Origin of the sequence: Pseudomonas sp. ADAK18 (assembly GCF_012935695.1) — a bacterium.
Lineage (GTDB): Bacteria > Pseudomonadota > Gammaproteobacteria > Pseudomonadales > Pseudomonadaceae > Aquipseudomonas.
Genome location: NZ_CP052859.1, coordinates 5,663,021 through 5,893,706 on the forward strand (window position 1 = coordinate 5,663,021; position 230,686 = coordinate 5,893,706).

Sequence of the window (230,686 nt, forward strand, 5' to 3'; positions counted from 1 at the left end):
ATCGCAGAGGGCCCGCACCTTCGCCAGTCAGCACCTGCACCTTCCGGACAACCGAAGCTACCGCCTGTATGCCGACATTGGCCGGCCCTTTGTCGTCTGGAATGTCTTCGCCACGTCTGAATTTTCCCTGCTGCCCCAGACTCACTGTTTTCCGATTGCCGGCTGCGTGGCCTACCGGGGTTATTACAGCCAGGGCGCCGCTCGGGGTGAAGCGGCGTTGTTGCAGCAGCAAGGCATGGATGTGTCGATCGGTGGCGTCGAAGCCTACTCAACCTTGGGCTGGTTCAATGACCCGATCATGAGTTCGATGATGAGCTGGGGCGATGAGCGCCTGGCCACATTGATCTTTCATGAGCTGGCGCATCAGCGGTTTTATGTGAAGGACGACACTGAGTTCAACGAGTCGTTTGCCACCTTTGTCGAGCAGGAAGGTACTCGCCAGTGGCGTGCGGCTCGCGGGTTGCCACCGGCCAGTGAGTCAGCGTTGAAGCAGCGGGATCAGTTTATTCAACTGATTCTCGACACCCGTGCGCGACTGGAGCGCTTATATGCGCAGCCAGTGTCGGTAGACACAATGCGTCTCGCCAAAACCGCTGAGTTTGAGCGCTTTCGCAGCGACTACCGGCGGATGCGCGATGCTCAATGGAGCGGTGATAAGCGCTACGACACCTGGGTTAATGCGCCAATGAACAATGCGCGGCTATTGCCGTTCGGGTTGTATGACCGGTGGGTGCCATCGTTTGCAGCGTTGTTTCGGCAGTCGGGCGGGGATTGGCTGAAATTTTATGCGGCGGTGGAGAAGCTGGGCGGGTTGCCGGTGGATGAGCGCAAGGTGGCGCTGGTTCGGTTGGAGGGACCTGATCCTGTTGTTGGCAAATAGGGCCTCATCGTGGGCAAGCCCGGCTCCCACATACGCAGGCCAAATGTGGGAGCGGGCTTGCCCGCGATAGCAATCTTATGGCTTTTGCAAAAACGCCTGATGCAACTCGGCCACTGTCTCAAAATGCCAGGCCGGCGACTCTGCACTCAATTCCTTATGACTGCCAAACCCGTACCCCACGGCCGCCGCATCCAGCCCATTGCGGTGGGCCCCGATCAGGTCGTGTTTGCGGTCGCCGATCATCAGGGTGTTGGCCGGGTCCAGGCCCTCTTCGGCCATCAGGTGGGCGATCAGCTCGACTTTGTTGGTCCGCGTGCCGTCCAGTTCGCTGCCGTAGATCACCTTGAAGTGCTTGGCGAAATCAAAGTGCCGGGCGATTTCACGGGCAAACTCCCAAGGTTTGGAAGTGGCGACATACAGCTGCCGGCCCTGGCCGTTCAACGCCTCAAGTAGCGGCATGACACCGTCGAACACACGGTTTTCATACAGCCCGGTGACCTTGAAACGCTCGCGGTAAAAATTCACCGCCTCCCAGGCCTTGGCCTCATCGAAGCCGTAAAACTGCATGAACGCTTGCAGCAGCGGCGGGCCGATGAAGTGTTCCAGCTTGGTCAGGTCCGGCTCATCGATCCCCAGTTTGGCGAGGGCGTACTGGATCGAGCGGGTGATGCCTTCCCGAGGGTCGGTCAGGGTGCCATCCAGGTCGAACAAAACGGTTTGGTAATGCATGGGTGTCCTTAACATTGGTCGAAGCCTTCGGCCAGGTGCAGGTCTTTGAGCTTCACGTAGTTCGCGGCGCTGTAGGTGAAAAAGGCGCGTTCCTTGTCAGTCAACGGCCGGATCTGTTTCACCGGGCTACCGACATACAAAAAACCACTCTCGAGTTTCTTGCCCGGCGGCACCAGGCTGCCGGCGCCGATGATCACATCGTCCTCCACCACCGCGCCGTCCATCACGATGCTGCCCATGCCAATCAGGATCCGGCTGCCCACCGTGCAGCCATGCAGCATGACCTTGTGGGCGATGGTCACGTCATCACCGATCAGCAGCGGGAAACCGTCAGGGTTGAAGGGGCCGGCATGGGTAATGTGCAGCACGCAGCCGTCCTGGACGCTGGTACGCGCACCAATGCGGATACGGTGCATGTCGCCGCGAATCACCGTCAGCGGCCAGACCGAGCTGTCGGTGCCGATTTCGACATCGCCGATCACCACCGCCGATGCATCGACAAAAGCCCCGGCACTCAAGGCTGGCGTGTGGTTCTGGTAGGTGCGAAGGGTCACGATAGGCTCTCTCTCTTCTGCTGATAGCTGCGGTGGACGTTGATTGTAATTAAGATGGCCCCATCTTTGTTCTTACATGTTTCTTCAGCCAAGGTGTCCACCGTGAGCGCGAACAACCCTCTTCTGCAGTCCTACGACCTGCCGCCGTTCTCGGCGATCCGTGCCGAGCACGTGCAACCGGCCATCGAACAGATCCTGGCCGACAACCGTGTCGCCATCGAAGGCATCCTGCAAAGCCAGGGAAAAAATCCGACCTGGGCCGGGCTGATCCTGGCCATGGACGAACTCAATGACCGCCTGGGCGCCGCTTGGAGCCCGGTCAGCCACCTGAATGCCGTGTGCAATAGCGCCGAGTTGCGCGAAGCCTACGAGGCTTGCCTGCCGGCGTTGAGCGCCTACTCCACCGAGATGGGCCAGAACCGCGAGCTGTTCCAGGCCTTTGAGGCCTTGGCCAACAGCCCGGAAGCGGCCGGTTTCGATGTGGCGCAAAAAACTATTCTGGAGCACTCGCTGCGGGACTTCCGCCTGTCGGGTATCGACCTGCCTGAAGCTCAGCAAAAGCGTTACGCCGAAGTACAGAGCAAGCTGTCGGAGTTGGGCAGCCGCTTCTCCAATCAATTGCTGGACGCCACCCAAGCCTGGACCAAGCACGTCACTGACGAAGCTACCCTCGCCGGCCTGACTGATTCGGCCAAGGCACAAATGGCCGCCGCTGCCCAGGCCAAGGGCCTTGATGGTTGGCTGATCACCCTGGAATTCCCCAGCTACTACGCGGTGATGACCTACGCCCACGACCGCGCCCTGCGCGAAGAAGTCTATGCAGCCTACTGCACTCGAGCGTCGGACCAAGGCCCGAATGCCGGTCAGAACGATAACGGTCCGGTGATGGAACAGATCCTCGACCTGCGTCAGGAACTGGCTCAACTGCTGGGCTTCGCGTCTTTCTCCGAACTGAGTCTGGCCACCAAAATGGCCGAGTCCAGCGACCAGGTGCTGAGTTTCCTGCGAGACCTGGCCAAGCGCAGCAAGCCGTTCGCTACCCTGGATCTGCAACAGCTCAAGGCCTACGCCGCCGAACAAGGCTGCCCGGACCTGCAAAGCTGGGACAGCGGTTTCTACGGTGAAAAACTGCGTGAACAGCGTTACAGCGTTTCCCAGGAAGCCCTGCGCGCCTACTTCCCCATCGACAAGGTGCTGAGTGGCCTGTTCGCCATCGTCCAGCGCCTGTACGGCATCGAGATCGCCGAGCAGAAAGGCTTCGACACCTGGCACCCGGACGTTCGCCTGTTCGAAATCAAGGAAAACGGCCAGCACGTTGGCCGCTTCTTCTTCGATCTGTACGCCCGCGCCAACAAGCGTGGTGGCGCCTGGATGGACGGTGCCCGCGATCGTCGTCGCACTCTCTCTGGTGTATTGCAAAGCCCGGTGGCTAACCTGGTGTGCAACTTCACCCCGGCCGACAGTGGCAAGCCTGCCCTGCTGACTCACGATGAAGTGACTACGCTGTTCCACGAATTCGGCCACGGCCTGCATCACCTGTTGACCCGCGTTGAACACGCTGGCGTGTCCGGCATCAACGGTGTGGCCTGGGATGCGGTGGAGTTGCCAAGCCAGTTCATGGAGAACTGGTGCTGGGAGCCGGAAGGCCTCGCACTGATTTCCGGCCACTACGAGACCGGCGAACCGCTGCCTCAGGACCTGCTTGGAAAAATGCTCGCGGCGAAGAATTTCCAGTCCGGCCTGATGATGGTGCGTCAGCTGGAATTCTCCCTGTTCGACTTCGAACTGCACGCCACCCACGGCGATGGCCGTAGCGTGCTGCAAGTGCTCGAGGGCGTACGTGACGAAGTCTCGGTGATGCGCCCGCCAGCCTACAACCGCTTCCCCAATAGCTTCGCCCATATCTTTGCTGGCGGTTATGCCGCGGGTTACTACAGCTACAAGTGGGCGGAAGTGCTGTCGGCGGATGCGTTCTCCAAGTTTGAGGAAGACGGTGTGCTCAACGCCGAAACCGGTCGTGCCTTCCGCGAAGCGATCCTGGCCCGTGGTGGTTCCCAGGCGCCGATGGTGCTGTTCGTCGATTTTCGCGGACGTGTGCCGTCGATTGACGCACTCTTGCGCCACAGCGGCCTGACCGAGGACGCAGCAGCATGAGTGAAGGGCCTGTGAAAACCAAAAAGCGCTTTATCGCCGGGGCAGTCTGCCCGGCGTGCAGCGAGCCGGACAAGTTGATGATGTGGAGCGAGGACGATGTGCCGCACCGCGAATGCGTGGCTTGCGGTTATTCCGACACGCTCAATGAACAAGGTCTTTCGGTGCCCAAGGAATTGGGCACGCGGGTCAATACATCGGCGTTGAAGGTGCCGGATCCCAAGGTGCAGGCGGTGCAGTTCTTTCCAAATCCGAAGCTGAAAAAAGACTGACTGAAATAGCCATCGTCTTTCGCCCCACCGAGGCGCAAGGCGATGTACATAGATACTGCTTTGCCCGGGTTCGTTCTTCTTAGACTTTTGAGTTCCAGTCCAAGGATGATAAGGATCGAACCCATGCCCGACCATAATCCGTTGTTACAGGTCTCTGACCTGCCATCTTTCTCGCAGGTTCGTACTGAGCATCTTGCTTCGGCGGCGCAGGCGCTGATTGCCGACAGCCGCCGTCAGGTAGGCGAAATCATCCAAACCCAGGCCCTGATCCCTACGTGGGATGACTTGGTGCTGGCCATGGATGACATTTACGCTCGTCTCGATGTTGCCCAAAACATGGTCACTGTACTGAGTTCTACTGTCGACAGTGGCTGGAAGAGCGCTGCCAGCGACTTTCATAGGCAGTTGAGCGGTTATAGAGCCGAACTGGCCGTCAATGCTCAGCTGTACGCTCTATACGTACGCCTTGATGAGAGCCCGATAGCGGCGCTTTTCGATCCGTCACGTCAACGCATACTGGAGAAAATTCTGTCGCGGTATCGGCTGTCAGGTGTCACGTTGCCGGCAACTGACCGTGACCGTTTGACTTACTTGACGGCGACCAATGCACAGCTTGAAAGCGATTTTTCCGAACTGCTCATTCAAGCGACCGCCGCGTGGAGCAAGCATGTCGAGGATGATGCATTGCTCGAGGGCGTGCCAACAAGAATCAAGGACTCGATGGCGACCAAGGCTCGTGCGCAAGGATTGACGGGATGGCTGGTCACACTGGAGGCCGAGACGGTTCGGCGTTTGATCACTGACGCCCAGAACCGGACGTTGCGCCAGCAAGTGTGTGAAGCTTTTTTTAGCCGAGCGTCTGATATCGGGCCCCACGCGGGGCTGTACGATAACAGCGACCACCTGGTGGTGGTGATGGAAGGGCGTCATGAGATAGCCAAATTGCTGGGTTACGACAACTTTGCCCAGTTGGCGCTTGAAAATCAGATGGTCGAGTCCACGGACCAAGTACTGGGTTTCTTTCAGAAACAGCTGGCAAACGAGCAATCCGCCTTTGCCAGTGACCGTCTGCAACTACAGGCTGTTGCCGCTACCTATGGCGTCTTCGACCTGAAGCTGTGGGACTATGCTTTTTTCTCGGAAAGGCTTCGCCTGCAAGTTGCGGGTGTTTCGCCGGAACAGTTACGTGAATATTTTACGTTAGATGACACGCTCTTTCGTTTATGTGGGCTCCTCCAACAATTGTTTGGCGTGCAGATCGTTGAGCGCACGGATTCTGACACGTGGGCCGCGTCGGTTCGTCTGTTCGAGGTGAGGGAATATAACGAGGTTATTGGCTATGTGTTCTTCGAGCCTTTTTGGCGCGAGGGGTCAGATCAGGTTCCAAGCACGGTTGCATTGCGTGATCGACACAAAGACGCAGAGGGTTTACTGACGCGTCCGATCGCTGTCTTGCAGTGCAACTTCATGCAGGGGCCGCCCGACCTTCCCTATTTGCTTGATCACACGCAGCTTAGAATTCTGTTCCATGAGTTTGGGCACTGCTTGCAACAAGTGCTGACAAGTGCCGAATCCCGGGAGATTTCGAGTTTGTCGGGTTATGGGCGTGATACTTCGGAGTTTATTGGCGAGTTTCTGGAGCAGTGGTGCTTCCATCCAGAGGTACTCATCTGGCTGTCCCATCACTACCAGACAGGTGAGCGCCTGCCGAACGACCTGGCAGATAAACAGCTGGCCCATCTCACCATTCAAACCAGCGGGGACACGGCCGAGTTGCTGATCAGTGCCCTATTCGATTTTGAGTTGCACAGGACATGGGGCGATGGGCGCAGCGTCAAGCAGGTGCTCGACGACGCGGCTGCGCGCGTCGGCCATCTCACCGAGTTGTCTAGCTTACGACCGGCCAATCAACTGACTCACATTATGCAAGGTTATGCGGCCAGCTTATATTCCTACCGATGGTCAGGTGTTCTCGCAAAAGAAGCTTTTCAACGGTTCCAACGCGAGGGGTTGTTCAACCCGAAAACGGGACGTTGCTTGCGCGAGGCCGTATTGGCCCCAGGGAACTCGCGATCACTGCGTGATTCATTGCAGGCATTTCTTGGTGTGATGCTGGACACCTTGGTTTAGGGTCAGGAGCCACTGCTCGCCGTATTAATCCAACTCTTCATCGAGCACAGTGCAAACGCGCTGGTGCTGCAATCACCATTGGCCAGCGCTGTGCGCAGTTTGTCGATATCGGCCTTCATCATGTAGCGAACGCCATCTTTGAAGTGGGAACTGTCGCCGAAGCCACCCAAGGTCATTTCGTTCAGCGCATCTTCTTTGCTCCAGCCCTGCACCACCACACGGTACATCGCCGAAATCAATCCTGTGCGATCCGAACCATGCTTGCAGTGCATCAAGACCGGGCCGTCGGCTTCAGCGGTCTGGATGGCACGCAGGGCAGCCAGGATGTCGGCATCGTCGACATGGTTGGTGCGATAAGGCAATTGCACCTGTTTGATATCAGGCTTTTTCAGCCAGCTGTCGTCTGATTCCGGCAGGAAGTTGATCACCGTGCCGATCTTGAGGCTTTCCAATACGGGAAGGGCAGTGCTGTCGGGCAACGCACTGCGGTAGAGCGTGGGCGACATTTGATACAGGTTGTATTGCTTGGCCACAGGCTGAGCCCATTCCGCCGGACGGGTGGGGGTGGCGTCGTCGGCTTGGGCGTGAACGGCCGCAAACAGTGTCATGAACGACAGGCAAAGTGCAGGCAGCAAATGATTCTTGAACATGCGCGGCGTAACCGAATAGGGAAATGGCTGATGGAGTTCAGGTTCGCCTATGAGGGGTCAACGTCGTGTGAGGTGCCCGTCAAAGAATCGTGAATATCCGTCCTGATGCTAATGTTTTTGCAGTTGATCGGTAAGATTTCCAGGCTGAATCGATTCTTCTTAATCCTTAGGCTGCTATCATTTGTAACTATTAATTGCTGCAGTGTTCTATTTTTCGGGGTCGGCTGGATCCCACTTGCTGCCAAAAAGACAAGTCGCTCCTTGAAGCGGCTGATAAACCCGTGACCACATGATGAGGTGCCACCATGTCTGATCAAGATCGAGACAACCCCCGGCGTGAGTTTTTGCGCAAATCCTTGACCTTGATCCCTGTGGTCACCGTCGCCAGTACGGGCCTGGGTGGCTCGGTGCTGATGGCATCCTCCGAACCCGCTCAAGCCAGCGAACCCAAGGCGCCTGTCATCAGCAAGGCCTATGATCCAAGCTATTTCACGGCCGAAGAATGGGCGTTTATCAATGCGGCTGTCGCACGCCTGATCCCGGCGGATGCCCAAGGTCCGGGTGCCCTGGAAGCTGGTGCGCCGGAATACATCGACCGCCAGATGAATACTCCTTATGCCAGCGGCGCCCTGTGGTTCATGCAGGGGCCGTTCAATGCCGACGCTGCGCCTGAGATGGGCTGGCAGAGCAAATTGGTGCCCAAGGAGATCTATCGCCTGGGTATTGCCGCGACGGATAAGTGGTCGAAGGCGTTCAACGGTAAAGTATTTGCTGGGCAAGACAGCGCTACCCAGGACGATATGCTCAAGCGTCTGGAGGCTGGCGGCGCTGAAATGGCGGTGCATTTCGACACGGTGCCGCCAAAGATTTTCTTCAATCTGTTGCTACAAAACACCAAGGAAGGGTTCTTCTGCGACCCGATCCACGGTGGCAACAAAGGCATGGTCGGCTGGACCATGATCGGCTTTCCCGGCGCGCGCGCCGATTTCATGGATTGGGTTGAACGCAACGAGCAATATCCCTTCCCGGCTGTTTCTATCCGTGGCGAGAGGGCGTAAAGCATGGCAACCATCATGAAGAAAGTGGATGCGGTCATCGTCGGCTTCGGCTGGACGGGCGCGATCATGGCCAAGGAACTAACCGAAGCGGGTTTGCACGTCGTTGCACTTGAGCGCGGACCGATGCAGGACACCTACCCGGACGGCAACTATCCCCAGGTCATCGACGAACTGACCTACAGCGTTCGCAAAAAGCTCTTTCAGGACATCTCCAAAGAGACGGTGACCATTCGCCATAGTGTGAATGACGTAGCATTGCCCAATCGCCAGCTGGGTGCCTTCCTGCCGGGTAACGGTGTCGGCGGTGCCGGTTTGCACTGGTCGGGTGTGCACTTTCGCGTCGACCCTATTGAATTGCGCATGCGCAGCCATTACGAAGAGCGCTACGGGAAAAGCTTCATTCCCAAGGACATGACCATCCAGGACTTCGGCGTCAGCTATGAAGAGTTGGAGCCGTTTTTTGACTATGCGGAAAAGGTCTTCGGGACCTCTGGCCAGGCCTGGACGGTGAAGGGCCAATTAGTGGGCGAAGGTAAAGGTGGTAACCCTTATGCGCCTGATCGTTCGAACGCTTTCCCACTGGAATCGCAGAAAAACACCTACTCGGCGCAGCTGTTCCAGCAGGCCGCCAATTCTGTGGGTTACAAGCCGTACAACCTGCCGTCCGCCAATACTTCGGGGCCTTACACCAACCCTTACGGCGCGCAGATGGGGCCGTGCAACTTCTGCGGCTTCTGCAGTGGTTATGTCTGCTACATGTATTCCAAGGCCTCGCCGAACGTGAACATCCTGCCGGCCTTGAAGCAGGTGCCTAATTTTGAACTGCGGCCGAATTCCCACGTACTGAAGGTCAATCTCGACAGCACCAAGAGCAAGGCCACCGGCGTGACCTACATCGATGCTCAGGGGCGTGAGATCGAGCAGCCAGCGGACCTGGTGATCCTCGGCGCCTTCCAGTTTCATAATGTGCGATTGATGCTGCTGTCGGGCATCGGTAAACCCTACGATCCGATTTCCGGTGAAGGCGTGGTGGGTAGGAACTTCGCCTACCAGAATATGGCCACCATCAAGGCTTTCTTCGACAAGGATGTGCACACCAACAACTTCATCGGCGCCGGTGGCAACGGTGTGGCGGTGGATGATTTCAACGCTGACAACTTCGACCACGGGCCCCACGGCTTCGTTGGCGGCTCACCGATGTGGGTCAACCAGGCGGGCAGCCGGCCGATTGCCGGTACGTCCAACCCGCCGGGCACACCGGCCTGGGGCAGTGCCTGGAAGCGTGCCACTGCCGATTACTACACCCACCAAGTGTCGATGGACGCCCATGGCGCCCATCAGTCCTACCGGGGCAACTACCTCGATCTGGACCCGGTTTACCGCGATGCCTACGGCCTGCCGCTGCTGCGCATGACCTTCGACTGGCAGGAAAACGACATCAAGATGAACCGCTTCATGGTCGATAAAATGAGCAAGATCGCCGAAGCGATGAACCCCAAGGCGATTGCTTTGTTGGGCAAGAAAGTCGGTGAGCACTTCAATACGGCGGCCTACCAGACGACTCACCTCAACGGTGGCGCGATCATGGGCACCGATCCGAAAACCAGCGCGTTGAACCGCTATTTGCAGTGTTGGGACGTGCACAACGTGTTTGTCCCTGGGGCATCTGCGTTCCCACAAGGCTTGGGCTACAACCCTACAGGCTTGGTGGCTGCTCTGACCTATTGGTCGGCGCGGGCGATTCGCGAGCAATACCTGAAAAACCCCGGCCCACTGGTTCAGGCATAAGGAGCGATGACCATGAAAGCATTCGTTATCGCCTCCCTGGCCTTGTTCAGCAGTTGTTCGGTGAGCGCGGCTGAAACCGACTTGATCAAACAGGGCGAGTACCTGGCCCGCGCCGGTGACTGCGTGGCCTGCCACACCGCCAAGGGTGGCAAACCCTTTGCCGGTGGCCTGCCGATGGAAACCCCGATCGGCGTGATCTACTCCACCAACATCACCCCGGACAAAACCGGCCTGGGGGACTACAGCTTCGAAGACTTCGACAGGGCCGTGCGCCATGGCGTCGCCAAAAGCGGTAGTACCCTTTACCCGGCCATGCCCTACCCGTCTTATGCGCGGGTCAGCGAAAGCGACATGCAGGCGTTGTATGCGTACTTCATGAAGGGTGTTGAGCCGGTCGCGCAAGAGAACAAGGACAGTGATATTCCCTGGCCCCTGAGCATGCGTTGGCCTTTGGCGGCCTGGCGCTGGATGTTTGCCCCTGCTGTCTCTGGCGCTCAGGCCCAGACCGCTGCCGATCCGGTGATCAGCCGTGGTGCATACCTTGTTGAAGGCCTCGGCCACTGCGGCGCGTGTCATACGCCACGGGCCCTGACCATGCAGGAAAAAGCCTTGAGCGCCTCTGAAGGCAGTGCCTTTCTCTCCGGCAGCGCGCCATTGGAGGGCTGGATCGCTAAAAGCTTGCGTGGCGATCACAAGGATGGCCTGGGCAGTGGGAGCGAAGAGCAGTTGGTGCAATTTCTCAAGACCGGTCGCAGTGATCGCAGCGCGGTATTCGGCGGCATGAGCGACGTTGTGGTCCACAGCATGCAGTACATGTCGGAAGAAGACCTGACGGCTATCGCCCGTTACCTCAAGAGCTTGCCGGCCGTTGATCCTCAGGATCAGCCGCATCAGTACGACAAGCAGGTAGCGGACGCGCTGTGGAAGGGTGATGACAGCAAGCCCGGGGCGTCGGTCTATATCGACAACTGCGCGGCGTGTCACCGTACCGATGGCCATGGCTACACCCGGGTATTCCCGGCACTGGCAGGTAATCCGGTGCTGCAGACGGCAGATGCCACATCGTTGATCAACATCGTGTTGAACGGCGGTACGTTGCCGGCGACTCACACCGCGCCTTCGACCTTCACCATGCCGGCATTTGCCTGGCGGTTGTCGGATCAGGAAGTGGCGGACGTGGTCAGTTTCATTCGCGGCAGTTGGGGCAACAAAGGTGCGCCGGTGAAAGCCAGCGAAGTGGCAGGCTTGCGCAAGAGCGACATGCAGACCACGTCGGGTGATGATCTGGGCCAAGTGACACAGCAGCACTGATTCAGCCCTTGCCGCCCAACGGCACTGGTCAGAAACATTGCGCCTCTATACTGTATATAAAAACAGTATAGAGGCGTTTTCATGTCCACTCCGTTGCCACCCCGCGGGCGCGGCACCGCCACCAACCTGCACAATCGTTTTGCGCCCACCGTCAGCGTGGCCGAGGATGACGGCTGGTTTCAGGAAGTGCCGCAGACCCAGGGCACTGAAGTCCGCATCGAGACGGCGAAAACCATCATTACCCGCAACAACTCGCCAGACTTGCCGTTTGATCGGTCCATCAATCCGTACCGAGGCTGCGAGCATGGCTGTATCTACTGCTACGCTCGGCCCAGTCACGCGTATTGGGACCTGTCACCGGGGTTGGATTTTGAAACCAAGCTGATTGCCAAGACCAATGCCGCAGACGTGCTGGAACAGCAACTGTCGAAACCTGGCTATACCTGCGCGCCGATCAACCTGGGGTCCAACACCGACCCGTATCAACCCATCGAACGCGAATACAAGCTCACCCGACAAACCCTGGAAGTGCTGCTGCGCTACCGCCACCCGGTGACGATCATCACCAAGGGGTCGCTGATCCTGCGCGACCTCGACCTGTTGACCGAGCTGGCTCGCCAACGGTTGGTGGCGGTGATGATCAGCCTCACCAGCCTGGATGACGAACTCAAGCGTATCCTCGAGCCGCGTACGGCGGCGCCCAAGGCCAGGTTGCGCGCGATCAGGGTGATGCGTGAGGCGGGGATTCCGGTGGGCGTGCTGTGTTCACCGATGATCCCGATGATCAATGACAGTGAACTGGAAAACCTGCTGGCCGAAGCCCACGCTGCCGGGGCGCAAAGTGCGGCCTACATGATGCTGCGCTTGCCCCTGGAAGTTGCGCCGCTGTTCGAGGAGTGGCTGGCGGCCCATTATCCGCAGCGGGCGGCCCACGTGATGAGCCTGGTGCGGCAGGTGCGGGGCGGTGAGGTCTATGACAGCCGCTTTGGCATACGGATGCGCGGTGAAGGGCCGTTTGCCGATCTGCTGGCGCAACGTTTTGCCAAGGCGATCAAACGATTGGGGCTTAACCGCCGGGAAGGGTTTAATCTGGATTGCACCGCGTTTTGTCCTCCGGGCAGGCAGATGGCATTGTTGTAAACTGCCAAGTGAAAGTGAACTTCCGTGTAGGAATAGTCGCGTTTTGATATCACTGAAACCCGCGATCTAGAGCGGTTCATTCAGTTTGAGTTAAGTTTCGGCGGGTACGGTGTTCATCGAGTGACTAATGAGTCGGCGCTGCGGGTTCGGCGCCGAACCGCACCGGGAAACGGCCCTACTCCAACCAAAGAGGATGAATCATGAGTGACAAGGATAAACAGCCGTTGGCTGCGTCGGCTTCAGCCCCTTATGAGGCGGAGTCCGCCGATGCAGCGCTGCAGCACATTGTTGAAGGCTTTTTGCACTTCCATCACGAGATCTTTCCCCAGCAGGAAGAACTCTTCAAGAAGCTCGCCACGGCCCAGAGCCCACGAGCGATGTTCATTACCTGCGCCGACTCGCGCATCGTTCCGGAACTGATTACCCAAAGCTCCCCGGGTGATTTGTTCGTGACCCGTAACGTGGGCAACGTCGTGCCGCCCTATGGGCAGATGAACGGTGGTGTTTCCACGGCCATCGAGTACGCGGTACTGGCCCTTGGCGTGCAGCACATCATTATCTGCGGCCACTCCGATTGTGGCGCCATGCGCGCAGTACTCAACCCCCAGAGCCTGGAAAAGATGCCCACGGTCAAAGCCTGGCTGCGGCATGCCGAGGTCGCCAAGACCATGGTCCAGGACAACTGTGACTGCGCCAACGAAAACGAAAGCATGCATGTGTTGACCGAAGAAAACGTCATCGCCCAGTTACAGCACCTGCGTACACATCCGTCGGTGGCCTCGCGCATGGCCAACGGCCATTTGTTTATCCATGGCTGGGTCTACGATATCGAGACCAGTGAAATCAAAGCCTACGATGCGGACCAAGCGGCGTTCCTTCCGTTGAACGGTACCCAACCGATTCCTTCGGCGACGCCTAAAGCGCGCTTCTAAAACATTCCCCTGCCGGGTAACGCGATGGCTGCCATTTGTGCAGCCAGGCCTTGCCATGCCCGGCGAATGCCTCGGGAGAGTCATCATGCGTGCTGCTCAACTAAAAGCTGTGCTGCCACGGGAGCTGTTGGCATCCGTGGTTGTGTTTCTGGTCGCCCTGCCTTTATGCATGGGGATCGCTATCGCCTCCGGTATGCCACCGGCCAAAGGCTTGATCACAGGGATCATCGGTGGCCTGGTGGTGGGCTGGTTGGCTGGTTCGCCATTGCAAGTCAGCGGCCCGGCAGCCGGATTGGCGGTGTTGGTATTCGAGTTAGTGCGACAGCATGGCATGGCCATGCTCGGGCCTATCCTGTTGCTGGCGGGGTTCCTGCAGTTGGTGGCCGGGCGTTTGCGTCTGGGTTGCTGGTTCCGTGTGACCGCCCCGGCGGTGGTGTACGGGATGCTGGCAGGGATCGGGGTACTGATCGTCCTTTCACAAGTCCATGTGATGTTCGACGGCGTGCCTAAACCGTCGGGCCTGGATAATCTTGTCGGCTTCCCGGCGGCTCTGGTTCAGGCCATTCCGACCTTGGGCGGTGGGCTTGGCTGGCAGGCCGGTTTGCTTGGGCTATCGACGATTCTGGTGATGTGGCTGTGGGATAAATTCCGTCCGCAAAAGCTGCGCTTCGTTCCAGGCGCCCTATTGGGCGTGGGTTTGGCAACGGTGACCAGTTTGGTACTGGCGTTGCAGGTCAAACGCGTGGAGGTGCCGGAAAACCTGGCGGACGCCATCGATTGGCTACGGCCCAGCGACCTGCTGAACCTGGCGGATCCCAGTTTGTTGATTGCAGCCTTCGCCGTGGCGTTTATCGCCAGCGCCGAAACCCTGCTCTCGGCGGCGGCCGTCGACCGTATGCATAACGGTCAGCGCTCTGATTTTGATAAAGAGCTGTCGGCGCAAGGTGTAGGCAACATGCTCTGTGGCCTGGTGGGCGCGTTGCCCATGACCGGCGTAATCGTGCGCAGCTCGGCCAATGTCCAGGCGGGTGCCACCACGCGCTTGTCGGCGATGTTCCACGGTGTGTGGTTGCTGGCTTTTGTGTTGCTGCTGTCCAGTGTGCTGCAAAGCATTCCGGTGGCGAGCCTGGCGGGAGTACTGGTGTACACCGGCATCAAGCTGGTGGACATCAAGGCTTTTCGTGGCTTGGGCCGCTATGGTCGGATGCCGATGTTCACCTACGCCGCCACGGCCTTGGCGATCATCTTCACGGACTTGCTGACCGGTGTGTTGGTGGGCTTCGGGCTGACGCTGGTCAAGCTGGCGTGGAAGGCCTCTCGGCTGAAGATCAGCCTGATCGACCTGCCTCAGGACGGTGAAATGGAATTGCGGCTGACCGGCGCGGCGACTTTTCTCAAGGTGCCGGCGTTAACCCAAGTGCTGTCGACCATTCCGGCGGGTACCACCGTGCATGTACCGCTCAATAACCTGAGTTATATCGATCATTCCTGCCTTGAACTGCTGGAGGAATGGGGGCGTGCCAATGCGGCCAAGGGCTCGAAGCTGATGATCGAGGCGCGCGGGTTGAAGCGTCGATTGGAAGGAAGGGTACGCACGACGACGGGAATAGGGTCGGCGGCTGCCTGAGTAATGTTGAGTCCTGTGGAAGCCGGGCAAACCCGGCTCCCACATTCGATCTTTGCCAGTCGTAAATTTACGCCGGCTGATCCAGCTCCAACCCGACACCCAACTGCCGCGACAGGGACGGCCAGCGCTTCCAGGCCGCTTCGGTATCCGGGCTCTTGAGCTTGTCGCGATAGGCTTCGACAGACTCCAGGGCGAAGCTCTCTTCATTGAGCATCTCGTCCACCGCATGGTGCACGGCTTCATCCAATTGGTTGGCGAACGTTTCACCAATCAATTGGTGGGCGATCAGATTGGCCACGGTGGTATCCAGCGGAATCAGCGGCTGGCCGAAATGCTTGATGTACAGATCGTTGACCTCTTCCACCAGGCGATGAGCCAGGTAAGCCTCGTCCAGCAAGCCGTCCAGGCCTTCGTGGCCGGCCAGGATCGCCAGCGGCTGAAGGAAGAACTGCTCGGCGATTTTCAGCACCGGCTTGATCTGGCTTTCAATACCGGCTTCACGGGCCACGTCGTTGGCTGCGTCGAGCAACTCCGGGACCTGGTCGATATAGGCGGTAACAAAACGCGTCATCACACCCTTGGCGTCAACATCGGGCAGGGAAATAGCGGGGTGCAGATGTGGTAACTGGACCTCCAGCTGTTGAGCAAGCTGGCCAGTGCTGGCTTCGTGTTGATGGGCACGGGAAATCTGCTCGCGCAATGCGGCGGTGTTCATGAAAGCTCCGGGAATACAGGGGTAGGAAAAGGGAGAGGATAAGGTAGCTCGTTTATACGAGCGGCTAAGACGCATTTGGCATAATTATTTCATGGTTATGCGCCGGTGTTATATCGAAATGCCATCGTTCGTCGGATAACCCCCGCCGTCCGCCGGTTTGCCGGCTCCGTTCGTCCATTTTAGTTCATTTGCCCCCTCACATTGCGGGGTGGCGGTCGCTGTCTATACTCGGGTTTGTACGCAATTAGCTGATGACGCCAGACTGCATAAGCAGGCAAGGCTTGGCGGTGTGTTTGCAATTTGGAAGCCGCTCCCTTGGCCGCAGGTGCAAACCGGCGGGATAACAAGAACGATAAGGGGAACCCGCAATGACGCGACATCCACACGTTTGGATGGGCCTACTCTTGTGGTCAGTATTCAGCCAGGCGCAGGCCGCCTGGACGACGAATATGACGCCAGGGGCCACAGAAGTCAGTCACGCCGTGTTCGACCTGCACATGACCATTTTCTGGATCTGTGTGGTGATCGGCATCGTCGTCTTTGGCGCGATGTTCTGGTCGATGATTGTTCATCGACGCTCAACCGGCCAGGTGGCGGCCAAGTTCCACGAGAGCACGACGGTCGAGATTCTCTGGACGGTGGTGCCTTTCCTGATTCTGGTGGCGATGGCTATTCCAGCCACCAAGACCCTGATCAACATCTACGACAGCAGTGAGTCGGATATCGACATCCAGGTCACCGGCTATCAATGGAAGTGGCATTACAAATACCTGGGCCAGGACGTCGAGTTCTTCAGCAACCTGGCCACTCCTGCCGAGCAGATCCATAACCAGGCCGTCAAAGGCGAGCATTACTTACTGGAAGTCGACCAGCCGCTGGTACTGCCGGTGGGCGCCAAGGTGCGCTTTTTGGTGACGGCTGCCGACGTGATCCACTCCTGGTGGGTGCCGGCCTTTGCGGTCAAGCGCGACGCCATCCCAGGCTTCGTCAACGAGGCCTGGACCCGGATCGAGAAGCCCGGCATTTACCGTGGCCAGTGTGCCGAGCTGTGCGGCAAGGACCACGGCTTCATGCCCATTGTGGTGGACGTCAAGTCCAAGGCCGACTACGAAACTTGGCTCGGCGAGCGCAAGGCCGAAGCCGCCCAGCTCAAAGAGCTGACCTCCAAGGAGTGGACCCTTGAAGAGTTGGTGGCCCGTGGCGACAAGGTCTACCACACCACCTGCGTGGCTTGTCACCAGGCCGAAGGCCAGGGCTTGCCGCCGATGTTCCCGGCGCTCAAGGGCTCGCCGATTGCTACCGGCGCCAAAGAGGATCACCTGCATCGCGTGTACTTCGGCAAGCCAGGCACCGCCATGGCTGCCTTCGGCAAGCAGCTCTCGGAAGTTGATATCGCGGCGGTCGTGACCTACGAACGCAACGCGTGGGGCAACAACAAGGGCGACATGGTCACTCCCAAAGACGTGCTGGCTTTGAAACAGGCGGAAAGCAAATGACCTCATTCATTGCGTATTCCCTGAACCGTCCCGCCCACTCGTTTGCAGGAGAAAGGCCATGAGCGCTGTGATCGATGACCACGGTCATGCCGGTGACCACGCTCACGGCCCTGCCAAGGGTCTGATGCGTTGGGTGCTGACCACCAACCACAAAGACATCGGGACCATGTACTTGTGGTTCAGCTTCGCCATGTTCTTGCTGGGCGGTTCATTTGCCATGGTGATCCGGGCCGAGCTGTTCCAGCCGGGCTTGCAGATCGTCGAGCCGGCGTTCTTCAACCAGATGACCACCATGCACGGGCTGGTCATGGTGTTCGGTGCGGTGATGCCGGCGTTTGTCGGGCTCGCCAACTGGATGATCCCGCTGATGATCGGTGCGCCGGACATGGCCCTGCCACGGATGAACAACTTCAGCTTCTGGCTGCTACCGGCGGCGTTCCTGATGCTGGTCTCTACCCTGTTCATGCCGGGTGGCGGGCCGAACTTCGGTTGGACCTTCTACGCCCCGCTTTCCACCACCTATGCACCGGAAAGCGTGACCTTCTTCATCTTTGCCATTCACTTGATGGGTATCAGTTCGATCATGGGCGCGATCAACGTGATCGCCACCATCCTCAACCTGCGCGCACCGGGCATGACCCTGATGAAGATGCCGCTGTTCGTCTGGACCTGGCTGATCACCGCGTTCTTGCTGATCGCGGTGATGCCGGTGTTGGCGGGCTGCGTGACGATGATGCTGATGGATATCCACTTCGGCACCAGCTTCTTCAGTGCTGCCGGTGGCGGTGACCCGGTGTTGTTCCAGCATGTGTTCTGGTTCTTCGGTCACCCCGAGGTGTACATCATGATCCTGCCGGCCTTCGGTGCCGTCAGCTCGATCATCCCGACCTTCTCGCGCAAGCCGCTGTTTGGTTACACCTCGATGGTGTACGCCACGGCGAGCATCGCCTTCCTGTCGTTTATCGTGTGGGCGCACCACATGTTCGTGGTGGGCATTCCGCTGGTGGGCGAGTTGTTCTTCATGTACGCCACGTTGCTGATCGCGGTGCCCACTGGGGTCAAGGTGTTCAACTGGGTCAGCACCATGTGGCAAGGCTCGCTGACCTTCGAGACGCCGATGCTGTTTGCCGTGGCCTTCGTGATCCTGTTTACCATTGGCGGCTTCTCTGGGTTGATGCTGGCGATTGCCCCGGCGGACTTCCAGTACCACGACACCTACTTTGTGGTGGCGCACTTCCATTACGTACTGGTGCCTGGTGCGATCTTCGGGATCTTCGCTTCGGCCTACTACTGGCTACCGAAATGGACCGGCCACATGTACGACGAAACCCTGGGCAAGCTGCATTTCTGGCTGTCGTTCGTGGGGATGAACATGGCGTTCTTCCCGATGCACTTCGTCGGGCTGGCGGGCATGCCGCGCCGGGTGCCCGACTACAACCTGCAGTTCGCTGATTTCAACATGGTCTCCTCCATCGGTGCCTTCACCTTTGGTGCGACGCAGATCTTCTTCCTGTTCATCGTCATCAAGTGCATCCGGGGCGGCAAGCCTGCACCGGCCAAGCCATGGGATGGCGCTGAAGGGCTTGAGTGGAGCATTCCTTCGCCGGCGCCCTATCACACCTTCACGACCCCGCCGGAGGTCAAATGAACAGGTTATTGCGGTTGGAGCGCGGTAAGTGTGAGAGCGGGCTTGCTCGCGAAGATGGTGTGCCAGTCAGTATTTTCATTGGCTGTGAAACCGCTTTCGCGAGCAAGCCCGCTCCCACATTGACCGGATTCGCCTCGGGTGAGCGTCATGTCTGAGTCAGTGCCTATCAAGCGCCTGGTCACCCGCCTGTTGATTCTGGTGGTGGCGATGTTCGCCTTCGGCTTTGCCCTGGTGCCGATCTACGACGTGATGTGCAAGGCGTTCGGTATCAATGGCAAGACGGCCGGGCAGTACGAAGGTGAGCAGATCGTCGACCCATCACGGCAGGTTAGGGTGCAGTTTCTCTCCACCAACGCCATCGACATGGTCTGGGAGTTCCACTCCAAGGCCGACGAAATCGTGGTCAACCCGGGTGCCGTCAACGAGATGCTGTTCGTGGCCTACAACCCTACTGACAAGCCGATGACGGCCCAGGCGATCCCGAGTATTTCGCCCGCAGAAGCGGCGATGTACTTCCACAAGACCGAGTGTTTTTGCTTCACCCAGCAAGTGCTGCAGCCAGGTCAGCGTATCGAGATGCCCGTGCGCTTCATTGTCGACCGCGACATGCCCAAGGATGTGAAGCATTTGACCCTGGCGTACACGCTGTTCGATATCACCGCGCGCCAACCGCCCGTGGCTGTCCATACCGGCGGCTAGGCGTGCCTGCGGGCTCGATTAGGAGAACGAATACATGTCGACTCATGATACGTACTACGTACCGGCGCAAAGCAAATGGCCAATAATTGCTACCCTGGGCATGCTGATCACGGTGTTCGGGTTGGCTACCTGGTTCAATGATCTGAAGGCTGCGCGCCCGGAATCCCACGGCCCGCTGATCTTTTTCGTTGGCGGCTTGCTGTTGGCCTACATGATGTTTGGCTGGTTCGGTGCGGTGATCAAAGAGAGTCGCGCCGGTTTGTACAGCCCGCAGATGGACCGCTCCTTTCGCTGGGGCATGAGCTGGTTCATCTTCTCCGAGGTGATGTTCTTTATCGCGTTCTTCGGGGCCCTGTTTTATGTGCGCCATTTGTCCGGCCCGTGGTTAGGAGGGGAAGGCCATAAAGGTGTGGCGCACATGCTCTGGCCGAATTTCGAATTCACTTGGCCGTTGCTCAATAACCCGGACCCGAAACTGTTTCCGGCGCCCAAAGGCACCATTAGCCCTTGGGGCTTGCCGCTGATCAACACCATCTTGCTGGTCAGCTCCAGCGTGACCATCACCATCGCCCACCATGCTTTGCGCAAAGGCCATCGCGGCGCGTTGAAGATCTGGCTGGCGATCACCGTGTTGTTGGGCTGGGCATTCCTTGGCTTTCAGGCCGAGGAATACATCCACGCCTACAAGGAGCTGGGCCTGACCCTGGGGTCCGGCGTATACGGCGCGACCTTCTTCATGCTCACCGGCTTTCACGGTGCCCACGTGACCATTGGCACCATCATTCTGTTCGTGATGCTGATGCGCATCTTGAAAGGGCATTTCAATGCCGAGCACCAGTTCGGATTCGAGGCGGCCAGTTGGTATTGGCACTTTGTGGATGTGGTGTGGATCGGGCTGTTTTTCTTCGTTTACGTGCTGTGAGGCGCCTACCACGGCGCATGTGAGACCAACTGGCCGCTAAAGAAACCCCAGGCGATCAACGCCACGGTGATCACGGCCAGTACGACACGCACGGTCAAGGCCGTGACGAGGCGATTGGAGTTGCCCTCGTCTTTGACCAGGAAGAACAAGCCACTGAACAGGCTCACAACGGTAGCGATCAGCATCAGGGCAATGGCTGCTTTGAGCATGGTTTGGCTCCGGGGCTCTTTTTTTGGAGGGGCGAGCAATGAGATTCAGTATAGCCAGCGCAGCACCGACCTCTACGGTCGCGCCATGAAACGCTTTCGTCCCGGGATTGCGCCGACGCTGGTGGTGTTGGTGCTGCTACCGCTGCTGGTATTTCTCGGTTTTTGGCAATTGTCCCGTGGCCAGGAAAAACAAGCGCTGTTGGACAGCTACGCGGAGCGCCGCGCTACCGAGCCCATGAGTAGCGAGCAATTGCGTGCTACGGCCGACCCAGCCTTTCGCCGAGTACATTTGCGCGGGCAGTTGGACGCCGAGCACAGCGTGCTGCTGGATAACCGCTTTCGCGACGGCAAGGTGGGCGTCGAGTTGCTACAGCCCTTTCATGATCAGGCCAGCGGTTTATGGCTGCTACTCAATCGTGGCTGGCTGCCTTGGCCTGACCGGCGCACGCCGCCAGTCTTCACCACCCCTGAACAGCTGCTGAATATCGACGCCTGGGTCTACGTAGCGCCCGGGGCCGCTTTCCAATTGCATGCCGATCCGGCAGGCGCGCCATGGCCGCGCCTGCTGACTGCGCTGCACCCCGACACGCTATGGGCGGAGCTTGCGCGCAGCGGGTTTGGCTACGAGGTGCGAGCCGAAGCGGGCCCCGGCACCTACGAAACCAACTGGCCGGTGGTGGCCATGGGGCCGGAAAAACACCTCGGATATGCCGTGCAGTGGTTCGCCATGGCGCTAGCCCTGTTCGGTCTTTACCTCTACCTCGGATGGCACAACGCAAAGGAGAAGCACGATGGGAGCGGCCATGAATCCACTCAACATGTCTGACGCGCCTGCAGCGCCCGACCGGCGCAAGGGGCGCTGGCAACTGATCCTGATCCTGCTGATGGTGATCGGCCCGATGGTGTTGGCCACCTTCATGTACAAGCTGCAGTTCTGGGTGCCGCAAAGCCGCAGTTACCACGGCGAGATGATCGGCAATGGCCAGACCCGCGCCGATATCGGCGTGCAGGCCGAAGAGGATCGCTGGCAGTTGCTGGTCACTGCGCCTGTGGCCTGCGCGGCCGATTGCCAGCAACTGGTGTACCTGGCGCGCCAGCTACAGATCGGCCTGGGGCGCGATGCGTCCCGCGCCAGCCATGCCTTGGCCAGTGCGCAGCCCGTCAGCACCGACTATGACGCCAAGCTCAAGGCCGAGTACCCGCAATTGCAGCGTTACTCCCTGGACCTGTCGACCTTCAACAAAGACGCCGCCGCCCAGGGCAGCGGTGATGCGCAGCTGTGGATCGTCGACCCTCACGGCAACCTGGTGCTGCGCTATGACGCTCAGGTCAAGGGCAAGGATTTACTGAACGACCTGCGTCTGCTGCTGAAACTGTCGAATATCGGATAAGGGCATCGTCATGGCCAAACTTGGATTTCGCCTCGCGCTGTTTGCCACCTTGCTGGCGCTGATTGTGGTGCTGCTCGGCGCCTATACCCGGCTGACTCATGCGGGCCTCGGTTGCCCGGACTGGCCGGGCTGCTATGGCTTCATCAGCGTGCCGCAAAGCGAAGCCCAACTGGCCCATGCCGAACTGCACTTCCCGGACACGCCGGTGGAGGCTGACAAGGGCTGGAGCGAGATGGTCCATCGTTACTTTGCCGGTACCCTTGGTCTGTTGATCGTACTGTTGGCCGCGCGCGCCTGGACCCATCGACATCACCCCGGCCAGCCGCTGAAGTTGCCTTTGTTTTTGTTGGCGGTGGTGTTTGCCCAGGCCGCGTTTGGCATGTGGACGGTGACGCTCAAGCTCTGGCCTCAGGTAGTGACCGGGCATTTGCTCGGTGGATTTGCGACCTTGAGTCTGTTGTTTTTGCTGACCTTGCGATTGTCCGGCGTGTTGCCTGCGCTGATCGTGCCCAAACGGTTGCAGTATTGGGCGACGGCCGGGCTGGTGGTGGTGATCGGCCAGATTGCGTTGGGCGGTTGGGTCAGTTCCAACTATGCGGCGGTGGCCTGTATCGACCTGCCGACCTGTCACGGCCAGTGGTGGCCGGCGGCGGATTTCGCCAATGGATTTCACCTGACCCAGCATATCGGTCCCAATTATCTGGGCGGCCAGCTCGACAGTGATGCACGTACTGCGATTCATCTCACCCACCGGATTGGGGCTTTAGTCGTGACCGTCGTGTTGTCGGGGTTGGCCTGGCAGCTCAAGGTCGTCGGCATGACACGTTTGGCTGGCCTCCTGCTGATCGCCCTTGCGGCGCAAATCAGCCTGGGCCTGAGCAACGTATATTTCCACCTTCCGCTGCCCGTAGCGGTCGCTCACAACGCCGGTGGCGCAGCATTATTGCTGACGCTGGTGCTGATCAATTACCACGCCCGAACCAGCCTGGTCCGGGTTCGCCATCACTTGCCGCTGGGCTGGCGCTTCAGCCCGCGCAGGCGCGTGTCGGGCCTCATCACAATAAAAGGAGAGATGCCATGGCGACCTTGATCGGCGCGGGTCACAGCCAGGCGATCTGGCGTGACTACCTGGAGCTGACCAAGCCCAAAGTGGTGGTGTTGATGCTCATCACCTCCCTGGTAGGCATGTTCCTCGCGACCCGCGCTGGCGTGCCGTGGGCGGTGCTGATTTTTGGCAACCTGGGGATTGCCCTGTGTGCGGGTGGCGCGGCGGCGGTCAATCATGTGGTGGATCGGCGCATCGATGCGGTGATGGCTCGCACCCACAAACGTCCGCTGGCCCAAGGTCGTGTCTCGCCGGCCGCCGCCCTGACCTTCGCCCTGGCGCTGGCCGTGGCCGGGCTGGCCTTGCTGCTGGCGTTTACCAATCCGCTGGCGGCTTGGCTGACCCTGGCTTCGCTGCTGGGCTACGCGGTGATCTACACCGGCTTCCTCAAGCGCGCCACGCCGCAGAACATCGTCATTGGCGGCCTTGCCGGCGCTGCGCCACCCTTGCTGGGTTGGGTGGCGGTTACCGGCCACGTCAGTGCCGAGCCCCTGCTGTTGGTGCTGATCATCTTCGCCTGGACCCCGCCACACTTCTGGGCCCTGGCCATTCACCGCAAGGAGGAATACGCCAAGGCCGATATCCCGATGCTGCCGGTGACTCATGGCGAGCACTACACCAAGGTGCATATCCTGCTGTACACCTTCGCCTTGCTGGCGGTCAGCCTGATGCCCTATGTCATCCACATGAGCGGCCTGCTGTACCTTGGATGTGCATTGGTTCTGGGCGGGCGCTTTCTGCAATGGGCCTGGGTGCTGTACCGTGGCAGTCGGCCGCACGCGGCGATCAACACCTTCAAGTACTCTATCTGGTACCTGTTTTTACTGTTTATCGCCCTGCTCGTAGACCACTACTTATTGTTGAACCTATGACTCGAACTCAAAAAACTGTTTTTATTCTGGTGGCCGCGGTCGCGTTGATCATGGGCCTGACCGTTAACAAAGTACTGTCCGGCAAGGGTCAGGGTGATCCGACGGCGTTGATCGACGCGGGTATCATCCTGCTGCCGCAAAGCCGGCAATTACCGCCTGTGACCATGACCAATCAGGACGGCCAGCCGGTGGTGGTCAATGAGTTGAAAGGCAAATGGAGCATGCTGTTCTTCGGCTACACCTTCTGCCCGGATATCTGCCCGACCACCCTCGCTCAACTGCGGCAGATCAAGAGCGAGTTGCCCAAGGAGGTCGTGGACAAACTGCAGGTGATCCTGGTCAGCGTGGACCCCAATCGTGATAACCCGGCGCAGCTCAAGCAGTACCTGGGTTATTTCGATCCGCAATTCGAAGGGCTGACGGGGGCTTCGGTGGATGACGTGCAGAAGGTCTCCAATGCCGTGAGCATTCCGTTCATTCCGGCGGACACCAGCAAGCCGAACTACACCGTCGACCACAGCGGCAACCTGGCGTTGATCGGGCCGGACGGTACCCAGCGTGGGTTTATTCGCGCGCCGTTGAACAACCAGAAGCTGGTGGCGCAGTTGCCGGGGTTGTTGCAGCGTAAATAAGCCTGGCGGTGGCGCAAAAAAGTGGGAGCTGGCTTGTGTGGGAGCCAGCTCCCACAGTCGATCTCCAGTGTTCCGGAGATCGGGTTTCTTCAAGTTGGATCAGAACGCTGGCAAGATCGCGCCTTTGTACTTCTCAAGAATGAACGCCTTCACTTCGGGTGTGTGCAGCGCCGCAACCAGTTTCTTCATTGCGTCCGAATCCTTGTCGTCCGGACGGGCAACCAGGATGTTCACGTAAGGCGAGTCTTTGCCTTCGATGACCAAAGCATCCTTGGAAGGATCCAGCTTGGCTTCCAGCGCGTAGTTGGTGTTGATCAGCGCCAGGTCAACCTGGGTCAGCACGCGCGGCAGGGTGGCGGCTTCCAGCTCGCGGAATTTCAAATTTTTGGTGTTGCCGGTGATGTCCTTGATGGTCGACAGTATGTTGGTCGGGTCCTTCAGGGTGATCAGGCCGTTGTTGGCCAGCAGCAACAGCGCGCGGCCGCCGTTGGTGGCGTCGTTCGGGATCACCACGTTGGCGCCATCAGGCAACTCGGCGAGCTTCTTGTACTTGCTGGAGTAGGCGCCCAGAGGCTCCAGGTGCACACCGGCAACACTCACCAGGTTTGTACCCTTGGCCTTGTTGAACTCATCCAGGTACGGCTGGTGCTGGAAGAAGTTGGCGTCCAGGCGCTTTTCGGCCACCTGCACGTTCGGCTGAACGTAGTCGGTGAAGACTTTGACCTGCAGGTCCACGCCTTCCTTGGCCAGCGCAGGCTTCACGAACTCGAGGATTTCCGCATGCGGCACCGGCGAAGCGGCCACCGTCAGGGTCTCGGCGGCGTGGGCGGAAAACGCGGCAACGGCGGCGAAAGCAACCAGTAGTTTTTTCATCCAGCAAGCTCCTTGTTCGGGCATTGGCCGGCTTCGCGCCGGCAACGGCCGTTATTTTCGAGAAAAGTGCACCACCAGCTTATCGCCAACGGTTTGCAGAATTTGCACCAGGATCAGCAGCAACACCACGGTGACCACCATCACGTCGGTCTGGAAGCGCTGATAGCCGAAGCGGATCGCCAGGTCACCCAGGCCACCGGCACCCACCACACCGGCCATGGCCGTGTAGGAAACCAGTGTAATCGCCGTCACGGTAATCGCTGCGAAAATGCCGGGGCGAGCCTCGGGCAGCAGTGCATTGGTGATGATCTGGCGGGTGCTGGCGCCCATGGCCTGGGTCGCTTCGATAATGCCGCGATCCACTTCGCGCAGGGCGGTTTCCACCAGGCGCGCGAAGAACGGCGTTGCGCCGACCACCAGTGGCGGAATCGCACCCGCAACGCCAAGGGAGGTGCCGGTAATCAGTACCGTGAATGGAATCATCACGATCAGCAAAATAATGAACGGCAGCGAGCGCAGGATGTTCACGATCAACGACAGCAGGGCGTACAGGCCTTTCTGCTCGAACAGTTGGCGCGGGCTGCACAGGAACAGCAATACGCCCAGTGGCAGGCCCAGCAACACGGTGAACAGCAGCGAACCGAAGAGCATGAGCATGGTGTCGCCGGTGGCGAGCCAGATTTCATACCAGTCGATGTTGGCGAAAAAACTCAACAGGGTCTCCATTAGCGCAGCACCTCCATGTGGACGTCTGCCGCGGTGAAGCGGGCGAACGCCGCCTCCATGTCGCCGCCGGTAACGGCGAGGGTCAATTGCCCGTAGGGGATGTCTTTGATGCGGTCGATACGACCGGCGAGGATGCTGTAGTCCACGCCCGTTTCACGAGCCACGGTACCCAGCAGCGGTGCGTAGGTCGCTTCGCCCTGGAACGTCAGGCGCACGATGCGGCCCGGGACGTGGGCGAAGTCATCGCGCTGCTCGCTTTCGTCGACCTGATCGGCTTCTTGTACGAAGCGCTTGGTGGTCGGGTGCTTGGGGTGTAGGAACACGTCGGCTACAGAGCCTTGCTCGACGATCACACCGGCGTCCATCACGGCCACCTGGTCGCAGACCCGGCGGATCACGTCCATTTCATGGGTGATCAGCACGATGGTCAGCTTCAGCTCGCGGTTGATCTCGGCCAGCAGTTGCAGGACCGAGGCGGTGGTCTGCGGGTCGAGGGCGCTGGTGGCTTCATCGCACAGCAGGATTTTCGGCTTGGTGGCCAGGGCGCGGGCGATGCCGACGCGCTGCTTCTGGCCGCCAGACAACTGCGCCGGATACTTCTTGGCGTGGTCCGACAGGCCGACCCGCTCCAGCAGTTCAGCCACACGCTGGTCAATCTCGCGGCGCGACAACTCGCCTGCCAGGGTCAGTGGCAGCGCCACGTTGTCGGCGACGGTCTTGGACGCCAGCAGGTTGAAGTGCTGGAAGATCATCCCGACCTGTTGCCGAAAACGGCGCAGGCCGTTGGCATCCAGGGCGGTGACTTCTTCGTCATCCACCATGATCTGGCCACCGCTGGGTTGCTCCAGGCGATTGATCAGGCGCAGCAGGGTACTTTTTCCCGCACCGGAGTGGCCAATCAGGCCGAACACCTGGCCGTTTTCGACGCGCAGGCTGGTGGGGTGCAGTGCGGGGATATCCTTACCGGCGACCCGGTAGGTTTTATGGACGTTATGAAACTCGATCACGTAGCGAACCTTGTGGGGCGCATTGAAAAGGGATCAGCGGTTAGCCGGGCGCGCATTTTAGCCTGTCCGTATAGAGGTTCTTAGCATTTATTTCGCATTCAACCAGCGATTTGGCGATAACGCGATCAAAGGTCATAAAAAAGGAACGCTGCAAAAGCGTGTCGGTCACTCATTAGGCAACTCGAAATTCCTGGGTGCCGTGCCTGGGTTTTGCTCAAACGAGCCGGAGACCGCTCTGGCCAATGCAAACGAGGAGTTTTTGTCTGATGAGCACGAAAAAACCAGTGACCCCGCCCAAGAGCGAACTCGCGGGTACCGATACCCTGGACCGGGGCAACACCAATGCCAAGCTGCAAAGCCTGGAAAAATTTCGCTCCGATGCGACGAGCCAGGCGCTGCGTACCAATCAGGGCGTAAAAGTCTCCGATAATCAGAATACGTTGAAGGTGGGGTCCCGAGGGCCTTCGTTGCTGGAAGATTTCATCATGCGTGAAAAGATCACGCACTTTGACCATGAGCGCATTCCCGAGCGCATCGTGCATGCCCGGGGTGTAGGCGCCCATGGGTATTTCCAGTCCTACAAGAACCATTCGGCCCTGACCAAGGCCGGTTTCCTGCGTGATCCGGGGCATAAAACCCCGGTGTTTGTGCGCTTTTCCACCGTGCAAGGTCCTCGAGGTTCTGGCGATACCGTGCGGGATGTGCGTGGTTTTGCTGTGAAGTTCTTCACTGAGGAAGGCAACTTCGACCTGGTGGGCAACAACATGCCGGTGTTCTTCATTCAGGACGCCATCAAGTTTCCTGACTTTGTTCACGCGGTAAAACCTGAACCGCACAACGAGATGCCTACGGGCGGTTCGGCTCACGATACGTTCTGGGATTTCGTTTCGCTGCAGCCGGAGTCGGCACATATGGTGATCTGGGCCATGTCTGACCGGGCGATTCCAAAAAGCCTACGAAGCATGCAGGGGTTTGGCGTTCACACCTTCCGCTTTGTGAATGCCGGAGGTCAGTCCAACTTCGTCAAATTCCACTGGCGTCCTACGGTGGGTACCTGCTCCCTGGTGTGGGATGAAGCGCAAAAGCTGGCCGGTAAAGACACTGACTTCCACCGCCGCGACCTGTGGGAATCCATTGAAGGGGGCGATTACCCGGAATGGGAGTTGGGGGTGCAGATCATTGCGGAAAAGGATGAGCACGCGTTCGACTTTGACATTCTCGACCCCACCAAGCTGATTCCCGAGGAGCTGGTGCCCATCACGCCGCTGGGCAAGATGGTGCTCAATCGCAACCCGGATAACTATTTTGCGGAAACCGAGCAGGTCGCCTTCTGTCCTGGGCATATCGTGCCGGGTATCGACTTCTCCAATGACCCGCTGCTGCAAGGCCGGTTGTTTTCCTACACCGACACGCAGATCAGCCGTCTGGGTGGGCCGAATTTTCATGAGCTGCCGATCAACCGGCCGGTCACGCCATTCCATAATGGGCAGCGCGACGCCATGCACCGCACCACCATCGACAAGGGCCGTGCTTCCTATGAGCCGAACTCGATTGATGGTGGTTGGCCGAAAGAGACGCCACCCGCAGCGCAGGACGGTGGCTTCGAGACCTATCCAGAGCGCATTGACGCCTACAAGATCCGTGAGCGCAGTGAATCGTTCAGCGATCACTTCTCCCAGGCGCGGTTGTTCTTTCGCAGCATGAGCAAGCCTGAGCAGGAGCACATCATCGCCGCCTACAGCTTCGAACTGGGCAAGGTGGAGCGTGAGTTTATCCGGGCTCGGCAGGTCAATGAGATCCTGGCCAATATTGACCAGGAACTGGCCAAGCGTGTGGCGCAGAACCTGGGGCTGCCGGTGCCGAAGAAAGGTACGGTGCCAGAGCGCAAGACGTCCCCGGACCGATCGCCGGCGCTCAGCCAGGCGAATCTATTGTCGGGTGACATCAAGACGCGGAAGGTGGCGATTCTGGCAGCCAACGGTGTCGACGGTGCAGCGATAGCCGCGCTGAAGAAGGCATTGTTGGCCCAAGGTGCTCACGCCAAGCTGCTGGGGCCGACTTCCGCGCCGGTGACCACTGCCGACGGCAAGAGCTTGCCGGTGGATGCGTCTATGGAAGGTTTGCCGTCGGTAGCGTTCGACGCGGTGTTTGTACCGGGCGGCGCCAAGTCGGTGCAGGCGTTGAGTGGCGACGGGGTGGCGTTGCATTACTTATTGGAGGCATACAAGCATTTGAAGGCGATTGCCTTGGCCGGTGAGGCGAAGCAATTGCTGGATGTGCTGAAGCTTACGGCGGATGCGGGGTTGATTGTCGGTGGGGACGCCAAGGCGTTGAAGGCGTTTTTTGCGGCGATTGCCCAGCATCGGGTCTGGGATCGTGAGCCGAAGGCCAAGGCGGTTCCGGCTTAAGTTATTGATCGTTTGTTAGATCGCTTTCGCGAGCAAGCCCGCTCCCACACTTGAATGGATTCACAAATCAAATGTGGGAGCGGGCTTGCTCGCGAATGGCGTTATTCCGCCTTGCGCGGAATCAACACCACTTGCGCCGGGATGTTCTTCAGAATCTGCCGGCGAATCTTCAAGTCATACCCAGAATCGATCCGCTTAACCCGTTTGGTCAGCAACGTGGCCAGCCACGGGTAGTCCTGAGTGCGTGGCGCCTGGATGCTCACGTCACACTGGTAATTCACCACATCGGTGGCGATTGCATCCAATTGGTGGCGCAACTCCTCGATATCGGCGAGGTTCAGCGCAACCGTGGTGCTTTCAGCAGTCGGGTCGATGATCTTGGCCGGTGGCTTGGCTTCGGCGGCTTTCAAGGCAGCTTCGGCCTTATCCAGCTCAGCTTTACGGGCGTGGGCGATGGCACTGTTGACGCCGCCAGTCAGTGCTGGAGCCTTGGGCATCAGGGCCCGGGCACGGCTCAAAGCGGTGGCGGCGGCGTTGACATCACCTTTTTGCAAAACGATCTGGCTGCGCTGCAAGTAGGCTTCGGCCAATTGGCGCTGGTAAGGCTCCAGCGTCGGGTCGTTGGGCGACTGGGCCTGCAGTGCGGCGAGCTGGTCTTCAGCGGTGGCCAGCTCACTGCTGGCGAGGTTTTGTTCCAGCTGTGCGATGGCCGAAGCCCGCAAGTCCGGGGCCTCCGCGGGCACGGGCGGCGTACTTTGACAGGCGCCCAGCAGCAGGGAAAATGCGGCAAGGAGCAGATAACGGGAGGTGAACAGCTTCATTCCTGCGACTCTCTAATTGCGCAAAAAGCGAGCAAGTCTACACCCCACGACGGGGCAGGACAAAACTCAGCAGAAACAGTGCGGCCGCCGTGACCACAATCGACGGGCCGGCCGGAGTGTCCTTGAACCAGGACAGCGCCAGGCCGCCACACACCGCGAGCATTCCCAGCAGGCTTGCGCCAATCGCCATTTGCTCCGGAGAGCGTGCGTGACGCTGGGCGGCAGCGGCGGGAATGATCAGCAGCGACGTGATCAACAATACGCCGACAATCTTCATTGCGACAGCAATCACCACGGCAATCAGCAACATCAGGGTCATGCGCAACGCCGCCACGGGCAAGCCTTCAACAGTGGCCAGCTCTTCGTGGACGGTGATGGCCAGCAAGGGGCGCCACAGGGCCACCAACAGCACCAGCACCGCCGCGCTGCCACCGAGGATCCAGGCCAGGTCCGTCGGGCTGATCGCCAGCAGATCGCCGAACAGGTAGCCCATCAGGTCGATCCGCACTTCATGCATGAAGCTCAGCACCACCAGGCCCAGCGACAGGGTGCTTGGCGCCAATATCCCCAGCAATGTATCGGAGGCCAGCGGCTGGCGCTGTTGCAGGGTCACCAGCAGCACCGCCAGCAGCAGACAGCCGACGGTGACGGCGATGGTCGGGCTGACATCCAGCAGAAAGCCCATTGCCACACCGAGCAGTGCGGCGTGGGACAAGGTGTCGCCAAAATAAGCCATGCGCCGCCAGACCACGAACGAGCCCAGCGGGCCCGCCACCAATGCCAGAGCCAAGCCTGCCAGCAGGGCGTAGAGCAGAAAATCAGCCATGCTTGCAGCTATCTCCATGAACGTGGGTGTGGGGGGCGGATGTGTCGTCGACCACGGCACCATGCAGGTCATGGGCGTGATCGTGGTGGTGGTGATAAATCGCCAGGCTCTGGGCGTTCTTGCCGAACAGTTCGACGAAGGCCGGATCGCCGCTGACTTGTTCCGGGTGGCCGGAGCAGCACACGTGGCGATTGAGGCACACCACCTGGTCGGTGGTGCTCATCACCAGGTGTAAATCGTGGGAAACCATCAGTACGCCGCAGCCGTGGCGGTCCCGCAAGCGGGTGATCAGGCTGTACAGCTCAGCCTGGCCGGCGACGTCGACGCCCTGCACGGGCTCATCGAGCACCAGCAGTTCAGGTTCGCGCAACAGGGCGCGGGCCAGCAGCACACGCTGCATTTCGCCACCAGAGATGCTTTGCACCGGGCTGTCGATGACTTGCTCGGCACCGACTTCCTTGAGGGCGGACAGCGCTCGGGTGCGGTCCACGCCAGGTACCAGGCGCAAAAAACGCAGTACCGACAGCGGCAAGGTCGGATCGACGTGCAGCTTTTGCGGCATATAGCCGACCCGCAGCTTCGGCTTGCGCCAGACGCTGCCGCTGTCGGGCTTGAGCAGGCCCAGTACGGCGCGTACCAAAGTGGTCTTGCCTGCGCCGTTGGGGCCGATCAGGGTGACGATCTGCCCCGGCTCGACGCTCAGCGCAATGTTATCCAGCACGTTTTGCCCGGCGAACGTGACCCCGACCTGCTCCAGGCGGATTAGCGCAGTGCTCATCAAGCCCCCTGGCAACCCGAGCAGATGCCGACCACTTCGACGGTTTGCCCTTCGACCTTGAAGCCGACTTCGGCAGCACTCTTGATGATGCTGTCGCTGATGATTTTTTGTTCAAGCTCAATGGCCGCGTGGCATTCGCGGCAGATCAGGAACTGGCCCTGGTGGGCATGTTCTGGGTGATTGCAGCCGACGAAGGCGTTGAGGGACGCGATACGATGCACCAAACCGTTTTCCAGCAGGAAATCCAGCGCCCGGTAAACCGTCGGCGGCGCGGCGCGGCGGCCGTCCTGCTCGCTGAGCACGCCGAGGATGTCGTAGGCACCCAGAGGCTTGTGGCTCTGCCAGACCAGTTCCAGCACCCGACGGCGCAGGGCGGTCAGGCGCAGGCCTTGACGTGCGCACAGGGCATCGGCCTCCGACAGCGCGGTGTGCACGCAGTGAGAGTGGTCATGGGGACGGCTGGCAAGCGGTGTTTTAGGCATGAGCGGCGACAGATATTTGTGAGAGACGTTATTATGTTACCTGTTCCTGCCTCCTTGAGTGGTCATCGTGTCCAGACTTTTTCCCATTTTTGTCGTATTTGTCACCAGTTTATTCATTACGGGTGCTGCTCAGGCCGAGGTTCGGGTGCTGACCAGCATCAAGCCCCTGCAATTGATCGCCGCGGCTGTGCAGGACGGGGTGGCGATTCCAGAGGTGTTGCTGCCGCCGGGGGCGTCGCCGCATAACTACGCGCTACGTCCTTCCGACGTACGGCGTGTGCAGTCGGTGGATCTGCTGTACTGGATCGGGCCGGACATGGAAAGCTTTCTACCGCGCGTATTGAAAGGTCGCAGCTTGCCAACGGTGGCGGTGCAGGATCTTCCGGGGATGAAACTCCGTCGTTTTACCGAAGATAGCCACTCTCATGCCGAAGATGCCGACGAACATGATCACGATCACCGTCCAGGCAGCCTGGACGCGCATTTGTGGTTGTCGTCGGTTAATGCCCGGGTGATCGCCGCCCGTATGGCAGCGGACCTTAGCGCCGCAGATCCCGCCAATGCCGAGCGTTATCAGAGCAACGTGAAAGCCTTTGATGGCCGTCTGGATGCGCTGGATGCCCGCTTGAAAGCCCGGATGGCGGATGTCGCCGGCAAGCCTTACTTTGTGTTCCATGAAGCGTTCGATTATTTTGAGGACGCCTACGGCCTCAAACATACCGGTGTGTTCAGTGTTGCGGCGGAGGTGCAGCCCGGCGCCCAGCATGTGGCGGCGATGCGTACGCGTTTGCAGGAGGTCGGCAAGACCTGCGTATTCAGCGAACCGCCATTGCGCCCGCGCCTGGCGGAGACGCTCGTCGCTGGTTTGCCAGTGAAACTGGCGGAACTGGACGCCCTCGGCGGCTACACCCCGGCCACGGCCCAAGGGTATGAGCAGGTGCTGGAGAAGCTGGGGAATGACCTGGCAGGTTGCCTGGAGTCGTTGTAAGCCGCAGCACAAGCCAAATGTGGGAGCGGGCAAGCCCGCTCCCACATTTTGACCAAGTACACTCGTTCTATTGCTTACAAGGCAAACGGCAGCGGCGTATTGACCTGCTGACGCTGTGCCAAGCGCTGCTGAAACTCGGCCGGGTCGTGAATCAGTACGTCCTGGCCGGCAAAGGATTCAGCTGCGATCAGCCGTGACAGCCAGAACCGCACGCAAGCCACCCGCAACATCGTCGGCCACAGCTGCGCTTCCTTGGCGGTAAACGGCCGCAGCCCGGCATACGCCCCTAACAGCGCACGCGCCCGTTGCCCATCGATCACGCCGTTGGTGTCCGAACACCAGTCATTCAAGGCAATGGCCACGTCGTACAGCATCGGCCCGGAGCAGGCGTTGTAGAAGTCGATCAGCCCGGTCAGGTGCGTGCCTTCGAACATCGCGTTGTCGCGAAACAGGTCGGCGTGGATATTGGCCCGGGGCAGCGCAAGGATTTGCGCCTTGTGCTGCTCGATCTCGTCCAGAGCGTCTTGCAGCAGGCGCCGGGGCTCCTCGTCCAGGTGCGAGATAAGCTGCGTGCCTTCGCTGAGCATCCAGTCCAGCCCGCGATCGGTTTTGCGTTCCAACACCTTGCTACCTTGGGTGGCCAGGTGCAGGTGACCGAGCAGCTCGCCCACTTGCACGCAATGCTGGGCGTTGGCGTCTTTGATGTGCTTGCCTGCCAGGCGCGGTTGCAGCAGTGCCGGTTTACCAGCGAGTTCGCGCAGGGCCACACCGTCGGTGGTGCGTAAAGCGTAAGGCACCGGCAGGTTGGCGTCGTGGAGCACGTCCAGCAGTTCGATGAAGAACGGCATTTCTTGCACGGGGCCACGTTCAACCAGGGTCAGGACGAACTCGCCCTGTTCCAGGCTGATAAAGAAATTGGTGTTTTCGCTACCGGCGGCAATCCCCTGGAAGTCAAGCAGGCGGCCGAGCCCGTAAGGGGCGAGAAAGGTTTCCAGCTCGGGCCGAGCCAGGGGGGTGAACACAGACATGGTTAAAACTGCCATTACGGGCGCTGCAGGGCGCAGCGCCGGTTTAAGTTAAGAAATCATTTCCATTCGAAGATCTTCCATGACGGAATCAGCATATCCGGCTGGTCCGAGCGGATGAAATTCGCATCGGTTCCGTCCGCGCGCACCAGGAAATACGGTGGTGCGCCCTTGACGGTGACCTTGATCGCATACAGGAAGCCATTTTGGCGGTATTCCTGGATCGTTTTGTCGCCTTCGGTGCGGATGGTCACTTCCGGATCTGCTGAAGGCGCAGTGTCTGCCGCGACGGCAGCCAGTGGAACGAATGCAATCAAGCCCGTCAGCAACAGGCGATTTAGTGTGCGCATGATAACCTTGTCCCTTTGTCGTCATTGGTCCGGCTATTCTAGCGCCTGACCCGCCGAAAAGGTTGATCCTGCTCATGAGCCAAGCCCCCCTCGTCCTGGTGGACGGTTCTTCATACCTGTACCGCGCCTTCCACGCGTTGCCACCACTGACCACTTCCAAAGGCCTGCCGACCGGTGCGGTCAAGGGCGTGTTGAACATGCTCAAAAGCCTGCGCAAGCAGTACCCGAACAGTCCGTTCGCGGTGGTGTTCGATGCCAAGGGCGGGACATTTCGCGATGAGATGTACGCCGAATACAAGGCCAACCGCCCGAGCATGCCCGATGACATGCGCCTGCAGATCGAGCCGCTGCACCAAAGCGTGATCGCCCTGGGCTTCCCGCTGCTGTGCGTCGAAGGCGTCGAGGCCGATGATGTGATCGGCACCCTGGCCCGCAGCAGTGCGGCCGCCGACCGGCCGGTGGTGATCTCCACCGGTGACAAGGACATGGCGCAGTTGGTGGACGGGCACATTACCTTGGTCAACACCATGACCGGTAGCGCCATGGACATTGAAGGCGTGAAGGAGAAATTCGGTGTCGCTCCCGAGCAGATCATCGACTATCTGGCGCTGATGGGGGATTCGTCCGACAACATCCCAGGCGTTCCGGGCATTGGTCCGAAGACCGCTTCCGGCTTGCTGGTGGGCGTCAACGGTGGTTTGAAAGAGCTCTATGAGCAGCTCGACATCGTTCCGACCCTGCCGATCCGGGGGGCCAAGACCCTGCCGGCCAAGCTTGAAGAACACAAGGAGATGGCTTTCCTCTCCTATCAGTTGGCGACCATCAAGATCGATGTGCCGCTGGACGTGGGGCTGGAAGATTTGCACCTGATCGAGCCTGACCGTGAAAAGCTGCTTGAGCTTTACACCCTGCTTGAATTCAAGAGCTGGTACGAAGAGATTCAGCGCGACGCCAAGCGTGTCGAGCTGAAGGCAGTGGCCGAGGCTGCTCCGGCGGCTTCTGCCGCTGTGGAAACAGTTGAAGCGGTCGCGTCGGTTCCTGTCGAGCCTGTGTACGAAACCATCCTTAACCAGGCTCGATTCGACGTCTGGTTGAAGAAGCTCAACGACGCGAAGTTGTTTGCCTTCGATACCGAAACCACCGGGATCGACGCCCAGCAAGCACAGTTAGTGGGTGTGTCCTTTGCCGTGCAAGCCAATGAGGCGGCCTACATTCCGTTGACCCATTCCTACATTGGCGTGCCGGATCAGTTGGACCGGGACACCGTGCTGCTGGCTTTGAAGCCGCTGCTGGAGGATCCGCAAAAACTCAAGGTCGGCCAGCACGCCAAGTTCGACATGAACATTCTGGCCAACTGCGCCATTGGCGGTGATCCCGCGTGCGGCATCACCGTGCGCGGTATCGCCTTCGACACCATGCTCGAATCCTATGTACTGAATTCCACCGCGACCCGGCACGACATGGACAGCTTGGCGAAAATGTACCTGGACCATGACACGGTCAGCTTTCAGGACATCGCCGGCAAGGGTGCCAAGCAACTGACCTTCGACCAGATTCCCCTTGAGCAAGCCGGCCCCTATGCGGCTGAAGACGCCGATGTGACCCTGCGCTTGCACCAGGCGTTGTTCGAGCAGCTCACCGCTCTGCCGAGCCTGGCGAGCGTGCTGACGGACATCGAGATGCCGTTGGTCCCGGTATTGGCACGTATCGAGCGCCAGGGCGCCCTGGTGGATGCCGAGCTGCTGGGCGTCCAGAGCATCGAACTGGGCAACAAGATGGTGGCGCTGGAGCGTGAGGCGTTTGAGATCGCTGGCGAGGAATTCAACCTCGGCTCGCCCAAGCAGTTGGGGGCGATTCTCTACGAAAAACTGGGACTGCCGGTATTGAAGAAGACCGGCAAGGGCCAGGCCTCCACCGCTGAGGAAGTGCTGGCCAAGTTGGCCGAAGATGATTATCCGCTGCCCAAGGTGCTGATGCAGTACCGCAGTATGAGTAAGCTGAAAAGCACGTACACCGACCGGTTGCCCGAGCAGATCAACCCGCGTACCGGACGTATACACACCTCGTACCATCAGGCCGTGGCGGCGACCGGGCGTCTGTCTTCCAGCGATCCGAACCTGCAGAACATTCCGGTGCGTACCGCAGAAGGCCGGCGGATCCGTCAGGCATTCGTCGCGCCCAAAGGCTACAAGTTGCTGGCGGCGGACTATTCGCAGATCGAGCTGCGCATCATGGCGCACCTGTCCAAGGACGAAGGTTTGCTGAATGCGTTCCGCGACAACCTGGATGTCCATACGGCCACGGCGGCCGAGGTGTTCAAGGTGGAGCTGGGTGAGGTCACGTCCGATCAGCGGCGCAGTGCCAAGGCGATCAACTTCGGCCTGATCTACGGCATGGGCGCGCAGAAGCTGGGCAAGGACATTGGTGTCGACACCAAGACGGCCAAGGCCTACATCGATGTTTACTTCGCCCGCTATCCGGGGGTTCGCGAGTATATGGAGCGCACCCGCGCCCAAGCCTCCGATCAGGGTTACGTCGAAACGCTGTTCGGACGCCGGCTGTATCTGCCGGACATCCACTCCAACAGGCCTCAGGAGCGTGCTGGCGCAGAGCGTACGGCGATCAACGCGCCGATGCAGGGCACTGCGGCGGACATCATCAAGAAGGCAATGGTCAAGGTGGATGACTGGCTGACGGCGTCAGGCCTGGATGCCAAGGTCATCCTTCAGGTGCACGATGAACTGGTGCTTGAGGTCCGTGAAGATCTGGTGGCCGAAGTCAGCGAGAAGATTCGCGAGCACATGAGTGGTGCGGCGAAGCTGGACGTGCCGTTGCTGGTGGAGGTCGGGGTGGGCAATAACTGGGACGAGGCTCACTAAACACGCGGTTTTGCCGAGACGTCATGTCGCGGCAAAACCGCGGCAGTGCTTTAGATCGGAAATCGCCGAGGGTTATTTCCAATAGTTTTTTTTGGCCTGCCGGAACTTAACCCGCGAAAGGTCACTCAGAGTTACTGAATGGGTGGTGAAGCCCTTCAATGCTCCTATGTTGTGTTAAGTGTTGGCAGATATCTGGACCTCACCCTAGCGGTCCGGAACTTGTACCCCGAACTTCCCTCCCCATACGAAGTCCGGGGTTTTTTTTGCCTGTAGTTTTTACTCCGCTACTTCAGAACCCTTGTCCGCCAGTTCCATCCAGCCTGCCAGCACGGTGTAGGCGTCTTCCAGGCCCATGCGTTTTGGCGCCGAGAACAATTGGATGGTGATCGCGTCGCCCCAGCCTTTACGAATTTCGGCTTGTACCTTGAGCAAGGTATTTTTCGCTGCGCCGTAGGTCAACTTATCGGCCTTGGTCAGCAAAATGTGCATCGGCATGCCGCTGGCAACGGCCCAGTCGAGCATCAGGAGGTCGAAGTCGGTCATTGGATGACGGATGTCCATCATCAGAATCAAACCCTTCAAACTCTCCCGGCCACCCAGATAGGCTTCCAGGTGACGCTGCCAGTGCAGCTTCAGCGGGATGGGTACTTTTGCGTAACCGTAGCCCGGCAGGTCGACCAGACGCCGATCATCGTCTAGCTTGAAGAAGTTGAGCAGCTGTGTGCGCCCTGGAGTTTTCGAGGTGCGCGCCAGGCTGGCATGGGTCAGGGTGTTCAGCGCGCTGGATTTGCCAGCGTTGGAACGCCCGGCGAAGGCGACTTCAAAGCCTTCGTCATCGGGGCATTGGTCGACTTTGGCGGCGCTGAGCATGAAGGTGGACTGTTGGCACAGACCGAGGATGGGGTTCTTGAGTTGCATGAGATTTCCGATGTGGGCGGTGCCGGGAATAGGTGCGGCAAGCGGTGTCGTTTCCGTTTCAGTAGCGCCAGTATATAATGCCGCAGATTTTGTGTGTGCTTTGTCCCAGCGAAGGATGAAGTTCACGGGAGCGATAGACCTTTATTGCGCATTAGAACGCAAAACGCTCTCAAACCCTGAAAAGGTTGTTGCATGACCAAGTGGCTGCTAGCTGTCGGTGTCCTGATACCGCTTTACAGCGCTCAGGCTACACAGGATCCGGAAGCTGTGTACAACCGCGTTTGCGTGGCCTGCCATGCCGGACAACTGCCAACCGCCCCCAAACGGGGTGACCAGGCAGCTTGGGCGCCGAGATTGGCGCAAGGCATGGATACGTTGGTGCAACAGGTGACCCAGGGTTTCAAGGCGATGCCGCCGCGTGGTTTATGCATGGACTGCAGTACCGAGGATTACCAGGCCATCATTCGTTTGATGGCGAGCAAACCCGGTCCATAACTCTATAACCCTTAGCCGTAGTTGGATTAGCTGATGAACAAACTGATCGTGAGTCTGCTGTTGACCTTGGGCATCACCGGTGTTGCCCATGCTGCAGGCGACGCCACTGCTGGCCAGGCGAAAGCCGCCGTATGTGGTGCTTGCCATGGACCGGATGGCAACAGCCCGGCGCCAAACTTTCCCAAACTGGCGGGCCAGGGCGAGCGTTACCTGACCAAGCAGATGCACGACATCAAGGACGGCAAGCGTACGGTCCTGGAAATGACCGGCTTGCTGACCAACCTCAGCGATCAGGACCTGGCGGATATTGCGGCGTATTACGCCAGCCAGAAGGGCAGCGTTGGCGCAGCGGATCCCAAGCTGGTGGCGCACGGCGAAGAGTTGTTCCGTGGCGGCAACCTGGAAAAAGGCATGCCTTCGTGCATCGGTTGCCACTCGCCTAATGGCGCTGGCCTTGCTGCTGCAGGCTTCCCGCACTTGAGCGGTCAGCACGCCCAGTACGTTGGCAAACAGCTGACCGACTTCCGCGAAGGCAACCGCACCAACGATGGCGATACCAAAATCATGCAGAGCATCGCGGGTAAACTGAGTAACAAGGACATCGAAGCGGTGTCCCAGTACATTCAGGGCCTGCACTAAGGCTGGGCGTTGCAGGGGATCACATCTCTTGCAACGTTAACGCTCGATTAATCTGTCGATGCAAGCATAAAAAGGGTGGCTTTGGCCGCCCTTTTTTGTGGCCGCTGCCGTTACACTAACGAACTCATGCCCGTGTAGACCTGTCTGAATAAAGGTCGCGCGAGGCGACTTTATTTGTCCAGGAGTAAAGCATGCGTAATCTGATCCTCAGCGCCGCTCTCGTCACGGCCAGCCTCTTCGGCATGACCGCACAAGCTGCCGACGTGCCGCTTGAAGCCGGTAAAACCTACGTTGAATTGGCCAATCCTGTACCGGTCTCCGTGCCGGGCAAGATCGAAGTCGTGGAGCTGTTCTGGTATGGCTGCCCGCATTGCTACGCGTTTGAGCCGACCATCAACCCTTGGGCCGAGAAGCTGCCATCGGACGTGAATTTCAAACGCATTCCAGCCATGTTCGGCGGCCCTTGGGACGCCCACGGCCAATTGTTCCTGACCCTGGAAGCCATGGGTGTTGAGCAAAAGGTCCACAACGCGGTGTTCAATGCCATTCAGAAAGAAGGCAAGCGCCTGACCAAGCCAGATGAAATGGCTGATTTCGTCGTCACCCAAGGCGTCGATAAGGACAAGTTCCTGGCGACGTTCAACTCTTTCGCCATCCAGGGCCAGATCAAACAGGCCAAGGAACTCGCTCAGAAATACGGCGTGCAGGGCGTTCCAACCATGATCGTCAACGGCAAGTACCGCTTTGACCTGGGTACCACCGGTGGTCCAGAGCAGACCCTGAACGTTGCCGACCAGCTGATCGCCAAAGAGCGCGCAGCCAAGTAAGGGGCCCGTCATGCGCCGCTGGGGTACTGAACGTGTGGTTGGCCTGCATGACCCGCAGGTCAACGAGCACCACCTGGAATCCACAGGCCTGCCGGCAGACAGTCGGTTGCGCCTGCTGAGCTTCAATATCCAGGTGGGGATCAGTACCGAGAAGTACCGGCATTACCTGACCCGGGGCTGGCAGCATTTGCTACCCCACAACGGGCGTGCGGGTAATCTGCAAAAGATTGGCGATCTATTGGGCGATTTCGACCTGGTAGCCTTGCAGGAAGTCGATGGTGGCAGCCTGCGTTCCGGCTACGTCAATCAGGTCGAACACCTGGCCCAGTTGGGTGCCTTTCCTTATTGGTATCAACAACTCAATCGCAACCTCGGCCGCCTGGCGCAGCACAGCAATGGTGTGCTCAGTCGCTTGAAACCATGGGCTATCGAGGATCACCCGTTGCCGGGCCCCAAGGGCCGAGGGGCGATTCTCGTACGTTTCGGTGAAGGCCCCGAGGCGTTGGTGGTGGTGATGATGCATCTGGCGCTGGGGGCTCGAACCCGCACTATGCAACTGGCCTACATCCGAGAGTTGATTGGCGGCTACAAACACCAGGTGCTGATGGGTGACATGAACACCCATGCCAGCGACCTGCTGCAGAATTCCCCGTTGCGCGACCTTGGGTTGCTGGCTCCACAAGTCGAGGCCACGTTCCCCAGCTGGCGTCCGCAACGCTGTCTTGACCATATCCTGCTAAGTCCGACCCTGACGCTCGAGAGCGTGCAGGTGCTGGCGCAACCCATCTCCGATCACCTGCCGGTCGCGGTAGAGATTCGTCTGCCGGGTTCTCTCACGTCTGATGCATTGCCCGCGTTGAGCCCCGGCCCTCGCGGATCCCTTGCATGAGTGACGACGCCCAACGCTGGAAAGAAAAATACCTGTTAAGCGTCGAGCAACAAGACAAGCTCGAACGTCGCTGGGCTGCCCGCCTCGACTTGTTGCGTCGGGGGCTGGTACGCAGCACCTTGGCGGCTGAAGGGACCGACCGGGCGGTTGATCAATGCATGAAGGAAATGCGCGATGTTGTCCGCTCCGACGACATGGACGCGGGTTTGGCCGCTTTGTTACCGCGCCTGGAAAAAGCCGTGCTGGATTCTGAGCAGCGTCGGGAAACCCGGGTTGATCAGATCAGCACCGCCCTGACTGCGCTGGTGACACAGTTACAGGCGCTTCCGCTGCCACGTGAGGTCAGCCGTCCGCTCAAGACTTTTGCCAAACAGTTGGAGGGCCGGGTGGGTCAGGCGCGGGAGATCCCGTTGCTGCTCAGCGAGTTGAGTGGTCTTCAAGGGCAGGCGTTGAATAAGCTGGAGCCGGAAAGCGAGTCCAGTCGTCCAGGGTTGTTGCAACGCTTGTTTGGCGCAAAGGAGGCTGACGTAGAGGCGTTGGAAGCTAAGCCAGCAGCTCCGTCGCGCCATGCAGTGGAGGCACCTGCCGTTGCAGTGAGCAACACAGTGAAACCTGCGATTGCGCCAGAAACGCCCTCGCAATCGGCAGAGCTGGCGCAAGCGTTGCGGGCTTTTGCTCCGTTATCAGAGGCTGCACCTGCACCCGCACCCGCACCCACGCCTACCAAAGCACCTGCGCCCGAGGCTGAGCGCCCTCCGGTGGTAGAAGCTGCCGAGGTCGCCAACGAAGCATTCGTATTCTCCCCGCCGATAAACATCGCGCCTCATGCGCCAGTTCTCGAAGCACTGCCAGAAACCCCCGAGTCCCTGGAGGCCGAACAAGGCGCCGACGAAATGGATGAACCGGTGCCCGAAAGTGCTCTGGCTGCCATGGTTTCAGCGCCTGCGGTTCAGGTCTACACACCGGAGCTCACGACCATCGGTAGCCTGTCCTTGCCGCCGGTCCTGGCCGACGAGTCGGATGACCTTGACCCTGAAGTTTTGCAATACGCCTTGCCGGACTCTCCCGAGCCTTCCTACAGCTCGGTGGCCAAGCACATCGAAGACACCCTATTGGGTTTGCTGGAAGATTTGTCCTTGCCCGAGCGCCACCGGCCCCAGGCCGAAGCCATGCGTGAGCGGCTGACCCACGGGCTGAACTGGTATGAGTTGCTGCCAATCCTCGATGACCTGGCCGTGTTGATGCTGGCGATTACCGACAGCGGCCAGCACGAGTTCGAAGCCTACCTCAAGCAGCTCAATGGCCGGCTTGAGGCGTTCCAGAGCAATTTGCAGGCGGCCAGTGATGGTCACGCGGACAGTCGCTCGGCCGCGCGGGAGCTGGATACGCAAATCCGTGAGCAGGTGGACGGCTTGCAAAGCAGTGTTCAAGACGCCGCCGACCTGGAAAGCCTCAAGCATGTACTGGAAAGCCACCTTGAAGGCCTGTTGGGCACCATGGATCAGCATCAGCAGCAACGTGATCAGCGCGAGCAGGAAGTTGCCGCGCGTTTGCAAGGGCTGGCGGAGCGGGTCGCGAACATGGAGCAAGAGGCCCAGGGCTATCGCGAACACCTTGAGGTGCAGCGCCAGAAAGCCTTGATTGATCCGCTCACAGGGTTGCCCAATCGTGCGGCCTGGAGCGAGCGCCTGGAGTATGAGGTCAATGCCTGGCATCAGCGTGGTAACAGCCTGTCGCTGGCCATGCTCGACCTGGATCACTTCAAGCGCATCAATGACGGCTACGGCCATTTGGCCGGCGACAAGGTGCTGAAAATCATCGCCAATGTGTTACGCAAGCGTCTGCGGCCGATGGATTTTATCGCGCGTTTTGGGGGTGAAGAGTTTGTCTTGTTGATGCCGGAATCACCCCTGGCCGACGCATTGGCGTTGGGTGAGACCCTGCGCGCGGCCATCGAAGCCTGCCCGTTTCACTTCAAGGGCGAGCCGGTGACAATCACCGTGTCCATGGGCATGGCGCAGTTTCAGCCGGGGGAGCGCAGTGAGCTGGCCCTCAAGCGCGCCGACGAGGCGTTGTATCGGGCCAAGGCGGCAGGACGTAATCAGGTGCAGGCCGCCTGAAAAATGTTCCATTTTGTTTAAAAGCCCGCATTTGGAGGCTTGGCAGCAAACGGTACGTTACACTGTTGCATTATCGTCTTTAAGCGTACCGTCTTCTGCCATGAAATTTCTGTGTTCTGCCCTTCTGTTTCTGATGCTCGCCGGTTGCGCCAGCGGCCCTCGCCTGGATACCAGCCACCCTTCGGTGAACCACGACAACCGCGTGCAGTTTGTCATCGTGCACTACACCTCGGCGTCCCTTGAGCGGTCACTGGCGTTGTTGACCCATGGTCAGGTCAGCAGCCATTACCTGATCGGCGATAATGCGTCCGCCACCATCTATAAGCTGGTGGATGAAAGCCAGCGCGCCTGGCATGCCGGGGAAAGTGAGTGGATGGGTCGCACCTGGCTCAACTCCAGCTCCATCGGGATCGAGATCGTGAACCCCGGGTATCGTGATACACCGACGGGCCGAATCTGGTACCCCTATTCCGAAGCGCAGGTTCAGTCGCTGGTGGTCTTGCTCAAGGACATCAGCAAGCGTAACAAGATCGACCCGCGAAACATCATTGGCCACAGCGACATCGCCCCGCTGCGTAAACTGGATCCGGGGCCGTTGTTTCCCTGGAAGCGCCTGGCTGACGAGGGGCTTGGGGTCTGGCCGAACGCCCAGGCAGTCGCACGCTACAAGGCGCAGTACGTGAACCAGCTACCGAGCATTACCTGGTTCCAGGAGGAGTTGGCGCGATTGGGCTATCCGACCCCGCAGACCGGTGAGCTGGATGTTGCGACGCGCCATGTGCTGGCCGCGTTCCAGATGCACTTCCGTGCATCGCTGTTCGACGGTACACCGGATGCCGAGAGCGCAGCGATCTTGCGGGCGTTGAATCAGTCGTAGCAAAGAGCCTATAGCGGCAGGGCCATATAAAATTGTGTTCCCTGCCCTGGCCGCGAATAGACCCCCATGCGCCCGCCATGCAGTTGCACGATCTCTTTGCACAGCGCCAGGCCCAGACCGGCGCCGCCTTTCTTGCGGCCCACCTGGACGAAGGGTTCGAAGATCCGACCCTGTTGGCCATAGGCAATGCCTTCGCCGTTGTCCTCGACGCTGACGATCACCCGTTCCCCGTGACGACGTGCTTGCAGATGGATTTGCCCACCTTCAGCGGTATGGCGCAGGGCGTTGCCTAGCAGGTTGTCGAGGACGCGTTCCAGCTGCGTCTGGTCGGCATGCAGTCTCGGCACCTGGGATTGCACCTCCACCAGCAGTTCGATGTTTTGCGCATTCGCCTGTTCGGCGAAACGCGCGCGGGCCTGCTCAAGCAGATCGGTAATATCGCAGGGCGCCAGGGTGAGCTTCTGCAAACCGTTCTGGTAGCGCGAGAAGTTGAGCAAGTCGTTGATCAATTGCATCAGGCGCTGCATTTCTTCATTGACCGTACTCAGCAGGTCAGCTTCGCGAGATTCGGGAGGGAACTTTGCCCGCTCCTGGAACAGGCCGAACGCCATGTGCATACCGGTGACCGGCGTACGCAGTTCGTGGGAGGCGCGTAATACAAATTCGCTGCGCACCCGTTCGAAGGCGCGTTGTTCGGTGACATCATGCAGCACCATCACCGCCCCCAGAATATGTCCTTGGGTATGGCTGACTGGCGTCAGGCTGTAGGTCAGCAGGCGCAGTTCGCCCTCAACCTCCACTTCCAGATCCTCGGGTGCCCGCTCCAGATTGCCACCGCGCAGGACCAAATGCAGTTGCTCATCCAGCTCCGGGCGCTCCAGTGCCTCGCCCAGGCCTTGGCCCAGCCGATGTTCGTTCCAGCCCAACTGGCGCTGGGCTACCGGGTTAAGGTGCTCCAGCCGGCCCTGACGGTCGATCATCAGTAAACCATCGTCGATGCTGTCGAGCACGGCCTGCAGGCGTTGTTGCCCGGCGAGCAGCTCATCGACATTGGTTGCCTGATGCTGGCGCAAGGCTTCAGCCATGATGCCGAAGCGTCGGGTCAGCAGGTTCATCTCTGCGGCGGAGGAAATAGGCAGTGTCACCTCAAAGTTGCCCTGGCCGATCTTGTCGGCAGCCTTGGCCAGTGCCTCAATCGGCCCGCCGAAACGCCGGGCAATGCCGTGGGCCGTGACAAAACCGATGATCAGCACCGCGATGCCGACCAGCCCCAGCAAGCCAGCAATCAGTAAGGCACGTTCCCGTGACTTGTGCTCGGTGTCGTTGATGTTTTCCAGGGCGCCCTTGTGCTCGGCGATCAGGCCGTTGCGCAACACGTTGAAGGTATCGGTGAGCTTGTCGTTGTTGCCCAGCGCCGGTGAGGCTTGATGGGGCTCGTCGAAGGCCTTCAGGAAGTTCAGGTAGTCCGTGCGCGCCTGGGTGAACCCGCTGCTCTTCCCGTCACTCTGTTCGTGGGCGATCCCTTGGTCCAGCAAGTCGAAATATTGCTGTTTTGAGGCTTGCAGCGTGGCCTGATCCGGATGCTCGTTAAGCATCATGATCAACTGGTCACCCAGGGTCTGACGCAGTTTGAGTCCAAGGTCCAGGGTGATGAAATTGCTGCGGATCAGCGACTCCTGGGTCTTGGCCATTTGCATGACGCTCACCAATCCCAGCAACAATCCCAGCAGGGCAACGGTGATCAGCGCTGAGATACTCAAAAACAGCCGAGTGCGCAGTTTCATCGCAAGCTTCATAGGGTGCAGCTCACAGGTTGTATTGTTTGCGTTTGCGGTACAGCGTCGACGCGTCAATGCCGAGGGTTCTGGCCGCTTGGTCAAGGGTATCGCTGGTGGCCAGGACTGCACCGATATGGGCTTTCTCCAGTTCGTCCAGGCTCAACGCCGCACCGATGCGGGGTGCGTTGTTGGTCGGCTGCTCGGCCATCCCGAGGTGGCTGATCTCGACCTTCTCTTGAGCGCAGATGATGCTGGCCCGCTCCACTACGTTACGCAGCTCGCGGATATTGCCCGGCCAGCGGTAGTTGAGCAGCGCTTCCCGCGCCTCATCGCTGAAGCCCCTGGCCGGCCGAGCATATTCCTTGACGAAGCGTGCAAGGAATCGGTCGGCGAGGGTGAGGATGTCTTCGCTGCGCTCGCGCAGGGGCGGCAGGTGCAAGGTGATGACGTTCAGGCGATACAACAAGTCTTCGCGAAAGCGCCCGTCACGGACCATGTCTTCCAGGTTCAGGTTGGTGGCTGCCAGGATCCGTACATCGGCGCGGCGAGTGACCGGGTCGCCGACGCGCTCGTATTCCTTGTCCTGAATAAAGCGCAGCAACTTTGGTTGTAACGTGAGGGGAAAATCGCCGATTTCATCGAGAAACAGTGTGCCGCCATCGGCCTGGTTAACCCGGCCCAGCGTGCTCTCACTGGCGCCGGTAAAGGCCCCGCGGCTGTGACCGAAGAGTTCGCTTTCCATCAGCTCCGCCGTCAGGGACGGGCAGTTGATGGTGACGCAGGACTTCTTCGCGCGCTTGCTCCAGCCATGGATCGCCCTGGCCAGTTCACCCTTACCGGTGCCGGACTCGCCGAGGATCAGGATATTGGCGTCGGTGCCCGCCACTTGGCGCGCTGTCTCCAGCACCACCATCATCGCGGGGCTATGGGAGTCGAGGCCGTCCTTGGGTTGGCGCACTTCACCTTCCAGTGCTTCCAGGCGGGCCGAAAGTTGGCGCACTTCCAGCTGCTTGGCGGTGGCCAGGCGCAGTTGGTCAGGGCTGCAAGGCTTGACCAGATAATCAGCAGCTCCGGCTTGAATGGCGTCGACGGCGGTATCGACGGCCGAATGGGCGGTGACAATCACCACGCGCATCCAAGGCGCCTGGATGCGCATTTGCGCCAATACATCGAGACCGTTGTCTTCCCCCAGGCGCAGGTCCAGGAAGCACAAGTCGAACACTTGGCGTTGCAGCAAGGCATCGGCCTGGGCGGCGCTGTTGGCAGTGGCTACGGTGTAGCCTTCATCTTCCAGGCAGTAGCGGAAGGTGCGAAGGATTGCGGACTCGTCATCCACTAAAAGAATACGGCCTTGAAGTTCCTTGGCTGATTCCATCTGTCCCGCGCTCCCTTAAAAATGAATGATCTTGTTTAGTCCCGGAATAATCGGGCAAGTTGCATGGTTTATTCTGATTGATTAAATGCCCCACTGCTCCGCTATCTGCGATTGCTCCTTGAGGGGAGCCGATTGAGAGCGTTCAAGCATCCCCGTGCCCTTTCGGCATTCCAGGCACCGTTTCCTATCCTTTGATCCGACCACTGACCATCGTGCATTTCGCACGGTATGGAAAGGGGCATCGTGCAGGATGCTCGTAAGATGAAAATCATATCGATCACAAGTCACTGATTTTATTGGTTTTTATTTCATAAAAAAACTGGCACGCGGACTGCAATAGTCCCTGTACAAGCGTCGCTGGGCATTGAAACAGCCTACGAGCCAAAACGAATAATCAGAATGCGGAGAGAATCAGGATGACTCGCCAAAGCTTCAGCCAATTGCATGTATCGCCGCTGCGCTTGCAGCAAGGCCTGTTTGCCAGCCTGGCATTGATGGTGACCTTGATCGGTGGTCAGCAGTTGCAGCATTGGAAGCAGAGCCAGCAGCCTGCTCCGCAGTTCGAGCGCTCGATGACGACTCAGACCCATTTCCGTTCTGTTGGCAGCGCCGCCGCCGACGTGACAGCCCCGCAATTGATGACGGTTGACCAAGGCTCGGCTTTGGATGACCTGCCTTATCAGGAGCGTTGGGTGTTCTAGGCATAAAGCGGCTGCTCAAGTTGAGTATCTGCAAGGCTGTACCGCTGTTACCTCTAAAGAAGCGAAAGGAGAATCACCATGTTGAGTTGGGCAATCACATTTTTGATCATCGCCATTGTGGCTGCAGTCCTGGGCTTCGGTGGTATCGCAGGCACCGCCACGGGTATTGCCAAGATTCTGTTTGTGGTCTTCCTGGTGATGTTCATCGCTTCCTTCTTCTTTGGTCGTCGTGGCCGAGGCTGAATATGTTCAATTCGTCCCTTAAAGCTGTAGCTGTCGCCCTGTTGTTGGGCGGCAGCGGCCTGGTCATGGCGGCCAATGATGGCCAGTCCAGGGCCAACGAACTGCTGAGCGCGGACCCGCAATACCGCGAAACCTGGCAAGGCGTGGTCAAGAAGGAAGAGCGTCTGCCTGAGTGGGTGATGAACCTCTCGGGTTCCGCCGAGCAAATGAATGCCGTGACCGAAGATGGCAATCAGTATTTGGTAGGACCGCTCTGTGAAACCGAGCAGACCTGTTTGAACAAGCGCCTGATTGTGGCGGTTAGCTTCGACAAGAAGCACGCTTACGGGATGTTGGTGGAAGTGCCGGCCGGCCTACCGGCGGATAAATCCCCGACACGGCATGCCGAATACCGTTTCCTCGGTAAGCCGAATGAAGGTATGCAAGGGCTGCTTAAAGAACAGCTGAAGAAAGATCCGAATTGGTATTAGGCCTCGCCTACATAGAAAGAAGCCCACCGCTTCTTTCTGTTTGCACCGCTCTATAAAGGTGGTGCATGACCAGGGGGCCGGGTTGCTCTGATCAAGCTCGATCGGCGTGACCTACGGGTACAGTGAGTGCCTGCGCAAGGGCCGGGTCAGGAGAAAAGCTGCGGCGCAAGTTCGCAGGCCCGATGGCTTGTTGAACTTGCGACGGGCTTGCTGCTCTCATGTGGCTCATATCTCATGCCGCCTATAGCTGCAAATTTCCCTTTTGCTTCATCCCAACCATTTCTTGGTGTTTCCGCGCGACCATCTATCGAGAAAGTTTGCCTTCCGCCAGACGACTTTTCTGATGGTATGCATAGGAATTTTCACAAGTTTTTATCGCCCGGTATAAATTTCCTAAAAACCCTGAGCGAGCCTGAAATGGCTGGTTCACGGCATGTATGACTGCCGAAATGTCGTATTTGAACTGACCGTTCGGACAAAAAACTTCAAAAAACCTCATGCCGATTCGGCATAGGGTAGGCGTTTACGGCATTAGACGTCGCCCCCTTGCATCGGAATAGTTGCGCCTTTTTTCGCCTGCCAGTGAGCCATGTCGGTTGACTTGCGGTGACCTTCTACGGGGGCCGATGCACACACTTTTTCGCTCTCGAGCGTTCCAGCTGGCGCATCTGCCTGAGTCCACTTGAAGTAAGGGTAATGACATGAAGAAGGCAAAGCTAAGCCTCGCCTGGCAGATCCTCATCGGTCTGGTGCTGGGGATTGCAATCGGTGCGGTGCTTAACCATTTCAGTGCCGAAAAGGCCTGGTGGATCAGCAACGTCTTGCAGCCCGCCGGCGATATCTTTATCCGCCTGATCAAGATGATCGTTATCCCGATCGTGATTTCGTCGCTGATTGTCGGAATCGCGGGTGTCGGTGATGCGAAAAAGCTCGGTCGGATCGGTGTAAAAACCATCCTTTACTTCGAAGTCGTCACCACTATCGCCATCGTGGTCGGTTTGTTGTTGGCCAACCTGTTCCACCCCGGTGCCGGTATCGACATGAGTACCTTGGGTACTGTCGATATCTCCAAGTACCAGGCGACCGCCGCCGAGGTTCAGCATGAACATGCGTTCATCGAGACAATCCTCAACCTGATCCCGTCGAACATCTTTGCCGCCGTCGCTCGTGGCGACATGCTGCCAATTATCTTCTTCTCCGTGCTGTTCGGACTTGGCTTGTCGAGCCTCAAGCCCGAACTGCGCGAGCCTCTGGTCACGATGTTCCAGGGCGTGTCCGAGAGCATGTTCAAAGTCACCCACATGATCATGAAATACGCCCCTATCGGTGTATTCGCGCTGATCGCGGTGACCGTCGCCAACTTCGGCTTCGCCTCCTTGCTGCCACTGGCCAAGCTGGTGATCCTGGTTTACGTCGCCATCCTGTTCTTCGCTTTTGTGATTCTGGGCTTGATCGCTCGCCTGTTTGGCTTCTCGATCATCAAGCTGATGCGCATCTTCAAGGATGAGTTGGTGCTGGCCTACTCCACCGCCAGTTCCGAAACCGTATTGCCGCGCGTGATCGAGAAGATGGAAGCCTACGGCGCGCCGAAGGCTATCTGCAGCTTCGTGGTGCCTACTGGTTACTCGTTCAACCTCGACGGTTCAACCCTGTACCAGAGCATCGCCGCGATCTTTATCGCGCAACTGTATGGCATTGATCTTTCAATTGGCCAGCAACTGATGCTGGTACTGACCCTGATGGTCACCTCCAAAGGCATCGCCGGTGTTCCGGGTGTGTCCTTCGTGGTGTTGCTGGCAACCTTGGGCAGCGTGGGTATTCCGTTGGAAGGCCTGGCCTTCATCGCCGGTGTCGACCGCATCATGGACATGGCCCGTACCGCACTGAATGTGATCGGCAACGCCTTGGCCGTGTTGGTCATCTCCCGTTGGGAAGGCATGTACGACGATGCCAAGGGCGAGCGCTACTGGAACTCCCTGCCACACTGGCGCACCAAGCAAGTGCTGCCGGTTGGCGAGACCACTCGCGGCTGATAACGCGATGCCTGCGTGACCTGAACAAACCCCGGGAAATCCGGGGTTTGTCGTTTCTGTCAGCCCCGCTATCATTCGCCCCATCTTTCGGGGGATTTAACTGATGCTCAATGGCCTGTGGCTTGGCTTCTTTGTCGTGGCAATGGTGTCAGCACTGGCGCAATGGCTGATTGGCGGTAACGCCGGGATCTTTGCGGCGATGGTGGAAAGCATTTTCGCCATGGCCAAGTTGTCGGTGGAAGTGATGGTGCTGCTGTTCGGTACCCTGACCTTGTGGCTGGGCTTTCTGCGTATCGCCGAGAAAGCCGGGATCGTCGACTGGCTGGCCAAGGCCCTGGGCCCGTTGTTTCGTCGCCTGATGCCGGAAGTACCTGCCGGCCATCCGGCCATCGGCTTGATCACCCTGAACTTTGCCGCCAACGGCCTGGGCCTGGACAACGCCGCCACGCCTATCGGCCTGAAAGCCATGAAGGCGCTGCAAGAGCTCAACCCCATCCCCAACACCGCCAGCAACGCGCAAATCCTGTTCCTGGTGCTTAACGCGTCCTCCCTGACCCTGCTGCCGGTGACCATCTTCATGTACCGCGCCCAGCAAGGCGCGGCCGACCCGACGCTGGTGTTCTTGCCGATCCTGCTGGCCACCAGCGCCTCGACTCTGGTGGGCCTGTTATCGGTGGCCGTTATGCAACGCCTGCGGCTGTGGGATCCGGTGGTGCTGGCCTATCTGATTCCAGGGGCGTTGGTGTTGGGCGGTTTCATGGCGTTGTTGGCGACGCTGTCCGCCACGGCCCTGGCTGGCTTGTCATCGATCCTCGGCAACCTGACGCTGTTTGGCCTGATCATGTTGTTCTTGCTGATCGGTGCGCTGCGCAAGGTGAAGGTCTACGAGGCGTTCGTCGAAGGCGCCAAAGAAGGCTTTGATGTCGCCAAGAACCTGCTGCCTTACCTGGTGGCGATGCTTTGTGCGGTAGGCGTGTTGCGGGCCTCTGGTGCGCTGGACTTCGGCCTGGAAGGGATTCGCCATGTGGTGGCCTGGACCGGCATGGACACCCGCTTCGTCGATGCGTTACCGACCGCGATGGTCAAGCCATTCTCGGGCAGTGCAGCGCGGGCGATGCTGATTGAGACCATGCAGACCCAGGGCGTGGACAGTTTCCCTGCGTTGGTGGCGGCGACGATTCAGGGCAGTACCGAGACCACGTTCTATGTGTTGGCGGTGTACTTTGGGTCGGTAGGCATTCAGCGGGCGCGGCATGCGGTTGGGTGTGCGTTGTTGGCGGAGTTTGCTGGTGTGGTTGCTGCTATCGCGGTGTGCTACTGGTTCTTTGGTTAAGGTCTCAATTGCTTTCGCGAGCAAGCGGGCTTGCTCGCGAAAGGGCCCTCAGCGTTTCGGCGCTGTATTGCCTTGCCCCACCACCCAATCCACCACCTGCTTGTTCAGCGAATCCCCAGCCTGACCAAATCCCGCAACCACCGCCGGGACTTTGGTATCACTCACCGGCTGGCGCACTTCAAACCGCCGACTGGCAATAATCCGCTGATCACCTGCCCGCACCAGCCGCGCGTCGAAATGAATCACCACCTCGACCGCCCCGCTCCGGTACTCACTCTGGAATGCCTGCAACTGTCCGCCTAGCTCAAAGTCGGCCTGCAGATTAGTGTCATCGGTACTGAGCAGCGTTACCCGCCCATCTCGCTGGAACCCGTCCAGCAGACGATTACGCAACAGCACCGGCGCCGGATCGCTCCAGCGCGAGTTCGCATAGCTGCTGATCAAGTCGCCCTGAGGCACCACGGCAATGCGCGGGCTGTCGAGGAATTCGCTGGTCTGTGGCTTGGCCAGGCGCAACGACCAGGACACAGGCGTGCCATGGCTGGCAACCTGGGCCGAAGGCAACCGGTAGACGTCCGATGGGTCGGCCTTGGGCAAGATCGAGCAGGCGCTGACCAAGGCCAGGGCGACAGGGGCGATGATGCGGTAAGCACGCTTCATGGCGTGAACTCCTTGTTCTTGTCGCTGCCCAGCAGATAACCGCTGGGGTTGGCTTCCAGGCGGCGGGAAATGGCCCGCAACGAACCCAGGGTGTCGCGCAGTTCGCGCACGGCTGGGGCCAGTTCGTTGAGGCCCTGCATGCCGCTGTTCAGGGAGTCCTTGTTGTCGGTCAGCAAGGCATTGATCGTCGCGGTGCTTTGTTCCAGGGACTGCATGGCCTGTTCGGCGCTGCCGAACACCTGCTTGCCCTGCTCGCTGAGCAGGCCGTTGGCGTTACGCATCAGGGCTGTGGTCTGCTCCAGCGTGGCACTGGCCTGCTTGCTGACTTGCATCAGTTGCTGCATGACGACCTTGATGTCGCCGCGCTGATCGGCAATCGCCCCGGTGGTTTGTTGCAGGTTGTCCAGGGTCTTGCTGAGCCGGTCGACGTTGTCTCGGGAGAACATGCGGTTGGCGTTGTGCAGCAGCAGGTTGATGCTGGTCATCAGGTCGTTGCTGTTATTCAACAGGCGCGCAATCGGTGACGGCGAGGCGATGATTTGCGGCAGTTCGCCGTCCTTGCCCTTGAGTTCCAGGCTTTGTGGCGTACCGCCGCTGAGTTGGATAATCGAGGTGCCGGTGATGCCGGTCAGCGCCAGTTTGGCCTGGGTGTCTTCCTTGATCGGCGTCTGCCCGGCCAGGCGGATGCGTGCCAGTACCCGGCGCGGATCCTTGGGATCCAGGCGCAGGCTGGTGACATCACCGACCTTGATCCCGCTGTACTGTACCGCGCTGCCTTGGGACAGGCCGCTGACCGCCTCGTTGAAGATCACTTCGTAATCCTGGAAGGCGCTGTCGACGCTGGACTTGGCCAGCCATAGGCCGAACAGCATCGCGCCGACCACCACCAGCACGCTGAACAGGCCGATCATCACATGATGGGCTCGGGTTTCCATGTCATACCTCGTTGAGCTGTTTAGCGGCATCCAATGCCGCGCGGCCGCGTGGGCCATGGAAGTATTCGTGAATCCAGGGGTCGTCCGTTTCCGAGACGACATCGATGGCACCGGCCACCAGCACTTTTTTCTGCGCCAGCACTGCCACTCGGTCAGTGATGGTGTACAGCGTGTCGAGGTCATGGGTGACCAGGAACACACTCAGGCCCAACGCATCGCGCAGGGTCAGGATCAATTGATCGAATTGCGCCGCGCCAATCGGGTCCAGACCGGCGGTCGGCTCATCGAGGAACAGGATGTCCGGGTCCAGCGCCAGTGCCCGCGCCAGTGCTGCTCGCTTGATCATCCCGCCCGAGAGCGAGGCCGGGTACTTGTCGGCGGCAGACAATGGCAAGCCGGCCAGGGCCAGCTTCACCGCCGCCAGATGTTCGGCGTCGGGACGGCTGAGGCCGGCGTGTTCGATCAATGGCAGCGCGACGTTTTCCGTGACCGTCAGCGAGGAAAATAGCGCGCCCTTCTGGAACAGCACGCCGAAGCGCCGTTCCACCAACGACCGCTCGTGCTCCGAAAGGCTGGGCAGGTTCTGCCCAAACACCCGCACCTCCCCTTCGCTGGGCCGCCGCAGGCCGATGATGCTGCGCAACAGCACTGACTTGCCGCTGCCGGATCCACCGACCACGGCCAGGATCTCACCCTTGTATAAATCCAGGTCAAGGTTTTCGTGGACGCTCTGGGCCCCGAAACGGTTGCACAGGCCACGGACTTCGATCACCGCCTCGGCAGGCGCACGGGTTGCGCGACTCACCAGCCCATCTCCATGAAGAATAAAGCGGCGACCGCATCGAGGACGATCACCACGAAAATCGACTGCACCACGCTGGAGGTAGTGTGGGCACCCACCGACTCGGCACTGCCGCTGACCTTGAAACCTTCCAGGCAACCAATGGCGGCAATCAGGAAGGCGAAGATCGGCGCCTTGACCATACCCACCAGGAAGTGTTGAACGCCAATGTCCGATTGCAGCAGCGAGAGAAACATCGCTGGTGAGATATCCAGGGCCACGGCGCAGACCACGCCACCGCCGACAATCCCCGAGAGCATCGCCAGGAATGTCAGCATCGGCAGTGCCACCAGCAGTGCCAACACCCGGGGCAGCACCAGCAGCTCCATTGGGTCCAGGCCCAGGGTGCGGATGGCGTCGATTTCTTCGTTGGCCTTCATCGAGCCGATTTGTGCGGTGAAGGCGCTGGCGGTACGGCCGGCCATCAGGATCGCGGTGAGCAATACCCCGAACTCCCGCAGGAAAGAGAACGCCACCAGGTCCACGGTGAAAATGCTTGCGCCGAAACTGGCCAGCACCGTGGCCCCGAGAAACGCCACCACGGCGCCCACCAGAAAGGTCAGCAGGGCAACGATGGGTGCAGCGTCGAGGCCGGTTTGTTCGATATGGGCAACCATCGGCGTCAGGCGCCAGCGCTTGGGCCGGAATACCCCGCGGGCGAAGGTTTCCAGGATCAGGCCGATAAAGCCCAGCAGTTTCATTGCGTCTTGCCAGACGGTATCCACTGCCCGGCCGATGCGCGCCAGCACTTGAATGCCGGCGGCCTCCTCAGGCTCTTTGATCGGCACGCAGAAATCGTTCAAGGAACGGTAGACGGTTTTGAGCAGCGCACGATCGGCGATGGAAAGGCTGCAGTCGGTATGTTCGGCCGATTGCTCAAGGCGCTCGGGGCCGAGCAATTCCACCAGCAGCGAAGCGCCGGCAGTGTCCAGGGCGCCCAGGCCGTTCAGGTCGATGTGAGTGCTGGCGTCATATTGGCCATCGAGGGTTTCGGATAGTTTCTTCAGGTTGCTGTAGTGGGCCAGGGTCCAATCCCCCGTAACCCTGAGCTGCGCAGGGTGGGCGGAGGTGTCCAAATGGGCGTTACCGGCGGTTGTGCTGCTAGTCATAAGCTCCGAGCTTGTTTGGCAACTACACAGTTCCTACGTAATAGCACGATCCAGCCTACTTTGGTGCGTCTGTCGTCGTCGTGTCAGTCACCTTGAAGCGCAGCACGCCGATCACTTGCCCGTCTTCGGTCAGCACCTGAACTTGCCAGCGCCCTACTGCGTCGGGTGGGAAATTCTGCTTGTGGGTCCAGGCTCGATAGCCTTCCTTGCGCCCACCGTGGATATCCAGGGCAATGCGGTCAACCTCCGTGCCGTTGAATTTCCAGACGTGGTAGATCCGCTCATCCAGGCCACGCGGCGCATTGATCGCGGTGTAGGCATACAGGCCGCTGCTGCGCAGTTGGCTGGCGCTGACTTCTTTTAAATCATCACCGGGGGTGCGGTCCTGCAATTGGGTGCTGATGGCTACTTCGGTCATCCACAGGGTCGCGGGTGGGACCCAACTGCGCAGGAACCAGCCGGCGCAACCGATCGCGGCGGTCACGGCCAGCAACATCACCCAACCGCGTACGCTGCGCAGGGGCAAGCTCACGGCCAGGCTCGGAATCGACAACGCCATCGCCACACCGAGCGCCAGCTTGTAACTCTGGGCAGTGGTCAGGTGCAGGATGATCGGCAATGCGGTGAGCAGAGCCGCAAACAGAGTCAGCGTGTGCAGGGCCAGAAACAATGAGCGCTTGGGCGCCAGCCATTTGTAATACAGCGGGTCGATGATCGAGACCAGCGCCGCCGCCCCCAGCAGGCCGGTGAAAACCGATTGGCCGCTGTTCCAGGCGGTGGTGACGAAGAAGAACGGCAGGACAAAAAACAGGCTTTCCTGGTGAATCATCTGCGTGGCGTAACGCAGCAGCGGCTCGGGGATTTCCCGCTTGAAGACTTTGCTGAACAACTGGGTGAGGCTGTTTTCGAGCATCAGCCATAACCAGCTCACCAGCATGATGATCGCGATCCAGCTGGCCATGCCCTGCTGGCGATCCACCAGAATGAAGCTGCCCACACCCGAGATAAAACCGCCGAGCGCAATCACCCCTGGGTAGCGCTTTATCAGTTCCAGGATGCGCTGGATGTAATGGGTCAGGGTCGGCATTCGGCGGTTCACAGTCTTTGTAGGGAAAAATCCCCGACAGAATAACGTCTTAGCCGTTTTATCGGGGCTTCATTACGCAATCCCTTTGCGATAACGGCGGATGCCGAGCAACACAATCATAATCAGCCCCAGCACGCCGCCTGCGATCCAGCTCAGGGCATCGTAACTGAACAAGGGTTTCTCGATGCGCCAGTACCCGGGCTGCTTGAAGACCTGCCGCAGGGCCTGGTTGGTCTGTTCAAGGCTGACGGCCTTGATGCGCTTGACCGGGTCACTGAAGTGCCCGTCGGCGTAGTCGCCCGAGGCGCTCCAGTAATAGTCGGCCAAGGCACTGTTGCCCTGCACCGCCCAGGCTTGGCGGGCGATAGCGGCCTGTTGCAGACGAGCGAACGTGGCCGGTTCGAGGCCGTCCTTGAGTAGTTGAGCCTTGAGCGTTTCCAGCACCTGCTCGGCTTCGGGCAGGTTTTCCCGATCAAGGTCGGCATTGAGGCTCAGGAAGCCGACGCCGCCGAGCACTTCCCGCTCGGTCCAGGGGCCATAGGACAAACTGTGCTTGAGCCGCAGCTGACGATACAACGCCCAATCCAGATAGTCCTTGAGCAGGTCGTAGGTTTCATCGTGCTGGTCATCCAGTACTGGCTCGGGGAACAGCCAGTGCAGCTTGGCACCGTCGCCGACCCAGCCGTGGATCAGATCGCGACGCGTGGCGGCCGCGTGCTGGATTTCCGGCAGAGGGTGATGCTCGGTGGGGTCAACCGGGTCGAGCTGGCCGTAGGTGCGTTCCAGATAGGCCGGTATCAGTTTGTCGAGGTCGCCGACGATGATCAGGGTCATGTTATTGGGGGCGTACCAATCCTTGCGCAGCTTTTCCAGTTGGGTGTGGGTCAGGTGGTCGACGTCGGCGCGCTCGGCACATTTGAGGCCCAGTTCCACTGCCAACTGGTTGCTGGCGCTATGGCCCAGGTCTTGGCGATCCAGCAGGCGTTGCAAGTGTGAATAGTGGCCGCCGTCTTCCCGCTCGACGACTTGTTTAGCGGCGATGACTGCTGCATCGGTCAATTCGGTGCGGGTCAGGATCGCCAGCAGCAGGTCCAGCACCTTGCGCTGGTTCTGTGCGGGGGCTTCGATGACGAAGGTGGTGTCGGCATTGCTGGTATAGGCGTTCCACTCTCCGCCCAAGGCTTGCATCTGCTCTTCCAGGGCGCCTTCGCCACCACCGTCGATACCGCTGAACAGCAGGTGTTCCAGCAGGTGCGGCAGTTCCTTGTCCTGGCAACCGAAGTCATCCAGGCCCACGCCCACCACCAGACGAATGGCCACATGCCCGCGCTCGGTGCCCGGTTTGAGCAGCAGTTGCAGGCCGTTGGGCAGCGTATAGCCTTCGACCTGCAGGCGATCAAAGGCAAAAGAGTGTGCCGAGCCCATCAGCAGGCAGGCGAGTAGCAGGCGACGCATAAGCAGATTCCCTGGCAGAGAGTGTATTTCTCCCGTCAGCTATAACTGACTTCTGTGTCTGCCGGACGTTCAGGGCGAATGAGTGATGTCGGCAATATTGTCTGCCCCCAGCGCTCCGATTTCGGAAGTTTCCAACACCACATAAGCACTGCTGCAGAACAGCGAGTTCAGACGTTTCATGTCGGCAATCAGCTCCAAGTGCAGGGAGCTGGTCTCCAGGCTTTGTACGATCTTGCGCTGCAAACGGCTGACGTGGGCGTGGGCCAGGCGCCGCTCCTGGGCGCGGAAGCGGCGTTTTTCCCGCAGCAGTTGCCGGGCGCTTTCCGGGTCGGCACTGAGGAACACCGAGAGGCCCAGGCGCAGGTTGGCGATCAGTTGGCTTTGCAGGCCGGCCAGTTCTTCCAGGCCGACTTCTGAGAAAGAGCGGCGTTGGGAGGTCTTTTGCTGCTGGACCTTGCGCAGCATGCGCTCGATCAGGTCCCCGGCCAGTTTCAGGTTGATCGACAGTTCGATGATCTCGGCCCAACGGCGGCTGTCTTGCTCGCTGAGGTCTTCGCGGGGCATTTGCGCGAGGTAAAGTTTGATGGCGCTGTAGAGCGCCTCGACGTCGTCGGTCAGGCTGCGTATTTCCTGGGTGATAGCGGTCTGCTTGCCCCGCAGCACTTCCAGCATTGCGGTGAGCATGTTGTCGATCAGGTCCCCCAGGCGCAGGGTTTCGCGGGCCGCGTTGGCCAGCGCCAGGCTTGGGGTGGCCAGTGCTGTCAGGTCCAAGTGACGTGGCTTGGCCAGGCCGTTGACCTCTTCACGCTCCGGCAGCAGCCAGGCGCACAGGCGGGCCATTGGGCCAATGGTGGGCAACAGGATCAGGCAGCGGGTGACGTTATAGAGCAGGTGGAAGGAGATCACCATGCCTTGGGGGCTGTAGTCCAGGCTGTCCATCCACTTCACCAGCGGATCGAGGACCGGGATGATCAGCAGTAAACCGATCAGCTTGTACAACAAGCTCCCCAAGGCCACCTGGCGACCGGCGGCGTTCTGCATGCTGGTGCTGAGAAAGGCCAGCACGCCGCTGCCGATGTTGGCACCGATCACCAGGCCGATGGCCACGTGCAGGCTGATGACGCCTGCGCCTGCCAGGGTGGCGGTCAGCAGGACGGCGGCCAGGCTGGAGTAGGAAATCATTGCGAACAGCGCGCCGATCAAGGCGTCGAGCAAGATATCGCCGGTCAGTGAGGCGAACAGGACTTTGACGCCCTGTGCATGGGTAATGGGGCCGGCGGCTTCGACGATCAATTGCAGTGCGAGGATGATCAGGCCCAGGCCAATACCGACGCGGCCCATTTGCCCGGCGCGGGTCTGTTTGCGCGACAGGAAGAAAATCACCCCAAGAAAAATCAACAGCGGCGACAGCCAAGACAGGTCTAACGTCAGCACTCGGGCCATCAGCGCGGTCCCGACGTCGGCGCCCAGCATGGTTGCCAGGGCAGGCATCAGGCCCATCAGGCCCTGGCCGACAAAGGAGGTCACCAGCATTGCCGTAGCGTTACTGCTTTGCACCATGGCGGTCACGAGGATGCCGGCGATAAACGCCAGCCAGCGCTTGGACATGTTCTGCCCGATGACTTGGCGCAAGTTGGAGCCGTAAACCCGCAGGATGCCGGTACGGACAATGTGCGTGCCCCAGATCAACAGGGTCACGGCGGAAAGCAGATTGAGCAGGGTCAGCATGCTCGGCCCCCTGTATTGAGTCGTGCCCCACAGGGGCAAGTAATAGTGCCGCGTGCTGTTCTACGTCTTGTACTTAAGCTGTAGTTGGCGAATGGGCTCTGCGCCAGCATCGCATAGCTAAAGATGGGATTGAAACAAAACTGTCATGAAATCAGCTTTTTGCAGATGAAAAAAAGGGGCTCGAGAGCCCCTTTTTCAGCAGCGGGTCAAGCTTATTGACCCGGAATGTCCTTGCGCAGTTTCACAGGGTCCTGCTGTTTCTTCTTTTTCGCGATGGCGGTGCGCATCTTGATATTCACCGCTTCTACTGCCAGGGAGAAGGCCATGGCGAAGTAGACGTAGCCTTTCGGTACGTGCACGTCGAAGGCTTCGGCGATCAGCACGGTACCCACCACCAGCAGGAACGACAGCGCCAGCATTTTCAACGACGGGTGTTTGTCGATGAATTCGCTGATGGTGCCAGCGGCCAGCATCATCACCAGTACGGCGACGACGATCGCGGCGACCATCACCGGGACGTGGGACACCATGCCGACGGCGGTGATGACCGAGTCCAGGGAGAACACGATGTCGATGATCGCGATCTGGATGATGGTGTAGATGAACTTGCCGCCCTTGCCGCCCGGCTCTTCGTGGGTTTCGTCTTCACCTTCCAGGGCGTGATACATCTCCTGGGAGCTTTTCCACAGCAGGAACAGACCACCGAAGAACAGAATCATGTCGCGACCGGAAATGCCCTGGCCGAAGACCACGAACAGATCGGCGGTCAGTTGCATGACCCAGGTGATCGACAGCAGCAACAGGATTCGCGTGACCATGGCCAGGGCCAGGCCGAAAATCCGGGTGCGTGCCTGCATATGCTTGGGCATGCGGCTGACCAGGATCGAAATCATGATGATGTTATCGATGCCCAGGACGATCTCGAGAGCCGTCAGGGTGAAGAAGGCAATCCAGATTTCCGGATTGGTCAGCCATTCCATGTGTATTCCTTTGAGCAAGTGTTAAACCGCGCCAGCTGAAGCGCCGCGCGGTGAGTCGGTACGATTATAGAGTGCTGAACAGCGGAAAAATCCCCATCAGCAACGCGGCGACCATTATGCACAGGCACACCAGCACTGCCCACTTGAGGGTAAAGCGCTGGTGATCGCCAAACTCGATACCGGCCAGGGCCACCAGCAAGTAGGTCGAAGGTACCAGCGGGCTCAACAAGTGCACGGGCTGCCCAACGATCGAGGCGCGGGCCATTTCCACGGCGGTGATGCCGTAGTGGCTGGCGGCTTCGGCCAGTACCGGCAATACGCCGTAGTAGAAGGCATCGTTGGACATGAAGAAGGTGAACGGCATGCTGACCAGTGCGGTGATCACTGCCAGATACGGACCCAGAGCCTCAGGGATCACCGCCAGCAGGCTCTTGGACATGGCATCGACCATGCCGGTGCCGGACAGAATGCCAGTGAAGATACCGGCGGCGAAGATCAGCCCGACCACCGCCAATACGCTGCCGGCGTGGGCGGCGACACGGTCTTTCTGCTGTTGCAGGCACGGGTAGTTGACGATCATCGCGATACTGAAGGCCACCATGAACAACACCGGCAGCGGCAACAAGCCGGCAATCAGGGTACACATCAGGGCGAAGGTCAGGGCACCGTTGAACCAGATCAGCTTCGGACGACGGGCGTCCGGGTATTGCGAGACGCTGATTTCGCTGTGGTCGATTTCATCGCCTTGCAGGTGCAGCTCACCGAGACGCGCACGTTCGCGCTTGCCGTACATGTAGGCAATCACCAGGATCGCCACTACACCGGCCGCCATTGCTGGAATCATCGGTACGAAAATATCTGACGGGTCCACATGCAATGCGCTGGCGGCACGGGCGGTCGGGCCGCCCCAAGGTGTCATGTTCATCACACCGCCGGCGAGGATGATCAAGCCGGCCATGATCCGCGGGCTCATGCCGATGCGCTGGTACAGCGGTAGCATGGCGGCCACGCAGATCATGTAGGTGGTGGCACCGTCACCGTCCAAGGACACGACGAGTGCCAGCACGGCGGTACCGACCGAGACTTTCAGCGGGTCGCCCTTGACCAGCTTGAGGATCTTGCGCACGGCCGGGTCGAACAGGCCGGAGTCGATCATCAAGGCGAAATAGAGGATGGCAAACATCAGCATCACGCCGGTCGGCGCGAGCTTGGTGATGCCTTCAAGCATCATCGGGCCGATCTTCGGTGCAAAACCACCGAACAGCGCGAACAGAATCGGGACAATGATCAGGGCGATCAGCGCGGACAGGCGCTTGGTCATGATCAGGAACATGAACGTGATGACCATGGCAAAGCCAAGGAAAGTCAGCATAGGAATACTCCAGGCGTAGCGCGGCTAGGGAATGGCGAACCGGTAGGGGTCAGCGCAGAACGAAAAACGCGAGGCGTACGGGTGGAGTCGGGACAAACAGGCGGGTACGAGGGGACATCGGGAATCACCATTGTTGTTGTTAACAACCGGTCTGTTGCCGGTAGTGGGGGGCGATCCTAGACCTGGAAGCTTTCAGCCAGCTTTCGCTGAACAAACAGGCGACGGGGAGTAATCTGACGGATTGATGGCCCAGGGAGGTGGGAAATGAGTGAGCAACACGTAGGTGGCTGCCATTGCGGCAGCGTACGTTACCGGTTCGATGGAGCGTTGGTGGACATTGCCCATTGTCACTGTTCGATTTGCCGACGCGTTAGTGGTGGGCTGGTGACGACCTGGATCACCCTGCCCCGATCAGCGTTCGCCTGGGTCACGGGGCAGCCTGCGCGGTACGATTCTTCGGCAACGTGCGTACGGTATTTCTGTTCGAATTGTGGGGCGCAGTTGGCACTGGTGACGCAACTGAGCCCGGAAAGCATCGATGTGACCATCGCGACGCTGGATCACCCTGAGCGGGCACCGGCAGATCGGCATATCTGGGTGGAAAACCGATTGCCGTGGTTGCATCTGGATGAGCAGTTGCCGGAGGAGGATGGCGAGGTGCTATAGATGGTCAAATGTGGGAGCGGGCCTGCTCGCACATTTGGACTGTAATCCCCTGTGGGAGCGGCGGTGCGACGATTCGACTTGCCTGCGATGCCTTCAAGGCAATTCCAATCCACCGGCCGCTTTGTGCAACGCACGCAAGTGTTCACCCAGTTGCTTGAGATTGGCTTCGCTTGCGGCAATCTGCGCAGCGCGAGACGGATCAAGCAGCGCCCTCACCTCTTTATCCAGATCGCCGGTCAACGACTGCAACTGCTTCTGGCGCGAGGCGCTTTCCGATTCCAGGCGTTGCGATTCGGCGGGCTGCGGCAGGCCGTAACCGCTGCTGCCGAGCAATTCTGCCGGACGGCTGAGGAAGCCGCTGTTGGCGAGAATCTGCTGCAAGGTGGCATTGGCCTTGTCCATCCCGCCGTTCTTCAGTTCCCGGGCGCCGAGGTAGCGTTGCTTGACCTCATCCTGAGCCAGCATCAGTTGCCGGCGGAAGCTCGCCTGCTCCAGCAGCAGCAAGGCCGCGCTGGTGCGCAGGTCGGCCTTATCGAACCATGGGCGTCGCTCTTCGGCGCTTAGCGCCAGCCAATCTTCAACCTGAGCCTGTTTGATGGGCAGGTGTTTGCGCAGCACCTCGAACATCGCCTGGTAGCGCTCGCGGAAGGAATCGAAGTGATAGCCCAGTCGCAGGGCCTCTTTAGGGTCGTCCAGCACGCTGGTGTCGGCCAGACCCCGGCCCTTCAATACTTCCAGCAAACCGTTGGGGGTGATGTTGTCCAAACCGGTCAGTTGCGGGTTGGCGCTGCCGCTGCGTAACAGTTTCAGGCCCTCCACCGCGCAGTTGTTGGAGAGGAAGAAGTAATTGCCGTCGTAGCTCCAGTGCATCTCGGCGGCGTGTTCGACGGTGTCGTTGATTTCTTGGCGCGTCAGAATCAGCGGTACCGAGGCCAGGCTGCGCAATTCGGTCTTGGTGTATTCGTCGATCACCTGGGCCAGCGGCAGCACGAACAACCGTGATGGGTACTTGCCCACCAGGCCATCCCAGCTCGACAGCTGTACGTCACCCACGAAGGCGCGGTAGGACAACACCAGGTGTTGGTCCAGATCCAGCCGACAATCTGGGCCCCGAGGCCGTCCGGGCGCGCAGATCACCAGGCGCAACATGCTATGGCCCCAGCGGCTCACCAGGTTCTGGTTGGCTTCGGCCAGCAGGTAGTCGATGGCGTATACCCGTTCCGGGTCGACCTGGCCGAGGGGCGTTTTGGCGAAATCATTGCCGGCATTGAGGAACGCGAACGTCTTGGCGCAGGTGTCCTTGGCAGGCGGCGCCCAGCCGAAGTGTTCTTGGTAATAGCGATACAGCGCGGGACGTCGGCAGGCGTAGCTTGGGTCAAGAAGGAAGTACTCCATGTTGACCGCGACGAACTCCAGAGGGCTGGTGGTTTCGTAGATGTCCGGGCTGCGCGCGACTTGGTGGTTGTTCTGTTCGCGTACGCCACGACGGCCGACATATTGCGGCCAGCCGGCGAGATCCAGCAGGCGCGGGTCATCGCTGAGGGTGAAGCGGCGGTCATTTTGGCCTCGGCATTGATCGGGCAGGCCGATCAGGCCGGTGATGTTGTTCTGTCGGCTGCAACGCTGGATCAGCGCGCGGTCGGCGCTGGACCACAGGCGAGCGCGGTCGTAGATGTGGGTCAGCTCATGCAGCACGGTGGCGAGCATTTCCCGGCGCACGGTGCCGTGGGGGCGGTTGGTCTGTTTAGTCGCGGCACTGCCGTCGGTGAGGCTGGCCAGCAGGTTGCGATTCAGGTCCAGTTCGGACACCAGCGAAGCCTGGCCGTAAGCGTTTGCGGGCATATTGTCGGTCCAGCCGACGTCGATGCGTCGGTCCAACTGCTCGATGAAGCGCGGTGGCAAGGATTGCATGGCTTCATCAAGCAATGCCTGGCTGGCCTGCTGTTCGGCGGGGCTCAAGCCATCGGTCTTGAGCCGCAGTTGCAGGCTGGCCTGGGCTGCGCTGGCACACAGCAACACAGTCCCGGCGAGGAGCCAGGCGGCGAGACGCCTCACAGTGCGAGGATGGCTTCGGCGAGGACCTGATCACTGGCGTCACGGGCTTCGGGCACGCGGGTACGCAGGGTATCGAACGCGGCTTCCAGTTGGGCGCCGCGAATATCGCCGTTGGTGGCGACGAAACTGGCAGCGTCGTCGTGGGCTTCGCGCACGACTTTGGAGTCACGGATCGAGGTGGTGGTGTCTGAGGTGAAATCAATGGTGCGGCCAAAGGCACGAACAATGATGTTACTGGTGGCCTTCAGGGTTTGCGCCTGGGCAACATCGGTCAACAGCAGCAGGCCGAGGGCGGCGGCGATCAGCGATCTACGCATGGGGTGACTCCGAAACATGAAGATGGTTATTGGACGAGAATTGCCTGGGCCAGTTCAAGGTCACTGGCTTTAAGTTTTGGCTGGGTGCGACGCAGATAATCCAGCGCTGACTCCAGTCGGGCTCCCCGCCATTGGCCGTCAGTGGCAATGAAAGCAGCAGCGTCATCCTGGGCGGCCAGTATCAGTTTATGGTCGAACGGTGCGGAGGTCACTTTGCTGGTGGCATATGCACTGACAACGACACTCTGGGTGGACAGATCAAAGGCCCGAGCCGATACCGACCAGCAGGCAGAAAGCAACAGGGGAACGATCAACAGGCGGTATGAAAAAGCCATGGGACTCGACAACTGAAAACGAGCGCCAAGGCTAGCGTAATGCCCGGGCGAGAGCCAGCGGCGCCGAATCAGGGAGCGGTTGGCGCCCCCTTCGTTCCGACCTGCGGTCAGATGGCCAGGATGGCCTGGGCCAACTGAGCGTCAGTGGCCGTGTTCAGTTGTGGAGCCTGTTGGCGGATCTGTGCCAAGGCGCTTTCCAGTTTCACGCCGCGAATGGCGCCTTCACTGGCGACAAAGCTGGCAGCGTCGTCACGGGCAGCGCGTACGACTTTGTTGTCACGCAGGGAAGAGGTTGCATCGGAGCTGGCGTCGGAAGTGGCTTTCAGCGCGCCGACAATCGAATCCGTGGTCATGATCAGGCTGGTCGCATTGGCATTGGCAGCCAGGGCCAACAGGGCGGCGGCACTCAACAGGCGAAGACGGGACATGGGGTGACTCCAATAATGAACGAAAAAGGTGGCGAACAGCCGCTACTGTTTAAAGCGGGACGTTGTTGCCATTGGGCATCAGACGCCCGTTCTACAGGGTTCGCCACGCGATGACAGGATATTAAGCTGCCGTTTATCCGTTCGGATAGCCCGTTGTGGTGATTACTCACGCCAGAAAGGTTTGGACAGTTCTTCCATTCGGTCACTGTGGCTGATGCCCGCGTCGGATAATTCCCGAGGATCCAACTGGGCAAGCTGGCGCCGTGTATGGGCACGTCGTGCCCATTGGGCCAGGGCCGAAGCGATCTGGAGTAAGGCGCGCTTGAAGAACTGACGGCTTGATTGTGCGACGAGGGTGCCCGAGGTCATGGCTAGAGCCTTTCGTGAGGTTCTGGAACACCATGTTGGGCGGATCAGGCTTATCGATACAGATACACCAAGGCTAAATTGTACTGGTTAACTGTTTTGTTTTTTAAACTGTACCTGTTGCTTTGCAAGCCTTCTGTGTGCGACCCGAAACTCAAACCCCAGAAACAACAAAACCCGCCTCCGGTTACCCGGGGCGGGTTCTGCTACAACAATTCGGGATGCTGGCGGTGGACCCGGTGGGTCAGGGCCAGCGGACGCTAATTAGCGCCAGAACGGCTTGCTCAGCTCTTCGTAGCGTTGAGCTTCGCTGATACCGGCGTCAGCCAGCAGACGCGAGTCCAGACGAGCCAGTTGATGGCGGCTGGAGATGCGGCGCTGCCACAACATCAGGTTGGCGATAACGCGCAGAGCCAGGGAGGCCTGGGTGTTTACAGCTTTTTCTTCGAAGAACAGATCGGAACTGAGTGTACGTTCCATGATGACATCCTTCCGCTTGTGGCGGGATTAGGTAGTGGTTTAACTGATGCCAATGATCCTCCTCCCGCGCAAGACTCTCTAGATACAGTTCACCTGTATTGTGAGGGGCCAGTTAACTGTTTATAGGGGCTGTACTGTACGGAAATGGGGCAACTGTATCTGTCTGCCCTGAAATGGTGCGAAATAGGCATTTTTGGAAGCAGCGGTGGGATTTTTCGGTAGGAAGTGACCGGTACAGCAGTACAGTTTTTTGCAAAATGCTCTGTGACAACTACGGGCTGATGAAACTGTATTTGCATCAGCCCGGATCTGTACCAATCAAGCCTTCAACATGTGCCCGGTTTCTTCCAGGTTGATGTGCCAGCTCAGTGCTTCGCGCAGGATGTGCGGCGTGTGGCCGCCTATCGCGCAGGCGTTGGTGAAGTAGCTGTTCAAGGCGTCCCGGTAATCAGGATGCACACAGTTATCGATGATGACCCGTGCCCGCTCCCGTGGCGCCAAGCCGCGCAAGTCTGCCAGGCCGATCTCGGTGACGAGGATATCGACGTCGTGCTCTGTGTGGTCGACATGGCTGACCATCGGCACCACGCTGGAAATCGCCCCACCCTTGGCAATCGACTTGGTGACAAAGATCGCCAGGTGCGCGTTACGGGCGAAGTCGCCCGAGCCACCAATCCCGTTCATCATCCGCGTGCCGCAGACGTGAGTAGAGTTGACGTTGCCGTAGATATCGAACTCCAGCGCGGTGTTGATGCCGATAATGCCCAGGCGGCGCACTACTTCAGGGTGGTTGGAGATTTCCTGCGGGCGCAGCACCAGCTTGTCTTTGTAGTGTTCCAGATTGCCGAACACGTCAGCGTTGCGGCGCTCTGACAAGGTGATGGAACTCCCCGAGGCGAAGCTCAGCTTGCCGGCGTCGATCAGGTCGAATGTCGAATCCTGCAGCACTTCGGAGTACATGGTCAGGTCTTCGAACGGCGATTCGATCAGGCCACACATCACCGCGTTGGCGATGTTGCCGATGCCGGCTTGCAGCGGGCCGAGCTTGTTGGTCATGCGGCCGGCATCCACTTCCTGCTTGAGGAAGTTGATCAGGTGGTTGGCGATCCATTGGGTGTCGTGGTCGGGCGGCGTCACAGTGGAGGCGGAGTCCGCCTTGTTGGTGATGACGATGGCGACGATTTTTTCCGGCGGGATCGGGATCGCGGTGCTGCCAATGCGGTCGTCGACCTTCACCAGCGGGATCGGCGTGCGGGTGGGGCGATAGGTCGGTATATAGATGTCGTGCAGGCCTTCCAGGTTTGGATTGTGCGCCAGGTTGATCTCAACGATCACTTGCTTGGCGAAAATCGCGAAACTGGCGGAGTTGCCCACGGACGTGGTGGGAACGATATGACCTTGTTCGGTAATCGCCACGGCCTCGATCACGGCGATGTCTGGCAGCTTGAGTTGATTGTTGCGCAACTGCTCGACGGTTTCCGAAAGGTGCTGATCGATAAACATCACTTCGCCGGCGTTGATCGCCTTGCGCAAGGTGCTATCGACCTGGAACGGCATACGCCGCGACAGTACGCCGGCCTCGGTCAGTTGCTTGTCCAGGTCGTTGCCCAGGCTGGCGCCGGTCATCAAGGTGATTTTCAGCGGCGAGGTCTTGGCCCGTTCGGCCAGGGCGTGAGGCACGGCCTTGGCTTCACCGGCGCGGGTGAAGCCGCTCATGCCGACGGTCATGCCGTCCTCGATCAGTGCAGCGGCATCAGCCGCGCTCATGACCTTGTTCAACAGCGAAGGCAAGCGGATACGATCACGGTGCATGGATGGTTATCTCGGGCTACGGAAGCAAGATGCGCAGTCTAGTGATTTCAAAAAGTTTCGTCCCGCTACCATGGTCGAATGCCGGGCAGCGATTTAGAGCCTTCTGTCGGGTTTTCAGCGGTAATAAAAAACCCCAGCCTACTAAAGGCCAGGGTTTTGGGTATTGCGCTGGCGCAGTGTTTATTCGACGGCTTTAACCATATCTTCGATGACCTTTTTGGCATCGCCGAAGACCATCATGGTCTTGTCCATGTAGAACAGTTCGTTGTCCAGGCCGGCATAGCCGCTGGCCATCGAGCGCTTGTTGACGATGATGGTCTTGGCCTTGAACGCCTCGAGAATCGGCATACCAGCGATCGGCGAGTTGGGATCGTTCTTGGCGGCCGGGTTGACCACGTCGTTGGCGCCCAACACCAGCACCACGTCGGCCTGACCGAACTCGGAGTTGATGTCTTCCATCTCGAACACCTGGTCGTAAGGCACTTCTGCCTCAGCCAGCAGTACGTTCATGTGGCCGGGCATGCGACCGGCAACTGGGTGGATCGCGTACTTCACGGTCACGCCGCGGTGGGTCAGCTTCTCGGTCAGCTCTTTCAGGGCATGTTGCGCCCGCGCTACCGCCAGGCCGTAGCCCGGGACGATGATCACGGTGTCGGCGTTGGTCAGCAGGAAGGTGGCGTCGTCCGCCGAGCCGGATTTCACTGGGCGTGCTTCTTTCGAGCCAGCAGGACCTGCGGCATCCGTTGTGTTGCCAAAGCCGCCGAGCAGTACATTAAAGAAGGAGCGGTTCATCGCCCTGCACATAATGTAAGAGAGGATCGCACCGCTTGAGCCCACCAGTGAGCCGGCGATGATCAACATCGAGTTGTTCAGCGAGAAGCCGATGCCTGCTGCTGCCCAGCCGGAGTAGCTGTTGAGCATCGAGACAACCACCGGCATGTCGGCGCCGCCGATCGGGATGATGATCAACACACCCAGCACAAACGCCAATGCCAGCATCAGGGCGAAGGCGTTGAGGTTGCCGGTGAACATGAAGGTCAGACCCAGACCCAGAGTGGCCAGGCCTAGCGCCAGGTTCAGTTTGTGCTGGCCGCCGAACTGTACCGGTGCGCCCTGGAACAGGCGAAACTTGTACTTTCCCGACAGCTTGCCGAAGGCGATCACGGAACCGGAGAAGGTGATTGCACCAATGGCTGCGCCGAGGAACAGCTCCAGGCGGTTACCGGCAGGAATCGAATCTCCAAGATGTTTGACGATGCCCAGGGACTGCGGCTCGACCACGGCGGCGATGGCAATAAACACTGCAGCCAAGCCGATCATGCTGTGCATGAAGGCCACCAGCTCCGGCATCTTGGTCATTTCCACACGCTTGGCCATGATCGAGCCAGCGGTACCGCCGACCAGCAAGCCGACGATGACGTAGCCGATGCCCGCTGTTGCCAGCTCGGCACCGAGCTTATAGATGAGACCTACGGTGGTGAGAACCGCCAGCGCCATGCCGAGCATGCCGAACAGGTTGCCGCGTCGGGAAGTGGTTGGGTGTGACAGGCCTTTGAGGGCCTGGATAAAGCAGATCGACGCGATCAGGTAGAGCGTCGTGACCAGATTCATACTCATTACTTTTGCACCTCTGCTTTAGCCTTGGGCGCTTTCTTCTTGAACATCTCAAGCATCCTGCGAGTAACCAGGAAACCACCAAACACGTTCACCGCGGCGAGGGCCACGGCCAGGGTGCCCATGGTCTTGCCCAGTGGTGTAACGGTGAGCGCGGCTGCCAGCATGGCGCCGACGATCACAATCGCCGAGATGGCGTTGGTCACGGCCATCAAGGGCGTGTGCAGCGCTGGTGTCACGTTCCAGACCACGTGATAACCGACATAAATCGCCAGCACGAAGATGATCAGGTTGTAGATACCGGGGGAGATAAGCTCTTCCATCGTCTGAATCCCTGCTTAGGCGTTTTTGCGGATGACTTGGCCGTCGCGGCACATCAGGCACGCGGCGACGATGTCGTCTTCGAGGTTGATTTCAAACTGCCCTTCCTTAGTGAAGACCAGCTTCAGGAAGTCCAGCAGGTTGCGCGCATACAGTGCCGAGGCATCGGCGGCGACAGCGCCTGCCAGATTGGTGGGGCCACAAATGGTCACGCCATTTTCGACGATAACCTGGTCGGCCACGGTCAGCGGGCAGTTGCCGCCTTGGGCTGCTGCGAGGTCGATGACCACCGATCCGGGTTTCATCTGCGCGACGGTTTCGGCGCTCAGCAGTGTTGGGGCTTTGCGACCGGGAATCAGGGCCGTGGTGATGACAATGTCAGCTTGCTTGGCCCGCTCGTGTACGGCCAGGGCTTGGCGCTGCATCCAGCTGGCAGGCATGGGGCGGGCGTAACCGCCGACACCGACGGCGCATTCGCGTTCTTCATCGGTTTCGTAGGGGACGTCGACGAACTTGGCACCCAGGGATTCAATCTGCTCCTTTACTGCCGGACGCACGTCGGACGCTTCGATGACAGCTCCCAGACGTTTTGCCGTAGCAATCGCCTGCAGGCCTGCCACCCCGGCACCAAGAATCAGCACGCGAGCGGCTTTTACTGTACCTGCGGCGGTCATCAGCATCGGCATGAAGCGCGGGTAGTGATGAGCAGCCAGTAACACAGCCTTATAACCGGCGATGTTGGCTTGGGAGGACAGCACGTCCAGGCTTTGCGCACGGGAAGTACGTGGCGCCGCTTCAAGGGCGAAGGCGGTGATGCCGCGCTCGGCCAGCTTGGTGATGGTTTCGTTGCTGAACGGATTGAGCATGCCCACCAATACGGTGCCGCTTTTGATCAGCGTCAGTTCGCTGTCGTTGGGGGCAACCACCTTGAGGATCAGCTCGGCGCCAAACGCGTCGCTGGCACTGCCAATGGTGGCGCCTGCCGCCTCATAGGCACTGTCGACGACACTGGCATTGACGCCTGCGCCGCTTTGTACAGTGACCTTGTGGCCCTGGCCGATCAGCTTCTTGATGGTTTCCGGGGTTGCAGCAACCCGCGTTTCACCGGTCTGGGTTTCGAGAGGAACACCAATGTGCACGTCAAATCTCCTGCATGATCTTTTTGCTTTTGATTTTGTAAAAAGGCCAGTGCACCGCGAGTGGCGCATCTGGGGCGGCCGATCAGCACGATCCCGCTGAAATGGCAGCGGGGCGCGGCATTTTGCAGGCGAACTTTACGGCCTTCAAGGGATTATGACGCGTGACGAAAAATTAACTACAAGTCACCCTGTGACTGATTGTCGCAACACTTCGAAATAACCTCTTTAAATACAGGTGTTTAAAGGGTTCCAGGTGAAAATTGGGGTTTTTCCCATCGCCACTATGAATAAGTGAGTATGGGTCCTGAATAGTCGCTATAAGCCACGTAGTCAGAGGGTTGTTCGATGATTTTAGACAGACAGGTACAGTCTGTTGAATTGCGACATATCCGTATATCTGTAGGCCTTTAAATTAATTGACTACAAGGTCAATAAAATGAATTTCCCTTTAAGCATTGGGGTTGTAGCGCTGTGACTGGTCCATCAGCCAGTCCTTGAACGCATGCAGAGAGGCTGATTCGACCTTTCTCTCGGGAATCATCAGGTAATAGGCCTTGGAGCTGGCCAATACCTGAGGGCTGGCGACCACTAGCTGGTGCTCATTTAACTCCCGCTGAATAAGGAAGGGCGGGATCAGCGCGACTCCCATGTCATGCATGGCCGCCTGGGACAACATGGAGAATAGCTCGTAGCGCGGGCCTGTCATGTCGCGGGGAATATTCAACTGCTGCGCGTTGAACCACTGGCGCCAGGCGTAAGGTCGGGTGGTTTGCTGCAAAAGAGGCAGCTCGGCGATTTCCTGTGGGCTGAAATGTGTTCGGTTCCCCAGCAGGCGGGGGCTGCACACGGGAAGTGGGTTTTCTCCCATAAGTCTGTGGGATTCGGTGCCGGACCAATCGGCGTCGCCGAAGTAGATAGCGGCGTCGAATTCGGTATCGGCGAACAGGAAGGGTCGTGTGCGGTTGGTGAGGTTGACGGTGACTTCCGGGTGTCGGTGCTGGAAATCCTTAAGGCGGGGGATCAACCACTGGGTGCCGAAGGTTGGGACCACGGCCAGTTCGATGACATTGGTGCCCTGCTGACCCATCACGGACAGCGTATCCCGTTCCACTGCATCCAGTTGCGTGGCGACTCGGCGGCTATAAGACAGCCCTGCTTCTGTCAGTTTCACTCCACGGCGAGAGCGTCGAAACAGCTCGACACTCAAAAACTCCTCAAGGCTGGCGATCTGTCGACAGATGGCGCCTTGAGTGATGGAAAGCTCCTGTGCGGCCTTGGTAAAGCTCTCATGGCGGGCTGCGGCTTCAAAGCTGACCAAGGCTGTGGTGCTGGGGATCTTTCTACGCATGTACCGTACCCTCACTAATAGAGGGCATATATACCCTTTTGAATTGTTACGGAGTGAGAAATTAGCACAAGGCTATGCAAAAACCTCGTTTGCCCTCCTCGCCTGCCGGGCCTAGGCTCCATGCACGACTTTTGGTTTTACTTCGAGAGGGTTTTCTCATGGGTGGCAAGGCAAGCTTCAACTGGATCGATCCACTGTTGCTGGATCAACAGCTCACTGAAGAAGAACGCATGGTGCGCGACAGCGCCGAGCAGTTCGCCCAGGACAAGTTGGCGCCTCGTGTCCTGGAAGCCTTCCGCCATGAAAAGACCGATCCTGCGATCTTTCGCGAAATGGGCGAAACCGGCTTGCTCGGTGCGATGATCCCGGAGCAGTACGGTGGTAGCGGCTTGAACTACGTCAGCTACGGTTTGATCGCCCGGGAAGTGGAGCGCGTCGACTCTGGTTATCGTTCAATGATGAGTGTGCAGTCTTCACTGGTCATGGTGCCTATTAATGAATTCGGCACCGAAGCGCAAAAGCAGAAATACCTGCCGAAGCTGGCGTCGGGCGAATGGATTGGCTGTTTCGGCCTGACCGAGCCTAACCATGGCTCTGACCCTGGCGCGATGATTACCCGTGCGCGCAAGGTGGATGGCGGCTATAGCCTTACCGGCAGCAAAATGTGGATCACCAACAGTCCCATTGCTGATGTGTTCGTCGTCTGGGGTAAAGACGATGCCGGCGACATTCGTGGCTTTGTACTAGAGAAGGGCTGGAAAGGTCTGAGTGCTCCAGCGATTCACGGCAAAGTCGGCCTGCGCGCCTCTATCACCGGTGAAATCGTTATGGATAACGTATTTGTGCCGGAAGAAAACATCTTTCCGGATGTGCGTGGCTTGAAAGGCCCGTTCACGTGCCTCAACTCGGCGCGTTACGGGATCTCCTGGGGGGCGCTGGGGGCTGCGGAGTTCTGCTGGCATACGGCGCGTCAGTACACGCTTGATCGTCAGCAGTTCGGGCGCCCGTTGGCGGCTACTCAATTGATCCAGAAGAAGCTGGCAGATATGCAGACCGAGATCACCTTGGCGCTGCAGGGCTGTCTGCGGTTGGGGCGCATGAAGGATGAGGGGACGGCTGCGGTCGAGATCACTTCCATCATGAAGCGCAACTCGTGCGGCAAATCCCTGGATATCGCGCGTATGGCGCGTGACATGCTTGGGGGGAATGGTATCTCTGATGAGTTCGGGATTGCCCGTCACCTAGTCAACCTTGAAGTGGTGAATACCTACGAAGGTACCCATGACGTGCATGCGCTGATCCTGGGGCGTGCGCAAACCGGTATTCAGGCGTTCTATTAATAGGAGGACGACCATGGGCGCGCTATCGCACCTGCGGGTACTGGATTTGTCGCGAGTGCTGGCGGGCCCTTGGGCTGGGCAGATTCTGGCGGACCTTGGGGCTGAGGTGATCAAGGTCGAGCGACCTGGTAACGGCGATGACACCCGTGCATGGGGGCCACCCTTCCTCAAGGATGCTTACGGCGAGAATACCAGCGAGGCGGCGTACTACTTATCGGCCAATCGCAACAAGGAGTCGGTGACTATCGACTTCACGCGCCCGGAGGGGCAGAAGCTGGTGCGCGACCTGGCAGCGAAGTCGGACATCCTGATCGAGAACTTCAAGGTGGGTGGCTTGGCGGCTTATGGGTTGGATTATGAGTCGCTGAAGGAGATTAATCCTGAATTGATCTATTGCTCGATTACGGGTTTCGGCCAGACGGGCCCCTATGCCACTAGAGCGGGTTACGACTTCATGATCCAAGGGCTTGGCGGGCTTATGAGTCTGACCGGTCGGCCTGAGGGTGATGAGGGAGCTGGGCCGGTGAAGGTGGGCGTGGCGCTGACCGATATCCTGACGGGGCTCTACTCAACGGTTGCGATTCTGGCGGCTATGGCGCATCGCGATCATGATGGCGGTGGCCAGCATATCGATATGGCCTTGTTGGATGTGCAGGTGGCTTGTCTGGCCAATCAGGCGATGAACTACCTGACCACGGGTGTCCCTCCAAAGCGGTTGGGCAATGCGCATCCGAATATCGTGCCTTATCAGGATTTCCCCACGGCGGATGGTGACTTCATCCTGACGGTGGGTAATGACGGGCAATTTCGCAAGTTTGCTGAGGTGGCTGGGCAGTCGCAGTGGGCGGATGATCCGCGGTTTGTCACCAATAAGCTGAGGGTTGCCAATCGGGCGGTGCTGATTCCATTGATTCGTCAGGCTACGGTGTTCAAGACAACGGCTGAATGGGTGGCGCAACTTGAGCGAGTGGGTGTCCCTTGTGGGCCTATCAATGATTTGGCGCAGGTGTTCGCCGATCCGCAGGTGCAGGCTCGCGGCCTGGCTATTGAGCTGCCTCATGCATTGGCCGGTATGGTTCCCCAGGTGGCTAGCCCTATCCGCCTTTCCAAGACGCCTGTTGAGTACCGCAGTGCGCCTCCCTTGCTGGGTGAGCACACTCGCCAGGTGTTGGAGCAAGTGCTGGGGATGTCGCCCGCAGGTGTTGCTGCGTTAAGGGCGGCCGGGGTCATCTGATTCCGTTCTTCTATATATAGAGGGCGGGTTGCTCTCTATATATAGAAGAGCTGCTCGTTTTTTAACCATTCCTAAGTAATTGATAGAAAAGCAAAATTAGGGGTTGACGGCAGATTCTGGAAGTCTATAATTCGCCCCACTTCCGGCGCAGTCGAAACGGAAAACTCCTTGGTAAACAAAGAGTTATGTAGGTTTCGACAGCGAGCTGCTTCAGATCATCGAAGCCCAGAAGGAGTTGATAAGGCGGTGTTGTTTAGCCCTGTCAACGGTTCGATCTTCTCGGTCGAAAGCGGAGAAAAAGAGGTGTTGACAGCAGCGTGTAACGCTGTAGAATTCGCCTCCCGCTAACGAGAGATCGGAAGCGCAAGTGGTTGAAGTTACAAAGGAAACTTTGAAAACTTCTTAAAAAAATCGCTTGACAGTAACAGGGGCTGCTGTAGAATGCGCGCCTCGGTTGAGACGAAAGATCTTAACCAACCGCTCTTTAACAACTGAATCAAGCAATTCGTGTGGGTGCTTGTGGAGTCAGACTGATAGTCAACAAGATTATCAGCATCACAAGTTACTCCGCGAGAAATCAAAGATGTAACCAACGATTGCTGAGCCAAGTTTAGGGTTTCTTAAAAATCCAAAGATGTTTGAACTGAAGAGTTTGATCATGGCTCAGATTGAACGCTGGCGGCAGGCCTAACACATGCAAGTCGAGCGGTAGAGAGAAGCTTGCTTCTCTTGAGAGCGGCGGACGGGTGAGTAATGCCTAGGAATCTGCCTGGTAGTGGGGGATAACGTTCGGAAACGGACGCTAATACCGCATACGTCCTACGGGAGAAAGCAGGGGACCTTCGGGCCTTGCGCTATCAGATGAGCCTAGGTCGGATTAGCTAGTTGGTGAGGTAATGGCTCACCAAGGCTACGATCCGTAACTGGTCTGAGAGGATGATCAGTCACACTGGAACTGAGACACGGTCCAGACTCCTACGGGAGGCAGCAGTGGGGAATATTGGACAATGGGCGAAAGCCTGATCCAGCCATGCCGCGTGTGTGAAGAAGGTCTTCGGATTGTAAAGCACTTTAAGTTGGGAGGAAGGGCAGTAAATTAATACTTTGCTGTTTTGACGTTACCGACAGAATAAGCACCGGCTAACTCTGTGCCAGCAGCCGCGGTAATACAGAGGGTGCAAGCGTTAATCGGAATTACTGGGCGTAAAGCGCGCGTAGGTGGTTCGTTAAGTTGGATGTGAAATCCCCGGGCTCAACCTGGGAACTGCATTCAAAACTGACGAGCTAGAGTATGGTAGAGGGTGGTGGAATTTCCTGTGTAGCGGTGAAATGCGTAGATATAGGAAGGAACACCAGTGGCGAAGGCGACCACCTGGACTGATACTGACACTGAGGTGCGAAAGCGTGGGGAGCAAACAGGATTAGATACCCTGGTAGTCCACGCCGTAAACGATGTCAACTAGCCGTTGGGAGCCTTGAGCTCTTAGTGGCGCAGCTAACGCATTAAGTTGACCGCCTGGGGAGTACGGCCGCAAGGTTAAAACTCAAATGAATTGACGGGGGCCCGCACAAGCGGTGGAGCATGTGGTTTAATTCGAAGCAACGCGAAGAACCTTACCAGGCCTTGACATCCAATGAACTTTCTAGAGATAGATTGGTGCCTTCGGGAACATTGAGACAGGTGCTGCATGGCTGTCGTCAGCTCGTGTCGTGAGATGTTGGGTTAAGTCCCGTAACGAGCGCAACCCTTGTCCTTAGTTACCAGCACGTAATGGTGGGCACTCTAAGGAGACTGCCGGTGACAAACCGGAGGAAGGTGGGGATGACGTCAAGTCATCATGGCCCTTACGGCCTGGGCTACACACGTGCTACAATGGTCGGTACAGAGGGTTGCCAAGCCGCGAGGTGGAGCTAATCCCACAAAACCGATCGTAGTCCGGATCGCAGTCTGCAACTCGACTGCGTGAAGTCGGAATCGCTAGTAATCGCGAATCAGAATGTCGCGGTGAATACGTTCCCGGGCCTTGTACACACCGCCCGTCACACCATGGGAGTGGGTTGCACCAGAAGTAGCTAGTCTAACCTTCGGGAGGACGGTTACCACGGTGTGATTCATGACTGGGGTGAAGTCGTAACAAGGTAGCCGTAGGGGAACCTGCGGCTGGATCACCTCCTTAATCGACGACATCAGCTGCTCCATAAGTTCCCACACGAATTGCTTGATTCATTGAAGAAGACGATAAAGAAGCAGCCCGAAATTGGGTCTGTAGCTCAGTTGGTTAGAGCGCACCCCTGATAAGGGTGAGGTCGGCAGTTCGAATCTGCCCAGACCCACCAATTTTGTGTGGGAAACGCCTGTAGAAATACGGGGCCATAGCTCAGCTGGGAGAGCGCCTGCCTTGCACGCAGGAGGTCAACGGTTCGATCCCGTTTGGCTCCACCACTAACTGCTTCTGTCATGTAAAGCTTAGAAATGAGCATTCCATCGTGATGATGGTGAATGTTGATTTCTAGTCTTTGATTAGATCGTTCTTTAAAAATTTGGGTATGTGATAGAAAGATAGACTGAACGTTACTTTCACTGGTAACGGATCAGGCTAAGGTAAAATTTGTGAGTTAAATTGCGAATTTTCGGCGAATGTTGTCTTCACAGTATAACCAGATTGCTTGGGGTTATATGGTCAAGTGAAGAAGCGCATACGGTGGATGCCTTGGCAGTCAGAGGCGATGAAAGACGTGGTAGCCTGCGAAAAGCTTCGGGGAGTCGGCAAACAGACTTTGATCCGGAGATGTCTGAATGGGGGAACCCAGCCATCATAAGATGGTTATCTTACGCTGAATACATAGGCGTAAGAGGCGAACCAGGGGAACTGAAACATCTAAGTACCCTGAGGAAAAGAAATCAACCGAGATTCCCTTAGTAGTGGCGAGCGAACGGGGACTAGCCCTTAAGTGGCTTTGAGATTAGCGGAACGCTCTGGAAAGTGCGGCCATAGTGGGTGATAGCCCTGTACGCGAAAATCTCTTAGTCATGAAATCGAGTAGGACGGAGCACGAGAAACTTTGTCTGAATATGGGGGGACCATCCTCCAAGGCTAAATACTACTGACTGACCGATAGTGAACTAGTACCGTGAGGGAAAGGCGAAAAGAACCCCGGAGAGGGGAGTGAAATAGATCCTGAAACCGTATGCGTACAAGCAGTGGGAGCCCACTTTGTTGGGTGACTGCGTACCTTTTGTATAATGGGTCAGCGACTTATTTTCAGTGGCGAGCTTAACCGAATAGGGGAGGCGTAGCGAAAGCGAGTCTTAATAGGGCGTCTAGTCGCTGGGAATAGACCCGAAACCGGGCGATCTATCCATGGGCAGGTTGAAGGTTGGGTAACACTAACTGGAGGACCGAACCGACTACCGTTGAAAAGTTAGCGGATGACCTGTGGATCGGAGTGAAAGGCTAATCAAGCTCGGAGATAGCTGGTTCTCCTCGAAAGCTATTTAGGTAGCGCCTCATGTATCACTGTAGGGGGTAGAGCACTGTTTCGGCTAGGGGGTCATCCCGACTTACCAAACCGATGCAAACTCCGAATACCTACAAGTGCCGAGCATGGGAGACACACGGCGGGTGCTAACGTCCGTCGTGAAAAGGGAAACAACCCAGACCGTCAGCTAAGGTCCCAAAGTTATGGTTAAGTGGGAAACGATGTGGGAAGGCTTAGACAGCTAGGAGGTTGGCTTAGAAGCAGCCACCCTTTAAAGAAAGCGTAATAGCTCACTAGTCGAGTCGGCCTGCGCGGAAGATGTAACGGGGCTCAAACCATACACCGAAGCTACGGGTATCACGTAAGTGATGCGGTAGAGGAGCGTTCTGTAAGCCTGTGAAGGTGAGTTGAGAAGCTTGCTGGAGGTATCAGAAGTGCGAATGCTGACATGAGTAACGACAATGGGTGTGAAAAACACCCACGCCGAAAGACCAAGGTTTCCTGCGCAACGTTAATCGACGCAGGGTTAGTCGGTCCCTAAGGCGAGGCTGAAAAGCGTAGTCGATGGAAAACAGGTTAATATTCCTGTACTTCTGGTTATTGCGATGGAGGGACGGAGAAGGCTAGGCCAGCTTGGCGTTGGTTGTCCAAGTTTAAGGTGGTAGGCTGGAATCTTAGGTAAATCCGGGATTCTAAGGCCGAGAGCTGATGACGAGTTACCTTTTAGGTAACGAAGTGGTTGATGCCATGCTTCCAAGAAAAGCTTCTAAGCTTCAGGTAACCAGGAACCGTACCCCAAACCGACACAGGTGGTTGGGTAGAGAATACCAAGGCGCTTGAGAGAACTCGGGTGAAGGAACTAGGCAAAATGGCACCGTAACTTCGGGAGAAGGTGCGCCGGTGAGGGTGAAGGACTTGCTCCGTAAGCCCATGCCGGTCGAAGATACCAGGCCGCTGCGACTGTTTATTAAAAACACAGCACTCTGCAAACACGAAAGTGGACGTATAGGGTGTGACGCCTGCCCGGTGCCGGAAGGTTAATTGATGGGGTTAGCTAACGCGAAGCTCTTGATCGAAGCCCCGGTAAACGGCGGCCGTAACTATAACGGTCCTAAGGTAGCGAAATTCCTTGTCGGGTAAGTTCCGACCTGCACGAATGGCGTAACGATGGCGGCGCTGTCTCCACCCGAGACTCAGTGAAATTGAAATCGCTGTGAAGATGCAGTGTATCCGCGGCTAGACGGAAAGACCCCGTGAACCTTTACTATAGCTTTGCACTGGACTTTGAATTTGCTTGTGTAGGATAGGTGGGAGGCTTTGAAGCGTGGACGCCAGTTCGCGTGGAGCCAACCTTGAAATACCACCCTGGCAACTTTGAGGTTCTAACTCAGGTCCGTTATCCGGATCGAGGACAGTGTATGGTGGGTAGTTTGACTGGGGCGGTCTCCTCCTAAAGAGTAACGGAGGAGTACGAAGGTGCGCTCAGACCGGTCGGAAATCGGTCGTAGAGTATAAAGGCAAAAGCGCGCTTGACTGCGAGACAGACACGTCGAGCAGGTACGAAAGTAGGTCTTAGTGATCCGGTGGTTCTGTATGGAAGGGCCATCGCTCAACGGATAAAAGGTACTCCGGGGATAACAGGCTGATACCGCCCAAGAGTTCATATCGACGGCGGTGTTTGGCACCTCGATGTCGGCTCATCACATCCTGGGGCTGAAGCCGGTCCCAAGGGTATGGCTGTTCGCCATTTAAAGTGGTACGCGAGCTGGGTTTAGAACGTCGTGAGACAGTTCGGTCCCTATCTGCCGTGGACGTTTGAGATTTGAGAGGGGCTGCTCCTAGTACGAGAGGACCGGAGTGGACGAACCTCTGGTGTTCCGGTTGTCACGCCAGTGGCATTGCCGGGTAGCTATGTTCGGAATAGATAACCGCTGAAAGCATCTAAGCGGGAAACTAGCCTCAAGATGAGATCTCACTGGGACCTTGAGTCCCCTGAAGGGCCGTCGAAGACTACGACGTTGATAGGTTGGGTGTGTAAGCGCTGTGAGGCGTTGAGCTAACCAATACTAATTGCCCGTGAGGCTTGACCATATAACACCCAAGCAATTTGCGTCGAAAGGCCAGATTGCGGTGTGTGAAGACGATACAAACCGAAAGTTTGCGTAACACACAAATCTATTACATACCCAATTTGCTGAAGCGAGGCCATCAGGCCGCGACTCAGTACCCGAATTTCTTGACGACCATAGAGCATTGGAACCACCTGATCCCATCCCGAACTCAGTAGTGAAACGATGCATCGCCGATGGTAGTGTGGGGTTTCCCCATGTGAGAGTAGGTCATCGTCAAGATTAAATTCCGAAACCCCATTTGCGAAAGCAGATGGGGTTTTGTTTATGTAGAAGTCCATGATTTTCACCAGTACGTTGCAAGCGCAACGGACTGGTACACAGAATTTCTTGACGACCATAGAGCATTGGAACCACCTGATCCCATCCCGAACTCAGCAGTGAAACGATGCATCGCCGATGGTAGTGTGGGGTTTCCCCATGTGAGAGTAGGTCATCGTCAAGATTGAATTCCGAAACCCCTGTCTGCTAACGCAGACAGGGGTTTTGTCGTTTCAGGGCAGCACAAACGATAGGCAAAGCCACAAGCCACAAGCCACAAGCCACTCGCGCGATGCAGGTCGAAGTTCAACCGGTAAGCATGCCCTCCCTTGATCTTTCATGTGGTCGACCATTTCCTCCCGAAATGATCTGGGCCTGGCGCTCCAGGCTCACCCACCAGCGGGTGCGATAGCGCAGGCGTACGGGCAATGTCTGCGGGAGGATCGCCAGCAGCTTCTCCGTGTCCTGCAGGTGACCGCCCCGACAGGCGCAATTCTGCAACACCCGCCGCGCATCCCAGGTAGCCGGGCCGATAGCATGCCCGAGGTGCCTTGAGCTCAAAGCGCTCGGTTTTCTGCAACAGCCGGACAAAGGTGTACTGGGCCAAGTCCGCCACATTGCCCAGGCGACTGCGCAGCCAAATGTTTAGCCAGCCGTGATGGTTGCTGTAAAGCGTCTGCAATGCGTACTTAGGAGACAGCATTCGTCTTGAAGGCCGGAAGATTTTGCAGCACTTGCCTCATCAGCCCTTTGTGCTGTTACCACCTGTCTGTTTCCTACGTAAAAAGAAGATGATTCTCACAAATTTCTAAGATTTATCCGGTCTTGGCCGAAAGCCTAACGAGCCATGCGTGCACCGAAATAGAGCGGTCGAAGAGTCCGCCTATCCCGTCACATGGAATGTTGCATCCGGCACGCTCACCCCCCTTTTGGCAAAAGAAGTCGATGAAATGAATCTCAAGTTCAGTCATAAAATTCTGTTGGCCGCGTCAGGCGTCGTGGTTCTGGCCTTCGCGTTATTCACGTTGTACAACGACTACCTGCAGCGCAGCACCATCAAGCAAAACCTGGAGTCATCCATCCAGCAGTCGGGCGACCTGACCGCCAGTAGTGTGCAGAACTGGCTCAGTGGCCGGGTGCTGGTACTGGAAAGCCTTGCGCAGAACGTTGCCCATCAAGGCAGCAGCGCTGACCTGCCGGGGCTGGTCGATCAATCAGCGTTCACCTCGAACTTCCAGTTCACTTACGTCGGTTCAACCAACGGTGTGTTCACTCAACGCCCTGACGCAAAAATGCCCGATGACTACGACCCACGTCAGCGTCCCTGGTACAAACAAGCTGTAGCGGCGGACAAGACCATGCTGACTCCGCCCTACATGGCAGCGGTGGGTGGTTTGATTGTGACTATCGCCATGCCGGTCAAAAAGAATGGCGAACTGCTGGGTGTGGTGGGTGGTGACTTGAGCCTGCAAACCTTGGTGAAAATCATCAACTCGGTGGATTTTGGCGGTATCGGCCATGCGTTCCTGGTCAGCGGTGACGGTCAGGTCATCGTCAGCCCCGATCAGGACCAGGTGATGAAAAACCTCAAGGATATCTATCCCGGCACCAACGTCCGTATCGAGAAGGTCAATCAGGACGTGGTGCTCAATGGCAAGGATCGGATTCTGTCCTTTACCCCGATCAGCGGCCTGCCCAATGCGGACTGGTACATCGGCCTGTCGATCGACAAAGACAAAGCCTACGCTCCGCTGGGTAAATTCCGCACTTCCGCCTTGATTGCCATGTTCATCGCCGTGGCGGCGATTGCCGTGCTCTTGAGCCTGCTGATCCAGGTGCTGATGCGTCCGCTGACCACCATGGGCCGCGCCATGCAGGATATTGCCCAGGGCGAAGGCGATTTGACCCGCCGCCTGGCAGTTGAAAGCAAGGATGAGTTTGGTGAGCTGGGCAGTTCTTTCAACCAGTTCGTCGAGCGTATTCACGCCTCGATTTCCGAAGTGTCCTCGGCCACGCGCCAGGTGCATGACTTGTCCCAACGCGTGATGGCTTCCTCCAACGCGTCGATCATCGGCTCCGATGAGCAGAGCGCCCGCACCAACAGCGTGGCCGCCGCGATCAACGAGCTGGGGGCTGCCACTCAGGAAATCGCGCGCAACGCCGCCGATGCTTCGCAGCACGCCAGTGGTGCCAGCGAGCAGGCTGATGATGGTCGTAAGGTGGTGGAGCAAACCATTCTGGCGATGTCGGAGTTGTCGCAGAAAATCAGCCTGTCCTGCACCCAGATTGAAACCCTGAATGCGAGCACCGATAACATCGGGCATATCCTGGATGTGATCAAAGGCATTTCGCAGCAAACCAACCTTCTGGCCCTCAACGCTGCGATTGAGGCTGCGCGCGCCGGAGAAGCCGGTCGTGGGTTTGCGGTGGTGGCTGATGAAGTGCGCAACCTGGCCCATCGCACTCAAGAGTCTGCGGAAGAGATCCACAAAATGATCACCTCCCTGCAGGTCGGTTCGCGGGAAGCTGTCACCACGATGAACGCCAGCCAGGCGTCCAGCGAAGAAAGCGTCGAAGTGGCGAACCAGGCCGGCGAGCGCCTGGTCAGCGTGACACAACGGATTGTCGAGATTGATGGCATGAACCAGTCGGTAGCGGCGGCCACCGAGGAGCAGACCGCCGTGGTGGAAACCCTCAACGTCGACATCAACCAGATCAACCTGCTTAACCAACAGGGTGTGGTCAACCTCAACGAAACCTTGAAGGACTGCGACGCGCTGTCTCAACAGGCTAATCGTTTGAAGCAGTTGGTCGACAGCTTCAAGATCTGACCGTCAGCTTGCAGATCCGTGGTGAGGAGCATGATCACTCACCACCGGTTCAGCTCAGTAGCTGACGCACGTTCTCCAGCGCATTGTCGGTGAACGTCTGCACGAACTGCTCGAAGCCTTCCTGCTCTGCTTCGATGGGCTCGGCAATGATCGTCCACGTTGCTCTGGCATGGGCTTCTCCGACAGGCTCGACACTCATCGCGGCCCACAGCCGGGCCACGCCCAAGGTGTTGTAGATTGTGGTCCAGGTCATGCGCATGGTCTGTTCATCACGGCTGTTGAGTTGCTCCACCACCAGGTTTCCATCCTGGAAGCATTTCTTGCGCAGTGATCCTACGCCTGTACCTGTTAACTCGATGTGCGACAGGGCAGGGATGAATGCATCAAACCTGCCGAAGTGACCGACCACCCTCCATAGCGTGGCGGCATCGCAGGCAATCACTACGGAAGACACCACAGGTTTGCCTCGTGGGTTTTTGATCAAAGTATCGGGTTGCAGCTGTTTCATAAGGTGCTCCTGTGGGCGAAACAGTGATCAGAGGAAACCGATGTGCCTGAGGTAGTGGCATCCCTTGCGTAGTAGCGCAGGGTCCTTTTCGGGGTACCGCGCGTCCATCCGTTTGACGCCTTGTTGGGCATTGTCATAACGGATCATGGAGGTGTCGCCGATGTCCTCTCCCTGCTCATTGAGGTAGAAACCGAGCACACCGAACAGTGCGTTATCGCTGCCCACCCGGCTCAGTTGCCGCTGCCAGTCGGCGACGCTGATTAGCTCAAAGACGTGCCCCGCTTCACGAAATGACTCCACATAAGCTTCCCAGCTTAGTGGCTGTGGGTTGTGCAGGTTGAAAACAGAGCGTTCCGGTTGCCAGTGACCGCAGTGGAATGCAACAAACCGAGCCAGGAAATCCACCGGCATCAAATCGAAATTCATCTCCAGGCGTGGGACCAGCCCTAGCTGCAACGAGCCCTTGAGCATCAGCATCAGGCGATTCTTCTGCGGCTGGCAGACGCCGTTACGGCTGTTGAAACTGATGTTCCCAGGGCGATGGATATTGACCCATGCGCCGTGTTCGACTGCACGTCCCAACAGGCGCTCGGCCACCCATTTGGACAGGTTGTAGCCGTTCTTGATGTAGAGCGGTGGCGTGGCGGCAGCGGGGGCTTCAAGTACCTGGCCCAGCGTATCGATGCTGCTGGATGCCGACAGTGTCGAAATGAAATTGAAAACCTTCTTGCGCCCGATCTCACACAAGCGCAGACATTCAAGCACCGGTTCGACGTTGTCCTTGGCCAGTGCCGCATAATCCATGACGTGATTGACGTGAGCGGCGTTGTGTACCAGCACCCCGTACTCGCTGGCGAGGTAATCATAGGCCTCGGCCGCCAGCCCCAAGCGAGGCTGTCTGATGTCGGCGGCATACACCCGCACCCGGCTCAGGTCCAGGTGCTCCAGCTGATAGTTGCGCAACGCCGCGGCAAATCGCATGGCGGCAGAGCACCCGGGAATTTCGCGCACAAGGCAGGCGACCTCAAGCGCGTCACCAGCCAGTAACGCCTCGACGATATGCACGCCGAAAAAACTGTTAGCGCCGGTGACAATCACCTTGCGGCGATCCCCCGCTTGATCCGTCGGCAGCGTCGTCAGGTGCAGCTCACGCATCGCGTCCCGTGAGGCCTGACTCTCGGGTGCATCGGACGGTGCGTCATTTTCCATCAGCGCGGCGAGCGTACGAACTGTGGGCACTTCAATAAACCGATTGAGCGAAAGGCTACGACCAAACTGCTCGCGGATGCGCAAGAGCATCGTAGACAACAGGATGGAGTGACCGCCGAGATTGAAGAAGCTGTCGTCCGTCGATATCTCGCTGGCCGGTAAGGCCAACAGCTCACTCCACAGATTCAGCAACTGTGCTTCCCGAGCAGTTTGCGGTGCCTGGTGAGTGCTGTCCGAGGAGGGCTGGATCCTCATCGCCAGCAACGCCTGCCGGTCGACTTTGCCACTGCTGGAGCGCGGCATGCTCGTCAGCTCGGTGCACATCGTTGGTTGCATGTAGTCCGGTAGCGAGCGCCTGGCGTGCTGCTTGAGCGCTGGCAAGGTGGCATGCAGTTCAGGTTGTGCCACAAAGGCGAGGATCCGCCGATCACGGTCAATCACCACAGCCACCTGGCGAAACAGCTGACTGTTGCGCAGGCAGTGTTCGATCTCCTGCGGCTCGACGCGAAAGCCGCGAATTTTCATTTGGTTGTCCCGGCGCCCGCCCAGCACGATGCCGTTATCGGTCCACTTTGCCATGTCGCCGCTGCGATACGCCCGCAAGGTTTTTCCGTCGGGTAGCGAGAGCTCTACGTAGCGCTGCGCTGTCTGTTGCGGGTTGTTCACATAGCCCAGACTCACCCCGGGGCCGACGATGTACAGCTCGCCCATGACCTGCTCATCCACCGGTTGCAGCTCATCGTCAAGGATCAGCGCTTGGCTGTTGGCAATGGGTGTACCGAGGTTGTGGTTGCTGTCTGCGGGCTGCATCGTACGGGTGGTCACCAGGACCGTGGTTTCGGTCGGGCCGTAGAGGTTGTGCAAGCGACATTGTCTGGCCAGACGTTCGATGACATAGGGCTCGCAGACATCGCCTCCGGTCAGCAGATGGCTCAGGCCCAGGGGGGACTCCAGCGGCAGGATGCTCAGCAGTGCCGGCGGCAGGAACGCGTGGGTGATGCGTTGCTCGCGGATCAGTTCCACTAGCTGTTGCGGGTCACGACGTTGATCCTCGTTGGGCACGATCAGCTCGGCACCCTGAATCAAGGTTGGGAAGATATCGATCAGCGAAGAGTCAACGCTCAGGGACGAAAACTGCAGGACACGGCTGAATTCCGTCAGCTGTACATGGGGGGCGATCCAGGCCGTGAAATGGGCCAGGTTGTGCTGGCTCAGCATGACGCCCTTGGGTTGTCCGGTCGTGCCCGAGGTATAGAGCACCATACAAGGAGCGTCGTCCGAGGGTCGGTGGCGCAATAGCAGTTGGGTGCTATTGGCGTCGATGGCGCTGATATCCAATGAAGCAAAATGCTCGCGCAATGGGTGCGCACCGTCGTCCAGCAGCACAGACGTGCGAGCATTCTCCAGCATGGCTTGCTGGCGTCGCAGCGGGTGCCCGGGTTCCAGTGGCAGGTACACCGCGCCGCAACTGAGGATGGCCAGAATGCCGGCGTAGAGGTCGAGAGATTTGCCCAGGCAGATAGCGACCACCGGCGTCGTATCAAATGGCGTCAGCAACGGCTGAAGGCTCCGCTGGATGGCCTGGCTTTGACGATGTAGCTGACGATAACTGAAGGTGATACCTGCGACATTCAGCGCTGGCCGTTCGGCAAAACGCTGAAAGCTTTGTCCCAACCGCTCGATCATCGGGACTTGGGCTTTTTGCAGGAGTGCTGGGTCAGCGGTCCGGTTATAGCGATGCAGATACGCCAGCGAGTCCAGCCCTTGCAGGCCGTACTCCTGATAATCGTGGGCCGTGGGTGTTCGCGAGAAATAGCCGGCATCTCGCGAAAGTCCACAGACGTGCAGGGCAACCCACTCGGCAAGGCGGGCCATAGCCCGTTGCCGCAGTCTCTGACCGTTGCCGCACGGGTCTCCCGTAACGTCCAGGGTGGTGCGCAGGCGACGCTCGCTGTCGTAGCTTCTGAACTGCAGCGCCGGTATCGGTGCTGACGTCCAGGTGTTCGATCAATTGCAGGTCGAAGCTTTTTTGCAGGTTGTTGGTCAGGTAATGCTGAAGAAATATCGGCAGGATTTGGGCGATGGTGGTGCGGTCCTCTTCGCTTGCCGTGAGCCAATAACTGCGTACCAGGCGTGCCCAGAACCCGGCGTGGCGGCCCTCGTCAAACAAGTGATCGGCCATCAAGCCTTTGATGGACTGCTTGACGCTGTCGTCCTTGGAAAACGCCGCAACATCCTGGGTTACGGTGTTCTCCGCGATCGCTACGCAAATCAACTCCACGGCATCGCGCAAGTGCTCGGGGGCCAGGCCCAGTGCAACCGGTATCGCCACGCTAAGCTCGATTTGTGTCGGCAGCTCCAGAGGTAGGATGCCGGTCATTTCTATCGTCTGTTGCATGAAGTCTAGGGCGACGAGGGCGTGGTAGTCCTCATCAATAACCACGGTCATTGCGTTGTAGCGACAGGCGAAAGGGAAGGGCACCGAAAAGCGGTTCTTGGCAATGCTACGTGCCGTCTTATCAACGATTTCGGTCTCAAAGATCACCACATCGTTGATGAACTTGTAGAACGTTTGCACCAGGACAAAGTCGCGCCATTGAGGGCACTGTTCGAGAAAGGTCGCGGTGAGCACCAAGGGTTGGCGGCACAGGGGGAAGATCAGATTGTTGTCATCCTCCAACAGACGTCGAGGCCGCGTACGGATCGTAGCGCGCAGCTCCCAGTCTTCGGCAAATGAACGGTAATCGGCGGCGCTCATACGCTCACCTCTTGCGCCTTGGCATGGCGGTTCTGGCGTAGCCCATCCCACAAGGCAATGCGGTTTTCCACGGCGGCGACGGCGGCGGCGCAGGCTTGTTGATCGCGGTGCGGGTCGGCGAAGATCAGGCGTTGGAGCAGTTGTTCCGCTGCTGGTTCGTGATTTTGGGCGTCCAACTCGATATGTCGTTTGAGGTAGTAACACAAGGTGGGGGCCTGGCGGTGAGCGATATCGCAGCCGTCGAGGAAACGTTTGAACATCGACGGGATGATGCTCTCCCGACCGTGGAGAAAGGCTGCAGCCACGCAGTGAGTCGGCGCGTTCAAGGCGATGTGCAAAGTACTTCTGACAAAGCGGACCACGGCAGGGTGGATGTCGATCTGCTGCAATGCCGTTTCCACGCTGGCGCCTTCACGCTGGAGGGTGATGAACGTCTCGATGGCCGTGGTGTTGGCGCCGACTTCGCGCATGGCCTCCAGGTACAGCTCGAAGTGACTGCAGTGGCCTGCGCCCACACGCTCGTCTGATTCCTCGCCCAGCACGATTTCATTGATCAGGCGTGCTGCCTGTGAGTCCACGGGAGGCAACCAGGGCAGACGTACGCAGGTCAAATCCTGTTGCAGGCGTTTGGTTAATGTCATGAAGTCCCAAACGGCAAATACATGGTGTTGCATGAAATATTGAAGTTTGGGGAGCGAATTTATCTCCAGAAATATCGGATGGTTGCGCAGTTGCAACTTTTTTTGTTCAAGTAGTGCTTGGCATTGAAACATGTTGGGTGCCTATAAAACGTTATGTCAGTGCTGGTAAGAGCAAGTTGCTTCGGCGACAAATGAGTATTGGGTTTACTGGCGAGAGAATATTTTTAACCAGCGGCCGGGGTCACAGCCTTTCAGCAGGCAACACGCTGGAATAACGCCAAGGCCTTCTCTAAAGGGACGCCGAACGCAGTGAGCCCAAGCCAGTGTTAACGTGGTCGATTGGGGGGATTCAGGAGTTAATAAAAAATAAGCGGGTTAAGTGCTTAGTACTTTTTAATTATTTTAGAAGTAAGAAAGTTGGTAGTGGGGCTGTTCTGCTGTTGAAGTGGGAAGTTTCCTATTGAGTTGCAGGTTTAAATGGGAGAGTTTCAGGAAAGTATCGGTAACTGGCCGATTGATGCAAGGTATGTGGTTGCAAATGACGTTTGCGCCTTTATGCACAAGGTGCAACATTCCCCGGCCTCAATAGGCCAGGCGGCCTATTGTGCTATGCCCAAAGACTCATGCAGCGCCTTTGTGGTCGAAGGGGCCACTGAGTTCCCTGGAAAATTTACAGCGAACCTTATTCGTCGATCCGTTCAAGGCCGTTCAGGTAGTTTGTAATCACCTCCATCCCCCGCATGAGATGGTTGCGCAAGGTCAGAATGCTTTCGTCGACCTTCTTTTGTGCTACCAGGTTCAGCAGTTCGCGGTGGTCTTCCTGGGACGTTTCGCCCAGCCCCATGGACTCGAGATTGAAACGCAGGAAGCGTTCCTCTTCGTTCAGCCCGTGCTCCACCAGTTTGAGTAGCCGCTGATTGGGGGCCTTGCCATACAAAGCCATGTGAAACAGGCGATTGAGCCGGCCAATCTCGGTGTAGTCGGTTTCGCGTTCAAGGGCATCAATACAAGCGCCGGCCTTGGCGATGTCGTCATCGGTGAGCAAGGGAATCGATAAGCGTAGCGCCTCGGACTCCAGTAGAAGACGCAGGGCGTAGGTTTCAGCCGAGTTGTCTTCAATCAGGGGGGCGACCACCGCGCCTTTATGGGTTACGACATGCAGCAGCGACTGGGCCTCCAGTTGGCGCAGGGCTTCGCGTACGGGCATCCGGCTGACCCCGAACAGGCTGGCCAACTCTTGCTGGCGCATGGCAGTGCCGCAGGGCAAGCGACCATCGAGGATGGCGTTGCGCAATGTTTCTTCAATCACGGAGCGAGCAAGGTGGGCGGGAATGGGCCCGCTGATCTTGATGCTGCTCAAAGGGTTCGGCTTCTGCGTCACGACTACGCTATCCTCCTTTTTAGAGAGTCTGGTTTATTGGATCCAATGCACACTAAAGACTGCCTGTAAGCTTGTCAAACGGGCAAGGTTTCTGTTTGTAAGGGCTTACATCACTCCCTTTAGTTATCTGACAGGTCTTGGTTCAAAAAGCCTGGCGCTGCAAGGGTGATTGCATCGTGCCATTGTTTTTTGCCGATTGAAGCTTCACCATCCATTGAAACTCCGTCTCTCCCCACGGACTGAACGCATTGGCGGTACGTTTTATTCCCTCCCGGATCCTGTGCTGGCTGTTCTCGGCGCTGCTGCTGGCTGGCTTATTGCCTGGCGGGCTGCATGCCGATTGGGATTTTTCCCAGATCAGCCGCAAGGCAACCGCTTTGTACGGGCCGCTGGGGGAAGGCCAGCAGCGCATCGATGCCTGGCAGCGGCTGCTGGCGACACAAAAGCAAGTCAGCGAGGTGGAGCAGCTCAAGGTGGTCAACCTGTTCTTCAACAAGCAGATGCATTATGTGGAAGACATCGACCTGTGGCATCAGGTGGATTATTGGGAGACTCCCATCGAAGCCCTGTGGAAGGGTGCTGGGGATTGCGAAGACTATGCAATCGCCAAGTATTTCAGCCTGCGTCACCTGGGTGTCTCCAGCGACAAATTGCGCATTACCTACGTCAAGGCGTTGCGTCAGAATCGCGCCCACATGGTCTTGACCTATTATTCGACGCCAGAGGCGATGCCACTGGTGCTCGACAGCCTGATGGATGAAATCCAGCCGGCTAGCCAACGTACCGACTTGCTGCCCGTCTATTCCTTCAATGCCGAAGGTTTGTGGCTACCGGGCGCCAAAGGCAACAAAAAGGTCGGTGACACCAAACGCTTGTCGCGCTGGCAGGATGTGTTGAGAAAAATGCGTGCGGAAGGCTTTCCAGCCGAGCCTGCCAACTAGGAGTAACTGTTCAGATGTCTCTGTTCAAACAACTGTTGATCGCTATCTGTCTGTTCCTGGTGGTCGCCTTCAGCGGCAGCTTCATGGTCAGCCTGGAAAGCTCGCGTACTCAATACGTGAACCAGTTGCGCTCCCACGCGCAGGATGCGGCGACAGCCCTGGCACTGTCCCTGACCCCTAATATCGACGACCCGGCGATGGTGGAGTTGCTGGTCAGCTCGATCTTCGACAGCGGCTACTACGCCAGCATTCGAGTGGTCGACCTGGCGACCGACAAGACCATCGTCGAGCGCAGCGGTATCCCCGACAACAATGGCGTGCCGAACTGGTTCGTCAAATTGATCGGGCTCGAACCGGCCGGCGGTGATGCCTTGGTCAGCCGTGGCTGGGAACAGGCGGCGCGGGTCGAGGTGGTCAGCCACCCGATGTTCGCCCTGGCCAAGCTCTGGCAGAGCGCCCTCGGTAGCCTGAGTTGGTTACTGCTGTGTGGTGCGGTCAGTGCGGTGCTTGGTGCTTTGCTGCTGCGCCGTCAATTGAAGCCTCTGGATTACATGGTCAAACAGTCCCACGCCATTGCCCGCCGGGAGTTTCTCAGCTTGCCAGAACTGCCACGCACCCCTGAGCTGCGGCGAGTCGTGCAGGCGATGAACCAGATGGTGGAGAAGCTCAAGGCGCTGTTTCAGGAGCAGGCCGAGCGCAGCGAAAAGCTGCGGGTCGAGTCTTATCAGGACAACCTCACCGGCCTGGCCAACCGTCGTTATTTCGAGATGCAACTCAACGCCCGCGTCAGCAACCCGGAAGAAACCAGTTCCGGCTATTTGCTGCTGCTACGGGTCAAGGACCTGGCCGGCCTCAACCAGCGCTTGGGCGGCCAGCGCACTGACCAACTGCTGAAGGCGGTAGGCGAACAACTGCTGCGCCAATGCGAGCCCTACCCGGAAACCCACAACCTGGTCACCCGTATCCGCGGTGGCGAGTTTGCCGTGCTGGCGCCGGGGCTGATGCGCGAAGAGGCGTTGCAACTGGCACAGAACCTGGAAAGTACCTTGCTCAGCCTGCAAGCCACTGGCGCCAGCGACGTGACACCGGTGGCCTACATTGGCCTGGCCCCGTTCAATCACGGCGACGCGCCGCAAGCGTTGCTGACGCTCGCCGATCAAGCCCTGGCCCAGGCCGAAGGCCAGGGAGAGGCCAGTTGGGTGTGCCTCGACCACAGCGCCGCCGCCAGCGTCGGTGACGATCACCATGCCTGGCACACGCTGCTGGAGGACGCGTTGACCCAACGGCGCTTTCAGCTGTACTTCCAGCCGGTGGTCGCCAGCCAGGATCCTCAGCTGGTCCTGCACTACAAAGTCTTGTCTCGTCTGGTGGATGACCACGGCCATACCATCCCGGCAGGGCGTTTCCTGCCCTGGCTTGAGCGCTTCGGCTGGTCGGCACGTCTGGACCGCTTGATGCTGGAACTGGTGCTCAAGCAAATGGGCAGCCACACCCAGTGCCTGGCGCTGAATCTATCGGCCGCTACCCTGGCCGATCCTCAAGCCCTGAACCGGGTTTTTGATCTGCTGCGTCAGCATTCCAACCTGGGGCCGCGCCTGACCTTGGAAATCGGTGAAGAACAATTGCCTGAACAGGCCGTGTTGGAGCAACTTACCCAGCGTCTGCGCGAACTCGGCTTCGCCCTCAGCTTGCAGCGTTTTGGCGGGCGGTTCAGCATGATCGGCAACCTGGCACGCCTGGGCCTGGCCTACCTGAAGATCGATGGCAGCTACATCCGCGACATCGATCAGGAGAGCGACAAACGTCTGTTTATCGAAGCTATCCAGCGCGCAGCCCACAGCATCGATTTGCCACTGATCGCTGAACGCGTGGAAACCGAGGGAGAATTGAAAGTGATCCGCGAGATGGGCATTTTCGGTGTGCAGGGGCAACTGTTTGGTGAGCCGGCGCCCTGGCGGTAACGGCCCTCACTGGCCTCAGATCAAACCGGTTTCGTCGTCGTCGATCAAGTGACTCAGGCCGCCCAATGATTCCCGTGCGCTGCTACGGTCTTTCAACTTTTCCTGCGCGGCAACCGGTAGGTCGGTCAGGTTGATCACGCCTTTCTGGATCAGCACCTGAATCAAGTCTTCCAGCACCCGGATCATCTCCGAGTCACTGTGCTTGAGCTGCTTGAGGCTCACCTCCGCTTTTTCGTCGGCGAACCAGGCCTGGATCTCAAGGTGATCGGACGGCAAGGTTCCCGTCGCCTCAGCGTACGGCGCTGTTTCTACGCGAATCAGCTCACCCTGTGCATCACGTTGCACGTAGAACATTGAACATCCCTCATGAGAAGAACTGGCAACAGCCTGTCAGCAGCATAGGCCAACGGCGTGCATTTGGCCGTGAGTATGCCGTGCAACCGTGACCCCGTGCCAGTGACGGGGTGCCTGAAATGAACCGGCCGCCTCAAGAGGCGGCCGGTGCAGGGGTTCAGCTTAGGTGTGATCGACCTTGATGGTCGGGTCGGCACCGCTGATCAACGAGTTGATCGTCTGACCGGACCAGTTGTTACCTTCCAGCTTGATCGTGACATCCGCATTGGCCACACCGCCGGCTGCGTTGAGCTTGCCTTCGGAGCTGATCTGCAGCGTTGTCACGTTATCCACCGTGGTCAACTTCAAGAAGTTGTCGATGGTGCCGTCGGTTTCGCCCTTGAGCAAATCGCGCAAGTCGATACGGTCGCCCTCCGATGCCTTGAAGTCCTTGATCACATCGTTGCCGATGTCACCGGCTTTCCAGATAAAGGTGTCGGCGCCCGTGCCACCGATCAGGATGTCATTGCCCTGGCCGCCGATCAGCGTGTCGTTACCGGTACCGCCCAGCAGGATGTCATTACCTTTGCCGCCGTCCAGGTAGTCGCTGCCACCTTGGCCGAACAGGATGTCATCGCCCGAGCCACCCAGCAGGGTGTCGTTACCGTCTTTGGCACCCGAGGTGTCGAATTCGGTGTAGTGCTCGGTGATGTACTTGTGCACGTCCTGGCCGGTAACGGCGGCTACCGCTACGCCATTCTTGCCGGCCACGTAGGACTGGATGGCGTTGTAGCCTTCGCCAGGAATACCCGGGAAGCTCACCAGGTCGCCGAACAGGATGTCGTTGCCATCACCACCATCGACACGGTCAGCACCCGGCAGGGTGGCTTCGCTGTGGCCGAGGATAGCGTTGGCCAGGTCCTTCGGATCGATGTTGGACTGTGGCTTGCCGTCGCTGTCGTACGGTTTCAACTGGTCCAGGCTGACGCCGCTGTTCAGGCCGATGGCTTCGACGCCGCCCGTGGATAAACCGCTGAGCAGTGCAAACGCGGAGCCGGAGTTACTGGTGGTAGAACTATCGGTGGAGAAGCCAGTACCGCCAAGGTTAGACAACTCATAGGTGCCATCCCCTTGGGCATGGACGGTTCCCGGGCTGTAGCTGGTCCAGCCGAAGTTGTAGGTCCAGACGGTTACTTTCCCGGTGGCATCAATGTCAATTTGGTGATTGCTGTCGGGCTTGGTGCTGAATGTGCTACCCAAGGTGTAGTTGCTGCCGGTGACGACATCATCCAGTTTTACGCTGCCATACAAGGTCGGGTTGGTCTGTTCGCCGGATTGGTAGTACGTCGGCTGGCCATCGGTGATGAAGTACGTTGTGTTGATTGCGCCGGTGTTGCCTTTCGCCTGGGCACTGTTGAAGAAGTTGGCCGTGGCCTTGAACACATCTTCGTAGTTGGTCCCGCCGCCTGACACCATTGAGTCCAGGACAGTCTTCAGAGCAGCCAGGGCACCGGGGTCTTTCAGGTTGACCGAAATCGTCTTGTTGACCTGGGTATCGAAGTCCGCCAGGAAGATATTCACGGTGCCCGAGGTGCTGGTGCCCATGCTGTCTTGCAGTGACTTGAACACGGTGGTCAGCGAGTCTTTCGCCGCCTGCACCGAAGTCGCACTCATACTGCCCGAGGTGTCCACCATGAACGCGATGTTGTAATTCTTGCCCTGGACCACGTTCAGGCCTGAAACGTCCGCTACCACGATGTCGTTGCCACCGGTGCCGACAACGTTGTCATCGCCCGAGGTGCCCATCGACGGCGTATAGGTGCCAGGGTAAATTTTGACCGGGATCGTGGCTGTGCTACTCGCCGAACCGCCCAGGCTTTCAGTCGAGGTTGACGTGACCGTCAGATTGAACGTGCCATTGTAATAAGGCGGTGGTTTGATCGCGAGGTTGGCAAGGTCCCAACCCAAGACGTTTACTTCGCCGTTGCTGGCGGTTGCGGTGAATGTATGGCCCGCACCATCGGTGAGCACCGAGCCCGCCGGAATGCCACTGACCTTCACGGCCAGAGACTCAGAACCATCGGTGTCGGTCAGTGCAGTGGTCACCTTGGACAGGTGGACATTGCTGTTTTCCAGACCCTCGTTAGGTTTGTAGGCCGTGTAATACCCATCACCACTGGTGCCAGTGAACTCAGACAGGTTGACCCCCGCGTTGATCAGGTCTTGACGGTCGGTGTAGAGCGGTACGCCGCCGCTACTTAGATCGATAGCCGCAGCGCCGTTGACTGACAGGTTTACATCATAGCTACCGGGGCCGGACTGGTTTGAGTGGTAGACATCGATGGTGTAGTAGCCGCTGGTGGTCGGCACGAACGTACCGTTCAATGCACCGCCCGCTCCCCACGTGGTAGTCGCTACGTCCTTGCCGCCGATGTTGACGACCAGGCTGTCATCTCCGGTACCGGTGAACTTGTAGGACTTGCCGGCCTCCAGGTAAATAAGGCCAGAGGTTTTCGAGCCGGTGCCCAGAGCCACGTTGCCGGTGGACTGAACGTTGGTCTCAACTGTCGTGCTGTTTGGCGTACCGGCATTAGCGATGGCCGCTTTGAGTTGGTCAGCGGAAACACCGTTGCCATCAGTCCCCAGCCCTTTGAGATTGGTCCAGGTTTCTTTGATCAGGCCAATGGAAGGCGGGATCGCTTGGGAGTTGTCGGTGACGAGTGTTGGTTTGTCGGCCACCGGCGTGATGTCGACTTTCATCGTGGCGGTGTTGCCCAGATCCTTGCCATCGGTTGGCTGGAACTTGAACTGTGCGTAGTCCGCCTGCTTGTTGCCCACGCCCGTGCCGCCGTAGCCATCGACACCGGATTCGTTGGCGTTCGGCATGAAGCGCAACTGGCCGCCGTCGATCTGGGCCTTGGTGAAGGTCTGGCCGGCGGTCACGCTGGTCCAGGTGACGCCATCTGCTGCGAGGAACTGCAGCTTCCCGGCAACCGGCAGCTCGGTGATTTTCACCCCGAGGCTGGCCTGTGGAGAGTCCACATCAGTGACACCGAAGTTGGACCAGGTCATGGCCAACGGGGTGTCTTCCGTGCCGGTGACAGCGCTGCCAGTGGCAACCGGTGGATCGTTGACCGCCACCACGTTGACCGTGGCGGTCGCCACGTTGGAGTAATTGCCGCCGTCGGTCACGGTCACGGTGATGGTTCGTGGCGTGGTGCTCGGGTCGTGGCTGTTGTTGGTGAACGTGATGTTCTTGATCTGCTGCGTGTAGTCAGCCAGTGACGCCGTACCGGTCAGGGTCAGGGTGATCTTGCCGGTGGCAGGGTCCGTGGCCGAGGTGACGGTGATGCCAGCGACATTGGTGAAGTTCAGCGAGTCGCCCTGTTGGGTGTTGGTCAGGACTACGGTGGCGCCGGTCAGCTGAGTGCTGTCCGGGTCGGTGATCTTGATGTCGGTGTCAGCAATCGACACACCAGCGCCGCCTTCGGTGAACGTGGTCTTGTAGTTGGCACCCGTTGCGCCGCTGGAGTCGTTAGCGTCCAGGTCGATGACCGGTGGCGCGTCATTGTCGATGATCAACGTGGTAACGCTGCCGTTGGTGCCGCTGATCGCCAGGTTCTCGAAGTTGCCACCGGTGGTCTTGTCGATAGTGATCACGAAGTTTTCCGTAGGCTCGGTCAACTTGTCATCGATGGTCTTGATATCGAACGTTGCGCTGCTGGAGCCAGCCGGGATCTTCACGGTGTACACGCCGGTGAAGTCCGAACCGTCGGTGGCCGTGCCGCTGTACTTGAGGGTCACAGTGACGTCGGTAGCCGCCGGGTTGGTCAGGTTCAGCGTGTAGTGAGCGGTCTGGCCTTCGTTGACCGAGGCATCGCCCGCGATGCTGATCACGGTGTTGTTCACCACGTCCGTCACCTTGGTGACCACCGGGGTGCCGACCACAATCAGGTTCTCGTACTTGTCGCCGCCGCTGACCACGTTGGTGATCTTGGCCGAGACATCGTTGGCGCCGACGTAGACGTCATTAGGCGCCGTGACATTGACGGTGCTGCTGGTCTTGCCATTGCCGATGGTAATGCTCGAGCCGTTGTCCAGCTTGACCACCAAATCGGAGCCGACGTTGGTCACGGCAGCGCCGTTCTTGTCCACGAGGCTGGCGGTGTAGGTGATCTGGCCACCCTCGGCAACGCTGTTGGTGGCGGTCAGTACAACCTTCACATCGTCGATGGTGTCGTTGATGGTGGTGGTTGCGCCGTCGCCCGCTACAACGAGTTTCTCGAAGTTGCCGCCAGTGGTGTCGGTGATCTTGACGGTCTGGGTGCTCTTGTCGATGAACACGTCATCGCCAGGCGCTGCGACGGTCACAGAACCGGTGGTCGCGCCTTGCTTGATGGTGATGCTCGAGCCGTTGTCCAGCTTGATCGTCATGTCAGTGCCGGCCTTGTTGCTCAAGGTGGCGGTGTAGGTGATCTGGCCACCCTCATTGACTTCGCTAGGCGCAGTCAGCGTGACGGTGGTGGTATCGGTGGTGCCCGGTGTGTCGGTCACGGTGGTGGTGACGGGTGTGGTCCCCGGAACCAGGTTTTCGTAATGCGCGCCGCCGGCTACGTTGGTGATGGCCGTGGTGACGGTTTGGTTACCGGCGTAGACGTCGTTCGGTGCAACCACCGAAACGGTACCGCTGGACTGGTTCACACCGATGGTGATGGTCTGGCCGTTATCCAATGTCACGGTCAACGGGTTAGTGATGTTGGTCACTACCGCGCCGTTTTTATCCACAAGGCTGGCGGTGTAGACGATGTTGCCGCCTTCACCCACGGTGGTGGTGGCGGTCAGGACCACGTCCACCTTGTCGATGGTGTCGTTGATAACGGTGGTTGCGCCATCGCCTGCTACAACGAGCTTCTCGAAGTTGCCGCCGGTGGTGTCAGTGATCTTGACGGTCTGGGTGCTCTTGTCGATGAACACGTCATCACTTGGAGCCGCGACGGTTACCGAACCCACGGTCTCGCCGGCCTTGATGGTGATGGTCGAACCGTTGTCCAGCTTCAGCGTCACATCCGTGCCAGCCTTGTTGCTCAAGGTGGCGGTGTAGGTGATCTGGCCACCTTCGTTGACGGCGCTAGGCGCGGTCAGTGTGACGGTGGTGGTATCGGTGGTGCCCGGTGTATCGGTCACGGTGGTGGTGACGGGTGTGGTCCCCGGAACCAGGTTTTCGTAATGCGCGCCGCCGGCTACGTTGGTGATGGCCGTGGTGACGGTTTGGTTACCGGCGTAGACGTCGTTTGGCGCCACAACCGAAACGGTACCGCTGGATTGGTTTACACCGATGGTGATGGTCTGGCCGTTATCCAGGGTGACAGTCAGCGGGTTGGTGATGTTGGTCACCGCCGCGCCGTTTTTATCCACAAGGCTGGCGGTGTAGACGATGTTGCCGCCTTCGCCGATGGTGGTGGTGGCGGTCAGGACTACATCGACTTTGTCGATGGTGTCGTTGATAACGGTGGTTGCGCCATCGCCTGCTACAACGAGCTTCTCGAAGTTGCCGCCGGTGGTGTCAGTGATCTTGACGGTCTGGGTGCTCTTGTCGATGAACACGTCATCGCCCGGCGCTGCCACGGTGATCGAGCCAACGGTTTCGCCGGCCTTGATGGTGATGGAAGAGCCGTTATCCAGCTTCAGCGTCAGATCAGTGCCAGCCTTGTTGCTCAAGGTGGCGGTGTAGGTGATCTGGCCACCTTCGTTGACGGCGCTAGGCGCGGTCAGTGTGACGGTGGTGGTATCGGTGGTGCCCGGTGTGTCGGTCACAGTGGTGCTGACCGGTGTTTTACCAGGGACGAGGTTCTCGTAATGCACGCCGCCGGCCACGTTAGTGATGGCCGTGGTGACGGTCTGATTACCGGCGTAGACATCGTTTGGAGCCACAACCGAAACAGTACCGCTGGACTGGTTCACACCAATAGTGATGGTCTGGCCGTTATCCAGGGTGACAGTCAGCGGGTTGGTGATGTTGGTCACCGCCGCGCCATTTTTATCCACAAGGCTGGCGGTGTAGACGATGTTGCCGCCTTCGCCGATGGTGGTGGTGGCGGTCAGGACTACATCGACCTTGTCGATGGTGTCGTTGATAACGGTGGTTGCGCCATCGCCTGCTACAACGAGCTTCTCGAAGTTGCCGCCAGTGGTGTCGGTGATCTTGACCGTCTGGGTGCTCTTGTCGATGAACACGTCATCGCCTGGAGCGGCCACGGTGACCGAGCCAACGGTTTCACCCTGCTTGATGGTGATGGTGGAGCCGTTATCCAGCTTCAGGGTAACGTCGGTGCCCGCTTTATTGGAAAGCGTCGCCGTATAAGTGATCTGACCACCTTCGTTGACGGCATCAGGCGCGGTCAGCGTGACAGTGGTGGTGTTTTCAGTGCCCGGAGTATCCGTGACCGTAGTGGTGACTGGTGTAGTACCAGGAACCAGGTTTTCAAAGTGCTCGCCGCCGGTCACGCCTTTGATGGCCGTGATAACGGTCTGATCACCTTTGTACACATCATCCGGCGCTACAACCGAAACGGTGCCGCTCGACTGGTTTACGCCTATGGTGATGGTGTGGCCGTTATCCAAGGTCACGGTCAGCGGGTTGGTGATGTTGGTCACCGCATTACCCGCTTTGTCGACCAGGGAGGCGGTGTAAACGATGTTGCCGCCTTCGCCAACAGTAGTAGTCGCCGTCAGAACGACATCCACTTTGTCGATGGTGTCATTGATGGTGGTCGTTGCGCCGTTGCCAGCCACTTCTAGTTTCTCGAAGTTGCCGCCAGCAGTGTCGGTGATCTTGACGGTCTGGGTGCTCTTGTCGATGAACACGTCATCACCAGGAGCGGCCACGGTGACCGAGCCAACGGTTTCACCCTGCTTGATGGTGATGGTGGAGCCGTTATCGAGTTTCAGGGTGACGTCAGTCCCGGCCTTATTGCTCAAGGTCGCGGTGTAGGTGATTTGACCCCCTTCGCTCACTTCCGACGGAGCCGTCAACGTCACGGTGGTGGTGTTATCGGTACCCGGTGTGTCCGTCACGGTAGTGGTGACCGGTGCGGTGCCTGGCACCAGATTCTCAAAGTGTTCGCCGCCGGCTACCTTGGTGATAGCCGTGGTGACAGTCTGATCGCCTTTGTACACATCGTCTGGCGCTACAACCGAAACGGTGCCGCTCGACTGGTTTACGCCAATGGTGATGGTGTGGCCGTTATCCAAGGTCACGGTCAGCGGGTTGGTGATGTTGGTCACCGCATTACCCGCCTTGTCGACCAAGGAGGCGGTGTAGACGATCTGGCCACCTTCGCCAACAGTAGTCGTCGCCGTCAGCACCACATCCACTTTGTCGATGGTGTCATTGATGGTGGTAGTTGCGCCGTTGCCAGCCACTTCCAATTTCTCGAAGTTACCGCCAGCGGTGTCAGTGATCTTGACGGTTTGAGTGCTCTTGTCGATGAACACGTCATCGCCTGGAGCGGCGACGGTCACCGAGCCAACGGTTTCACCTTGTTTGATGGTGATGGTCGAACCGTTGTCGAGTTTCAGGGTGACGTCAGTGCCGGCCTTGTTGCTCAAGGTCGCGGTGTAGGTGATTTGACCGCCTTCGCTCACTTCCGACGGGGCCGTCAGAGTCACGGTGGTGGTGTTATCGGTGCCCGGGGTATCCGTCACGGTGGTGGTGACAGGTGTGGTCCCCGGAACCAGATTTTCGAAGTGCTCGCCGCCGGCTACCTTGGTGATAGCCGTGATGACAGTCTGATCGCCTTTGTACACATCGTCCGGCGCTACAACCGAAACGGTGCCGCTCGACTGGTTTACACCAATGGTGATGGTCTGGCCGTTGTCCAATGTCACGGTCAGCGGGTTGGTGATGTTAGTCACTGCCGCGCCGTTTTTATCCACAAGGCTGGCGGTGTAGACGATGTTGCCGCCTTCGCCCACGGTAGTGGTCGCGGTCAGCACCACATCCACTTTGTCGATGGTGTCGTTGATGGTCGTGGTTGCGCCATCGCCTGCTACGACGAGCTTCTCGAAGTTGCCGCCAGCGGTGTCGGTGATCTTGACCGTTTGGGTGCTCTTGTCGATGAACACGTCATCGCCTGGAGCGGCCACGGTGACGGAGCCAACGGTTTCACCCTGCTTGATGGTGATGGTGGAGCCGTTGTCGAGTTTCAGGGTGACGTCAGTCCCGGCCTTATTGCTCAAGGTCGCGGTGTAGGTGATTTGACCGCCTTCGCTCACTTCCGACGGGGCCGTCAGAGTCACGGTGGTGGTGTTATCGGTACCCGGTGTGTCCGTCACGGTGGTGGTGACAGGCGTAGTCCCCGGAACCAGATTTTCGAAGTGCTCGCCACCGGCTACTTTGGTGATGGCGGTGGTAACGGTCTGGTCGCCTTTGTACACATCATCCGGCGCTACAACCGAAATGGTGCCGCTCGACTGGTTCACACCAATGGTGATGGTCTGGCCGTTATCCAGAGTGACAGTCAATGGGTTGGTGATGTTAGTCACCGCATTACCCGACTTGTCGACCAAGGAGGCGGTGTAAACGATCTGGCCACCTTCGCCCACGGTAGTGGTCGCGGTCAGGACCACATCCACTTTGTCGATAGTGTCGTTGATGGTGGTGGTCGCGCCGTCGCCAGCGACTTCCAGCTTCTCGAAGTTACCGCCGGTGGTGTCGGTGATCTTGACGGTCTGGGTGCTTTTGTCGATGAACACGTCATCGCCTGGCGCCGCAACGGTGACCGAACCTACGGTCTCACCTTGTTTGATGGTGATGGTCGAACCGTTGTCCAACTTCAGCGTGACGTCAGTGCCGGCCTTGTTGCTCAAGGTGGCGGTGTAGGTGATCTGGCCACCCTCGCTCACTTCCGACGGAGCCGTCAGGGTCACGGTGGTGGTGTTATCGGTACCCGGTGTGTCCGTCACGGTGGTGGTGACGGGCGTGGTGCCTGGCACCAGATTTTCAAAGTGTTCGCCGCCGGCTACCTTGGTGATCGCCGTGGTGACAGTCTGGTCGCCTTTGTACACATCATCTGGCGCTACAACCGAGACGGTGCCGCTCGACTGGTTCACACCAATGGTGATGGTCTGGCCGTTGTCCAAAGTCACGGTCAACGGGTTGGTGATGTTGGCCACCGCCGCGCCGTTTTTATCCACAAGGCTGGCGGTGTAAACGATTTGGCCGCCTTCGCCCACGGTGGTGGTGGCGGTCAGGACGATATCGACCTTGTCGATGGTGTCGTTGATGGTGGTCGTTGCGCCGTCACCAGCCACTTCCAATTTCTCGAAGTTGCCGCCGGTGGTGTCGGTGATCTTGACGGTCTGGGTGCTTTTGTCGATGAACACGTCATCGCCTGGAGCGGCCACGGTGACCGAGCCAACGGTCTCACCCTGCTTGATGGTGATGGTGGAGCCGTTATCCAGCTTCAGCGTGACGTCGGTACCCGCTTTATTGGAAAGCGTGGCGGTGTAGGTGATCTGGCCACCCTCGCTCACTTCAGACGGAGCCGTCAGGGTCACGGTGGTGGTGTTATCGGTGCCCGGGGTATCCGTCACGGTGGTGGTGACAGGTGTGGTCCCCGGAACCAGATTTTCGAAGTGCTCGCCGCCGGCTACCTTGGTGATAGCCGTGGTGACAGTCTGATCGCCTTTGTACACATCGTCCGGCGCCACAACCGAAACGGTGCCGCTCGATTGGTTTACACCGATGGTGATGGTCTGGCCGTTGTCCAGGGTCACGGTCAGCGGGTTGGTGATGTTAGTCACCGCATTACCCGACTTGTCGACCAAGGAGGCGGTGTAAACGATCTGGCCACCTTCGCCCACGGTAGTGGTCGCGGTCAGGACCACATCCACTTTGTCGATAGTGTCGTTGATGGTGGTGGTCGCGCCGTCGCCAGCGACTTCCAGCTTCTCGAAGTTACCGCCGGTGGTGTCAGTGATCTTGACGGTCTGGGTGCTCTTGTCGATGAACACGTCATCGCCTGGCGCCGCAACGGTGACCGAACCTACGGTCTCACCTTGTTTGATGGTGATGGTCGAACCGTTGTCCAACTTCAGCGTGACGTCAGTGCCGGCCTTGTTGCTCAAGGTGGCGGTGTAGGTGATCTGGCCACCCTCGCTCACTTCCGACGGAGCCGTCAGGGTCACGGTGGTGGTGTTATCGGTGCCAGGGGTATCGGTCACGGTGGTGGTGACCGGTGCGGTGCCTGGCACCAGATTTTCAAAGTGTTCGCCGCCGGCTACCTTGGTGATAGCCGTGGTGACAGTCTGATCGCCTTTGTACACATCATCCGGTGCCACAACCGAGACGGTGCCGCTCGACTGGTTCACGCCAATGGTGATGGTCTGGCCATTATCCAGGGTGACAGTCAGCGGGTTGGTGATGTTGGTCACCGCATTACCCGCTTTGTCGACCAAGGAGGCGGTGTAAACGATCTGTCCACCTTCGCCAACAGTCGTCGTCGCCGTCAGCACCACATCCACTTTGTCGATGGTGTCATTGATGGTGGTGGTCGCGCCGTTGCCAGCCACTTCCAACTTCTCGAAGTTGCCGCCAGCGGTGTCAGTGATCTTGACGGTCTGGGTGCTCTTGTCGATGAACACGTCATCGCCCGGAGCGGCCACGGTGACCGAGCCAACGGTCTCACCCTGCTTGATGGTGATGGTGGAGCCGTTGTCCAACTTCAGCGTGACGTCGGTACCCGCTTTATTGGAAAGCGTGGCGGTGTAGGTGATCTGGCCACCCTCGCTCACTTCCGACGGGGCAGTCAACGTCACGGTGGTGGTGTTATCGGTGCCCGGTGTGTCCGTCACGGTGGTGGTGACCGGTGCTGTACCCGGAACCAGATTTTCAAAATGTTCGCCGCCGGCTACCTTGGTGATCGCAGTGGTGACAGTCTGATCGCCTTTGTACACATCATCCGGTGCCACAACCGAAACGGTACCGCTCGATTGGTTTACACCAATGGTGATGGTCTGGCCGTTGTCCAAGGTCACGGTCAAAGGATTGGTGATGTTGGTCACCGCCGCGCCGTTTTTATCCACAAGGCTGGCGGTGTAAACGATTTGGCCGCCTTCGCCGACGGTGGTGGTGGCCGTCAGGACGATATCGACCTTGTCGATAGTGTCGTTGATGGTGGTGGTTGCACCGTCGCCAGCCACTTCCAGCTTCTCGAAGTTACCGCCGGTGGTATCAGTGATCTTGACGGTCTGAGTGCTCTTGTCGATGAACACGTCATCCCCAGGAGCGGCCACGGTGACCGAACCTACGGTCTCACCTTGTTTGATGGTGATGGTCGAACCGTTGTCCAACTTCAGCGTGACGTCAGTGCCCGCTTTATTGGAAAGCGTCGCGGTGTAGGTGATCTGGCCACCCTCGCTCACTTCCGACGGAGCCGTCAGGGTCACGGTGGTGGTGTTATCGGTACCCGGTGTATCGGTCACGGTGGTGGTGACCGGTGTTGTGCCTGGCACCAGATTTTCAAAGTGCTCGCCGCCGGTCACGCCTTTGATAGCGGTGGTAACGGTCTGATCGCCTTTGTACACATCATCCGGTGCCACAACCGAAACGGTACCGCTTGATTGGTTTACACCGATGGTGATGGTCTGGCCGTTGTCCAGTGTCACGGTCAGCGGGTTGGTGATGTTGGTCACTGCCGCGCCGTTTTTATCCACAAGGCTGGCGGTGTAAACAATCTGGCCGCCTTCGCCGACGGTGGTGGTGGCGGTCAGTACCACGTCCACCTTGTCGATAGTGTCGTTGATGGTGGTGGTTGCACCGTCGCCAGCCACTTCCAATTTTTCGAAGTTGCCGCCAGCAGTGTCAGTGATCTTGACGGTCTGAGTGCTCTTGTCGATGAACACGTCATCCCCAGGAGCGGCCACGGTGACCGAACCTACGGTCTCACCTTGTTTGATGGTGATGGTGGAGCCGTTATCCAGCTTCAGCGTGACGTCGGTACCCGCTTTGTTGGAAAGCGTCGCGGTGTAGGTGATCTGGCCACCCTCGCTCACTTCCGACGGAGCCGTCAGGGTCACGGTGGTGGTGTTATCGGTGCCCGGGGTATCCGTCACGGTGGTGGTGACAGGTGTGGTCCCCGGAACCAGATTTTCGAAGTGCTCGCCGCCGGCTACCTTGGTGATAGCCGTGGTGACAGTCTGATCGCCTTTGTACACATCGTCCGGCGCCACAACCGAAACGGTGCCGCTCGATTGGTTTACACCGATGGTGATGGTCTGGCCGTTGTCCAAGGTCACGGTCAACGGGTTGGTGATGTTGGTCACCGCTGCGCCGTTTTTATCCACAAGACTGGCGGTGTAGACGATCTGGCCGCCTTCGCCGACGGTGGTGGTCGCGGTCAGGACCACATCCACTTTGTCGATAGTGTCGTTGATGGTGGTAGTCGCACCGTTGCCGGCCACGACGAGGTTCTCGAAGTTACCGCCAGCGGTGTCGGTGATCTTGACGGTCTGGGTGCTCTTGTCGATGAACACGTCATCGCCAGGCGCCGCAACGGTCACGGAGCCAACAGTTTCGCCGGCCTTGATGGTGATGGTTGAACCGTTATCCAGCTTCAGCGTGACGTCGGTGCCCGCTTTGTTGGAGAGCGTGGCGGTGTAGGTAATCTGGCCGCCTTCGTTGACATCGCCCGGTGCCGTCAGCGTCACGGTGGTGGTATCGACCGAATCGGTGATGGTCGTGACGGCTGGCGTGGTGTTGGGTACCAGGTTCTCGAAGTTGCCGCCGGTTGTCCCGGTGATGCTGGTGGTCACCGTGCTGCCGTTGACATAAACGTCGTTCGGTGGGGTATCGACCACTACGGTACCGACCGACTCGCCAGCCTTGATGGTAATCACCGAGCCGTTGCTCAAGGTGACAGTCACCGGCGTCTGGGCCGGGTTGGTCAAGGTGGCGGTGTAGGTGATCTGGCCGCCTTCGGTGACGGTGTTGGTGGCGGTGAGGCTCAGGCCAGTGTTGTCGACCGAATCGGTAATCGTGGTAACGGCTGGCGTCGTGTTCGGCACCAGGTTCTCAAAGTTGCCGCCAGTGGCCGTGGTAATCGTGGTAGTGACGGTGCTGCCATTGTTGTAGACGTCATTGGCCGGCGTATTGACCACCACGGTACCCGTGGACTTGCCCGCCTCAATGTTAATCACCGAGCCATTGCTCAAGGTGACAGTCACCGGCGTCTGGGCCGGGTTGGTCAAGGTGGCGGTGTAAGTGATCTGACCCCCTTCGGTCACCGTCTCAGCCGCGGTCAGGGTCACGGTGGTGGTGTCGATAGTGTCGGTAATCTGGGTCACGGCCGGCGTCGGGTCGACGGTCAGTACCAGGTTGGTGCCGCCGGTGGTGCCGGTCACGGTGACGGTGATCTGGCTTGGGTCGATGTAAGGGCTGTCGTTGGGGGCCAGAGGCACGTTGACGGAGCCGGTCAACTGGCCGGCCGGGATGGTGATCACCGAACCGTTGGACAGGGTGACGTTCAGGTCGGTGCTGGAGGCCCGGGTGACGGTGGCGGTGTAAGTCAGCACGCCGCCGGCTTCGGTGATGGTCGGGGTGGCGCCCAGGGTCAGGGTCGACGCCTGCTGCGTCACGCCGTCATTGCCGTTCGCTTGCGCGCCAGCGAGTTGGTTCAGGGCTGAGGTGGCGAAGCCCAGGCCAGCCGTTGGAAAGCCAATCACCGGAGCAACGCTGCCAGCGGTGGCATCAAGCACTACAAAGCTGTGGCCGCCGCCTGCCGCGCCGCCAACACCGGCCGCGTTGGCACCGGCTGCCGTGGCTTCGAGGTCGGTCGTCGGGTCGACGCCCGCAGCAATGGCTTGCTGCAGCTCGGCAACCGACGGCGCCGCTTGCGCAGTCGCTTGGGCCAGGTCGACGCTGGAATCGGGCGTGTCTGCGCTCCATTGCGTGTCACGGCCCAGGTCCAGGATGCGGCCATCGGCCAACTGCAGGCTGACGGCGCCCGACATACCGGTGTCTATCTGATCGCCAGCAAACAGCCGGTCGCCTTCAACGAGCACACGGCGAGCCCCTTCCGGAGAAATAACAAAAACCTGGCCTACAATGCTTTTGACAATAGCAACTACGCTGCTCATTGAAGATTTCTCCGGCGATCCGCTCGCTGACTTCCATGGGCCTGACCGCGCGTTGGTGATCAGGCTGGAGGTGCTTTGAATATTGACGTGTATTTCGTCAATAATTTGACTGTATTATTTCGGGAATAACTTTATGCCAAACTATTGACCTTATGGGCGCCATCCTAAACAATCGTCCCACTAATGTCACATTGATATTTAGCCGGCGAACCGTCCTACATGTGTGAACCAGTTCCGCTTTTTGAACTTTCCGACGTACGGTCATTACGGTTGCCATTTTCCGACACTGCGGCACGATCCGCTGTGATTTGAGACAAGAAGTCCAGGGGAACTCTATAAATGCGCTTGCACCTGTTTAAGGCAATACCGTTCGCTCTCGCCGCCAGTTTCGTACAGGCCCAAACACTGCCGCAGGCCATGCAGCAAGCGCTGGATGTGCACCCGGAAGTTCAGGCTGGCGTGAATAGCCGCCTGTCCGCCGACTACCAGTTGAAGGCAGCCAAAGGTGGCTACCTGCCGACTGTGGATCTCAACGCCGGCTATGGCCGTGAAGGCGTCGATACTTCCACAACGCGCGCCAACAACCGGGCCAACGGCACCTCCAAAGACTGGGACACACTGAGTCGTGGTGAGTCTAGCTTGCGTCTGCGACAAATGATTTTTGACGGTTTCGCCACCTCCAGCGAAGTCGGGCGTCAACAAGCCACCGTCAACTCCCGTGCCTACTCCTTGCTCAGCACCTCCGAACGCACCGGGCTGACCGTTGCTCAGGTTTACCTGGACGTGTTGACCCGTCGTGAGTTCGTGCGCCTGGCCGAAGACAACCTGCGCAACCACGAACGTATCTATGACCAGATCCGGTTGCGCACCCAGCGCGGCGTGGGTAACGGCGCCGACCTGGATCAGGCCGAGGCTCGTTTGGCCCAGGCCCGCAACAACCTGATCACCGAGCAGACCAACCTGTCTGATGCTCAAACCAACTACCTCAGTGCTGTCGGCCAGGCACCTGATCAGTTGGAGCGTCCGCCCAGCTTCATGGCGATGCTGCCCGCCGACCTGAACGAAGCGCGTCGCCAGATGCTCGACAACAGCCCGATCCTGCGTTCGGCCGAGTCCGACATCGTTGCTGCCGAGCAACAGTACGAAGCGGCCAAATCCGCGTTCTACCCGCGCTTTGATGCTGAGCTGGGTACCAATGCCGACAACAACATCAACGGTGATCCGAGCCATAGCAACGGCTGGGAAGCCATGGTGCGCATGCGCTTCAACCTGTTCGCCGGTGGCAGCAACAAGGCCGATCTGGAATCCAAGTCCTATCAGTCTAATCAGGCTCTGGATATCCGCAACAATGCCCTGCGTGTGTTGAACGAAGAACTGGGTCTGGCCTGGAACGCCTTGAACAACGCCAATGCCCAGGTGCCGATTGCCCAGCAATATGTTGATCACAGCACCAGCGTGCGCACCGCTTATCAGCAACAATTCAGCTTGGGCCAACGGACCCTGCTCGATTTGCTCGACAGCGAGAACGAACTGTTCACTGCTTCCCGCCGTCTGGAAGAAATCAAGAACATTCAGTTATTTACTCAATACCGAATCAAGGCGACCATGGGCGAATTGCTCAAGAGCCAGGGAGTGGTCGCGCCAATGGCTTCCGTCGTACAGAACGATGTGAAGCCGAAAGTCCAACTGCCTGGGATGAATTGAGCTATTCCTTATAGACCCATCAGTTAGTCGAGAGTACCCGCGTGGAATCCGAAGTCGGTCGAGTTAATCTCAGTCATGATCCACGCACGCTGCACGACGACCCGTTACTCGACGGGTTGTTAGCGCTCTGTGCCCTGCACCAGAAGACTGCCAGCGCGGCAATGCTGACCACCGGTCTGCCATTGCCGTCGCAGCGCCTGAGTGCTGACTTGCTGGCCCGAGCGGCTGCCCGGGCCGGTTTGCAGGGACGTTTGCTGCAGCGCAAGCTTGATTCGATTCCCGCCATTGCCATGCCGGCGCTGCTGTTGCTCAAGGACGGCCGTAGTGCCGTGCTGCTCGGTTGGCAGGGTGAAGATGAAGCTCAGGTACTGCTCAGCGAAAGCGACGGTGGCGAAACCATCGTCAAGCGCGAAGCATTGGCCGAGGACTACATCGGCAAAGTGTTCTTCGCCCAACCCCAACACAAGTTCGACGTCAGCCACGGCACCCTGATTCCCCGGGCCCGCTCCTGGTTTCGCGACACCCTCAAGCGTTCGCGCTGGCTCTACGCCGACGCCATCGCCGCCAGTTTCCTGATCAACATCATCGCCATGGCCGCGCCATTGTTCGTGATGAACGTCTACGACCGCGTAGTGCCGAACCAGGCCACCGCCACTCTGTGGGTGCTGGCCACCGGCATCATCATCGCCTACATCTTCGACCTGATCCTCAAGAGCCTGCGCAGTCTGTGCCTGGATTTGGCCGGCAAGAAAACCGACCTGATTATCTCGGCCACGCTGTTTGAGCGGATTGTCGGCATGTCGATGAAGTACCGCCCGGCGCGGGTCGGCAGCTTTGCCCAGAACATCCACGAATTTCAGAGCCTGCGGGACTTCCTCGCATCTCTGACCCTGACCAGCCTGATCGACCTGCCGTTCACCCTGCTGATTTTCCTGGTGATCGCCATGCTTGGCGGGCATCTGGTGTGGATCCCGATGTTGGCCTTCCCGATTGCCCTGGGCATCGGCTACCTGCTGCAAAAGCCGCTGGTCGCGACCATGGAGCGCACCATGGCCCTGGCCTCCGAGCGCCAGTCGAGCCTGATTGAAACCCTGGCCGGGCTGGACGCGGTCAAGGTCAACAACGCTGAAAGCGAACGCCAATACCAGTGGGAACAAACCATTGGCACCCTCAGCCGCCTTGAGCTGCGGGTGAAAATGCTCTCTGGCCTGTCGATGAACATCACCCTGCTGCTCCAGCAATTGGCGGGTGTGATCATGATCGTTTTCGGGGTCTACCAGATTATTGGCGGTAACCTCAGCATGGGCGGCCTGATTGCCTGCTACATGCTCAGCGGTCGCGCCCTCAGCCCGTTGGCCTCGTTGTCGGGCCTGATGACCCGCTACCAGCAAGCCAAGGTCACCATGGTCTCCACTGACCAGATGATGGAGCTGCCCCAGGAGCGCAACTTCGACGAACGTCCCCTGAGCCGCCGCACCCTGCAGGGCGCCATCGAATGCCGGGGTATGAACTTTACCTACCCCAACCAGCAGAACATGGCGCTCAAGAACATCAACCTGATCATCAAACCCGGGGAGAAGATCGGCATCATCGGCCGCAGCGGCTCGGGTAAAAGCTCCCTGGCCAAGCTGATCGTTGGGCTCTACCAACCCGACTCCGGCGCCTTGTTGGTGGACGGTGTGGACATCCGCCAGATTGACGTCAGCGAACTGCGCCACAACGTTGGCTACGTGCCGCAAGACATCCAACTGCTGGCTGGCACCCTGCGCGATAACCTGGTCTCCGGCGCCCGTTACGTCGAAGACGAACTGGTGCTGCAAGCCGCCGAGCTGGCGGGTGTTCACGAATTTGCCCGCCTGCATCCCCAGGGTTACGAATTGCAAGTGGGTGAGCGTGGCCAAAACCTCTCCGGTGGCCAGCGGCAAAACGTCGCCCTGGCCCGTGCCCTGTTGCTCAACCCGCCCATCCTGCTGCTGGATGAACCCACCAGCGCCATGGACAACACCGGTGAAGAGCGCCTCAAGCAGCGCCTGCAATCGGTGATAGAGAACAAGACCGTGGTACTGGTGACGCACCGGGCGTCGTTGCTGTCGCTGGTGGACCGTTTGTTGGTGATCGACCGTGGGCAAATCCTCGCGGATGGCCCGAAAGCGGTAGTGATGGAAGCGTTGAAGAAGGGGCAGATCAGTGTTGCGTAAATTCAAGGACGCGGTCCGTCGCTATTTCATCGGCTCCGACTCGCTGGACGGCCAGCCACTGCCTGAGGTCAAGAAGGCCCTGATCGAAGATGCCCCCCGCGTGGTGCGTCTGACCATCTGGGGCATCATCGGCTTTTTCCTGTGCATGCTGCTGTGGTCCGGGTTTGCCAAGATCGATGAAGTGACCCGGGGCGATGGCAAGGCCATTCCTTCTTCCAAACTGCAGAAAATCCAGAACCTGGAAGGCGGCATCGTTGCCGAGTTGTACGTCAAGGAAGGGCAGATCGTTAACGCGGGCGCGCCGCTGATTCGCCTCGACGACACCCGGTTTGTGTCCAACGCCGGGGAAACCGAAGCCCAGCGCCTGTCCCTGCTGCTGCGCATCGAGCGCTTGAGTGCCCAGGTCGAAGACCGGCCGCTGAACATCCCCGAGGACGTGCGTACTGCCGCGCCGAGCCAGGCCATCAGCGAGCAATCGCTGTACGAAAGCCGTCGCCAGCAGTTCAAGGACGAAATCGGTGGTTTGCAGGAACAACTGACACAGCGCCAACAGGAACTGCGTGAGTACTCCTCCAAGCAGAGCCAATACCGCAACCAGTTGTCGTTGCAGCGCCAGGAAATCAACATGTCCGAGCCGCTGGTCGCCCAGGGTGCGGTGTCGCCGGTAGAAGTGCTGCGCCTCAAACGCGCGGAAATGGAAACCCGTGGTCAAATGGACGCCACCACCCTGGCGATCCCCCGTGCCGATTCGGCGATCAAGGAAGTGCAGCGTAAGATCGACGAGACGCGCGGCAAGTATCGCAGTGAAGCCCTGACACAACTCAACGAAGCCCGCACCGACCTGAACAAGGCCCAGGCCACCGGCAAAGCCCTGGAAGATCGGGTCAGTCGGACCCTGGTCACCTCGCCGGTGCGTGGGATCGTCAAGCAACTGCTGGTCAACACCATCGGTGGCGTGATCCAGCCGGGCAGCGACATGGTGGAAATCGTGCCGTTGGACGACACCCTGTTGGTGGAAGCCAAGATCCGCCCGCAAGACATTGCCTTCCTGCACCCTGGGCAGGAAGCGGTGGTCAAGTTCACGGCCTATGACTACACCATTTACGGTGGCCTGAAAGCCAAGCTGGAACGCATCGGTGCCGACACCATCACCGACGAAGACAAGAAAACCACCTACTACATGATCACCCTGCGCACCGATAGAAGCCATCTGGGTACAGACGAGAAGCCGCTGCTGATCATCCCGGGCATGGTGGCGTCGGTGGACATCATCACCGGCAAGAAAACCATCCTCAGCTACCTGCTCAAGCCGATCATCAAGGCCCGGGCCGAGGCATTGCACGAGCGCTAAAGTCCTCTGGTGAGCAGGCCTGTTGTGGCGAGCGGGCTTGCCCGCGTTGGGCTGCGAAGCGGCCCAGTAAGGCGCCGCGCTCGCTCAGGCAGACTGTATATCGGCAGCTTTAGGGCCGCTTCGCGCCCCAACGCGGGCAAGCCCGCTCGCCACAAGGGTCTCTGAACATTTGGCCAAAGCGCCATATGGATATTCATTAACGGTATTTAAAATGCCGTTCTTATATCTATAAAGTCACTCTCCTGACCGCCCGGGAGTGATTTCATGTCCGCCACCTCTGTTGCCCCAACCACCACCCACGCCGCACAAGCCTTCGACATCCGCCCATTCCCCGGCAGCGTCGGCGCCGAGATCATTGGCCTGGACCTGTCCCGCCCGGTCAATGACCAGGACTTCGCCCGCATCCATCGCGCGCACCTGGACCACCACGTCGTGGTGTTCCGAGACCAACGCATCACCCCCGATCAACAGATCGCCTTCAGTCGCCGCTTCGGCGTGCTGCAAATTCATGTACTCAAACAGTTCCTGCTGGCCAACCACCCGGAAATCCTGATCGTCTCCAACATCATCGAAAACGGCCAATCCATCGGCCTGGGAGACGCGGGCAAGTTCTGGCATTCGGACCTGTCCTATAAGGAGCTGCCGAGCCTGGGCTCCATGCTCCACGCCCAAGAGCTGCCGTCCGAAGGTGGCGATACCTTGTTCGCCGACATGCACAAAGCCTGGGACCAACTGCCCGAGCACCTGCGCAAGGCAGTGGAGGGTCGCAACGCCGCTCACTCCTACACGGCGCGCTACAGCGAGACCAAATTCGAAGGCAACTGGCGCCCGACCCTGACACCTGAGCAACTGGCTCAAGTGGCTGAAGTGGTGCATCCGGTCGTGCGCACCCACCCGGAAAACGGCCGCAAGGCCTTGTTCGTCAGCGAAGGCTTCACCACGCGCATCGTCGGCCTACCGGAAGACGAAAGCCGCGACCTGCTGGCCCAGCTCTATGCCCACAGCGTGCTGCCGGAAAACATCTACCGCCACCAATGGCAGCCCCACGACCTGGTGTTCTGGGACAACCGTTCGCTGGTTCACCTGGCCGCCGGCTGCCCGAGCGATCTGCGCCGCAAGTTGTACCGCACCACCATCCAGGGCGACGCGCCTTTCTGAACCGGAGCACGACCATGTCCAAGAAAATCCCATTCGCACGGCTGGCTGCCACCCTCGGCTTGGGTGTCAGCCTGTTGGCCGGCAGCCTGATCGCACCGGCCGCCGCCCAGGCTGAAGGTGAGATTCGCATCGCTGAGCAGTTCGGCATCGTCTACTTGCTGCTCAACGTGGTGCGCGATCAGAACCTGATCGAGAAGTACGGCAAACAGGAAGGTATCGACATCAAGGTCGACTGGACCCAGCTGTCCGGTGGGGCCGCGGTCAACGACGCACTGCTCTCCGGCTCCATTGACATCGCCGGTGCCGGCGTCGGGCCGCTGTTGACCATCTGGGATCGCACCCATGGCAAGCAAAACGTCAAGGCCGTGGCGTCCCTGGGCAACTTCCCTTATTACCTGGTGAGTAACAATCCCAAGGTCAAAACCATCGCAGACTTCACCGAAAAAGACCGCATTGCCGTACCGGCCGTTGGCGTTTCCGTGCAGTCGCGTTTCCTGCAATACGCCGCTGCCAAACAGTGGGGCGACAAGGAGTTCAATCGCCTGGACAAGTACACGGTCGCTGTTCCGCACCCGGACGCCACCGCTGCGCTGATTGCCGGCGGCACCGAACTGACCGGGCATTTCTCCAACCCGCCGTTCCAGGAGCAGGCGCTGACCAACCCTAATGTGCATGTGGTCCTGAACTCTTACGACGTCCTTGGCCCGAACTCGCCGACGGTGCTGTTCGCCACCGAAAAATTCCGCAACGACAACCCGAAAACCTACAAAGCCTTCATCGAGGCCCTGACCGAAGCCGCGCAGTTCGCCCAGAACGACAAAGGTGCCGCCGCCGACACCTACATCCGCGTGACCAAGGCCAAGATCGACCGCGCCGAGCTGCTGAAAATCATTGATAACCCGCAATTTGAGTTCAGCGTCACGCCGAAAAATACTTACCCGTTGGCGGAGTTCCTCTACCGCGTGGGTGCGATCAAGAACAAACCTGAATCGTGGAAGGATTACTTCTTCCAGGATGCCAAACCGTTGCAAGGGAGCTGAGATGAACGCACCCTTGCAAGGCCACACGGCCAGCAACCTGAGTACCACCGATGCGCTGCTGTCGGTGGACCATGTCAGCCTTGAATACCGCACCCCCGAGCGAGTGGTGCGGGCCACTCACCAAGTCAGTTTCGAGATCGACCCGGCCGACCGTTTTGTGCTGCTGGGGCCGTCGGGCTGCGGTAAATCTACGCTGCTCAAGTCTGTCGCCGGCTTTATCAAGCCCTGCGAAGGCGAGATCCGTTTGCTGGGGCAAAAGGTCGAGCAACCGGGCCCGGATCGCATCGTGGTGTTCCAGGAATTCGACCAGTTGCCGCCGTGGAAAACCGTTAAGCAGAACGTCATGTTCCCGCTGCTGGCCTCCAAAACCCTCAAGCGTCGCGAAGCCGAGGAGCGGGCGCTGCACTACCTGGAAAAAGTCGGCCTCACGGCGTTCGCCGATGCTTATCCGCATACCCTTTCCGGTGGCATGAAAGCGCGCGTGGCAATTGCCCGAGCCTTGGCCATGCAACCGAAAATCCTGCTGATGGACGAACCCTTCGCCGCCCTCGATGCTTTGACGCGACGCAAGATGCAGGAAGAATTGCTGCTGCTCTGGGAAGAGGTGCGTTTCACCCTGTTGTTCGTGACCCACTCCATCGAAGAAGCGCTGGTGGTGGGCAATCGCATCCTGTTGCTGTCGCCTCATCCGGGGCGGGTACGAGCGGAAATCCACAGCCATCAATACGACCTGCATAGCCTCGGCGGTGTGGAGTTCCAGGCATCGGCGCGGCGCATTCATCGGCTGTTGTTTGATGAAGCACCTGAAGCTGAAACCGAATTGGGTTTTGCCGATATCCGTATCGCTTATTGAAGGGCTGTCATCATGCGTCAGGAATATGAAATCACCCTCGAACCGCTGCCCGGCGTTCGCGTAGAACGCGAGTTGCCGTTGCGCCAGCGCCTGTGGCAACAAGGCTGGCTGCGCAAAAGCCTGATCCTGATCGTGCTCGCCATTCTTTGGGAAGCGGCGGCGCGTTATCAGAACAACGACCTGCTATTGCCGAGCTTCTTGCAGACCTTCCACGCCTTCTACGACGGCATCGCCAGTGGCGAGTTGTTGAGTAAGGTGAGTATCTCGCTGGTGGTGCTGCTCAAGGGCTACTTGATCGGAATTGTCTTGGCGTTTGCCCTGACCACGCTGGCCGTGTCGACTCAGTTGGGGCGCGACCTGCTGAGCACGTTGACCTCGATGTTTAACCCACTGCCGGCCATTGCCTTGTTGCCTCTGGCGTTGCTGTGGTTTGGCCTGGGGCAGAACAGCCTGATTTTCGTGCTGGTGCATTCGGTGCTGTGGGCCTTGGCCCTTAACACGTATTCGGGGTTCCTAGGCGTCTCGGAAACCCTGCGCATGGCCGGGCGCAATTACGGCCTCAAGGGCATGCGCTTTGTGCTGTTCATCCTGATCCCGGCGGCGCTGCCGTCGATCCTCGCGGGGCTGAAGATTGGATGGGCGTTTGCCTGGCGTACGCTGATCGCTGCCGAACTGGTATTCGGCGCCACCAGCGGCAAGGGCGGGTTGGGTTGGTACATCTTCCAGAACCGTAATGAGCTGTACACCGACAAGGTGTTTGCTGGGTTGGCGGTGGTGATCCTGATTGGCTTGCTGGTGGAAAACCTGGTGTTTGACACTTTGGAGCGGGTCACTGTGAAGCGTTGGGGCATGCAGCGCTGAAGTCGGTTGAATGCTGCTACGATTGCACTCAGTTCACTCCCGACTGATCACGAGTGCTTGGCATGCAACTACCGGACATGAACCTGCTGGTCGCCCTCGACGCCTTGCTCGATGAAGGCAGCGTGGTGGGCGCCGCACGGCGGATGAACCTCAGCCCGGCGGCCATGAGCCGTACCCTTACGCGAATCCGCGAGGCGGTGGGCGATCCGATCCTGGTGCGTGCCGGTCGCGGCCTGGTGCCGACGCCCAAGGCCCTGGAGTTGCAGGACCAGGTGCGCAACGTGGTGGAACAGGCCGCGTTGTTGTTCCGCTCGGCGGACCAGGTGGACTTGAGCACCTTGCGCCGACGGTTCAGCGTGCGGGCCAATGACTTTTTCGTCGGGGTCTATGGCGGTCGGCTGTTCGACACCATGGAGCGTATGGCGCCGCTGTGTGAGCTGCGCTTCGTGCCGGAAGGCGACAGCGACGATGAAGCGCTGCGTGAAGGCCGGCTGGACCTGCGGGTGGGCAATACCATGCCGATCACCCCGGAAGTGAAGGTGCAAAACCTGTTCTCCACCACCTTTGTCGGCCTGGCGCGGGAAGGGCATCCACTGTTCGATGAGGAAATTACTGCGGCGCGGTTTGCCAGTTATTCGCACATCAGCATCTCCCGTCGTGGTATTGCCCGTGGCCCCATCGACACAGCCCTCAACGCCCAGGGCCTGGAGCGTCGGGTAGCGATGATCGCCCCGGGTTTTCACGGCGCGATGTTCATGTTGCCCGACTCTGACCTGATCCTGCCGGTGCCCAAGGAAGCGCTGTACAGCGCCAATCGCCTGAACTTGCCACTGCGGGCCTTCACCTTGCCGATTTCCCTGCCGACCCTGGTATTGACCCAGGCCTGGCACCCACGTTTTGACAAAGATCCGGCGCATAAATGGTTGCGGGAAACCATGCGCGAGTGCTGTGAAGCCACATGGCGCGAAGCGCAACCTGCCCAGATTTGAAGTGGGCACGGTCAATGTGGGAGCTGGCTTGCCTGCGATAGCATCGCCCCGGTATGACTGAGAGATTGAGTCGTCTGCATCGCGGCAAGCCCGGCTCCCACAAGGTCTTGGTGTGTTCTAATAGTTGCGTCTGGCGCACTTATAACCTTCCAATAAGTCAGTTTTCGTCATGTCTATGCCTTATTAAACTGCTCGGGTATTTCTTATTCCGAGTTGTATTCATGACTTCCCTCGCTGCCCCCGCACCCCTGGCCGCAGCCAAACCCACCGCCATCGCGCCGCCCGCTTTCGGCCCCCGCATCATCATTGGCCTGGTCGGCGTGTTGCTGGCGGTGCTAGTTTGCGGGCTCAACGAGATGGTGACCAAGGTCGCCCTCGCTGACATTCGCGGTGCGCTGTACATCGGTTTTGACGAAGGCACCTGGCTGGTGGCCGCGTACACCGCCACCTCCGTCTCGGCCATGGCGTTTGCGCCGTGGTGTTCGGTGACCTTTTCCCTACGCCGTTTCACGCTGTGGGCGATCGGTGTGTTCACCGTGCTTGGCGTGCTGTGCCCGTTTGCGCCGAACTACGAAAGCCTGCTGATTCTGCGTACGGTGCAAGGCCTGGCCGGTGGGGCCTTACCGCCGATGCTGATGACCGTGGCCCTGCGTTTCCTGCCGGCCAACGTCAAACTCTATGGCCTGGCCGGTTACGCACTGACCGCCACCTTCGGCCCGAGCCTCGGCACACCGCTGGCGGCGTTGTGGACCGAATACGTCGGCTGGCAATGGGCGTTCTGGCAGATTGTCGCGCCGTGCCTGCTGGCCATGGCCGCCGTGGCCTACGGCCTGCCTCAGGACCCGCTGCGTCTTGAGCGTCTCAAGCAGTTCAACTGGCGCGGCCTGCTGCTGGGTTTCCCGGCGATCTGCATGCTGGTGATCGGCCTGTTGCAGGGCAATCGCTTGGACTGGTTCGAATCGACGCTTATCACCTCGCTGCTGTGTGGCGGGATGCTGTTGTTGGTGCTGTTCATGATCAACGAATGGTCGCACCCGATGCCGTTTTTCAAGTTGCAGATGCTCGGCATCCGCAACCTGGCATTCGCGTTGATTGTCTTGGCCGGCGTGCTGATTGTGCTGCTGGCAGTGATCATCATTCCGTCCAGTTACCTGGCCCAGGTCCAGGGTTATCGACCGCTGCAAACCGCGCCGGTGATGCTGATCATGGCGCTGCCGCAGTTGATCGCACTGCCGTTGGTGGCGGCGCTGTGCAACCTGCGCTGGGTGGATTGCCGCTGGGTATTGGGGATTGGCCTGAGCATGTTGATCCTGTCTTGCCTCGGCGGGGCGCAACTGACCTCGGCCTGGACCCGCGATGATTTCTATGCCCTGCAACTGCTGCAGATCTTTGGGCAGCCTATGGCGGTGCTACCGCTGTTGATGCTCTCCACCGGCAGTATCACCCCGGCGGACGGGCCATTCGCCTCGGCCTGGTTCAACACCGTCAAGGGGCTGGCCGCCGTGGTTGCCACTGGAGTGATCGACGCGCTGACCACTCACCGCCTGCATTTCCACTCAACCATGCTGGTGGACAGCCTGGGCAACTCGCCCCTGGCCGACAGCGACCCGGCGGGGCTGGCCCATCGGCTGCACGAGCAAGCCGTGGTGCTCACGTCTTCGGATCTCTACTACGTCATGGCCGGTGTCGCGGTGGCGTTGATTCTGCTGATTTTCTGGATGCCGACGCGGATCTACCCGCCCCGGGCGCCGACCTGATTGCTTATTGAGACAAGGGATTTTTATGAAACGCAAAGACAAAATCGCCGTGACTGTCATCGCCGTCTTCGCTGTTGGCGTGTTGGTTTACCTGCTGGCGCCAGGCGTTTTTGGCAGCAAGCGCCAGACCACCAACGACGCGTTCGTCGCCGCCGACTACACCTTGGTGGCGCCACGGGTGGCCGGGTTTATCAAAGAAGTGCTGGTGGAAGACAACCAACGGGTCAAGGCCGGGCAATTGTTGGCGCTGATCGATGACCGTGACTTCCGCGCCGCCGCCCAGGCGGCCGACGCTGACACCCTGGTGGCTCAGGCCCAACTGAAAAACGCCACGGCCACCCTGGAGCGCCAGAGCTCGGTGATCGCCCAGGCCCAGGCCACGGTGGCGGCGGATCGTGCCGAAGTGGCGTTTGCCGAACATGAACTGAACCGCTACAACCACCTTGCCGGTGTTGGCGCCGGCACGGTGCAGAATGCCCAGCAGGCCAAGACCCGTATTGATCAGGCCACCGCGCGCCTGGCCAACGCCACGGCGGTATTGGCCGCCGAGCGCAAGCAAGTGGAAATCCTCACCGCCCAGCGCGATGCAGCCGAAGGTGGCCTCAAACGGGCCCAGGCCGCGTTGGAGATGGCCAGCTATCAACTGTCCTATACGCGCATCGTCGCCCCGGTGGATGGCATGGTCGGCGAGCGTGCTGTGCGGGTCGGCGCCTACGTGACACCGGGCAGCAAGATCCTCGCTGTGGTGCCGCTGGCCGAGGCGTATGTGGTGGCCAATTTCCAGGAAACTCAACTCTCCCACATGCACGCAGGCCAAGCGGTGGAAGTGTGGGTCGACAGCCTTGACGGTGAAGTACTCAACGGCCATCTGGAAAGCCTGGCGCCCGCCACCGGCGTGACTTTCGCCTCGGTCAAACCGGACAATGCCACCGGCAACTTCACCAAGGTGGTACAACGCATTCCGGTGAAAATCATCCTGGAGCCCGGTCAAGCCCTGACCGAGCGCCTGCGGGTCGGCATGTCGGTGGAAGCCAGCGTCAACACCCAGCCCGCGGCCCAGCCGCGCGAGGTGGCCCAACAATGAGACGGATAGCCTGGTTCACCCTGAGCATGATCAGCCTGAGTGCCTGCACCGTCGGCCCGGATTTTCAGCGCCCGCAAGGCCCGGCAGTGTCGCAATGGACCGAGCCCCAGGGCCGTCAGGCGGCCAGTCACGCGGACACCGGCGCACTCGAAGAGCGCTGGTGGGAAGTGTTCCACGACGAGCAACTGTCCGCCCTCACACGCCGCGCACTGACCGATAACCTCGACCTGAAACTGGCCAGCAGCCGCTTGCAGCAAAGCCGTGCCATGCGTCAGGTGATCACCTCCGAGCGTTATCCGAACGTGAATGCCAACGGCGATTACATGCGCCAACGCAACAGCGCTGACGGCTTGAGCGACCCGTCCGGGAAGAATGGCCGTTCGGCTTTCAACCTCTGGGATGTCGGCTTTTCCGCTGCCTGGGAGCTGGATTTCTGGGGCCGGGTAAAACGCGAAACCGAAGCCGCCGACGCCACCCTGCAAGTGGCCGAAAACGATCGCCGCGCCGTGCTGTTATCGGTGCTTGCAGAAACCGCCCAGGACTACATCCAGTTGCGTGGCGTGCAAAACACCCGCGCCGTTACCGAGCAAAACCTCGACGTCGCCCGCCATAGCCTTAAGCTGTCGCAATTGCGCCTGGCCGACGGTGTCGCCACCGACCTCGACGTGGCAGAAGCCGCTGCTCAGGTCGCCGCCATCGAGGCGCGGTTGCCGGACTTGCAGCAACGCCAGGACCAGTTGATCAACGCCTTGAGCCTGTTGATGGGCGAACCGCCGCAAGCTTTGTACGTGCAGTTGTCCAAAGACGCCGCCGTGCCACAGACCCAGCGCCAGGTAGCCATCGGCCTGCCGTCGCAACTGGCCGAGCGCCGTCCCGACATCCGTCAGGCCGAGGCTCGGCTGCATGCTGCGACGGCCAATATAGGCGTGGCCAAGGGCGATTTTTACCCGCGTATCACCTTATCCGGCAGTCTCGGTTCTCAGGCTATGCAGCTTTCGGATTTAGGCTCGTGGGGTTCTCGCTCATTCGCCTTCGGCCCGCAATTCAGCCTGCCGATTTTCAAAGGCGGTCGCCTCAAGGGCATGCTCGATTTGCGCGAAGCCCAGCAACAGGAAGCGGCCCTGGCCTACCAGCAAACCGTGTTGCGCGCCTGGCACGAGATCGACGATCAACTGACCCGCTACAACGCCAGCCAACTGCGCCGTGACAGCCTTGCCGAAGCGGTGCGCCAGAACCAGATCGCCCTCACCACGGCCCAGCATCAGTACGTCGAAGGCGTGGCGGATTTCGTCAACGTGCTCACGGTGCAAAGTGCGTTGCTGGCGACGCAGGAGCAGTGGGTCGAAAGCTCCACCGGGGTGTCTCTGGCGATGGTCGGTTTGTATAAGGCGTTGGGCGGAGGGTGGGAGTCGGTGTACCCGGTGCAGACGGCGCGCGCTGACTGAGAGTGGCTATGGACTCTAGGAAAGATGATTTCTAATGCGCGAGCGCGATTTTCTGTAGCCGCTGCCGAGGTACGAGGCTGCGATGGGTTGCGCAGCGACCCTTGAGGGCGGTCCTGCGGACACGCATCGCAGCCTCGTGCCTCGGCAGCGGCTACAGGGATGGGCTCATAGCGTATGTCAAGCGTCGGGTCAGTTCTGCAAAAACACCACATAGCCCCGGAACCACTCATTCCCCTTCAAATACGCCGGTTCTTGCCACTCTCCACCCTGAATCAAGCCAATCTTGAACGGCACCCCCAACCGATTCATTCGCGGTAAATACGCCGCATAGTCCGGGATGCTGTGGCGTCCTTGATAGGTCTGCACCACCACTTCATCGATCACCCCATTGAGTTGCGCGATGGATGCAGGATCGGCGTTGCTGCTCCAGTCCATCAGGCCGGTGATGCTCAGGCGCAGGTCCTTGGGCAGTCGCTGGCGCAGGTCACGCAGGAAGCCTGTGTATTCATGCAGGTATTGGGTGCGGGCGTCGAAGTCGATCTGGATGCCGACCACCGGGTTGCCTGCGTCCCGCCAGCGTTGCACTTGCCCTAGCAGTTGGGTGTAGACCGATTCTGGCCAGTGCAAGGTGTGGGCGCGGTAGACGATCCACACTTCGCCTTGGGTCAGGCGCGGCACGCTCATGCCTTGGGCGATGAATTGCACGCCGCGTTGGGGCGCGCGGCGGGTGGAGTTGATCTGGCCTTGCAGGATGTACAGGGTTTTTGCCTGCTTGAGCACCGGCTGTGGAGCGACGCCGCTCCACAGCCAGAAGGCGTCATAGTCACCGGCATCCACGGCGCCGAAGGCCGGGCTTGCCAGCAAGAGCAAGGCCAGCCAGAAGACTTTCACGGCTTACCAGTAATACTGCAGCGACTGGCCCCATTGGGTATCGGCGAACTTGGTTTTCAACTGGCGGAACCAGCCTTTGCGCTCGCTCTTGTCGACGTCTTCGCCGCCGCAACTGTTGTAGCCGGCCGGTCCATAGCAGTTGATGGCGCGAAACAGCGCGTAAGCCTTGTCGTTATGAGGCGCTTTGGCGTTGTTGATGACCTGCGTGTAGCCGTCGAGTCGCGAGAACGTTTCGCCCTTGAAGTCCGACGCGGTACTGCCCAGGCTGCCGGTGGAACGCACCAGCTCCAGGGGCATGCCGTCCAGGCCATTGCGCAGGATGAACTCACCGAAGCAGTTCAGGCCTTGAGGGTTTTTCGGGTTGTTTTGCAGGGTGCTGGCGGTTTGCGCGATGCTCGGACAGGCGTAGCCGGATTCGCTTTTCTCGCCGTTCCACTGGAACAGTTGCAGGGGCTTGCCACCGGAGTAGACGTAACCCAGGCTGGTACCGATCTTGTCCTCGGGGGCCGGGGAGGGCAGTTGCTTGAGGTCTTCGGCAAAGGTCGCGAACTGGCTGTGCAGCAGGTCTTTATAAAGCAGCACAAATTGGGCGGTCTGGCGCTCCACCGGGTCGCTGGCCTGGGCCATTTGCTGGCGCAGCAGTTCGGGGCCGGCGACGTTGCGCAGCAGGATATAGCGCACTTGTTTGGCACTGATGGGCGAATCGGTGGCGAACACCTTGGACAGTTGCCCGCTGCGCTCGTAATTCATCGCCAAGGCCAGTTCCAACTGGTCGCGTTGCAATGGTTGCTTGGCCAGCGGCAGCAGTTGCAGCCACAGGGCTTCGGCGCCTTTCCAGTCGTTCTTGGCTTCCAGGGCCAGGCCTCGCAGGGTTTGCTGGCTGAACGCAAAGTAATCGAGGGTTGACGGCACGTCCTGCGGCAGCAGCTTCAAGGTGCTGTCGGGTTGATGCTCCACATACAGGGCAAATGCCGCCTGCACGTAGTCGTACAGTGCAGGTTCCTGGGCAAAGATCGATTTTTGCGCGTCAAGGGCTTCGCGGGTCAGCTTGGGCGGGTTGCCGGCACGCATCCACATCAGGTCGTTGAGGACCAGGATCAGCGGGTTCTTCACCGCCTCGGTAGTGCTCGTCAGCAGTTTGGTGTCGGCTTCTTCCACCAGTTCATCCAGGGACACGTTGCGCTGGGCGTCGTTGGCCTGGGTCAGTTGCCAGGTGAAGTCATCCGCCAGCTTGTCCGGGTTGGGGGCGAGCCAATGCACCCGGCGCAGCAGGCCACGGGCCGAGGTGGCGTATTCACCCTGTGGATAAGTTTTCAGGTAGTCATCGAAGCCTGTCTCGGCCAGTTGCAGCGCGGACTTATCCACATGCTCCAAAGACGGCGTGCCGTATTCATCGAAGGCGTTTTGCTGGGCGTTGTTCAGCGCGGTACGGGCGGTCATGTACAGCGCCGTTTCCTTGAGCCAGGGCAGGCTGCTGTCGGTCAGCGTTGCAAAGCCTTTTTGCGCTTCGGCAAAACGACCGCTGTAAAAGTCACCGGCGGCTTGCAGGTATGCCAGCAGCGCCTTGCCGTCTGCCGACTTCAACTGCTCGGCTTCGCCGGTTGCCATGCCGTCCCAGCTACAGGCGGTGAGCATCTGCACGCGTTGCTTGGCCAGCAGTTGGCGTTCGGCAGGCGGCATATCGGCTTTCACCACCTGGCTGATAAATGCAGCGGTGCTGTCATCGTTGTTGCTGCGGCAGCGGCTGCCTTCCCCGGCGAGAAAGGCGTCACCTGCCGCTTTGTCGTTGTCACGCGGGATGCCCAGCGAGGTGAGCATCTCGGCCAGTGAGGCGGTATCCGAGTCATCGGGCTCATCGGTGGGCTCATCCGCAGGGGAGGCGAGGCGATACACCGGAAATGGTACGGGGCCAAAGCCCTGGGCCAGGTCTTCTTCGCCCAAGTCGTTGGGAGCCAGCGGCGCGGCCTTCTTGTCGGCCAGCATGAGGCGCAGGTTGACCCGGCTGTCATTGCCCGGACTCAGGAAGGGCAGGTTGCTGCACACATCCAGGTTGTTGCGCGACACCCGCCAGTCGGGGTAGCACGAGTCGTCGGAACTGGCCTGGGCCTGGTGGGAAAGGCCGGCGAGCAGTGCCAGTGCCAAGGGTGACAGAAGACCGATGCGCATGAAGAGTCCTTGATCCTGAATCCATGGAAGTTCGCAAGCATAGCCTGAACCTACAAAAAGCAGCAGTGAGGGCCTGCGTAAAGTTCAGATTTTCCCGATAGGAAGTCAGTGATTTAACCCCGCAATCCCAGGTATCGTGCGCGGCTCGCACGTAGCGAAACAACAGGCGAATCGCGTGCTTTTGACCTAGAGTGGCGATTGTTCGCGCAAGCGCAGGTTTTGCCCTGGAAAAGGGGCAATGGTAGGGGAATAGAGGTGCGACGGACTGTGGTGGAACAAGACGACAAGGTCGGGGCATTTCCCGCATTCAATCGCCTGTCGGGTGCCTGGGAAGGGGCCGGCTGGATCAGCCGGTTATGGTGGGTGCCAATCCTGGCGCTGGCCATGATCCTGCGCTTCTATGGCCTGACTGCTTCGGCGGTCTGGGGCGACGAAGGTTCAAGCCTGCTGCTGAGCGAGTATGCCCCGGGCGACCTGTGGTTCCACGCGGCCCATGATGTGCACCCACCGCTGTATTTTTTCCTGCTGCGCGGCTGGATCGGCCTGTTTGGTGACGGGATTTTCGCCATTCGCAGCATGAGCGTGATCCCTGGTGTGGTTGCCGTGGGCCTGGGCATTTGGTTGACGCGCGTGATCGCCACCCGTCGCGCGGCCGTGCTGGCCGGGATCCTGCTGGCGTTGCTGCCCACAGCGGTTCGCTACAGCCAGGAAGTGCGGATGTACTCGTTGCTGGCGGTGTGGCTGCTGGCGGCCACCCTGGCGTTGGTCTATTGGGTCCGGCAGCCCGAACGGGCGCGGTATCTGGTGGCCTATGTGCTACTGATGACCGCCGGCTTCTACACCCACTATTTCACCGCCCTGTGCGTGCTGGTGCATTGGCTCTGGCTGGGGCTGCTGCGTTTGCCGCAGGCGTCGAACCTGCGGTTGATCACCCGTCCGGGCTGGTGGTGGGCCAACGTTGCGATTGTCTCGTTATACCTGCCTTGGCTGCCGAATCTGCTGGACCTGGTGCAGCACGTCGAACAGCTCAAGGTCGGCGGTGATATTGGCTGGGAAGACCCGGTCACCCTGTTCTCCGTGCCGGCGATGATCTGGCAGTTCCTGATTCAGGACGAGGGCGATAGCCTGTGGCGGCCACTGTTTGTCCTGGTGCCGGTGCTATTGATTGTGGTGGTGGGGATGACCGCGTGGCGTGACCAGAGCCGTTATCGGTTCGGCTGGTTACTGGCGCTGTTTTTTCTGTTGCCGATGCTGATGGTCTATGGCGTTTCGTTTATGTCCCCGGTGTTTATCGAGCGCTATCTCACCGTCTACGCCTTGGGCTTGCCCATCGTCGTGGCTTTGGCCGTGGATCGCCTTGGGGCACGCTTGCGCATCTTCGGTGCCGCACTGTTGGTGTTGTTTGTCGGGGTGGAATTGGTGGGGTTGAAGAGCAACTTCACCGTCGACGAGCACGATCAATTCAACGTCGCGGTGGAGTTCGTCAATCGTAACTACCAGGAGGACGACCGCATCGTCATCAGCGACATGCTCTGGTACTTGCCCTATGTGTATTACGACGAGACCGATGCCCAATTGCAGCTCTATACACCGCCGACGGCCCAGGGCAAGTCGACGCGGCCCAATGCCTATGGGTTTGGTACGTTGGTGGATCAGGACGGTGGCCGAATCTACCTCGACCGCCTGTCGGCGATCCCGCCACAGACTCAACGCGTCTGGCTGATCAGCAGCAGCGACGGGCCGGATGAGTTTGCACCGCTGCCCGACGGTTGGCGCCTGCTCAGCCAGCAGGACGGCGGTGGCGCCCGGGCGCGTTTATTCGTGCTCTGCCACGTGCCAGGGCCGTTGCCCAAGGAGGGCTGCGGTTAATGCCCGTCTGGCGTGGGTGACCGGTATTGACCGGTGCCTGGGCTAGACTCCAGTGAATCCCTTTATCAGGAACATGTCATGGAATCCCCAATCCACAGCCTGCCTTCGTTGTTCAAGCAACTCGGATTGCCTGACGATCCACAAGGTATTGAGCAATTCATCACGGCACATTCACCGCTTAAGCCGGATTTGAAGCTGGCGGACGCGTTTTTCTGGAGCGACAGCCAGAGGGCGTTTTTGCGGGACGAGATTTTGGAAGATGCGGATTGGGCGGAGGTAGTGGATGAGTTGAATTTGCTGCTGAGGAGCGGGCGCGGGGCGTAAAAAAGCTGCGCGGGGCGAGCTTGCCGATGGTTGTGGCCGCTGCCGAGGCACGAGGCTGCGATGGGTTGCGAAGCGACCCTTGAGGTCGGTCCTACGGACACGCATCGCAGCCTCGTGCCTCGGTAGCGGCTACAACCGGATTCAATCCCACATTGGTTTTGCCGCCCCCTGAAAATCTCCAACGCCTTCGCCCAAACCCGCTTTACTTACCTCACTGCCACCACCCATCCCCAAATTTGTATCAAAACTTGACTGACACGGATCCATCCACCATATTGATAGTTAGCAAACTAACATTGTGCGAATGATCCCGTGTCTCAGACTCTCGAACAACTCCAGATGAACATCAGCAGCAGCATGGTGGTGGGTGCGCGTAACTGGCGCAAAATCTGCCAGACCACGCTGGTGAGCTATGGCATCTCCGAAGCCTGCGCCGTGCCGCTATTGATGATCGGCCGCCTGGGCGACGGTGTGCATCAGGTCAAGGTGGCCCAGGCGTCCGGGATGGAAAGCCCGTCCCTGGTGCGCTTGCTGGACCAGTTGTGCAACGCCGGCTTCGTGTGCCGCACCGAAGACATCCACGACCGCCGTGCCAAGGCCCTGAGCCTGACTGCCCGTGGCCGTGAGCTGGTGCAGGCGGTGGAAGAGCAACTGGTGCGTCTGCGTCGTGAAGTGCTGGCAGACATCGAGGCCGATGATCTGGAGACGGCACTGCGTGTACTGCGTGCCTTCGAAGCCGCCAACCAACACCCTGCGGTCGTGACGCCTTGAACGGATTTTTTTCCGGCATGCCGCCGGCACGAGATTGGTTCTACGGCGTTCGAACATTTGCTGCATCGATGATCGCGTTGTACATCGCCATGTTGATGCAGATGCCGCGCCCGTATTGGGCAATGGCCACGGTGTATATCGTCTCAAGTCCCTTTGTCGGTCCCACCAGTTCCAAGGCGCTGTACCGGGCCGTCGGCACCTTTCTCGGCGCGGCGGCGGCGGTATTTTTTGTACCTATGTTTGTGCAGACCCCATATTTGCTGGTGGTAGTGATTGCGTTGTGGACTGGGATCCTGCTGTTCCTTTCACTCCACCTGCGTACCGCCAACAGCTACGCGCTGATGCTCGCCGGCTACACCTTGCCGCTGATCGCCCTGCCGGTGGTGGATAACCCGCTGGCGGTATGGGACGTGGCCGAGGCGCGTACCGAAGAAATCTTCCTCGGCATCGCCGTGGCGGCGGTGGTCGGCGCGATGTTCTGGCCTCGGCGCCTGGCGCCGGTGTTTGATGATTCGGTCAGCAAGTGGTTTTCCGACGCGCAGGTCTACAGCCAGCGCTTCCTGACCCGCAACGTGCAACCTGAAGAAGTCAGCACCCTGCGCGGCGGTATGGTCGCCACCTTCAACACCCTGGAGTTGATGATCGGGCAACTGCCCCACGAGGGCGCGCGGCCGCAAACGGTACGCAACACCAAAGAGCTGCGTGGGCGGATGATCCACCTGTTGCCGGTGGTGGATGCACTCGACGACGCCTTGTATGCCCTGGAGCGCCGCACGCCAGAGCTGGTCGGAAAGTTTGCGCCGCTTTTGGCCGCCACCGTCGAATGGCTGGAAAACACCCAAAAGGACGCGCCCATCGAACGCTGGCGCGCCCTGCGTGACCAGATCGAAGCCCTGCAACCCGACGCCGAAGCCCTGGATGATCGTCATCAGTTGCTGTTTTCCAATGCCCTCTACCGGCTGGGCGAATGGATCGATTTGTGGCAGGACTGCCGCAGCCTGCAAGCGGCCATCCAGTGCGAAAGCCAGGATAATTGGCGCGCCGTGTACCGCCACTGGCGCCTCGGCCGGCTGACGCCCTTTATTGACCGTGGCCTGATGTTCTATTCGGCGTTTTCCACCGTAACGGCGATTGTAGTCGCCTCGGTGCTGTGGATCCTGCTGGGCTGGACCGATGGCGGCAGCGCCGTGATTTTGGCGGCTGTAGCCTGCAGCTTTTTCGCCTCCATGGATGATCCTGCGCCGCAGATCTACCGGTTCTTTTTCTGGACGGCGATGTCGGTGCTCTTCGCCAGCCTCTATCTGTTTCTGGTACTGCCCAACCTGCACGATTTTCCGATGTTGGTATTGGCCTTCGCCGTACCTTTTATCTGTGTTGGCACCCTGACGGTGCAGCCGCGTTTCTACCTGGGAATGCTGCTGACCCTGGTCAACACCTCATCGTTTATCAGCATCCAGGGCGCCTACGACGCGGACTTCCTGGCCTTCGCCAACTCCAACCTGGCTGGCCCAGTGGGTCTGTTGTTCGCCTTTGTCTGGACCCTGATCGCCCGACCGTTCGGCGCAGAGTTCGCCGCCAAGCGCCTGACCCGTTTCAGCTGGCACGACATCGTCGGCCTCACAGAACCCGCGACCCTGGCCGAACACCGGCAGATGGGAGTACGGATGCTCGACCGCCTGATGCAACACCTGCCACGCCTGGCGATGACCGGGCAAGACACCGGCATCGCGCTGCGCGAAGTGCGGGTAGCGCTGAACCTGCTCGACCTGCTGGCCTACTCTCCGCGCATCCTCGGCGTGCCGCGTGTGCTGCTCAATCAAGTGGTGGAGGGCGTTGGAGGGTACTTCAAGGCCTGCCTGAAGGCTGGCGAACGCTTGCCAGCCCCCGGTGGTCTGCTGATGACCCTGGACCGTACCCGCCGCGCCCTCAACGGCCAGGGTCTGCAAGGTGAAGACGAAACCCGTCTGCACCTGTTGCATGCCCTCAGCGGCTTGCGCCTGGCGTTGTTGCCGGGCGTGGAATTTGTTGGCGGCCCAGAGTTGGACGCGCCGCTACCCGATGGAGCGCCTTTATGATCGGTGATCTGGATGTCAGCGGGGTGTTCCTGCCCACGCTGCTGGTGCTGATGGGCATTACGTATGTGTTGTATCTGGTGGTGCATGGGTTGTTGACGCGCTTCCACTTCTATCGCCTGGTCTGGCACCGGGCATTGTTCAATGTGGGTCTCTACGCTCTGTTGCTGGGCGCAGTGGACTCACTCAGTCGATACCTGATGACATGAAAAAACCTTTTTTGACCATCGGCCGTGTAGTCCTGACGTTGTTGGTGGTGAGTTTCGCCTGCGTCGTGGTCTGGCGCATGGTGATGTACTACATGTTTGCGCCCTGGACCCGTGACGGCCACATCCGTGCCGACATCGTGCAGATCGCCCCGGACGTGTCCGGGTTGATCCAGCAAGTGGACGTGCGCGACAACCAGTTGGTGGTGCGCGGCCAAGTACTGTTCTCCGTCGACCAGGACCGCTTCAAACTGGCCCTGCGCCAGGCCCAGGCAGCCGTCGCCGACCGTCAGGAAACCCTGGCTCAGGCCCAACGTGAAGCCAAGCGTAACCGTGGCTTGGGCAACCTGGTGGCCAGCGAACAACTGGAAGAAAGCCAATCGCGCGTGGCCCGTGCCCAATCGGCGTTGGCCGAAGCACAGGTGACGGTGGACAGCGCCCAGCTCAACCTTGATCGCTCGGTGATCCGCAGCCCGGTGGACGGCTACGTCAACGACCGTGCGCCCCGCGTGCAAGAGTTCGTCACCGCTGGTCGCCCGGTGTTGTCGGTGGTGGACAGCAACTCCTTCCATATCGACGGCTATTTCGAAGAGACCAAGCTGGACGGTATTCACGTCGGGCAGAGCGTCGACATCCGTGTGATCGGCGACAGTGCTCGCCTGCGTGGCCATGTGCAGAGCATCGTCGCCGGTATCGAAGACCGCGACCGCAGCAGCGGCTCGAACCTGTTGCCCAACGTCAACCCGGCGTTCAGTTGGGTACGCTTGGCCCAGCGGATCCCGGTGCGGATCGCTTTTGATGATGTGCCGCAAGACTTCCGCATGATCGCCGGGCGTACCGCCACGGTGTCGATCATCGGTGACCAGGCCAAACCCGCCGAACAACAGCCAGGAGCCAAGCCATGAAGCAGCTTCTGACAACCGCCGGGCTGGGGTTGTTATTGTCGGCCTGCCAGGTGGTCGGACCGGATTATCATCTGCCGGACCAGGCCGCCGTGCACCGTGCAGACCTGCAAGGACAACTGACGGGGCAGGGCAGCAATGTCGTGTCGGCGCCGGTGCCTGCCGACTGGTGGAAGCTCTACCAGGACCCACGCCTGGATGAACTGGTGCGTCAGGCCATGGCCTCCAACACCGATCTTCGGGTGGCTGCGGCCAACCTGCAGCGGGCGCGCTATCAGGTGCAGCAAGCCGAGTCCGCTGGCGGTTTGAGCGGCGGGGCCAAGGCCGGTGTTCAACGTTTGCAAGAGTCTGGCGAGGCTTATCTGCTGCCGGAAAAAGTGCCGGTGACCAATGTGGGTGATGTGGGTATCACTACGTCCTATCAATTCGACTTGTTCGGCACCTTGCAGCGCGGCATTGAAGGCGCCCAAGCCAGTGCCGATGCGACCCAGGCGGCCGCCGATATCGCTCGCATTACCCTGGTGGCCGATGTGGTGCGCTCCTACACCCAGGTCTGCGCGGCCAACGAGGAGCGGGAAATCGCCCAGCACTCCCTGGATCTGCAAGGTGAAAGCACCCGTTTGACCCAGCGTTTGCGGGATGCGGGGCGTGGTGACGAAACCCAGGTAACCCGTTCGCAAACCCAATTCAAATCCTTGCGCGCCGACCTGCCGCGTTATGAAGCCGCGCGCCAGGCCGGGTTGTTCCGCTTGTCGATGTTACTGGCCAAGCCTGTCGATCAACTGCCTGCCGGCACCCGTGATTGCGCCGAGTTACCGCGCGTCGCCCAACTGCTGCCGGTGGGCGATGGCGCCGCGCTGCTCAAGCGTCGCCCGGATGTGCGTCAGGCCGAGCGTCAGTTGGCGGCGGCGACCGCCAGCATTGGCGTGGCCACGGGGGCGTTGTACCCGGATATCAGCATCGGTGCGACGGTGGCCACCATTGGCGCCCTCGATCACCTCAGCCAGCCCCAGACCAACCGTTGGGGGTTCGGCCCGTTGATCAGTTGGTCGGTACCGACCAACGGTTCCCGCGCTCGCATTCATGAAGCGGAGGCCGCGACCCAGGGCGCTTTGGCGCACTTCGACGGGGTGGTGCTCAACGCCATCCGCGAAACCCAGACCGGCCTGGCGCAATACACCGCGCAATTGGAGCGCCGTGATGCCCTGGCCGATGCCGAGCAGTCGGCGCAACAGGCTGCAGACCAGACGCATCGCTTCTTCCAGGCGGGTCGCGCGTCCTTCCTGGCCGACCTGCAAGCCACCCGCACCTACACCGACGTGCGCGCGCAATTGGCCGCCGCCAACACCCAGGTTGCCATGAGCCAGATCGATTTGTTCCTGGCGTTGGGCGGCGGTTGGGAAAGTGGACGAACGCAAGGTACACAAGCCAGCAAACCCTGAGCGGGTTGCTATGCTTTGACAGGTGGGCACCTGATGGCCCACCTGTCACTGCTCGCGTTTGCTCATGGGGATTCCAATAATGAAAAACCCTTATGCTCCCGCTTTCTGGTGCGTGTTCTTCGCACTGGTGCTGCTATCGGCGACCTACTTCTACGGCATCATGCTTGCTCATCAAATCGACAAGGCCATGGTGTTCCTCGACAGCGCCAGCGCGCTGATTGCCGTGCTGTCCATTGGTGTGGTGGCCTGGGCCTCCTACCAGGGCCAGCGCATCAAGCGAAAACTGCTCGAACAAGGCAAGACGCGGGTGGCCATCTGGGACACTAAAGTCGCTCTGCGCCGGGTCGAGACCGTCTTCGACCGCTATTTCTGGGGCAGCTATTGGCAGCCTGGCCGTACCTTCCAGGAAGTCATGGGCGAACTCACCGGCACGCCCCTGGAAAAAAGCCTCGAAGCCCTGAAGAAACAATGCGTGGCGCTGGACCAGCAGGTCGCCGACGGCCGTCACTGGCTCAATAACGCGCGGGAACTGTCCGATGTCGCCACGGCCATGGCTCGGGAACGCTACCAGCTGGATTTTTGCGATCCCAAGGCGGATACGCCGAGCAACGCGGTGATTCACCGGGAGTTCGAGGTGCTGGTGTATACGTGGACGGCGCGGCTGAAGAGCTTTGACCATCAACTGGACGAGATCGAGACGGAGTATTCCTGAGGGGCCTACCGCTATGATTGGGTGCCTATGCTAATCTTCCTCGGATTTTCGGCGGGCTTGAGCCGACACCCTTTGGGTGTTCAGGGAAGACAGCCCACATCCACATAGGATTTGATCAGGTCACTACATGAATAAGCCAGCAGTTGTTCTTTTGGGTTTTGTTGTTGCGGTCGGCGTCGTCAGCGCCGGTGGCGCTTGGTTCACCGGTAAGCAATTGGAGCCGGTACTGCAAACCGCGATCCAGAATGCCAACAAGGAACTGCAGACTTCCATGGCTGGCGTCGACGGCACGGTGACCCTCGAGCTGGTGTCCCTGGATCGCCAGTTGTTCAGCAGCACCGCCCACTACCGCGTCAAGGCGCAAGGCTCGGTGTTCGGCGAAGACCACAAAGATTCCGAACTGCTGTTCGTCGACCACATCGAGCACGGCCCGCTGCCGTTCTCCCGCCTGGTGTCGCTGAAATGGCTGCCGGTCATGGCCACCAGTCACTTCGAGATTGAGAAAAACGCCACCACCGAAAAATGGTTCGCCGCCACCAAAGACGTGACGCCGCTCAAGGGCGTGACCAATATCGGCTACAGCCGCTCGGTAGACGGCAACGTTGAACTGCTGCCTCTGGAAATCAAGACCGACACGTCCTCGGTGAACTTCTCCGGCGGCGCCCTGCTTTTCACCAGCACCGCCGACGCCCAGAAGGTCAAGGCCAGCGGTTACATGGACTCCCTCAAAGTTTCGCTGGTCGATGCCAACGGCGCGCCGTTCCAGGCCGAGCTGAACGGGCTGACCGTGGCCAGCAACCTGGTCAAGAGCCCCTTCGGTTTCTACACCGGCCAGAACACTATCGAGCTGACCAACACCAAGGCCACCTTCGGCCCGCAGCAAGCCGTGCTGACCCTCAAGGGCTTCGAGCAGAAAGACAGCAGCGAGACCAAGGACAACAACCTGTCCGGCCGCGTGGACTACAAGATCGACGAGATCGGTTACCAGGGTAAGCCCGTGGGCTCGGCGGCCATGGCCGCGAGCATGAAGAACGTCGATATCCCGGCCATGCTGGTGTTGACCAAGCTTTACCAGGACAAGATGCAGCCGGTGCAGGCTGCGTCCGCTGCCGGGCAACCGATCCCGGAACTGCAACTGACCGAAGCCGAGCAAGCGCTGGCCCAGGCCAATGTCGACCAACTGCTGGACGCCAAGCCGCAAGTGGCGGTGGAAAACCTGTCGCTCAAGACCACCAATGGCGAAAGCCGCTTCAACCTGCTGGTGGACATGACCAAACCGTCGACCATGGAGTTGCCACCGGTTGAACTGGGCAAGCAGATCATCTCGCTGCTGGACGCCAACCTGACCCTGTCCAAGCCGATGCTTGCCGACGTAGCGGGTCTGCAAGCGCAGGCCGGCGGCGTAACCGACCCGAAAGCCATTGAGCAGCAATCCCAGATGGCCAGTGAAATGATCAGCAACATGGCGGTCGGCACCCAACTGGCGACCGTGGTCGGCACCGACATAGTGTCCAAGCTGAACTACGCCAACAATGAAGTGACTTTCAACGGCCAGAAAATGACCGTCGAGCAGTTCATTGGCGGCGTGCTCGGTAAGTTGGGCGCGGTGAGCGGGGCTCAGTAAGCAACTCGGTAGAACACTGTAGAACCCTTGTGGGAGCGGCATTTCGGCAATTCGGCGTGCCCGTTTCCACCTTGAATATGCGCAACTTTTAAGCCCTTTATTCTTGTAGGGCAATTCTGAATAAATGTTTGGAATTGCCCTTTTTTGTACCCCTCTCAAGGATATTGCGCCGCAGGAAAGCTTGGCCGGGTCATCAGACGCCGGCGGCCTGATGTGTGTTTGACAGGTGAACCTATCGCTATAGCTTTCCGTGTTAGGGAAGCTGACGAAATGCTGCAACACTCACATCCTCCTACCGACAGTCGATTGCGCCTGTTTATCCGCGCCGCCCTGTGCAGCCAACTGCTGCTGCCAGCGCTGGCCTTGGCCGATCCTGCCTACGACTCCCTGATCCATCAGGCACGCACCGGTAACTATGCGCCGGCGCTCAACCTGCTGCGTCAATTGCCCGCCGAGCGCCAGACGCCGGGGCAGATCAGCGATCACCTGCTGATCGCCAGTTGGGCCCATCAAGACGCCGAAGTGCTGAAGGTCTACGAGGCCCAGGGGCGCAACCGCACCCTGACCACTCAAGCGCTCGCCACCGTCGCCCGTACCTATCGTAACCAACAGCGCTGGGAGCCGGCAGTGGGGGTCTATCGCCAGGCGTTGGTGCGCGAACCGAACAACGCGGACCTGCAATTGGGCCTGGCCCTGACCCTGGCCGATGCCGGCCAGACCGCCGAAGCCGTGCAGCGCGCTCGAGCCCTGGTGACCGCCAAGCCTGACGACGCGGACCGGCGCATGGCGTTGGGTTACGCCCTGACCCGTGCTGGCTCGACCTTTGATGCCCTGTTTGAATTCGACCAGGCCTTTATCCGCGCCGGCAACAAGCCCGACGTTGCTCGCGAGTACGTCGTCGCTCTGCAACGCGCTCGTATGCCGGAGCCGGCCTTGCGCCTGGCCGCCCAGCGTCCTGGCCTGCTGGACCCGGTCACCCAGCGCCGCCTGGAAGGCGACCTTGCTGCCGAGCGCGTGCGCCTGGCCGAGTTTGCCTCCCGCACGGAGCAAGAGCGCTACGTCATCGCCGACCGTGCCCTGAAGGACTACAACCAGTTGCTCGCCACCTGGACCCCGGACGCCAGTGCCCATGACGACGTAGTGCGCTGGCGCATCGACCGTCTTGGCGCGCTCAAGGCCCGTGCGCGCACCGCCGAACTGATCTACGACTATGAAACCCTCAAGAGCGAAGGTGTGCAGTTGCCGACCTACGCCCTGCGTTGGGTCGCCGCCGCTTACCTCGACCAACGCCAGCCGGAAAAAGCCGCGCCGCTGTACCGCCAAGCGCTGGCCGCGCCAGATGCCGATGGCAGCGATCGCGTTGAAGACAGCACCGCGCTGTTCTACGCCCTGCTGGAAAACGATCAGGTGAGCGAGGCACGCGAGGTCGCCAATAAACTGGCGAGCACTCAACCCGCCCGGGTCGAACTCAAGGGCCTGCCGATCGGCAACCCTAACGATGCATGGATGGACGCCCAACAACTGGCGGCCCAGGCCGGCACCTATGGCGCTGACCTGCCGTCCAGCGAAAAAGGCCTGGAGGCCTTGGTGCAACAGGCTCCTGGCAACGTTGGCCTGCGCCTGGCCCAGGCCGACATGTACCGCGCCCGGGACTGGCCGCGCCGCGCCGAAAATAGCCTCAAGGAAACCGAAAGCCAGGCACCGCGTGACATCGGCCTGGAAGTCTCCCAAGGCCACACCGCCCTGGACTTGCAGGAGTGGCGCCAGCTCGATGCGCTCACCGATGACGTCGTCGCTCGTGCTCCGGACAACCGTCAGGCGCAGCGCCTCAGTCGCCTGCGGGATGTGCATGACATGGCCGAATTGCGCGTCGAAGCCTACACCGGCAAAAGCTACGGTGGTGGCAGCAGCGGCGCCGGTGCGGTAGCCGGTAGTCGCGACTTTGGTATCGAAACCCTGCTCTACAGCCCGCCGATCGACGAAGACTGGCGGGTATTCGGTGGCGTCGGTTACGCCACCGCCGACTTCCAGGAAGGCACCGGTCAACACCGCTGGCAGCGCCTGGGTGTGGAGCGGCGTACTCGTGACATGACGCTGGAAGCTGAAGTCTCCAACCACTCTTATGGCTTCGGTTCCAAACAGGGCGCGCGCATCGCACTGGCCCGGGATATCGACGATCACTGGCAGTACGGCGGTAGCCTCGACTACCTCTCGGCCAGCACCCCGCTGCGGGCCTTGAACGCCGACATCACTGCTAACGGCGGCAGCGGTTTTATCCGCTGGCGCGCCAATGAAAGCCGCGAATGGAAACTGGCCCTGAGCTCGTCCCATTTCAGCGACGGCAACAACCGCGTCGAAGCCTTGCTCACCGGTCGTGAGGGTGTGTACAGCACGCCGAAAGTGCAAGTCGACCTCGGCCTGGAAGTCGGTACCAGCCGCAACAGCAAGGAAGACACGCCGTACTTCAACCCGCGTTCGGACTTCAGCGTATTGCCCACGGTGAACGTCAATCATGTGCTCTATCACCGCTACGAGACTCAGTGGAGTCAGCAGTTCCAGGTGGGTGCGGGTACTTACAGCCAGCGGGATTACTCCACCGGTGGCGTCGGGTTGATCGGCTACGGCCAGCGTTTTCGCTGGAACGACGTGCTGGAAACCGGCGCCAACCTGAGCTGGATCAGCCGACCTTATGACGGTGAGCGCGAAAGCGATCTGCGCCTGATCGTCGACCTCACTTACCGCTTCTAGAAGAGTCCGATCATGCCTGTCCTTTCCCGATGCCTGCTGGCCCTGGGGTTACTGCTGAGCAGCGCTTGCGCCCAGCAACCCGCGCCTTTCACTCCACCCGCCGAGCGGCTCAAACCCGCTAACGAAGCGCCGTGGCCGAAAAACCATTTCCTGGGCATTGCCTACCATGACGTCGAGGATCGTGACCCCGACCAGGCGGTGGTGGCGGTGCGTACCGAACGCTTGATCGAGCAGTTGTCGTGGCTGCGGGAGAACGGCTACCAGCCGGTTTCCGTCGACCAGATCCTGGCGGCGCGCAGTGGCGGCCCCGAGCTTCCGGCCAAAGCCATCATGCTCAGCTTCGATGACGGCTACTCCAGCTTCTATACCCGCGTCATGCCGATCCTGCGGGCCTACAACTGGCACGCGCTGCTGGCGCCTGTGGGCAGTTGGGTTGATACGCCGCTGAACCAGCCGGTGGATTTCGCCGGCACACCGCGCCCGCGTTCCGAGTTCCTCACCTGGCAGCAAGTGCGTGAAGTGTCTCAATCCGGTCTGGTGGAAATCGCCGCGCACACTGACGCCAACCACAAAGGCGTGTTGGCCAACCCGCAGGGCAACCTGCAGCCGGCCGCCACCACCCGTCGCTTTGATCCCGCCACTGGCCGCTACGAAACCGAAGCGCAGTTCCAGGCGCGGATGCGTACCGACGTCTCTGCCATCTCCAACAAAATTCGCGCTGTGACCGGCAAGGCGCCGCGTGTGTGGGTGTGGCCATACGGCGCTGCCGACGGCACCTCGCTGGCGGTGGTGGGCGAGAACGGCTACCAGATGGCCCTGACCCTGGAAGACGGCCTCGATAGCCTCGGCAACCTGATGAGCAGCCCGCGATTCCTGGTGGCTTCAGATCCGGACGGCGAGCACTTCGCCAACAGCATTGTGGCTGCCCAGACCCTGCCGCCGCAGCGAGTGCTGCATGTGGACCTGGACAACGTCTACGACCCTGACCCGGCCCAACAGGTGCGCAACCTCGACCAACTGATACAGCGCGTGGTGGACATGGGCGCGAGCACCGTCTTCCTGCAAGCCTTCGCCGACCCGAAGGGCGATGGTCTGGTGCATTCGCTGTACTTCCCCAACCGCCATTTGCCGGTGCGCGCCGACCTGTTCAACCGCGTCACCTGGCAACTACGCACCCGGGCTCACGTCAACGTGTTCGCCTGGATGCCGGTGCTCAGTTTCGCCCTCGATTCGAAGCTGCCCCGCGTCACCCGTTGGGACCCGGAGACTGGCAAGGTGGCGGTCGACCCAGGCCAGTACCAGCGCCTGTCGCCGTTTGACCCGAAGGTGCGCCAGATCATTGGCGAGATCTACGAAGACCTGGCCCGCACCAGTGCCATCGACGGCGTGCTGTTCCACGATGATGCGGTGTTCTCGGACTTCGAAGACGCCAGCCCGGAAGCGCTCAAGGCATACGCCGCCAGCGGCCTGCCGGATAACATCGCCGCCCTGCGCGCCGACCCTGCCGTGATGCAGCGTTGGACCCGCTTCAAGAGCCGCTACCTGATCGACTTCACCCATGAGCTGACCGCCAAGGTTCGCAAATTGCGGGGGCCGCAGGTGCAGACCGCACGCAATATCTTCGCCGAGCCGATGCTCAACCCGGGCAGCGAAGCCTGGTTCGCGCAGAACCTCGACGACTTCCTCACCAGCTACGACTGGACGGCGCCCATGGCCATGCCGCTGATGGAGGGCCAAAGCCTCAAGGACTCCAACGCCTGGCTGGAAAAACTCGTGGCCACCGTCAAGGCCCGTCCCGGCGCCTTGCAACGCACGGTCTTCGAGCTGCAAGGCAAGGACTGGCGCACCTCGGCCGCTCCCGATATTTCCGGTGCGCAAATGGCTGAGTGGATGGGTGTGCTCAAGCGTCAGGGTGTCACCAGTTTTGGCTACTACCCCGACAACTTCCTGGAGAATTCGCCGGATCTGAAAACCGTGCGTCCGGCCCTTTCCAACCAATGGAATCCTTGACTCATGTTTGACAGAATTCTTGCTCTTCTCGTCTTGTCATTAGTATTGGGTGTGCCCCTGGGCCTGATCTTTCTGGTCACCGGGCAATTCCTGATGGACTTTGTGTTTTTCTATCCGCTGTTCATGTCCGGATTGTGGATCGCCGGCGGCCTGTATTTCTGGCTGCACTGGGAGCGCCACTGGCCCTGGGACGAAGACACCCCGGCGCCGGCCCTGGCGGGTAACCCGCTGATCTCGATCCTGATCCCTTGCTACAACGAAGGTGAAAACGCCACTGAGACCATTGGCGCGGCGCTGGCTCAGAACTATCGCAACATCGAAGTGATCGCCATCAACGACGGTTCCAGCGACAACACGGCTGCGGTGCTTGATGCCCTGGCGTTGAAGGAGCCACGCCTGCGGGTGCTGCACCTGGCACAAAACCAGGGCAAGGCCGTGGCTTTGCGTATGGGCGCGGTGGCGGCCCACAGTGAGTACTTGGTGTGCATTGACGGTGATGCTTTGCTCGACCGCAATGCCGCGGCCTATCTGGTGGCGCCGATGCTCGACAACCCTCGTTTGGGTGCGGTCACCGGTAACCCACGGATTCGCACACGCTCGACCTTGATCGGTCGGGTGCAGGTGGGTGAGTTCTCCTCGATCATCGGTTTGATCAAGCGTACCCAGCGGGTGTTCGGGCGGATCTTTACCGTCTCCGGCGTGGTCGTTGCCTTCCGTCGTGCGGCCCTGGACCGGGTCGACTACTGGAGCACCGACATGATCACCGAAGACATCGACGTCAGTTGGAAGCTGCAACTGGACCACTGGAGCATCTTCTACGAGCCTCGTGCGCTGTGCTGGATCCTTATGCCAGAAACCCTCGGTGGCATCTGGAAGCAGCGCCTGCGCTGGGCCCAGGGTGGCGCCGAAGTGCTGTTCAAAAATATTCGCGGCATCTGGCAATGGCGCCATCGTTATCTGTGGCCACTGTTGTTCGAGTACTGCTTGTCCACCGGCTGGGCCTTCACCTTCTTGCTGTCGGTGATCTTCTGGGCCGTGGGCAAGTTCGTCACGCTGCCTGCCGCCATCGCCGTTGAGACGTTGATGCCACCGGCTTTCACCGGGCTGCTGCTGGCGGTGGTGTGCCTGGTGCAGTTTGCGGTGAGCATCATGATCGACCGGCGTTATGAACGGGACCTGTGGAAAACCCTGTTCTGGACCATCTGGTACCCGCTGGTGTTCTGGCTGGTCAGCCTGTTCACCACCTTGGTCAGCTTTCCCAAAGTGCTGTTCCGCCAACACCAGAAACGCGCGCGCTGGGTCAGCCCGGACCGCGGAATCAAAGCCCCCGGCAAGGAAATGAACCCATGAACCTGATCCGAACCCCACAGCGGCCTGTGATGCAGGCCATCGACATTTTGCTGACCCTGATGGCCTGGACCGGATTGATTGTCTTGTTGGTGCGCGGCCTGGTGCCGATGCTCGACAGCCATGGCGGCCCACGCATTGACGCACCGATTTTTGCCGCGCTGGATACCTTGCAGATTTACCTGTGGATCGCGGCGTTCAACGCGGTGTTGTTGATCAGTTGGGCGCGTTACCAGCAACACCGCGGTAAGCGTTTTGCTCAGCGCCGCTCCAAGGCCAAGGTGTTGAGCGACGAGGGTTTGAGTGAGAGTTTCAGCTTGGCTGAGGGCGATCTTGAACAACTGCGCCGGCCGGGCGTGTTGGTGATTCATAACGACCACGAGGGCGGTGTGCAGGCGGTGAAGGCCCATGTGTCGCGGGATGTTGAGCGTCAGGGTTTGAAGTTGGTGACAGGGCAGGATCGGACCAAGGACGTGGGGTAAACCACGGCGGTATTCCCACGCGGGGCGTGGGAATGTTTTGTTCAGACATAGTCGAGATTTGTATCAAAACTAATACCGTTTGTCGGAATAAAAATTCTAAATAGAAGCTGTTACAACATGTTCGTAATGTTTAGCTTTTTATAATCAACAAGTTACATATCAATTAAGACTGATCTGAAAAATAAGCCAGAATCTTGGCCTGCCCGGGCTTCGATGTTAGTTTGCCATCCTTTGTAATTCGACGGATCGAACATGTCTTTTCTTGTGCCACGGACTCGGCTGCTGCTGGGCGTCTGCCTACTGACTTGCTTCGCGCTGAACAGCGCGGCGGCCGCACCCACGCCTGGCGATCAGGACCTGATCCGTGACCGGCAAAACCGCCTGCTGGAAGAACAGCAACGGCGTCTTGAAGAGCTCAAGGACCTGCCCGGCAAAGAGGCAAAACCCGTGGCCCCCACCGCTCCGGTGGACACCCGTTGCTTCCCCATCAAAGACATCGAGCTCAAGGGCGCCGACAGCCTGTCCGCACCCGACCGCGAGCGCCTGCTCAAGCCTTATATCGGCCAGTGCCTGGGCGTGTCCCAGCTCAATGAATTGCTCAAGACCATTACCGACTACTACATCGACAAAGGCCTGGTCACCAGCCGGGCTTACTTGCCGCAACAGGACCTGTCCAAGGGTCATCTGCAAGTATTAGTGGTGGAAGGCAAACTTGAAGGCTTGAAAGGCGCCGACAACAGCAAACTCTCGGACCGCGAACTGGCCATGGCCTTTCCCGGCAAAAACGGTGACTTGCTGAACCTGCGAGAAATCGAGCAGGCCATTGATCAGCTCAACCGTTTGCCCTCCAACCAGGCACAAATGGAACTCGCGCCGGGCGATGCCGTTGGCGGCAGTTCGGTGCTGGTGAAAAACAACCCCCAGAAGCCTTGGCGTGCCAGCCTGTCGCGCAATAACGACGGCCAAAAAAGCACGGGCGAGCAGCAGTGGGGCACCGGATTTGAATGGGACAGCCCATTGGGCCTGGCCGATCAACTGATTCTGCGCGGCGGCCACGACGCCATCAGTGACCACCAGAAAACCTCGAAAAACGCGATGCTTTACTACAACGTGCCCTGGGGCTGGTGGAACTTCAGCTACAGCTACAACCAGAGCGATTACCGCTCGGTTGCCCAGGCCGACACCTACAACTTCAAGCAAAGCGGCGACAGCCAGAACCACCAACTGCGCGCCGAACGTGTGATCCACCGCGACGCTGTAAGTAAGACCTCGGTTAACGTCGGCCTATCCCACCTGCGCACCAACAACTACATCGAAGACAGCCGTCTGGACGTCAGCAGCAATCGCTTGAGCGAACTGCAACTGGGCATCAACCACGGGCGACGGATCGGCAGTGCCTTCGTCAACATCGACCTCGGTGTGCAGAACGGCATAGGTGCCTTCGATGCCCAGCGCAACGATCAGCAGCGCGACCAGCGTGGCAACCTCACCCCCACCCCGGACTACCGCAAATACACCGCGACCGTCAGCTATTTGCAGCCGTTCACGTTGTGGGGCGAGTCCTTCAGCTTTACCAGCCTGGCCACCGGGCAGCGCAGTGAAGACGTGCTGTTCAGCCCTCAGCGCATGAGCCTGGGTGGTTCGTCGTCGATACGCGGTTTCAAGGACCAGCAACTGACCGGCGACAGCGGCGGCTACTGGCGCAACGACCTGCGCTGGGCGCGCCCGGTGACCTGGGATTGGATGCGTCCGGTTTTTGCCGAATACGGTGCCAGTGTCGGTTACGACCAGGGTGTGATTCGCAATGACCGCTACAACGGGGAAGTGCACGGCCGGGTGTCGAGCAACTCGCTGGAGCTATTTGCCCGCGGCAAATACGTCAGCACCAGCGTGACCTTTGCCCATTCCCTGGAACGACCGGCAGTGCTGACCGAGCGCGAAGCGCCGATCTACTTCCGCATGGATTTCTTCCTGTAATTCAACGCCTAGTTGCATCGAGAATTTGAAATGGATGTTCGCCAATTTGCCTTCCTGGCCCGCCAGCCCTCCTCAGCCCTGAAAAGCCGCGAGTCGTTCTGGGGCCTGCCCAAACGTGGCCTGGCGTTGATCCTGGCCAACGCGCTGTTCTGGCAGCCGCTGCTGGCCCAGGCCGACGGCATCGTCGTCAGCGCACCCGGCACCACCGTCGGTCAGGCAGGTAATGGCGTCCCCGTGGTGAACATCGCCACCCCCAATGGCAGTGGCCTGTCCCACAACCAGTTCAAGGACTACAACGTCGGCGCCAACGGCGTGATCCTCAACAACGGCGGCGGCCCGACCCAAAACACGCAACTGGGTGGCATCATCCTCGGCAACCCGAACCTCAAGGGCGGCTCCGCCAACATTATCCTCAACGAAGTCAACGGCGGTAGCCCCAGCCAACTGCGCGGCTATACCGAAGTGGCGGGCCAGTCGGCCAAGGTCATCGTCGCCAACCCCTACGGCATCAGCTGCAACGGTTGCGGCTTCATCAACACCCCCAACGTCACCCTGACCACCGGTAAACCCATCCTCGATAACGGCCGCCTGGACCGTTACCAGGTCGATGGCGGTGCGGTGACCATCGACGGCCAGGGCCTGAACGCCAGCAACGTCGACCGCTTCGAAATCATCACCCGCTCGGCGAAAATCAACGCGCAGATCAATGCGCGCAACTTGACCGTGATTGCCGGTCGCAACGATGTGAATGCCCAGACCCTGAATGCCACCGCGCGTGCCGATGACGGCAGTGCCAAGCCGGAGCTTGCGATTGACTCGTCGGCGTTGGGCGGGATGTACGCCGGCGCGATCAAGCTGGTGGGCACCGAAGCCGGTGTGGGCGTGAAGCTGGACGGGACGTTGGCGGCCAGTGGTGGGGATATTCAGCTTGATGCCAATGGGCGGTTGAGCATGGCCAATGCCAAGGCCAGCGAAGCGGTGGTGGTCAAGGCGGGTCAGCTTGACGCCACGGGCGCGGTCTATGCCGGTACCCGTATTGACGTACAAACCACTGCAGGTTTGAGCAACCAGCAAAGCCTCGCGGCACGGGACAGCATCACCCTGACCAGCAGCGGGCAGGTCATCAACAACGGGATCATCGAGGCGGGCGTCAACGGTGATGAAAGCCGTAATGCCAACGGCGATGTAAGCCTGTCGGCGGCCACCCTGAAAAATACCAAGAGCGTCGTTGCCAGCCGCAATCTGACGGTGGTCACCGCTCAAACCCTGGATAACCAGGGCGGTACGTTGAGCGGTGCGAAAGCAGTGGTTAACGCAGGCCAAATCGATAACCGTGGCGGTCGCGTCCTCGGCACGGACTCGCTCAAGGTCAGTGCCACTGGCCTGGATAACCGCACGAATGGCTTGCTACACAGTGATAACAACGCTGATGTCACGGTGACGGCTGCGCTGGATAACCAGAACGGTCGAGTGATCGGTCTCAAGGACCTGACGCTCAATGCCGGCCAACTGACCAACGACAACGGTTTAGTGGCCAGCCAGGAGCAGGCCCGCGTAACAGCCGGCCAGTTGAGTAACCGAGCGGGCGAAATCTCCGCCAGCCAAACCACCGTTACCGCCACGACGCTGGATAACCGTTCCGGCAAACTGCTGGGCAGCAACCTCAACGTGACCGCGAGCGGTGCGATTGATAACCGCCTGGGGATTTTCTCCGCCACCAGCCTGCTGACGGTGCAATCTGCAAGCCTGGATAACAGCGATAAAGGCTCCATCGCGAGCCAGGGCAACTTGACCGCGACCATCGCCGGGCTGCTCGACAATCACAATGAAGGCAACCTGATCAGCCAGGGTGCCCAGCAGGTTTCCGTCGGGCAACTGAACAACGCCCAGGCCGGGCTGGTGTCGAGTAAAACGACCCTGGCGCTACACGGCGATACCCTGGCCAACCAGGGCGGTCTAGTGATCGCTGATGGGGCATTGACCCTGACCGGTGGCAGCGTCGATAACAGCCAAAAAGGCGTCATCAGCAGCAAGGCGGATACCCGTGTTGAGCTGACCAGCCTGAACAACAGCAGCGGCGGCCAACTGAGCAGTGATGGTCGGTTGACCCTTAATGCCAGCCAGCTCGAAAACGGCGCCGGTCGAATCAGTGCCAAGGGTGACCTGCAGGCGACTGTCGGCGTACTCAACCAACAAGCGGGTGAGTTAGTCAGCGAAGGTGCACTGAGCCTTACCGGCACCTCGGTGGACAACCGCAACGGCGGTCTCATCGCCGCCACCAACGGCGTGGGCCTGCGCAGCCAGGCCGTCCTCAACCAGCAAGGCGAGATATCCAGCCAGGCCAAAGTGCTGCTGGTGGCCGATCAACTGAACAACAACGCCGGTAAGGTGATTGGTGACAGTGGCTTGACCCTGACGGTGCAACGCCTGCTCAACCAGAGCAAAGGCCTGCTGGCGGGGCACGAGAGCCTCGTGTTGAACGGCGGTCAACTGGATAACAGCTTGGGTGGCCGCATCACCAGCCAAAAAGACCTGAACATCAACCTGACCGGTGACCTGCTCAACCAGGGCCAGGGCACACTGCTCAGTGAAGGTACGTTGACGGTCAATGCCGGCACGCTGGACAACAGCCAGGGCGGCATTCTGTCTGCCGCCAACGCCCTTTCGATCACGACTCAGGGCCAACTGAACAATCAGGCGGGCAAGCTGCTGGCCGATGGCACGGCCACGCTGGTGAGTGCTGCGCTGAACAACAGCCAGGGTGGCGTGATCAGCGCCAAGCAACAGGTTGACGTGCGCAGTGCCGGTCTGGACAACAGCCAGCAAGGCAGCATCAGCAGTGACGCCGGGATCACCCTCAATGCCGGGCAACTGGACAACAGCCAACAAGGTTCGATCTTTGCCAAGTCTACGGTCAAGGCAACCCTGACCGGGCTGGACCAACATGATCGTGGCGAGTTGGTCAGCAATACCAGCATCGAGCTGGACTTGAGCCATGGGCAACTGATCAACCGCGACCACGGTCTGATTGCGACCCCAGGCCAATTGCTGTTGAACAACCTGGGCAGCGTTGACAACAGCCAGGGCGGCGAGATTTCCAGCACGCAATCGTTCCTGTTGGCAGCCGACGCGCTGAACAACCGGGGCGGCAAAGTCATCAGTGGCGACAGCCTTCAGGTACGCGTCGCCAAGGCGCTGGATAACAGCGTCGAAGGTGTATTGTCAGCGAAGAATTTCTTACAGGTGGATGCCGATAGCCTGGACAACCAGGCCGGTGGCGCACTCGCCAGCCGCGGCGCCCTGGACCTGAAGGTCACCGGCGTTCTGGACAACCATAACCAGGGGCTGATTTCCGCTGCTACCGCGCTTACTGCAACCTCCGGCTCATTGAACAACAGCGACAAGGGCCGCCTCTCGGCCGGCACGCTGCAGACTCTCAACACCGGCGCGCTGGATAACCGCCAGGGCGGGCAACTGGTCAGCGATGGCAGCCTGACGGTGACCGCAGCTGATGTGGATAACCGCAGCGGCGTGATTGGCAGCCAGCAAGCCTTGAACCTGACCGTCGCCAACCTCGACAACGGTGCGGGCCTGATTAACAGTCAAAGCGATCTCACCTTGGTGGGCCAGCGCGTGGACTCAAGCCTGGACGGGGAAATTTCGTCCAAGGGCGACTTGAAACTCACCGTCCAGAAGCTGATCCAGCGCCAGGGCCGCTTGATCGGCGAGCGCGCCGTGACCCTCGACCTGCAAGGCGGGGATCTGGACAACAGCGCGGGTTTGATCAGCGCCAAAGGGCCGTTGACCTTCGCCCACCTGGCCAACCTGACCAACCGTGAACAAGGCGAAATCTCCAGCCAGACGGCGTTCACCGTGGCGGCCAAGCGCATCGATAACGGTGATCGCGGGGTCATCCTCAGTGCCGATCAATTGCGTCTCGAAGCGGATGCAGTGGTCAACGCTGACAAGGGTTTGATCTCTGGCTGGAATGGCCTGACGGTCGTTGGGGGCAGCCTGGACAACAGCGCCGAAGGTACGTTGTCGAGCAAGAGCGGCACCTTGCAAACCACGCTCACCGGCGCGTTGGATAACCACGCAGCGGGTGCCTTGGTCAGCCAGGGCAAGCAAACCATCAGCGCGGCCAGCCTGAACAATGATCAAGGGATTATCTCAGGCCAGGCTGATGTCAGCCTTACCGTTGCCGGTCGCCTGGACAACAGCAACAACGGGTTGATTTCCGCCGGTCAGCACCTGGATTTCAACAATGCCCAGAGTGAAATCCTCAACCGTGGCGGCCAGATCAGCGCTGCCAACATCACCCTGATCGGCCGAAGCCTGGACAACAGCGCCGGTCAATTGATCAGCCAGGGCGCCCTGGAAGGCACCCTCAGTGGTGCGCTGATCAACGCCAACAACGCCCGCCTGGCCAGTGGCGCCGCCTTGCTGCTGAACGCTTCGAACCTGGATAACCGTGGCGGCCAACTGGTCAGCCAGGATCGACTCGACCTGACCCTCGCCAACGGCGATCTGGATAACCGCGACAAAGGCACCTTGGCCAGCCAAAAAGACCTGGTGATCAAGCTGCTGGCCGGTGACATCAACAACCAGCAAGACGGCCTGATCTTCAGCCAGAAGGGCAAGCTTGATCTTGCCGCTCGAGCGCTCAATAACCAGAAGGGCACGTTACAAAGCCAGACCGACAACCTGCTGCGTCTCAGTGGCGCCTTAAACAACCAGGGCGGCCGAGTCGACAGCCTCAGTGGCAACCTGGACCTGGAAACGGCCAGTGTGGTCAACACCGCTGGCGGCGTACTCAACAGCAGCAAGGGCTGGATCAAACTGGTCACGGGGTTGTTCAACAACGGCGGCGGTATCACCCAGGCGCAATCGCTGGACATCAATGCCAAGGGCGGGTTGCTCAACCAGCTGGGGCACCTGTCGGCCTTGGGTGGTGAAAACCGCATCGTCACTACGACTTTCGATAACCAAGGCGGCGGTGTGTATGCCGACACTTTGCTCAAGGTCACGGCCAAGGATTTCGATAACCAGGGCACGGCTGCCGACAACGGCGGCAAGGTCGGCGCACGCAGCATCGACTTCGGCCTGACGGGCACCTTGAGCAATGGCTATGGCCTGATCGAAAGCGACGACGCCCTGCGCTTTACTGCGCAAACCATCAGCAACGTCGGCGGTACCCTGCGGGCCATGGGCCGCACCGGCTCCACCAACGTCAGCACATTGGGGCTGTTCGATAACCGCTTCGGCGTGCTGGAAAGTGCCAACGAAAACCTGAACCTGCAAGCCGGTAGCCTGGACAACAACGGCGGGCGCATCGTGCACACCGGCACCGGTACGTTCGACCTGACCTCTGACCAGGTCACCCGTGCCGGTGGCAGCTTTATCACCAACGGCCAACTGGACATCAAGGCCGCAAAATGGACTAACAGCAGCGTGATTCAGGCCGGACGCCTGAACCTCGACATCGGCGAGTTCACTCAGACCGCCAGCGGCCAGTTGCTGGGCGCACAAAGCCTGACCGGCATCGGCGATACCTGGACCAACGACGGCCTGCTGGCCAGCGATGGCACCCTTAACCTGAAACTTACCGGTGGCTACAGCGGCAACGGTCGGGTCAGCAGCCTGGGCGACATGACCCTCACGGCAGCCAACATGGATCTGGGCGAGAACGCGCGTATTGCCGGCGGTGCGCTCACCAAGATCAATAGCACTAACCTCCTGAACAACCGTGGTCGCCTGACGTCGATAGGCGACCTGACCGTCAACGCCACCACGTTGAACAACTACGGCACCCTGGGCGGCGCTGAAAAGGTCCGCCTGAACGCCACTCACCTGCTCAACGACAAGGGCCTGATCTTCAGCGGCAACGACATGACGTTGCGCGTCAACGATTTCAGCAACCGCTATGGCGACGTCTACAGCCTGGGCGGTCTGGACATCGCCCGGGACGACGCAAGCGGGCGCAGCGCCCTGATCGAAAACGTCTCTGGCACCCTGGAAAGCACCGGCAATATGCGTTTGCTGGCTGACACCCTGAGCAACCGTCGCGACCAATTCAGCACCGAAATGAAACTGGTGTCGGGCAACTTCGATACCTACTACGACGATTTTTGTGATGGCAAGGGTTGTGAAGTTCACTTCCGCTCGGTTGAGCGTTATGAGGATGTCGTCACCGGCAGTTCTCCCACGGCGTTTATCTCATCGGGTGCAGACCTGACGGTTGCCGCTCAAACCGTCGACAACCTCTATAGCTCAATATCGGCGGCAGGCAACATCCTGATCAACACCGGTGTACTGAACAACACAGGCGCGGCAGGTGGTGAAGATCGCCATTTTGACTCGAGCTTCTATACCCGCAATGACAGTGTGTACAACACGTTTATCAGCCGCAGGGACCAGTTCAACCTTTACAACAACCCCAACTCGGCCGACTACCGTCCCGGTGAAATGACCATAGCCAAGCTGAGGGACGGGATCGGTAACTTCTACGAGGACTCCAGCTATGTAGTGCCGACTGCCGGCAGCGTGATTGCCCCTGCCGTTATTCAGGCAGCCGGTTCAGTCACCGTTAACGCTACGCAGGAAATCAACAACAGCGTCATCCGCCCCAACGCCACGGATATCAATACACCGGCGCAAAACCGCAACACCAACTCCGACGTGTTTGCCTCCACGGTCAAACCGGCAATCACCGCGCAACTTCCGTCGGACCTCGCCCAGCGCCAGGTCAACCCGGTGACCTTGCCCGGCTTCAGTTTGCCGACCAGCCAGAACGGTTTATTCCGCCTCAGCGGCCAGGCCGCGAAGGGCGGCGCAGCGGGTAAAGCGGCCACCGGTACCGGTGACTTCACCGTGAGTGGGCGTGTGATCACCGCCGCCGAGCGCGAGAAAACCCTCGACTACAGCGCCGTGCAAGAGCGTGGCTTCAGTCTCGATGGCCAGCCGGTCAGCGGTGCGGTGAATGGTCAGGGCCCGCTGGTCCTGGACAGCCGCGCACCCTCGGTCACCCGCGTGCAAGGGCTGCCGGAAATCGCCCCGGTGGATAACAGCCACAAATACCTGATCGAGACCAACCCGGCGCTCACCGACCTCAAGCAGTTCATGAGCTCCGACTACCTGTTGGGCAAACTGGGTTACAACCCCGATGACAGCTGGAAACGCCTGGGCGATGGCCTCTACGAGCAACGCCTGATCCGCGAAGCCGTGGTAGCGCGCACCGGCCAGCGTTACATCGACGGCATCGCCAGCGACGACGCACTGTTCCGCTACCTGATGGACAACGCCATCTCCTACAAGGACTCGCTGAACCTGCAACTCGGCGTGTCGCTGACCGCCGAACAAGTGGCGGCGCTGACCCACGACATCGTCTGGATGGAAGAAGCCGAGGTCAACGGCCAGAAAGTCCTGACGCCTGTTTTATACCTGGCCCAGGCCAACAACCGCCTGGCGCCCAACGGCGCTCTGATCCAGGGCCAGGACGTAAGCCTGATCACCGGCGGCGACCTGCACAACAGCGGTACCCTGCGCGCCACCAACAACCTGAGCATGGTTGCGGGCAACATCGACAACAGCGGCCTGATGCAAGCCGGCAACCGCCTGGAAATGCTCGCCACCGACTCGATCCGCAACAGCCGTGGCGGCATCGTCACCGGTCGCGACATCAGCGCCACCGCCCTGACCGGCGACATCATCAACGAGCGCACCGTCACCACCTTCAAGCGCGAAGGCGAGCAATTCCAATTGCGCGATGACGTGGTCAGCGATGCCTCGCGCTTCGAGGCCACCGACACCCTCAAGCTCAGCGCCGGGCGTGACGTGCTCAGCGTCGGCAGCCACCTCAAGGCCGGCGGCAACGCCAGCGTGACCGCCGGGCGCGACGTAGTGATCGCCAGCCAGACCGAAGAAGACAGCGCCGCCTACCAGCGCCGCCGGGTCACGAGCACCGAACAAACCCTCCTGCAACACGGCTCCAGCGTGGAGGTAGGCGGCAACCTGGCCATCGACGCCCGACGCGACATTGCCGTGGTCGCCAGCACCGTCAGCGCAGCGAAAGACCTGAGCGTCCGGGCCGGCGAAAACCTGACCCTGGCCGCCGCCGCCAACGAAGAACACGACTACTCCAAAGGTAAAAAAGGTAAAACCAAAACCACCACCCAACTGGACACCGTTACCCAACAAAGCGCCGAACTGAAAGCCGGTGGCGACCTGATTGCCATCGCCGGCACCGACCTGACGTTGGTCGCCAGCAAAATCAGCGCGGGCAACGAAGCCTATGTGCATGCCGATAACGAGCTGAACCTGCTGGCGGCACAAGACAGCAATTACTCGCTGTACGACATGAGCAAAAAGGGCGGTTGGGGCAGCAAGAAGACGCAGCGTGATGAAGTCACTGATGTGAAAAACATCGGCAGCGAAATCAAGACCGGTGGCGACCTGACGCTGGAGAGCGGTGGGGATCAGAAGTACCAGGCGGCGAAGCTCGAGAGTGGCGGCGATATCGCGATTGTCAGTGGTGGGGCGGTGACGTTTGAGGCGGTTAAGGATCTGCGTCAGGAGAGTCATGAGAAGAGTGACAACAACGCTTTCTGGGTGTCCTCCAAAGGTAAGGGAAACACCGACGAGACCCTACGCCAGACCCAGATGATTGCCGAAGGCAATGTCGTGATCAAAGCCGTTGACGGTCTGAAAATCGACGTCAGACAGGTTGACCAGCAAACGGTGAGTCAATCCATTGATGCGATGGTCAAGGCCGATCCTCAACTGGCCTGGATCAAGGACGCCGAGGCTCGGGGTGATGTTGATTGGAGGCAGGTCAAGGAAATCCATGACAGCTTCAAATACAGCAACTCGGGGCTTGGGCCGGCTTCGCAGATCATTATTGCGATTGTGATGGCGGCGGTGGTTGGGCCGTTGGCTGCTGCCGCAGCAGGTGGCGGCGTTGGTGGCGCGGTGGTGGGTGCTGTAGCGGCGAACGCATCGACCAATGCCACCGTGAGCGTGGTCAACAATCGGGGCAATCTTGGCGCGGTGTTCAAGGACGTGACTTCTTCCGATGCGATGAAGGGGTACGTGATCTCTGGTGCTACAGCAGGCCTGACGGAGGCCTATTTTGGTGATTGGACTGGAACTCAAACAAACACACTCACCGGGAAAGTTACGACGCCGGGTCTACTGAACACTTGGAGCGGTGTCGGTCAATTCGCCGCCAACCAGACGTTGCAAAGCGGCACATCCATGCTGCTGAGCAAGGCGTTGGGGCAGGGTGGTAGCGCCAGCGATGCACTGAAAAGCGCCCTGTTCAATACCTTGGCGGCAGCAAGCTTTAATCTCGTAGGGAATTTCACTCAGGGGGAATTGACCGATGGCTACCCTCCGAAAATCATTGTTCATGCGATGGTGGGTGGATTGTTGGCAGAAGCGACTGGAGGGGACTTCAAAACTGGCGCCTTGGCGGCCGGTGTCAATGAAGCGGTCGTCGTTGAGCTGAACAAGCTGGTTAAGGGTAATGAAAACCTGCTGACCATGAGTTCGCAGATTGTCGGTGTGTTGGCGGCGGCGGGGCAGACGGATGCTGATGCGGCGAAGCTGGAGAAGGGGGCTTGGGTTGCGAAGAATGCTACGCAGTACAACTACCTTAACCACGACCAACTCAAGCAAGCCGCGAAGGAACTGCGGACCTGTAAAGATGCGTCGTGCCGTGAGGCGCTCTTATCTCGCTATAAGGAACTGAGTTTTGCCCAGGACCTGGAAGCAGCAGCGGCTTGCTCAGCCAGCATAGCGAGCTGCGCGGCTTACTCCCGAGAAGTGGCCAATACCATGGCCAATTTGGATGATGTATACCAAACACTTGGCGACGGCCCCACTCAGGAGTTGGAAAGTCTGCGGCAATCGAACCTGGGCTTCCAGGAAATGCTTGCGACGTTTAGTGCCGGACATACCTCTAGCGCAATCGCTGAAGCGGTGCAGCAAAAATGGGGATTGTCGGACGAGCAAACCAAGGTCGTTGCGGATAACCTGGTTCTGGTTGCTGCGGGTGGTGTGGCTGCAATTGCTGCTAAAAAGGCTCTTGCTAAGGCGTTTGGTGGTGCAAAAGGACCGGGCGCTGTTCCGAATCTTACTGAACGTGGTACGTTAACTAATGTTTTCCCAAATGACCCTGCTATTGCGCAGCGACCAATAAGGACTCTTGTTCAAGACTCATCTGGTCGTTACTGGTTGCAAACTCCAGGTGGCAGCAAGATAACGCCATCAGGATCATATGATTTTGTAACAATGCCTGATGGAGCAGTTCGAGTCAGTAGACCAAATGTTAATGAGGCTTTTTCGACTCACCTTGGACTTAGCGGTGGAGGGGATGTCAAATATGCAGGTTCTATACGCTTTGGGAATAATGATGGTCCAAATCGAGGAACAATAAGTCAGTGGACTAATAGTTCTGGGCATTACAAGCCGCCAGCATCGTTGAGTAGTAACTCCGGGCTGCCAGAAAATTTATTTAGCCCGAAGTAGGTTTGATATGGATGAGCGACAGAGAGTGTTGTGCGCACAGCTTGTTAGCATGAGTTCTGATCAGGCTGCTGATTGGCTAATAACTAAGTATCCGATAGAGTCTGCTGATTGGGGAGAAGCATTGCTACTTATTCCCCATCGTACGTGGAAGCGTTCTGATCAGAAGCGATTAGCAAAATATTACTTTAAAAAATTACCTTTTTCTGGGCCGAGGGGATATGAGTCATTTGCGGCCATTATGTCTATAAAGTTATTGCTTGGTTGTGTGGCGGAAGCTATTCCGACAGAGGCGTCAAGGGTTGAATTACTGCTTTATTATTTGATTCCAGCTTTAACTGGGGCGGCTAAAAATGACTCGGACAGACAGTTAATTAGAAATTTTGTTATGGGGCTTTAGTTGGTTATTTGAAGTGCTAAAATATCCCCGGTACTGCCGATGGTATAGTTTTTTACTCCGCTGTAATCAACGGCGCAAAGGTGCAGGTAGTGGCACGCTTCAAAAAGAAACGGGGTCAAAAAGTGGAAAACGGGGTCAGACCACGGTTTTATAATGGGTTGGTGTCTTTTATTGTGGTCTGACCCCTATTGTTTCGGGAGAGTTTCCTGTCGTAGGTTATGGTTCAAGAGGGCAGCCAATAGTTGATTTCGGCAAAAATATTGGTGTTGATGGCACATCGGGCTTGGCGACAAGATACGGAACAATACATTCAGGCAAAAGCGGAGCGCATATTGTTCCAACAAATCCTACTACTGTCGGAGCGAAACCATGAAAGCTTTCCCAGATTGGTTAGTCTTATGTGTTTGGCGTGCTCTGATTGGTGAGATATATTTTGCAATAAGGGCGATTGCTGTTTCACTGTCAGATGATGGAACATTACTTATTCGTTACTATCTTGACAGACCGCCTACAGACTTTGATTGGGAAAGCTTAGAGGTTGTTGCTACAAATATTTCAGCCTCAATTGGTCAAGAAAAAATTTCTCACGTAGATTTAGATTGTAAGTTTGTACTTGGTTCAATAGGGCGTCTTGAGTGTCTCGATGGCTTCATCTACTGTCGCCGAGAATATGATTTGTAGGTGCAAAAGGAATAAATTCCCCTTCGGCACCACGTAATGCAAGCAACCTTGCAGGCGGTCCGCTGAGACAAGCGGACGTTTTAAGCTTGTTGGTGGGCCAGTTAATGGAACGATGTATAGAGCGGATAACCAAGGGAACATTACCAGCTATGCTGTGTATGATTCGGCGGGAATGATTATTAAGAGAGTCGACGTTACTGGGGCGGCGCATGCGAATGTGTCAACGCCGCATGTGATTGAGTACGGTAGAAATAAATTGCCAGACGGGACGATAAAAGTTCAGTCGCCCTCGACAAAACTAGCACCAAGGCCTGCTAAATCGGACGAAATTCCATAATGAAAATTAACACAGTTAATCCCTTGGTCGGCTTGGCACGTTATGAGCTCTGGAAGTCAGGTTGGGCGGAAAAAGACAAAGTTGATGAGTTTTCTTATATAAGTAACATGTGTAATCCTGAGGATGTTTTGTTATCGTCCAAGATATTTTTCCCTGATTTTGTTGTTGCTAAGGAGGGTGTGTTTTTAGAAAATAAATATGATTACGAGATTTTTAGTTGTTGGTTTAAGCAATTCGATGGTGACCTGCAAGCAACTGAAAAAATGATCAATCATACTCATCTGTATGATGTCTTTGATGGATGCTCTGAAGATATCGATGATAGCGTATTTGAACAGTTGGCAGAGGTGGTTGCGTTATCATGGCGGTTAGTTTTGAGTAATAAATTTCCTGAGAGGAAATTTAATGTGGAGGTTTCAAACTCGGATCAAGATTATGGGCCAGTGGTTACTTTTTACGAGATAATTTAAAGCGGAACTTGGGTCGGGCCTCGGAAAAAGGAACTGAATAATGCATTCCATACCGCTAGAGCATGCCATGCTAAGAAAAAGTTAATTTTCTACGTGGAAAAAACGGTGAAAAAAACGGGGTCAAACTACGATTTCTAATGATTTTCGCGAGTCGAATTTTTAGCTTTGGCTTACGAGACTTTGCTCTTTAATAATTTGGTTTTTATTTTTGTGTTCTTGGAAGTTTCAGCTTAGCCAAGTTGGGCGGTAACAAAAAAACGGGGTCAGACCACGATTTCTAATGGTTTTTGCGAGTCGAATTTTTAGCTTTGGCTTACGAGACTTTGCTCTTTAATAATTTGGATTTTATTTTTTGTGTTCTTGGCAGTTTCAGTTTAGCCAAGCCGGGCGGCTGCAAACCGCCCATTTTTATTTATGAAATTTGCGAACTCAACCGTCGCCCAATCACGTCCATCAAATCGCAGCCATCACGCAATGGAATGGCTAGCAGATGCGCAAAGTCGTGAAGGATAACTGCGTCACTACTGACCTCCTCCCGGAAGGCGATATTTTCCAGTAGTTGAGTCACGGCTCTGATGCGGTGCGCGGCAGCATCGTGCAGAACGTCGAGCGGCGCCTGAGTGTCGATCAAAAGGGCGGGGATTGTGCAGTCGTGGCCCGTGAGGGGCATGTATCGGTTCATGTTTTGGCTCTCTACTTAAGTGGATGCCAGCACTCAAACGTCGCCAAACGTATGGGTGGCAGCTGTACGCAGGTTGGCGAACCGGTAGTAGAGAAAACCGGCAGACCCGGAGGTCTCCCGCGCACAGCCGCCATAAAACGACTTTGCGGGTGCGCAAATGACCGCAAAAAGCCATCAGCTTGCGCATTCTCTACTATCAGGTCGCCAAACCCGAATCGCTATCTGAGCGACCGGCGGACTATAAGCCTCATGCCCGAAAAGGTGCAAGGCGCCAAGCCCCCTGTAACAACTCCGATTAACCCACGACATCGTCTGGATGGAAGAAGCCGAGGTCAACGGCCAGAAAGTCCTGACGCCTGTTAACAACCGCCTGGCGCCCAACGGCGCACTGATCCAGGGCCAGGACGTAATCCTGATCACCGGCGGCGACCTGCACAACAGCGGTACCCTGCGCGCCACCAACAACCTGAGCATGGTGGCGGGCAACATCGACAACAGCGGCCTGATGCAAGCCGGCAACCGCCTGGAAATGCTCGCCACCGACTCGATCCGCAACAGCCGTGGTGGCATCGTCACCGGCCGCGACATCAGCGCCACCGCCCTGACCGGCGACATCATCAACGAACGCACCGTCACCACCTTCAAGCGCGAAGGCGAAAAATTCCAACTGCGCGATGACGTGGTCAGCGATGCCTCGCGCTTCGAGGCCACCGACACCCTCAAGCTCAACGCCGGGCGTGACGTACTCAACCTTGGCAGCAACCTCAAGGCCGGCGGCAACGCCAGCGTGACCGCCGGGCGCGACGTAGTGATCGCCAGCCAGACCGAAGAAGACAGCGCCGCCTACCAGCGCCGCCGGGTCACGAGCACCGAACAAACCCTCCTGCAACACGGCTCCAGCGTGGAGGTAGGCGGCAACCTGGCCATCGACGCCCGACGCGACATTGCTGTGGTCGCCAGCACCGTCAGCGCGGCGAAAGACCTGAGCGTCCAGGCCGGCGAAAACCTGACCCTGGCTGCTGCGGCCAACGAAGAACACGACTACTCCAAAGGCAAAAAAGGCCAGACCAAAACCACCACCCAACTGGACACGGTTACCCAGCAAAGCGCCGAACTGAAAGCCGGTGGCGACCTGATCGCCATCGCCGGCACCGACCTGACCCTGGTCGCCAGTAAAATCAGCGCGGGCAACGAAGCCTATGTGCATGCCGATAACGAGTTGAACCTGCTGGCGGCACAAGACAGCAATTACTCGCTGTACGACATGAACAAAAAAGGTGGCTGGGGCAGCAAGAAGACGCAGCGTGATGAAGTCACTGATGTGAAAAACATCGGCAGCGAAATCAAGACCGGTGGCGACCTGACGCTGGAGAGCGGTGGGGATCAGAAGTACCAGGCGGCGAAGCTCGACAGTGGCGGGGATATCGCGATTGTCAGTGGTGGGGCGGTGACGTTTGAGGCGGTTAAGGATCTGCGTCAGGAGAGTCATGAGAAGAGCAAGAGCAGCCAGGTCTGGACGAGCTCCAAAGGCAAAGGCAACACCGACGAGACGTTGCGTCAGACGCAGATGATTGCCGAAGGTAGCATCGTCATTAAAGCCGTCGACGGTTTGAAGATTGATATCAAGCAGATCGACCAGCACACCGTAAGCCAGACCATTGATGTGATGGTCAAGGCCGACCCGCAACTGGCTTGGCTGAAAGAGGCCGAGAAGCGTGGAGACGTGGATTGGCGCAAGGTCCAAGAGGTTCACGATAGCTTTAAATACAACAACTCAAGTTTGGGTGGTGGTGCGGCATTGGTCATCGCCATCATTGTCACTTACTTCACCTGGGGGCTCGGCGCAGGGCTTGTCGGGGCTGCTTCCACAACCACGACGGGACTCGCCGCGAACTCGGTGTATACCGCTGTAGCCATAAAAGGCGCGACTAGTACGATCAATAACAAAGGAAACTTAGGTGCTATCGCCAAGGACGTGACGTCTGGTGAAAGCCTGAAAGGCTATGCAATCGCGGGGGCCAGCGGTGCTATCGCGAAGTTCGCCGGAGTCACCGGTGAACTCACCACATCTGACCTTGGCAGGCAATTGGCGGTCAATTCGGCGCTGCGAACTGTCGCGAATGGTGGCAGTTTTACTAAAAATATTGGTCAAGCAGCTATTGATCTGACCGCCAGTCTTCTCTCTGGAATGATTTACGAGCGTGTGGGCACTGAGCTCAGTGGTTCTGGTCTTTCCACAAAAGTGGCGGTGCATGCGATTGTCGGGGGGCTGATCGCAGAAGCGGCAGGGGGGGATTTTGCCTCTGGTGCTATTGCAGCCGGCGCGAATAAAGCGTTGATACAGACTTTTGGGGCGGAAATATTTCCTGGGGAGGCTCATGAGCGCGTATTGGCGTTGACCTCACAGTTGATCGGGATGACGGTCGCAGCAGGAGTTGGTGGCAGCAGTAAGGACCAAGAGGTTGCTGGGTGGGTTGCGCAGCAAGGTACCGTTTACAACTATCTGGAGCAGTCGGACATTAAGGCGTTTGCTTCCGGGATGAAGAGCTGCGGTGCCGATGAGGCATGTCAGAAGAACAAATGGGACAACGAGCGGTTTAACGAGGAAAGCCTATACAAAACCGAGTACGCGATGGGCATCACCAGTTCTCTCCTCGCTAAAGACAAGCTGCCTGGAATTATTGTCGCGTTGGATGACCTGATGGCAATGCAGTGCCAGACACAGGTTTGTGAGAGTTACAAAACTGAGTTGGTGGATAGATCTGTAGCGGCTGCAGAACATTTGGCCAAGCAGATTGCAGACTGGGGTCCTTCGATGGACCGGCTAGCCTTGATAAGCGGCAGTGGGGCCGGTGGTGGTAGAGTCGAGTCTAGGCCTCGGTTGCCGGGGGATACCGATCCGGCAGGGTTGGCGCAGCTGGAAAAGGCGATAAAGTATTTACAAGGTGCAAAAGCGACAGCCGAAGTCGTGCCCCCCGCGCCTATTGTTACTTCTGGTGCGACTCGGACAGGTGTTGTTCGTACAAATGCCGCAGACTGGAGAGCACTGCGTGATAATTGGGATGACCTTGGGTATGGTCAAATCTTAAGTACTGAGAATCGGGCTGCGATTGCTAAAGGGCGGACTCCGAAAGTCGATGATGCATGGGTTAAAGTTTTTCCTGAAGATGCAGGGCTAAAGGGTGAGAGAATTCCTATGCACCATGTCCAGGGTTCGCCACTTACTGTGCCACTGCCCGATACACGGCATTTGGACGCGCATATGCCAGGAGGGTTTAGATATAATCCGGGCGGTCCAGGGTCGGCTCTCCCGGCATACCCGCCGAAAAAAGGAGTTGAGTAATGCGTTCCATACCGCTAGAGCATGCGAAGCAAAAGTTAATTTTCTACGTGGCTCAGGATTTGGATCAGTCCATTAGATCTAATGTGCAGCAGCTTGTGAATGAGGTTGCCGCATCAAGAATATGGAGCATTGCTCCGCCAACCTTTATTGATGCGATAGACGAAGGGGGTGCGGAAGTAGTAGGTGGGATGTTGGAGCTTTATTCGGCTTTGCAACCAAACATACTCTCTATTGATATGGACTCGAAAAACCTAGATGAAGTAGAGGAACTGATCTATGCCATAAAAAAACTATCTGAAAAAGAAAGTCTTTCCTTTGAGTTTCAGTTAGATACTGTTTTTGTTGGTGCCATTGATGATGGTGTTATTGATCGAGTCCTGCTGGAGGGTCTGCTTGTGCCGTGGCGAAATCACATCAAGGGGAAAAGTTGATCTGGGAAAAAACAGAAGAAACGGGGTCAGGCCACGGTTTTTAATAGTTTCTGCGAGTTGGACTTTTAGTTTTGACTTACGATATTTCGCTCTTTAATAATTTGGATTTTATTTTTGTGTTCTTGCCGGTTTCAGCTTGGCCAAATTGCGAGAGGGGAATGGAGGTAGACCACGTTTGTAGAGATGCTACAGATTCTATTTTTGCGTTTTTTAATAATCGATAAAATTTTTTGAAATTATTGCAGCTAATCAAGTCTCTGGTGGACGACTAATCTGAAAGCTCTTTTATTGGAAAAAGAGTTCATTATGCCTCGGCGTCCCAGAGTTTTATTGCCCGGTGTTCCCTTGCATATTATTCAAAGGGGGAATAATCGCTCAGTTTGTTTTTATTCGGAAGATGATTATATTTTTTACATTAAGAATTTAGCCGAGTTGGCTGGTGTGCATGGTTGCGAGGTTCATGCGTGGTGTTTGATGACAAATCATGTTCATCTGCTCTTGACGCCTAGCTGTATATCCGGAGCTGGTTTATTGATGAAGGGGTTGGGTCAGCGCTATGTTCAATATATTAATCGTACGTATCAGCGAACGGGGACCCTTTGGGAGGGGCGCTTTCGCTCTTGCATAGTTCAGCAAGAAGAGTACGTTCTGGCGTGTTATCGCTATATTGAACTGAACCCGGTCAGAGCAGGAATGGTAGATCATCCAGCTGAGTATCGCTGGACTAGTTATAGGGAAAATGCCCAGGGAGAATCATCGAGCTTTATCAAGCCTCATGCTATCTACAACGAGTTAGGTTGTGATGTTTCTCGACGGACAGAAGCGTATCGGGCCCTTTTTAAAGGGCCGCTTGCTCCAGCGCTTATCGACCAAATTAGGACCTCTACAAATGGTAACTATGTATTGGGTGGGTCTAAATTCGCGTTGGAGATCGCTCAGGCTCTGGGTAAAAGAGTTGCTCCGGGGATAGCTGGGCGCCCGAAGAAGCATGTTTGTTAGTCGCGAAACTGTGGTCTGACCCCTATTTTCTTAAAGCTAGTTCATCTGGTAATGCCCAAGTCTACACGGTCGAAGGTGGCACTACAGGGATTAAGAAAGTTCAATATAGCCCATCTACTGTTGGGGATGATATTTTATCAACTCACAAAGGAGAGTACTACAAGCTTACTTATAGTGATGGGAGTAAGGTTAAAGTTGTCGATCCCGGGAGTTACAGGCCGACTTTTAATAGTGAGGGGCCTATTTATGATGCTAATACAAGGTATTTGAACCCTCAGGGGCAAAAAGTGATATTCAATTCCACCACTAACAAGTGGGTGCCAGAATGACACCGTCTAACTATTTCTCAGTATCTTGGGCGGCACCAATTGTGCCATCAATATCTCTTGCAGGCATACCGCTGGGTGTCAATGCAGAAGTGCTGGGTCGTGTGTTGCTTAAGTATTTAGTTGATGCGGCCAGTCAGCTGTACAAATTTGAAAGTGCACCAAGCCTTCGATTAAGAACGCATGGTCTGGACGAGTTTGGAAATGGCGGTTACTCTTTTTCTTTGTTTGATGATGCAGTTATTAATGACCTGCTAAAAGGGACTCCCGCTCTATCAATAATGATTAGGGAGGGGAAGGTTTATGCTATTAAAGTTTACGATTTCAGTTTTTCTGGGGAGTTTGCGCAAGAGTTTGTCTATAAGGGTGTTTTGCCAGCAGGTATCGGGTTGGGTAGTTTGGTTTCGGATCTATTGCCATTTACATCTTTAGAGTTTGACAGCGCCGAGGAGTGGTTCTATACCGATCAGGACTATGTCGGGCTTGAAGTTACCGGCTGGGGAGTTTCTCTGGAAGATCATCCCGATCAAATTATTACTGCTTTATGTGTGATACCAGGGGCGATTGCTCAAGTCTAAGCAAGAGAAAAGGGGGCGGATTTACTTTTCACTCATTTGCTAGGCTGTATAAAAATAAATCCGTCCCCTTTTTGCGCTAGGCAGGAAAACGGGTCAGACCACGGTTTTATAATGGGTTGGTGTTTTTTATTGTGGTCTGACCCCTATTGTTTTCCGTGGCATCGTCAACCGCGGCACTATCAGCGCCGACGGCACAGCCATTTTTGTCAATGTTGACAAGCAAACCTCTCCCTTCGAAATCAACCAGCAAGCCGGCGAAATCCGCAGCAACTCCGGCACCGCCATCGACGCAGCCCACTTGGCTACCCTGAACTGGACCGGCGGCAAAATCGTCGGTGACGTGCTCAACGTCAACGCCGTGAACATTGCCGGCCAGGCGGACTTTACCGGCAACCGCATCATCGCGCCGGTAACCATCAACGCAGGCTCCCTGAACCTGTCGGCCCCCGGCACCATCCTCACCGGTGACCTCAATGTCGCCAGTGGCGCAGGTATTGATATGCGCCTGGCCAACAGCGTCGTGCCAACCACGCCGTACCTGACGGTCAACGGTGCAGCGAATTTCGCTCAGGCTTCGAAGGTGACTTTGAGTGCCAATCCGGGTGATTTTACCGCCGTGCCGAGTGGCACCGAATACACCCTGCTGCAAGCCAGCAGCGTGCAGAACAATGGCCTGACGGTTAGCAGCACCTCGTCGTTGCTGGATGTGCTCAGCTACTCGTCTGACGCGCAAACGGTCAAGGCCGTGGTGGGCTTGAAGAGTAATCAGCAGGTGAAGGAGGAACTGGTCAGCGCTGGCGCTGCTGAGTCGGTCGTCACCGCAGTTAATGAAGTGAAAAATGATGTGCTTGGGCAACTGGGCACGAACGATCCGGTGTTCCAGGCCCTGGCCAACGCGGGCACGGCGCAGCAGTTGGCGCAGGTCGGTGATCAACTCAAGCCGGACGTAAACCGTGGTGCGTTGGATGTGGCGTTGTCGGGCCAGACTGTGATCAATGGCGCGATCCTCAATCGCCTCACCGGCCAACGCGATAGCCGCGAAGCCGTTGGCGTGTGGCTGCAAGGCTTGAGCAGCAACATGGATCAGGATGGTCGTGGCGGCAATAACGGTTATTCGGCCAACAGCAGTGGTATGGCGGTGGGTGTGGATGGTCGGGTGAACGACAGCACCACGCTGGGCGTGGCGTACAGCTACCTCAATTCCAATATTCATTCGGACTTGGGCAACAAGACCGAAGTACAGGGCAACGCGCTGTCGCTGTATGGCAACTGGTCGCTGCAGAACTGGTTTGTCGACGCCAGTTTGAGCTACGGCCATAACGACAACGACAGCAAGCGCCATGTGGCCGGTACCACGGCCAAGGGCAGCTACGGCAGCGATGTGTTGTCGGCCAGCGTGCTGGGCGGCTACACCTTCAAGCTGTCGGACGCGGTACTGGTTGAACCGCGAGTGGCGGCACGTTATTCCAGCGTGCGCATGGACGGCTTCAACGAGAAGGGTTCTTCGGCGGCGCTGAGCACCGGTTCGCAACGTTATGAAGTGGGCGAGTTGGGTGCAGGTTTACGTCTGGCCGGCAACTTCCCGTTGTCCACGGGCAGCCTGCAACCGGAAGCGACCTTGATGGCTTATCACGACCTGATGGGCGACCGCGTGGCGCAGACCTCCAGCTTTGTGATGGGCGGGTCGGCGTTCACCGTCACGGGTGCATCAGTGGCGCGTGACAGTTACGAAGCCAGCCTGGGCCTGAACTATCAAGTGTCGGCGCTGACGGTGGGTGCCAGCTACACCCGTCAGGCTCGTAGCGGGTTTGATGCCGACGGCGTGATGGTTAAGGCGCAGTACGCGTTTTAGTCGTCAACGGGGCCCTTTTGTGGCTCCCAACTGCTTGTGCTGGGCGAAACACCTTGAGAACCCCTCTCAACCCCGTAAAATGCTGCGGCAATAGCAACATGACATCATTCAGGGACGAATTCAGACATGCACATGTTTAGCCTCACTTCAGGCACTTGTTCTTTCGAGCACTGTGCCTCGACGTGTGCGCACGACGCTTCTCTCTCTCCCGTTCAACCCCACCAGACCGCGATTACTTGCGCGACGCCTGCGCGATTGCATCTGCGCTGTTTGCCCACGGTTTGATTCCCATAACACCGAGCACTGCTGATTTCCTCACTTAGGAGCACCACGTGAAAACACTGTCCAAAATCCTGTTGTCGGGCTTCACCGCCGCAGCGCTGCTGGCGCTGGCCGGTTGTGCGGCCACGGAAAGCTCCCGCGCCTTGCCGGTCGAGAAAGTCGCCAGCGCCAGCGTCGCTTATTCCGGCGTGCGTGTGCCGATTGCCGTGGGCAAGTTCGACAACCGCTCCAGCTACATGCGCGGGATCTTTTCCGACGGTGTGGATCGCCTCGGCGGTCAGGCCAAAACGATCTTGATCACCCACTTGCAGCAGACCAACCGCTTCAGCGTGCTGGACCGCGACAACATGGGCGAAATTTCCCAGGAAGCCGCGATCAAGGGCACCGTGCAGAAGCTCAAGGGCGCTGATTACGTAGTGACCGGCGATGTGACCGAGTTCGGCCGCAAAGAGACTGGCGACCGTCAACTGTTCGGCATCCTCGGCCGTGGCAAGACCCAAGTGGCTTACGCCAAGGTCAACCTGAATATCGTCAACATCAGTACGTCCGAAGTGGTGTATTCCACCCAGGGCGCCGGTGAATACGCGCTGTCCAACCGCGAAGTGATCGGCTTCGGCGGCACCGCCAGCTACGACTCCACCCTCAATGGCAAGGTCCTGGACCTGGCCATGCGCGAAGCGATCAATCGCCTGGTAGACGGCATCAACGCCGGTGCCTGGAACCCGCGCAACTAATAAGAAAAACGCCAAGGAGCAGTACACGGATGAGCAAGGCAGTGAAGTTGGCGCTGATGCTGACAGCAATCGCGACGGTCGCCGGGTGCCAGACGGCGCCCAAACCTCTCTATCAATGGGAGAGCTACCAGCCGCAGGTTTACGAGTACTTCAAGGGTGAGCCCAAGGAAGCCCAGGTTGAGGCGCTGGAGCGCGATCTGCAAAAGATCAACGCCAGCGGCCACCAGGCCCCGCCGGGCTACCACGCCCACTTGGGCATGCTGTACCTGAGCATGGGCAAGGATGACCAGATGGTGCAGCAGTTCCGCACCGAGAAGGCGTTGTTCCCTGAGTCCGCGGCCTACATGGACTTCCTGCTCAAGAACGCCAAGACCGGAGACGTCAAATGAACCTGTTGAAACTCTCGACGGCCTTGTTGGCCCTGGCGTTGCTGGGCGGCTGCGCGGCACCCAAGACTGTGGATTATTCGGCGTTCAAGCAGGCGCGGCCCAAGTCGATCCTGGTGCTGCCGCCGATCAATGAATCCCCTGAGGTGCAGGCGTCCTATAGCCTGGTGTCCCAGGTGACGTACCCGCTGGCCGAAGCCGGTTACTACGTGTTGCCGATTGCCCTGGTGGACGAAACCTTCCGCCAGAACGGCCTGACCACGCCCACCGATATCCAGGCCGTGGCGCCGGGCAAGCTGCATGACATCTTCGGTGCGGACTCGGCGCTGTACATCACCGTCACCGAGTACGGTACCAAGTACATGTTGATCTCCAGCGACACCGCGGTGACCGCCTCGGCCAAACTGGTGGACCTGCGCACCGGCACCACCTTGTGGACCGGTACCGCGCGGGCCTCCAGCGAGGAAGGCAACAACAACGGTGGCGGTCTGGTCGGCATGTTGATTTCAGCGGCGGTCAAGCAAGTGATCAACAGCTCCACCGATGCGGCGCATCCGATTGCCGGTGTTGCCAGTGCGCGCCTGCTGTCGGCGGGCCAGCGTACCGGGATCCTGTACGGGCCACGTTCGCCTAAATACGGTTCGGACTGATTCATCTGCGGCAAACAGCCTGGTCACCTTCGGGTGGCCGAGCTTCTTAGCGCTTCTTCTTTTGCTCATTGCGGTGCTGCTGGATCAGCTCTATGCGGCTGGCCGTGCCCATCCAGGCGCGACCGCCGCCCAGTGGGCCACTGATGGCGCCGTTGTGCAGCGCGATAATTTCCCCTGTGTCGGCCGAGATCACCGGTGAGCCGGAGGTGCCCGGTATTTTGTAGGCATCATGGTAGAGCGCGCTCTGATAGGCATTATCACTGCTCAATCCCAGGATGGTGGTGGGCTTGCCGCTGCCGTTTAAAAAGGAAATACCGAGGGATTGTTGCCCATGGTTGGGCATGAAGATTTTGTGCCCGGCCGTTATCTGTGGGTGGGTGGCCAGTTTGAGCGGTGGGAATTGACGTGCCAGTGCAGTTCTTTCCGTTTGGGGCAAATCAACCCTCAGTTCGGCATAGTCCAATCGAGCGTCGCCGCTGATCAGGTTTTTATCCAGCGGCACCTTGCGTGCGGCTTTCATGCGCCCGTCTTCACCTTCCTCATACCCAAGCCATAGTTCGAGCCTGCTGCCTTTGTCGAGCGCCTCGTGAACGTGTTTGTTGGTCAGTACGCTGTTGCCCCCATCGATCAGCGAGCCGGTGCCCAGCGAGCGATGGTGGACTCGCTCATAGCCCCATGAGTCGCGCATTACAGTGACTTCGCGAATGGTGCCCACCGCCCTTGCTGCGGTGTGCATGGGTGTGCCCTTGAGCGATGCGCTGGACCAGTTCTGCAAAGAAAAGGGGGCCTGTTGTAAGCCTGTTTTTGGAGTGGTTGGGGCGTTATCCGGACGTATCGACCGTCGGGGATGACTCGGTGCGACGTCGCTGGGGAGGGGAGGGCGCGGCGGTAAAATCGGAGTATTCGAGTGGTGGCGGATGACGTCAGTGGGCTTGACGATGCCGTTGCTTCTAATGAACAGGTCCGACTTGCCGGTGCCATTCAAGTCGATAGCCAGGCTGTGTTCTCGGGTGTAGGCGTTATAACCGAGCACTGCTTCGCCGGGTCGCCCACTGAACCGTGTGACAAAGTTCAGCGCATGGATGCCGGCCTCTCTCATCGCGCCGGACACATCGATTTTGTCCTGCCCGCTGGTGAAGTCCAGGAGCAGGTCGGGCCGGCTCTCGGTGGAGTCGCTGGCCTTGTCGTAGACGAAGATGTCCGCCCCCGCGCCGCCCTCCAGCCTGTCTGCACCGGCACCTCCCTTCAAGCGGTTGTTCGCGGCGTTGCCGGTCAGATGATCATCCCCGGAGCCTGCGATGGCATTTTCCAGCGTCACACCCTTGGCGATGGACACGTTGCCTTTCATGCCGCCGACATCCGAGAACTGCTCGGCCTTGAGGTTGATGGATTGGTTCTGGTGGAACCCCGAGACGTCCAACGTGTCGTTGCCTCCACCGTCCCATACGCAGAACACGGGGGCATCGGTTGACGACTTGAGACTCAGGAAGTCGCGGCCGGTATTGGAGTTGAAGCCATAGACCGTGTCGTCGCTGCGGGTCTTGAAATTGGCGCCGTAGAGTTTTTGTACGGCGCTGATGTCATCCATCATCGGCCCGGCAGGATAGTGGGGTTCCCGATTTTTGCGATGATCGTGACCGCGATGGCCCTCCCACCAGTAGCTCATGACGCTGTAGGCGCGAGTGTCCTCGGCGTAGCGGGCGTGCTGATCGTAACTGCCACCGCCGTTGTATTTTCCGGGATGCATCAGGCCCAGGGTGTGGCCTATCTCATGGGTCAGCAAATGCCGGCTGTAGCTGCCGTGATTGAAGGGGCGACTCTTGCCGTCTGACGCGAACCAGGCTTGCGTTCCATCGTGGTAGATGCCGGGATAGCTCGCATAGGCCGAAAGCCCCGCGTTGACGTCATTGCCCAGCAACAATTGCCCTTCAGCACCTGGCGTATTTTCGTTGAACGACAGCTTGGCCACATCGGCCCAGGACTGCATGGACCGCCTGGCCTGCTCCTTCTGGTAGCCGGTGAATTCGTTGGCACCGGCCGGAGTGTTGTAAGTGGATTTAGACGGAGTGAAGAATTGATAGGAAATGCTTGTTACACCGTCAAGGTTGCGGTCTTTCCAGCGGTAGCCCATCCGGGTGAGTTGCTCGGCCGCTTGATCAGTGGTGTAGGAAGGCTTGCGTGATGGGGTTTCAGAGCGGCCATACAGTGGCCAGGATGCACGTGAGTTTGTCTCACTGGACCAAGCGACTTTGCGTTGTAGGTCAGTCATGGCGTTGTTCCTCTTTTTTGACGTCCCGTGCAGCGCAAGGCTCAACGTATTTGGCCTGAGGGGCGGGTGCTCGGTGAGTGGCGTTCTCGAGACGCCAGGTTCAACGTGCCTGTGTAGCCAAACGTGATTCGAGCCGAGTCTTTCCAAAGCCGTTGCCAAAAAAATCCCGAGCTTTAACCCGAACCGTGAGCGCCTTGCGTCTGACCTTGTGAACGGATCATTCACACTCGAGGTTCAGCCCATGTCCCGTCCTCTTCTGCTCCTGCGTCCTGCTGCCCAGGGCTTTGCCGTTACCTTGCTGGTGGCGCTGGCCGGTTGTGGGTTGTCTTCGTCCCAAGACGTTGCCAAGACCTCCGACGTCGCACCCATTCCTGAATTGCAAAGCGAACCGACTCACCCACAGGGCGCCATGGTCAAACGAGTGGCCGCTCCGATGGCTGCGCCGATGGTCGCGAGTTTTGCCCTGCGCGATTCGGTGCAGAGGGAGTACCGTGCCGAACCTCGCGAGCAGTACCAAAACCTGCCGGACAACCCGGTCCACAGCGTCGCCGAAACGCCGGTGTCGACCTTCAGTGCCGACGTCGACACCGGCAGTTATGCCAATGTCCGACGCTTCCTCAATCAAGGCCGCCTGCCGCCCGACGGTGCTGTGCGACTTGAAGAAATGGTCAATTACTTTCCCTACGATTACGCCCTGCCCAGCGATGGCTCGCCGTTTGGCGTGACCACCGAAGTGGCGGTGTCACCGTGGAACCCGCACACCCGCCTGTTGCGCATCGGCATCAAGGCCTCGGACCGTGCCGTGGCAGACTTGGCACCGGCCAACCTGGTGTTCCTGGTGGACGTGTCCGGCTCCATGGATCGCCGCGAAGGCCTGCCGCTGGTCAAGAGCACGCTGAAACTGTTGGTGGACCAACTGCGGGACCAGGACCGCGTGTCGCTGGTAGTGTATGCCGGTGAGTCGCGGGTGGTACTCAAGCCGACGTCGGGGCACGACAAGGCAAAGATCCGCAACGCTATCGACCAGTTGACCGCCGGTGGTTCCACCGCTGGCGCCTCGGGTATCGAGATGGCGTATCAGATGGCCCGCGAAGGGTTTATCGACAAGGGCATCAACCGCATCCTGCTGGCCACGGATGGCGACTTCAACGTCGGCGTCAGTGACTTCGACAGCCTCAAACAAATGGCCGTCGACCAGCGCAAAAGCGGAGTTTCCCTGACCACCCTGGGTTTTGGCGTGGACAACTACAATGAACACTTGATGGAGCAACTGGCCGACGCGGGCGACGGCAACTATGCCTACATCGACAACCTGCGTGAAGCGCGCAAGGTGCTGGTGGACCAGCTCAGCTCGACCCTCGCGGTGGTGGCCAGGGACGTCAAGTTGCAGGTGGAATTCAACCCGGCCCAGGTCAGTGAGTACCGCCTGTTGGGCTATGAAAACCGCGCCTTGAAACGTGAGGACTTCAACAACGACAAGGTCGATGCTGGCGAGATCGGTGCGGGGCATACGGTGACGGCGTTGTATGAGATTGTGCCGAAGGGTGAAAAGGGCTGGCTGGAACCGTTGCGCTACGCCGACACTCCTAAGGTGGACGGCAAGACGGGCGAGCTGGCGATGTTGCGGGTTCGCTACAAGCCTGCGGCAGGCGGCAGCAGCCGGTTGATCGAACACCCAGTGAGCAGCGAGCAGGCGCCCGGTAAGCCCAGCGATGACCTGCGTTTCTCGGCTGCCGTGGCCGCCTTCGCCCAGCAACTCAAGGGTGACGGCCGTTACACCGCTGACATGAGTTTGAAGGACACTGCTGCATTGGCCCGTTCTGCCCGGGGTGACGACCCGTTCGGCCTGCGCAGTGAGTTTGTGCAATTGGTGGAGCTGGCGCAGAGCCTCAAGGCGCCCACCCAACTTTGATCCCTGCACCGAAAGGAGTTCGCCACCTACATGCCTGCTTCGATTGATCCACCCAGCGACGAAGCGCTGCTGGCCCGCTACCGCAACGGCGATGGGGCTGCTTTCGAAGCCCTGTATGCGCGGCATCGACTGGGCCTGTACCGTTTCCTTGTGGGCCTGAGCAACAAGGCCGAACTGGCTGAAGAAGTGTTCCAGGAGACCTGGCTCAGCCTGATCCGCAGCAGCACCCAGCCTCAGGGCCGGGCGAGCTTTCGGACCTGGCTGTTCCAGATTGCCCGCAACCGCCTGATCGATCATTGGCGCAAACACGGCACCCACAACCCGTTGCATGACAGCTACGATGAGCAGCTTCACGCCCAGCCCGACGACACCGCCGGCCCCGAGCAGCAGTTAAGCCTGAGCCGTGATCAGGGCCGCCTGGACGCTGCCCTGCAAGACTTGCCCGAAGACCAGCGCGAAGTATTTCTGCTGCGTCTGCACGGCGATCTTGAAGTGCCGCAAATTGCCGCCTTGATCGGCGCGCCACTGGAAACGGTCAAAAGCCGCTTGCGTTACGCCCAGCAGAAATTGCGTCGACTGCTGGCCGAGGAGGTACCCGCATGACTGACTCCCGACATACCCCGGATCCCGCCGACGAGGTGCTGATCCAGCATTTTCGTCAACACGCCAGTGGCGAGCCGCCGGCATCGCTGGACGCCTTCATCCTGGCTACCGCTCACCGCGAAGCTCCTGTGCCCAAGCCCAGCCTGTTGCAGCGGTGGCTGCAAGCCTGCCAACGGCCGCGCTGGCAGATGGCATTTGCCACTGTTGCCGGTGTAGCGCTGATGATTGGCCTGGTCGTGCGCTCACCGGTGCCTGACACCGAACTCTCTGCGCCCGCACTGCGGGACCACTCCGCCAACTTCCGTGAACTGGCCCGCCCGGTCCTGTATGCACCAGCACCCGCCCCGGCAGCACCCGCTGCGCCTGCCGGGTTTGCTATGGCGCCTCAGGCCGACAGTGCGCAGGTTCAGGCTGAGGTCGCGGGTGCCATGGCGGATGCGTCTAGGGCGAAAATGAGCAAGCGAATGACAGTCAAGCCACAGTCCCTGGAACAAGGACTTCAGGAAATCGTGCGCCTGCGCCAGGCGGGTGAGACCAAGGCGGCCGATGAACAGCTCCTGGCGTTGTATAGACGCTTTCCCCAGGAAGACCTGCCGGCTCGGTTGGAGGCGTTGCAAAAGCAATAAATAAACGGCGGCCACAAAAAAGCCCCAGGTCTTTCGACCTGGGGCTTTTTCGTTTGTATCTGGTGCACCCGGCGGGATTCGAACCCACGACCCCTGCCTTCGGAGGGCAGTACTCTATCCAGCTGAGCTACGGATGCTTGTGCGGGCGACATCATACCCATGTCGGCCTTAGGCGTCCATGCCGGTTTTTGCCGCGGCGATTACCGGCTGTTGCGGCTCCAAGCGGTCCCGTCGCTGCCTAGCATTCACAAGTCCGTGCGCCGGACGTCCCTTTGTTTGCTTTGCTCTGTTGGCTTCAAAGCCCCTTCTGCCGCGTTTGGCGCGGCATTTTCCTGTCAGGCCAGGTGAACGCATGCATTCCAAAGGAACCGTGATGCTCGATCTCCCGTTACGACAAACATTGTTGGCGCGCTCCGATTTATTCCGGGGGATGCCGGAACATCTTCTGCACTACGTCGCGAACCATATGGTGGAGCGAACATTGGTCGATCGTGAACTGCTCTATTTCAAGGATGACACGGCCGAATTTGTTGCGTTGGTGGTGGAAGGCCGGGTGTATTCGCTGCTGCATGGCCCGGATGGTCGTGAGCAGATCATCGGTAGCGTAGGGCCTGGACAGGTGGTGGGGGAGTCGGCGTTGATCGAAGGGCATGGGCGCGAGTGTTCGACCTTTGTCAGCGGGCCGACGCGGGTGCTGCAGTTGGGCCGACGGCATTTTGCGCTGCTGTTCGAAGAGCCGGTGTTCCTGCGGCGTTTGTTGATGTTGATGATGGTGCGTTTGCTCAAAGTCATCGATTTGCTTGAGCTGGTGTGCCTGCATCGGTTGGAGTCGCGGCTGGCACGGTTTCTGTTGGCGAACATGGACGAAATCGATCTCGCCATGGCATTGCCCTGTGTCAGTTTGCCCGCGAGCCAGGGGGTGTTGGCGTCAATGCTCAACACCAGTCGGCCCAAGCTCAATGTGCAGTTGCAACTGTGGCGCCGCAGTGGGCTGATCAGCGGCAAGCTTGAGCGGATGGTGATCAACGACCTTGAACACCTTCGTCGAAAGGCCTGCCCGTTAAATTAATTGTCGCTGTGTTCCCTAGGTAACAGCGCCCCCCTGAACCCTCTCACAGACTGGTACCTCATCAAGGACGCACAGGGAGTGCTGGCGATGGGGATATTGACGCTGCAAGAACGCACAGTAGCACCGGCTGATCGTTTGTTTGAGGCCAGTTGGCGCGCGGTGCACGTCGAACTCAAGCGTCGGGCGATCTGCCGCGCCAAGGGCAATCTGGAGCTGGGCCAGGAGTGGTTGTCGGCCACGGCGGTTAAGGCGTTGCTGTTTTTCCGACGTTCGCCGGAGCGCATTCGCGATCCTCAGGGTTTTTTGTTTCTGGTACTCGATCACGTGTTTCTCGACAGTCTGCGGCGCAGCAAACGCGAAGGGCGACTGTTCGATTATTCGGTCGATCTTGAGCACGATCACCAGGTCATTCTTGCCGCTCCCTGTGCCTCGGTGCTGGAACTTACCGAGCAGTGTGAGCGCTTGGCCCAGGTCGATCTGCGGGTAGCAAAGCTGCCGTTGTTGCAGCGCCAGCTGTTTGAAATGCGCTTTGTTGATGACCTGCCTTATCCGCAAATCGCCGCCGAGCTGGGGATCGGCCTGCCCCTGGTACGCAAGCGGGTACAGCTGTTGCGGGCGGCGTTGCGCTGATCGCGTTCACAACCTTCTTCGTGGCGCGTTCTAGTTCAATGAGCACTTCACGCCCCACGCGCTAACCGCCGGCATCCTCGCCGGGTCGATTCCATCAAGGAGAGATGTATGACAGAGGTCAACAGCCAGATTACCGATGCTGTCACCCAAACCAACGTCAAGGTGGTTGCCGAGGCGCCGGCCCAGGCCATCGCATCGCTGTACCAGGTGGCCAGCAGTGCGGCCGGCCTGTCTTTGCAGAACGCGGTCAACAGCCAACAAGCCATGAATCAGATTTCCAATGCGGTGATCTCCAAGGCGGTCGCGTTGATCATGCAAATTGGCGAGAAGGGTTGAGCCCTGGGGAGCCGCATCATGTCGTGGTTTAGCAGAAAGAAGCCCGCTACCCCCGAACCGCCGCCTGCTGCCGATCCGGCTGCCACGGCACCTGCCAGCCCGACGGTAGCAGCCCCGCGCTCGATCATGGCGCGCATGAACGAGCACTTGCTCAATCAAGCGAGCACGCCGTCGGCTGACAGCACGGCAGCGCTCAACAGCCAGATCGTCCAGGCCGTGCAGTTCACCAATGCGCAGAACTACGCCTATGCCCCGGCACAGATCGCCGTGGCCGCCGACATGATGATCAGCCAGGCCGCCGGGTTGGTGGCGCAGTCGGCGGCGGGGTACTTCGACGGGGTCACCAAACTTGCCCTCGCTGCTCAGGCGGTATTGCTGGAGCAGATGACCAAAAACATCGTTGCAAACCAACCCGGCAAAGCGGCCGAGGACGCCTTGGGTGCGCTGGCCACCGACCTGCTGGTGGGTGCGGCCGCAGCCGTAGCGGCTGCTGCGGGTGCGATGGAGGCCGAAGCCGCCAGCGTGGCGATCGACAAGATCGACCAGAGCATCGCCAAGTACAGCAGCACCCTGGCCAATCGCGCCGCGCCGGCGGCGTAGACCGAGCATCAGGTTCCAGAACCCTTCTGGAATCGTGCAACAGCAACTTGAAAGCAACTTTTCTTAAATGAGGAGCGACATCATGCAGCCTGGAGATATTGTTTTTTCAGTGGCGCAAGTGGATGACAACGTGCCTACCAGCATTCCCCGTGCCTTTATTCGGGCGGGCCAATGGCTCAAAGCCAAAATCTTCGGTACAGGCGATCCCAACGTGCCGGTGGTGCATGCGGCCATTGCCGTAGATGCCACCCACGTGATCGAAAGTGTCGGCGATGGCATTCAACTGACCGACCTGAGCAGTGAAACCCCGCCCCGTGGGGCGATGGTCTTTACTTGCACGGAACCCGATCTGGCAAACGCTGCCGCCTATGCCGCCGGCCAGTTCTACGGCGATGTGGTCAACAAGGACATCAGTGGGCGCTACAGCAAGTGGAACGCGATGCTGTCGATCTTCAAGCTGTCGGCCTACGAGCCCGGCATCATGAGCCGGATCAACGAGTCGGTGTCCATCAGCAACGCGGCGTTCTGTTCGCAGTTTGTCGCCAACGCGTACGAGGTGGGCAACCTCTACACCAACGCCAACCTGCTACCGGTGCCTGCGCCGATTTTCGACACGCGGCCCACCGTCATGACCCCGTGGGAACTGGCCTCCAGTTGTGACAATGACGAAGACTTCTACTTCGCCGGCTTTTGGCAAGACAACATTGAGGTGCGGCTTTAGCGGCCCATCCACGGCCCAGGAGAGCGAAATGGCCCAGCCCGAACACAACCCCGTGGCGGATATCTACCGCCTGGCCGAAGCCCTTGAACTGCCGCTGACGCCCGGCGACCGGCAAGTACTGGAAGCACTGGTGCGCAGCAGGCCGCAGACCTTTGCCGGCACCTCGCAGGCGCTCATCGATCAGGCCCGGGAGCAGACGAGCCAGTTGATCGAAGCTGAACGTGTGCGTACCAGTGAGCTGCTCGAACGGGCCAAGGTCACTGAAAACACCCTCCGGCAAACCGCTGAGCAGCGTGAAGCGTTGATTCAGCAATGGCTCAAGGCGCAGCAGCCGCAGGCTTCACCGGGTACGCCGGAGCAGGCTGAGCGCTCCTTCAAGGAGCAGTGGTCCGAGCAGATCAGACAGGAAGTCAAAGCCGCTATTGATGTGCAAATGAAAGAGTTGATTGCGCAAATTGAATCGACCCTTGGCCAGTTGAGCGAGCAGCACAGCCAGCGTACGGAAAGTTGATTTCGACCCGCTTCACACCAGCTGTTTTGCAACGTTCATTGATGAACACGGAATGCTCCGTGTACTAAATAAGGAAATTGATCATGGCATTTGTAAACGAGCAAATCACCGACGCGGTCACCCAGACCAACGTCAAAGTGGTGGCCGAATCGCCAGCGATGGCGATGAGCACCATCTACCAATCCATGGCCCAGGCCACGGCGATTCTGTTCCAGAACGCAGTGTCGGCCCAACAACAACAAAACACCCTGGCCCAGGCGGCTACCAACCAGGGCGTGATGCAGATCTACAGTGTCGACACCACCGCCGGTGCCGCCGCCACCGAGAAGGTCGCCCAGGGCGGGGTGTCGGATAACCTCACCAGCCTTCTGACCGTGCTCAAGTCGTTCCAGCCTTAATGGCTGAGCGTTAACGGATGTTGTTCTTTCTAAAACCAGGAGTTCCAACCATGAGTACAGTCAGCCCGCAAATCACCGATGCCGTCACCCAGACCAACGTCAAGGTCGTTGCCGAATCGCCGGCCATGGCCATGAGTACCATTTATCAGTCCATGGGTCAGGCCACCGCGATTCTGTTCCAGAACTCGGTCTCGGCCCAGCAACAGCAAAACACCTTGGCCCAGGCGGCTACCAACCAGGGCGTGATGCAGATCTACAGTGTCGACACCACGGCTGGCGCCGCAGCCACCGAAAAAGTCGCCCAGGGCGGCGTGGCCGACAACCTGACCAGCTTGCTGGCCGTGCTCAAGTCGTTCCAGCCGTAAGTCGTAGGCGCCCCAACGCCCCCGTCGCCAACTGGCGATGGGGGCGTTGTCGTTTGTGCGTTTGATCTGAAAGGTGGGGCAAATGCGTCGTTTACGTTCTTTTTTTCGAACAGACTATTGTCCTTTACCCCCATTGATCCTAGGATTCGTTTGAGATTTCAAACGCTCTGTCTCCCGTGCGCTATGTACTTGCTTGCGCCCAGTGACTGATTTCCCTGACGGCAGCCCGAAAGGCGCCTTTCAACAACTCTAATTTGCTCCGCGCGCGCGCGGTGCTGTTAAGGAAAGCCGACATGCAGCTTAAAGACACCCAGTTGTTCCGCCAGCAAGCCTTTATTGATGGCGCTTGGGTTGATGCGGACAACGGTCAAACGATCAAGGTTAATAACCCCGCGACCGGCGAAATCCTGGGCACCGTGCCGAAGATGGGCGCTGCCGAAACCCGCCGCGCCATCGAAGCGGCCGACAAGGCCCTGCCGGCCTGGCGTGCCCTGACCGCCAAGGACCGCGCCAACAAGCTGCGTCGCTGGTTTGAACTGATCATCGAGAACCAGGACGACCTGGCTCGTCTGATGACCCTGGAGCAAGGCAAGCCGCTGGCTGAAGCCAAGGGCGAAATCGTCTACGCCGCCTCGTTCATCGAGTGGTTCGCCGAAGAAGCCAAGCGCGTCTACGGTGATGTGATTCCCGGCCACCAGCCCGACAAACGCCTGATCGTGATCAAGCAGCCGATTGGTGTGACCGCAGCCATTACGCCGTGGAACTTCCCGGCCGCGATGATCACCCGTAAAGCCGGCCCAGCCCTGGCTGCCGGTTGTACCATGGTCCTCAAGCCTGCGTCGCAAACGCCGTTTTCCGCGTTCGCCCTGGCTGAGCTGGCCCAGCGTGCCGGTATTCCAAAAGGGGTGTTCAGCGTGGTCTCCGGCAGCGCCGGTGACATCGGTAGCGAGCTGACCAGCAACCCGATCGTGCGCAAGCTGTCCTTCACCGGCTCCACCGAAATCGGTCGTCAGCTGATGGCTGAATGCGCCAAGGACATCAAGAAGGTTTCCCTGGAACTGGGCGGCAACGCGCCGTTCATCGTGTTCGACGACGCAGACCTGGATAAGGCCGTCGAAGGCGCGATCATCTCCAAGTACCGCAACAACGGCCAGACCTGCGTCTGTGCCAACCGCCTGTACATCCAGGATTCGGTGTACGACGCGTTCGCCGAGAAACTCAAAGTGGCGGTGGCCAAGCTCAAGATCGGTAACGGTCTGGAAGAAGGCACCACCACGGGCCCGCTGATCGACGAAAAAGCGGTGGCCAAGGTTCAGGAACACATCGCTGACGCCCTGAGCAAAGGCGCTACCCTGCTGGCGGGCGGCAAGGTGATGGAAGGCAACTTCTTCGAGCCGACCATTCTGGTCAACGTGCCGAAAAACGCCGCCGTGGCCAAGGAAGAAACCTTCGGCCCATTGGCACCGTTGTTCCGCTTCAAAGACGAAGCTGAAGTGATCGCCATGTCCAACGACACCGAGTTCGGCCTGGCGTCCTACTTCTACGCCCGTGACCTGGGCCGTGTGTTCCGTGTGGCTGAAGCCCTGGAATACGGCATGGTCGGCGTCAACACCGGGTTGATCTCCAACGAAGTGGCGCCGTTCGGCGGCATCAAGGCTTCGGGCCTGGGCCGTGAAGGTTCCAAGTACGGGATCGAGGATTACCTGGAAATCAAATACCTCTGCCTGGGCATCTAAACCCGGCAAGGCATTGCTTCAAACGCAAAGGGCACGAGAGCGCTGTCCCTTTGCGTGCTTCAAAACGTTATTCGAAGTGGCCGGGAAAGCTGTGGCAGTCGATCATCGCATGCTGCCGTAGTTGCCTCCCCGCCACGTATTCCTTGGACCACGCCGCCCGATGAGCGGCGCATGAGGACTTTTTTGATGAGCAAGACCAACGCTTCCCTGATGAAACGCCGCGAAGCCGCTGTACCGCGCGGTGTTGGCCAGATTCACCCGATCTTCGCCGAGTCGGCAAAGAACGCCACCGTGACCGACGTTGAAGGTCGCGAGTTCATCGACTTCGCCGGCGGTATCGCCGTGCTGAACACCGGTCACCTGCATCCGAAAATCATCGCTGCCGTGACCGCGCAGTTGAACAAGCTGACGCACACCTGTTTCCAGGTACTGGCCTACGAGCCTTACGTGGAATTGTGCGAGAAAGTGAACGCCAAGGTGCCAGGTGATTTCGCCAAGAAAACCCTGCTGGTCACCACCGGTTCCGAAGCGGTAGAAAACGCCGTGAAAATCGCCCGCGCCGCCACTGGCCGTGCCGGCGTGATTGCCTTCACCGGCGCGTACCACGGTCGCACCATGATGACCCTGGGCCTGACCGGTAAAGTCGCACCGTACTCGGCCGGCATGGGCCTGATGCCAGGCGGTATATTCCGCGCGCTGTACCCGAACGAACTGCACGGTGTGAGCGTGGATGATTCCATCGCCAGCATCGAACGCGTCTTCAAAAACGATGCCGAGCCGCGTGACATCGCCGCGATCATCATCGAACCGGTCCAGGGCGAAGGCGGTTTCTACGTCGCGCCTAAAGCCTTCATGAAGCGCCTGCGCGAACTGTGCGACAAGCACGGCATCCTGCTGATCGCCGACGAAGTGCAAACCGGCGCCGGCCGTACCGGTACCTTCTTTGCCATGGAACAGATGGGCGTTGCCGCCGACCTGACCACCTTCGCCAAATCCATCGCTGGCGGCTTCCCGCTGGCCGGTGTGTGTGGCAAGGCTGAATACATGGACGCCATTGCACCCGGTGGCCTGGGCGGCACCTACGCCGGTAGCCCGATCGCTTGCGCCGCGGCCCTGGCCGTGATGGAAGTGTTTGAAGAAGAGCACCTGCTGGACCGCTGCAAGGCCGTGGGCGAGCGCCTGGTGACTGGCCTGAAAGCCATCCAGGCCAAGTACCCGGTGATCGGTGAAGTGCGTGCCCTGGGCGCGATGATCGCAGTCGAGCTGTTCGAGGACGGCGACACCCACAAGCCGAACGCCGCAGCCGTCGCCTCCGTGGTGGCCAAGGCGCGCGACAAGGGTTTGATCCTGCTGTCCTGCGGCACCTACGGCAACGTATTGCGCGTACTGGTTCCGCTGACTTCGCCGGACGAGCAGTTGGACAAAGGCCTGGCGATCATCGAAGAGTGCTTCTCCGAGCTGTGATCGAACAGTGACCTGATCGACAAAAAACCCGCTTCGGCGGGTTAATGAGATGGTCACCCCCAACACCCTGTGAGGGCTACGCTTTCACGGGGTGTTTTGTTTTCGGAGGCCATCATCATGAGCGAGTCAGCACTGATCGGTATCGATCTCGGCAAACATACTTTCCACCTGCACGGCCAGGATAAGTCGGGCTGTGAGGTGTTTCGCAAAAAATGCTCACGGACGCAAATGATGCAGTTTTTCGGCAACTCGCCGAGCTGTATCGTGGTGATGGAGGCCTGTGCGGGGTCGCACTATGTTGCTCGTCAGTTGGCGGCAATGGGGCACACGGCCAAGCTGATTTCTCCGCAGTTCGTTAAGCCCTTCGTCAAGGGCAATAAAAACGACTTTGTCGACGCTGAGGCAATCTGCGAAGCCGCTTCGCGCCCATCTATGCGCTTCGTCACGCCTAAAACCGAATCCCAGCAAACCCTGTCCGTGCTACACCGGATGCGCGAATCGCTGGTGCATGACCGCACCAAAACGGCTAATCAGATGCACGGTTTCCTGCTGGAGTTTGGGATCAGTCTGCCCAAAGGGTTGGCCATCATGAAGCGTCTGGCGAGCGCCTTGGCCGAGCATGAATTACCCGTTCGTCTGACGATATTGTTGCAACGCCTGCACGACCACTTTGCCTACCTGGATGAGCAAATCAAGGTCTTGGACAAAGAGCTGGCGGGCCAACTGGCCGACGATGATCTGGGCAGTCGTTTGCTGAGTCTTCCATGTGTCGGCCCGATCACCGCCAGCCTGCTGGCTGTAGAAATGGGCGACGGCAAGCAGTACCGATGCAGTCGGGACTTTGCCGCCTCAGTGGGCTTGGTGCCCAGACAGTACAGCACCGGTGGCAAGGCCAACTTGCTGGGAATCAGCAAGCGTGGTGACAAGCACCTGCGACAACTGTTGGTGCAGTGTTCCAGGGTCTATATGCAAAATCTGGAGCACCAAAAAGGCGCCTTGGCCGATTGGGTGCGCTCATTGCTAAGTCGACGACATTCGAATGTCGTGGCCTGTGCCCTGGCTAACAAACTGGCGCGTATCGCTTGGGCGATAGCCGCTCACCATACGCAATATGAAGCAGGGCCAGACGCCTTGAACGCCTGACCCCGCGGTTGTTGCAGTACCACGATTCACCTTCAGGTTTTGCGATAGCTGAACAACAGATGATGTGAACGGCACACCGGCCTGGCGAAGATCCTGACATAAAAATCGGCTTCAGAAGCCGACGGGTTTTTAAGGATCGTCAGGCGCGACTCTCATCGTGGCGCTGGGGCATGCCCCAAACAGACGCCGGATAGATTTAAGCAAGCCAACCACACCACCCGTTAATCAGTATTGCAAAAATGGGGGTGACCATAGATTTTTCATGGTGGATGCTCTGTATTCAGGCGTTGTTCCTTGTACGTGGGCGGCTCCTTTGTCTAAGGTGCAAGCATTGCCGATGGAGCGTGCTGGATGACTGCTGTTGATTTACCGGCTGTACCCCGTGTGCTGATTGCCGAGGCCGATCCCTGGTCGCGGGATCTGCTCAAGCAGGTGCTGTTGAATGTGCGCTGCGACGCGCGGCTGGATCTGTGTGCCGATGGCCAGCAAGCGGCCTTGATGCTGAGTGAAAAAACCTACGACCTGATCATTGCCGACTGGGAGCTACCCGGTGTCGACGGCTTGAGCCTGTTGCGCAGCGTACGCCAGCAACGACGGTCCCCGGCGTTGCCGTTTATCCTGCTCAGTACCCGTAATGACAGCGCCAGCGTGCGCGAAGCCTTGCCCCTGGCGCCGACGGCGTACCTGACCAAGCCCTTGAACATGGAAGGCCTCACCCAGCGTCTGCAAGATCTGCTGCTCAACGAAGGCGAGACGGTCTACTGCGACGTCCCGGCGCTGGTGCCCGGCATGACCTTGCCGGTGTTCCTCGAACGCCGCCGGGAAACGTCCGACGGCGCGCCGTTGCGAGTTGACGTCAAGACGGCGGTGCAACACAGTCTTGAGCCGGAAGGCCTGGATCTCCGGCACCTGGAAGAGCAGGTGCGCGTGGACCCGCAAATCACCGCTGTACTGATCGCCGCCGCCAACAGCGCCGGCCATCACGGTACGCCGGTGCAAACCCTGGCCATGGCGCTGCATAAGCTGGCGGCCGGGCAAAGCATGAACCTGATCCTGGGTCTGGCCCTCAAGCACAACGTGATCTTGAGCGACCCTGGCCTGGTGGATTACGCCGAGCGCCACTGGCAACTGTCCCAACGCACCGCCGAGTACGCCCGCTCGCTGGCGCGCATGCTCGACCTGGATCACGAGCGCTGCTACAGCGCCGGCATTCTGCATCGCCTCGGCGACCTGGCGCTGTTGCGTTGCTTGCAGGAGTGGCGCCAGGGTGGCGGGGAGCTGGATGACGAGTTGATCGGCGAGTCGCTCTTCACCTTTGGTGCCAGCTACGGCTCGGCATTGCGCACCCGCTGGCGCTTGCCTCTGGAGTTGCGGCAGCTGATCGCGGCGGTTTATTCACTGGAGGGCGGGGTGTATTCCCGCGAAGCGCTGGTGATGCACATGGCCGCGCAACTGGCGCGGCTGACGGAGCATGAAGGCGTCGAGGCCCTGGCCAAAAGCAAGGCCGCGCGGTTGCTCAAGGTCGGGTTGCCGGAACTGACCCGGATGCGCCTCACGAGGCGCTAAAGTTCCAGCTTGTAGCCCACGCCGTAGATCGAGCGAATCGGGTCCTGGCCGGGGCAGGCATGTTCCAGTTTGCGGCGCAGGTTGCGGATGTGGCTGTCCACCGTGCGGTCAGTGACTACCCGGTGGTCGAAGTACAACCTGTCCAGCAATTGATCACGGGAAAACACCCGTCCCGGGGTGTTCGCCAGGGTCTTGAGCAGGCGCAGTTCAACCGGTGTCAGGTCCAGGGCGATACCGCCAAATTGGGCGCAATAACGTTCCTCGTCGATGAACAGGCGTGGGGTGGGAAGCGCTTCCAACAAGGCTCCGCGCCGCAGGATAGCCTTGACCCGGGCCACAACTTCCCGAGGGCTGAACGGTTTGCAGATATAGTCGTCGGCGCCCAGGTCCAGCCCCAGCAGACGGTCGATTTCTTCGACTCGGGCGGTGATCATGATCACCGGCACTGTGCTGAACGTGCGCAGCTCACGGCACACCTCCAGGCCATCGCGCCCCGGCAGCATCAAGTCCAGCAGGATCAGCCGTGGGTTGAACACTGCCACGGCGGGCACGACATCCAGCCCGTTATCCAGGCACTTCACCTCGTATCCTTCGTTGACCAAGTAGTCCCGCAGCAACGCGGCCAGCTTGGGCTCGTCTTCAACCACCAGGATCGGTGCTTCGACAGTCATTGATTCAGATCTCCCAGGGTAGACGAATGTTCAGCCACAATCCGCCTTCAGGCGAGTGAGCAGCAGTGATCCGGCCGCCATGTGCTTCGACGATATTCCGGCAAATCGCCAGGCCCAGGCCTGCGCCGCCATTGGCCCGATTGCGCGACGCTTCGCCACGATAGAAGCGCTCGAACAGGCGTGGCAGTTGCTCGGCGCTCACCCCGGGAGCTGAGTCGATAATGTCGATGATCAACGCTTGCGGATCGGGCCTGAGGCTGACGCGCACATGGCCGCCGGCTGCGGTGTAGCGCATCGAGTTTTCCAGCAGATTACCGAACAGCTGTTGCATGCGACTGGCATCCACTTCCAGTACGTAGGGCCTGGCCGGCAGTTTCAACTCCAGGTTCAGGCAGCGGGCAACGCTGCGCTCGCGAAACAGCTCGACGCTCTGGCTCAACAACGCGCCCACGTCGGCTTTGTTTTTGCGATAGGTCAGGGCGCCGACGTCCGCCAGGGACAACTCGTAAAGGTCTTCGATCAGTTTGCCCAGCAGGCCCACTTCGGTTTGCAGTGACCACAGGGCGTTGCGGTCGAGGGGGCGTACGCCGTCTTCCAGGGCCTCCAGTTCGCCGCGCAAGATCGCCAGCGGCGTGCGCAGCTCATGGGAGACATCGGCCATGAAGTCGCGACGCATGCGTTCGGTGCGCTCCAGGGTCAGGGCCAGTTGATTGAAGTCCCGGGACAGCTGCCCGACTTCATCCTGGGAGGTGACCGCCACCCGGCAGTTGTACTCGCCGGCTGCCAGTCGATGGGTGGCGGCGGCCACTCGTTTGACCGGGCCGAGGAGCGTGCGGGAGATCCACCAGGCGATCAGTGTGGCCAGCAGCAGGGAGCCAAGGCCAACGATCAGGCTGGTGTGGAGTTGATAGCGTCTAAAGATTTCGCCGCCGCCTTCTGAAACGCTCTGAAACGGTGCGAGGGCTAGCCAGCCGACCGTTTTCCCATCCAGTAGGATGGGGCGCAGGATTGCGTCAGCCCCGGGTTTCTTGTAGCCGACCACGCGCTGTTGTTGAGCATCCAGCAGGGCCATGCGAAACAGCGCGCCGGTGGAGTCGGGCATCATCGCTTCTTCCCGTGGAGTATCCAGCGGGAAGTCCACGCCCGGAATAGGCCGCATCAGTTCGAACAACTGGCGCGGATCTTTGCGGAACTCATCCCAACTGCCTTCTCGGCCGTAAAACTCGGCCAGCCTTGGCAAGGCTTTCTCCAGCCGTGTAATCCCCTGGTCGTTGAGGTAGCCGATAAAGCCGCGCTGGAAGCTCCAGCCGGTGGCGGCACTCATCGCCAGGATGACCAGCAGCACGCTGGCGAAGACGGCGGCGAACAGTTTGGTGGAAATACTCAGCTTCATGGGCGGTGGGCAAGTCGCGGAATGTCTTTCCATTTAGGCCCCCTGGCGTGCAGGTTTCAAGGGTGCGCGCCAATCTTCAATTTTCCTGCACATTTGCCTCTCATCCTGACGCCTCGCTCAAGCTTTCCCCTTTGTTGCTGAGGCCTCTATGTCGACAAAACTGCTCGCCAAATTTTTGGTGACATGCGCGTTCGTGATGGCGCTGCTGGTGCTTTCACTGTTGAGCGGTTGCTCCTCGGATGAGCCACCAACAACACCGGCTGCCCCCGAGGTCAGCGTGATTACCCTGAAACCGCAAAGCCAGGTGTTGCGCACCGAGCTGACGGGGCGTACCCAGGCTCTTTTGATGGCAGAGGTGCGCCCGCAAGTGGGCGGCGTGGTGCTTCGGCGCTTGTTTGTCGAAGGCAGCGAGGTCAAGTCCGGGCAGGTGTTGTACGAGCTGGATGCGGCGCCCTACCGCGCCGCCGTGGCGCAATCCGAGGCGTCGTTGGCCAAGTCCCGTGCGAGCCTCAAGGCGGCCCGGATCACGGCCAGGCGTACGGCTGAATTGGCGACCATCGAGGCCGTCAGCCGTCAGGACAACGACGACGCCCAAGCCAATGTGGAGACCGCAGCGGCGGACGTGAAACTCGCCGAGGCGGCCCTGGAAACCGCGAGGATCAACCTGACCTACACCCGCATTGTCGCGCCGATCTCCGGACGTATTGAAACCTCGACTGTCACCCCTGGCGCCCTGGTGGTGGCCAATCAGGAGACGGTGCTGACCACCATTCAGCAGCTCGACCCGTTGTACGTCGATGTCACCCAGTCCACCACCGAGTTGCTGCGCCTGCAGCGTGAGCTGGCGACTGGCACCCTGCGCAGTGCCGCCGAGGGCGAGGCAGACATGTCCTTACGCCTGGAAGACGGCAGCCTCTACAACCAGACCGGGCGCTTGAAGTTCAGCGGCGCCAGGGTGAACGAGGGCACCGGCACGGTGACCTTGCGTGCTGAAATCGCCAACCCGAATCGCCAGTTGCTGCCAGGCATGTACGTGCGTGGAGTGTTGGAGCAGGCGCGGGATGACCAGGCGATTCTGGTGCCGCAGCAAGCGGTGACCCGCGCGGCCAGCGGTGCTACCTCGGTCCTGCTGGTGGTAGACGGAAAGGTTGAGCAGCGGCCAATCACCTTTGACCGGGCGGTGGATAACCAGTGGTGGGTGACCTCAGGGCTGGTGGCCGGCGAGCAGGTGATCGTTGAGGGAGGGCAGAAAGTCAGGCCCGGCATAGCGGTGTCGGTCGTGGAAAACGCAGCCGTGAAAAAGGAGGACTGAACATGGGACGCTTCTTCATTGATCGGCCGATTTTTGCCTGGGTCATCGCCATCGTCATCATGCTCGGCGGCGCGCTGTCCATCAGCCAACTGCCGCTTGAACAGTACCCGGACATCGCACCGCCCAGCGTACGGATTTCCGCCACCTATACCGGCGCTTCGGCCAAGACCGTGGAAGATTCGGTGACGCAAATCATCGAGCAGCAAATGACCGGCCTGGATAACTTGCTGTACATGTCCGCCTCCAGCAGTTCGGCGGGCACCGCGACCATCACCCTGACCTTCGCCCCCGGCACCGACCCGGATGTGGCGCAGATGCAGGTGCAGAACAAGCTTCAGCAGGCTCAGTCGCGCTTGCCGCAAACCGTACAGAGCCAAGGGGTGACGGTGACCAAGGGCAGTTCTGACTTCCTGCTGATGGTGGCTCTGAAGTCGGCGAACAGTCAGGTCACCAGCAACGAGATCGGCGACTACATCGACAGCACTTTGTTGGACCAGCTCAGTCGGGTCAACGGTGTGGGCGAGGTGCAGTTGCTCGGTTCTGGTTTTGCCATGCGTATCTGGCTTGACCCGGCCAAGCTGGCCAAATACGCACTGATGCCTTCGGATGTCAGCGCCGCGTTGCAGGCGCAAAACACCGAAGTCTCGGCCGGGCAATTGGGCGCCTTGCCGGCGGTGGCGGGGCAACAATTGAACGCCACCATCACCGCGCGCAACAAACTGCAGACCCTGGAGGAATTTCGCAATGTGGTGGTCAAGTCCGCCAGTGACGGCGCCCTGGTGCTGCTCAGCGATGTGGCGCGCATTGAGGTCGGCGCCGAGAGCTATGACGTGATCACCACCCTCAACGGCCAGCCGGCAGCGTCCATGGGCGTGACCTTGGCCACTGGCGCCAATGCTTTGTCGGTGGGCGATGCGGTGAAGGCCAAGCTGGCCGAACTGGAGCAATTTTTCCCCAGCGAACTGCGGCTGGAGGCGGTGGTGGCTTACGACACCACACCCTTTGTCAGCCTCTCGATCAAGGAAGTGGTGATGTCCTTGGGCGAAGCCATCGTGCTGGTGGTGCTGATCATGTACCTGTTCCTGCAAAACCTGCGGGCCACGTTGATCCCCACCATTACCGTGCCGGTGGTGTTACTGGGGACATTCGGGGTGCTGGCGTTACTGGGGTATTCGATCAATACCCTGACCATGTTTGCCATGGTGTTGGCCATCGGGTTGCTGGTGGACGACGCGATTGTGGTGGTGGAGAACGTCGAGCGGGTCATGGCCGAGAAAGCCCTGTCGGCGCTGGAGGCCACCCGTGAATCGATGGATGAGATCACAGGCGCGCTGGTGGGCATTGCCCTGGTGTTGTCTGCGGTGTTCATTCCCATGGCGTTTTTCGGCGGTTCCACGGGGATCATTTACCGACAGTTTTCGGTGACCATCGTCGTCGCGATGCTGTTGTCGGTGTTTGTCGCCATGACCCTGACGCCGGCACTGTGCGCCACGCTGTTGCGACCCGGCGATGTCAATCATGGAACCCGTGGCGGCTTCTTCGGGTGGTTCAACCGCATGTTTGCGCGCAATACCGAGCGTTATCAGGTTGGCGTGGGGCAGATGCTCAAGCGCAAGCGTTCAGGGTTGCTGGCCTACGCTCTGATAGCCGGCGCCATGGGCCTGGTCTACGTGCAGTTGCCCACCGGCTTTCTGCCGGATGAAGATCAGGGCACGCTGATGGCGCAAATCAAACTGCCGGAGGGTGGGACTAACACCCGCATGGATGCAGCCATGAGTCAGCTCGAGGATTACATGCTGGCGCAACCGGAGGTCGACGCGTTGATCGGCATTGCCGGCCTGGGCATCGGTGGGAATGGGCAGAGTACCGGGCGGGCCTTTATCAAACTCAAGGACTGGAGCGAGCGCACGGGCCCCGGCCAGGACTCGGCGTCGATTGCCCGGCGCGCCAGCCAGGCGCTGGCCAGCGTGCGTGATGCGAGCATTTTCGTCAGCTTGCCCCCGGCGATTCGCGGGCTGGGGCAAAGCTCGGGTTTTGATGTGCAGCTCAAGGACCTCGGTGGTCTGGGACACGATGCATTGGTCAAGGCGCGCGACGAGTTCATTCGCCAGGCCAACCAGAACCCGCTGCTGCAACGGGTGCGCAGCAACGGGTTGAATGACACGCCAGAGCTGCGGGTCAGTATCGATGATCGCAAAGCCGGCGCCCTGAGCCTGTCCACCAGCGACATCAACAACACCTTGTCGGCGGCGCTGGGCGGCAATTACGTCAACGATTATCTCAACCAGGGCCGGGTCAAGCGGGTGTACATCCAGGGCGAGGCCGAGGCGCGCATGCAGGTCGCGGACCTGGACCGCTGGTTTGTGCGCAACAGTCTGGGGCAGATGGTGCCTTTTTCCTCCTTTGCCAGCGCGGCCTGGAGTTACGGCTCGCCGCAACTGGAACGCTACAACGGCAATGCGTCCTTGGGACTGGTGGGCGACCCGGCGCCGGGCGTCAGCTCGGGCGAGGCGATGGCGGCGGTGGAAACGATCATCAAGCAACTGCCCGAAGGCATCGGTTACGAGTGGAGCGGGCAGTCCTATCAGGAGCGTCAGGCGGGTACTCAGGCGCCGTTGTTGTACGCGGTGTCCATCGTTTTCGTATTCCTGTGTCTGGCGGCGTTGTACGAGAGTTGGTCGGTACCGTTCTCGGTAATGCTGGTGGTGCCATTGGGCGTGATCGGCACGGTGCTGGCGACGCGAGTAACGGGGCTGTCGAACGATGTGTACTTCCAGGTCGGCCTGCTGACCACGGTGGGGCTGGCGGCCAAGAACGCGATCCTTATTGTGGAGTTTGCCAAGCATTTGCAGGAGCAGGGCCAAGGCTTGGTGGATGCCACGTTGACGGCGGCGCGTTTGCGTTTGCGGCCGATTCTGATGACGTCACTGGCGTTCATGTTCGGTGTCTTGCCGTTGGCCTTGAGCAGTGGCGCAGGGTCGGCGGGACGGCAGGCCATCGGCACCGGGGTGTTGGGCGGGATGTTCAGTGCGACGGTGCTGGGGATATTTTTCGTGCCGCTGTTTTTTGTGTTGATTCGCGGGCGGTTTACGCGCAAGTCGTCCGCTGCCGTATCCACGGAGTCTGAGCAATGACCAAGCGTTGGTTTTTCATCTGGTTATTGATGGGCTGGCTGTTGGCCGGTAGTTGCAGTGAAGGTGGGGAGGATTTACCGGACAGCGAATCGACGCCGGTGTGGTGGAAGGCAGGGCGGCAAGTTTATGCCTAAGTCGATTGAACCACCCGGTTCTTACCCTGACGCTTGGCTTCATACATCGCCGTATCGGCGCGGCCAAACAGGCTGTCCAGGTTGGCATCCTCGGCGCTGAGATTGGCCAGGCCCTGGCTGACCGTCACGCTGAAGCCTTGTTCTTCATGGCTGAAACTTAGCTGTTGGATTTCGTGCCTCAACCGTTCCGCCACTTGTAATGCCATCTCTGGCGCGCAGCCGGGCAGCACGGCGGCGAACTCTTCGCCGCCAATGCGCCCGAACAGGTCGCCACGGCGCAAAACCCCTCGACCGCTCCCGGCGATGCGCTGTAACACCTGATCGCCCTCCAGATGGCCGTAGGTGTCGTTGATGACCTTGAAGTCATCGATGTCCAGCAACAGGAACGCCAAGGGGGTGCCCTGGGCGCAGGCGCGGTCGAATTCACGGTTGGCGCATTCAAAGAAGTGCCGACGGTTGCTGCTCTGGGTCAGCACGTCGGTGGTGGCCAGGCGGTGCAACTCCAGCTCCAACTGCTTCTTTTCGGTGATGTCCTCGGCCATGCCCACGATGATGACCGGCTGTCCGGGCTCGGCTTGCTGGTTGATATAGCACTTGTCGCTGATCCAGCGGATCTGCCCGTCTGCCGTGATGATGCGGTACTCGCGGTCTTCCACCACGCCTATGTCCAGCACTTGGGCCAGACTGTGCTCGGCATAGTCGACGTCTTCGGGGTGGATGCTGTTGCGCCATTCCCGATAATCGGTCAGCAGTAAACCTGCCATACGTCCGAAAACTCGCTCATAGGCCGGGCTGACGTACAGCACACGACGGGTCTCCCATTCGATTGCCCACAGCACGGCATTCACGCTGACCAGCAGCGAACTCAACAACTGTTCACGTTCGCTCAGGCGTTCTACTTCGCCCTGGGCATGCATCAAGGCCAGTAAAGTAGCGGCCGCAGCAGGGCGCGGTTGTTCAGCCGTGGGCGGGGAGGACGCAGGTGTTGGGGTGGTCGTATCGTGGACCATCGGCACAAGTCTCTCTGGGCGTGCCGCAGTATCGGACAGCGGTCACAACAAGGCTCGCCAGGATGGCGAAGCGTTGCTTGAGAGGAGGGATTTGCAGCGAAGTTCCGTTATCGGGGGCGTATGGAGGGGATAACGAGGTGCCTGTGAAATGGCGTCAAAAACCTGTAGGAGCGCCTTACATCTCCCGGAGATACCGTCTTGAACCTCACCGGGCAGGTGTGGGGTTATAGGGTGGGCCATTTGAACACCCCACCGCTGTCGAGCTTTAGCGAGGCTGCGTAGGCCGCACCGCAGCCACCGAGCTGGCCGCAAAACCGCGTCGTCCTTGACGCAGCCTCGCAGGGGCTCGACAGCTACTACGGATGTGCCGGCTTGGCCTTTAGGCCTTGGCAGGCCGCAACGAGTAGGTTTTCAACTGATGGGCAAAGTCGCGCAGGGACTGAATCCCGCTGGCCTCGGCCTCGTGGACCCATTCCTTGATCGCCGCCAGCATGTCATGACCGTTGGTGCTGGTCTTGAGCCAGATCTGTTGCAGCGCCAGGCGCTTCTCGTAGATCACTTTCAGCGCCTGGCTGTGCTCCAGCATGCTTTGGATGCGCAGGTGGTGACGGTCATCCAGCAGGCTGGTTTCCCGCGACAGCAGGCGCTTGGCGCGATGGAATTGGTGACGGACCGAGTGATCGACCTTCTCCAGTTCCTGCTTGACCAGCGGCGCGATGACCAGCTTGCGGTACTGGGCCATGATCTGGAAACGGTTGTTGAGGATCGCCATGGCGGTGTCCATGTCCAGGTGGCCCTTGCCTTCGACCCGGTGAGCGATAGGTGCGACGCGCTGAACCTTGGCCAGGCGCAGGAAGCTGAACACTTTGATCCAGGCCCAGCCCAGGTCGAACTCCCATTTCTTCACCGACAGCTTGGCGGAGTTGGGGTAGGTGTGATGGTTGTTATGCAGTTCTTCGCCACCGACGATGATGCCCCAGGGAATCAGGTTGGTTGCCGCGTCACGGCATTCGAAGTTGCGATAGCCGACCGCATGGCCCAGGCCGTTGATCACGCCGGCGGCCCAGAACGGGATCCACATCATCTGGATCGCCCAGATGGTGATGCCGATGGTGCCGAACAGCAGCAGGTCGATGATGCCCATGATGGCGACACCCAGCAGCGGAAAACGGGTGTAGAGGTTGCGTTCGATCCAGTCTTCCGGGCAGTTCTTGCCGTAGATACGCAGCGTCTCGGGGTTTTCCGCCTCGGCGCGGTACAGTTCGGCGCCTTTGCGCAGGACAGTGGACAGGCCCTTGATCACCGGGCTGTGGGGATCGTCGACGGTTTCGCACTTGGCGTGGTGTTTACGGTGGATGGCAGTCCACTCGCGGGTGTTCTGCGCCGTGGTCAGCCACAGCCAGAAGCGGAAGAAGTGTTTCAGGCCGGCATTGAGCTCCAGGGAGCGATGGGCTGAATAGCGGTGCAGATAGACCGTGACGCCAACAATGGTCACGTGGGTCATCAACAGGGTGACTGCCACCAGTTGCCAAGGCGACAAGTCAAGAAAACCGTTGTACCACATAGGCTGTATGGCCCTCAGATAAAGAAAAAAACAGCTCACGCATTATCACTAAGCCCACAGATAAAACCAGTCGCCCTTTCAGATAGAAGTGACTGGATGTTTCTTATTCTATAATCCCCAACCTTTGTAGGGCGAATCTGGTTTTTTAGTAAGGATTACTAACCATATGCTGTTTTCACACCGAGGTGCCCTACGTGCGGGGCTGTTGTACCTGCTGGTTTCTATTATTTGGATACAACTCAGTCAGCACCTATTGATCAATCTTCTCGATGAACCGCTGAAGATCATCCACTGGCAACTGATCCGTGGTTACGTGTGGATCGTTCTCAGTGCGCTGGTGATTTTTCTCCTCTGTGCCCGTTTTGCCCGGGCGAATCTGATCCAGCAGCCCTTGAAGGAAAACCGCGAACGGCTGCGCCAGGCTGCAGCGGTGTTCGATTGCACCCGCGAAGGGGTGTTGGTCACCGATATCCAGGGCCTGATTGTTCACGTTAACCGGGCCTTTATCGAAATTACCGGCTATCGGCGCGAAGACGTGCTGGGCCATCGCCCCAGCCTGTTCAAGTCCGGGCGCCATTCGGTCAGTTTCTATCAGCAGATGTTTCAGGCTCTGGAGCGCTGCGGCGAATGGAGCGGCGAGATCTGGAACCGGCGCAAGAGCGGCGAAATTTATCCACAGTGGCAAACGATCCGGGTCGTGCGCGATGACCAGGGCCAGGTCAGCCACTACGTCGCGGTGTTCTCCGACATCAGCGCGATCAAGCACTCCGAGCACGAACTGGCACACCTGGCTCACCACGATCCGCTGACCAATCTGCCCAATCGCCTGTTGTTCACCGACCGCGCCGAACAGGCGTTGGCCTCAGCCCAGGTGCACAAGCGCGGCTGCGCCTTACTGCTGATCGACCTCGACCACTTCAAAATCATCAATGACAGCCTGGGCCATAATGTGGGCGATCAGTTGCTCAAGGTGGTGGGCGAGCGCCTGCAAGGCTTGTTCGGCCCAGGCGTCACCCTTGCGCGCCTGGGCGGCGATGAGTTCGCGGTGCTGGCGGAAAGTTGTCCACAGGTGGCCCAGGCCGCCGTCCTGGCCCAGCGAATCCTTGATGCGATGAAGGAGCCATTCATCTTCGACGGCCATCAGTTGTTTATCAGTGCCAGTATTGGCATCAGCCTGTTTCCCAGCGATGCCTTGAGCGCCGAGCAACTGCTGCGTAACGCTGACTCCGCGCTATTCAAAGCCAAAAGCGTCGGCCGCGAAGGCTATGCCTTGTACACCGAAGAGCTCACCGCCCACGCCCAGCACCGGGTGGAAATCGCCGGCGAACTGCGCCGCGCTCTCGACCAGCATGAGCTGCGGGTTTACTACCAGCCAGTACATGACTTGCAGAGCAGCCGCCTGATCGGCGTCGAAGCCTTGGTGCGTTGGCAGCACCCGGAACGCGGCCTGGTGCCGCCGGGAGATTTCATCCCGATCGCTGAACGCACTGGGTTGATTGCCGAGATTGATGCCTGGGTCATGGACCAGGCGTGTCGCCAGATGTGCCAATGGCTGGCCGACGGCGTGACCTTGTCCTTCCTCGCGGTGAATGTCTCCAGCCGCCTGTTCGCCCGACGTGAGCTGTACGAACAAGTGGCCAAGGTGCTGCATGACACCGGACTGGATCCGGCTTTTCTGGAGTTGGAAGTCACCGAAAGCGCGGTGATGGACGACCCGGAAGTGGCACTTGAACAACTGCACCGCCTGCGGGAACTGGGTTTGCGCCTGGCCATCGACGACTTTGGCACCGGTTATTCGTCACTGCTGCGCCTCAAGCGCCTGCCGGTGCAAAAGCTCAAGATCGACCAAGGCTTTGTCGCGGGGCTGCCGTGGGATGAAGATGACGCGGCGATTGTTCGCGTGGTCATTGCCTTGGCGCAGAGCATGGGGATGCAGGTGCACGCCGAGGGGATTGAACAGATGGAGCAGGCGCGATTCTTGTTGGATCACCAGTGCGATCTGGGCCAGGGCTATTGGTTTGGCCGGCCGATGCCGGCCAGTGGGTTGGACTGGAGCAGAGCCCCGGCGATCCGCCAGGCGCCAGCGTCACCACTATGAAATAGAGAACAAAATGTGGGAGCGGGCTTGCTCGCGAATGCGGTGTATCAGTCACCCGATGCACAAACTGACGCACCGCATTCGCGAGCAAGCCCGCTCCCACATTTCGATCTTCACCCGGCGAAATTTATTTTTTCCGTCTCGCAACTGCCCGTCCCAACAGAAAATTCTTTCTGGTTATATAAACATTCTTAAATAGTATTTTTAAGAATATCCGCGCTTATCTACTATCGCCTCACGCCGCAAGCAGTGCCGCCACTGCCAGGCACTTCTCATTTCAGGAGCACCACCATGAGCGCATCTCTACGTAGCGTTGACGGCCAGGACGAAGCAGCCATTTTGCGCGAGATCCAGAGCGCCCTGCGCGATCTGCGGTTTGGCGCGGTGGAAATCACTGTGCATAACGCCCAAGTGGTACAGATCGAACGCAAAGAGAAATTCCGTCTGCAGAGCCCGGGTAACAAACCGAGCTAAAGCAGGATCGGCGATTCGATTGCGTGACCAGCACTTATAAGAAAAAGCCAACACAAAAGAATTTCAGGAGCTTCTCTATGTCGTCGATTCGCCGTTATGCCCTGGCAGCACTGGCCAGTGCTGTGTTTGCCGGTTCCGCTGTTGCCAAGGATTACGAGTTGCTCAACGTTTCGTACGATCCGACCCGTGAGCTGTACCAGGACTACAACGCCGAATTCACCAGCTTCTGGAAGAAAGAGCACCCTGGCGACAACGTCAAGATCCAGCAATCTCACGGTGGCTCGGGCAAGCAAGGCCGGGCGGTGATCGATGGCCTGCGCGCCGACGTAGTGACCCTGGCCCTGGCCGGCGACATCGACGAAATCGCCAAGTTGGGCAAGACCCTTCCGGAAAACTGGCAGACCCGCCTGCCGGACGCGAGCACGCCTTACACCTCCACCATCGTGTTCCTGGTGCGCAAGGGCAACCCTAAAGGCATCAAGGACTGGGGCGACCTGATCAAGCCAGACGTTTCCGTCATTACCCCGAACCCGAAAACCTCCGGCGGCGCCCGCTGGAACTTCCTCGCCGCCTGGGCCTATGGCCTGAAAGCCGGTGGCAGCGAAGCCAAGGCTCAGGAATACGTGAAAGAGCTGTTCAAGCACGTGCCGATCCTGGATACCGGCGCTCGCGGCTCGACCATTACCTTCGTCAACAACGGTCAGGGTGACGTGTTGCTGGCCTGGGAAAACGAAGCCTTCCTGGCCTTGAAAGAAGACGGCGGCGCCGACAAGTTCGACATCGTCGTGCCGTCCCTGTCGATCCTCGCCGAGCCGCCAGTGGCTGTGGTCGACAAGAACGCCGAGAAAAAGGGCAACACCGAAATCGCCACCGCGTACCTCAAGCACCTGTACAGCCCGGCAGGCCAGGAGATCGCGGCGAAGAATTTCTACCGCCCGCGTGACAAAGAGGTCGCCGCCAAGTACGCCCAGCAGTTCCCGAAACTGGACCTGGTGACTATCGACAAAGACTTCGGCGGCTGGAAAACTGCCCAACCGAAATTCTTCAATGACGGTGGCGTGTTCGACCAGATCTACACTGCACAGTAAGCATCACTGATTGTAGGAGCGAGCCTATGTGGGAGCCGGGCTTGTGTGGGAGCTGGCTTGCCTGCGATGGCATCACCGCGATGTGACTGACACACCGAGTTGATGCCATCGCGGGCAAGTCGAGGCGTCGAACCGCCGGCTCCCACACAAGCCAGCTCCCACATAGGCTTGCTCCTATAGTGGTATTTACCTGTTAACCAAGGACTTTTATGTCGCGTCGTATCTCCCCCGTCATACCCGGCTTCGGGCTGACGCTGGGCTACACCTTGGTGTACCTCAGCCTGATTGTGCTCATCCCCCTGGCGGCGATGTTCGTCCATGCCGCCCAGCTCACCTGGGATCAGTTCTGGGCCATTATTTCCGCACCGCGGGTGCTGGCGGCGTTGAAGCTGAGCTTCGGCACCGCGTTGTACGCCGCGATCATCAACGGCGTGATCGGCACGCTGCTGGCCTGGGTGCTGGTGCGCTACACCTTCCCTGGACGCAAGATCATCGATGCGATGATCGACCTGCCGTTCGCCTTGCCCACCGCCGTCGCCGGTATCGCGCTCACCGCGCTGTACACGCCGACAGGTTTAGTCGGCCAATTCGCTGCCGACCTGGGCTTCAAGATCGCCTACACCCCATTGGGCATCACCCTGGCATTGACCTTCGTCACGCTGCCGTTCGTGGTGCGCACCGTGCAGCCGGTGCTCGCCGATATCCCCCGTGAAATCGAAGAAGCCGCCGCCTGCCTGGGTGCCAAACCGTTGCAGGTGTTCCGCTACATCCTGGTGCCCGCGCTGCTACCGGCCTGGCTGACCGGGTTTGCTCTGGCGTTTGCCCGAGGCGTTGGCGAGTACGGCTCGGTGATTTTCATCGCCGGTAACATGCCGATGAAAACCGAGATCCTGCCGCTGCTGATCATGGTCAAGCTCGACCAATACGACTACACCGGCGCTACTTCCATCGGCGTGCTGATGCTGGTGGTTTCCTTTGTCCTGTTGCTGCTGATCAACTTGTTGCAGCGGCGCATCGAAACCCCATAAGGAGGCGCGGAACATGTCCCAATCGTCTATTACCGCCGCGTCTTCGGCCAACGCTGCCCGCCGTGGCAGTGCCGTTTCCCGGCGTATCCTGATCAGCCTTGGCTGGCTGATCTTCGCGCTATTCTTGCTGCTGCCGCTGTTTATCGTGGTGTCCCAGGGCCTCAAGCTCGGCCTGGGTGCATTCTTCGCCGCGATCTTCGAGCCCGACGCGCTGTCGGCGCTGAAACTCACGGTGATCGCCGTGCTGATTTCGGTGCCGCTCAACGTGGTCTTCGGCGTCAGCGCCGCCTGGTGTGTGAGCAAGTACTCGTTCCGTGGCAAGAGCATGCTGGTGACGCTGATCGACCTGCCGTTCTCGGTCTCGCCGGTGATCGCCGGCCTGGTTTACGTGCTGATGTTCGGCGCCCAGGGCTTCTTCGGCCCGTGGCTGCAGGACCATGACATCCAGATCGTGTTCGCCTTGCCGGGCATTGTGCTGGCGACGATCTTCGTCACCGTGCCGTTCGTGGCCCGCGAACTGATCCCGTTGATGCAGGAGCAGGGCACCCAGGAAGAAGAGGCCGCGCGCCTGTTGGGCGCCAACGGCTGGCAGATGTTCTGGCACGTCACCGTACCCAACATCAAATGGGGCCTGATCTATGGCGTGGTGCTGTGTACCGCACGGGCCATGGGTGAGTTTGGCGCAGTGTCGGTGGTGTCCGGGCACATCCGTGGTGTCACCAACACCCTGCCGCTGCACGTCGAGATTCTCTACAACGAATACAACCACGTCGCCGCGTTTGCGGTGGCGAGCCTGTTGCTGATCCTGGCGCTCTTCATCCTGCTGCTCAAGCAGTGGAGCGAGAACCGTATCAACCGCCTGCGCGCCAGTGCAGCTGAGGAATAACGCATGTCCATCGAAGTCCGTAATGTCAGCAAGAACTTCAACGCCTTCAAGGCCCTGGACAGCATCAGCCTGGATATCCAGAGCGGCGAGCTGGTGGCGTTGCTTGGCCCGTCCGGCTGTGGCAAGACCACCTTGCTGCGCATCATTGCCGGCCTGGAAACCCCGGACGCCGGCAGTATCGTGTTCCACGGCGAAGACGTCTCCGGCCACGACGTGCGTGATCGCAACGTCGGTTTTGTGTTCCAGCATTACGCGTTGTTCCGCCACATGACGGTGTTCGACAACGTCGCGTTCGGCCTGCGCATGAAACCGAAAAACCAGCGCCCCACTGAAAGCCAGATCGCGACCAAGGTTCACGAACTGCTGAACATGGTGCAGCTGGATTGGCTGTCCGACCGTTACCCGGAACAACTCTCCGGTGGCCAGCGCCAGCGTATCGCCCTGGCCCGCGCCTTGGCGGTGGAGCCCAAAGTGCTGCTGCTCGACGAGCCGTTCGGTGCCCTGGATGCCAAGGTCCGTAAAGAACTGCGCCGCTGGCTCGCGCGCCTGCACGAGGACATCAACCTGACTTCGGTATTCGTGACCCACGACCAGGAAGAAGCCATGGAAGTGGCTGACCGCATCGTGGTGATGAACAAGGGTGTGATCGAGCAGATCGGCTCGCCGGGTGATGTCTACGAAAATCCGGCCAGCGATTTTGTTTACCACTTCCTCGGCGACTCCAACCGTCTGCACCTGGGGGAGGACCAGCACGTGTTGTTCCGCCCGCACGAGGTGTCGTTGTCGCGCCATGAACTGGAAGATCACCATGCAGCCGAAGTGCGGGATATTCGTCCACTGGGTGCGACGACTCGGGTGACGTTGAAAGTCGAAGGCCAGAGCGAACTGATCGAAGCTGAAGTGGTGAAAGACCACGACAGCCTGACCGGTTTGGCGCGGGGCGAGACGTTGTTCTTCAAGCCGAAGGTTTGGCAGAAGGCCTGAACCTCAGGCTTATGAAGGTCTAATGTGGGAGCAAGCTTGCTCCCACATTCAGTAAGGGCTGCTGCCCAGTATTTTTTCACCCAACGCACTCAGTTGCGCCTGGGCATACCGCGTTTTTTCCCATTCCCGTGGATCCCCTGGAAACGCATACCCCTGCGGCGCACTGCGCTCGCGCCAGCTCTGCACCCGCCAGTCGCGCAGTTGTGCGTTGTCCGGCTGCGCCGGGCTAAAGGCAATGTACTGCGCGATACGCACCTGAGCCGCCGACGTATTGGGCCGGATGCCATGGGCCAGCAGACTGTTGAAAATCAGCAAGTCCCCCGCCTGCATCGGCACAAACTGCGCTTCCCACGGCAGCGTCGCCACGTCCGGGCGCCATGGGTCGCGCTCTTCAGGTGCGCTTTTGCGCCACTCAATAAAATCCTTGAACAGCTGTGGATAACACTGAAAACCACCGCTTTCAGGCGTGGTATCGGACAGCGCGAGCACGCCTTGGACATTCACCGGTAACGGTGTGAGTGAGGTGTCGGCATCCCAGTGAATAAACCCGGAAAACGGCCGCGCAGCCTGGTTTGGCGTATTCAGATTGGCGCGGTCGATGGTCACCCACAGGTCTTCACGGTCCCAGATATCGATAAACGCATCGACTACGCGCGGGGTCTGGCGGTTATCCCAGAAGGTTTGGTGGTGATAAGCCTCGACCATGCCTGAGCCGTTCAATTCCTGCATCGCATGGTCGCGCATTTGGCGACGACTCCAGGTTTGCGGGGCCTCGGCTTTCATCTCCTGGAACTCCCAGAGGAACTCTGCCGTGCGCTTTATCTGCCCAGCGTCGACAGCCTGTTTGACGATCACAAAACCGTAGGTTTGCCAGTGCTGAAAATCCGCTTCGGACAGTACCCGCAGCGGCAGTTGCTTGCGCAGGTCGCGCAGTTGCGGCAGGTCGGTATCGGCCACGGATGGGTTGCCGGGTGTTTGTCTGGGTTGAGTGTAAGGCTGGTTCATGGGCGTCTCCCTTGTTTTTGTTGGGTGGCCCATTGTTGTTTCGCGGCAGGCGGCTGACTTCGCGGCAAATGTCTGGCATTAATACTATTCTGACTATTTAATTGCCTTTGGAGTCATGATGCGACCGCAATACGAGCGCCTGACCCTGGCCGATGACCAGTCCTGGCAACTGCTGTGGCGCGAGTTGCCCGAGCTGCCGTTTCTCTGGCATTACCACCCGGAGTTCGAACTGACGCTGACTATCAACGCCCGCGGTCAACGTTATGTGGGCGATCATCTGGCGGACTTTACCGACGGCGATTTGATCCTGCTGGGCCCCAACCTTCCTCACACGTGGTCGGCCAGCGAACGTGTCGATCAGGCTCAAGAGATGCTGGCGGTGGTGGTGTGGTTTTCTCGGGCGTGGCTGCATCAGGTCAGCGGTTTTGCCGAATTGAGTGGTTTGCTTGCCTTGGGCCAGCGGTCGTCGCGTGGGTTGCAGTTCAGCGCGCCTGTGGCGGAGCGTGTGCGGCCGTTGCTGTTGCGCATGCAGGCGCTGGCGACGGCGCAACGTTTGCCGTTGCTGCTGGAGGTGCTGTTGCTATTGGTGCAGGATCAGCAGACGTTGCCGCTGGCGTCGATGACGTCAGCGGTCGTCACTGAGGAGGCACAGCCCCAGCGTCTGGGGCGGGTGCTGGACTTTATGCACAGCCACTTCCAGCAGCCCATTGCTGTCGAACAACTGGCCGAACGTGCAGCGTTATCGGTGGGCGCCTTTCACCGGTTCTTCAAACGTCATACCCGCCTGACCGTGACCGCGTATCTGGCTCAACTGCGTATCGGCCATGCCTGCCAGCAACTGATCCAGACCCACACCGCCATCGGCGCCATCGCGCAACAATCGGGCTACGCCAACCTGGCGCATTTCAATCGTCAGTTTCTGGCCGCCAAAGGCGTCAGTCCTCGGGTGTTTCGCCAGCGTTATCGTTAGGCCGTGGCGTTTTTGTGACGCACAGCCACCGGCCCTGAGCGTTGTTCAATCTGTTGCTTGAGGTCGTGCCGCAATCCCAACAGAAACGCCAGCTCTGCGACGACAAACAATGGCCCGACAATCAGCCCGGACACGTCATCGACAAACGCCGGCTTTCTGCCCTCGTAGTAATGGCCGACAAACTGGATCACCCAGCCCACCACAAACATCCCGATGCCGCTGCCGAGCCACACCAGGGTGCTGTGTGCCGCCAACACATGCCCCGCCCATACCGACAAGCCCATCAACACCGTCATCAGCACGCCAAGCGCCAGTTCCAGGCGCAGGTAGAACCAGGCTGAGAACAACGCCAGCAACACGGCTGGCGACAGCCACAGCCCGGCCACCGACCATTCGGGGCGCGAGAGCAAGACGGCCACGGCCACCACGATCAGCGGAATGCCGATGAAGTGGCTGGCGATATTGCGCGGGTCGCGGTGGTAGGCGGCGTATTGACTGAGGTGGTCGACGAGGCTTTTCATTGTTATTCCTCCTGTAGGATGTTTGATCATGCCCTGTAAGCCTGTGGCGAACTGTCAACTGGGCGACAATCTTCGGAGTACTCATGGACGCAGAGAAATGGCACGCGCGGCTGTCCACCGGTCATTGGTACAGCCACCTGCCTGCTGCCTTTCAGAATAGTTTGTGCAAGCAGGGCCGGTTGCGACCGCTGACCGCTGGCCAATATCTGTTCAAACGCGGTGACCCGCCCTGTGGGTTGTATGCAGTGCTGGATGGCTCCATACGCATCAGCGCGGTGAGCGAACAGGGCAAGGAGGCGGTGTTGAGCCTGGTGGAGCTGCCGCACTGGTTTGGCGAGATTTCCTTGTTCGACGGTTTGCCCCGCACCCATGACGCTTGCGCCGTCGGGCCCTGCACCTTGTTGCAGGTGCCGCAGCCGGCGATGCTGCAGATCCTCGAAGAGTATCCGCGTTACTGGCGTGACATGGCCCTGCTGATGAGCCAGAAACTGCGCCTGACCTTTATCAATATTGAACAACTGAGCCTGATGCCGGCGTCGGTGCGTGTGGCTCACCGCCTGCTGATGATCGCCGAAGGCTACGGCGAGATCGAACAGACGCGGCGAATGCTGCAACTGCCCCAGGAAGACCTGGCAGCAATGTTGAGCCTTTCACGCCAGACCACCAACGCCTTGCTCAAGGATCTTCAAGGCCAGGGCATTGTGCGCCTGGGCTATGGCGAGATCGAAATCCTCGATGTGCAGCGGTTGCGCGAGGCGGCGCACGCCTGAGGGTGTTAGCCTGCGGTCACGATTATTCGAGGTGTGTTATGCGTGTGCTGTTAGTGGAACACGAGTCGGAGACGGCCGAGTGGATGGGCAAGAGCCTGGAAGAGGCCAGTTACACGGTGGAAGTGGCGGCCAACGGCATGGCGGCCCTGCGCTTTGTCGAAAGCACCGAGTACGATCTGGTGATCCTGGATGTGATGCTGCCGGGGCTGAATGCCTGGAAGTTGCAGCAGGCGATTCGGCTGAAGGGTGAGACGCCAGTGTTGTTCCTGACCACGCCTGACGGCATTGAAGACCGTTTGCGTGGGTTGGAGCTGCATGAGGATGATTACCTGCTCAAGCCGTTTGATGCCAAGGGGTTGGTGGCGCGGGTGAGGATGCTGTTGCGGCGCGACCGGGGGCGGTGATTGACCCGGTATGTGCGGTGTTTGAACCATTGCTATCGCGGGCAAGTCGCACCGCCGCTCCCACAGAGGGACGCAGTTCAAATGTGGGAGCCGGGCTTGCCCGCGATGAGGCCCTTGTAGACGCAATAAATTTATCTACCGCAGCCCATCCCGGAACTGCCCCGGCGTCATCCCCGTCCAGCGCTTGAACGCCCGATTGAAGCTGCTGGTATCAGCAAACCCCAACAAATGGCTGACCTCCGCCAACGAGCACTGCGGATCGCGCAGGTGCAACAGCGCCAGATTCTCGCGACATTCATTGAGTAACGCATCAAACCGACACCCCTCATCCGCCAAGTGTCGCTGCAAGCTGCGCAAGCTCAAATGCAAGGTCTGGGCAATGCGCTCGGCACTTGGCTCACCCTCCGGCAACTGCGCTTCGATGGCCGCGCGTACCTTGCGCTCCCAGGTCAGCGGTTGCAGCTGGGCGAGGGTGCGTTTGAGCACCGTTTCATTGTGCTCTGCCAGTTCCGGGTTGGCGTCGTCCAGGTGGCTGTCGAAGTCATGGGCGGCGAACTCCAGGCGATCCTCATCGGCGCCGAAAAACACCGGGGAACGAAACACCGTGTGCCAGGGCTTGGGATCCGCCGGCTCCGGCCGTCTCAGGTGCACCGCCAGCGGCGCATAGTCGCGGCCCAGGCGGTTGCGGCAGGTGCGCACGTAAATCGCCGCGAAGGCATCGATGGCTTCAAGCGCCGGCGCCGGGCTGTTGCTGGGCTGCAGCAAGTGCAAGCAGTAACGCTCACCTGTTCGACTAAGCTCCAGCATCAGCGCATCGCTGACGACCGGGTGGTAGCGCACGATTCGTTCGAATACTTCCCGCAGGCTGCCGCTGGCCACCAACGCATAGCCCAGGGCATGGAAGGTGGTGGGGCTGACGAAACGCGACACCCGCAAGCCAATGGCCGGATCGCCGCTGGCCTGCACCGCCAGTTCCCACAGGCGTGTGGTGGCCGACAGGGGGTAGCGGGCATTGGGATCGTCCATCTGCTGCGGGTCGAGCCCGGCTTGCACGCACAGCGCGGCGCTGTCGAGGCCCTGGGCATCGAGTTGCTTGCGCAAGGCGCGGGTCCAGCTGGCGAGGGAAGTGGGTTCAGTCATGTTGATTGGCGCTTGCGGTCAACAGGTTGGCGTCCGGGGCTAGCGTCCTGCCTGATCGCGTAGGGCAGGATGTACACATTGATAACCACGCACTGATAGACAGGAGAATGGAAGCATGGACGGTACTTCTGCAAGTCCCCAGCAGATGAACGCACAACAGCGTTCAGCGCATATCCGTGAAGTGGTGCTGGCCGAAGGCGTGAAATTGCGCCAGCGTCACCCCTGGCTGCTGCATCAGGACGCCCTGGGCGCGGGCATCCTGGCGTTTGCTTTGCTAGGCATGCTCGGCTCGGCAGCGCTGTACATCACCGGCCATATGGCGTGGTGGGCGTGCCTGCTGCTCAATGCTTTCCTGGCGTCACTGACCCACGAGCTTGAACACGACCTGATCCACAGCATGTACTTTCGCAAGCAGCGCCTGCCTCATAACTTGATGATGGGCCTGGTCTGGCTGGCGCGGCCGAGCACCATCAATCCGTGGGTACGCCGGCATATTCACCTCAATCACCACAAGGTGTCTGGCACCGAAACCGATATCGAAGAGCGGGCGATCACTAACGGTGAGCCCTGGGGCATTGCTCGGTTGCTGATGGTAGGCGACAACATCATGTCGGCGCTGATCCGCGTGCTGCGGGCGCCGTCCTGGAAGCAAAAACTGAACATCCTCAAACGGACGGCGCTGGTCTACGCACCGTTGGCGCTACTGCATTGGGGCGCGTGGTATGTGTTTCTGGGGTTTCACGCTGCCAATGGTATTGCCAGCCTGATGGGCGCACCGATCGAGTGGTCAGCCAGCACCTTGTCGGTGATGCACGTCATTGACATCGCGGCGGTGGTGATCATCGGTCCCAACGTATTGCGCACCTTCTGCCTGCACTTTGTCAGCTCCAACATGCACTACTACGGTGATGTGGAGCTGGGCAATGTGATCCAGCAGACTCAGGTGCTGAACCCGTGGTGGCTATGGCCGTTGCAAGCATTCTGCTTCAACTTTGGCAGCACCCATGGCATCCACCACTTTGTGGTCAAGGAGCCGTTCTATATCCGGCAGATGACCGCCAAGGTGGCGCACAAGGTAATGGCCGACATGGGCGTGCGCTTCAACGATTTCGGGACCTTTGCCCGGGCCAATCGGTTTGAGCGCACCACGGATTCATCCGTAGCGATCAATCCGGCTGAAACGGCGACGCGCTGAGTACCACGCCGGTTTCTTCGACGTACTGTTGCCAGTGGCCGATCAAGGTGGCCAGTTTCTCCGGGTGGCTTTGGGCGAGGTCATGAATCTCGCCCGGGTCCTGGCCCAGGTCATACAGTTGCCAGGTCGCCGGCCCCACGGGGCCCGGGATGTAAACGGCCTTCCACTGGCCCTGGCGAATCGCCCGGCGCCCGAACAGTTCCCAGCCAGTGACGGTGTGTTCATCATGTACCTGTTCGGTCTCGCCGGACAGGAATCCCAGCCACGACTTGCCCCGCAGTGGTGCCACCGGCTTGCCGCGCCACTGTTTGCCGGGATGACGCACGCCGGCCAGGTCAAGAATGGTCGGCGTGATGTCCATCACCGTGCCAAACCCATGGCTGATCCGCCCCTTGAGCGACAACTGTGGGTAATGCACCAACGCCGGCACCCGAATCCCGCCCTCGGTGGTAAACGCCTTGAACAAGCGGGACGGTGCGGTGGCGACTTGCGCCCAGGACGGCCCGTACCAGACGTAGGAGTTGGCGCGCCCAATGTTCCCAAGGCTGTTGTCGTAATGCTGGTTGAGGTAGGTCAAAAGCTCTGGCCCGAACTTGGGGAAGGCTTCCAGCAGTGCGCCCTCAGCGCCGTTGTCGGACATGAACAGGATGAAGGTGTTGTCCAGTTGTCCCTGCTGGCGCAGGTACTCCACTACCCGACCAATGTTCCAGTCCATGCGCTCGACCATCGCCGCATACACTTCCATGGCCCGCGCCGACACCTGGCGCTGCTCGTCGCTCAGGGCAGCCCATTGGGTGTTCAGTTCGATCAGCGGATGGGGCTCGACATCCGCGTCGATCAGCCCCAGTGCCTTTAGTTTTTCCAGGCGTTCCAGGCGCAGCACTTCGGGACCGGCGTCATAGCGGCCACGGTATTTGTCGACGATCTCGACCGGCGCCTGCAACGGCCAGTGCGGCGCGGAAAACGGCAGGTAGGCAAAGAACGGTCGGGTCTGGTCGCGCTCCTTGAGGTACTGCAGCAGCTTGTCGCCAAAGGCATCGGAGGAATAGAAGTCCTTGGGCAGTTGCTCGACGAAGGTGTCGTCTTCGATGTACAGCGCGGGCGTGGATTTGAGCAGGCCTGGCGTGCTGTCGTCGTAGGTTGGCTCGAAACCATAGTGATTGGCCGCCCCCGGCAACAGCGAGAACGAACGCTCGAAACCCCGTGCGTGGGGCGCCAGCTCGGCGGTCAGGCCCAGGTGCCATTTGCCACTCATCAACGTCTGGTAGCCGGCGTCCCGCAGCAGTTCCGGCAAGGCCACTACCTTGTCGTTGAGGTAACCCTCGTAACCCGGCTTGCCGATCAGTTCCGGCGTCAGCGCCTCGGCCATGGTGCCGATGCCAGCGATGTGGTGGTCGGTGCCGGTGAGCAACATCGAGCGGGTCGGTGAGCAGGTGGGTGCGGTGTGAAAATCGGTCAGGCGCAGGCCGCCGAGGGCCAGGGCGTCCAGGTGCGGCGTGGAGATTTCCCCACCAAAGGCTCCCAGATCGGAGAAGCCCATGTCATCGGCCAGGATTACTAAAAAGTTGGGACGTTGCGGCATCAAGGCGCTCCTCATTAGCAGGCAATAAAGGCCAGCGGCAGGTCGCGGATCTGTTCGCGTACCGGTGGCTGGTAATGGTCATCGCTGATCAGTTCGTGCAGCAGTTCTTCACGCAGTTGATGAAAGTCGAAACTGCTGCGCTGGCGCGGATGGGACAGGGCGATGTCCACCACTTGCTTGATTCGTCCGGGGCGGGGCTCCATCACCACCACGCGGTCGGCGAGGAAAATCGCTTCCTCCACATCATGGGTCACCAGCACTGTGGTGATTTTTGCCCGGGCACGGATCGCCAACAGTTCGTCCTGCATCTGTTGGCGAGTCAGGGCGTCGAGGGCGCCGAAGGGTTCGTCCAGCAGCAGGATGCGTGGGCTGGCCACCAGGCCACGGGCGATCGCCACCCGTTGCGCCATGCCACCGGAGAGTTGGTGTGGGTAGGCGCGGGTGAAGTCGGTGAGGCCCACCAGCTCGATAAAATCGCCGATGCGTCGTTTGCGTTCGGCCTCGCTCAACGGTTCGTTAACCAGACCCAGTCCGATGTTTTCTTCCACGGTCAGCCAGGGGAACAAACGGTGCTCCTGGAACACGATGCCGCGCTCGCCGCCGATGCCGCTTACTGTCTTGCCGTCGACGCGGATCTCGCCGCGAAACTGCGTATCCAGGCCCACCAGCAGCCGCAGCAGGGTGGACTTGCCACAGCCGCTGGAGCCGACAATGGCGACGAATTCGCCCTCGGCAATGTCCAGGTTGAATTCGCGGATGGCCTCCAGTTCGAAGCCGTCGACGTCGAAGGTTTTGCCCACGTGATTGAAGCTGACAATAGGTGCAGTCATGCGTGTCTCCAGCGCGTGGCGCGGGTTTCGATGTGTTGGCCGATCAGGTTGAGGGTCGCGCCGGTGAGGCCCACCAGGAGCATGCCGCTCATGATCAGGTCCATGCGCAGCAACTGCTGGGCGCCGATCATCAGGCTGCCGATGCCGCCGTTGGACGGCATGAAGTATTCGGCACCGATGGTGCCCAGCCAGGCGTAGATCAGGCTCAGGCGCAGCCCGGCGAAAATCCCCGCCGCCGCGCCCGGCAACACCAGCCGTCGCAGCCGCTGGCCGAGGCTCAGGCGCAGGACTTGTGCGGCTTCATTGAGCTGTGGCGACAGGTTCACCACGCTGCGTTGGGTGGCGATAAACAGCGGGAAGAAGGCGGCGAGGGCGATGAACACCCACTTGGCCAACTCACCCAGGCCAAACCAGGCGGTGAGCAGCGGCACCCAGGCGAAAATCGCGATCTGGCGCAGGGCGGCGAGCGTCGGGCCGAGCACCCGTTCACTGGTGCGTGACAGGCCAAGCAGTAACCCCAAGGCAAAGCCGAGGCCACCGCCGAGAATCAACCCGCCTAAGGTGCGCTCCAGGCTCAGGCCCAAGGCGCTGACCAGGCTGCCATCGCGCACACCTGCGGCAGCGGTTTGCAGCACCGCCCAAGGGCTGACCAGAATGTTCGGGTCCACCCAACCCTGTTGCGTTGCCACCTGCCACAGCGCCAGCAAACTCAGGGGCAACAACCACGGTTGCAAACGTTGCCAGCCGTGATAACGCGGGCCGCGCCGGATCTGCGCGGTGGCGGGATGCGGCCAATGCACCCACTTGCGATCCAGCCAGCCGATGCCGCGATCCATCACCACGCCCAACACGCCGATGATCACGATGCAGACGAAGACGATATCGAGCATGAACAACTGCCGCGCCCAGACCATCAGGTAACCGATGCCTTCGCTGGACGCCAACAGTTCAACGGCCAGCAACGAGGTCCAACCGGCCGCCAACGCCAACCGCACACCGGCCATGAAGGCGGGCAGCGCAGCAGGCAGGATCAGGCGGCGGATCAATAGGTGAGTGGGTAAACGCAAGACGCGTGCGGCTTCACGCAAACCAGGCTGGGCATCGCGCACGCCCACCAGGGTATGCAGGGTGACCGGCACCACAATCGCCTTCACCAGCACCACCAGCTTGAGGGTTTCGCCGATGCCAAAGAACACCATGAACAGCGGAATCCAGGCCAGGGTCGGCACTTGCGACAAGGCGCTGAACGTCGGGAATACCAGGCGCTCGGCCCGGGCACTGAAACCCAATAGCGCACCCAATAACGCTCCGGCGCTGACGCCCGCCAGCAAGCCCCAGAACAACCGTTGCAAGCTGACCGCCAGATGGCTCCACAACTCGCCACCGGCCAGCTCCACGGCGCTGCTCCAGACCAGTGAAGGCGCCGGCAGAATCTGCTCGCTCATCCAGTGATTACGGCTGGCCAGCCACCACAGGGCAAACAGCGCGAGCGGCAGCAGCCAGGGCAACAGGCGTTCGCTCAAATGTGGCCAGCGTAGCGGCGTACCTTGGGCCGGTGCCGTCAGCGGCAAGCTCAGCAGCGAGATTCGGGCCATGGATGACCTCCGTTGTTCGGTGGGGCGTTATGTTTTTTTGATCTTATAAACAAACAATCAATACGATTGAGGGATAAGAAAAACCATTTAAAGCCTCTGCCTGACACGCATCCAATGCATTCGGAGAATATTTTCCATGCTGTTGATGCATAGCCCTCTGGAGCCCGCGTATTGGCTCGTATAGTTCTAAAAGTTATTAAATTGTGAATTTATAGTATTTAAAGTTTTGACTGGCTTGTGCCTACTTTCTGCTCCCCAGGCAACCGTCGCCCACAGGAGCACTACCCATGAAGCTGCCGTTCAAACGCTTGATCACGCTGTTCGCAGGTACCGCGTTGGCAGGGTTGGTGCACGCCGCCGACCTCAAGGAAATCCGCATCGCCGTGCCCGACCTCAGTGCGGGTGCCCAACACAGTGGCGGCGGTGTGACGGACGTGTTGCACCAACAGCAAATCTTTGAAAAAGCCTTCGCCGACCAAGGCATCAAGATTCAATGGAATTACTTCAAGGGTGCCGGGCCTGTGATCAATGAAGCGTTCGCCAACGGTCAGGTAGACCTGGCTTATCTGGGCGACCTGGCGGCGATCATCGGCAAGTCCAACGGTCTTGATACGCGGCTGCTCAGCGCCAGTGCCCGTGGGGTGAAGCATTACCTCGGCGTGGTGCCGGGCTCGGGCATCAAGACCTTGCAGGACCTCAAGGGCAAGCGCGTCGCGGTATTTCGCGGCACGGCCAGCCAGCTGTCGTTTGACAGCGCCCTGGCCAGCCAGGGTTTGAGTGAAAAGGATCTGAAAGTCATCAATCTGGACTTCAATGCAGCCGTCGCCGCATTGGCGGCCAAACAGATTGATGCCACGTGGGGCAGCTCGGGCCTGAGCGCATTGCAGGCGAAGGGGTTAGCCGAAATACCGCTGAGTACCAAAGACCTCGGTGACGCAGGCAGCATCCAGGCGGTGCTGGTGGGCAGCGGTAAGTTTGTCGATGAGCATCCGCAAGTCGTGGCCAAGTTGCTCAAGGCGCAGCAACAAGCGGTGCAATGGCTGACCGATGACAACAACAAGCAGGCCTATATTGACCTGGTATCGGGGCTGGCCAGTTATCCGCCGGTGATCCTGACCAATGATTTGAAAGACCAGAAACTCAGTGAGATTTTCCCGTCGAGCCTGGACCCGGTGTTCCTTGGCAAATTGCAGGACGCGGTGGATCTGGCGTCGAAAGAGCGGCTGATTCGCAAGTCGTTCCAGGTGAGTGAATGGGTGGCGCGGTAACCCCCGTAACCCCGTAGCTGTCGAGCGCAGCACGGTTTTGAGCCTGGCTTGAGGACGGCCGTGTGGTCAACGCAGCCTCGCTGGCGCTCGACAGCTACGGGTAGGGCGCGAGCCTCACGTCCATGTCACGATGCGGCCACGCTAGACCGCCACACTCACCTCCTGCCGATCCACCGCCACCAACGTCTCGATCATCGCCTTCGCCGCCGGCGACAACCTGAACCCGGTGCGGCTGACAATCCCGCACCGGGCACTCATGGTCTCCATGTTCTGCGGCAGGTTGCGCCAGTGCAGCAGCACCAGTTCACCCTTGGCGATGTCCTCGGCAAACGCCTCTTCGGTGCCCACGCCAATCGCATTGGACTGCAACACAATCTTCACCAGTGCCGGGAAGTGTTCGGTCTGGATGCTGGGTGAAAAATCCATCCGTCCACTGAGGTTCGCCAGCAGTTTTCTAATCCCCTGGGAGATCAGCGGAGTTGCCAATGGGTACTCGAACATATCGTTGGTCGACAGGCTGTCCTTGGCCAATAGCGGATGCCCTGGGCGGCAGAAAAACACCCCGCGTTTGGGCGTCAGCGCCTGGGTCTGGAAGTTCGGGTCGGCTTCGAATTGGCGGATGTCGGCGATAAAAAATTCGATCTCTTCACGGCTCAGGCTGCGGCTGAGTGTTTCCCAGTTATCCACCTGGAAATGGGTGCGGATTTTCGGGTGGGCGTTGATAAATCGCGCCACCGCGTCGGGCACTAGTTTCACCGCTGGCGCCGGGCCGCAACCGAAGCGCAATTCACCGGCATCGAGCTTGGTCATGCGCGTCACTTCACTGTTCAACAAGGCGGCGCCTTGCACCAGGGTCAAGGCATGTTGCAGCACCACCTGGCCTTCCGGCGTGGGGCGCAGGTCTTTGTTGCCGCGGTCTACCAGCACGCAGCCGAACTCCTGTTCCAGCCCCTGGATACTGCGGCTGAACGCCGGTTGGGTGATGCCCATTGCATCCGCCGCACGCACAAAACTGCGGTGTTCGTTGAGGGCGATGAAGTACCGCAGTTGGCGAAGATCCATATGCTTTCCCGGCATCTGAAAAATAGGTCGAAGGCATTTGCGACCCAGGGACCTGAGGTTTTAAATGCAAGCTCTTATTCCGTCAACGAAGCATGTGTTCATTTGCTAGATCTAAATTGCATATGAATAGAGCGTTGTCGAAGCGCTTCCCAACCGTAAGCAGGCACATGAGGGTCATCACAATGAGCAATGCCGCACTAGCTGTTCAACCCGTCGCTCAGGCGCTGGACATTCACCCGGTAGCCGGACGCATAGGCGCCGAGATCCGGGGCATCAAACTGTCCGGTAATCTGGACGCTGCTACCGTCGAAGCCATCCAGCAGGCGCTGGTGCAGTACAAGGTGATCTTCTTCCGTGAGCAGACCCACCTTGATGATCAGAGCCAGGAGGCCTTCGCCCATTTGCTCGGCGAGCCGATTGCTCACCCGACGGTGCCGGTGCGCGACGGCACGCGTTTTCTGCTGGAACTGGACGGCGCCCGTGGTCATCGTGCCAACTCGTGGCACACCGACGTGACCTTCGTCGACGCCTACCCGAAAGCCTCAATCCTGCGTTCGGTGTTGTCGCCGGCCTCGGGTGGCGACACGGTCTGGGCCAACACCGCCAGCGCCTACAACGACCTGACACCTGAGCTGCGTGCGCTGGCGGACAACCTTTGGGCGGTGCACAGCAACGAATACGACTATGCCGCGCGCAAGCCGGACGTGTCGGTGGAGAAGCTTGAGGAGTACCGCAAGGTGTTCACCTCGACGGTGTACGAAACCGAACACCCGGTGGTGCGTGTGCACCCGGTCAGCGGTGAAAAAACCTTGCTGTTGGGGCATTTCGTCAAACGCCTGAAGGGTTACTCACAGGCCGACTCGACGCAGTTGTTCACCCTCCTGCAAAGCCACGTCACCCGCCTGGAAAACACCGTGCGCTGGCGCTGGAATACCGGCGACGTGGCGATCTGGGACAACCGCGCCACCCAGCATTACGCGGTGGATGACTACGGTACCCAGGAGCGCATTGTGCGGCGCGTGACATTGAAAGGTGATGTACCTGTGGGTGTGCAAGGGCATCGCAGCCAGACCACTAAAGGACTGTAGATAACCACGTTCTCCAGAACACTGAAGATCAAAAGTGTGGGAGCGGCGGTGCTTACCAGACGCCTATTTGCACCACCTTCTGCGCCTCAGGCTCACCATAACGAAACCGTTGGCCACGCAGATCAATCTCCGCGTGGCTGATGGTGGTGCGTCGCTTCAACCCTCGCAGCCATTCAAACAGATAACCCTGATGAGTCTCGCGCACTTGGGCATACGCTGGATCAATGCCCAGGTCGCGCAATTCCTGTGGGTCATTTTCCAGGTCAAACAGCTGCGCGCGAAAGCCGTCATACGCCAGGTATTTCCAGCGCTCGCTGCGCACCATGGTCATCCGGCAACGGTCGATGGGCTGCTCCAGGCGCTCGCGAGCCGGGGCCTGGAAGGCGTAGTCATATTCGGCGATGGCGTAGCGGCGCCAAGGGATGTCTTCGCCGTGCAACAGCGGGATAAGCGAGCGACCTTCCAGGCGATGTTCGGCAGCGGGCAACCCCAGGGCCTGCAGGAAAGTGGGCAGGGCATCGATGGTTTCCACCAGACGCGCATCCACCGAACCACGGCTGATATCAGCTGCGGCACGAGGGTCACGCACGATCAGTGGAACGCCTACTGCAGGCTCCAGCAGAAACTCTTTTTCTCCCAGGAAATGATCGCCCAGGAAGTCGCCATGATCGCTGGTGAACACAATCAGTGTGTCGTCCCAACGGCCGTTGCTTTCGAGGAAATCGAACAGCCGGCCGAGCTGGTCGTCGATCTGTTTGATCAGGCCCATGTAGGTCGGAATGACGTTGAGCCGAACCTCGTCCCGGGAAAAATTCAGGCTCTCCTGGTGTTGGCGGAACGCTTGATACACCGGGTGATTGCTGGCGTGTCCAGGCTGCGGTCGAATCGGTGCCTGGACATGTTCGGCTCCATACAGCGCGTGGTACGGCGCCGGGGCGATGTAGGGCCAGTGCGGCTTGATATAGGACAGGTGCAAGCACCACGGTTGTTCGCCTTGCTCGGTGATGAAGTCCATGGCGCGGTCGGTGGTGTAGACGGTTTCCGAGTGTTGTTCGGCCACACGCGCTGGCAGGTGAGCGTTGCGCATGTGCCAGCCGCTGAGGACTTCTCCCGACTCGCCAGCGGCGGCATTGGCCCATTCATGCCAGGGATTGGTGCCGTCATAACCCTGTTCGCGCAGGTAATGGGTGTAGGGCGCGGACTCGCGCTTTTCTTCGAACAGCGGGCTGTCGGGAAAGATTCCGTCGTGGCGAAAGTACGCGTCGAAACCGACTTCATTGAGTGGCTCGGCCTGGGGGCCGTCAGGGTCAATGTTCAGGCGTTGCAAGGCCTCGAGGTTGGGCGTGGCGTGGGTTTTGCCCACCAGCGCGGTGCGGATGTCATGGGGGCGCAAGTAGTCGCCGATGGTCAGCTCTTCCAGCGGCAACGGCACCGCGTTCCATGCCACTTGGTGGCTGCTGACGTAGCGGCCGGTGTAGGCCGACATCCGCGATGGGCCGCAGATGGTGCCTTGGGTGTAGGCGCGGCTGAAACGCACGCCGGCTGCTGCCAGACGGTCGATATTGGGGGTGTGCAGATGGGCGTGGCCGTAGCACGAGAGGTAATCGCGGCGCAGTTGGTCGCACATGATGTAGAGCACGTTGCGTACGGGTTGGGGGTGGGGCATGAGGGTTCACCGATCGAGGGACAGGTGAGGGTTTTCGCTGGTTGGGTGGGGGGAGGCAAGTGCATTTGGGGAATGGGGGTTATGCAGTGTTTGCATGGGTTGGGGGCATATCCATTTTTTTGGTGATGGCGGCTATTGGTTCCGCTCTTACAGCGGGTCACTTTGGAAAAGCCCCAAAGTAACCAAAGGGCTCTTGCCCCACCACTCGGTACCTCGCCGTGGCTCGGCATGTCTTCACTCCGGCATTGCTCCGTGGGCCGCCGCAATGGGCCATCCCTGGCCCAGTGCGGCTAAACCGGCGTCCTGCCGGTTTACCCACGGATCAATGCCTGCGTTCAGCCAGCGTGGTTTAACGGGGCGCCTAAGATCAAAGTCAAAAGCAGATCAAGAACACAGCGGCCTACCGGCCGGCTTGAGTGGTGTGAAGCCAAGGCAAAATCAAATGCGGGCACGGTCTACTGTGGGAGCTGGCTTGCCTGCGATGCAGGCAACTCGGTCTTTCAGGAACACCGAGGTGATGCCATCGCAGGCAAACCAGCTCCCACAGAAAAGCAAAAAAAGCAGCTTGGCTGTTGATCTGCTCTGCTCTGCTCTGCTCTGCTCTGCTCTGCTCTGCTCTGCTCTGCTCTGCTCTGCTCTGCTCTGCTCTGCTCTGCTCTGCTCTGCTCTGCTTTTGATTTTGATCTGGGCGCCCCGTTAAACCACGCTGGCTGAACGTAGGCATTGATCCGTGGGTAAACCGGCAGGACGCCGGTTTAGCCGCACTGGGCCAGGGATGGCCCATTGCGGCGGCCCACGGAGCAATGCCGGAGAGAAGGCACACCGAGCACTAGCGAGGTGCCAAGTGGTGGGGCAAGAGCGCTTTGGTTACTTTCGCGCTTTTCGAAAGTGACCCGCTGTAAGAGCGGAACCAATAGCCGCCGTGACCGCAGCAACGGATATGTACACAGCCCCCCACAACAGCCCATTCAAACCGCAAAATTCTCCAACACACACACCTCCTCATCCTCCTCATCAACCGCCTTGATCTGCTCAATCATCGCCTCCGCCAGCGGCGACAACCGATACCCCGCACGACTGACAATGCCATAGCGGGTATAACGCTCCTCCAGATCCTCGGCCAACCCTTCAATCTTCAAGCACACCAACTCACCCCGAGCCATGCGCAGCACATCGCTGTTGGCACTGACGATGCCAATGGCGTCGGACCGCAACACCACCCCCAACAAGCTGTACCCGTTTTCGCATTCGACATTGGGGATGTAATCGGGCCGCCCGCTGAGGTCGACGATGACCTTGCGTAAGTTCGGCGGGCGGATGGTCACGGCCAGGGGATAACTCATCAGCTCGGCCGCGCTCACGCTGTTCAGTTGGGCCAGCGGGTGCCCGGCACGACAGCAGAAGTGCCATTTGCGCGGGCGCAGGCGGTACGTCTGGTAGTCCGGGTTGGCTTCGAAGTGGCGGGTATCGGCGACGAAAAATTCGAACTCTTCGCTGAGCAGGCGCTTGCTCAGGCTTTGCCAATCGTCCACCTGGAACTGCACTCGCGCCTTGGGATAACGCCCGATAAAACTGCCGATGGCTCGGGGGATCAACCCAGCCGCCGGCGCCGGGCCGCAGCCGAAACGTAATTCGCCAGCTTCCAGGCCATTGAACTGGCTGATCTCGTTAGCCAGTTGCTGTGCACCACTGACCAGCCGTCGTGCATGTTCAAGCAGCACCTGGCCTTGCTTGGTTGGCGCCAGGTCCTTGCGCCCGCGATCCACCAGTTGGCACCCGGCGCTGTGTTCAAGGGCCTGAATGCTCCGGCTGAACGCCGATTGCGACAGGTTCACCGTCAACGCGGCCGCGACAAAACTGCGCTGTTCGGCGAGGGCGATGAAGTGGCGAAGTTGGCGCAGATCGATATGCATTTTTCACATTAAAAATATCGGGGAAATGCATTGGCTATGCATTAGGTCGACTCCTTATAAAGGCTATCTCTTATGCAGTAAATGTTTGTAAAAACATAAATAAATAACCATATGGAATATGCGTTGCTGCCTATTTCCTGATGCCGGAGCCGCTTATGAGCCTGTTGACGCCCGCTGTCCCTTCCTCTCCCTTGCGGCTCAAGCGCCTGCCCCTGGCGTTGTTGCTGGCCGGCAGCGCGAGTTGGTCCCACAGCCAGGCGGCTGAAACCACGGACGCCGTGCCTGCGCCTGCCAGCAAGGGCCAGAGCGCCAGCGGCCAGTTGGAAACCGTCACGGTCACGGCTCGCCGCCGTACCGAAAGTGCACAGGACGTGCCCACGCCTATGAGCGTGATCGGCGGCCAGGCGTTGGAGAGTCAGCGGGTCTACCGGATTCAGGATTTGCAGCAATTGGTGCCCAGCGTCAATGTCGCCTATATGCACGCACGTCAGTCCAGCGTGTCGATTCGCGGGCTGGGCAACAACCCGGCCAGTGACGGCCTGGAAGGCAGCGTCGGGTTGTACATCGATAACGTGTATCTCGGCCGGCCAGGGATGGCGGTATTCGACCTGATGGACATCGAACAGCTCGAAGTATTACGTGGCCCGCAAGGCACGCTGTTCGGCAAGAACACCACGGCGGGGGTGATCAATATCAGCACCCGTGCGCCGAGTTTTACCCCGGAGCGCAGCATCGAAACCTCGCTGGGTGAGGACGGTTACTTCCAAACCAAAGGTACGATTTCAGGGCCACTCACTGACGAATTGGCGGGACGTTTCTCCGCCTATCGCACCCGCAGCGACGGCGATATCAAGAACGAATACGACGGCCACGACCTCAACGGCGGCTCACGCCAGGGCTTTCGCGGGCAACTGCTGTACAAGCCCAGCGAGGCGTTCAACCTGCGCTGGATCGGCGATTATAACGAAGAGGATTCCAGCGCCGGTACCCGTGTGTTGTACAACACCGGGCCGACCATCAACGGCACCAACCTCTATGAGTCGCGGGCGGCTGCGGCGGGGGCAACTCTGGTGGACGGTACCCATCGCAAGGTCAATCTGGACGGCCAGCAGCACGTCACCGTGTTCCAGGGTGGCACGTCGCTGGAAGCCAACTGGACCCTGCCCAGTGACTTCACCCTGACCTCGGTCAGTAGTTATCGCTGGTGGAATTTCACCCCGCGCAACGATGACGGCCTCAACGTGCCGACGTCCTATAACGCCGGCGTGTCGGTGGAAGACAAGCAGTGGTCCCAGGAATTTCGCCTGGCGTCGCCCACCGGCGGCTTCTTCGATTACGTGCTCGGCGCCTATTACTTCGGCTCTGACCTGGACAACAAATCCTTCGCCTATTACGGGCCCAAGGCCGACATCTGGAATGGCACGCCCACGGGCGCCTTGAACAACGTCAGCAGCGTTGGCAACGGGCATATCCGCACCGACAGTTTTGCCCTGTTCGCCCAAGGCACCTGGCACCTGACCGAGCGTTTGGATTTCACCGCCGGCCTGCGTGGTACCTACGAAGAGAAAAGCGCCTGGGTTACCCGCAATGCACCCGTTGGTGGCGCTGCGGTAACCGGCGCCGCCGCGACTGCCCGACGCGGTCGCGCCGGCGCCTATGACTCCGGCGACCTCAACCAATACAGCACCAGCCCGTCCGGCCTGTTGAACCTCAGCTATCGCTTTACCGACAACCTGCTGGGTTACGCGACCTTGTCCCATGGCGAGAAGTCCGGTGGCGTCAACCTGGCGGTGGGCTCTGCGCCGACGGCTGGGGCGGACTCATTGCTGATCGGTACCGAGCGCGCCAACAACGCCGAGTTGGGTTTCAAAAGCACCTTGTGGGACCGGCGTTTGCAGCTCAACGCCAACCTGTTCTGGACCCAGGTCAACGGCTACCAGACCAACGCCTACGACGACAGCAACCGCGTGCAGTACCTGACCAACGCCGGTTCGGTGCGCTCACGGGGCGTGGAGGTGGAAAGTACTCTGGTGCCGATCAAAGGCCTGACACTGAACGTCAACGGCTCCTTTAACGACGTGAGCTATCTGTCTTACAAGGATGCGCCTTGCCCACCGGAAGTCAGCCTGCGCCCTGGTGCGCCGGCTTCGTGCGACCTCAGCGGACATCAAGTGGTGGGGGCTTCAAAGTGGATTGCCAACGCCAATGGCGAATACAAATGGAACCTGGATAACGGCTTCGAACCCTATGTCACCGCCAGCTACGCCTTCCGCTCCAAGGCGGTGGGCACGGTCGAGGATTCGGACTACGGGCAGATCCCCAGCTACGCGGTGGTCAACCTGTCTACCGGGTTGCGCGGCAATTACCAGCAAGGGCAGTGGGACGTGTCGTTGTGGCTGAAAAATGCCTTCGACAAGACCTACTACACCACCCTGTGGACTGCCGGCAACGGTGGTTATGAAGGGCTGCTGGGCACTCCGCGCACGCTGGGGGTGACTGGGCGCTACGACTTCTAGCCGGGCACGGCGGCGGTGCGGTAGGTCGCCGGGCTGAACACCCGGGTCACCACCAGCATCGCTACCACGGTCACCATCAGCACCACCCAGGCGCTGACGAAACTGCCGGTCAGTGCGCGCAGCCAGCCGGTCAGCCACGGCGAAATGGCGTTGATCAAAAAGCCTACGCCTTGCACAAACGCCGCCAGTTGCCCGGCTTCCCGAGGGTCGCGGCGGTGGTCGAGCGTCAGCAGCAGGCTAAGCGCAAAGCAGGCGCCAAGGCCGAAACCGATCAGTGCCACCCACAGGTGCGGCTGTTGCAACGGCGCCATCAGCAAACCGAGATATCCCACCGCCTGGGCCAGCAGGCTGATGCCCAACAAGGGCCGACGGTCGACACCCCGTTGGGCCAGGGCTGGCATCAGCAGCGCAGCAATCACCTGGAAAATCGTCATGAAGGCCAGCAGCGAACCGCTGGGCAACACGCCCCAACCCAGTTGTTGGTAGTAGGCTGGCAGCCACGCCACCATGCTCATATAACCGCAATTGACCAGGCCAAAATACACCGCCAACAACCACGCCCGACGATTGCGCAAGCCTTTGAACGGCGTTGTGATCTGCTGACTTTTTGCCGCGCCCAATGGCAGCCACACCCATAACAGCAGGGCGCCCAGTGCCGGCAGCAACCAGATCCCCAGGCCTGCTTGCCAGTGTTGGAATTGGCTGGCGACCACTGGGCTAAGCAATGCCGCCAAACCCCCGCCGCCCATCAACGAGGCCGAATACACCCCCATCGCCAGGGGCACCTGCTGATGAAACTGGCGCTTGATCATCGCCGGCACCAGCGCCTGGATCAGTGCTACGCCGGCACCGCCCAGCAACGCCGTCGCCAGCAGCGCTGCCGCCTGGCCAAACAGCCAGCGCGCCAGGCAGGCCAACAGAATCATCATCAGGCCCAGGGCAATGCCGCGGCGTTCCCCCAATTGCGCTTCCACGCGTACGCCCACCAGCGCCACCAAGCCCATGCAGATCACCGGCAGACTAGTGAGCAGGGCACTGCTCTGGAAACTCAGGCCGGTGGCCAGGCGAATCTCTCCCAGCAGCGGGCTGATGGAACTGAGGATCGGCCGCAGGTTGAGCCCCAGCACCACCAACAAACCCCAGCCAGCCAGCTTGCCGGCCAGTGAATTATTCAGCGTCATGCAAGGCCTGCCAGTCGTGATAAAGGGTGGCCATGGCGGCCTGTGGCACATGTTCGATGGCCAGGCGCTGCTCGGTCAGGGGCAGTGCGAGCTGCTGATAAATGGCTGCGGTCGACAAGCCAAATGGCGCCGCGACTTCATTGCTGGCGGCGAACACCACCCGTGATACGCCACTCAGGTACATCGCGCTCAAGCACATCGGGCAGGGCTGGCCGCTGGCGTAGATCACACAGTCTTGCAGGCGGGCACCCAAGCGTTGGCTGGCCGTGCGGATCGCCAGCATCTCTGCATGAGCGGTGGGGTCCTGGCTCAGGTGGATCTCGTTGACGGCCTCCACCAACACTTCGCCGTTATAGGTCAGTACCGCACCAAACGGACGGCCGCCATCGGCCACGTTGTGTCGGGCCAACGCTACGGCGCGCTGCAAATGGCGTTGATCGTCAGTCATGGAAAGCCTCCGGGTGCAATGAAGGGTGAAGTATGGGCAGCCTGCGGAGTATTCTGAAATTAAATATAACCATGCCAATCAGTGGCAAATGGAATGGTGATGCCCATGTTCGATCCTGTGTTGTTACGCAGTTTTGTCGCCGTCGCTGATTGCGGCAATTTCACCCGCGCGGCCGAGCGCCTGCACCTGACCCAGTCCACTGTCAGCCAACAGATTCGGCGTCTGGAGGAGGGCCTGGGTTATGTGCTGTTGGATCGCGATCAGCGTCGTGTGGTTGCCACCGCCGAGGGTGAGCGCCTGTTGGCCTACGCGCGGCGAATCCTGGCGCTGCACGAAGAAGCGGCCGACGTCATGGCCAATCAGCAAAGTGACGGCGTGCTGCGCCTGGGTGTGCCCGAGGACTTTGCGGCCGAGCGACTGATGCCGTTGCTCTCGGCCTTTGTCGTGGCTTATCCACGGGTGCGTCTGGAGGTCACCAGTGGATTGGGGCCTGAGCTGCTGCGCCAGTATCGCGGCGGTGAATTCGATGTGTTGTTGGTCAAGCAGATGGGCGACAGCGATGACTGCCTGGCGTCATGGCCGGAACCGTTGTGCTGGGTCGACAGCCGCAGTACGCCGTCCCTGGGCCGTGATCCACTGCCGCTGGTGGCGTTTCCCGTAGGCGGTTTGTACCGTAATGAAATGCTCCATCATCTGGAAGTCGGCGGTTGGCGTTGGCGCATCGGTTATTCCAGCGCGAGCCTGGCCAGCGTCTGCTCGGCAGTAGCTGCGGGGCTGGGGATCAGTCTGCTGCCGGTACGGGTGGTGCAAGCCGGGCATGTGATGCTCGGGCCAGACAGTGGTTTGCCGGCAGTGCAGGGCGTGCGCCTGGCGTTATATGGACGTACTGGCTTGGGAGCGGCGGGGCAGACATTGCAGCGTCAGTTGCTGGCGTTGTGTGGGCGTAATCCGCGCTGAATGGATGCCTTTGGCGAATATTTCTTATGCCTGTAGAGCATTGGAATTCAGCGCCTGGGCGCTAGCCCACGAACGGCGTGGCTTTGCCGTGTGTGTCGATTTTCAATATGCGATTTAAGTCTATGTATAACTTTAAAGATTACTTTAAGAGATAAGCGTCTGGCCCCGATGATTCAGCCCTCGACGGCCGCCCAGGCAGGCCTGTCGGTTTTTTTGCTTAAAGACCGTAGGGAGTTAATCAATGGGCAATGTCCAGACCGCTGCCAGTGCACAAGAGGCGCTATGGCGCCAGGCACCGGGTGGTGAGTTGGTCGACCTTGGCCGGCCGCACCGCGTACCGTTGGGGCAGTTGCGTTTGCAGAGAGCCCCCAAGCGCATCTTGAGCCGGCGTGAAGGGATTCTGCTGGGGATTCTCGTACTCGCGCTGCATGGCGCAGTGATCTATTGGATCAGCCAGAAAGAAACGCCGGTGCTGCCGATTGTGCCGCCGGAAATTCCACCGATGACCATAGAATTCTCCCAACCGGCACCCCCGGTTGTGGAGCCGCCGCCACCAGTTCCACCACCGCCGCCGCCCCCTGTGGTCGAGCCACCGCCGCCGGTGGTGGATGAGTTGGCGGCCAAACCGGCGCCCCCCAAACCGATTCCGAAACCCAAGCCCAAACCGGTCCCTAAACCCGAGCCCAAGCCTGCACCCAAAGCCGTCGAGCAACCGCCCGCGCCACCGCAACCGGCACCGCCTGCACCCGCGGCTGCACCCGCCGCACCGGCACCGGTCACACCGGCCTCGGCCAACGCCGCGTACCTGAAGAACCCGGCGCCCGAGTACCCGTCACTGGCCCAGCGCCGGGGTTGGGAGGGCACGGTGTTGTTGCGGGTGCATGTACTGGCCAGCGGTAAGCCGGGAGAGATCCAGATTCAGAAGAGCAGCGGTCGCCAGCAACTCGATGACGCCGCATTGACCGCCGTGAAGCGTTGGAGCTTCGTGCCGGCCAAGCAAGGCGACGTCGCCCAGGATGGCTGGGTCAGCGTACCGATCGACTTCAAGATTCATTGAGCACGGGCTCAACACCACATCGCTTACACCGAGGGAACACATCATGACGTTATTGGCATCTCCACTTGAATCCATTGAAAGCGCGGTGATCTGGCTGCTGGTGGTTTTTTCTGTCGCCACCTGGGGCTTGGCCCTGCTCAAAGGTGTGCAGTTCGGTCGCCTCAAGGCCCAGGATCGCAAGTTCCACAAACAGTTCTGGGCGGCATCAAGCCTCGATTCAGCCGCTGAATTGAGCGAAACCCAACCCGGCGCCGCCGCCCGTGTAGCCCAGGCCGGTTACGCTGCGATTCAGGTGGGTGAAGCGCCTCACGCCGCCGACTTGAGCCAGGCGATCAATCATCAAGACCGCTTGGAACGCGCCTTGCGCCAGCAGATCGTGCGTGAGCGCCGCTCCCTGGAAACCGGCCTGGCCGTGGTCGCCAGTATCGGCAGTACCTCGCCGTTTATCGGTCTGTTCGGCACCGTGTGGGGGATCATGGAGGCGTTGAAAGGCATCAGTGCCGCCGGTTCCGCCAGCCTGGAAACCGTGGCCGGCCCTATCGGTGCCGCGCTGGTCGCGACCGGCGTGGGGATCGCCGTCGCCGTGCCGGCGGTGCTGGTCTACAACTACTTCCTGCGCCGCCTGAAGCTGACCGCCGCCGACCTGGACGACTTCGCCCACGACTTCTACAGCCTGGCGCAGAAGAACTCGTTCCGCGTGCTGATCCATCCGGCCCTGCACAAGAACGCAACCCAGGGCGGCACGCAGAAAGTGAAGGAGGCGTCCTGATATGGCCTTCTCCACACAAGACAGCGATGAGGTGCTGAGCGAGATCAACGTCACACCGCTGGTGGACGTGATGCTGGTGCTGCTGGTGGTGTTTATCGTCACCGCACCGCTGCTGACCAACGCGATCCCGATCAACTTGCCCAAGACCGAAGCCGTGGCGCCGGTGGAGCAGAAAGACCCACTGGTGGTGAGCATCGATGCGTCCGGCAAACTGTTTATCAACAAGGATGAAATCCAGCCGAATTTGCTGGAGTTCAACCTGCAGGCGGCCAAGGCCAAGGACCCGGATGTGCGGGTGCAACTGCAGGCTGATGATGGTGTGAATTACGGCGAAGTGGCTCGGGCCATGGCGTCTATCGAGCGCGCGGGCATCACCAAGCTGTCGGTGATTACGGCACGTTAGTTTCAAAAGCCTCGACAATTTTTTGGCCGTCTCCTTGGCAGGGTGCGGCCTTTTTTTTGCCTGAAATAAACATATTTTACAGACCGCTGAAGGACCCTGTGGGAGCTGGCTTGTGTGGGAGCCGGGCTTGCCCGCGATGCAGGCACCTCGGTGTATCAGTCACACCTTAGTGATGCTTTCGCGAGCAAGCCCGCTCCCACACAAGCCAGATCCCACAGTATTTGATTGTGATGCGTTTGAGTTTTTGGTTATTAATAAATAGCTTCTTATTCCTTAACGAATATATGACCCGTCCCTATACTGACCAGCAACGTTAAACGCTGCAGGAGGGCACACCCATGCACAGCGAGTCGATTCGTTATCTGATCGTGCCGGGCTGGCAAGGATCGCCAGAAGATCATTGGCAAAGTCACTGGCAGAACAGCCTACCCAACAGCGCCCGTGTGGAACAGGCCGACTGGCTGACGCCCCGACGCGAAGACTGGGTGGCGGCACTGGCCGAAGCCATCGCCGCCGACAGCACACCGGTGATTCTGATTGCCCATAGCCTGGGTTGCATCACCGTTGCCCACTGGGCGGCCACCGCGCCGGTGGAGTTTCTGCGTCAGGTACGTGGCGCTTTGCTGGTGGCGCCGGCTGACGTCGAACGACCTGCCTGTGCGCCCGCCTTGCGTAACTTTGCGCCGATTCCCACTGACCTGCTGCCGTTTCCATCTCAAGTCGTCAGCTCTGACAACGACAGTGCCGTCAGCGCCCCTCGCGCTGTGGAGCTGGCGCGTAACTGGGGCGCCGAAGCAGGGATTCTCGCGGGTGCCGGGCATATCAATGTGAAGTCCGGCCACCAGCGCTGGGAACAGGGATTTGCCTACCTCTATCGCCTGCAAAATCGCCTGGAGCAGCATTCCCGGCGTCGTGCCTAAATTTTCTTCAACGCCCCGTCCCTGCGCGGATGTGGGCGGGAGCCTGCCATGAGCTTGCATGAAACCTATGGTCAGCCACTGCTGACCTTTCCCGACGCCGATAAAAGCCCCCTGAGCATCCGTGCCAAGGCGCTGGTGTTTGTCGACCCACGTTCCCGGCAACTGCGCGAAGACCTGGAAAGCCTGGCGCCGCGTGCGTTGCCGGTGCTGATTCGCGGCGAAACCGGCAGCGGCAAGGAATTGTTGGCGCGGCATATCCATCGTGGCAGTGACCGCACCGGCTTGTTTGTCTCGGTCAATTGCGGCGCCATCAGCCCCACCTACGCCGACGCCGAGTTGTTTGGCTATGCCGCCGGTGCCCACAGCGGTGCGGCCAGTAGTCGTGCGGGTTGGTTCGGCTCGGCCAATGGCGGCACGCTGTACCTGGATGAAATCGGTGACTTGCCGCTGCCGATCCAGATCAAACTGTTGGCCGCCCTGGAGAATCACGAAGTCACCCGCGTCGGCGCTCATCAGCCAAGCCCGGTGGATGTGCGGCTGGTGGCGGCCACCAGCATCGACCTTGCCCAGGCCGTGGCGGTCGGTAAATTTCATGAGCGCCTGTTCCATTACCTCAACGAAGGCCAGCTTGAATTGCCCGCCTTGCGCGAGCGAGTGGGCGATATTTTGTCCCTGGCCGAGTACTTCCTCGGCATCTACAGCCAGCGCCTGGATTTGCCTGTGCCACTGATCAGCGACGCGGCGCAGCGGGTGCTGGAGCACCACAGTTGGCCGGGCAACACCCGCGAACTGGAAAACGTCATTCACTTTGCATTGCTGGTCAGCAGCGGCGATGAAATTTTGCCGGAGCATTTGAATTTGCCGGTGAGTCCACCGTCGCTGGCGCAGATCGAACATCAGGCCCGGCAGATCCTCAATCACGGCACCGAGGCCGAGCGCAGCGCGTTGAAGCGTCTATTGGAAGGGTTGGCATCTGTATGAGCAAAATGGAATATCAAAGTGAATAAAAGATATTGTTCGGGAATAAAAAATCTCGGTATTGTCCGTTCCACGCCGCGATAGCATTTCGCTGGCACACCACATAAGAAGCGGCCGTCGCTGACGACCCGGATTTTCGATAAGGACACTGCATGAAAAAGGTTCTGTTGTTCACCGCACTGGCGGCTGCCCTGACTGCTGGCGTTGCCCAGGCCAACGAGAAACTGGTCGTTGCGGCCACTCCGGTCCCGCACGCAGAGATCCTTGAGCTGGTCAAACCGACCCTGGCCAAAGAAGGCGTGGACCTGGAAATCAAGGTCTTCACCGACTACGTACAACCGAACGTGCAAGTGGCTGAGAAGCGTCTGGACGCCAACTACTTCCAGACCCTGCCGTACCTGGAAAACTTCAACAAGGGTAAAGGCACCAACCTGGTCACCGTGGTGGGTGTGCACGTTGAACCTTTCGGTGGTTACTCGAAGAAAGTCAAAACCCTGGCTGAACTGAAAGATGGCGCCACCATCGCTATTCCGAACGAAGGCAGCAACAGCGGCCGTGCGTTGCTCCTGTTGCAGAAGGCTGGCCTGATCGAGTTGAAAGACCCGAAAAACGCCCTGGCCACGCCAAAAGACATCGCCAAGAATCCGCACAACTTCAAATTCAAGGAACTTGAATCGGCACTGCTGCCACGGGTTCTCGACCAGGTTGACCTGGACATGATCAACACCAACTATGCCCTGGAAGCCGGCCTGAACCCAGCCAAGGACGCGCTGGTCATCGAAGACGCCAAGTCGCCGTACGTGAATTTCCTTGTGGCCCGTCCGGACAACAAGAACAGCGACGCCATCCAGAAGCTGGCCAAGGCCCTGACCAGCCCGGAAGTGAAAGCGTTTATCGAGAAGAAGTACAACGGCGCGGTCGTGCCGGCGTTCTGATCGAACCCCAAAACCCCTTCAAGGTTTAAACGCCGACGGCTTGGAAAGCGTCGGCGTTTTTTATATGTGCTCTTCGGTAGGATTATTCCTGGTTGTAATAATAAAGTTATATTTTGAGTCTGGGGTATATAGGGTTTGCCGAAGGGTTTATTGGGTGAATAATGTGGATAGGTTCCGTCGGTAGTATATTTGTTTGTGGCGGAATATATATTTAAATGCTGTTACATTTTGCTTTTTGTTTTATGGGTTTTGTAGGGGCAAGCTTGCACGTGTTGTAAGAAGCACCGCATGGAGGCGCCAGTTAGTTTAATTAACTTTTGGAGGCCAAGTGTCCTTATGTTTGAATCAATTTCTTTGAATCGCCAGCAATCCCCTTCAGCAGGTCTGAGTCATGTCTCTGCCCAACCGCAAAGTGCTGGCAGCTTCGACACGGCTTACCCCGGCAGTGAGTTTAAGCCGATCCCCAATAATATTCACATGGTGTGGGTGGGTTCGGAGCCCAGCGCCAAGCAGGACGAATACCTACGACAATGGGCAACGATGAACCCCAATCACAAGGTCATGTTGTGGGTGGACTCCACCCAATTCGATGCTTACGCCACTAATAAATCTGCACAAGCAAAAGCGGAGGCTATCTATCCTAACTACCAATCTGAAAGACCAATGCGCGGGTTATTCAGTCAGCTTAAAGTGACGATGGAGAGACCATCTACACCTAAAGACCAATTGCGCAATAAGTCTGCGCAAACGCAAGTGATCACTGAGCTGAATAAAGAACTCTCTTCTTCAGGTAACAAACAGCTGAAAGCTTTACTGCTACCCGATGGTGGTAAGGTCACACCTGACAACGCTTCGCAGGTACTCAATGCGTTTGAGCGCCATGCCTCGCGTACTGACGATAAGTTCCATCAGGCAGAAGCCGTTATTTTGGACCAGACGACAAAGTCGTGGGACCGCTACGCCAGTAACCCTTCCCGTGACACGATGACCCTGGATGCTTTGCAGGAGCGCTTCGGCGACCTCAAAAATGTGCAAATTCGTGACTTGAGCAACCCTTCGGATATCCGTTTAAAAAATAAGGATGTGTATCAGCACGAAATTATTGGTCGCAATGGCGGCTATGCCGCAGCCTCGGACGTAGCTCGTTATGAAATCGTCCAGCGACACGGTGGCACCTATACGGACATTGACCTGGAGAGCGTGAGACCACTTGATGGGGCATTAAATGCTCATCCCGACCTGATGTTGGTTGGCATGGCCGAAGGCAAAAATGAAGCAAGCGGTAATGCAACGCCCTATTTTGCCAACGCGTTGTTTTCCAGCCACCCCCAGAGCGCGATGCTTTCCAGCCTGGTAGATGAAATTGGCGATAAATATCGCTCCATGAAAGGCAATGAATACTCCGGTGATCGTTACTTTAGTCGCCCGAATAAAAGCACTATTGAAACCACGGGGCCCAATGCGTTGCGCGGCCATGTCGACAGGGTGATACAAGAGGCCAAGGGACGTTCAGATCTGATACGTGACGACGCCGGTTCCTTGGCAGATAGAATTTGGGACAAGACGCAGCCACGGAATGAAGAGTTCTGGCAGTTAGTGGATTCGCATTTCAAGTTTCCGGACAACTATGTCAACTTCGAAACGGAGGAGCAGCAAAACAGCGCTACCAAAGCCATGGCAGGAGGTAGCTGAGCGTAGAGAATCCGCCCAAGGGTAAGTCATGAAAGCCTCGTCTACCCACGAGGCTTTTTCACGTTCGGACATCCCGGCTATTGATCGCCCTGCGCAGCGCCACCAACCACTTCACCAAATCCTGTGGGTCAATCGGTTTAGTCTCTGCCATCGGTCATTCCCTCGCACGTTAAGTGGTCGTCAGTCTGGCCAACCGCTGCCCATCCCTGTAGTGCAGCGCCGATAAAAAGAAGTCTCCTACAGCCCCGAGAACGATAGCTGTCACCCGCTTATCCCGCGAATCCGCAGGTTAGCTGTTTGGGTGATATCAATATGCTATTTAGGTATTTAAATTTTACTTTTTATACCTTTAAAGTCGGCGCTACTCGACGTTACCCACGTCGATTCGGACCGCACCAACGCCGCATTACCCCTACGGCGTCAGGGATTTTCAGATGACCTTCGATTACGCTTTTATCCTCAGCACCCTGCCGGCGTTTCTCAAGGCCGTGGGCGTGACCCTGCAAGTGGGCTTGATCGCCATCGGCACGTCGCTGCTGGTGGCGTTGATCAACGCCACCTTGCTGGTATTTCGCACACCGTACCTGTGGCGCCTGGTGGCGTTGTATGTGGAACTGGCCCGCAACACGCCGTTGTTGATCCAATTGTTCTTCGTCTACTTCGCCTTGCCGGCCCTGGGGGTGAATATCTCCGGGTTCTGGGCGGCGATTATTACCATGACATTTCTCGGTGGCGCCTACCTCACCGAAGTGCTGCGCGCCGGAGTCGAGGCTGTGCCACAGGCGCAGTTGGAGTCTGGTAAATCCATCGGCTTGTCCCACTGGCAATTGCTGCGTTATGTAATCCTGCCCCAGGCCGGGATCCTCAGCCTGCCGGCGTTGTTTGCGAACTTCATCTTCCTGCTCAAGGAGACCACCGTGGTTTCGGCGGTGGCGGTGCCGGAGATTCTCTACACCACCAAAAGCTATATCGCCCTCTACTACAAAACCTACGAAATGCTCGCGGTGCTGACGTTGATCTGCGTGCTGTTATTCCTGCCGCTGTCGCTGTTGCTCAGCCGTCTGGAAAGGAGGCTCCAGCATGGCCAGTTCGGGTCTTGAGTTGTTGTGGGTGTCGTTGCCGCAACTGGGCAAGGGCGCTGCGCAAACCCTGTCGATTTCATTCTTGAGCATCGCCTTCAGTACCGTCGGCGGCGTGTTGTATGGCGTGTTGCGCACCCTGAACCTAAAAGCCATCGACGTTGTGCTGCGGATCTACCTGGAACTGTTTCGCGCAATTCCGGTGCTGGTCTGGCTGTACCTGCTGTTTTTCGGGCTGCCGATTTTCTTTGGCCTGAGCATTCCCAGTTTCTGGTGCGCGGTGTTGGTGTTGTCGTTGTGGGGCGCCAGTGAAGTCGGCGAAGTGGTGCGCGGTGCTTTGCATTCCTTGCCGCGTGGCCAGCGCGAAGCGGGCTTGTCGATTGGCTTGTCTGATCCGCAACTCTACGGCTATGTGCTGCTGCCCCAGGCCCTCAAACGCATGACGCCGCCGACCATCAACGTCTACACCCGCATCATCAAGACCAGTTCGTTGGCGGTGCTGATCGGTGTGGTGGATGTGATCAAGGTCGGCCAACAAATCATCGAGCGCACCTACGAATCGGTATTGATCTACGGCGCGTTGTTCCTGTTTTTCTTCTTTATCTGCTACCCGTTGTCAGCCGCCTCCAAGGTGCTGGAACGGCGCTGGGCCCAAGCATGAGCGCATTGATCGAGTTCCAGGGTTTCAACAAATTCTTCGGTGAGCAGCAGGTGCTCAAGGGTATCGATCTGAGCGTCGAAAGTGGCGAAGTGGTGGTGATCCTCGGCCCCAGCGGTTGCGGCAAAAGCACCTTGCTGCGTTGTCTCAACGGCTTGGAAGTGGCCCACAGCGGGCACCTGCGTTTCGCCGGTAAAGAGCTATTGGACAAGGCCACCGACTGGCGCCAGGTACGCCAGGACGTGGGCATGGTGTTCCAGAGCTATCACCTGTTCCCGCATATGAGCGTGCTCGACAACATCCTGCTGGGCCCGCTGAAAGTACAAAAGCGCGCCCCACGAGAAGCACGCGCGCAGGCAGAACAACTGCTGGAGCGGGTCGGCCTCGCCGACAAGCGCGACGCCTACCCGCGCCAGCTTTCGGGTGGCCAGCAGCAACGCATCGCCATCGTGCGGTCGTTGTGCATGAACCCACAAGTCATGCTGTTTGACGAAGTCACCGCCGCCCTCGACCCGGAGATGGTCAAGGAGGTGCTGCAGGTGATCCAGGGCCTGGCCCGGGACGGCATGACCCTGCTGATTGTCACCCACGAAATGGCCTTCGCCCGCGCCGTCGCCGACCGCGTGGTGTTTATGGAGGCTGGCCGCATCCTCGAACAGAACACCCCCGAGGCATTCTTTACGAACCCGCAAACCGCACGCGCGCAGCAGTTCCTGGAGAAGTTCTCCTTCGTTTCAA

At 59.2% G+C, this 230,686-nt stretch carries 182 protein-coding genes, 3 tRNA genes, 4 rRNA genes and 4 pseudogenes (2 of these 193 cut by a window edge); 126 read left to right on the forward strand and 67 right to left on the reverse strand.

The annotated features are described in order from the left end of the window. Positions 1–880, forward strand: the 3' portion of a protein-coding gene (locus HKK55_RS25745) for an aminopeptidase (RefSeq protein ID WP_169357188.1). Its footprint begins 149 nt before the window's first position; only the last 880 of its 1,029 coding nucleotides appear in the window; its start codon lies off the left edge, out of view; it ends in the stop codon at positions 878–880. Positions 881–955: 75 nt separating this feature from the next. On the opposite strand, the gene HKK55_RS25750 is transcribed toward HKK55_RS25745, so the two are convergent. Further along, a complete protein-coding gene (locus tag HKK55_RS25750) occupies positions 956–1,609 on the reverse strand; it encodes an HAD family hydrolase (protein WP_169357189.1) in 654 nt (217 codons plus the stop codon). A gap of 8 nt (positions 1,610–1,617) precedes the next feature. Beyond that, positions 1,618–2,163, reverse strand: a complete 546-nt coding sequence (locus HKK55_RS25755) for a gamma carbonic anhydrase family protein (protein WP_169357190.1) — start codon at positions 2,161–2,163, stop codon at positions 1,618–1,620. Between the two features lie 54 nt (positions 2,164–2,217). Between HKK55_RS25755 and prlC the strand changes: the two genes are divergently transcribed. The 3 genes from prlC (at position 2,218) to HKK55_RS25770 (ending at position 6,716) form a co-directional block, all read left to right on the forward strand. Then, positions 2,218–4,317: an oligopeptidase A gene (gene prlC, locus HKK55_RS25760; protein ID WP_178128862.1), complete on the forward strand. Its 2,100-nt coding sequence runs from the start codon at positions 2,218–2,220 to the stop codon at positions 4,315–4,317. Next, the gene (locus tag HKK55_RS25765) at positions 4,314–4,586 is read left to right on the forward strand and encodes a YheV family putative zinc ribbon protein (protein WP_169357192.1); all 273 of its coding nucleotides are present in this window, start codon (positions 4,314–4,316) and stop codon (positions 4,584–4,586) included. The genes prlC and HKK55_RS25765 overlap by 4 nt, the downstream gene beginning before the upstream one ends. A gap of 123 nt (positions 4,587–4,709) precedes the next feature. After that, on the forward strand, positions 4,710–6,716 hold the full coding sequence (locus HKK55_RS25770) for a M3 family metallopeptidase (protein ID WP_169357193.1): 2,007 nt from the start codon (positions 4,710–4,712) through the stop codon (positions 6,714–6,716). A gap of 2 nt (positions 6,717–6,718) precedes the next feature. Here HKK55_RS25770 and HKK55_RS25775 read toward each other — a convergent pair whose 3' ends face one another. Next, positions 6,719–7,366 (reverse strand): dual specificity protein phosphatase family protein, encoded by a 648-nt coding sequence (locus tag HKK55_RS25775; protein WP_169357194.1) that lies wholly within the window; start codon positions 7,364–7,366, stop codon positions 6,719–6,721. A gap of 305 nt (positions 7,367–7,671) precedes the next feature. On the opposite strand from HKK55_RS25775, the gene HKK55_RS25780 reads away from it, so the two are divergent. The 6 genes from HKK55_RS25780 (at position 7,672) to HKK55_RS25805 (ending at position 15,222) form a co-directional block, all read left to right on the forward strand. Then, entirely contained in the window at positions 7,672–8,424 is a 753-nt protein-coding gene (locus HKK55_RS25780) for a gluconate 2-dehydrogenase subunit 3 family protein (protein WP_169357195.1), read from the forward strand. A 3-nt stretch (positions 8,425–8,427) separates the two neighbouring features. Further along, on the forward strand, positions 8,428–10,212 hold the full coding sequence (locus HKK55_RS25785) for a GMC family oxidoreductase (RefSeq protein WP_169357196.1): 1,785 nt from the start codon (positions 8,428–8,430) through the stop codon (positions 10,210–10,212). Positions 10,213–10,224: 12 nt separating this feature from the next. Further along, entirely contained in the window at positions 10,225–11,523 is a 1,299-nt protein-coding gene (locus HKK55_RS25790; RefSeq protein WP_169357197.1) for a cytochrome c, read from the forward strand. Positions 11,524–11,604: 81 nt separating this feature from the next. Continuing rightward, the gene (locus tag HKK55_RS25795; protein WP_169357198.1) at positions 11,605–12,663 is read left to right on the forward strand and encodes a PA0069 family radical SAM protein; all 1,059 of its coding nucleotides are present in this window, start codon (positions 11,605–11,607) and stop codon (positions 12,661–12,663) included. A 200-nt stretch (positions 12,664–12,863) separates the two neighbouring features. Next, positions 12,864–13,595: a carbonic anhydrase gene (locus HKK55_RS25800; protein WP_155582269.1), complete on the forward strand. Its 732-nt coding sequence runs from the start codon at positions 12,864–12,866 to the stop codon at positions 13,593–13,595. Positions 13,596–13,680: 85 nt separating this feature from the next. Next, positions 13,681–15,222, forward strand: a complete 1,542-nt coding sequence (locus tag HKK55_RS25805) for a SulP family inorganic anion transporter (RefSeq protein ID WP_169357199.1) — start codon at positions 13,681–13,683, stop codon at positions 15,220–15,222. Positions 15,223–15,289: 67 nt separating this feature from the next. Here the strand turns inward: HKK55_RS25805 and HKK55_RS25810 are convergent, their stop codons facing one another. Then, positions 15,290–15,937 carry a hypothetical protein gene (locus tag HKK55_RS25810; protein ID WP_155582267.1) on the reverse strand — a complete coding sequence of 216 codons (648 nt, stop codon included), beginning with the start codon at positions 15,935–15,937 and terminating at the stop codon, positions 15,290–15,292. 368 nt (positions 15,938–16,305) lie between these two features. Between HKK55_RS25810 and coxB the strand changes: the two genes are divergently transcribed. The 4 genes from coxB (at position 16,306) to HKK55_RS25830 (ending at position 20,702) form a co-directional block, all read left to right on the forward strand. After that, entirely contained in the window at positions 16,306–17,433 is a 1,128-nt protein-coding gene (coxB, locus tag HKK55_RS25815; protein WP_169357200.1) for a cytochrome c oxidase subunit II, read from the forward strand. 58 nt (positions 17,434–17,491) lie between these two features. Then, complete coding sequence (ctaD, locus tag HKK55_RS25820; RefSeq protein WP_063033712.1) at positions 17,492–19,081, forward strand: cytochrome c oxidase subunit I; 1,590 nt, start codon at positions 17,492–17,494, stop codon at positions 19,079–19,081. A 147-nt stretch (positions 19,082–19,228) separates the two neighbouring features. After that, positions 19,229–19,780 carry a cytochrome c oxidase assembly protein gene (locus tag HKK55_RS25825; protein WP_169357201.1) on the forward strand — a complete coding sequence of 184 codons (552 nt, stop codon included), beginning with the start codon at positions 19,229–19,231 and terminating at the stop codon, positions 19,778–19,780. A 34-nt stretch (positions 19,781–19,814) separates the two neighbouring features. After that, the gene (locus tag HKK55_RS25830; protein WP_169357202.1) at positions 19,815–20,702 is read left to right on the forward strand and encodes a cytochrome c oxidase subunit 3; all 888 of its coding nucleotides are present in this window, start codon (positions 19,815–19,817) and stop codon (positions 20,700–20,702) included. A gap of 5 nt (positions 20,703–20,707) precedes the next feature. On the opposite strand, the gene HKK55_RS25835 is transcribed toward HKK55_RS25830, so the two are convergent. Further along, positions 20,708–20,911: a twin transmembrane helix small protein gene (locus HKK55_RS25835; protein ID WP_016978774.1), complete on the reverse strand. Its 204-nt coding sequence runs from the start codon at positions 20,909–20,911 to the stop codon at positions 20,708–20,710. Between the two features lie 85 nt (positions 20,912–20,996). On the opposite strand from HKK55_RS25835, the gene HKK55_RS25840 reads away from it, so the two are divergent. The 5 genes from HKK55_RS25840 to HKK55_RS25860 are packed head-to-tail and all read left to right on the forward strand — an operon-like array spanning position 20,997 to position 24,911. Further along, positions 20,997–21,737 (forward strand): SURF1 family protein, encoded by a 741-nt coding sequence (locus HKK55_RS25840; RefSeq protein WP_169357203.1) that lies wholly within the window; start codon positions 20,997–20,999, stop codon positions 21,735–21,737. Further along, entirely contained in the window at positions 21,703–22,302 is a 600-nt protein-coding gene (locus HKK55_RS25845; protein ID WP_169357204.1) for a hypothetical protein, read from the forward strand. Before HKK55_RS25840 ends, HKK55_RS25845 begins: the two co-directional genes overlap by 35 nt. Before the next feature lie 10 nt (positions 22,303–22,312). After that, positions 22,313–23,392, forward strand: a complete 1,080-nt coding sequence (locus HKK55_RS25850; protein WP_169357205.1) for a heme A synthase — start codon at positions 22,313–22,315, stop codon at positions 23,390–23,392. Next, on the forward strand, positions 23,380–24,279 hold the full coding sequence (gene cyoE / locus HKK55_RS25855; RefSeq protein WP_169357206.1) for a heme o synthase: 900 nt from the start codon (positions 23,380–23,382) through the stop codon (positions 24,277–24,279). Before HKK55_RS25850 ends, cyoE begins: the two co-directional genes overlap by 13 nt. After that, entirely contained in the window at positions 24,276–24,911 is a 636-nt protein-coding gene (locus HKK55_RS25860) for an SCO family protein (protein WP_169357207.1), read from the forward strand. Before cyoE ends, HKK55_RS25860 begins: the two co-directional genes overlap by 4 nt. 99 nt (positions 24,912–25,010) lie before the next feature. On the opposite strand, the gene HKK55_RS25865 is transcribed toward HKK55_RS25860, so the two are convergent. From HKK55_RS25865 to HKK55_RS25875, 3 genes are read right to left on the reverse strand one after another with little or no spacing between them, the layout of a single operon-like run. After that, on the reverse strand, positions 25,011–25,784 hold the full coding sequence (locus HKK55_RS25865; protein ID WP_169357208.1) for a MetQ/NlpA family ABC transporter substrate-binding protein: 774 nt from the start codon (positions 25,782–25,784) through the stop codon (positions 25,011–25,013). Between the two features lie 51 nt (positions 25,785–25,835). Next, positions 25,836–26,510 carry a methionine ABC transporter permease gene (locus HKK55_RS25870; protein ID WP_155582256.1) on the reverse strand — a complete coding sequence of 225 codons (675 nt, stop codon included), beginning with the start codon at positions 26,508–26,510 and terminating at the stop codon, positions 25,836–25,838. Continuing rightward, a complete protein-coding gene (locus HKK55_RS25875) occupies positions 26,510–27,517 on the reverse strand; it encodes a methionine ABC transporter ATP-binding protein (RefSeq protein WP_169357209.1) in 1,008 nt (335 codons plus the stop codon). The genes HKK55_RS25870 and HKK55_RS25875 overlap by 1 nt, the downstream gene beginning before the upstream one ends. Positions 27,518–27,783: 266 nt before the next feature. Between HKK55_RS25875 and katE the strand changes: the two genes are divergently transcribed. Next, positions 27,784–29,925 carry a catalase HPII gene (gene katE / locus HKK55_RS25880; protein WP_169357210.1) on the forward strand — a complete coding sequence of 714 codons (2,142 nt, stop codon included), beginning with the start codon at positions 27,784–27,786 and terminating at the stop codon, positions 29,923–29,925. A 101-nt stretch (positions 29,926–30,026) separates the two neighbouring features. Here katE and HKK55_RS25885 read toward each other — a convergent pair whose 3' ends face one another. From HKK55_RS25885 to HKK55_RS25900, 4 genes are read right to left on the reverse strand one after another with little or no spacing between them, the layout of a single operon-like run. Then, positions 30,027–30,746, reverse strand: a complete 720-nt coding sequence (locus HKK55_RS25885; RefSeq protein WP_169357211.1) for a PA5502 family lipoprotein — start codon at positions 30,744–30,746, stop codon at positions 30,027–30,029. Positions 30,747–30,783: 37 nt separating this feature from the next. Continuing rightward, a complete protein-coding gene (gene znuB / locus HKK55_RS25890) occupies positions 30,784–31,572 on the reverse strand; it encodes a zinc ABC transporter permease subunit ZnuB (protein ID WP_169357212.1) in 789 nt (262 codons plus the stop codon). Beyond that, positions 31,565–32,350 carry a zinc ABC transporter ATP-binding protein ZnuC gene (znuC, locus tag HKK55_RS25895; protein ID WP_169357213.1) on the reverse strand — a complete coding sequence of 262 codons (786 nt, stop codon included), beginning with the start codon at positions 32,348–32,350 and terminating at the stop codon, positions 31,565–31,567. Before znuC ends, znuB begins: the two co-directional genes overlap by 8 nt. Beyond that, a complete protein-coding gene (locus HKK55_RS25900; RefSeq protein WP_178128901.1) occupies positions 32,350–32,844 on the reverse strand; it encodes a Fur family transcriptional regulator in 495 nt (164 codons plus the stop codon). The genes znuC and HKK55_RS25900 overlap by 1 nt, the downstream gene beginning before the upstream one ends. A 46-nt stretch (positions 32,845–32,890) precedes the next feature. Between HKK55_RS25900 and HKK55_RS25905 the strand changes: the two genes are divergently transcribed. Beyond that, positions 32,891–33,820 (forward strand): zinc ABC transporter substrate-binding protein, encoded by a 930-nt coding sequence (locus tag HKK55_RS25905; protein ID WP_169357215.1) that lies wholly within the window; start codon positions 32,891–32,893, stop codon positions 33,818–33,820. Positions 33,821–33,894: 74 nt separating this feature from the next. Here the strand turns inward: HKK55_RS25905 and HKK55_RS25910 are convergent, their stop codons facing one another. Both HKK55_RS25910 and HKK55_RS25915 read right to left on the reverse strand, forming a co-directional pair. Continuing rightward, the gene (locus HKK55_RS25910) at positions 33,895–34,848 is read right to left on the reverse strand and encodes a homoserine kinase (protein ID WP_169357216.1); all 954 of its coding nucleotides are present in this window, start codon (positions 34,846–34,848) and stop codon (positions 33,895–33,897) included. A 56-nt stretch (positions 34,849–34,904) separates the two neighbouring features. Beyond that, positions 34,905–35,195, reverse strand: a complete 291-nt coding sequence (locus HKK55_RS25915; protein WP_155586014.1) for a DUF2782 domain-containing protein — start codon at positions 35,193–35,195, stop codon at positions 34,905–34,907. 74 nt (positions 35,196–35,269) lie between these two features. Here HKK55_RS25915 and polA point away from each other — a divergent pair, with 74 nt between their 5' ends. Continuing rightward, positions 35,270–38,074, forward strand: coding sequence for a DNA polymerase I (polA, locus tag HKK55_RS25920; RefSeq protein WP_169357217.1), 2,805 nt, complete (start codon positions 35,270–35,272; stop codon positions 38,072–38,074). Positions 38,075–38,350: 276 nt separating this feature from the next. On the opposite strand, the gene yihA is transcribed toward polA, so the two are convergent. Then, positions 38,351–38,992 (reverse strand): ribosome biogenesis GTP-binding protein YihA/YsxC, encoded by a 642-nt coding sequence (gene yihA / locus HKK55_RS25925; protein ID WP_169357218.1) that lies wholly within the window; start codon positions 38,990–38,992, stop codon positions 38,351–38,353. Between the two features lie 192 nt (positions 38,993–39,184). Here yihA and HKK55_RS25930 point away from each other — a divergent pair, with 192 nt between their 5' ends. The 6 genes from HKK55_RS25930 to HKK55_RS25955 all read left to right on the forward strand — a co-directional run bounded on the left by HKK55_RS25930 (position 39,185) and on the right by HKK55_RS25955 (position 44,839). Further along, positions 39,185–39,487, forward strand: coding sequence for a cytochrome c5 family protein (locus HKK55_RS25930; RefSeq protein WP_169357219.1), 303 nt, complete (start codon positions 39,185–39,187; stop codon positions 39,485–39,487). A 33-nt stretch (positions 39,488–39,520) separates the two neighbouring features. Continuing rightward, the gene (locus HKK55_RS25935; RefSeq protein ID WP_169357220.1) at positions 39,521–40,126 is read left to right on the forward strand and encodes a cytochrome c4; all 606 of its coding nucleotides are present in this window, start codon (positions 39,521–39,523) and stop codon (positions 40,124–40,126) included. Positions 40,127–40,317: 191 nt separating this feature from the next. After that, positions 40,318–40,953, forward strand: coding sequence for a thiol:disulfide interchange protein DsbA (gene dsbA, locus HKK55_RS25940; RefSeq protein ID WP_169357221.1), 636 nt, complete (start codon positions 40,318–40,320; stop codon positions 40,951–40,953). A gap of 10 nt (positions 40,954–40,963) precedes the next feature. Further along, positions 40,964–41,842 (forward strand): endonuclease/exonuclease/phosphatase family protein, encoded by an 879-nt coding sequence (locus tag HKK55_RS25945; RefSeq protein ID WP_169357222.1) that lies wholly within the window; start codon positions 40,964–40,966, stop codon positions 41,840–41,842. Next, positions 41,839–43,962, forward strand: coding sequence for a GGDEF domain-containing protein (locus tag HKK55_RS25950; RefSeq protein WP_169357223.1), 2,124 nt, complete (start codon positions 41,839–41,841; stop codon positions 43,960–43,962). The genes HKK55_RS25945 and HKK55_RS25950 overlap by 4 nt, the downstream gene beginning before the upstream one ends. Before the next feature lie 100 nt (positions 43,963–44,062). After that, positions 44,063–44,839, forward strand: coding sequence for an N-acetylmuramoyl-L-alanine amidase (locus HKK55_RS25955; RefSeq protein WP_169357224.1), 777 nt, complete (start codon positions 44,063–44,065; stop codon positions 44,837–44,839). Positions 44,840–44,847: 8 nt separating this feature from the next. On the opposite strand, the gene HKK55_RS25960 is transcribed toward HKK55_RS25955, so the two are convergent. After that, entirely contained in the window at positions 44,848–46,635 is a 1,788-nt protein-coding gene (locus tag HKK55_RS25960; RefSeq protein ID WP_169357225.1) for a KinB sensor domain-containing domain, read from the reverse strand. 10 nt (positions 46,636–46,645) lie between these two features. Next, positions 46,646–47,992 (reverse strand): sigma-54-dependent response regulator transcription factor AlgB, encoded by a 1,347-nt coding sequence (algB, locus tag HKK55_RS25965; RefSeq protein ID WP_169357226.1) that lies wholly within the window; start codon positions 47,990–47,992, stop codon positions 46,646–46,648. A gap of 416 nt (positions 47,993–48,408) precedes the next feature. Here algB and HKK55_RS25970 point away from each other — a divergent pair, with 416 nt between their 5' ends. The 5 genes from HKK55_RS25970 (at position 48,409) to HKK55_RS25990 (ending at position 52,772) form a co-directional block, all read left to right on the forward strand. Next, positions 48,409–48,693 (forward strand): hypothetical protein, encoded by a 285-nt coding sequence (locus HKK55_RS25970; protein ID WP_169357227.1) that lies wholly within the window; start codon positions 48,409–48,411, stop codon positions 48,691–48,693. A 78-nt stretch (positions 48,694–48,771) separates the two neighbouring features. Beyond that, the gene (locus HKK55_RS25975) at positions 48,772–48,936 is read left to right on the forward strand and encodes a DUF1328 domain-containing protein (RefSeq protein ID WP_003170804.1); all 165 of its coding nucleotides are present in this window, start codon (positions 48,772–48,774) and stop codon (positions 48,934–48,936) included. Between the two features lie 2 nt (positions 48,937–48,938). Continuing rightward, the gene (locus HKK55_RS25980) at positions 48,939–49,406 is read left to right on the forward strand and encodes an inhibitor of vertebrate lysozyme family protein (protein WP_169357228.1); all 468 of its coding nucleotides are present in this window, start codon (positions 48,939–48,941) and stop codon (positions 49,404–49,406) included. Positions 49,407–50,107: 701 nt separating this feature from the next. Continuing rightward, positions 50,108–51,439 carry a glutamate/aspartate:proton symporter GltP gene (gene gltP, locus HKK55_RS25985; protein WP_169357229.1) on the forward strand — a complete coding sequence of 444 codons (1,332 nt, stop codon included), beginning with the start codon at positions 50,108–50,110 and terminating at the stop codon, positions 51,437–51,439. Positions 51,440–51,542: 103 nt separating this feature from the next. Continuing rightward, the gene (locus HKK55_RS25990; protein WP_169357230.1) at positions 51,543–52,772 is read left to right on the forward strand and encodes a nucleoside recognition domain-containing protein; all 1,230 of its coding nucleotides are present in this window, start codon (positions 51,543–51,545) and stop codon (positions 52,770–52,772) included. Between the two features lie 48 nt (positions 52,773–52,820). On the opposite strand, the gene HKK55_RS25995 is transcribed toward HKK55_RS25990, so the two are convergent. The 9 genes from HKK55_RS25995 to HKK55_RS26035 all read right to left on the reverse strand — a co-directional run bounded on the left by HKK55_RS25995 (position 52,821) and on the right by HKK55_RS26035 (position 62,939). Next, entirely contained in the window at positions 52,821–53,432 is a 612-nt protein-coding gene (locus HKK55_RS25995; RefSeq protein ID WP_169357231.1) for an ABC-type transport auxiliary lipoprotein family protein, read from the reverse strand. After that, positions 53,429–54,367, reverse strand: coding sequence for an MlaD family protein (locus tag HKK55_RS26000; RefSeq protein WP_169357232.1), 939 nt, complete (start codon positions 54,365–54,367; stop codon positions 53,429–53,431). The genes HKK55_RS25995 and HKK55_RS26000 overlap by 4 nt, the downstream gene beginning before the upstream one ends. 1 nt (position 54,368) lies before the next feature. Beyond that, entirely contained in the window at positions 54,369–55,172 is an 804-nt protein-coding gene (locus HKK55_RS26005; RefSeq protein ID WP_169357233.1) for an ABC transporter ATP-binding protein, read from the reverse strand. Next, a complete protein-coding gene (locus HKK55_RS26010) occupies positions 55,169–56,317 on the reverse strand; it encodes an ABC transporter permease (RefSeq protein WP_169357234.1) in 1,149 nt (382 codons plus the stop codon). The genes HKK55_RS26005 and HKK55_RS26010 overlap by 4 nt, the downstream gene beginning before the upstream one ends. Positions 56,318–56,372: 55 nt before the next feature. Continuing rightward, complete coding sequence (locus HKK55_RS26015; protein ID WP_169357235.1) at positions 56,373–57,404, reverse strand: DUF5924 family protein; 1,032 nt, start codon at positions 57,402–57,404, stop codon at positions 56,373–56,375. Positions 57,405–57,476: 72 nt separating this feature from the next. Then, complete coding sequence (locus tag HKK55_RS26020; protein WP_169357236.1) at positions 57,477–58,859, reverse strand: pitrilysin family protein; 1,383 nt, start codon at positions 58,857–58,859, stop codon at positions 57,477–57,479. A gap of 69 nt (positions 58,860–58,928) precedes the next feature. Further along, positions 58,929–60,587 (reverse strand): Na/Pi cotransporter family protein, encoded by a 1,659-nt coding sequence (locus tag HKK55_RS26025; protein WP_169357237.1) that lies wholly within the window; start codon positions 60,585–60,587, stop codon positions 58,929–58,931. 212 nt (positions 60,588–60,799) lie between these two features. Further along, entirely contained in the window at positions 60,800–61,567 is a 768-nt protein-coding gene (locus HKK55_RS26030; protein WP_169357238.1) for a TerC family protein, read from the reverse strand. Positions 61,568–61,631: 64 nt separating this feature from the next. Further along, a complete protein-coding gene (locus tag HKK55_RS26035) occupies positions 61,632–62,939 on the reverse strand; it encodes a CitMHS family transporter (RefSeq protein ID WP_155585992.1) in 1,308 nt (435 codons plus the stop codon). Between the two features lie 264 nt (positions 62,940–63,203). On the opposite strand from HKK55_RS26035, the gene HKK55_RS26040 reads away from it, so the two are divergent. Continuing rightward, complete coding sequence (locus HKK55_RS26040) at positions 63,204–63,605, forward strand: GFA family protein (protein ID WP_169357239.1); 402 nt, start codon at positions 63,204–63,206, stop codon at positions 63,603–63,605. A gap of 93 nt (positions 63,606–63,698) precedes the next feature. Here the strand turns inward: HKK55_RS26040 and HKK55_RS26045 are convergent, their stop codons facing one another. From HKK55_RS26045 to HKK55_RS26095, 11 genes are all read right to left on the reverse strand, one after another. Continuing rightward, complete coding sequence (locus tag HKK55_RS26045; RefSeq protein WP_169357240.1) at positions 63,699–65,660, reverse strand: DUF4105 domain-containing protein; 1,962 nt, start codon at positions 65,658–65,660, stop codon at positions 63,699–63,701. After that, positions 65,657–65,977, reverse strand: a complete 321-nt coding sequence (locus tag HKK55_RS26050; RefSeq protein ID WP_155585990.1) for a DUF2388 domain-containing protein — start codon at positions 65,975–65,977, stop codon at positions 65,657–65,659. Before HKK55_RS26050 ends, HKK55_RS26045 begins: the two co-directional genes overlap by 4 nt. Before the next feature lie 26 nt (positions 65,978–66,003). Beyond that, a complete protein-coding gene (locus tag HKK55_RS26055; protein WP_169357241.1) occupies positions 66,004–66,312 on the reverse strand; it encodes a DUF2388 domain-containing protein in 309 nt (102 codons plus the stop codon). Positions 66,313–66,419: 107 nt separating this feature from the next. Then, positions 66,420–66,740, reverse strand: a complete 321-nt coding sequence (locus HKK55_RS26060; RefSeq protein ID WP_169357242.1) for a DUF2388 domain-containing protein — start codon at positions 66,738–66,740, stop codon at positions 66,420–66,422. A 162-nt stretch (positions 66,741–66,902) separates the two neighbouring features. Next, positions 66,903–67,109: a DUF1127 domain-containing protein gene (locus HKK55_RS26065; protein WP_169357243.1), complete on the reverse strand. Its 207-nt coding sequence runs from the start codon at positions 67,107–67,109 to the stop codon at positions 66,903–66,905. Positions 67,110–67,370: 261 nt separating this feature from the next. Next, entirely contained in the window at positions 67,371–67,586 is a 216-nt protein-coding gene (locus HKK55_RS26070) for a DUF1127 domain-containing protein (RefSeq protein ID WP_169357244.1), read from the reverse strand. Positions 67,587–67,904: 318 nt separating this feature from the next. Next, a complete protein-coding gene (locus HKK55_RS26075; RefSeq protein WP_169357245.1) occupies positions 67,905–69,398 on the reverse strand; it encodes an acetyl-CoA hydrolase/transferase family protein in 1,494 nt (497 codons plus the stop codon). 180 nt (positions 69,399–69,578) lie between these two features. Further along, on the reverse strand, positions 69,579–71,015 hold the full coding sequence (locus HKK55_RS26080) for an NAD(P)(+) transhydrogenase (Re/Si-specific) subunit beta (protein WP_169357246.1): 1,437 nt from the start codon (positions 71,013–71,015) through the stop codon (positions 69,579–69,581). Beyond that, the gene (locus tag HKK55_RS26085; protein ID WP_169357247.1) at positions 71,015–71,335 is read right to left on the reverse strand and encodes an NAD(P) transhydrogenase subunit alpha; all 321 of its coding nucleotides are present in this window, start codon (positions 71,333–71,335) and stop codon (positions 71,015–71,017) included. The genes HKK55_RS26080 and HKK55_RS26085 overlap by 1 nt, the downstream gene beginning before the upstream one ends. A gap of 15 nt (positions 71,336–71,350) precedes the next feature. Further along, the gene (locus HKK55_RS26090) at positions 71,351–72,472 is read right to left on the reverse strand and encodes a Re/Si-specific NAD(P)(+) transhydrogenase subunit alpha (protein ID WP_169357248.1); all 1,122 of its coding nucleotides are present in this window, start codon (positions 72,470–72,472) and stop codon (positions 71,351–71,353) included. 448 nt (positions 72,473–72,920) lie between these two features. Beyond that, positions 72,921–73,820, reverse strand: coding sequence for a LysR family transcriptional regulator (locus tag HKK55_RS26095; protein WP_169357249.1), 900 nt, complete (start codon positions 73,818–73,820; stop codon positions 72,921–72,923). Positions 73,821–73,978: 158 nt separating this feature from the next. On the opposite strand from HKK55_RS26095, the gene HKK55_RS26100 reads away from it, so the two are divergent. The 8 genes from HKK55_RS26100 to rrf (HKK55_RS26135) all read left to right on the forward strand — a co-directional run bounded on the left by HKK55_RS26100 (position 73,979) and on the right by rrf (HKK55_RS26135) (position 82,448). Then, entirely contained in the window at positions 73,979–75,160 is a 1,182-nt protein-coding gene (locus tag HKK55_RS26100) for an acyl-CoA dehydrogenase (protein ID WP_029290432.1), read from the forward strand. A 13-nt stretch (positions 75,161–75,173) separates the two neighbouring features. Next, the gene (locus HKK55_RS26105) at positions 75,174–76,394 is read left to right on the forward strand and encodes a CaiB/BaiF CoA-transferase family protein (protein WP_169357250.1); all 1,221 of its coding nucleotides are present in this window, start codon (positions 75,174–75,176) and stop codon (positions 76,392–76,394) included. A gap of 640 nt (positions 76,395–77,034) precedes the next feature. Next, positions 77,035–78,571, forward strand: a 16S ribosomal RNA gene (locus HKK55_RS26110). An 83-nt stretch (positions 78,572–78,654) separates the two neighbouring features. Beyond that, positions 78,655–78,731 (forward strand) — tRNA-Ile (locus HKK55_RS26115). Positions 78,732–78,761: 30 nt separating this feature from the next. Continuing rightward, positions 78,762–78,837: transfer RNA gene (locus tag HKK55_RS26120), tRNA-Ala, on the forward strand. 236 nt (positions 78,838–79,073) lie between these two features. Beyond that, a 23S ribosomal RNA gene (locus HKK55_RS26125) occupies positions 79,074–81,965 on the forward strand. Between the two features lie 144 nt (positions 81,966–82,109). Beyond that, positions 82,110–82,225, forward strand: a 5S ribosomal RNA gene (gene rrf / locus HKK55_RS26130). A 107-nt stretch (positions 82,226–82,332) separates the two neighbouring features. Next, positions 82,333–82,448: ribosomal RNA gene (gene rrf, locus HKK55_RS26135) — 5S ribosomal RNA — on the forward strand. The 16S, 23S and 5S rRNA genes sit together here with 2 tRNA genes alongside, the layout of an rRNA operon. A gap of 50 nt (positions 82,449–82,498) precedes the next feature. Here rrf (HKK55_RS26135) and HKK55_RS29370 read toward each other — a convergent pair. The 3 pseudogenes from HKK55_RS29370 to HKK55_RS26150 form a co-directional block, all read right to left on the reverse strand. Next, positions 82,499–82,628: pseudogene (locus HKK55_RS29370) on the reverse strand (PepSY domain-containing protein); the annotation flags it as partial. A gap of 8 nt (positions 82,629–82,636) precedes the next feature. Continuing rightward, positions 82,637–82,799, reverse strand: a pseudogene (locus HKK55_RS26145) (peptide ABC transporter substrate-binding protein); the annotation flags it as partial. 3 nt (positions 82,800–82,802) lie between these two features. Then, positions 82,803–82,967: pseudogene (locus tag HKK55_RS26150) on the reverse strand (RNA polymerase subunit sigma); the annotation flags it as partial. Between the two features lie 247 nt (positions 82,968–83,214). On the opposite strand from HKK55_RS26150, the gene HKK55_RS26155 reads away from it, so the two are divergent. Next, a complete protein-coding gene (locus HKK55_RS26155; protein ID WP_169357251.1) occupies positions 83,215–85,095 on the forward strand; it encodes a methyl-accepting chemotaxis protein in 1,881 nt (626 codons plus the stop codon). Positions 85,096–85,144: 49 nt separating this feature from the next. On the opposite strand, the gene HKK55_RS26160 is transcribed toward HKK55_RS26155, so the two are convergent. The 5 genes from HKK55_RS26160 to HKK55_RS26180 form a co-directional block, all read right to left on the reverse strand. Next, positions 85,145–85,603 (reverse strand): SRPBCC family protein, encoded by a 459-nt coding sequence (locus HKK55_RS26160; RefSeq protein ID WP_169357252.1) that lies wholly within the window; start codon positions 85,601–85,603, stop codon positions 85,145–85,147. A gap of 27 nt (positions 85,604–85,630) precedes the next feature. After that, positions 85,631–88,498 (reverse strand): amino acid adenylation domain-containing protein, encoded by a 2,868-nt coding sequence (locus tag HKK55_RS26165; protein WP_237151387.1) that lies wholly within the window; start codon positions 88,496–88,498, stop codon positions 85,631–85,633. A 43-nt stretch (positions 88,499–88,541) separates the two neighbouring features. After that, the gene (locus tag HKK55_RS26170) at positions 88,542–89,570 is read right to left on the reverse strand and encodes a diiron oxygenase (protein ID WP_237151295.1); all 1,029 of its coding nucleotides are present in this window, start codon (positions 89,568–89,570) and stop codon (positions 88,542–88,544) included. Next, positions 89,567–90,343, reverse strand: coding sequence for a DUF3050 domain-containing protein (locus HKK55_RS26175; protein ID WP_169357253.1), 777 nt, complete (start codon positions 90,341–90,343; stop codon positions 89,567–89,569). Before HKK55_RS26175 ends, HKK55_RS26170 begins: the two co-directional genes overlap by 4 nt. A 550-nt stretch (positions 90,344–90,893) precedes the next feature. Continuing rightward, positions 90,894–91,592 carry a GntR family transcriptional regulator gene (locus tag HKK55_RS26180; RefSeq protein ID WP_169357254.1) on the reverse strand — a complete coding sequence of 233 codons (699 nt, stop codon included), beginning with the start codon at positions 91,590–91,592 and terminating at the stop codon, positions 90,894–90,896. Positions 91,593–91,840: 248 nt separating this feature from the next. Between HKK55_RS26180 and lapG the strand changes: the two genes are divergently transcribed. Further along, positions 91,841–92,533 (forward strand): cysteine protease LapG, encoded by a 693-nt coding sequence (gene lapG, locus HKK55_RS26185; protein ID WP_169357255.1) that lies wholly within the window; start codon positions 91,841–91,843, stop codon positions 92,531–92,533. 14 nt (positions 92,534–92,547) lie between these two features. Beyond that, a complete protein-coding gene (gene lapD, locus HKK55_RS26190; RefSeq protein ID WP_169357256.1) occupies positions 92,548–94,494 on the forward strand; it encodes a cyclic di-GMP receptor LapD in 1,947 nt (648 codons plus the stop codon). A 15-nt stretch (positions 94,495–94,509) separates the two neighbouring features. On the opposite strand, the gene HKK55_RS26195 is transcribed toward lapD, so the two are convergent. Next, complete coding sequence (locus tag HKK55_RS26195) at positions 94,510–94,848, reverse strand: tryptophan synthase subunit beta (RefSeq protein WP_169357257.1); 339 nt, start codon at positions 94,846–94,848, stop codon at positions 94,510–94,512. A 162-nt stretch (positions 94,849–95,010) separates the two neighbouring features. Then, complete coding sequence (locus HKK55_RS26200) at positions 95,011–108,963, reverse strand: retention module-containing protein (RefSeq protein ID WP_169357258.1); 13,953 nt, start codon at positions 108,961–108,963, stop codon at positions 95,011–95,013. A 339-nt stretch (positions 108,964–109,302) separates the two neighbouring features. On the opposite strand from HKK55_RS26200, the gene HKK55_RS26205 reads away from it, so the two are divergent. The 11 genes from HKK55_RS26205 (at position 109,303) to HKK55_RS26255 (ending at position 123,403) form a co-directional block, all read left to right on the forward strand. Further along, on the forward strand, positions 109,303–110,667 hold the full coding sequence (locus HKK55_RS26205) for a TolC family outer membrane protein (RefSeq protein WP_155586235.1): 1,365 nt from the start codon (positions 109,303–109,305) through the stop codon (positions 110,665–110,667). Positions 110,668–110,708: 41 nt separating this feature from the next. Further along, positions 110,709–112,865, forward strand: a complete 2,157-nt coding sequence (locus tag HKK55_RS26210; protein WP_169357259.1) for a type I secretion system permease/ATPase — start codon at positions 110,709–110,711, stop codon at positions 112,863–112,865. Then, positions 112,855–114,216, forward strand: a complete 1,362-nt coding sequence (locus HKK55_RS26215; protein WP_169357260.1) for an HlyD family type I secretion periplasmic adaptor subunit — start codon at positions 112,855–112,857, stop codon at positions 114,214–114,216. The genes HKK55_RS26210 and HKK55_RS26215 overlap by 11 nt, the downstream gene beginning before the upstream one ends. A gap of 264 nt (positions 114,217–114,480) precedes the next feature. Next, the gene (locus HKK55_RS26220; protein WP_169357261.1) at positions 114,481–115,374 is read left to right on the forward strand and encodes a TauD/TfdA family dioxygenase; all 894 of its coding nucleotides are present in this window, start codon (positions 114,481–114,483) and stop codon (positions 115,372–115,374) included. 14 nt (positions 115,375–115,388) lie between these two features. Then, complete coding sequence (locus HKK55_RS26225) at positions 115,389–116,414, forward strand: ABC transporter substrate-binding protein (protein ID WP_169357262.1); 1,026 nt, start codon at positions 115,389–115,391, stop codon at positions 116,412–116,414. A gap of 1 nt (position 116,415) precedes the next feature. Then, the gene (locus tag HKK55_RS26230) at positions 116,416–117,267 is read left to right on the forward strand and encodes an ABC transporter ATP-binding protein (RefSeq protein ID WP_169357263.1); all 852 of its coding nucleotides are present in this window, start codon (positions 116,416–116,418) and stop codon (positions 117,265–117,267) included. 12 nt (positions 117,268–117,279) lie between these two features. After that, the gene (locus HKK55_RS26235; protein ID WP_169357264.1) at positions 117,280–118,128 is read left to right on the forward strand and encodes an ABC transporter permease; all 849 of its coding nucleotides are present in this window, start codon (positions 117,280–117,282) and stop codon (positions 118,126–118,128) included. A 62-nt stretch (positions 118,129–118,190) separates the two neighbouring features. After that, complete coding sequence (locus HKK55_RS26240) at positions 118,191–119,117, forward strand: LysR family transcriptional regulator (protein ID WP_155586238.1); 927 nt, start codon at positions 118,191–118,193, stop codon at positions 119,115–119,117. A gap of 221 nt (positions 119,118–119,338) precedes the next feature. Further along, entirely contained in the window at positions 119,339–120,874 is a 1,536-nt protein-coding gene (locus tag HKK55_RS26245; protein WP_169357265.1) for an MFS transporter, read from the forward strand. Positions 120,875–120,899: 25 nt separating this feature from the next. Next, complete coding sequence (locus HKK55_RS26250; protein WP_169357266.1) at positions 120,900–121,958, forward strand: HlyD family secretion protein; 1,059 nt, start codon at positions 120,900–120,902, stop codon at positions 121,956–121,958. Further along, positions 121,955–123,403 carry an efflux transporter outer membrane subunit gene (locus tag HKK55_RS26255; protein ID WP_169357267.1) on the forward strand — a complete coding sequence of 483 codons (1,449 nt, stop codon included), beginning with the start codon at positions 121,955–121,957 and terminating at the stop codon, positions 123,401–123,403. Before HKK55_RS26250 ends, HKK55_RS26255 begins: the two co-directional genes overlap by 4 nt. A gap of 189 nt (positions 123,404–123,592) precedes the next feature. On the opposite strand, the gene HKK55_RS26260 is transcribed toward HKK55_RS26255, so the two are convergent. After that, positions 123,593–124,294: a DUF3142 domain-containing protein gene (locus HKK55_RS26260; protein WP_169357268.1), complete on the reverse strand. Its 702-nt coding sequence runs from the start codon at positions 124,292–124,294 to the stop codon at positions 123,593–123,595. A 3-nt stretch (positions 124,295–124,297) separates the two neighbouring features. Then, positions 124,298–126,460, reverse strand: coding sequence for an outer membrane assembly lipoprotein YfiO (locus HKK55_RS26265; RefSeq protein WP_169357269.1), 2,163 nt, complete (start codon positions 126,458–126,460; stop codon positions 124,298–124,300). Between the two features lie 255 nt (positions 126,461–126,715). Between HKK55_RS26265 and HKK55_RS26270 the strand changes: the two genes are divergently transcribed. The 20 genes and pseudogenes from HKK55_RS26270 to HKK55_RS26365 all read left to right on the forward strand — a co-directional run bounded on the left by HKK55_RS26270 (position 126,716) and on the right by HKK55_RS26365 (position 157,358). Next, entirely contained in the window at positions 126,716–128,329 is a 1,614-nt protein-coding gene (locus HKK55_RS26270; RefSeq protein WP_169357270.1) for a glycosyltransferase family 39 protein, read from the forward strand. Positions 128,330–128,407: 78 nt separating this feature from the next. Continuing rightward, positions 128,408–128,653, forward strand: coding sequence for a DUF2789 domain-containing protein (locus tag HKK55_RS26275; RefSeq protein WP_169357271.1), 246 nt, complete (start codon positions 128,408–128,410; stop codon positions 128,651–128,653). A 339-nt stretch (positions 128,654–128,992) separates the two neighbouring features. After that, complete coding sequence (locus HKK55_RS26280) at positions 128,993–129,424, forward strand: MarR family winged helix-turn-helix transcriptional regulator (RefSeq protein ID WP_169357952.1); 432 nt, start codon at positions 128,993–128,995, stop codon at positions 129,422–129,424. Further along, positions 129,421–131,499: an FUSC family protein gene (locus tag HKK55_RS26285; RefSeq protein WP_169357272.1), complete on the forward strand. Its 2,079-nt coding sequence runs from the start codon at positions 129,421–129,423 to the stop codon at positions 131,497–131,499. Before HKK55_RS26280 ends, HKK55_RS26285 begins: the two co-directional genes overlap by 4 nt. Further along, complete coding sequence (locus HKK55_RS26290; RefSeq protein WP_155586247.1) at positions 131,496–131,705, forward strand: DUF1656 domain-containing protein; 210 nt, start codon at positions 131,496–131,498, stop codon at positions 131,703–131,705. Before HKK55_RS26285 ends, HKK55_RS26290 begins: the two co-directional genes overlap by 4 nt. Beyond that, on the forward strand, positions 131,702–132,607 hold the full coding sequence (locus HKK55_RS26295) for an efflux RND transporter periplasmic adaptor subunit (RefSeq protein ID WP_169357273.1): 906 nt from the start codon (positions 131,702–131,704) through the stop codon (positions 132,605–132,607). The genes HKK55_RS26290 and HKK55_RS26295 overlap by 4 nt, the downstream gene beginning before the upstream one ends. Beyond that, positions 132,604–134,046, forward strand: coding sequence for an efflux transporter outer membrane subunit (locus HKK55_RS26300; RefSeq protein ID WP_169357274.1), 1,443 nt, complete (start codon positions 132,604–132,606; stop codon positions 134,044–134,046). Before HKK55_RS26295 ends, HKK55_RS26300 begins: the two co-directional genes overlap by 4 nt. Before the next feature lie 79 nt (positions 134,047–134,125). Beyond that, entirely contained in the window at positions 134,126–134,758 is a 633-nt protein-coding gene (locus HKK55_RS26305; protein ID WP_155586250.1) for an NADH:ubiquinone oxidoreductase subunit N, read from the forward strand. Positions 134,759–134,885: 127 nt separating this feature from the next. After that, entirely contained in the window at positions 134,886–136,382 is a 1,497-nt protein-coding gene (locus HKK55_RS26310) for a YdgA family protein (RefSeq protein WP_169357275.1), read from the forward strand. Between the two features lie 270 nt (positions 136,383–136,652). Further along, positions 136,653–139,130, forward strand: coding sequence for a poly-beta-1,6 N-acetyl-D-glucosamine export porin PgaA (pgaA, locus tag HKK55_RS26315; protein WP_169357276.1), 2,478 nt, complete (start codon positions 136,653–136,655; stop codon positions 139,128–139,130). Positions 139,131–139,142: 12 nt separating this feature from the next. Next, a complete protein-coding gene (pgaB, locus tag HKK55_RS26320) occupies positions 139,143–141,140 on the forward strand; it encodes a poly-beta-1,6-N-acetyl-D-glucosamine N-deacetylase PgaB (RefSeq protein WP_169357277.1) in 1,998 nt (665 codons plus the stop codon). A 3-nt stretch (positions 141,141–141,143) separates the two neighbouring features. Next, positions 141,144–142,490 carry a poly-beta-1,6-N-acetyl-D-glucosamine synthase gene (pgaC, locus tag HKK55_RS26325; protein ID WP_169357278.1) on the forward strand — a complete coding sequence of 449 codons (1,347 nt, stop codon included), beginning with the start codon at positions 141,144–141,146 and terminating at the stop codon, positions 142,488–142,490. Beyond that, the gene (gene pgaD / locus HKK55_RS26330; RefSeq protein WP_169357279.1) at positions 142,487–142,969 is read left to right on the forward strand and encodes a poly-beta-1,6-N-acetyl-D-glucosamine biosynthesis protein PgaD; all 483 of its coding nucleotides are present in this window, start codon (positions 142,487–142,489) and stop codon (positions 142,967–142,969) included. The genes pgaC and pgaD overlap by 4 nt, the downstream gene beginning before the upstream one ends. Before the next feature lie 252 nt (positions 142,970–143,221). Beyond that, positions 143,222–144,946, forward strand: coding sequence for a ShlB/FhaC/HecB family hemolysin secretion/activation protein (locus HKK55_RS26335; RefSeq protein WP_169357280.1), 1,725 nt, complete (start codon positions 143,222–143,224; stop codon positions 144,944–144,946). Between the two features lie 30 nt (positions 144,947–144,976). Continuing rightward, the gene (locus HKK55_RS29445; RefSeq protein ID WP_272902575.1) at positions 144,977–155,473 is read left to right on the forward strand and encodes a filamentous hemagglutinin N-terminal domain-containing protein; all 10,497 of its coding nucleotides are present in this window, start codon (positions 144,977–144,979) and stop codon (positions 155,471–155,473) included. A 49-nt stretch (positions 155,474–155,522) separates the two neighbouring features. Then, positions 155,523–155,870 (forward strand): hypothetical protein, encoded by a 348-nt coding sequence (locus HKK55_RS26345; RefSeq protein ID WP_169357281.1) that lies wholly within the window; start codon positions 155,523–155,525, stop codon positions 155,868–155,870. Positions 155,871–156,108: 238 nt separating this feature from the next. Continuing rightward, positions 156,109–156,243, forward strand: a complete 135-nt coding sequence (locus HKK55_RS29515; protein WP_369127693.1) for a polymorphic toxin type 50 domain-containing protein — start codon at positions 156,109–156,111, stop codon at positions 156,241–156,243. Further along, the gene (locus tag HKK55_RS26355) at positions 156,240–156,551 is read left to right on the forward strand and encodes a colicin (protein WP_123718929.1); all 312 of its coding nucleotides are present in this window, start codon (positions 156,240–156,242) and stop codon (positions 156,549–156,551) included. The genes HKK55_RS29515 and HKK55_RS26355 overlap by 4 nt, the downstream gene beginning before the upstream one ends. Positions 156,552–156,654: 103 nt before the next feature. Next, positions 156,655–156,888: pseudogene (locus HKK55_RS29520) on the forward strand (polymorphic toxin type 24 domain-containing protein); the annotation flags it as partial. Next, on the forward strand, positions 156,888–157,358 hold the full coding sequence (locus tag HKK55_RS26365) for a hypothetical protein (protein ID WP_169357283.1): 471 nt from the start codon (positions 156,888–156,890) through the stop codon (positions 157,356–157,358). The pseudogene HKK55_RS29520 and the gene HKK55_RS26365, both read left to right, overlap by 1 nt. Before the next feature lie 412 nt (positions 157,359–157,770). On the opposite strand, the gene HKK55_RS26370 is transcribed toward HKK55_RS26365, so the two are convergent. Further along, positions 157,771–158,028 (reverse strand): hypothetical protein, encoded by a 258-nt coding sequence (locus HKK55_RS26370; protein WP_169357954.1) that lies wholly within the window; start codon positions 158,026–158,028, stop codon positions 157,771–157,773. A gap of 328 nt (positions 158,029–158,356) precedes the next feature. On the opposite strand from HKK55_RS26370, the gene HKK55_RS26375 reads away from it, so the two are divergent. From HKK55_RS26375 to HKK55_RS26415, 8 genes are all read left to right on the forward strand, one after another. After that, the gene (locus HKK55_RS26375) at positions 158,357–161,383 is read left to right on the forward strand and encodes a hemagglutinin repeat-containing protein (protein ID WP_178128863.1); all 3,027 of its coding nucleotides are present in this window, start codon (positions 158,357–158,359) and stop codon (positions 161,381–161,383) included. Then, on the forward strand, positions 161,383–161,814 hold the full coding sequence (locus HKK55_RS26385) for a hypothetical protein (protein ID WP_169357284.1): 432 nt from the start codon (positions 161,383–161,385) through the stop codon (positions 161,812–161,814). Before HKK55_RS26375 ends, HKK55_RS26385 begins: the two co-directional genes overlap by 1 nt. Before the next feature lie 345 nt (positions 161,815–162,159). Next, positions 162,160–162,813 carry a transposase gene (locus HKK55_RS26390; protein WP_237151296.1) on the forward strand — a complete coding sequence of 218 codons (654 nt, stop codon included), beginning with the start codon at positions 162,160–162,162 and terminating at the stop codon, positions 162,811–162,813. 325 nt (positions 162,814–163,138) lie between these two features. After that, positions 163,139–163,717 (forward strand): hypothetical protein, encoded by a 579-nt coding sequence (locus tag HKK55_RS26395; RefSeq protein ID WP_336604602.1) that lies wholly within the window; start codon positions 163,139–163,141, stop codon positions 163,715–163,717. A gap of 298 nt (positions 163,718–164,015) precedes the next feature. Continuing rightward, entirely contained in the window at positions 164,016–165,569 is a 1,554-nt protein-coding gene (locus HKK55_RS26400) for an autotransporter outer membrane beta-barrel domain-containing protein (protein ID WP_237151297.1), read from the forward strand. 332 nt (positions 165,570–165,901) lie between these two features. Then, the gene (locus tag HKK55_RS26405) at positions 165,902–166,585 is read left to right on the forward strand and encodes a CsgG/HfaB family protein (RefSeq protein ID WP_169357286.1); all 684 of its coding nucleotides are present in this window, start codon (positions 165,902–165,904) and stop codon (positions 166,583–166,585) included. 29 nt (positions 166,586–166,614) lie between these two features. Then, complete coding sequence (locus HKK55_RS26410) at positions 166,615–166,974, forward strand: DUF4810 domain-containing protein (protein WP_155585412.1); 360 nt, start codon at positions 166,615–166,617, stop codon at positions 166,972–166,974. Further along, complete coding sequence (locus HKK55_RS26415; protein WP_155585413.1) at positions 166,971–167,621, forward strand: DUF799 domain-containing protein; 651 nt, start codon at positions 166,971–166,973, stop codon at positions 167,619–167,621. The genes HKK55_RS26410 and HKK55_RS26415 overlap by 4 nt, the downstream gene beginning before the upstream one ends. 46 nt (positions 167,622–167,667) lie before the next feature. Here HKK55_RS26415 and HKK55_RS26420 read toward each other — a convergent pair whose 3' ends face one another. Continuing rightward, positions 167,668–169,890, reverse strand: a complete 2,223-nt coding sequence (locus HKK55_RS26420) for a M10 family metallopeptidase C-terminal domain-containing protein (protein ID WP_169357287.1) — start codon at positions 169,888–169,890, stop codon at positions 167,668–167,670. Positions 169,891–170,131: 241 nt separating this feature from the next. Between HKK55_RS26420 and HKK55_RS26425 the strand changes: the two genes are divergently transcribed. The 3 genes from HKK55_RS26425 to HKK55_RS26435 are packed head-to-tail and all read left to right on the forward strand — an operon-like array spanning position 170,132 to position 173,031. After that, positions 170,132–171,802 carry a VWA domain-containing protein gene (locus tag HKK55_RS26425; protein ID WP_169357288.1) on the forward strand — a complete coding sequence of 557 codons (1,671 nt, stop codon included), beginning with the start codon at positions 170,132–170,134 and terminating at the stop codon, positions 171,800–171,802. Positions 171,803–171,832: 30 nt separating this feature from the next. Further along, positions 171,833–172,405 (forward strand): RNA polymerase sigma factor, encoded by a 573-nt coding sequence (locus HKK55_RS26430; RefSeq protein WP_169357289.1) that lies wholly within the window; start codon positions 171,833–171,835, stop codon positions 172,403–172,405. Further along, on the forward strand, positions 172,402–173,031 hold the full coding sequence (locus HKK55_RS26435; RefSeq protein WP_169357290.1) for a hypothetical protein: 630 nt from the start codon (positions 172,402–172,404) through the stop codon (positions 173,029–173,031). The genes HKK55_RS26430 and HKK55_RS26435 overlap by 4 nt, the downstream gene beginning before the upstream one ends. Positions 173,032–173,091: 60 nt before the next feature. Here the strand turns inward: HKK55_RS26435 and HKK55_RS26440 are convergent. Beyond that, positions 173,092–173,168: transfer RNA gene (locus HKK55_RS26440), tRNA-Arg, on the reverse strand. Positions 173,169–173,383: 215 nt separating this feature from the next. Between HKK55_RS26440 and HKK55_RS26445 the strand changes: the two genes are divergently transcribed. From HKK55_RS26445 to HKK55_RS26500, 12 genes are all read left to right on the forward strand, one after another. Beyond that, the gene (locus tag HKK55_RS26445; RefSeq protein WP_169357291.1) at positions 173,384–174,100 is read left to right on the forward strand and encodes a Crp/Fnr family transcriptional regulator; all 717 of its coding nucleotides are present in this window, start codon (positions 173,384–173,386) and stop codon (positions 174,098–174,100) included. 87 nt (positions 174,101–174,187) lie between these two features. Then, positions 174,188–174,730 (forward strand): RNA polymerase sigma factor, encoded by a 543-nt coding sequence (locus tag HKK55_RS26450; RefSeq protein ID WP_169357292.1) that lies wholly within the window; start codon positions 174,188–174,190, stop codon positions 174,728–174,730. 108 nt (positions 174,731–174,838) lie between these two features. Continuing rightward, entirely contained in the window at positions 174,839–175,066 is a 228-nt protein-coding gene (locus HKK55_RS26455) for a RebB family R body protein (RefSeq protein WP_003187543.1), read from the forward strand. An 18-nt stretch (positions 175,067–175,084) separates the two neighbouring features. Beyond that, on the forward strand, positions 175,085–175,666 hold the full coding sequence (locus HKK55_RS26460; protein ID WP_169357293.1) for a hypothetical protein: 582 nt from the start codon (positions 175,085–175,087) through the stop codon (positions 175,664–175,666). An 82-nt stretch (positions 175,667–175,748) separates the two neighbouring features. Beyond that, positions 175,749–176,387, forward strand: a complete 639-nt coding sequence (locus HKK55_RS26465; RefSeq protein WP_169357294.1) for a hypothetical protein — start codon at positions 175,749–175,751, stop codon at positions 176,385–176,387. Between the two features lie 28 nt (positions 176,388–176,415). Next, entirely contained in the window at positions 176,416–176,898 is a 483-nt protein-coding gene (locus HKK55_RS26470; RefSeq protein ID WP_169357295.1) for a hypothetical protein, read from the forward strand. Between the two features lie 83 nt (positions 176,899–176,981). Next, the gene (locus HKK55_RS26475) at positions 176,982–177,296 is read left to right on the forward strand and encodes a RebB family R body protein (RefSeq protein WP_005783676.1); all 315 of its coding nucleotides are present in this window, start codon (positions 176,982–176,984) and stop codon (positions 177,294–177,296) included. A gap of 50 nt (positions 177,297–177,346) precedes the next feature. Continuing rightward, positions 177,347–177,661: a RebB family R body protein gene (locus HKK55_RS26480; RefSeq protein ID WP_003187551.1), complete on the forward strand. Its 315-nt coding sequence runs from the start codon at positions 177,347–177,349 to the stop codon at positions 177,659–177,661. 293 nt (positions 177,662–177,954) lie between these two features. After that, positions 177,955–179,397, forward strand: a complete 1,443-nt coding sequence (gene gabD / locus HKK55_RS26485) for an NADP-dependent succinate-semialdehyde dehydrogenase (RefSeq protein ID WP_155585418.1) — start codon at positions 177,955–177,957, stop codon at positions 179,395–179,397. Positions 179,398–179,583: 186 nt separating this feature from the next. Next, complete coding sequence (gene gabT / locus HKK55_RS26490) at positions 179,584–180,861, forward strand: 4-aminobutyrate--2-oxoglutarate transaminase (RefSeq protein ID WP_169357296.1); 1,278 nt, start codon at positions 179,584–179,586, stop codon at positions 180,859–180,861. Between the two features lie 117 nt (positions 180,862–180,978). Continuing rightward, on the forward strand, positions 180,979–182,004 hold the full coding sequence (locus HKK55_RS26495; protein WP_169353046.1) for an IS110 family transposase: 1,026 nt from the start codon (positions 180,979–180,981) through the stop codon (positions 182,002–182,004). 351 nt (positions 182,005–182,355) lie between these two features. Beyond that, positions 182,356–183,570, forward strand: coding sequence for an HDOD domain-containing protein (locus tag HKK55_RS26500; protein ID WP_169357297.1), 1,215 nt, complete (start codon positions 182,356–182,358; stop codon positions 183,568–183,570). On the opposite strand, the gene HKK55_RS26505 is transcribed toward HKK55_RS26500, so the two are convergent. Then, on the reverse strand, positions 183,567–184,241 hold the full coding sequence (locus HKK55_RS26505; RefSeq protein ID WP_169357298.1) for a response regulator: 675 nt from the start codon (positions 184,239–184,241) through the stop codon (positions 183,567–183,569). The genes HKK55_RS26500 and HKK55_RS26505 overlap by 4 nt on opposite strands. Positions 184,242–184,245: 4 nt before the next feature. Then, on the reverse strand, positions 184,246–185,667 hold the full coding sequence (locus HKK55_RS26510) for an ATP-binding protein (RefSeq protein WP_237151298.1): 1,422 nt from the start codon (positions 185,665–185,667) through the stop codon (positions 184,246–184,248). A 115-nt stretch (positions 185,668–185,782) separates the two neighbouring features. On the opposite strand from HKK55_RS26510, the gene HKK55_RS26515 reads away from it, so the two are divergent. From HKK55_RS26515 to HKK55_RS26525, 3 genes are read left to right on the forward strand one after another with little or no spacing between them, the layout of a single operon-like run. Next, positions 185,783–186,946: an efflux RND transporter periplasmic adaptor subunit gene (locus HKK55_RS26515; RefSeq protein ID WP_169357299.1), complete on the forward strand. Its 1,164-nt coding sequence runs from the start codon at positions 185,783–185,785 to the stop codon at positions 186,944–186,946. A 2-nt stretch (positions 186,947–186,948) separates the two neighbouring features. Next, a complete protein-coding gene (locus HKK55_RS26520; protein WP_169357300.1) occupies positions 186,949–190,080 on the forward strand; it encodes an efflux RND transporter permease subunit in 3,132 nt (1,043 codons plus the stop codon). Next, a complete protein-coding gene (locus tag HKK55_RS26525; RefSeq protein WP_169357301.1) occupies positions 190,077–190,214 on the forward strand; it encodes a hypothetical protein in 138 nt (45 codons plus the stop codon). Before HKK55_RS26520 ends, HKK55_RS26525 begins: the two co-directional genes overlap by 4 nt. On the opposite strand, the gene HKK55_RS26530 is transcribed toward HKK55_RS26525, so the two are convergent. Together HKK55_RS26530 and desA are read right to left on the reverse strand one after the other, a co-directional pair. Then, positions 190,211–191,224: a sensor domain-containing diguanylate cyclase gene (locus tag HKK55_RS26530; RefSeq protein ID WP_169357302.1), complete on the reverse strand. Its 1,014-nt coding sequence runs from the start codon at positions 191,222–191,224 to the stop codon at positions 190,211–190,213. The two genes, HKK55_RS26525 and HKK55_RS26530, sit on opposite strands and share 4 nt — an antisense overlap. Before the next feature lie 379 nt (positions 191,225–191,603). After that, complete coding sequence (gene desA / locus HKK55_RS26535; RefSeq protein WP_169357303.1) at positions 191,604–192,788, reverse strand: delta-9 fatty acid desaturase DesA; 1,185 nt, start codon at positions 192,786–192,788, stop codon at positions 191,604–191,606. Between the two features lie 166 nt (positions 192,789–192,954). Between desA and dibA the strand changes: the two genes are divergently transcribed. The 6 genes from dibA to HKK55_RS26565 all read left to right on the forward strand — a co-directional run bounded on the left by dibA (position 192,955) and on the right by HKK55_RS26565 (position 199,346). Then, entirely contained in the window at positions 192,955–194,886 is a 1,932-nt protein-coding gene (dibA, locus tag HKK55_RS26540; RefSeq protein ID WP_169357304.1) for a phosphodiesterase DibA, read from the forward strand. A 291-nt stretch (positions 194,887–195,177) separates the two neighbouring features. Further along, positions 195,178–195,360, forward strand: a complete 183-nt coding sequence (oscA, locus tag HKK55_RS26545) for a sulfur starvation response protein OscA (RefSeq protein WP_029299482.1) — start codon at positions 195,178–195,180, stop codon at positions 195,358–195,360. Positions 195,361–195,437: 77 nt separating this feature from the next. After that, positions 195,438–196,448 carry a sulfate ABC transporter substrate-binding protein gene (locus HKK55_RS26550; protein WP_169357305.1) on the forward strand — a complete coding sequence of 337 codons (1,011 nt, stop codon included), beginning with the start codon at positions 195,438–195,440 and terminating at the stop codon, positions 196,446–196,448. 209 nt (positions 196,449–196,657) lie between these two features. Continuing rightward, the gene (gene cysT, locus HKK55_RS26555; RefSeq protein ID WP_155585435.1) at positions 196,658–197,476 is read left to right on the forward strand and encodes a sulfate ABC transporter permease subunit CysT; all 819 of its coding nucleotides are present in this window, start codon (positions 196,658–196,660) and stop codon (positions 197,474–197,476) included. Positions 197,477–197,489: 13 nt separating this feature from the next. After that, positions 197,490–198,362, forward strand: coding sequence for a sulfate ABC transporter permease subunit CysW (gene cysW / locus HKK55_RS26560; protein WP_155585436.1), 873 nt, complete (start codon positions 197,490–197,492; stop codon positions 198,360–198,362). Positions 198,363–198,365: 3 nt separating this feature from the next. Next, the gene (locus HKK55_RS26565) at positions 198,366–199,346 is read left to right on the forward strand and encodes a sulfate/molybdate ABC transporter ATP-binding protein (RefSeq protein ID WP_169357306.1); all 981 of its coding nucleotides are present in this window, start codon (positions 198,366–198,368) and stop codon (positions 199,344–199,346) included. Positions 199,347–199,394: 48 nt separating this feature from the next. Here the strand turns inward: HKK55_RS26565 and HKK55_RS26570 are convergent, their stop codons facing one another. After that, complete coding sequence (locus HKK55_RS26570) at positions 199,395–200,351, reverse strand: phytanoyl-CoA dioxygenase family protein (RefSeq protein ID WP_169357307.1); 957 nt, start codon at positions 200,349–200,351, stop codon at positions 199,395–199,397. Between the two features lie 115 nt (positions 200,352–200,466). On the opposite strand from HKK55_RS26570, the gene HKK55_RS26575 reads away from it, so the two are divergent. After that, entirely contained in the window at positions 200,467–201,321 is an 855-nt protein-coding gene (locus HKK55_RS26575; protein WP_202020916.1) for an AraC family transcriptional regulator, read from the forward strand. Here the strand turns inward: HKK55_RS26575 and HKK55_RS26580 are convergent. Continuing rightward, on the reverse strand, positions 201,318–201,842 hold the full coding sequence (locus HKK55_RS26580) for a DUF962 domain-containing protein (protein ID WP_169357308.1): 525 nt from the start codon (positions 201,840–201,842) through the stop codon (positions 201,318–201,320). The two genes, HKK55_RS26575 and HKK55_RS26580, sit on opposite strands and share 4 nt — an antisense overlap. 83 nt (positions 201,843–201,925) lie before the next feature. Here HKK55_RS26580 and HKK55_RS26585 point away from each other — a divergent pair, with 83 nt between their 5' ends. Together HKK55_RS26585 and HKK55_RS26590 are read left to right on the forward strand one after the other, a co-directional pair. Next, positions 201,926–202,612 carry a Crp/Fnr family transcriptional regulator gene (locus HKK55_RS26585; protein WP_169357309.1) on the forward strand — a complete coding sequence of 229 codons (687 nt, stop codon included), beginning with the start codon at positions 201,926–201,928 and terminating at the stop codon, positions 202,610–202,612. Positions 202,613–202,650: 38 nt separating this feature from the next. Beyond that, positions 202,651–203,016, forward strand: a complete 366-nt coding sequence (locus HKK55_RS26590) for a response regulator (RefSeq protein WP_169357310.1) — start codon at positions 202,651–202,653, stop codon at positions 203,014–203,016. A 135-nt stretch (positions 203,017–203,151) separates the two neighbouring features. Here HKK55_RS26590 and HKK55_RS26595 read toward each other — a convergent pair whose 3' ends face one another. Beyond that, on the reverse strand, positions 203,152–204,156 hold the full coding sequence (locus tag HKK55_RS26595) for an AraC family transcriptional regulator (protein ID WP_169357311.1): 1,005 nt from the start codon (positions 204,154–204,156) through the stop codon (positions 203,152–203,154). A 115-nt stretch (positions 204,157–204,271) separates the two neighbouring features. Between HKK55_RS26595 and HKK55_RS26600 the strand changes: the two genes are divergently transcribed. Then, complete coding sequence (locus HKK55_RS26600; protein ID WP_169357312.1) at positions 204,272–205,351, forward strand: fatty acid desaturase; 1,080 nt, start codon at positions 204,272–204,274, stop codon at positions 205,349–205,351. Here HKK55_RS26600 and HKK55_RS26605 read toward each other — a convergent pair. From HKK55_RS26605 to HKK55_RS26615, 3 genes are read right to left on the reverse strand one after another with little or no spacing between them, the layout of a single operon-like run. After that, positions 205,323–206,933, reverse strand: coding sequence for an arylsulfatase (locus tag HKK55_RS26605; protein ID WP_169357313.1), 1,611 nt, complete (start codon positions 206,931–206,933; stop codon positions 205,323–205,325). The two genes, HKK55_RS26600 and HKK55_RS26605, sit on opposite strands and share 29 nt — an antisense overlap. Before the next feature lie 14 nt (positions 206,934–206,947). After that, positions 206,948–207,763 (reverse strand): ABC transporter ATP-binding protein, encoded by an 816-nt coding sequence (locus HKK55_RS26610; protein WP_169357314.1) that lies wholly within the window; start codon positions 207,761–207,763, stop codon positions 206,948–206,950. Next, on the reverse strand, positions 207,760–209,358 hold the full coding sequence (locus HKK55_RS26615; RefSeq protein WP_169357315.1) for an ABC transporter permease: 1,599 nt from the start codon (positions 209,356–209,358) through the stop codon (positions 207,760–207,762). The genes HKK55_RS26610 and HKK55_RS26615 overlap by 4 nt, the downstream gene beginning before the upstream one ends. A gap of 287 nt (positions 209,359–209,645) precedes the next feature. Between HKK55_RS26615 and HKK55_RS26620 the strand changes: the two genes are divergently transcribed. After that, complete coding sequence (locus HKK55_RS26620) at positions 209,646–210,626, forward strand: ABC transporter substrate-binding protein (RefSeq protein WP_169357316.1); 981 nt, start codon at positions 209,646–209,648, stop codon at positions 210,624–210,626. Between the two features lie 141 nt (positions 210,627–210,767). Here the strand turns inward: HKK55_RS26620 and HKK55_RS26625 are convergent, their stop codons facing one another. Beyond that, complete coding sequence (locus HKK55_RS26625) at positions 210,768–211,688, reverse strand: LysR family transcriptional regulator (RefSeq protein WP_169357317.1); 921 nt, start codon at positions 211,686–211,688, stop codon at positions 210,768–210,770. Between the two features lie 182 nt (positions 211,689–211,870). On the opposite strand from HKK55_RS26625, the gene HKK55_RS26630 reads away from it, so the two are divergent. Continuing rightward, complete coding sequence (locus tag HKK55_RS26630; protein ID WP_169357318.1) at positions 211,871–212,776, forward strand: TauD/TfdA family dioxygenase; 906 nt, start codon at positions 211,871–211,873, stop codon at positions 212,774–212,776. A gap of 52 nt (positions 212,777–212,828) precedes the next feature. Here HKK55_RS26630 and HKK55_RS26635 read toward each other — a convergent pair whose 3' ends face one another. Both HKK55_RS26635 and HKK55_RS26640 read right to left on the reverse strand, forming a co-directional pair. After that, the gene (locus HKK55_RS26635; protein WP_169357319.1) at positions 212,829–214,442 is read right to left on the reverse strand and encodes an alkaline phosphatase family protein; all 1,614 of its coding nucleotides are present in this window, start codon (positions 214,440–214,442) and stop codon (positions 212,829–212,831) included. A 968-nt stretch (positions 214,443–215,410) separates the two neighbouring features. Next, positions 215,411–216,355, reverse strand: coding sequence for a LysR family transcriptional regulator (locus tag HKK55_RS26640; protein WP_169357320.1), 945 nt, complete (start codon positions 216,353–216,355; stop codon positions 215,411–215,413). Between the two features lie 155 nt (positions 216,356–216,510). On the opposite strand from HKK55_RS26640, the gene HKK55_RS26645 reads away from it, so the two are divergent. Continuing rightward, the gene (locus HKK55_RS26645; protein ID WP_169357321.1) at positions 216,511–218,871 is read left to right on the forward strand and encodes a TonB-dependent receptor; all 2,361 of its coding nucleotides are present in this window, start codon (positions 216,511–216,513) and stop codon (positions 218,869–218,871) included. Here HKK55_RS26645 and HKK55_RS26650 read toward each other — a convergent pair. Both HKK55_RS26650 and HKK55_RS26655 read right to left on the reverse strand, forming a co-directional pair. After that, positions 218,868–220,052 (reverse strand): CynX/NimT family MFS transporter, encoded by a 1,185-nt coding sequence (locus HKK55_RS26650; protein ID WP_169357322.1) that lies wholly within the window; start codon positions 220,050–220,052, stop codon positions 218,868–218,870. The two genes, HKK55_RS26645 and HKK55_RS26650, sit on opposite strands and share 4 nt — an antisense overlap. Next, a complete protein-coding gene (locus HKK55_RS26655; RefSeq protein ID WP_169357323.1) occupies positions 220,039–220,500 on the reverse strand; it encodes a nucleoside deaminase in 462 nt (153 codons plus the stop codon). Before HKK55_RS26655 ends, HKK55_RS26650 begins: the two co-directional genes overlap by 14 nt. Before the next feature lie 105 nt (positions 220,501–220,605). Here HKK55_RS26655 and HKK55_RS26660 point away from each other — a divergent pair, with 105 nt between their 5' ends. From HKK55_RS26660 to HKK55_RS26710, 11 genes are all read left to right on the forward strand, one after another. After that, complete coding sequence (locus HKK55_RS26660) at positions 220,606–221,457, forward strand: LysR family transcriptional regulator (protein ID WP_169357324.1); 852 nt, start codon at positions 220,606–220,608, stop codon at positions 221,455–221,457. A 241-nt stretch (positions 221,458–221,698) separates the two neighbouring features. After that, positions 221,699–222,514 carry an energy transducer TonB gene (locus HKK55_RS26665; protein ID WP_169357325.1) on the forward strand — a complete coding sequence of 272 codons (816 nt, stop codon included), beginning with the start codon at positions 221,699–221,701 and terminating at the stop codon, positions 222,512–222,514. A 43-nt stretch (positions 222,515–222,557) separates the two neighbouring features. Beyond that, the gene (locus HKK55_RS26670; RefSeq protein ID WP_169357326.1) at positions 222,558–223,283 is read left to right on the forward strand and encodes a MotA/TolQ/ExbB proton channel family protein; all 726 of its coding nucleotides are present in this window, start codon (positions 222,558–222,560) and stop codon (positions 223,281–223,283) included. 1 nt (position 223,284) lies between these two features. Then, on the forward strand, positions 223,285–223,686 hold the full coding sequence (locus tag HKK55_RS26675) for a biopolymer transporter ExbD (protein WP_169357327.1): 402 nt from the start codon (positions 223,285–223,287) through the stop codon (positions 223,684–223,686). Positions 223,687–224,024: 338 nt separating this feature from the next. Next, positions 224,025–224,606, forward strand: a complete 582-nt coding sequence (locus tag HKK55_RS26680) for an alpha/beta hydrolase (protein ID WP_169357328.1) — start codon at positions 224,025–224,027, stop codon at positions 224,604–224,606. A 48-nt stretch (positions 224,607–224,654) separates the two neighbouring features. Then, positions 224,655–225,587: a sigma 54-interacting transcriptional regulator gene (locus HKK55_RS26685; protein ID WP_169357329.1), complete on the forward strand. Its 933-nt coding sequence runs from the start codon at positions 224,655–224,657 to the stop codon at positions 225,585–225,587. Between the two features lie 149 nt (positions 225,588–225,736). Further along, a complete protein-coding gene (locus HKK55_RS26690; RefSeq protein ID WP_169357330.1) occupies positions 225,737–226,519 on the forward strand; it encodes a MetQ/NlpA family ABC transporter substrate-binding protein in 783 nt (260 codons plus the stop codon). Between the two features lie 336 nt (positions 226,520–226,855). Then, the gene (locus tag HKK55_RS26695; protein WP_169357331.1) at positions 226,856–228,211 is read left to right on the forward strand and encodes a TcdA/TcdB catalytic glycosyltransferase domain-containing protein; all 1,356 of its coding nucleotides are present in this window, start codon (positions 226,856–226,858) and stop codon (positions 228,209–228,211) included. Positions 228,212–228,645: 434 nt separating this feature from the next. Beyond that, positions 228,646–229,311 carry an amino acid ABC transporter permease gene (locus HKK55_RS26700; RefSeq protein WP_169357332.1) on the forward strand — a complete coding sequence of 222 codons (666 nt, stop codon included), beginning with the start codon at positions 228,646–228,648 and terminating at the stop codon, positions 229,309–229,311. Continuing rightward, positions 229,292–229,951: an amino acid ABC transporter permease gene (locus HKK55_RS26705; protein ID WP_169357333.1), complete on the forward strand. Its 660-nt coding sequence runs from the start codon at positions 229,292–229,294 to the stop codon at positions 229,949–229,951. The genes HKK55_RS26700 and HKK55_RS26705 overlap by 20 nt, the downstream gene beginning before the upstream one ends. Further along, positions 229,948–230,686: the 5' portion of an amino acid ABC transporter ATP-binding protein gene (locus HKK55_RS26710; protein WP_169357334.1), read on the forward strand. Its footprint extends 38 nt past the window's final position; 739 of the gene's 777 nt are visible here — the first part of the coding sequence; the start codon lies at positions 229,948–229,950; its stop codon lies off the right edge, out of view. The genes HKK55_RS26705 and HKK55_RS26710 overlap by 4 nt, the downstream gene beginning before the upstream one ends.

Coding starts and splice junctions, on each gene's coding strand:
- HKK55_RS25750 (WP_169357189.1), bottom strand. CDS start 1,609: ATGCATTACCAAACCGTTTTGTTCGACCTGGATGGCACCCTGACCGAC.
- prlC (WP_178128862.1), top strand. CDS start 2,218: ATGGCCCCATCTTTGTTCTTACATGTTTCTTCAGCCAAGGTGTCCACC.
- HKK55_RS25765 (WP_169357192.1), top strand. CDS start 4,314: ATGAGTGAAGGGCCTGTGAAAACCAAAAAGCGCTTTATCGCCGGGGCA.
- HKK55_RS25770 (WP_169357193.1), top strand. CDS start 4,710: ATGCCCGACCATAATCCGTTGTTACAGGTCTCTGACCTGCCATCTTTC.
- HKK55_RS25775 (WP_169357194.1), bottom strand. CDS start 7,366: ATGTTCAAGAATCATTTGCTGCCTGCACTTTGCCTGTCGTTCATGACA.
- HKK55_RS25780 (WP_169357195.1), top strand. CDS start 7,672: ATGTCTGATCAAGATCGAGACAACCCCCGGCGTGAGTTTTTGCGCAAA.
- HKK55_RS25785 (WP_169357196.1), top strand. CDS start 8,428: ATGGCAACCATCATGAAGAAAGTGGATGCGGTCATCGTCGGCTTCGGC.
- HKK55_RS25790 (WP_169357197.1), top strand. CDS start 10,225: ATGAAAGCATTCGTTATCGCCTCCCTGGCCTTGTTCAGCAGTTGTTCG.
- HKK55_RS25795 (WP_169357198.1), top strand. CDS start 11,605: ATGTCCACTCCGTTGCCACCCCGCGGGCGCGGCACCGCCACCAACCTG.
- HKK55_RS25800 (WP_155582269.1), top strand. CDS start 12,864: ATGAGTGACAAGGATAAACAGCCGTTGGCTGCGTCGGCTTCAGCCCCT.
- HKK55_RS25805 (WP_169357199.1), top strand. CDS start 13,681: ATGCGTGCTGCTCAACTAAAAGCTGTGCTGCCACGGGAGCTGTTGGCA.
- HKK55_RS25810 (WP_155582267.1), bottom strand. CDS start 15,937: ATGAACACCGCCGCATTGCGCGAGCAGATTTCCCGTGCCCATCAACAC.
- coxB (WP_169357200.1), top strand. CDS start 16,306: ATGACGCGACATCCACACGTTTGGATGGGCCTACTCTTGTGGTCAGTA.
- ctaD (WP_063033712.1), top strand. CDS start 17,492: ATGAGCGCTGTGATCGATGACCACGGTCATGCCGGTGACCACGCTCAC.
- HKK55_RS25825 (WP_169357201.1), top strand. CDS start 19,229: ATGTCTGAGTCAGTGCCTATCAAGCGCCTGGTCACCCGCCTGTTGATT.
- HKK55_RS25830 (WP_169357202.1), top strand. CDS start 19,815: ATGTCGACTCATGATACGTACTACGTACCGGCGCAAAGCAAATGGCCA.
- HKK55_RS25835 (WP_016978774.1), bottom strand. CDS start 20,911: ATGCTCAAAGCAGCCATTGCCCTGATGCTGATCGCTACCGTTGTGAGC.
- HKK55_RS25840 (WP_169357203.1), top strand. CDS start 20,997: ATGAAACGCTTTCGTCCCGGGATTGCGCCGACGCTGGTGGTGTTGGTG.
- HKK55_RS25845 (WP_169357204.1), top strand. CDS start 21,703: ATGGGAGCGGCCATGAATCCACTCAACATGTCTGACGCGCCTGCAGCG.
- HKK55_RS25850 (WP_169357205.1), top strand. CDS start 22,313: ATGGCCAAACTTGGATTTCGCCTCGCGCTGTTTGCCACCTTGCTGGCG.
- cyoE (WP_169357206.1), top strand. CDS start 23,380: ATGGCGACCTTGATCGGCGCGGGTCACAGCCAGGCGATCTGGCGTGAC.
- HKK55_RS25860 (WP_169357207.1), top strand. CDS start 24,276: ATGACTCGAACTCAAAAAACTGTTTTTATTCTGGTGGCCGCGGTCGCG.
- HKK55_RS25865 (WP_169357208.1), bottom strand. CDS start 25,784: ATGAAAAAACTACTGGTTGCTTTCGCCGCCGTTGCCGCGTTTTCCGCC.
- HKK55_RS25870 (WP_155582256.1), bottom strand. CDS start 26,510: ATGGAGACCCTGTTGAGTTTTTTCGCCAACATCGACTGGTATGAAATC.
- katE (WP_169357210.1), top strand. CDS start 27,784: ATGAGCACGAAAAAACCAGTGACCCCGCCCAAGAGCGAACTCGCGGGT.
- HKK55_RS25885 (WP_169357211.1), bottom strand. CDS start 30,746: ATGAAGCTGTTCACCTCCCGTTATCTGCTCCTTGCCGCATTTTCCCTG.
- znuB (WP_169357212.1), bottom strand. CDS start 31,572: ATGGCTGATTTTCTGCTCTACGCCCTGCTGGCAGGCTTGGCTCTGGCA.
- znuC (WP_169357213.1), bottom strand. CDS start 32,350: ATGAGCACTGCGCTAATCCGCCTGGAGCAGGTCGGGGTCACGTTCGCC.
- HKK55_RS25910 (WP_169357216.1), bottom strand. CDS start 34,848: ATGTCTGTGTTCACCCCCCTGGCTCGGCCCGAGCTGGAAACCTTTCTC.
- HKK55_RS25915 (WP_155586014.1), bottom strand. CDS start 35,195: ATGCGCACACTAAATCGCCTGTTGCTGACGGGCTTGATTGCATTCGTT.
- polA (WP_169357217.1), top strand. CDS start 35,270: ATGAGCCAAGCCCCCCTCGTCCTGGTGGACGGTTCTTCATACCTGTAC.
- yihA (WP_169357218.1), bottom strand. CDS start 38,992: ATGCAACTCAAGAACCCCATCCTCGGTCTGTGCCAACAGTCCACCTTC.
- HKK55_RS25930 (WP_169357219.1), top strand. CDS start 39,185: ATGACCAAGTGGCTGCTAGCTGTCGGTGTCCTGATACCGCTTTACAGC.
- HKK55_RS25935 (WP_169357220.1), top strand. CDS start 39,521: ATGAACAAACTGATCGTGAGTCTGCTGTTGACCTTGGGCATCACCGGT.
- dsbA (WP_169357221.1), top strand. CDS start 40,318: ATGCGTAATCTGATCCTCAGCGCCGCTCTCGTCACGGCCAGCCTCTTC.
- HKK55_RS25945 (WP_169357222.1), top strand. CDS start 40,964: ATGCGCCGCTGGGGTACTGAACGTGTGGTTGGCCTGCATGACCCGCAG.
- HKK55_RS25950 (WP_169357223.1), top strand. CDS start 41,839: ATGAGTGACGACGCCCAACGCTGGAAAGAAAAATACCTGTTAAGCGTC.
- HKK55_RS25955 (WP_169357224.1), top strand. CDS start 44,063: ATGAAATTTCTGTGTTCTGCCCTTCTGTTTCTGATGCTCGCCGGTTGC.
- HKK55_RS25960 (WP_169357225.1), bottom strand. CDS start 46,635: ATGAAGCTTGCGATGAAACTGCGCACTCGGCTGTTTTTGAGTATCTCA.
- algB (WP_169357226.1), bottom strand. CDS start 47,992: ATGGAATCAGCCAAGGAACTTCAAGGCCGTATTCTTTTAGTGGATGAC.
- HKK55_RS25970 (WP_169357227.1), top strand. CDS start 48,409: ATGACTCGCCAAAGCTTCAGCCAATTGCATGTATCGCCGCTGCGCTTG.
- HKK55_RS25975 (WP_003170804.1), top strand. CDS start 48,772: ATGTTGAGTTGGGCAATCACATTTTTGATCATCGCCATTGTGGCTGCA.
- HKK55_RS25980 (WP_169357228.1), top strand. CDS start 48,939: ATGTTCAATTCGTCCCTTAAAGCTGTAGCTGTCGCCCTGTTGTTGGGC.
- gltP (WP_169357229.1), top strand. CDS start 50,108: ATGAAGAAGGCAAAGCTAAGCCTCGCCTGGCAGATCCTCATCGGTCTG.
- HKK55_RS25990 (WP_169357230.1), top strand. CDS start 51,543: ATGCTCAATGGCCTGTGGCTTGGCTTCTTTGTCGTGGCAATGGTGTCA.
- HKK55_RS25995 (WP_169357231.1), bottom strand. CDS start 53,432: ATGAAGCGTGCTTACCGCATCATCGCCCCTGTCGCCCTGGCCTTGGTC.
- HKK55_RS26000 (WP_169357232.1), bottom strand. CDS start 54,367: ATGGAAACCCGAGCCCATCATGTGATGATCGGCCTGTTCAGCGTGCTG.
- HKK55_RS26010 (WP_169357234.1), bottom strand. CDS start 56,317: ATGACTAGCAGCACAACCGCCGGTAACGCCCATTTGGACACCTCCGCC.
- HKK55_RS26015 (WP_169357235.1), bottom strand. CDS start 57,404: ATGCCGACCCTGACCCATTACATCCAGCGCATCCTGGAACTGATAAAG.
- HKK55_RS26020 (WP_169357236.1), bottom strand. CDS start 58,859: ATGCGTCGCCTGCTACTCGCCTGCCTGCTGATGGGCTCGGCACACTCT.
- HKK55_RS26025 (WP_169357237.1), bottom strand. CDS start 60,587: ATGCTGACCCTGCTCAATCTGCTTTCCGCCGTGACCCTGTTGATCTGG.
- HKK55_RS26030 (WP_169357238.1), bottom strand. CDS start 61,567: ATGGAATGGCTGACCAATCCGGAAATCTGGATTGCCTTCTTCACCCTG.
- HKK55_RS26035 (WP_155585992.1), bottom strand. CDS start 62,939: ATGCTGACTTTCCTTGGCTTTGCCATGGTCATCACGTTCATGTTCCTG.
- HKK55_RS26040 (WP_169357239.1), top strand. CDS start 63,204: ATGAGTGAGCAACACGTAGGTGGCTGCCATTGCGGCAGCGTACGTTAC.
- HKK55_RS26050 (WP_155585990.1), bottom strand. CDS start 65,977: ATGCGTAGATCGCTGATCGCCGCCGCCCTCGGCCTGCTGCTGTTGACC.
- HKK55_RS26055 (WP_169357241.1), bottom strand. CDS start 66,312: ATGGCTTTTTCATACCGCCTGTTGATCGTTCCCCTGTTGCTTTCTGCC.
- HKK55_RS26060 (WP_169357242.1), bottom strand. CDS start 66,740: ATGTCCCGTCTTCGCCTGTTGAGTGCCGCCGCCCTGTTGGCCCTGGCT.
- HKK55_RS26065 (WP_169357243.1), bottom strand. CDS start 67,109: ATGACCTCGGGCACCCTCGTCGCACAATCAAGCCGTCAGTTCTTCAAG.
- HKK55_RS26070 (WP_169357244.1), bottom strand. CDS start 67,586: ATGGAACGTACACTCAGTTCCGATCTGTTCTTCGAAGAAAAAGCTGTA.
- HKK55_RS26075 (WP_169357245.1), bottom strand. CDS start 69,398: ATGCACCGTGATCGTATCCGCTTGCCTTCGCTGTTGAACAAGGTCATG.
- HKK55_RS26080 (WP_169357246.1), bottom strand. CDS start 71,015: ATGAGTATGAATCTGGTCACGACGCTCTACCTGATCGCGTCGATCTGC.
- HKK55_RS26085 (WP_169357247.1), bottom strand. CDS start 71,335: ATGGAAGAGCTTATCTCCCCCGGTATCTACAACCTGATCATCTTCGTG.
- HKK55_RS26095 (WP_169357249.1), bottom strand. CDS start 73,820: ATGCGTAGAAAGATCCCCAGCACCACAGCCTTGGTCAGCTTTGAAGCC.
- HKK55_RS26100 (WP_029290432.1), top strand. CDS start 73,979: ATGGGTGGCAAGGCAAGCTTCAACTGGATCGATCCACTGTTGCTGGAT.
- HKK55_RS26105 (WP_169357250.1), top strand. CDS start 75,174: ATGGGCGCGCTATCGCACCTGCGGGTACTGGATTTGTCGCGAGTGCTG.
- HKK55_RS26155 (WP_169357251.1), top strand. CDS start 83,215: ATGAATCTCAAGTTCAGTCATAAAATTCTGTTGGCCGCGTCAGGCGTC.
- HKK55_RS26160 (WP_169357252.1), bottom strand. CDS start 85,603: ATGAAACAGCTGCAACCCGATACTTTGATCAAAAACCCACGAGGCAAA.
- HKK55_RS26165 (WP_237151387.1), bottom strand. CDS start 88,498: ATGATCGAGCGGTTGGGACAAAGCTTTCAGCGTTTTGCCGAACGGCCA.
- HKK55_RS26170 (WP_237151295.1), bottom strand. CDS start 89,570: ATGAGCGCCGCCGATTACCGTTCATTTGCCGAAGACTGGGAGCTGCGC.
- HKK55_RS26175 (WP_169357253.1), bottom strand. CDS start 90,343: ATGTTTCAATGCCAAGCACTACTTGAACAAAAAAAGTTGCAACTGCGC.
- lapD (WP_169357256.1), top strand. CDS start 92,548: ATGTCTCTGTTCAAACAACTGTTGATCGCTATCTGTCTGTTCCTGGTG.
- HKK55_RS26195 (WP_169357257.1), bottom strand. CDS start 94,848: ATGTTCTACGTGCAACGTGATGCACAGGGTGAGCTGATTCGCGTAGAA.
- HKK55_RS26200 (WP_169357258.1), bottom strand. CDS start 108,963: ATGAGCAGCGTAGTTGCTATTGTCAAAAGCATTGTAGGCCAGGTTTTT.
- HKK55_RS26205 (WP_155586235.1), top strand. CDS start 109,303: ATGCGCTTGCACCTGTTTAAGGCAATACCGTTCGCTCTCGCCGCCAGT.
- HKK55_RS26220 (WP_169357261.1), top strand. CDS start 114,481: ATGTCCGCCACCTCTGTTGCCCCAACCACCACCCACGCCGCACAAGCC.
- HKK55_RS26225 (WP_169357262.1), top strand. CDS start 115,389: ATGTCCAAGAAAATCCCATTCGCACGGCTGGCTGCCACCCTCGGCTTG.
- HKK55_RS26230 (WP_169357263.1), top strand. CDS start 116,416: ATGAACGCACCCTTGCAAGGCCACACGGCCAGCAACCTGAGTACCACC.
- HKK55_RS26235 (WP_169357264.1), top strand. CDS start 117,280: ATGCGTCAGGAATATGAAATCACCCTCGAACCGCTGCCCGGCGTTCGC.
- HKK55_RS26240 (WP_155586238.1), top strand. CDS start 118,191: ATGCAACTACCGGACATGAACCTGCTGGTCGCCCTCGACGCCTTGCTC.
- HKK55_RS26245 (WP_169357265.1), top strand. CDS start 119,339: ATGACTTCCCTCGCTGCCCCCGCACCCCTGGCCGCAGCCAAACCCACC.
- HKK55_RS26250 (WP_169357266.1), top strand. CDS start 120,900: ATGAAACGCAAAGACAAAATCGCCGTGACTGTCATCGCCGTCTTCGCT.
- HKK55_RS26255 (WP_169357267.1), top strand. CDS start 121,955: ATGAGACGGATAGCCTGGTTCACCCTGAGCATGATCAGCCTGAGTGCC.
- HKK55_RS26265 (WP_169357269.1), bottom strand. CDS start 126,460: ATGCGCATCGGTCTTCTGTCACCCTTGGCACTGGCACTGCTCGCCGGC.
- HKK55_RS26275 (WP_169357271.1), top strand. CDS start 128,408: ATGGAATCCCCAATCCACAGCCTGCCTTCGTTGTTCAAGCAACTCGGA.
- HKK55_RS26280 (WP_169357952.1), top strand. CDS start 128,993: ATGAACATCAGCAGCAGCATGGTGGTGGGTGCGCGTAACTGGCGCAAA.
- HKK55_RS26290 (WP_155586247.1), top strand. CDS start 131,496: ATGATCGGTGATCTGGATGTCAGCGGGGTGTTCCTGCCCACGCTGCTG.
- HKK55_RS26295 (WP_169357273.1), top strand. CDS start 131,702: ATGAAAAAACCTTTTTTGACCATCGGCCGTGTAGTCCTGACGTTGTTG.
- HKK55_RS26300 (WP_169357274.1), top strand. CDS start 132,604: ATGAAGCAGCTTCTGACAACCGCCGGGCTGGGGTTGTTATTGTCGGCC.
- HKK55_RS26305 (WP_155586250.1), top strand. CDS start 134,126: ATGAAAAACCCTTATGCTCCCGCTTTCTGGTGCGTGTTCTTCGCACTG.
- HKK55_RS26310 (WP_169357275.1), top strand. CDS start 134,886: ATGAATAAGCCAGCAGTTGTTCTTTTGGGTTTTGTTGTTGCGGTCGGC.
- pgaA (WP_169357276.1), top strand. CDS start 136,653: ATGCTGCAACACTCACATCCTCCTACCGACAGTCGATTGCGCCTGTTT.
- pgaB (WP_169357277.1), top strand. CDS start 139,143: ATGCCTGTCCTTTCCCGATGCCTGCTGGCCCTGGGGTTACTGCTGAGC.
- pgaC (WP_169357278.1), top strand. CDS start 141,144: ATGTTTGACAGAATTCTTGCTCTTCTCGTCTTGTCATTAGTATTGGGT.
- pgaD (WP_169357279.1), top strand. CDS start 142,487: ATGAACCTGATCCGAACCCCACAGCGGCCTGTGATGCAGGCCATCGAC.
- HKK55_RS26335 (WP_169357280.1), top strand. CDS start 143,222: ATGTCTTTTCTTGTGCCACGGACTCGGCTGCTGCTGGGCGTCTGCCTA.
- HKK55_RS29445 (WP_272902575.1), top strand. CDS start 144,977: ATGGATGTTCGCCAATTTGCCTTCCTGGCCCGCCAGCCCTCCTCAGCC.
- HKK55_RS26345 (WP_169357281.1), top strand. CDS start 155,523: ATGAGTTCTGATCAGGCTGCTGATTGGCTAATAACTAAGTATCCGATA.
- HKK55_RS26355 (WP_123718929.1), top strand. CDS start 156,240: ATGAAAGCTTTCCCAGATTGGTTAGTCTTATGTGTTTGGCGTGCTCTG.
- HKK55_RS26365 (WP_169357283.1), top strand. CDS start 156,888: ATGAAAATTAACACAGTTAATCCCTTGGTCGGCTTGGCACGTTATGAG.
- HKK55_RS26370 (WP_169357954.1), bottom strand. CDS start 158,028: ATGCCCCTCACGGGCCACGACTGCACAATCCCCGCCCTTTTGATCGAC.
- HKK55_RS26375 (WP_178128863.1), top strand. CDS start 158,357: ATGGAAGAAGCCGAGGTCAACGGCCAGAAAGTCCTGACGCCTGTTAAC.
- HKK55_RS26385 (WP_169357284.1), top strand. CDS start 161,383: ATGCGTTCCATACCGCTAGAGCATGCGAAGCAAAAGTTAATTTTCTAC.
- HKK55_RS26395 (WP_336604602.1), top strand. CDS start 163,139: ATGACACCGTCTAACTATTTCTCAGTATCTTGGGCGGCACCAATTGTG.
- HKK55_RS26410 (WP_155585412.1), top strand. CDS start 166,615: ATGAGCAAGGCAGTGAAGTTGGCGCTGATGCTGACAGCAATCGCGACG.
- HKK55_RS26415 (WP_155585413.1), top strand. CDS start 166,971: ATGAACCTGTTGAAACTCTCGACGGCCTTGTTGGCCCTGGCGTTGCTG.
- HKK55_RS26420 (WP_169357287.1), bottom strand. CDS start 169,890: ATGACTGACCTACAACGCAAAGTCGCTTGGTCCAGTGAGACAAACTCA.
- HKK55_RS26425 (WP_169357288.1), top strand. CDS start 170,132: ATGTCCCGTCCTCTTCTGCTCCTGCGTCCTGCTGCCCAGGGCTTTGCC.
- HKK55_RS26430 (WP_169357289.1), top strand. CDS start 171,833: ATGCCTGCTTCGATTGATCCACCCAGCGACGAAGCGCTGCTGGCCCGC.
- HKK55_RS26435 (WP_169357290.1), top strand. CDS start 172,402: ATGACTGACTCCCGACATACCCCGGATCCCGCCGACGAGGTGCTGATC.
- HKK55_RS26445 (WP_169357291.1), top strand. CDS start 173,384: ATGCATTCCAAAGGAACCGTGATGCTCGATCTCCCGTTACGACAAACA.
- HKK55_RS26450 (WP_169357292.1), top strand. CDS start 174,188: ATGGGGATATTGACGCTGCAAGAACGCACAGTAGCACCGGCTGATCGT.
- HKK55_RS26455 (WP_003187543.1), top strand. CDS start 174,839: ATGACAGAGGTCAACAGCCAGATTACCGATGCTGTCACCCAAACCAAC.
- HKK55_RS26460 (WP_169357293.1), top strand. CDS start 175,085: ATGTCGTGGTTTAGCAGAAAGAAGCCCGCTACCCCCGAACCGCCGCCT.
- HKK55_RS26465 (WP_169357294.1), top strand. CDS start 175,749: ATGCAGCCTGGAGATATTGTTTTTTCAGTGGCGCAAGTGGATGACAAC.
- HKK55_RS26470 (WP_169357295.1), top strand. CDS start 176,416: ATGGCCCAGCCCGAACACAACCCCGTGGCGGATATCTACCGCCTGGCC.
- HKK55_RS26475 (WP_005783676.1), top strand. CDS start 176,982: ATGGCATTTGTAAACGAGCAAATCACCGACGCGGTCACCCAGACCAAC.
- HKK55_RS26480 (WP_003187551.1), top strand. CDS start 177,347: ATGAGTACAGTCAGCCCGCAAATCACCGATGCCGTCACCCAGACCAAC.
- gabD (WP_155585418.1), top strand. CDS start 177,955: ATGCAGCTTAAAGACACCCAGTTGTTCCGCCAGCAAGCCTTTATTGAT.
- gabT (WP_169357296.1), top strand. CDS start 179,584: ATGAGCAAGACCAACGCTTCCCTGATGAAACGCCGCGAAGCCGCTGTA.
- HKK55_RS26495 (WP_169353046.1), top strand. CDS start 180,979: ATGAGCGAGTCAGCACTGATCGGTATCGATCTCGGCAAACATACTTTC.
- HKK55_RS26500 (WP_169357297.1), top strand. CDS start 182,356: ATGACTGCTGTTGATTTACCGGCTGTACCCCGTGTGCTGATTGCCGAG.
- HKK55_RS26505 (WP_169357298.1), bottom strand. CDS start 184,241: ATGACTGTCGAAGCACCGATCCTGGTGGTTGAAGACGAGCCCAAGCTG.
- HKK55_RS26510 (WP_237151298.1), bottom strand. CDS start 185,667: ATGGAAAGACATTCCGCGACTTGCCCACCGCCCATGAAGCTGAGTATT.
- HKK55_RS26515 (WP_169357299.1), top strand. CDS start 185,783: ATGTCGACAAAACTGCTCGCCAAATTTTTGGTGACATGCGCGTTCGTG.
- HKK55_RS26520 (WP_169357300.1), top strand. CDS start 186,949: ATGGGACGCTTCTTCATTGATCGGCCGATTTTTGCCTGGGTCATCGCC.
- HKK55_RS26525 (WP_169357301.1), top strand. CDS start 190,077: ATGACCAAGCGTTGGTTTTTCATCTGGTTATTGATGGGCTGGCTGTTG.
- HKK55_RS26530 (WP_169357302.1), bottom strand. CDS start 191,224: ATGGTCCACGATACGACCACCCCAACACCTGCGTCCTCCCCGCCCACG.
- desA (WP_169357303.1), bottom strand. CDS start 192,788: ATGTGGTACAACGGTTTTCTTGACTTGTCGCCTTGGCAACTGGTGGCA.
- dibA (WP_169357304.1), top strand. CDS start 192,955: ATGCTGTTTTCACACCGAGGTGCCCTACGTGCGGGGCTGTTGTACCTG.
- oscA (WP_029299482.1), top strand. CDS start 195,178: ATGAGCGCATCTCTACGTAGCGTTGACGGCCAGGACGAAGCAGCCATT.
- HKK55_RS26550 (WP_169357305.1), top strand. CDS start 195,438: ATGTCGTCGATTCGCCGTTATGCCCTGGCAGCACTGGCCAGTGCTGTG.
- cysT (WP_155585435.1), top strand. CDS start 196,658: ATGTCGCGTCGTATCTCCCCCGTCATACCCGGCTTCGGGCTGACGCTG.
- cysW (WP_155585436.1), top strand. CDS start 197,490: ATGTCCCAATCGTCTATTACCGCCGCGTCTTCGGCCAACGCTGCCCGC.
- HKK55_RS26565 (WP_169357306.1), top strand. CDS start 198,366: ATGTCCATCGAAGTCCGTAATGTCAGCAAGAACTTCAACGCCTTCAAG.
- HKK55_RS26570 (WP_169357307.1), bottom strand. CDS start 200,351: ATGAACCAGCCTTACACTCAACCCAGACAAACACCCGGCAACCCATCC.
- HKK55_RS26575 (WP_202020916.1), top strand. CDS start 200,467: ATGATGCGACCGCAATACGAGCGCCTGACCCTGGCCGATGACCAGTCC.
- HKK55_RS26580 (WP_169357308.1), bottom strand. CDS start 201,842: ATGAAAAGCCTCGTCGACCACCTCAGTCAATACGCCGCCTACCACCGC.
- HKK55_RS26585 (WP_169357309.1), top strand. CDS start 201,926: ATGGACGCAGAGAAATGGCACGCGCGGCTGTCCACCGGTCATTGGTAC.
- HKK55_RS26590 (WP_169357310.1), top strand. CDS start 202,651: ATGCGTGTGCTGTTAGTGGAACACGAGTCGGAGACGGCCGAGTGGATG.
- HKK55_RS26595 (WP_169357311.1), bottom strand. CDS start 204,156: ATGACTGAACCCACTTCCCTCGCCAGCTGGACCCGCGCCTTGCGCAAG.
- HKK55_RS26600 (WP_169357312.1), top strand. CDS start 204,272: ATGGACGGTACTTCTGCAAGTCCCCAGCAGATGAACGCACAACAGCGT.
- HKK55_RS26605 (WP_169357313.1), bottom strand. CDS start 206,933: ATGCCGCAACGTCCCAACTTTTTAGTAATCCTGGCCGATGACATGGGC.
- HKK55_RS26610 (WP_169357314.1), bottom strand. CDS start 207,763: ATGACTGCACCTATTGTCAGCTTCAATCACGTGGGCAAAACCTTCGAC.
- HKK55_RS26615 (WP_169357315.1), bottom strand. CDS start 209,358: ATGGCCCGAATCTCGCTGCTGAGCTTGCCGCTGACGGCACCGGCCCAA.
- HKK55_RS26620 (WP_169357316.1), top strand. CDS start 209,646: ATGAAGCTGCCGTTCAAACGCTTGATCACGCTGTTCGCAGGTACCGCG.
- HKK55_RS26625 (WP_169357317.1), bottom strand. CDS start 211,688: ATGGATCTTCGCCAACTGCGGTACTTCATCGCCCTCAACGAACACCGC.
- HKK55_RS26630 (WP_169357318.1), top strand. CDS start 211,871: ATGAGCAATGCCGCACTAGCTGTTCAACCCGTCGCTCAGGCGCTGGAC.
- HKK55_RS26635 (WP_169357319.1), bottom strand. CDS start 214,442: ATGCCCCACCCCCAACCCGTACGCAACGTGCTCTACATCATGTGCGAC.
- HKK55_RS26640 (WP_169357320.1), bottom strand. CDS start 216,355: ATGCATATCGATCTGCGCCAACTTCGCCACTTCATCGCCCTCGCCGAA.
- HKK55_RS26645 (WP_169357321.1), top strand. CDS start 216,511: ATGAGCCTGTTGACGCCCGCTGTCCCTTCCTCTCCCTTGCGGCTCAAG.
- HKK55_RS26650 (WP_169357322.1), bottom strand. CDS start 220,052: ATGACGCTGAATAATTCACTGGCCGGCAAGCTGGCTGGCTGGGGTTTG.
- HKK55_RS26655 (WP_169357323.1), bottom strand. CDS start 220,500: ATGACTGACGATCAACGCCATTTGCAGCGCGCCGTAGCGTTGGCCCGA.
- HKK55_RS26660 (WP_169357324.1), top strand. CDS start 220,606: ATGTTCGATCCTGTGTTGTTACGCAGTTTTGTCGCCGTCGCTGATTGC.
- HKK55_RS26665 (WP_169357325.1), top strand. CDS start 221,699: ATGGGCAATGTCCAGACCGCTGCCAGTGCACAAGAGGCGCTATGGCGC.
- HKK55_RS26670 (WP_169357326.1), top strand. CDS start 222,558: ATGACGTTATTGGCATCTCCACTTGAATCCATTGAAAGCGCGGTGATC.
- HKK55_RS26675 (WP_169357327.1), top strand. CDS start 223,285: ATGGCCTTCTCCACACAAGACAGCGATGAGGTGCTGAGCGAGATCAAC.
- HKK55_RS26680 (WP_169357328.1), top strand. CDS start 224,025: ATGCACAGCGAGTCGATTCGTTATCTGATCGTGCCGGGCTGGCAAGGA.
- HKK55_RS26685 (WP_169357329.1), top strand. CDS start 224,655: ATGAGCTTGCATGAAACCTATGGTCAGCCACTGCTGACCTTTCCCGAC.
- HKK55_RS26690 (WP_169357330.1), top strand. CDS start 225,737: ATGAAAAAGGTTCTGTTGTTCACCGCACTGGCGGCTGCCCTGACTGCT.
- HKK55_RS26695 (WP_169357331.1), top strand. CDS start 226,856: ATGTTTGAATCAATTTCTTTGAATCGCCAGCAATCCCCTTCAGCAGGT.
- HKK55_RS26700 (WP_169357332.1), top strand. CDS start 228,646: ATGACCTTCGATTACGCTTTTATCCTCAGCACCCTGCCGGCGTTTCTC.
- HKK55_RS26705 (WP_169357333.1), top strand. CDS start 229,292: ATGGCCAGTTCGGGTCTTGAGTTGTTGTGGGTGTCGTTGCCGCAACTG.